The organism is Negadavirga shengliensis, assembly GCF_042652345.1.
In the GTDB taxonomy this organism is placed as follows: Bacteria; Bacteroidota; Bacteroidia; order Cytophagales; family Cyclobacteriaceae; genus Negadavirga; species Negadavirga shengliensis.
The window spans coordinates 288,358-519,043 of record NZ_JBHSJJ010000002.1 but is presented as its reverse complement, the minus strand read 5'-3'; the positions used below and the strand labels follow the sequence as shown (position 1 = coordinate 519,043).

Sequence of the window (230,686 nt, the reverse complement as noted above, 5' to 3'; positions counted from 1 at the left end):
CTGTAGCCGTATTGGATAAAGAAACCGGTGATGCACATGATAATCCTGTAATGAGCATGGATAAGGAGGGATACATTTGGATATTCTCTACCTCACACGGGGTTTGGAGACCTTCTTATATTCATAAAAGTGTACAGCCTTATGACATAAGCGAATTCAAGCCCATAGAAGCTACCAAATTAGAACATGGTAAGAAGGTCCCTTTGGATAATTTTTCTTATCTACAAATGTACTATGATCCCAATTTTGGTTTTTTGGGTTTATTTACCCATTATGAACAAAAGGAGTTAAGGTATGGGAAAAAACAAAGCCGAATCATCAGCTTTATGACCAGCGAAGACGGAATTAACTGGTCAGAATGGAATGATATTGCCAGTATAGAAGAGGGGCATTATCAAACAAGTTTTTATAAGGATGGAAAAGTAGCCACAACGTTCAACTACCATCCCAATATGGAAAGTGGATCAGGTCTCAATTATAGGACCAATTTGTACTATTTGGAAACCAATGATTTCGGGAAATCCTGGCAAACCATACAAGGAGAACGTATAGCCTTGCCTTTAGCAGACATTGACAATAAGGCCCTGGTAAAAGATTATACCAGCCTGGGGCTAAACGTGTATATCAACGATGTGAATTTTGATAAAGACGGCAATCCGGTCATTCTATATGTCACAAGCGGAGGCTATGAAGCCGGTCCTTCGAACGACCCCCGGACTTGGAATCTGGCCCACTGGACCGGTGCGGAGTGGACTTTCAGTGAGATTACAACTTCTGACAACAATTATGACATGGGGTCAATATATGTAGAGGACAATGGTACATGGCGGGTAATTGGACCTACCGAGCCAGGCCCGCAGGCCTATAATACCGGAGGAGAAATGGCCATGTGGACCAGCAAAGACGAGGGTAAAAGTTGGAAAAAAGTAAAAAGCCTCACGTCGAACAGTATGAAAAACCATTCATATGCCAGAAAATCCGTCGAACCGCATCCCGACTTTTACGCTTTTTGGGCGGATGGTCACGGACGGGAACCTTCCGGTTCCAGTTTATATATCGCTACCAAAAAAGGAAAAGTATTTCAACTTCCTAGGGCAATGACTCAGGATCTTATGAAGCTAAAACTTCTGAAATAAATTTTAAACAAATCTGATATTTCCCCCCGGCTTAGTTTATCACTCAGGTTTACATGGTGTCGTGTCATATCAGAAACGATGCTTGCTTTTGCTCACCCTCTGTCCTCCTGATATTCAGGATAGACTCTAGAGGGCAGGCGTACAGTTGCTTAGCCGCGGGGAATATTTGGAAAAGGGGCGGGTTGACATATTTGAAAAGTATGATTTTCCTTTTTTGTGGCGGGCCAAACGTTAAAAACAAGACATTTTCCCCATAAATTAACTTTTACTAACTAATCATTTAGCTAAAATTAAAGATTTATTTGGTATCTTTGATCAAATCAGATTTTAATTGGCATGAAAACATATACCAAGGGATCAATTGTTTTGTTCTTTTTTTCAATTGTGCTCACTACCAAGGCCCAAAATTTTCTTGATGTAGAACTTTACGGAGGTTTTAATAAGAACTACTTCCAGGCGGGGGAACGGGTGGTCGATTATGACATACAGTTTTCGAGCCCATTGGGTCAGCATGCGGGTTTAAATTTTCTTCCAAGAATCAGTGAGGATTGGCAGATGAGCATTCAAACCGAGTGGATGCGGTCAGCCATTCGCCTAGATAGGAATGGAACCCGGGGTAACAATAATTTTAACAACTATGGCAACTATGCCTTGGGGGTCCGGTACAATTTGGAAAAGGAAAACCATGCATTTTATATTCAGCCTTCTATGGGCATTTCAGTAAATACGTTCCACCAGCCCATGGAAGATTTTTCCGGTGTTGTCAGCCGCAGGGATGTTCATTTGGTTGCCAGGGCAGAGGCGGGGGTGAAGTTTTATACCAAGAGCAGAAATTACCTGCTGTTGGGGATAAGACATCAGCAAGGGTTTGTTTCCGGCGAACCTTATGGGAGAGGCCCATGGATGGGTTTACCCGTATCGGGTAGCAATTCCTATACCGGGATGTTTATGGGCTATGGCATCAACACCGGCAATTGGTCCAAATCGAAAACAAAGTCGGATAAAGCTGAAAAGCCGGAAACAGAAGACCTTTGGTCAAAAGGCATCTATGTGATGGGAGCTGCCTCCCTGCGGAGGGTGATTGACCCCGTAAATGACCCTACCGATGATTTTCAAAATTTAAGCACAGCATTCAGGTTGGGCTTGGGATACAGGTTTGGGGACTTCTCGGCCGAGGCGGGATACGCCGGTTTTAGGGGCAGAAACGTGTATCAGCTTGTAAATTCTGAAGAAATCATCTTGGATATCCGTCACAGAAGATTCACGGCTTCTACCATTCCGGTTACCTTAAGGTACGATCGGGCATTGCCGATGAAAAATAGCATCCGTTTGGGGGCTTCTATTACCACGCATATTCCCCTAAGTGTGCAAAACGGGGGAGAAGGTATCATAAATTATGGAGGAGCTAGGTTTATAGACGGGCAAGAAATCCCCTATCAAGCCCAGGTAAACGGACTTGCCACGGAGAGTCATGGGGTATTCTTTAATTCCGGTATATATGCTGAAATGCCGCTGTTCAGGAGGGGACTGTTCTCCATCAAGGCATCAAGAAATTTCCAAAGCCCGGCTTTTGACCGTGCGCAAGTGGACTTTCAGTCAGAGGGAACCTCCTATTCCTTTGAATCAGAGGGCACTTTAAACGGCTGGCTGCTGGAAATGGAGTACAGACTGCCACTGCATCAGTTTTTTAAAAGATGATCGGTGTGACCGGCACTGTGGGCTCCTGCGGTAGCGGCCAGTGTCCTGCGGTCCTCTTCGTTCAGTGTGAAACTTTGTCCTTTTCTTGCCATGGACCAAAGATTAAAATTAATTCGGTTATAAACAGATCTTTACACTGGTTACAGCACCATGACAGGGATTTTGACCCAATGGAAGGTTTCATACTTTAGGTAATTGGCCATCAAAAAGCGGTTGTAATTCAGGGGCAAGATGACGAAGTAACTGCGCAGACAGCGAGCTTGTGAAAGCATGCCCTGAAGCTTCACGGCCTGAAACATATACAGTAATGGTACCAAAGAATTGATCACCAATGAAAAATACAAGTGTGGATGTACGGTTCAGAGTCCTTGATTCCAGCAACGTGCCCCTTGCACCGAAAACCTGGATCCGGTTATTCCCGGTACCGGTTTTACCCCCTATAGTCAAAACCTTGCCCTTTGATGTTATCATAGAACCGGCAACTCTGCGCGCAGTTCCCTTTTCCACGACTTTTACCATTGCCTCGTGTACCACTGCTGCTACTTCGGATGAAATCACACGCACACCTTCGGCAGGCTCCCGTTCTATCACCGTTTCGTAGGGTGTACCAGAGGCAAAGTGTATCTTTTCGATGTGAGCCATTGGCATTCTGATGCCGTCATTTAATATGATGCCAACCAGTTCAGCAAGAGCATCAGGTCTGTCGGCGGATGAGCCTATGGCTGTGGCGTAAGAGGGTACCAGAGAGGGAAAAGGATAACCTACTTTACGCCATGCCTTGTGTATCTCAAAAAAAGCATCTTTTTCTATTACCTGCCATATCCGGTTATCCTGGGCTCGTTTATTTCGGTGCTTGAAAAGCCACCTGTACACCTCCTGTCGCACCTCAGCGCTGGCTCCTGACCAGTCGGCCATGCTGGCACCGGGATTATGATAGAGATATGAAACAAGCCATAATTCAAGGGGATGAACGCTGGCCAGGTATCCGCGGTCTTGCCAGTTGAGTGGTTCAATGGCTGCCCGGTTGAATGCGGCAATCTTGTCCTGAGGGGCAGGTACTATGTGAATATCCCTGATTGCAAGAAACTCTTCTATCGAAGCTTCGGGCCGGATGGAACGGAAAATCCAAGCTGCACGTCTCGGATTGGTTTGGCGGTCTTTCAATGCTTCCCTGATCAGTTCATCTCCAATTTTACCTACGTATTTACGGTAAAACTGATCCATAAACTGCCGGCCTTCCATATCGGCAAAGCGCGATAAATATTCCAGGCGGCGCGGGTCGTGAGGATCGTCGAGCATACTGGTGGGGTTGCCCGGCAGGCGCACGGCGTAGTAATAAACAATGTCTCTCATCAGCCGGATATAGGGAAGGTTAACAGAGTGGTTGAACGCCTCGGATAAAGTCATCATCAGACCTTCGTGTTTGCCATCGAAGTTATTGAATCTATGCATTCCGCCACCGGTAAAAAAACGTTCAGATGTACTTGCGGAATATCTGCGCTGCATTGCTGCTTCAAGTAATTGCCGTTGGGTTGCCTCTGGATGATTTGCCAGGTAATCAAGGGTCCACCGCTTGATCGTGTCTCTTTGCGGAGTAGGAATCTGCCGAAGTTCCTGTGAAGTGGCACCTGCATAAGTCTCATAAAGGTCGCTGATGATCTCTAGATAATTTATAAGCACCCTGAGTTTGGCAGTGGATCCCAGCTCTAGCTTTGTACCGTTGTTGATGTTTAGGGGCATGTTGACATTGTCAGTCTGAACACGAAGTAAATTGCCCTGGGGTGTTCTTTCATAAAGCACTACCGCATACTTAATACTTTCCGGATCTCCGGAAATAAGCCGAAACCCTTCGAATCCTTTCTTGCGGATAAATCCGGGATCATGCAGCCGCTGAAGCACTTGTGTAACCGCCTGCTGCACCTCTCTGTTAAAAGTGGTTTGAACAGTTAAATCGAATCGGTCGAGATCGTATAAGCTGTTGACCTGAAGTAGATTCAACAGTTCTGTACGGACAGAATTGGCGTCTTTACGGTCTATAAATGAGACAGCGGCCTGTTCCGGTGCAACCCGGCGCAGATTTGTGCCCATCTGGTATTCAGGTTGATGTAGATCGGGAGAAATCATTCCTTTACGCAACAGTATTTTCAAATAACTATCCGTCATCTGGTTCAGATGCAGGCGGCCTTCTGTTGTTTTAAGGTAATAAGAGGGACGTCTCTGGGCAATGAACAAACTGAGTACACGACGGAACATTTCAGCTCTTACTTCCTTTTCTTCTTTGGTCAAATCATCGGCATCGGCAAAAAAAAGGCTATTGTAATCTTCGAACCCGACTCCATACCAAGCCCACATACCGTCACCCAAACCGATCACTTCCCCAAAACCAGGAATTGCGGCAAGCGGTAGTGCATTGAAATAGTTGAGCACGATATTCTTCCGGGACTCAAATGTTTGCTCTCCGTTAAGATAGCTCCGTAACGAAGCAGACAACATTTGGTGCATTTTTTGCCAAACATTTTTTGTGACTCCCTCCGGCGAGTGGCGCAATTTTTCAAGCTGTGTGGCAAGTGTACTTCCTCCCGGTACCGACCGCGGGCTGCCCATTTTGGACAGGACTTTTTCCATAGCAGCTTTCCCTAGCCGGTTCCATTCAATGGCGGGGTTCATATATGGCTTGCCCGGGTCAAGCAGCGTGCGGTTTTCAATAAATAACAGTGTTTGGACAAGCACCGGAGGTATATCACTATAACTTTCATATACCCTTTGCGGAAATCTATTCATATAGATCGGTTGTCCATCCTCGGCCAGTAAGGTTAATCCGGCCTGGTTTTTCTGACGGTAAATCGGGTGAATACCGAATTTTGATAGCCAATGAATACGGTCAGAAACCCGGGCCTGTGCTTTAACTTGATATTCGGAACCGGTAAGGGTTGTCATAAATTGAGGTAGTTGGGCATACCCAAGCCTCAAATCATATGGTCCACGGGTGGAAGACAATGGGGCGGCTGCCGGGCCTGCTTCTGTATGAAAAATCAAATCTCTGGAAACGGAGGAAAAGAACCATGCCTGCATTCTCGACGTGTGTACCTCGAATAATGTGAGTATTGAAATCAACAGTGGAACTAAGGCAATAAAGACCGAAAATTGATACTTGGGCCTGATAATGATCAGTTTCCAATGCGCCGTTACACTTTCACCGAACGACTTTTGCAATTTCTCAAACCTGGTTAACATTTTTCAGAAACTACGCATAAATCAATGTGTCTGTAAATTAATCGGTTAGAAGCTTTCAGGAGTTTTCTTTGGTGCCAATTTCGTAGCATGGCCACAGCCCTCCGAAGAAAATTGTTTCCTAAAACCTTGATTATTAACAGTTTAATATTGATAATAAAGGCGCTTTGTTTTTAGTCCGCTGCCTTTTTCCCTTCTATAAATATACCGCTTTTTGGACTGAAATCAGCCTATTTGGGCAGTTTTTCCATCATAGAAATTTATGAAAAACCGATGGAGGCGGCAATGAAAATCCCGTGTCACAAATCCAAGAAAGCCACTGTGAAAGCCGGTTTTAAAATTGATCATCGCATTGGATCATCAGGAAAAAGACCAGGAATCTCAGGGGTTTGGCAATTTCTTCCCCAGTATCTTTTATAAAAAAACAATCCATGATAACCTGAACCTCAATTTTGGTTACTCCAGTAGAATACAGAGACCTACTTTTAATGACCTGGCCCCGTTTTGTGTTTTTCATGGATCCCAATACATTTATTTCAGGGAATCCAGGTCTCTGGCCGGCGCTTATCAAGAGTTTCATAACCGACATCAATATCAAAAGAGCCAGCCTTTCTTTGGAATACAGCCACACCAAAAATGCCATAGCTAATTTTCAGCCTGAAAAGGATAACCTCAACAACAGGCAGATTTTCCGCTCCCAAGACCTGGACTATCACCAAATCTATAGCATCAATCCCAGCCTTCCCTGGATCAGCAATGATTGGTGGGATCTTCAATTGAATACGGGAGGTTTTTATAACAGGTTAAGGACTTTGCATCTGAAATAGAATTTTAACGTAGGAGCAACAAATTTTATGGTAAATGTGACTCATAACTTCAATCTTCCAAATAACTTTTCCGCCCAGATCCCGGCAACAGTTAGGACTTACAACATTGATCACAATCATTTTATTCTTTCCTTCAGTGACATTTTTTCAAAATACGCTTTGAATCCCCTTGTTGTGTTAATAACCGAAAACGCCTCCAAATGGAACTGTTTTTAGTCCATATTTACCCTAAATGAAACTTTGCGCCTTGACTCTCATCTGCCTTCTGATAGATGAAGAATGCCAAAACCAATGTAATCAAAGGCAACATAAGCCCAAACTCCCCTGTAAAATAGGCTGAAGTTCCTGAATCTTCGGTGATCCGTCCAAAAAAAGCCTGGACCACCCCGTTATGTGTCGCGTGGAAAATGGCAACCGGCCAAATGCTGCCGGATTTCATTCTCAGCCAAGCAAAAATAATTGCTGCTGAAACAACCAGTACAGAAAAACAGAATATCCGATAGGCTAGTGGTGCAGAGGAATCTCCATAACCACCCGATATAATTCCGGGAAAGTGCCACAGGGCCCAGACAATTCCACTGATCCAGCCGGCCTTTTTAAATCCGGTCCATTTAGAAAGTTCGGGGACCAAAAAGCCCCTCCATCCCAATTCTTCACCTAAACCCAAAATCACGGCAGGGATTAAATTGAATAAGGTAATGTAAAAAAATGCCATAATAATAACCGGCGCATCGCTTTGGGTATCCATCCCTAAGGTGAGCCGGGCCCGTTCCAGAAAGGTGGGATTAGGCACATCTGCCAGCTGCAGAAGCCAAATCAACATGTAGGCAAGGGTGGCGATGAGAATTGGCAACAGCCAGCCCAGGGCCATCCATTTGGCACTGAGTTTCCATCCAAATTCCCTGAAATCTCTTTTGGAAGCGATGGTTGCGATGATTGCCGCTATTCCCGGTGTCCACATGATCAGCAGACTTGAGACATTCCCATTTCCGGTTTTGGAAATGGCGAGATGGGCGACAGCAGTTAACATTATCAGAACAATTAAAAAAAGACCGACTCTTTTTTGGGAAACATATTGCTCCTGATGTAAGATTGCATTTTCGGTTTTCATGGGGATCTACGTTGAAACTGATTTTGGATAGGTTTTGATTTTATATAAACCGGAATTCCACCAGGCCCTTTCTATATGTATGCCAATTTAAAAAACCGTCAAAACCAATCTGATTCAGGTATTTACCGAAAAAAACGAATAAAATTCCGGACATTTTCTGCTCGATAATGAACAGTGAAAAATCCATAGGTATTTAAAGACAGACCGGATTTTAAAGTTTGGGGTAAAATGACGCCAGAAAAAATCCGCACAACATTTAAAGCCTTTTTGAACCCATTTTATTCCTAAAACAGACAAAATCGATAAAAATCACGGTAGATATTTTTAACTTTATTAACCAAGCTAAAATCCGCAGGATTTTCGGGAATACTTCAATTACAAGGTAAACTTAAAATGTTTCATTACACTCCAAAGTGACCGATAACTTGAATTATGAGAAAAACATTGCTGTTCCTGTTTCTGGTGTCATCAACTTCCTCCCTTTGGGCGCAACACCATGACCACCATGCACAAAATGTGCAATTACTGGAGAATATTGAGCCACAGCCATTGATTGCCAATGCGATTAGAGTAGGAGAGGCATTATCTTTTATTGGAAGCTCTCTTCCTACGGAGTATTTGGAAAATTTAAATTCCATACAAGAGATGCCTTTCACCAAGGAATCGGTAAGAAGGGTTCAGGAAATCCTCGACCCCTTTTGTTTGGCTTCAATTGAAATCAATCCGGAATCCAGAGTTAAAGTTTTTCAAGGAGCTGCAGAACCTATTTTGATGGAGGAAGGTTGGTCTACATTTTTGGTTAAAGTTCACAATCAAGCACATGTAACGTCGGTTATAGAAGCTGAAAGCCCCAACTCGTTACCCGTCCTTCACAGATCCACTGGCAACCACCGAATGGATGAGAAAAATTTTTTAAGCGCTGGTCAATTGGATAATCGATTTTTGGAAATACAAATGTTTAATGATCGTCCCTTAAAACCGAATTTATCAGGATTTGATTTAGAATATGCCATTATTCAAATCTTTAGTAAAGTATCAGGGAAAAAAGAAGTCAAAATCGGATTTAACGTAGGTCAGGGAACACAGGACATTGGGTTTAGAAATACCATTGATATACTTTTCGATATTCAACCGGCTGTAAAAGTGACTTTCAATGTTAATGATTGGGATGGGGCTTCCACCATTGCTTCATTTATTGTTACAGATGGTATTGACCGGTTTTCAAAAAGTGAACCTCAGTCATATTATCCTGAAGATTATCGGAATAAAATGGCTATGACAAGGCATTGGGAAGAGCCGGCAAATAAAGCGTTAACCCATAAAATTTCCTCCAAAAATAAACTGAACGGCATTTATCCACTTCCTTCAAGAAGGGTGGCATCGCGGGATGAGTTTCCTGACTTCTTCTTTCAGCCTCAAGTATATAGAATGGATGGAGAATATATTTATTTACCACCCGGTAAATTTCAGGTGGTCTATGGAAAAGGACCAGAATACCATATTCAGCATAAAGAAATAATTGTTCCTGAAAAAATTGACGCTATGGAAGTTGATTTTTCTCTTAAAAGATGGATTAATATGGCTTCTTTAGGATGGTTTAGTGGAGACCATCATATCCATGCTGCGGGTTGTTCCCATTATGAAAGCCCAGAAGAAGGTGTGCTTCCCGAACATATGTGGAGGCAAATTCAAGGGGAAGATTTGAAATTGGGAAGCAACCTTACCTGGGGCCCAAGCTGGTACCATCAAAAAAAATATTTTACCGGCAAGGATCATCCGTTTTCGGACCTTAATAATATTTTGAGATATGATATTGAAGTTTCAGGTTTTCCTTCTTCACATGCAGGCCACTTGGTGCTCTTAAATCTGAAGGAGGATGATTATCCCAATACTTCTGTAATTGAAGATTGGCCCAGTTGGACATTACCGATTCTGACTTGGGCCAAAGAACAAGGGGGAGTTACAGGATATGCGCATTCAGGACTTGGACTTTACCCGGTACAACCCACAGATGAACTGCCGAATTATGTTTTGCCGAAAATGGATGGCATAGGCGCAAATGAATTCATTGTTACCGTTACGCATGATGTGGTGGATTTTTATTCAATGGGAAATACGCCTGCTCCAGCGGAATTGAATATGTGGTACCATACACTTAACAGTGGATTCAGAACGAGGATTAGTGGTGAAACAGATTTCCCTTGTATATCCGATGAACGTGTTGGATCAGGTAGAATTTATGCCAAATTGGATGGAGAATTATCATTCTCTAATTATATGGAGGCATTGAAAATTGGCCGAAGCTATGTATCTGATGGGTTTTCACATCTTATTGATTTTCAAATAAACGACGTCGTTTTAGGCGATAATAACAGTGAATTGAAAGTAAAGAAAAATACGGTATTGGATATTTCTGTTAATGCCGCTGCATTCCTTTCTGAAATTCAGGATGAAATCGGCAGTATCATAGCATCCCGGGGTGAATACCAATCACCTTATTGGCATATAGAAAGGGCAAGAATTGGAAATTCAAGAAAAATACCAATTGAATTGATTGTAAATGGTGTTTCTGTTGAAAAGCAAGAAATAATAGCAGATGGAAATTGGAATAATCTGAAATTTGATTTTCCAATTGAAAGATCCAGTTGGATTGCAATAAGGGTTTATGCCAGTGCCCATACCAATCCGATTTTTGTGTTGGTTGATGGAAATCCAATCAGAGAAAAAGCAAGTGCTGAATGGTGTCGAAAAGCTATTGACAAATGTTGGGAAATGAAAAGCGTAGGGTTTAAAAAGGAGGAAAAAGAAGCCGCCAAAATGGGATATGATTATGCGAGAAAAGTCTTTGACGACATAATAATGCAGGCAGATTGAATTTCATTTAAAAATGAATTCAAAACTATCTATACCGGATCCTGAAGATCCAATTATCATGCTATACAAAGTAACCTTCTAATTTTACGCTGTAAAATGTCACGTTTTTAGGGTAGTAGGGGAGAAGCATAGTTTTCGGATTGGTTCATATAAATACAGTAACCAACTTTAATTGGAAGAATTACCATGAACTGAGCCAGTGCGTATTTTTATAGACCGTCCAAAAAAACCAAACATTTTGCCCCTCAAACAGCTCCCATTTTTTATGACCGATGCCAAACAGAAACTTTGCCGAATAGTAGAACATTGGTCCCGGTTAACAAAACCATCTTCTCCTCCAATTGAAAACCTAATGGTCTTCATTGATTTCCACATAAAAAGGAGCCAATGGCAAACCTGAACCGTTAAACACACAGGTTTTGGGATTGTCACCCCATGCATACCGCAGCATCTTTGGCCTGGCCACCTTCCCGGATCTTACATATATCTCTTTTCCTACCAATAACGCTTTTGCGGGGAAAAAATCACCTGCTTCATCAGCCAACTCAAAACCGCAATCATCCCCTTCATGTTTCAGTTCCGTAAACTGGTGACTGTTGTCTTTTATGCTGACCACCACGGTATCACCTCTTACAGTATGAGATTGGTAAAACGGTCCATCGGCTGTGATATCCTTACCGTACACCTTTCGCAAAGCCTGCAACGCCAACCTGCGTCCAAACTCCTGTTTGTTTTTAGGATGAACATCATAAGGGTCACCTATGTCGACGGACACCACCATGCCCGTGTGTGGCAACTCCAATGCTCTTGCCTGAGCTTCTCTCAAATGACTTCTTCCAAATGATCTTTTTTCAAATTCATGAGAAGTATGGGTGTTGGTGTTTTGGACAAACAAAAATGGAAGCTGATCGTCTCCCCAAAAACTTCGCCAATCGTTAATAAGGCGTTTAAACAGCCGGGAATACATATTGACCCTTCCGATATCCGCCGATCCTTGGTCCCAGATAAACCCCTTTATCCCATATGGGATCACAGGGGACACCATGCCATTGAACAAAAAGCCCGGATGGTTAGCATAGGACGGCTTTTCCGGTAATATGGGCGCTAATTCGCTCCTTGTTTTCCACCCGTTGTGGAGGGGTAAGAAGAATGTGCCATGGGAGTCCTGTAGAAAAAACATATCCTCATCGCCATGGAAACGCGCAGCTCCCCATTGGCTGGAAAGTCTGATGGTAATCAAGTTCTCGCCGGGTTTTAGCAAGCCTGCCGGAACTTTCGCTTTTACGGGGGCGGGATATTGGAAATAGCCAAGTTCTTTTCCGTTGATATATACATGGCTTTGCCGGTTAAGAAAACCAAGGCTCAGGAAGAAGTCTGTTTTTCGGTCCTCAGGGACCCGGAATTTTTTTCGTAACCAAACCACATAACCATGTTCATACTCATCCTTTGCCAGGTCCACTTCTTCCCATTGACTGTCATCGTATGAGTCATCCAGAACCAGTTCTTTTATTTCTGGCCTTGGATAACTCATTTGGATTCTGCGTTGTCTTTGGTTTTCGATGGACTCCTGAACCACTGTTTTCCAGGTATTGGGATCATATACTTCAGAAAAATCCCCTATTTCCAGGGAATCCCTGAAATCTTCCAGGGCCGCTTGATTGGTCCATGCGAGGATAGAAGTGCCTCCCCAAGAACTGTGGATGATTCCAATAGGGATGTTCAGGCTTTGATAGAGGTTTTTGGCAAAAAACCATGCAGAAGCGGAAAAATCCGCCAGTGACCTTGGTCCGGCCAATTCCCATTCCCCTTTGCAAAAGTCTTTAAGAGGTTCCGGTGAGGGGTGTAGGGGAACGGAAAACAGGCGTATTTCAGGAAAATCCGCATCCGATAATTCCTTTTCAGCATCCATAATGGAAGAATGAGGAATCCATTCCCAACCCATGATGGGGTGTTCCATGTTGGATTGGCCAGAGGCAAACCACACATCACCTACCAGAACATCCCGGAATTCATTTTTTTTTTCGCCCTTCTATCCACATGGTGTAAGGGCCTCCGGCAGGTAAAGGTGGCAATTCCGCCTTCCATTTCCCCTGCATGTCGACACTGGTTTCTGCTGTTTCCTCTCCCAACTTCACACTTATCCGGTCTCCGGGCGTTCCTGCACCCCATACAGGTATACTGCCTCCCCTTTGCAATACCATATGATCCGAAAATATCTGGGCAGCCTGAAGTTGTTTGGGCATGGAGACCGGCTGGGTGGTGATGATGGAGACCGGTCCCAACAATCCCGCAGGGATCAAAGGCACATCTTTCCACGGAACCCGTATATGATTGATTCCTTTTATATTGGTTTCCGTAATATGGGTTTGGGTGTATTTTTCACCGGTGGTGGCATCGCCAGCGATCCTGTTGGACCAAGTATTTGCCACCTCTACTTCCAGCGTATTGATACCGGGCTGTATGTGGGCTGTGATGTCGAACCGATAGGGTTTGGCCCAAGTAATTCCCAAAGACTGCCCGTTCAGCCAAACTTCTCCCACATGCGAAAGATCTCCTAAATCGAGGTAGGTTTTACTTTCGGTGAATGTGTGGGGATGCGGAGCATGGACAAATCTTTTTTCATATCGGGCGGTGCCAGAGAAATATTTGATTCCCTCATCGGTGGATTGGGTCCAGGATGACAAATCGGGGAATATGGCCTTTGATGGAGCGCCCCATCCTTCCGGGAAAAATACTTCCCATGCCCCTTCCAATATTTTTTTGTCCATATGATTTTTGACGCTGACGGTATCACCCTCATTGAAAAGATGGTAGGTCCCCGTTTCCCATATATCAATCCCGTCCTCCAGGTATTGAAAAACTGGAAGAAGCCCATCGGCCCCCTGCAAACTTGAATAGTGCGGGGTGCCTGTCCCCGGCCTGAATACAACAAACTTGCTTTCGAAAGGGGCCAGGGAAAGGGGGAGGGTTGTATAATGGTCCTTTTCTTCGTAAATGCACGCTGTTATGATTTTTCCGGAAACCGGATCCCAAATTTCAGGAGTTTTGTTGGTTTGTCTGAAGCTCAGGTTTCTGGATAGCCATTGGTCGGTGGTGTTGACGACAAAATAAAAATCCAGGTTGTCTTTTTTGTAATGGGTATGGTCCAGGGTAAACAGGTCCCTGTCCGGATAGTCGAAATCTGGGCCAACCTGCATTGAGGCCAGCACTTCGGAGGGTTTTGCCCCAGAATAAATAAATGGATCTCTTTGTTTAAAACTTTGAGGAGAAAAAGGTTTCCATAGCTGCTCCAGCCAATCCTCCATGTGGGGCATATCCGGCCTTAATTTTCTGGTGGCTATCTTTTTAGGTTGGGGGCCAATAATGACAGCTCCCTGACGGGCCAATTCGCGAAGTTTCATCAAGACCTCCGGATGTATCTCATGTTCTTTTGTAAGCGCCAGTAATTTAAAGGCAGCCCCTGTCCCAGGGATGATCAACTGTCCATTTTCCACTTCCAGTCCAAGGAGGATTTCCGTGTTTACGATTTCATAATCGTAGCCTGATCCGGGAGAAAACCGGCTGTGTTTGTGGCCACCGTAATTGGGAATGGTGTCGCCATAGTAATACAGCACGTCCGCGGTGAAATCTGCTTCCTGAAGCACATATGAAATCCTCGACAGGTATTCGTTGAAGGGTTTGATTTTTGGCCACCATACTCTTTTATCGTTATAGTGGGTCCCGGCATGGTAGACAATCCCCGGATAACCGGTGCCTTCGGGATTGTGCGTGGAGCCATGTACCACCACTTTATTCATGCCTTCGGCAAAAGCCCTGTCCCCGATGGGTTTCATTTCAAAAGGACCTTCCTGCCAGTGCTGAAAGGTGGTAAAGGCTTCCATTTCCACCACCTTTGCTCCATAGATATGAGAAGCCGAGGAAACTTCCTTTACAACCCGGAGGATGTCAATACCCTCTTCGTTGAACCTGCCATGGTTGATCCAGAACTCTCCTCTGGGTATATCCAGCCCCTTGCCCAGTGCTTTGATGGGTTCGACGGGGACATTGTGAAGTGGAAGGCCGGGACCTCCCGCTTCGCTGTTGTTTTTCAGGCCATGGGCATTACACACCTCTCTGGATTTGATATAGAAATTATTGATCATCAATTCGGACAAAGTTCTTTGGAAATCGGCTTTGAAGTTCGCTTGCGCTTCATCCGAAAATTTTACCTCGTCGAAAAGCAATGGGATGAATTTGGTGACATCATAGCCATTGATATTCTTAAATTCGGTGGGCAAAGTGGGTGTCCATGTAAATCCTCTGGCCTCGTAACTTGCCATATACAGGCTCTTCAGGGCAGTGTCCCTGAGGTCTCCCAATACGGATTGTAACCTTTCGATGATATAGTTGAAATGGAAAGCTGTGGCCTCCGCATCATAATGGTCCACAATCGGACCGGCTGAATATTTGCTGGGCAAGATGAGGTTTTCTCCGGAGTTGGAGCATACATAACGGATGATTTTCCATTTGCCTGCGGGGGCATCCCATGTGAGTGTTTCTGTTGTGGGATCGAAGTAATTGGAAACATCCAGGATCTTGCTGGTATCCATCAAGCTAATTTGCATTGCTTCAGGTATGGCCAAAACGGCAATTTCCTCTGAATATTCCGGTTTGCTATCGCTTCCGTAGGCAATCATGCGTGTTCTTCCACGTGGATCTTTTTCAGGGATATCGGGAAAAGGCACTTTGATTTTGGCAGTTTTGCCTCCTTCTATCGAGACCTTTGACTGGTAAATGGACTTGGCGGCGTGCTGTGGCGTCAGCCAACTTCCCCCGGCATTCCAGCTGCTTGCCGTGTTCAGCCCCACTTCCAACCCCAGTTTTCCTGCTTCCTCGATGGCCAGCTTTATGGTCTGCAAAGACTCGTCGCCCAAGTAGGCGGGGCCTGTACCCACCAGTACAGTGTCACGGGAACCGATTTCGAATATGGTAAAGCCGGAAATGCCGGCGTCCTTGAATGCCACCAATTCTTCTTTTAATCTTGTGGAGTCCACATGGCCACCGAGCCACCAATGGTAAACGATAGGACGGGATTGGAGGGGAGGATTTTTGAAGCCTTTATAGAATTTGGCATGCATGTTTTCATCCTGACCATGTCCTTGAAGGGACAGGTAACACAGTCCTGAAAGCAAAAAAGGAATTATTTTGAAGCGTTTCATGTCATGGATATTGTTAACCGGTTTTAGGTTCCTTGAGGTTATTTGTTCTTATACAGTTACCAGGAAAACACAAGGGCTCCTGTTACATCTTTGACTTCAAAGTAGTTGCCTTTGAAGTCAAGACCTTTCTCAAAAGGTATCTGCCCTTTTTTCCAGGGATAGCCTGAATTCAAGTAAACATTCAGTGATTCACTACCTATACCATCAGCTACATAGATCCTTACAGTGGCATTTTCAAGGCCGCTTACCTGGTATCGTTTGCTGATCCCTTTCTGTCCGGAATGCAGCTCCTTGTATGAGAGCAGACCGGAAGCCTGTTCCACAAACACCCGGCATTCCCTGTGCCAGGCAGTGGGCATCGTGTAAGTGGAATATCCATTCTTCAATATGGTCTCCAGGCCCAGCAACAGCGGTGCGCCCTGCGCAAACTTAAAATGCTGTTTTACGATGGAATTGGGGTTATAACCTGAGAAAATGAATGCATTGTCCGACCTGTTGATGGTGAGGACAGGATCTTTGACTGCAACATGCGGTTTTTCTATAACGAAGTCCAGGTCAAATATCGCAAGAACCTGTCTTAACATTGTTGGGCCGATAAAGTACTTTTCAGGGTCATCGGGAGTCAGCAAACGGCCTCCTGTGAAACTGCTTGAATTGGTACCTCTTAGATACACCACCTTACCTCCTTTCCATTCGGGCAAGCTGCGTGACCATGACATGTCCCTGCTTTCCCCTGCTTTTTCTACCCGTGCCAGCAATTGGGTATGGTTGTCGGCTGGGTCCTTGATTTTACTGCGGAAGGCACCTCCGGAAAACAAAGGCCTGTGATTAAGGAGGTTTGGATCGCCTTTGCTAATTCCTTTAAGGATATCGCTGTGAATGATTTTCATTTCGCCTTCCATAGGAGGTGTGTTTTCAAGGTTGAGAAAATCCATAAAATCTTTTCCCGCATGTTCCACCGGGCCAAACACAATCAATCTTCCTCCGTTTTTCACAAACTCCATCAATGCGTTTTCGTTGGCTGAACCCTCTTCCGGTGCTATGGTGATCAACACCGATTCCTCAAACAGCGCTGGTTTCTTGGATAAGGCTTTCTGGAATGAAGAAGTTGAAATCACCGTATTCAACGGCAACCCGCTGTTGATGGCTTGCCTGATGAACCAGTCACCGTAATATATTTCCGGCAGTCTGTCTTCATATTTTTGTGCCCAATCATGGTATTCGTCAAACGGATAGACCCATACCAACGGCCCTGGGGCCGTTGGTAGATCATACCGGGCCTTTAGGATATGCGGGATCACCTCATCAGGTACTTGGGTTGGCATATTGCCATAGGTGTCATCAATGGTCAGAAAATTCAAATGGGTAGGTACGCCGATCTTTCCGTTTTCATCGATTCTTCCCACGGCCATGGGAAGGTAAATATCATGTGGCTCTCGCCCATACCTGTCCAGCCAGGGGCTGTTGATCCACCATGGGTCATGGGTATAGAACCGGAAGGGAAACCTGGTATCCGGCAACTCCGCCATCCTGGACATATAACCTACCAATTCCAAGCCGAAGTCGCCGTCCAAAGCTGCCCAGGGTGAATTGGGAGGCGGGAGCATGTTGAAACCGCCTTCATAGATATTTCTGTGGTCCACGGCATCCCTGGCTAAGTCGGCACCCACCGAAAGATTTGTTCCTCTGGTCTGGATAGGAAAATGAGGGCATTCCTGTCGGAAAAGTTTCCAGAATTCCAATATTTTAGCAGTGGCTCCGCTCAGCTTTTCCTGCTCAAATTCCTCTCCGGTGAAAATGGCACCCGTGGATGACCAGCCTTCAGCACCAAAGCCGAAACCATTACTGAACCAGATATAATCAAATCCAAGATCCGTGAGGAAATGCTGGCTCTGTCTTCCGAAAAACGTTCCAAAAGGTGTTTGGTCGGGGATACCCTCTGGAAATCCGGCATAGGGGTCAGCATCTGCATTCAAGACAGAATAACAACTTACAAAAGTCTTGTGTCCCATGGCATTGCCTCCCAATATTTCCGGGTGTTTTTCATATTTAAAGGGCGATTTGGCAAACTCAGGCCCGGGATCGAAAGTAGCCCCTACCATGATCGGTTTGCCGGTTACTTTCCGCCCCTCTTCTTTCAATGTATTGACGATAAAGGCCAGGTCGCCATATGTAAAAGAGGGGGGATCTTCCATATACAGGTAAGCCCTTTCATGAAGGGACAGTTCTTCAGGCCCTGATCCCACTTCATGGGCCGTGTTGGGATTACCCATATACATGGCCCATTCCAGGGGCTGGTCGAAATCTCCTTTGTAGTCTAGGATTTCAGACCCATCGCTGGTCCACAACATCACGGACACAGTGTCCGCATGCCGCAACAGGGAATGCCATTGTACAAACATTTCCGAAGCCACTTCCCTGATATAGGCGGCATCATTTTTTTTAAATGGCTTGAGGGAAGCCTCCAACGTGATGTTGTTGAAAGGCTTGCCCTTAAGGTGCTTTTGGGCATGGGTGGCGGAACAGAAAAAGAGCCCTGCAATCCATAACCAAAAGAATTTTGAAATTTTCAACCGTTTGAACATCAATATCCGGGGTTTTGTCCAAGATTGGGATTAATATCGATTTCACGAAGTGGTATGGGCATGATCAAATTGTGCTCCTCCGCCCGGAAACTTAAGTTGTTTCTTTGAAAATAATCATTCATGACTGCCAGTAGCCTGCCAGTACGGACGAGGTCAAACCAGCGGTGTCCTTCCAGAAAAAACTCCACCCTTCTTTCATGCTCCAGGGCCAGTGCCAATGCTTCCGGGGACAGGGCAGCTAGACCATTTAGGCCAGCGCGGTCACGTACTTGGTTGAGGTATGTCAATGCCTCGTCCTGTTTGCCGTTTTGATTAAGGGCTTCTGCATACATCAATAGCACATCCGCATAACGAAGGGTGGTGAAGTTGATACCGCCGTCTCCCTGGACACCTGTGGTGAAATCCACGAATTTCAAGCCATGCAATTCTCTTTCGTAATTCCCTGTATTCAACAATACAGAATCCCCGATGGAAAGGGCTCTTCTTAAATCACCTTCTTCATAGGTATCCGCAATGTCCTGGGTAGGTAAAACGCGGCCGGATCCTTGCATCGCGTTCGGAAATATATCCATATCAAATCTGGCCGGAGTAAAGATACTGGAGAAATTGTTTCCAACCCCGAGGTTACCCGACATGTATTTAATTTCAAAAATAGATTCTGGCAGGTCATCATTGCCGTTGGTGAAAAGAACTTTATAATCATCCATTAAGGAATAGGTATCAGCGTCTATCACTTCTTTCAATACATTTTCGGCAGCTCCAAATTCGTTTTGGGTAAGGTATACCTTGCCCAGTAACGTTTTGGCCGCCCCCGTAGAGGCCCTGGACTTGCTTAGGCCCGTTACCCCGTCCAACAAGGCGGCGGCCTGATTCAGGTCACTGACTATCAGTCCATAAACCTCACTCACAGGTTTTCTGGACATGTCAAAGGCGTCAATTTCCACCGGACTGCGGAAAGCAACCTCGACTACAGGAACAGGGCCGAATATCCTCACCAGCTGGAAATAACTATATGCCCTTAAAAACAAAGCCTCTCCCCTGAATTGGTTCTTGGTTTGTTCGTTCATTTCCACCTCATCTAATCTGGAAAGAATGTTGTTTGACCTGGAAATGGTGGTGAAGCAAATGCTCCACACAGTGTTGAGAAATCCGTTGGCGGGGGTAAAATTTACCTCCTCCAACTCTACCTCGGCCACCGTTGGCGAGGTCCAGCGTACCTCCGCATTATCAGTCGGCAGTTCACCCAGATAAACCAGGGCGGTGTTGTGCAGGTTTTGCAATCCACCGTAGCTTCCTATTAGCGCGGTGCGAAAGTCGTCGGCATTTTGGTAAAAGGATCCATCGCTGATTTGGTGTTCTGGCTGAAGGTCAAGAAAGTCCGAACAGGCGGATAACATGGTCAGAGAGAACAGGTATATATAATATTTTTTCATGTGTTGATAGTTTAATTTTCAATAGTCACATGGAACCTCGCTTGTTGATAATCATCCCGTTTGGTAATGTTTTCGTCATGCTCGGTTTCATGACTGAAGAATTTTGGGTTATAAGGTGATTTTGATTCCCAATGTATAGGTCCGTGGCAGTGGGTAATTCAAATAATCAATTCCCGAATTGACCACGTTGTCGCCTGTGCTGGAGGACTCGGGGTCATAGCCAGGGTAGTCCGTGAATGTGTACAGGTTGGCGATATTGGCATATACATTCATATGTCTCAACTTGAGCCGGGAGGTAAGTTCCTGCGGCATGTCATAGCTTAACATCACATTTCTAATCCGGACAAAAGAAGCATCGAAAAGGTAATGGGAAGAAGTGCCAAATCCCAAGGCATGGTTGCTACGGATGGCCCTGGGCATAATGCCATCACCTGGATCTGCTTCCGATCTCCACCTTCTGTCTTGTATGGCCAGACCGTTTTGCACTCCATTTGAACCCAGCAAAGCTCCGCCGGCCTCCAGATAAGTCTGTGCACCCTGGGAACCTACGACGGAAATACCTAGACTGAAATTTCTCCACCTGAAATTGTGGTCCATGCCCCAAATGAAATCAGGCCAAGGGTCGCCTACTATTTTTCTGTCGTTTTGATTGATTACCCCGTTTCCATCCACATCTTCAAACTTCAAATCTCCAGGCTGGGTGTTGGGGTGAAACAAGGCCGCTCCCTCCAGTTCCTCGCTGTTCATGAATACGCCTAGCTTATTGATCAAAAAGAAGCTTGATACCGGATAGCCTACCTGGGTGATCTGGAAAGGGGAATTGGCGATCCTGCCACCTTCTGTGGCCAGTCTCAGCACCTCGTTCCTGTTGGCCGTAAAAGTAAAGTTACTGTTCCACCCAAAATTGGCTTTGTTGATGTTGACGGTATTCAAACCCAATTCAAGGCCTCTGTTTTCAACATCCCCGATATTTTGTGTGGAACTGGTAAAACCTGATGCGGCGGGGAGTTGGACTGCCAGCAACAGGTCTGTTTTTAGGTCCCTGTAAAGGTCTGCAGTCAGGTTGATCCTGTCCTGGAAAAGACCCAGATCCAACCCGAAATTGGTTTGTTTGGAGATCTCCCATGTCAGGTCGTCGTTGGCCAGGCTGCTGGGGACCAGGCCGGCTACCAGATTGCCCCCATCGATATAACGGGTGGTGGACAACAGGCCGATATGGGTGTAGTTGCCAATCTGGTTGTTTCCCGAAATACCGTAACTGGCCCGCAGTTTTAAATTGCTCAAAAATCCCGCGTCTGAAAGGAAGTTTTCCTCAGCCAGATTGTATCCTACGGAAAATGAAGGAAAGGAACCCCATTTATAATTGCTTCCAAAACGGGAACTTCCATCCCTTCTCACGGTAGCCGTGAAGAGGTACTTGCCATCATAGGAATAGTTTACCCGGGCCATGCCAGATAACAGCGTCCATTCATTCAATGTCTGTGTACCTGCATTGACAATTCCTGCGGACAAATAAGTCACATAGTCAGTGGGGAAATCGGCGGCTCCGGCTGACAGCCTGTCGGTACTGTTTTTTTGCGCTGTAAAACCCACCACCGCATTCAGAAAATGCTTGTTGTCAATTACTTTATTAAAGGTAAGGGTGTTTTCATTCAACCAGTTGAGGTTTTCGATTTTGGTAGCCCCGGCTGTAGCGGGGTAGTTCAGGTTGGTAAACTGGGGAACGGCTGAAGATCTCCAGAGCCGGGTGTTGTTGGAGGTAAAATTGACTCCGGCAGAGGACCTGAACATCAAATCTTCGGTAATATCTACCTCAATATAATTATTGGTAAATACATTCATCAATTTTCTTCTGTCCTGGGCACCTTCGCTTACGGCCAAGACATTGGCCAAAAAGCCCAACCCGTCGGTTACGTCAGCTTGGTTGAAATAATAATTGCCCTCGTCATCATAGACAGGGATGGTAGGGGAAGCGGCCAACGCATTGGACAGAATGCCTCCTTGTCCGTAATGAGATTCCGTGTTGGCAAACCTGCCATAACCATATGAGCCATAGGTAGAAGTACCTATTCTGATTCTGTCGGTTATCTGTGCGTCAAAATTCACCCGAAGGTTAAACCGGTTATAGTCGGAATTGATGATAACGCCTTCCTGGGAAAAATAACCTCCTGAAATAAAAAAATTTGATTTATCCGTCCCGCCCCGGGAAGACACCTGTACGTTTCTCACGGGAGCAGTCCTGAAAATCACGTCCTGCCAGTCTGTATCAGTAGGGATGGATTCCGGGTTTCTGAATTCCGGTCTGACCCGGGTGGCCACGCTTCTGACGGAATTTGGATCGTCTTTGGATCCGCCGGCATATACCCATGCATTATCCCTTCCGTCGGCCACATACTCGGCATATTGACGTGCATTCATCAATTCCAGCTTGTTGGCCACTTCCTGAAAACCATAGGATGCGTCTATACTGATCTGAGCCTGTTCATAGGATCCCCTTTTGGTAGTAATAATGACTACACCGTTTGATCCGCGGGAACCGTAAATGGCAGTGGCGGATGCATCTTTCAGAATTTCTATGGATTCGATGTCAGCGGGATTAATGGAAGTCAGGGGATTGATGCGGTTGGAGGTGTTGGAAGCCATGTTTTCCGAAGAAAAACTGGAGGCACCATATCCCCGCATATCCGAATTGCTGCCACCGTCTACCGGGAATCCGTCAATCACATATAATGGCTGATTGCCGCCGGTGATGGAACTGACGCCCCGGACAAGGATGTTCACGTTTCCCCCCGGTGCTCCTGTGGTTTGGTTGATTTGCACTCCTGGAACTTTGCCTTGGAGCATTTGGTCAAAACTTACAGCAGAAGGCTGCAGGAATTCGTCGCTGGTAATTCGGGCTATTGATCCACTCAGGTCTTTCCTCCGCTGGGTACCATACCCTACGACCACTACTTCGTTCAACTGCTGCTGGTCGGGTTCAAGTTGGATGTCAAGTGAAGACCGGTTGCCTACCTGTACTTCTTCCCTTACATATCCCACATAAGAGAATAGCAGTACGGCATTCGGGCCGGATACGGTTATACGGTACCCGCCGTCAATGTCAGTTGCGGTACCGTTGGAAGTACCCTGTTCCAACACGGTCACGCCAGGAATGGTATTGCCGTCTTCAGCAGACGTCACCTTCCCGCTAACCGTAAGCTTTTCGCCTACTTGTGCCCACAGGTAGCTTTGGCTCAGGCACAAGCCCGAAACCAAAACGAAGATCAAACTTTTTAAAGGTGTTTTCATAAGGTGTATGTTTTTGGTTATATTTTGGATTCATCCCACGATTACAGATTCGATTTGTAGGTAATTGGCTATTTTCTGGATGCTTTTGGCATGGTGCCCGATGCCGAGTGCGAAGTGGTGGGTAGGACCTTCTTTAATCCAGTTGGTTAGAAAGGTTCTCACATCGGGTTTGAAAAATCCCCTGGTGTTTGTATTTCCTGTAGGGGGGATGGGGCCTTCCACGGATTCCCCCTCCGCTATCACGAATTTGAATTTGCCTTCATAGGTGGAGCTTATGCTCAACATGGTAATAGGACCTTCCTTTATTTTGAATTCCACACCTGCGCCGAAACCTGGCTTGCCGTGGTATTTTTTAAGAGACCTGAGAACTGGCTTCCCTTCCGCTATGGAAATATTATGTGGTCCGTCATGACCCACCAAGACAAAATTTTCTTTAAAATCCACGGGGTGAAATTCCGCGAAACTTCCTCCGATGCCCAGCCTATCCATGATAAACATGGCCATGCAACATTTCAAATCGGATTCACCGCACATGGGAAACCCGGAACTCGTCAATAAAGAATTGCCCACGATCAGATTGGACATGACCAGCTGGGTATCACTGTTGTCCTCACCGTTGTAATAATATGCCAGGCCGTCCAGATTTTTCTCTGCGATGAATTTTTTCAAGGCAACAGAAACTTTGGCGGCAACCTTTAGATCTTCCGGCTTCAATTTCTCCGAAATCGGGTCGGATACCGGGTCCGGGGTGTCAAAAAATGACAGTATCCTTTGTTCCTCTTCCTTTGTTTCCTGGTCTTTCACATGATGGAGGTATTGCCCTACGATTTCATTGGCTTCACATTGCACCACATGGATTCCAAAATGGGCGGTGAGCATGGTGGAATCCGTATGCATATCCAACATTGCTTCGATCGGATGTCCTATATGGCCGATCCGGGCAGTCCGAAGTCCGTGCAATACCCTGGCTATCCGGCAGTATTCATTAATGGACTCTTCTGATTCAGGATCGTCGTAAAGTGTACCTATAATCACTTCGGGTACCCGCTTTCCCATCCTGATCGCCACACCTGCAAACTCTGGTAGGGAACAGACATCGTCATTGTATAACTGCATATAGGTAGAAGCCCTCGTATAGTCCATGGCTTTGTCCGGTTGCAGGGCCACCAAAACTATCGGTGTAGCTATGTTTTTGATGATGACGCCAAAAGTGCTGGAAGTGGCATAGGTAAGCATGTCACAAAAAATCAAGTCCAAATTGGCGGCTTGAAGTTTGGGCACCAGGTCATAGGCTGATTGCGCATCGTCCACCAGACCAAAGTCGATCACTTCCACGTGGTTTTTTTTCAGTTTTTGGATGAAGACCTTTTGTTTTTCCAAAAGGGCATCCACCAAGCCATCAAACTGGGACCAGTATTTAAAGTAGCCTACTCCAAAAACCCCTATCCTTGGGGCGCTCTCCTCCCTTCTTACAATCTGGTATTTGGTTTCCGGCAAGTGTGTTTCATTCCGTTCTTTCATATGTTTATTATTGTTTTTCATTGGCCATATGCTTGCGTGCCGTAATGCACTTCAGCATGCAGGCATGGAATCTTGCATGATAGATAATCCTCCCTCTGTGTGATGTTTGCATCATGCTTCGATTTCATGTTTTGACTTTAATGTTTTTATCTAATGTTAACGCACTATGTTTGTTTGGTCAATAATTCTTCTTCACGCCTCTTTTAAAAGACTTATTCCAACTTGAATTCCATCATCTTGATCTTTGGGATAAACACCAGTAGCAGGATGAAGGCTAAGGGATACATCACTCCCGATACGATCCAAAGCGGGGTATAGGAATGGCTCTGGACGACAACCCCAATCAGGGGATTGACAATCATGCCGGAAATGGCCCCCGCTGTCCCCGAGAGACCTACTACTGTGGAAGTGGCGTATTTGCCGAAGATATCCGTAATGGCGGTAATATAATTGGTGATCCAAAACCCGTGGGCGAGCATCATCAGGGACATCAGCAGGAAGGCCAGCTCAATGGAAGAAACCGTCGCGATAAACGGGGCGACCAGCGTGATGGCGGCGGCAAGCCCCATCACCCATTTCCGGGCGGCATTTATACTAAGGTTCCTTGCAATCAGCCGGTCTGAAAACCAACCGCCCAGTATATTTGAAAGGCCCAATGCCAAAAAGGGAATCCAAAACAGTTCGCCGATTTTTTCAAAGGACAAACCCCGCTCTTCGTTCAGGTATTTTGGGACCCAAAACATCAAAAAGTAAAAAACCGGATCGAGCAAAAAGCGGATCAGGATCAACACCAATACTGTCCTGATTTTTAACAGGTCCCAAAGAGGAATCTGCACGCGTTGTATTCCGGGCGCCTGTTGTAGGGATGCAGTGTGCAGGCTTTTTTTCCAGGATTGGGCAAACCAAATCAATACCCAAACGATACCTGCCAACCCCGGAAGTATGAAACTCCACCTCCATCCATATTGGCCCGATATAAGTATGGTAAGGGGAGGGGCTATAACGGCCCCAATGGCGGCTCCACCTATGGCAATCCCATTGGCAAGGGCTCTTTCTTTTTTGTCAAACCATTCGTACACCGTTTTGGCTGCACCGGGGAAGCATCCCCCTTCGCCTACTCCCAACAAAAACCGGAAACCCAATAGGTGATAAAAATTGGTCATAAAGCCGTGGAGCGCACTGGCGATAGACCAGATGCCCACGGATACTCCCAAACCTAGCTTGCCACCGACCTTGTCAATGAGCCTGCCCCCAACGGTAAACATCAGGGCATAACTTACCAAAAACCCGGTATTGACCCAGCCATAGGCGATATCAGAGATAGCAAGTTCTTCCTGAATTTTGATGATGGTCATGGACAGCACCTGGCGATCCAAAAAATTAAGGCCGGTAGCAATAAATACCATTGTCAATACAAACCATCGGATTTTTGGGCTCATTTTGCTTAACGCTCTAAGTTGATTATACAATGATATTACTAAACGAATATAAATGCAAGCAAAAACATGGTTTTAATAAAAAATAACTGTGGGAAAGCTCTATTTGCGTATTAAATATGGATATAGACCATGTTTCATAAGAATTACTTAACGCTATAAGAAGGTGTAAAAAAGAACCAAGACAGGCCTTCCGTAACGAAGAAGTGGGTGCGACGTAAAATCAAACTTTGGGTCCTGTGGACGGAAATGGCAGGTATGCAAACCAACATAAGAAACAACCTTGTCTCTTCAGGCTCTAAACTCTCTTGGTTCCAGAAGTTACCGTTTCATTGTATTCCGGGTGGGCAATAATGGCGAATTTATATTTGTCGCCGCGATAGAGGGATTTTTCCAGTTCCAATACCAAATCCGGTTGGGAAAGCACGGCACTGTCCAGAACGAATACAGGTAAAGGCCCATCCGCTTCAAAATTGTTGTTATTGTCATCCGGCTGCAATATGACAGCACTCAGATTTTGCTTTACATCTGAGATTTTATAGTGGTATTTATCTTCGTATACTTTGAAATAGGAAAGGTCTGTGGACAACATGTTGATTTTAGGGCAAAGCTTCAATGAGATATATTTGGTCTCGTCCTTTAGCAGCAAATCATCCGCATACCTCAATTGGTGGATTTTCAGTACAGGTCCTTCCATGATATAGTGCTTGCCGCTGATTTCTGTTGAAACCCCATGTTCCAGGACGGTTTTTTCCAGGACGATCGTTTTGGGCAGGAAGCCTTCCAGCTTAAGGCTTTCATCAAATCCCCTCCTTGTGGCATCTATGGAACCCAATGTCCTCAGCAAATGGTGGTCTTCGGTTTTGTTGAGCACAAAGGTTCCCTTGCCTTTTATCCTTTGCGCATAACCCTTCGATTCTATTTCCTGGAGACTTTTTCTAGCCGTGGTATTGCTTACTTTGAATTGGGAGATCAACTCGTTTTCAGACGGCACCTTGTCTCCGGGAAGCAGCTCCCCGGATTTTATCTTTTTAATAATGGCCTCACTGATCTTGACGAACTTTGGTTTCATTAAATTCCGTGTTTTATCAAAAATAAAGCTTTTTCAATTCAAATAATGCCAGGTATTGAATGATTCTCCATCCAAACCCTTATTTCAGAGGCATGCAAGAAACAGCCGTCCAAAAGTAGCATAAAAAAATACAATTGTTATGTCAGATTGGGGAAAAATGGATCAGACCAGCCAGATAAAGCATTTTCATTTTTAGGGAAAGGGCCCTGATTCTTCCCCTCTTCCCAATTCGGGTTTTGTGCTATAGACTATTGAAAGATTAAAGAGAGATAAACATTTCCGAAACTGACAGGATTTTAGAAGTACCTCAGAACAGAAGACTGAAATTAGCACCTATTTGATGTGGTTTCTTGATGGCGGAAAACAATATCCGGACAGGAACCATATTCTCCAAATGACAGCAGTCAATCTTTAATAATAAAAAATTAGTAAAATAACTGATAAAACAATTGAAAAACTGATTTATCAGTTGTATATTTGATGAGCATATTTAAAAAAGCCGTAAAATGGAGAGACTTACAAAAAAAGAAGAAGAGGTAATGAAAATCCTCTGGAACCTGGAGAAAGCCTTTGTAAAGGATATGGTAGCGGAATTTCCTGATCCAAAGCCTCCCTACAATACCATTTCATCTTTGGTGCGGATCTTACAGGAGAAAGGGATTGTGGGTTTTAAGCAATATGGAAATACCTATGAATATTTTCCGCTGCTTTCGAAAGAGGCTTATAGAAAAGCATACATGAAGAAGGTCATAAATGATTACTTTGACAACTCCTTTTCCAAAGCGGTGGCATCCTTTATCGAGGAGGAGCAACTTGATCAGAAAGAAATTGAAGCGATTCTGAAACTTATAAATTCCAAATAAGCATGGAACCAACCCTCTATTACCTCGTGAAGGTATCAATAGCCACAGCGGTTTTCTATGGTACCTATTATTTTCTGTTTCGGAAAAGCAAGCAATTTGTGTTTAACCGCATCTATCTTGTTGGATCATTCCTTGCCGCTTTTTTAATTCCCCTGATCACCATCCAAACGACCTCCCATCTCAGCCAGGCAACTGGTTATTTTTCAGATAATGTCGCTGCCGAGGTATTATTACCGGTGACAACCGGGACCGGGACAAAAATCTATAATGGCATGACCGCCTTTTTGTTTGGCCTGTATCTGTGCGGGGTGCTCTATTTTCTGGTAAAATTGATCTATGGATATATGGCGGTTTCTGCAATAGGGAAAAGCTGTACCAGAAAAAATGTCGGTGACCTGGAAGTTTTGGTGTCGGAAGAAGATAACCGGGCTTTCACTTTTCTTGACAGGATTGTCATAGGAAAAAATTTACTTAACCATCCGTCTTTGGATATGGTATTGAATCATGAGGCGGTCCATTCCCGCGAGCAGCATTTTTATGATATTATCCTGGCCGAACTGCTTTTATTGCTTCAGTGGTTCAACCCCTTTGCCTGGTACCATGCCCAGGCTATTAGAAGTAACCTGGAATTCCGCGCTGATGATGTGGTGATCCGGACGTCAGATAAGAAGGGATACCAGCTGACCATGCTGGGGATGGCCCTGAATAACATTCATTCCCCTTTGTTTACAGCACTAAATTCAAGTAACCTAAAAAAAAGAATAGTCATGATGAACACCAAAAATCAAAACCGGTTTGCAGGTATAGGCCGATTAGCCATTATACCTGTGGTAGCCCTTCTTCTTGTATCTCTTTCTGGGAAAGAAACGATTGTTATAAATGACAGCGGGTCAGGCGGTGGTCAGACCGCTGATGTAGGGGGGGAAAAGCAAAATGATCCCATAAAATCCGAGGAAGAGATGATGAAACATCTTCAGAGAAACCTAAAATATCCCAAAGCAGCCAGATCAGCCGGTCAAGTAGGATCGGTTAGCCTCTATGCCCTGGTAAACCCAGACGGCACCATCAAAGCCGTACATGAGGTTCAGCCTGACGAACAATTTGTGGAATTTAAGGATATAGTCGTTATCGGATATACCGGTGAGGAATCCGAAAAAATCAAAAAAACAAAATCCGCCCGCCATGAAAGTCTGTTGGAAGAGGGCAAAAGGGTAGTTGCCTCCATGCCAACATTTGAAATTCCGGAGCTGCAGGGTAAGGTGATCAAATTTGTTTTTACATTCGATTTACGATAGAAACATTAAAAAAAAACTCAAATCCATCAGTAATTCCTGACACAGCTGATAATTGAAGCCCCTCATCATCGGGATTTTCGTGCAAAATATGTGCAGGCGGTTATATGGATGATGAATAACCGGATTTCCGGGTCCTTATATATCCCGGATTAGCTCACGTTAGAGGTATGAAAAATTACCTCTTTTTATTTTGGCATATACTTTTATTGTATTCCTGCAATCCCTCATCAGTGTCTAAAAAAGCAGGGGTTTAAATATTTCAATTGATAGGGTCATGATTTATACCGGTTAGGATTTCATCAATCTGCGTTTTGGAATTTATTAGCAACCGCCAACACTTTGAAGATCTTTCCAATTTTATCCGTCGCAGAAAATGGTTCATTTATCTGTCCCTGGTTTACCCCATTCTATTTGCTTTTCTCAGCTTGCTGTTAGCACTTTCAGTGCTTGCGATTGAAGTCGCATTAAAAGTACCGCTTGCCTTAATTTTTTCCGGGGATCACGGCAGGGATTGTTTACAACCTGATCGGCAATACTTTCAAAAATATACGGGAGACTGGTATTTTTCTAAACTACATCGGTCCCACAGAAAAACCGGTCAATTTCCGGGAATTTGAAAATCTGGATTTTCACGATAAGGAAGGCGCCCAACTTTATTATGAAAATATGCGGGCAAAGCGGGATCACGCACCTGTGGCATCTTCGGGAAGCAAACTGGATAAAACAGAAAAGCTGTTGGCCCTGGATTTTCTTCTGGGTGGACCAGGTGCCCTCAACGAAATGATCAACAAATTGAGCCTTGACCCAAATTGTGGTTTGTCAAAGGAAGGGGTTTACCGGGTATTAGGTGAAGTACTATCTGCTTCTCCGGACAACATCAAAAAGGACATCACCAAAGGAGTGAAAGACATCCGCTCCGGTGAAAATCTCTCCGCAAAAAGGATAGACCAACTGAGAAACGTCAAAGCCATTTTCAACCGGTCAAAATTGGCATTAAAAGCCAATGAAATCGACCTGTTGATTTCCCGACCCGAGAATCAGATGTTTAAGGCAGAAAATGGTGTTGGCTAATACTTGATTTAAACGGCCTTTTTTAATGGATATTCCCGGATGAGCCATTCAGCGGGTATTTTCAGCAGCTGGCTGAATTTTCTGATCATGGTCAGTGAAAGGGACTGTTTGTAATTCAATACCTTGCTGATGGTACCCCGGTCACCATAGACCTTGGCCAAAGTGGCCGCATTATAACCGAAATCCTCCATCCGGATCTTGATCATTTCCACCGGGTCAACGTCCGGCAAATCCCAGAGCTTGTTTTCATAATCAGCAATCAAATGCACCAACAGCATTTTTTCTTTATGTCCCTCAGTCCCCCTTTCAGCATCTTTCAACTGCTCATACCTTTTGGTGGCAGCCTCATAATCAGCTTCTGTTTCCAATAAGAACCAAGTTTTATTTTTATCCGTTTTCATTTCTTTTTGCGGTTTTAAATGGTAGCGGCATCTATGGGGTCATATTCACTGTGGGTCCCTATAAACCGGACCTCAACTGTTTTATCCTCAAAATTTACTTCGATGATCAAACGGTATTTGTTACCCACAATTTTAAAGCCTGCCCTGTTGCCTTTGATGATCTTGGCAGTAGGGAAACTCTCCAATATGTCCTGGCTTTTTTGCCAGTTGGCATTTTCCACAATTACTTTCCAGGTTGTCAGACTTTTGGCCGAATCCGAGTGCTTCTTTGAAAAAGCAATCAATTTTCGTCAGGTAGATGATTACCATTTCATTTACTTTAACGTAAAACCACAAATATGTTGGCAAAACACCAACAATATTACACCGATCCCATCAAAACCTCATGCCACTTTTTCCCGCCTGGCAGGATCCAAATTAGGCATCCAAATTTTTCACCCTTCAAAACCATCCATTCCAGCCAATAATGAGGGTTTCCGAAAACTTGGGGTACCACCCCAGCTAACTACCCCTGCCAACCTGTGACCATATTCGGCCAACAAACCAAACGGTAACCGAATATGAAAGACTTGATCAGGGCTGAATGTGCCCGGAGAATTAAACTTTGGAAAAAGCTTTAAGCGTTTTGTTCAGAAATCAACCTTCAATTCAGCATTCCAGCCATTAAACATCCGCCTCCATACACTTTGTTTTTCCAAAAAAAAAGGATCAGCTCGCCGCAGTGGGCCTGGACAGGTTGAACCTGGATGCAGACTACTGTCATTTTTTGGGGATTCTGGATCTGATCCAAAGGTTGATGGAAGTCCCGGATAATAAGGTTGATGAATTTTCTGCCACTTATATGGCTGCCATGAACCGTAGCTTGGAATATCTCATTTCGCGTTCAGGAGAGGAACTTCGGGAATTGGCGGTTGAATGTTATGCTGCGTTGAAAAAAATTAAATGAGAAGCCGGCAGATCCTTCACATAAAATCACCTCATTAAAAGCACTTTAAACTAACAAAAAGACATTTAATGATTTGAAAAATAGTTTTGGTTCTGTATATTGACTATAAAGAAAAAATCCTAAGCAAAATATACATAGGATATGGAAGGTACGTTTCCTTCATGAAATTTTATTCAATTCAAGATTAAAATATACAGAATATTTAAACCAAACCATTATTTAAAAAGCTGTGTTGGGTTTTGATAGTGTTCATGAAGACCAACATTTGTTTTTTCCCTCTGGTACGACAATCTTTTACTATCCACACTAAAAAATAGGAACTATGGCATTCTCTTCAAATGACCGAACAGCCAGATCAGATCTGGAAGCCCTCTCCAAGGATTTGGAGCAATTTAAGGCCTACTTCCGAGAACAAGTCGGTCACGAAATTTCTCAAGTGACGGAAGCGGCAAAGGAGTTCAGGCTTTTGACCCAAGATGATTTGGTGGAGTTGGCCGGGCGAATCGAAATACTTGTTGATCAGTTACAAAATATGCTGGGAGAGCTGAGGGAGCGGGAAGGATTTGCGCTAAGCCAACCCGAGGCAATCCAGTTGGCCTCTACAGTCAACACGTTGCAAGTGGAGCTAGATTCACTGATAGTCTTGTTCGATTACATTGAAACTGAACTTAACAAGCAAAATGCCACACCTCAGTCTTTTGTAGGCAGAGCTTTCCAGGCGGTTCAGCGTTCAGTTTCTTCCTTACGCAGTTTCATCAAACCTATTATCCAGAGAATAGCGCAACGCCTGTGGAGACTTATCTCAGGTTTGCTTACCCCAAAAGAGTGGAGCATTGGCGGAGAGCTTGGCAACACTGTTTGGGGTTTAAGCAAAGTGAAGCTTGAGATCAAGTTTGGACCATAGAACGGGGAGCTGATAACTCCAACAATTTTAAATGGTTTTCAATGAGCGGGATGCTTTCCATGGTTTTTCATATGAAAAACTGAAGCTAGCTAAATCATTTTTAGATACGAATTCGATGATTTTTTAGGATAAGGATTCAAGATGATCGGGTTTGATAAAATTGACGGTGTAGTCAAGCGTCTGGAAACTGGAAGCTTTAGAAAGTTTTCTGATTCAGAATTTGTAAATCGTTAATCTTAGTTAAACCTCCCTGATTTCCCTCACAATTTTTATAACTTTAGCGAATGCAGCTACAAAAACAAGCGTTCAAACTCCTATCCGCCGTCTTCCTTACAGGACATGCGTTATTTTTTTCTTGCACAAGCAATCCGGATTCTTCCCATGAAAGACGTCTTTCCTATACAATTGACACAGTGCGGATAGACTCCAAGGATGAAATTTTGTTTTTACAACGCGATTTGCTTGTCTCGGATTATTCTGAATTCGAGGGGATGCTGTATAATTTCAATGATAGAACCCATCATGTCGAACAAATCAACCTCAACAACTTAACTCTCGAAAAAACTGTCCCATTCGAGCAGGAAGGCCCCAATGGCACAGGGTTTTGGACTCCTGATCTTCAAGCAGTGCCCGGGAAGCAGCTCTTTTTAGGTGGTGAACGTACTGGGATCTATAACCTCAAAGGGGAATTGCAGCATAGATTTGATTGGACTTCTGTAACTAAAGAAAGGGGAGGGCTCTTGGATGAAGAACGGGTTTTTTATCAAGTGGTGAACCCCAACTTCCATCATCAGGTCTTTGCCGTTGTTGTACATGATCATACCAGTGCGGTGTCCCTCCGACGCCTCAACAGCTCAAGCAAATCCATTCAATCCTACAACATAGACCCCCAAGAACACTTTAAATCCTATACGTTGGGTGACTTAAACACTTACAACAAATGGTATCCAAAAATTCACCTCAGCAGCATCAAGGACCATGTCATCGTTTCCCACGAATTTGCCAATGATTTTTATGTTTTGTATCCAGATAAGGATTCACTGATTTCAATCTATTACGATTCACCTCTTCTCCCATCAAAAGTAACTCCTACTAGAGAAGGAGACTTGGAAAACTCAACAGAAGATCGAAAAAATGCACTCAGAAACTATCGGAGCCAAGTTGTGTATGGTCCACTTGTTTTTGATTCTAAAAACAAACACTATGTGCGACTGGCCGCGTCCATTCAGTATGGAGAAAAAGAACGGGAAAGGTATTTACTCCCAGAAATTAGCGATAGCATTCTATATATTTCAATTTTTGATGAAAATTTCAACCATCTCGTGGATCAGGAAATTCCCGAGGTAAAAAAAACAGGAATCCCCAAGTATTTTACCCGAGAGGGAGCACTTTGGATGTATCTAAATGTGGAGGATGAATTAGGCTTTATCCGAATTATACAATCCTGATTTTCAATTCACACTTTTTTTAAAATTGAAAAAACCTACACCGGCAAAGGAACCCAGGTAAAGGATCTCGACATCATCAGGGTATCCATCTCCAGGGAAAAACTGGAGGAAATCCTAAAAGGCCATGTGGTGGACTACGACGGCAAAGAATACTTGGTATTTGAAGTCGCCTCGCTGAAGGAGCCCGACCAATATGGGAAGACCCATACGGCCTATATCAGTAAGAAAGTAGCTGCTCCGAAAGGGGGGAAGGCCAAGAAATCGAAATCTTGATAAAAAGCCCTCAGGGGCTTTTTTTGGTTCAGGAGCCAGGATAAATAGATATGCATTTCAATAATAAAGAAACACCAGAAGCAAGGATCGCCATTGCAAGCGCGTTTGTTATAGGAATTCGGGTAGGGGAGAGGTTGGGGTTTTTCTCCAGGGAATGGATGATTGAATATTGAATCTAATCGGCAATGAATGCCTCAAGTCAATCGTTATTACAGGGGGATAGAATAAGGGAATAACAAATCGTTATTACAGGGGGATAGAATAAGGGAATAACAAATCGTTGGGATTTTTTTTAAAAAATAACAAATAGCCCCATAATTGGCCCCACAACTAAATACAAAAACCCTAGATTTCTGATTATCATACTCCTAGGGTTTTGTGATGCGGAATAGCCTGTCCCGGTCTCCGGGAGACGGGACTCGAACCCGCGACCTTCCCGAGGTGTCGGGACAGGCATTCCAACCGCCATGGTTATGGTTATTTCAAGCCAGTCGCGGCTATCAGGCTTTGGATGAAGACCCTGCTTTTCTGCGCTTTGATGAATTTTTCCCGATTTAGGGCCTGGGTCTTTCCGGGGAATTTCTCCACGTAAACAATCTTCCAGGGCCGTTTCCGCCCAGTGAAACCTTTGTGGGGGAGGTTGTGCTTTTTCAGCCTTTTATCTGGGTCTTCCGATACCCCTACATAATAAGTGCCGTCCACCTCTGACTCAAGAATATAAACAAAATACTCCATAAAGCAAAAAACCCCAGCTTTAGGCTGAGGTTTTGGCGGAATGGACGGGACTCGAACCCGCGACCTCCTGCGTGACAGGCAGGCATTCTAACCAACTGAACTACCACTCCTTATTTTATATTTTTGAGGGGTTCTACCCGGCGACCTTCCCGAGGTGTCGGGACAGGCATTCTAACCAACTGAACTACCACTCCTTATTTTATACTTTTGAGGGGTTCTACCCGGCGACCTTCCCGAGGTGTCGGGACAGGCATTCTAACCAACTGAACTACCACTCCTTATTTTATACTTTTGAGGGGTTCTACCCGGCAACCTTCCCGAGGTGTCGGGACAGGCATTCTAACCAACTGAACTACCACTCCTTATTTTATATTTTCGAGGGGTTCTACCCGGCAACCTTCCCGAGGTGTCGGGACAGGCATTCTAACCAACTGAACTACCACTCCTTATTTTATATTTTCGAGGGGTTCTACCCGGCGACCTTCCCGAGGTGTCGGGACAGGCATTCTAACCAACTGAACTACCACTCCTTATTTTATATTTTCGAGGGGTTCTACCCGGCGACCTTCCCGAGGTATCGGGACAGGCATTCTAACCAACTGAACTACCACTCCTTATTTTATGTTTTTGAGGGGTTCTACCCGGCGACCTTCCCGAGGTGTCGGGACAGGCATTCTAACCAGCTGAACTACCACTCCAATATTTTATTTAAATTATTCAGGCTGATGCTTTTTCAGCCGTTTTTTAATCAAAGTTTCTTTTTGATCAACTCCTCTTTTGAAGTGATGCAAAGGTAGGAGATTGTTTCTTTTTACACAAGAACTGATGTGAAAAAATCGTACAAAGCCGATTACCGGATTCATTTTCAGGGACATTGATTTGCCGTAATCGTGCCTCATTGGAAGGAAATTCACTTTGGCTTCCTTTCCAGGCTGAATTTTACCACATGTAGGTGTCCAAAGGAATCATATTGCAGGGCATAGAACGGTTTTTCCGGTGATTCAAAATTGAGAAGATAAGATACTTCATCCCGCGGCAATACCAGTTCGTTGGACCAGCCGGAACTGTGGTGATATATCTTCAAAACGTTCTTGTACACTCCCCGGGTTTCCTCGTCTATCCCTTCCCTGTAATTTACGGCTATGCCTTCGTCGAAAGGGTACAGCCCATCTATGGTTCCCGGTACGGCATTACTTCCCGAATGGCCTGCCGGAAAAGGCTGTCCCTCCAATTGGACAAATTTCTCCGCTGCGATATCAATGGTTTTTTCATACCTTCCGTTGGCCTTCAAATTGTAAAGATGAATCATCGGTTCTTTGTCAAAAGCAAAATAGAGCGTTTGGTCATAAACAGAGAGAAAGACATGGGGGAGGTCGAAGTAAAGATCCTCCTGGTATTGGCTGTCTGGAGGTAAATCCAGAAAAGGGCTGGCCTCTCCGGTATTCAGATTCACCTTTTCTACCAGTTTATTCTCCTTAAAATAGCCTTTCATGTAAGGGTTTTTTCCGCCTCTACCAGGATAATGGATCAACAACTCATCCTTCCAGATATCCATGACTTTGACATTGCTTCTCATATTGGCAAGCCCGTTTGGAAAAGGCATAGAGATTTTTTGTTCCAATTGCAGGTCTTTGTTCAGAATGGCGATTTCACCGCTTAATGTGTTCACCAGAATATTGCCATCAGACAATATTTTCAGGCCGCTGATGTAGGAAAGGGAATTGGAACCTTCAGAAGCAACGGTATCCCGCCTTAATATATTTCCCGAAGAGTCGAACAGTACCAGTTCAGTGTTTTTGAAATTATAAATCACCCCTCTGCCATCACGAAAATCGCAGGCATGAACTTCACCGGCGTAATGTAACGGAAACGTAGCTGTCTTGATCAACTCATAGGTGATTTCCGGTTCATCATGTGGGGGGTTACAGGCAAAACCGAAGGCCAGACAGTTCAAAAACAATAAGCAAGTATAAATTCTATAGTTTGAAAACATGCTGAAATTTACAAGTTGGTTACTTTATTTCAAACTTGATTTTTATAATAAACCACGTGATCATCTTCTGTTTATTTGAAAACGGTTATTCATTTATGAGGGACGGTCTGTTGAGCATGGATTTACGTATCGTTCTGAAGAAAAAATTCTTTCAGGTAGGCATGATAAAAATTGGTGGCCGCCATTTGATGGGGGATGAGTATTTGGTCGGCCCCACTTTCCTGAAGCAGTTCCAGTTCTTTCTCCTTGAGGGCGGTTAAGAAAACTTTTCCTGTGTATCCGTTTCGCTTCAATGATTGGATCAAATGCCTGGAGGGCTCTACTCCCGCTGTGGTGCTGATCACGCATTTCGAGCCTTTAAACGGAATCTGTTCAAATATTTCCGGGTCTTCCATGTCGCCATAAATCACGTCTTTTCCCGTTTTCTGCCATTCCTTCACAATTTGCGGGTCAAAGTCGACACCCAGGTAGGGAATCTCTTTATTTTCGTCCAGCATTTCCGCTATTCTGCTTCCAAAGCGGCCAAATCCGATGATGATCAGGTCGTAACGCTTTTTTTCTCCTTCCTGGATACCCAGTTCCCTGTAGGGAGTTTCTCGCTGGAAAGGGCTGAGGACAGGTGAAAGCATTTTGTAAATACTGTGTGAGTAAAGAATCAGATAGGTGGAAAGCCCTATCGTAATGAGGCCTACCAGGGTAATAAGGCCTACTATTTCTTCATTGATATGCCCTACGGAGAGCCCGAGCCCGGCAAATATCAAAGAAAACTCACTGATTTGCGCTACGGTAAGCCCAGCCAAAAAAGCCGTTCTTTTCCGGTATCCCATAATGCCCATGATCACCAATACAATCAAAGGGTTTCCCACCAACACAAAGAGAGAAAATATCAGTGCAGCAGGTACTTGGTTACCTATCACATCAAAATTCAGATCCGCACCCAAACTGACAAAAAAGAACAGCAACATGAAATCCCTAAGGCTTACCAATCTGCTACTGATGGTGTCTTTAAACTGCGAAGAAGCCAGACTTACACCTGCCAGAAAAGCACCTACCTCCCCGCTAAATCCCATCAGCTCGCCGACTGCCGCGAGGACGATCGACCAAGCAACAGCAAACAAAACCAGCATCTCCTGGGATTTAGCAAGAAAAAAGCTCAAACTTGGGATAACCCATTTCATGGCCGCCAGGGTGAGCAAAAACAAGACAATTCCTGATATGATGGTACCGCCTACTGATTGCCAAATCGTTCCATTTTCTTCTTGCCGCATCGTGGACAACACGATCATTACCAAAATCACGACAATGTCCTGGACAATCAGAAAACCCACCGCAATCTGACCATGGAGGGAGTCTATTTCTTTTTTATCGGACAGGAGTTTGACGATAATGATGGTACTGGAAAAGGTAAGCGCAACGGCAATGTAGAAGCTATGCAGGTTGCCAAACCCCAACGACTTGCCGATAATGTAGCCGATGAGGGATGTGAACAATACCTGGCCCAGTCCGGTAAGCAACGCGATTTTTCCCACTGACCTGATAACGCGGAGATCCAGCTTGAGCCCCACAATAAAAAGCAAAATGGCAATGCCGATTTCCGCCAGCAGATGGATGTTTTCTTCTGATTTGACGATATCCAACACCGCGGGGCCCACCAAAATGCCCACCGCCATGAATACGACGATGAGAGGTTGTCTGAGAAGCTGGCCAAGCCCTCCCAAAAGTGCAGCAAAAAAGAGAATGATCGCTAATTCATAAAAAGGGTTCTCAGCAAGAGAGGAGAGCCAACTCATAAGGGCAAGACGATTAATGGGAGCGCCCCATCATATACCAGTTCATTGATGAGGAATTTACGGAAAAGTTTATCGTTCATGGTCCTGGATCCCTTTTGTACGACAAACATGCCATTCTCTTTCTGATGGATGTATTTTTTGATTTCTCCGAATGTATCTGTCCCTTCAAACATTTTGATATCCACAGAAACTTTCTCTTCCAGCTTGATTTTGAGTCCTTTAAGATACTTTTCGCTTTCCCATCTGTCTTCACTGGGTGTCAGCACGGTTACCAGTTCTACCTGCTTGGTAGCATAGGAAAATATCTCCAAAAGCCTTAGAAAAGCCTGATAATTCAGGGGATAACGGTAACTCAACCCTACTGTCAACTGCTTAGGAATACTATGCGGGTTCAATTTGGCCGGGATGGCAACCGTAATTTGGTTTAATTGATCAATAATATCGGTTACCGTACTGCCAATGAGAATTTTTTTCAAAAACCCCGTTCCTTTAAGGCCTACCATCAGCATGTCATCCGGTAAAAGCAAGCTTTTTAGGTGTTGGACCAGTTGCTTCTCCGTGACTTCAATTTGGGCCGTGGACTGCGTCGCATGGTTTTTACTTAAGATTTCCTCTAATTTCTTTCCAGCCTGCTTTTTTTCATATTCCAAAATCTGATGCCTGCTTTTGTTGTCCGCCAAGGCTGGAATCAAACCGGGAACCTGATGAACAAACACCAAACCGAAACCGTACTGTCCCTGCCATTTGAACGCAAGATCAATTAATACCTCGGAATAATCGGAAAAATCAATCAAAACAATTAACCTTTTCATTGAAACAGGGGGTTAGAGGACAGAGATATTGTTAAGGAAATTTGATTGAGTTAAATATAACAAAAAAGACAGTGTATTATTCAAATAGGTGACTTTTAATGCCGGTTTTAGTCCAGATCTTCATACCACCGGTCTTCAAAAGTATAACGGCTATCAACCTGGGCTTTAAGTACCCTAAAAACCATCCATAAAATCAATACCGGCGAAACAGAAAACATCATCAATATGATGGCTGTATGGAGGTCCACTACGATGGCCACTATATACACCAGCAGAAATGATGTGGTAACAAAAACCGGTAAAAGATAACTTTTCATTTTTTAGGACACTTTTTTATAAATGGAATCCCCAAAAAAAGGCACAAGTATTGTACCAACTATGTATTTGAAAAAAACCTTTGATTCATACAAGGTCCGTTTGTGGAGCCCAATAGGTGCAATAGCCCTCCTCCGTTACAGGCCCTTTGAATAATTGGCATCCACCACATTTACGCTTCGCGGTCGGAGGCAGATAAAGCTGGCAATTGTCACAGGTGCTTTCCCGGATAGGTGTTGTCTCCACATACCCGAGGCTGTTTCTCTTGTCAATTTCCTCCTGGGGTAACCCCGTAAGGTCATCACAGGAGGAAATTTCTTCAAGATTGTATTCGGACCCTTTTTGCGAATGGCAAGCCGGTAATAACATGCTTCCGCCTACAGCGGCATAAGCGAAACGGGAAACTTTTTTCAGTAGGGCTCTTCTATTCATATTTATCAAAAGCAGTCAGTTTATAACACCGTTAATAATTCTTTTAATCGATCATTTGCGTTCCTTTCGGAGGTATCAAGAGCGCTCAAAAAAGCCTTCAGCCGGGGATTGCTTTCCTCATGGTGTTTGAGGCCGCTCGTTAAGCCTTCCAGTCCGCTGGCTTTCCAGTTGGTGTTGGATTGTTCATCGGAAGCCGTGACCATGGAGACGAGTTGACTGATTTCCGATTTCTCACCCTTTGTCCCCAAAATGCAGGCAATATCCTTGATAAAAGCGCTCTTCCAGTCCGCTTCGTGCTCAAAAAAATCATGGTTCTTTTGCAAAGATTGTAAAATGCGAAGATCTGAACCGGCTTTTGAACTTAAAACGGCCGTTCTGAACCATCTGTCTTCACCTTTCTCCTGTAAAAGGGCGGCAAAATTATCGGCTGTATTTTGATTATCATATTGTCCCAGGCTAAGAACAGCCTGGAGAGCCACCTGAGCATCTGGGGCCTTGGTTTTGGCAGCGATGACAGCCTCTAGACTTGGGAAATTCTCAGCGAGCATCAGCGCATTCCTTTGAAGCCCTTTGTGCTCGCTTTCCAAGGCTTTTTTTACCATATCCTCCTCCAAAGCACCTAACGTTTCCAAGAGATAGAGAGCATGCAGCCTGGCTTTTTCATCTTTTTCTTCGGTAGCCATGGCTTTCAGTGCCGGCACGTCAACACTTCCCGGGTTTTCCAATAATAAACGCTGGGCCGTGCTCCGCCACCACCCATTTTGATGGGACAACAAATTTACCCATTCGGTTGGCTTCAATTCGGAAAGGTTTACATTAAGGTCTCTTTTTTCTGTTTCGTTTTTAGGGCGTATCCGGTAAATCCTGCCATGGTTTTCCCCGTACATAAAATCCATTTCTTCTTTCAGATCATCTGGAATGGAAACAGGCGTTTCTATGTGCTGCCTGTAGAAATCAATCATGTACAGATAACCATCCGGCCCTACCGTAAATCCCACAGGCCTGAACCAAGGGTCGGTGGAGGCCAAAAACTCACGGTTATTTTCCTCTGGCGCCCTTTGGGCAATAAACGTAGGCTTTTCTTTGTCAGCTACCAAAATGTCCCGGTGAACCAGGTTGCCTGCCACATCTCCCGTGAAAATATTGCCATAGAAGGCCTCGGGAAAGGCATCGCCGTGATAGTAGGTGCCACCGGAAGCGCCGGTAAAATATTTGTCCGCATGTTCCACCCTTTCCAGATTTTGTTCCTGGAATTGGATATTCCTTCTTCGCGTCCTTTCCGCCCGCCAATAGGGCGGGGGAGTCAACTGATGCATGGCGAAATCGTGGTCCGAAATATTCTGATTGACAGACATGGAGGAAAGGTATCCATGTCGCTCCAGGTACCTCCTTGGGATGACAGCCTGCTGGATATGGAGGGTGTTCTGCGTAAAAAACTTGTTGCCCCAGTCATCGAGCGTTTGCCCAAACTGGGCCGTGCCGCTTTCCAGTTCAAACGCATCTTTGTCCAACCTGAACCTAAAATCAGCACCGCGCATGTTTAACGGCGTGGCATCCGGCCTTTTGCCGGGGGTTACTTCTCCCGGCTGGCCATTGTTGGCGGCGTAAATCCAGTTGTCCACTCCCAATCGCAGGTTGGTGATCTGTGCTTCTGAATTATTGTCAAAAAAACCGGAAAAGAGAACTTCCTTCACGTCCGCCTTCCCGTCACCGTTGGTGTCTTTTAAATAATAGATATGGGGTGCCGAGGTCACCAAAAGCCCGCCTTTCCAGGGAAACAAGCTGGTGGCATCCGGAAGCCCCTCCGCAAAAACAGAAGACCGGTCTATGGTACCGTCACCATCGGTATCCAAAAGCCTTTTTATCCTTCCTTTGCCCTTACCTTCCTCGGGTTTATAAGGGTAATCCGGCATTTCTACGGCATATGCATTTCCATCTTCATCAAAAACCAGATCAACAGGGTCCCAGATGTGGGGCTCCGCGGCGAACAGCTCCACTACGAAATCCTCATGGATATCGAAGGTCGCCAGGGAAGCCTCTGGACTTAAAGGATCGGGATATTTTTTGTCTTTGCATGCGCTGAGAAAAATGATAAACAGGAGTACATAAAGTGGGATCAGGTTAGTAGTGGCGTATTTCATAAGTAGGTGCTGTTTGTTTGGTAAATTCTTTGGTTGCATGGCTGCTCTCATCTTTATATTGACATGATGGCTTGTATTGTCCCGCGTAAAACCGATAAGTCTATTCATCATCCAATAGCTTTATAGGGCTAAATCCAAAATGCTTATCGAGAAAGCCATAGGCTGCTTTCCTGGTTTCTGAAGGAAAATCGTGCCCTGCTTCGGGATAACGTGCCTGGATATTGTCAGGAAAGCCCAGAAAGCGGTATACAGGCTCGACCAGGCCGATGCCGGCTTTGACTCCCTCAACATCAAAATTGCTGTCATTCACGGGGGAATTGCTGAAGAAAGGCCTGGGAGCTACCAGGGCAATGATTTCAGGGAAATCAAAAGGCAACTTTTTGTCAGGCATAAATTCTTTTATTTTGGGCATATACCTCTCCTGGGCCCAGGGGCCAAGTCTTCCGCCGTACCTTTTGCCAGCCTCTTCGCCAATATCGTAATAGTCAAAAGGCGTCCACCCGCAGCTGCTGATCACAGCTTTTAACCGGTGGTCAAAAGCGGCCACAAAAAGGGCATTATGGCCCCCCAGAGAATGTCCTATCACACCGATCCGTTCGGGATCCACTTCCTCCATATCGCTGAGCAGATCCACGCACCGGATATGGTTCCATATGCCCAGCATGGTGCCGGACTCAAAACCGTCCCGGTCAAAATCATGGGCAGATTGGTCCCCAAAGCTGGGGTAATCCGGAGCCAATACCACGTAGCCCCGTTCTGCGAGCTCCCTGGCCACCGCACGGTTTTCCAAATGGCTTTGTCCATCGACAATTTTTTTCCCCGGTTCGCCTGTGCTGTGGAGAACCAGCATGCCTGGATTTGCCCTGCTACCATGGGGAACGTACAAAAAGGCGGTCACCTCATTTCTGTCATCTGAGAGAAACCGGATATTGTACCGGTTATAATATTTGGCATACAAAGTGTCCAGCCACTGGATGTCTGGTTTATCCCGTTCCCCGGGAGAGGGCAATGGCCCCATGATTTTTTCCATTCCATGCTGCCACGCTTTTCTTTTTTCTTCCCATTGCGCAAGGGTTCGGACAAAGGTGGGATGATCATCATTATTTTGGACCGTTAATAAAGCATGCTGGGGGGAAGGATTCGTCGTTTCGGCGTGCAACAGTTTCTTTATGGTCTGCGTGAGCATGTTCTCTGCTTCCGGGGTTACCGGGCTGGCCCCAATTTCATATCCGCCTTCCTGATAAGCTTTTTCCGTGCCTATATAAAAAGGACCGTAGTCCCCATAAGCAGCCATAGCGACAAACAGATCAGGCCTTTCGGATTTGGCAGCCAATTGGTACTCTACGAACAGTTCGCCCGGCAGGTGCAATATCCTTGCTTTGCCCAGGGCCAGACAGGAAACAGGAATGCTTTTACCCAGTGCCTGTCTTTTGTACCAGGCAAGCTTCTGCATGTTGTTGGTGAGCCAGCGGTGGTCTTTTTGATGCATTTCATCTTCTATCTCAAGGACATGCTCATTGGCGGGTAACCTTACATTTTCCATATGCCAATAGACATCATCAGCCTCCAAGGGCGTTTTTTCCGTGGCTTCCCAGGCTTTTCTCATGCCCTCGGCCAGCCTCTGGGCAAGAATCAACCGGTTTTCCTTTGCCCCGTCGTTGTATTTTCCGGCGGTAATGTTCCCCCCTGCACCGTTGAAGTGGATATGGAGGGCATCCGGGACCGCCAGTTGCCTTAAATAACGGGCAATCCCCGGGAAATCAGGGTTGGCTTCTTTGGTAAGGTAATAGCTTTGCGGATGGACGGCATAGTAAGAAAGCACGGCCACCGGTTTGTCTTCATTCCAAAAGCTTATAAGTGAGACTTCAGGATCAATCAGTCCCTCCGGGTAACGCCTGATATCAGGATCCCGGGTGGCTGAGGTCCTGGAGTGAATGATTTTACCATCCGGCCCTGCAATCCGGCGGTTGGAGGCCACCATTTCTACCGCAGCACGGCCGGTGCCCAAATGCGTGACGGGCTGTACCTGATTTAGGGCGTTTTGGACGGCCTTTCCCAGACGGTCGAGTAAAACTTTATCAAAGCTGCTTTCAAAAGCCATGGGATCCAATCCTGCTTTCACCAATATTTTCTCAGCGCCCCAGTCGCTGACGGGAGCATCATGCTGGTGGACAGTGTGTATCGCTACACGTTCGGGTAGGGTAGATGCAGCACGCGCCAATACCTGCTTAAAAGCATCCTGGCTTTCGTTGCCTATCCCGATCCAATCCACGGCGCACAGGACAACGGGAAGGCCACTGCCCATGATCACCATACCCTTTGCCCTGAGGCCAAGGTCACCGGATTTTTCCATGGGATCATAGGCGAGCAAGCTTCCGGTAGGAGGAGTGGCATCCACATCGAACAAAGCGATGCTGATTCTGGGTTTATTTTCGGCTGCTGCTGAAGCTGCTGTTTGCCCATGAGAGAGCAGGCTATGGAAAAGGAAAAATGCCAGCGTCCATCCCAAAGCGGCTTTGCATAAATTCCGGTTTCTTCTTTTCATAAATTACCGGCATTTTGGATGTGCGTATGTAGCCATTCGACCATATTGTCCTGCTGTTCCCGGGTGAATCGGTTGTAACTTTCCGGGACCTGATGTTCCAGGTTTGCGTCTTTACCATATGTTTGATAAAGTTCTTGCAGCAGGGAGACCTGTTGACGGACAGCTTCCAAATCGGCATGCCTGTCCAGCTCGGGTGAAACGATCAACAAGGGTTTGGGAGCGATCGCGGCGAGCATTTCGGGGAAGTCCACCGGGATTTGCGCTTTTGCCTCTTCAAATAATCCCCATTTCGGAAGAAGTCCATATAAATGGGAATAGGCTTTTATGCCTTCCATTTCCCCGCCGGAAGATCTTAAGGGGGTAAATGCCGCCGCCAGCGCCACACCCGCCACCCTATCATCCAGAGCTCCGGTAATCAGAGAGACGGTACCTCCCAGGGCATAACCGGCCAGGTATATTTGGCCAGAGTCTACAAAATCAAGTTGAGCCAAGGCATCTATGGCAGCCCGGGTATCCATAACCATTTTGCCCATTTTGGACCATTCAGGGTATCTTTTATAAAAACCGGTGCCTTCTTCGATCCGGCTGCCATAACCCAACAGGTCCATGGTGAAAACAGCAATACCCCTGTCGATACAGGATTGTATAAAGTGGTCCATGCCCCTGTCGAATCCTGTGTTGACATATTTGTGGTGGAAAATAACCACAGGTAATTTGCCTTGAGGGGGAAGCCGGATTTTCCCGTTCTTATCTGTGGGACAGTAAATGGCACCATATTGATAATCCCCCAGGGCTTCATAGGGGGCAATGTTCATTCTTTTTCCGTTTTTGACCACGGGACGGCGCAGTAGGAGATCGATATAGTCCTCCCTGTTGCTTAAAGAGCTGATGGGGTTGGCAGGGACACCCGGCGGTTGATCACCCAGCGTCCATTTTATGTGATCCCTTATGGCGTTTTGCAGGTTTCTTAAATCCTCCTGTGATGGGTTCTTATTGAATGCTTTTAATTCTTTTTCAAGATCCAGGGCTTGAATGGAGGAAGAGTCCACAGAAGCGCCCGATTTAGCTTTCCAGGTATCAAAGTCATAATCATAGTACAGCGGGTTAGACCATTTCTCTTCGCTCCTGCCAAACTGTATGTCCAGCCAGTCCACATAACCCTCAATGTCCCGGGCCGACACACCATGTTCGCCGTCCCTGAACCGGACGTCGACCTTATCAGAGGCTCCCAGGAAGCCATACACTTTTTTAAGGGATTTCAGATTTTGTTCTATGGCCCAGGGATCCCCGCCCCCGGCTTCTCTGATGGAAGAACTCAAAAGCAGGGCGTTAGGGGCAATAAGCGCCATTAAAGCGTTCTGGTCTATAGGCAATTTATGTTCTCTCCCGTTGAAAAAACGAAGCCTGGGGTGAAACCACTGCGGCCGGATGGAATTGAGATAGTCGATGGATTCATTTTCATGCCTTTCGTCGGTATATCGGTAGGGTATTTCTCCTCCTGTCCCTCCGCTGCTACTGATCACGGCGGTGATCCTGTTGTCAAAAGCGGCTGCAAAAAGAGAAAGTTTGGCATTACGGGAATGTCCTGTCAGGGCTATTTTGTCTTTATCCACATGAGACAGGGTGTACAGGTAATCCACTGCCCGGTGTGCTCCCCATGCCCGGGTCATCAGTGCCGACCAATCGTGGTCTGGATAAAGTTCCTGATAATGGATGGTTTCATCGAATGAATCCGCTCCTGCATAAATTACGCCCATATATCCCCTTCTCACCGCAATTTGCACCCATCCCCGATGGTTCCACTGGCTCATAAAAACGGGAAAAGGTCCTTCTCCCGGAGGGGTGAACACTTCAAGGGTAAGTTTGGCTTTATCATCTGGACCAAACCGCAGTTCGATTGTCTGAAGCTTTATGCCATCCAGGACCTTTTCTTCCAGGATTTTGACATCCAGCTGTTGGGGAGGGTCTGGAAAAGTGCCTGACAGGAAGTATTTCACTTGATCGCTGATCCAGTCCCTCTTTTTGGACCATTGTTGCTCAGAGGTGATGGGAATGTTCTCTCCCCCTTCGTCCCAGATCAACGGATCCGGTAAAAACGGAAGGGAAGGCATGGCGTCGAAGTCGGGAGGTAATTCTCCGGTCCGTTGCTGCCAGGCATACCAGGTGCTGTCTTTATGGCTGAGCGTGACAAAGGAGGCTTGGACGTTTCTAGGTCTGTCGGTAGGGGTGGGATGGGGCCGGTTCAGCTTCAACAGCTCGTCCAGATATTGCTGTCTTTTCAAGGTATCTTCGTCCTGGGCACGTAACCGGAACCCTGTAAAAAATAACAGCAACAGGAGAGGCATGATCAATATTCTGGAAGTAAGTAAAGGTGATTCGGACATATTTTTGGAGGTGATCTGGTTTTAAAGGATCAACTTTGGTACAAGTACAAGCTGCATCACAATATAATAAATATATTGAGGATGTATTTAAGATGAAGGATGGAAATTGATAAAAGGTAGTGATCCAAAAAAAAGAAAAAAATCCGGCTCCCCCAACCAAACCGACCTAAATTACCGGGAGAGCCGGGATTCGGATCTATAAAAGCTCAGGATTACCCAGTTTGCCCATAAAAAGGATAGCACCACTGTGGTTTTCCTGAATAAAAAATAAAAACGGTTTGTCCAGTGTCAGTACACTCGGGGTAGGGGGATAAGAGACCCTTTCTATGATTTCTACGACGGTGGCAGCAGCGGCCTCCGTACCTTTTTCGTCCACCTCAATGAAAGCATCATGGATGACCCTGCTGATTTTTAACTGGTCAGTAGGATTGCTGAACAGTCTGGTAAAATTATCGGGATGAAAATGAAACGGAAGTTCCAGTCCCATTTCGATAAGGTCATCCTTCATGTTTTCCATTTTGTATTGCATTTTGAACTTGGGCATCTTCAAAATGAAATTGGTTTCCTGCGCGTTTTCTCTCCAAGTTTCCAGCTTTTCGAAGGTTAATGATTCCAACTCTTGATCCAGATCATGGCCGTCACTGATGATGACACCCATATTGTACTGCCCTGTGCTGTAGGGGATTTCAATATATTGGAGGTTATTTTCCCTGAAATACCTGAATGTAGCGGCATCTTCCAATTGCATCATATTGACCTGCACTTCCTGGTGAGGATTGATGTGAAACGGTTCTTTTTGTGTTTTAGAAGCAGGGAAACGGTATTTCCAGTCCCCTTTAAAATAAATGGCGTTAACCAGGTACATCACGGCGTTGGGCGGTATCTGGTCCAGCATGTCCTTGATGATCCCTTCGGTTTTGTTCTCAATCCACTGGTTTATGATATTGACCGATTGGGGATTCAGCATATCTAATCCGGCCACTTCCGCCCGGTAACTATTCATCACGGTTTCCTTGAAAGGAGGGAAAATCTCATATTCCTCTTTGTACCAGATGGCATTGGCAATAGACATTTTAACTTTAGGATCGAGATCCATGAGGAACTGGGTGAGCTCTTTGGCCGCCTTGTTGGCCTCCTCCAGCCCCATCCCCTCATATCGCAGTATCCGTACAAATTCTTCCAGCACTTCCCCCTCATTGCCATTCATGGTCATGGAAAGGGCTTGATGTATACTGTAGGGGCTAAAAAATTGATTGACTGCCTCCGTTTTTTGGAGCTGGTGAAAAAGGTCCAGTGCAAATTTGGAGCTGCTGAATACCATTTCCTTTTCATAGCCCTGTAAGGTCCTGATATTGGGGGTAAGGGCCTCTTCTGCAGATCCGCCCCAGTCGCAGGCAGCGAGATGGAGAACAGCGAAAAGTGATAAAAGTGCATACGGGTTTCTCATAGTCGGGATTATTTTTAGCGGCTTTAAAATAGTAGACGGTAGGTTTGCCCATAACGCTACACCTTACCGAAAAAAATACAAACAAAATAGAGCGGTCAGCGGAAAGGACCGTATGGGGCTTGGACCCAAGTGTTTTTCATTAACCCGGTCTTGGATGGCCGCACCATGATCCTGTTTCCAACTTTTCGGTCGGCCCCAAGTGCAACCGGATGTAACGGTAACTCCTTAAATGGTCGGGCTCTCCGATTATTTTAAGGGAAATTGAGATAAAAATGAATAAGCTTAGTTTTAAGGGAGATAATTTTATAACAAGATCCTGTTAATAAAGCCTTGTTGAATGCCGTGTGATGGCGCACTTTAGATCACCTGGATAGCACCAGTGCCTTCTCAATATCGCCAATGATGTCATCCACATGCTCAAGACCCACAGAAAGCCTCACCAAGCCGTTGTGTATCCCGACCCTTTCTCTTTCTTCCTCGGTCAGCTTGCTGTGGGTGGTGGAGGCAGGGTGGGTGATGATGCTTCGGCTGTCACCCAGGTTGGCGGTGACGGTGATCATCTGTAACTGGTCAATGAACTTTTGGGCACGGTTCAAGCCTCCTTTCAAGGTCAGTGTGATAATGCCCCCACCGTGCCGCATTTGCTTTTTGGCAAGATCATACTGGGGGTGGGAGGGGAGAAAGGGGTATTTCACCGTTTCTATATCCTGGCTATGTTGGAAGTATTCAGCTATTTTCAAAGCATTTTCACAGTGCCTGTCCATCCTTACGGCCAAGGTCTCCATGCTCTTGGCAAGTACCCATGCATTGAAGGGGGATAAAGACGGCCCCGTATGTCTCATGAAAAATTGTACGTCGTCTATCAATTCCTTTTTACCCAAAATCAAGCCACCCAGCACCCTGCCCTGCCCGTCTATGTATTTGGTGGCGCTGTGGGTAACGATATGCGCTCCCCATTTGGCAGGCTGTTGCAGATAAGGTGTGGCAAAACAGTTATCCACCACCAGGATAAGGTTATGGGCATTGGCAAAGTCGGCAATATATCCCAGATCAATGATTTCCAGTCCCGGATTGGAAGGGGTTTCGATGAAAATCATCTTGGTATTCGGCCTAACCAGTTTGTCCCAGTTGGCGATATCCACAATATCGCCGTAGGTATGGTCAATACCCCATTTTGGAAAAACCCTGGTCAGCAACTGATGGGTGGATCCGAACAGGGACCGGGAAGCCAAAATATGGTCACCTTGGCTGAGCAATGCAGCCATGCTGCCAAACATGGCGGCCATTCCGGAGGCGGTGGAGACGCCGGTTTCCGTACCCTCTGCCGCACAGACTTTGGAGATCAGGTCACTGGTATTGGGATTGGCATAACGGGAATAGATGTTGCCGGGAATTTCGTCCGCAAACATTTGCCTGGCCTGTTCGGCAGAATCAAATACAAAACTGGAACTCAGGTATATGGGAGCGGAATGCTCTCTCTGGTCGGAAGCCGAATCGGCGATCCTGATAGCTTGTGTTTCAAAATTCTTATAAGACATCAGTAAAATGTTTTCTTAAGGATAGGATACAATTATTTGTCCCAAATAATAAATAAAAGGGCAAGGCAGAATGGTTGGAATGTGGGGGTTCGAAAAAAGAAAAGAGAATGTATGCTGTCATAATTTCTAATTTATAGGTCCCTTTATTGGGCAGGTTTTGGCACCTTTCCTTTGTCCGGAAGGTTGCCAGAGGGTCCAAGAGCCTGTTCTCTCGCCTCTTCTTTATAAATCAGTTGCCTGAAATGTGAATGCAAAGTAAATGCAGCCAAAACTGAATTCCAAATGTAATGAGGGATTTTGCCAAAATAAAAGCATTTCCCCTTCAAGACTACAAAAACTCCTGTATTACCTCTTTCCAGATATCATACCCCTTTCTGTTCATATGCAGGTTATCTTCCAGAAAAATATCCGTAAACGGTTTATTGTCTTCGTCCAGCATTTTTGTCCAAACGTCAGCATAGGAGACGTTTTCCTTTACCACACTGTAGGTTTTCATCTCCTGGTTCAGGGCGACGTATTGTTCTGCCAATTCCCAACGGGCGATACTGGGCTTGGCGCTGATCAGGATGATCTGGGAATCAGGCAGTTTTAGTTGGATTTGGGTTACAATGAGATTGAGGGTTTCGATGATTTTTTGGGCGTCCTTTCCGGCCGCAATATCATTGTCACCTTCATAGATAAATACCTTTTTGGGTTGGTAGTCTAAAATCAACTCGTCAATATAATAAAGCAAATCACTGGCGTGTGACCCGCCAAAACCTGCATTGACTATTTGGTGATCAGGAAAATCCTCGGGAAGGTCACGCCACATCCTGACGCTGGAGCTTCCGGTAAACAATATTGCCCCCGCGTGCTCGTCGTGGGGAAAATCGGTGTTGATCTCCTGCACCTGTTTTTCGAACCTCTCAGGGTCCTGGGCCAAAACGGCAAATTGGCAGATAATTAAGATCAAAATCAGCGAGGCAGGCTTTTTCATAAAGTTTTGTTTTTTTAGCGGTACCGAAATTAGGGGTTTTGTTTCAATATTGAAAACCCCGCCTGTCAAAAAGGGTGCCGTGTTGTACTGATTACGAACACCCGGGTGTTGATAAATGTACACGTGGTGTTGGCGTTTTCATCAGGCGTCAACTTTGTTATGGAAGGTTGGCGGTAGTTTTATTGTTGTTTTTCAGGAAGTTATCGGATATCCGTACAAGGAAGTTGCTTTTTTATCGTTACTTCTAAAGTTTAGCGTGACCTTTGTGAAACACATCATGCAGGATATATAAATTGTTTAACCCCATGCGATCTGTCCAAAATTTTCTCTGGTTTTGTGCCGGTGGCTACCGGCCACTGTTAAACCGAAGCCCTACGGAATCCAACAAATACATAGGAATAGGCGGGACAGTGTTCTTCACCGCTCTTTTTGCAGGCCTGGCTGCGGGGTACGCGATGTTTACCGTTTTTGAAAATATCTATGTGACAATCACCTTGGCTATTCTTTGGGCATTGCTGATCTTTAACCTGGACAGGTTCATCGTTTCCACGATTAGAAAGGGGAAAAGTACCTGGGCGGAGGTCAAAATGGCGATTCCGAGGTTGCTGCTGGCTATCCTTTTGGCTTTCGTGATTGCAAAGCCTTTGGAGTTAAGGATTTTCGAGAAGGAGATAGCCAGGGAGTTGGACAATCAGAAGCTCCGGATGCTGAAGGAAACCAGGGGAGGAATAGATGAAGGCTTTCCTGAAATTGAGGAGCTGGAAAGCAAAATCGCTTCGCTGAAATCCGAAACCGACGCCAAAAGAGCTTTTAGGGATGAAAAACAGCAGGAATATGATGCGGAACGCTTCGGTGTAAAAACTCCGGGTACCTCCGGCATTGTGGGACTGGGCACCAACGCGCGAAAAAAAGAAGTACAGTTGGATGATGCGGAAAGGGATTACCAGGAAACCCAGGCTGCCAACAGGGAAAAGATGCGGGAATATGAAGAAGAAATAGCCCGGTTCAACACGATAAAGGAAGAGGAATGGGCAAAACAGCAGGTAAGCGTGGACGGATTTGATGGTCTTGCCGCGAGGATGGATGCCCTAGGTACACTTACCCAAAACAGTGTGCCGATCTATTGGGCTAATCTTTTCATCGTGCTGCTTTTTGTGGTGATCGAATCAGCGCCCGTCGTGGTGAAGTTGATGGCAGAGAAAGGCCCTTATGATGTGCTTCTGGAGAAACATGAACAAGGCATATACCTCTATGCTGATGAAAAGTGGCATAAAACGGCAACCGAAAGCAAAGACCGACTGGAAGTTTTTGACACCCTGCAGCCCGAAGTAAAGGATGCTTGGATAGCCATGAAAAGGAAAGAAATGGAAGGAAGATATGGAACAGCGCTTTAGCGTTTTCAGCCATAGATGCCGGCGGATACTGACCCCATCCCCTTTGTGTGAAGGCATGGATTTCAACGGGAAAACACTAAGCCTTTTTTCCGAATGATAATCGGTATTTTTTGATGGCTGTAAATTTATGTTTCTTTAATTTTCTTTTTACGCTGCTTTTTGACATATTCAAAAAAACAATACTTGAATGATTGGTAATTTTCATGGTATCTTAAAATCCTTGGCGGTCATCTTCCTGCTACCCTTGTTCTGGAGCTGTCAAAAAGCACGCGAATCCGACGAAACTTCCCCGCAAGGTCCTCCCAATGTCATATTTGTCCTGGCGGATCAGTGGCGGGCGCAGGCGATGGGTTATGCCGGAGATGAAAACATCATCACCCCGAATATCGATAGGCTGGCGCAGGAAAGTCTGGTTTTCCAAAATGCGGTAGCGGTCGTTCCGGTATGTGCTCCTTGGCGGGCAAGCTTTATGACAGGCCAGTATCCGCTCACAAATGGCCTTTTTTATAATGATAAACCATTGCCTACCGAGGCGGTCACCATGGGCAAGCTTTTCAAAGAAGCCGGCTACCAAACAGGATATATAGGTAAATGGCATCTAAACGGCCATGAAAGAGGAGAGGACCCCTTCAGTGGCAGGAACAAGCCCGTGCCCCGGGAAAGGAGACAGGGATTTGACTACTGGAAGGTGAGAGAAGTGACCCACGATTATACCAACAGTTATTATTTTGACGAAAATGATGAAAAGCAGTTCTGGGAGGGTTATGATGTGTTCCCTCAGACCGACAGCGCCATCAGCTATATCCGTCAAAACAAGGAAACCCCTTTTTTGTTGTTTCTTTCCTGGGGTCCTCCCCATGATCCTTATTTTTCAGCTCCAAAAGAATACCGGGACATGTATGATGCGAGCCGGCTCCAATTAAGGGGCAATGTACCGGAAAGCCTTCAAGACAGCGCCCAAAATGTCCTGGCAGGATATTATGCCCATTGCACGGCCATGGACAAGGCCCTGGGAGACCTTTTGGAGGTTGTGGAAAAGGAGGGGCTGGCCGACAATACCGTCTTTGTTTTCACTTCAGACCATGGTGACATGTTGATGTCCAAAGGTGTCCTGAAAAAACAGCGGCCCTGGGATGAATCCATTATGGTGCCGCTGCTGATCCGGTATCCCGGCAAGCTGCAGCGCAAACGCCGGGATGTTTGGGACCCCATCAATACACCCGACCTGCTGCCTACCTTGTTGGGAATCTGTGGGTTGGAAGTTCCTGAAAGCATGGAAGGAGAAGATTTTTCTGCTGTCCTGCTTGAAGGGAGGGAACTGGACAATGAAGCCGCTTTGATCACCCTGCCCGTACCATTTCACGAATGGCAGTTTATGAATGGGGGCCGCGAATACCGGGGCGTGAGAACAAGAAAATATACTTTTGTCAGGGATCTTCTGGGACCGTGGCTGCTATATGACAATGAGCAGGACCCTTATCAGCAACACAATCTGGTGGATATGCCCCAGTTTAGTCAGTTGGGTGACTATCTGGATGGGCTGTTGCAGAAAAGGCTTAAGGAGACCGGGGACGAATTCCTTCCGGCCGATGCCTATATGGAAAAATGGGGGTATCTCTATGACCGGAATGACAGTCTGAGGCATGAAAATTACTTGGAAATTAATCGGTAGATAAACCGGGAAAAGGGAAGGAAAACAAGGGCTGATTTCAGAAGGAGTCGTTTTGAAAACGAATGTCAGATTTTTTTCAGCAATGCATAAAATATCTTTGCAATTTGATATATTTACATTCATCATAAAATATTGTAATTCCATTATTTGTGCCCGGCCCTTTAAGGACGGAATTCCTTAAAGGATTCGATAGTTGAGTGAGCGGAATCAGTTTCATCCCAGTTTGTTATTTTTCTCATTTAAGGAAACTGACATTCTCGGAATGAACGTGCAAACGGGGAAATTGAGAATCATTAGGTAAGTTCCCCGCGCTGTAGCTGTACCTCAGGTATAAGTGCATTTTTTTCCTGGGTATTCCATGAATCATACGCTAAAATCACTTCTACCAAACTTCAATGAAATCTTATTTAAACAGGAGCAGTATCAGTGATGCGGGCTTCTACAAAAGAGGAATCGGATTAATGACGACCATGATTTTCTTGGCCGGTATTCAATCTTGCGATCGACCTAAAGAACTTGCTGAGACGGAACAGGATTTACAGATCACCGTTTGCGGCACGGTACAGTTTGCCGGGGAATGTGGCGAGGAAGCGGATTCCCTTATTTCACTCGGACTGGCATTGACCCATAACATGACCTACGAAGAGGCTGAAATGATCTTCGCACAGGTGGTGGATCAATATCCCGACTGTTTTTGGGGACCATGGGGGCAGGCCATGACATTTATCCATCCCCTTTGGTCGGATGCTCCTCCGGAAAGCAGATTGCAAGCAGGATGGGAACTCTCCCGGAAAAGTATGAAAATGGCCCAAAGCGAGCGCCAGCGGCAGTTTGCTACGGCCTTGGCCGCCTATTACCAGGATGGGATAAGCAAAACGGAACAGGAACGGCTTCGGAATTTCCATCAGGCATGGGAGTCGGCTTTTGAGCAATTTCCGGATGACCTTGAGATCAAGTCCTTTTATGCTTTGTCTTTAATTGCAGTGGCAGACCCCAATGATAAAAATTATGAAAAACAGTTGAAGGCAGGTAAGCTGGCCGAGGAAATACTTCAGACTGTCCCCGAACACCCTGGCGGTATCCATTATACCATTCATGCTTATGATTATCCGGAACTGGCAGAAAAAGCCATCCAGGCTGCCGAAAATTACAGTACGATTGCTCCTGACGTGGCCCATGCTTTACACATGCCTACGCATATATATACCCGGCTGGGCATGTGGGAGAAGTCCATTGACTGGAACAGGAGGTCTGCAAAGGCGGCTCTGACACATCCCGCGGATGGAGCAGTTTCCATGCACTATTTCCATGCCTTGGATTATATTGTCTATGCGCATCTCCAAAGATTGGAGGACGAACAGGTGGAAATGATCCTGAAGGAAGTTCAGCAGCTTCAGGGCCCGGTTCAGGAGCACAATGCAACCGCTTATACACTGGCTGCACTTGAGAACCGCTTTGCTTTGGAGAGACAGAATTGGAAAAAAGCCGCCCAGATCCAAGCCAGAACCCCTTCCTTTATTGATTGGGAAAAATTCCCGGAATTTGAGGCATTGTTTCACTATACTGCCGGTTTGGGTGCTGCCAGGTCGGGACAAAATGGAAAAGCAATAAAAGCGTTGCAGGAACTGGAAAACATCAAGCAGAAGATCAAATATCCCTATTGGGCAAACCAGGTTGATATACAGAGAGAAACGGTCAATGCCTGGCTTTTGTTGGCGCAGGGTAAAAAGCAGGAGGCGGTCGAGTCCATGCGCTTAGCGGCGGAAATGGAGAAAGCTACCAGCAAACACCCGATCACCCCGGGAGAATTGCTCCCAGCCAGCGAGCTGTTGGGAGATATGCTGATGGAGCTTGGAAAACCGGAAGAAGCCCTGACCCATTATGAAGAAGCCTTAATGAGAAGTCCTTTGAGATTCAACAGCCTCTTCGGGGCGGCAAAAGCTGCTGAAACCATAGGGGATGTGGAGAAGGCAAATGACTTCTATGAGACGTTGTTGTCAATATGTCCAAACGCGGAAGTTCCCAACACGAAAAGAGAACATGCTTTAAGTTATCTCAAAAAGATATGATTATACGAGATGCTGCCCGGGATGGTTGATCGGGGAAAGCAATCGACTTCTGATCCCGGATTTCCTTGATTTAATCGGATAAAGGGCTAATCTTAATGATCATACTGACATCCGTTACTTCATGACGGGTCTTCGGGTTGATGAATTTCCCCTTTAATCTCGAAACATGGAAATTCGGGGATTCTTCCAGTATCTCGAGATCCCATTGACCGGAGTTTTCCAGTTGAGCCCTGCCGACCGAATTTGTATAAAGGTAAAGTTGCTCTCCCCGTAACCGTTTAGCCTGCAATTCTTCTTCCTCTATGCTCCTATGTAAGTAGGATGTATAAAAATCAAAAGCAAAACTGTGCACCCCATAAAATAGCACCTCTTCATGCGGAAATGCTGCGGTCCGTGCCTTATGGGCCAGGTTGTCCCCCGCCTGATATTGTAGGATTTTTGGATAAAAATTACCCTGCATCAAAAAATTTACCGAAGCCCCAAGTAAAATCATTTTGTAGAAAAAGGAATTTCCTTCATCCGGAATTTTAAATGCAAGGTACATGCCTACCAATAGCGCCAGTAAGATAAACACCAATAAAGGCAGTGATGCCGGAAAGAAGACCACATTAATCCCCAATACCAGCAGCAAGACCAGAGACAAAAGACCTAGATTGACCTTCCTCCATACCTTGTGAAGCGAGATTCTGTTCAGATAATCCGCGGTCACCAATCCCATAAAGGGGATCAAAGTCACTACATAATGCGGTAATTTAAAATTGGACATGGAATAAATGGAAACCAAGAATATAAGCATGGCCCAAATGGACCATCTGAAGGAGCGTTCACGGTTCCACATACACTTGACAGCATTACCCAAGCCTAAATAAAGCAAAACAGACCAGGGTAATACACTCCACAATATGGTGTGTAGGAAAAAATACGGATCCTTGCCCCCTGCCGAACCACACATCTCTCCACCAAAACGTTCAAAATTTTGACCCAATAGGATAAAATACACCCCGGAATTGCCGTCGGTTCCTCTGATCTCCAATTCAGGGTGCAGATCAAACTGCACATAGTATGCATACAGCACTGGGAAGCTGAATACCAAAAACCCAGGAACCATCAGCCAAAGTTTCTGATCCAGGAACACCCTCCAGTCCCTTTCCTCTAATAGGTAGAATAAAAACCCAATTACAGGTACAGCAGGACCTATCATCCCTTTGGTCATAAAGCCCAAAGAAAGCCCCAATACCGCAAGGAAAAAAGTTTCCCAGGTCCTTTGCTGATGAAATCTGATCAGTTGCCAAAACGAAAATATCATAAAAGAGGTCAGCATCCCGTCCATGCGTACATCGCTGTGGGCCAAAGAAAAGGCAAAGGCAACCGAAAGCAATAATGTGGCCTCTCCGCCTACTTTTTTGTTGTACAATAGGGACCCCACTTTGTAGGTAGCATACAGACCCAGGATTGAAGCCAGTAAAGTAGGCAGTTTATAAGCAAAAGTGTTGACACCGAATGTTTTAAAAGAAAGGGCAGCGGTCCAAAAGAGCAGATGCGGTTTGTCCATATAGGGCAAACCCTTATCAACCAGACTCAGGTAATCCCCCGTCACCAGCATATGCAACGCTATATTGGCATGGTGCGCGGGATCATTCTCAAACAAGGGGACAAAAGCCCCAAATAAGTAACCCAGTGAAAGTAGGGTAAGGGACAAAAATTTCACTAAAAGCAAATCATTTATCGTGGCTGTCTTGGCCGGATTCAAAAAAAGCTGCAAGAGGGATCCTGTTTTTGGGCAAATTTAATAATTAGTCCGTATTCAAACTAAATCTCACTGCAAAAACTCCTGCATGAGCTTTAAACAATCCAGTTACACCAGAACCGGTAATGCCGCATCTACCTTGATGCATGTCCCATACATTACTGTCCCCCGAATACAGGATGGCAACCAGGCCCGCTGCTTTCCTTTTCCTTATCGGGAGGACCGCGGGGGGAGCGAAGGGACGCATCATCTGTCACTGGGAAGGATCAAAGTCCTTACGGACCGTATCGGCATGAGGGCAACTTCACTCCTCGGCCACGGTCTCCACAATCACGTCCTTGTCTTCAAAAAGTCCTTTTTTGAACCGCAGTCCCAATCCGGGCAAGGATGGGGGAGAAACCGTCCCTTTAACCACCTGGGGGGAATTCTCAAAAAAATAGCCATCCCTTTCTTTCCAGTAGGGGTATACACTCTCCACTGCAAAGAGATTGGTCACCGCCGCCGCCAAATGGGTGGAGGCATACCAAAGGATGGGCCCACCGGCAGTATGCATCATCGTGGGGATATAATAGGTATTGGCCATGTCGGAAATCTTTTTCCCCTCAGAGATGCCCCCGCACCAAGTAAGGTCATACATGGATATGCCTCCTATGCCGGATTCCATATATTCCCTGAAGCCGAACCGGGTGGCCAATCTTTCACTGATGACCAATGGGATGGAAGTGTACTTGGCCAAAGTGACATAGGATTGCATGTTGTCCTGAAGCAACATGTCTTCTAAATACTGGATGTCCAGGTCTTCCAAAGCCGTCGCGATGCGGACCGCACTGGGGAGGTTCCAGATGCTGTGAAATTCTATGCCGATTTCCAGTTGGTCCCCCACAGTGTCCCTGACCCTATGGATCCAGGTGAGACACTCTTCAATTTCCTTTTTGGAAATATGTTCCCCTTTATTTTTGTTGCCTATAATATCAAAAGGGCAGAATTTAATGCCGTGGATCTGTTGGTCTGCCAGAAAGCGGGCGATTTTTTCCATGTCTTTTTCCAAGGTCCACCCGTTGATGTTTCTGGAATCGGTGTAGGTGTTGTACACCCTGATGGGCCTGTCCGCAGCACCACCCAAAAGCTGATAAACAGGCATCCCTGCATACTGGCCCATGATGTCCCATTGGGCAATGTTGATAGCAGACAAAGCCCTCATCTCTGCACCGCCGAAGACATGATAGGCATTTTGCCTGAAAATTCTTTCCCAGGTTTTTTCGATCTCAAGCGGATTGCTGCCCAACAGCTTTCCTGCCCAACTGTGCCATTGCAGATCCTGAATGGCCCCCTGACTGGCTTCATTGAAAGGGTAGGTTTCTCCGGTGCCTATGATCCCTTCATTGGTGTGTAGCCTTAGCCACATCCATTGTATGCCGGAGTTGTTGACCCGCAGGTCCTTGCTGAATCTGACGGTCTCCACCTTGGTGATGCGAATTGGGGGTTTGGATGCCAGGTTTTGCTTGGCCAAGGCGGACAGGGCCAAAGAAGGCGCCATTCCCAAAAATGCGGAATTAAAAATAAATTTGCGTCTGTTCATGTGCCGGAATGTTTGGTTTAAAATAAAGAATTATTTTCATTCCTTTCCTGGTTTGGGAAGATTTTTCTACCTGGCAGATAGCGGGATAGAAGTGGGGGATTTTTTTCTTGTCCGATAATTTTTTTGCGTTGATTTTTATGAAAAGCCAAAGAATTGGGTAAATTAATCCTTTCAAACCATCATCCGTTCATGAACCCAATAACAACCGCTGTAAAAAACAGGATGCAAGGCATTTTTTTTCACCTTCTTCAAATATTGTACTTTTCTATGATAATCCTAACCCTTTTTGGCTTTCAAAGTGCTTGTTGTCAATCGTATGATTTGCCCGAAAGGGGATTGTGTGCCCATAGAGGAGCAATGACGGCTTTCCCTGAAAACACCATTCCAGCTCTCCAAGAAGCGGTGCGGTTGGGGGCACATATGATAGAGTTTGACGTGCAGTTTAGCAAAGACAGTGCCTTGGTCATCATGCATGATGCCTCGGTGGACAGGACTACTGATGGCATCGGAAAAGTGGCCGATTTGACACTGGAAGAGATCAAACGCCTGGATGCCGGTAGTTGGAAAGAGGAGAGGTTTTCCGGGGAAAAGGTTCCTGTGTTGGATGAGGTGCTGGATATCATGCCCAGGAATGTCTGGTTGAACATCCATATTAAAGGCGGAAAGGAGACGGGAAAAAAGGTAGCGGAGAACATACTGCGAACCAACAGACAACATCAGGCCGTGTTGGCCGTCGAAAGGGAAGCCGCAGCGGGGGCCAGATCTGTGTCTGATAAAATCCTGATCTGCAATATGGAGCGACAATCCGGGAAATGGGATTATGTGGACGGGACCATAGCCATGAAAGCGGATTTTATCCAGTTGAGAGGGGAGATTTTCCCCAAATTCAAGGAATATGTGCAAAAACTCCATTCACACGGAATCAAAGTCAACTATTTTGGCACAGATGAGCCGGAAAAGATCCGCTTGTTATGGGACTACGGCGTGGACTTTCCCCTTGTCAACGACATCAATAGGTCTATAAAACTGGTTGAAAACGCAGGAGTTTTACCTGTAAAACCTCAGTTTTAAAGATCAGAGTTCTTTAAAACCATTTTGTTGGATTACAAAAAATAATGATGCCATGGATTCAAAAACAGATCGAAGAAAATTTTTACACCATTCCTTACTGATGACGGCAGGGATAGGGCTTGTTCCCGGAGCATTCGCCACCACAAAGAAGGTATCGGCCAATGACAGGATCAACGTAGGCCTGATAGGTTGCAGAAACATGGGGTTTCATGGTCTGCGTACGGCTTTGAATACCGGAGAGGTCAACTGTTTGGGTATATGCGATGTGGACCAGAAGGTTTTGGCACAAAGGCAATCCGAAATCAAAGAGGAATTTGGTCAAAACCCAAAAACCTATGGTGATTTCAGGAAGTTGCTTGAGGACAAGGAAATCGATGCGGTTTTTGTAGGCACGCCGGATCACTGGCACTGTTTGCCCACCATTTATGCCTGCGAGGCAGGAAAGGATGTTTATGTGGAAAAACCATTGGCCAACACCATCCATGAGTGCAACCTGATGGTGGCCGCTGCACGGAAACACAACAGGATTGTCCAGGTAGGCCAGCAGCAGCGGAGCGGAAAGGTATGGAAGGCTGTGATGGCTTATATCCACGCCGGCAAATTGGGAAAGCTTAGAAAGGTAAATATATGGGCCAATTTCCGGTATGGGACGGGTGCTGAAAAGCAGCCCGACGGGCCGGTTCCGGATGGTGTTGATTTTGATATGTGGTTGGGGCCGGCACCGAAGCGCAGTTTCAACCCGACCCGCTTTCATGGTAACTGGCGGCATTTTTGGGACTATGGAGGAGGCTTGATGACGGATTGGGGCGTGCACCTCATTGATATGGGGCTTTGGGCAGGAGATGTCAAAGAAGGTCCCAAAGAAATAATGGCTTTTGGGGATAACCTTTCCTATCCCGACCACAGCAGGGAGACATTTGATACCATGTCTGTCACTTATCCCATGGGGGATTTTGTGATGAATTGGGAGCACACAGCCGGGATCCAAGTGGGCCCTTATGATATGCCTTATGGGGTGGAATTCGTCGGGGACAACGCGGTGATCGTAGCGGACAGGGGAGATTGGTCTGTGAAACCGGAAAAGGCAGAGGACGGTGCCCAGGTCACTTTGGAAGCCAAGCAGGATTTTATGGAGGATGGCCCCGGGGATTTGGAAGCCCATGTCAGGAATTTTATCGAAGCGGTCAGGAGCAGAAAACAACCCAATTGCCCTGTGGAAACAGGGCGCAATGTGGCTTTATATGCCCATATGGGAAATATTGCAGTCAGATCAGGTGCGGGTAGGCTGCTTTGGGATGAAGGCAACTTGAGGTTCACCAACCATGAAGAGGCTAACCGCTTTATCTTACCCGAGTATAGGGATCCGTGGCGCTTACCGGTCTATTGAGATTGCCGGTAGTCAAAAAAATATTTTAGCATAAGAAAAAATATCCTAATTTAGAGGGTATTGTTTTATGCAATGAACCCAAAAACAGACGATCAAAAGTTAGGTGAAGGCCTGTTTAGGCAGGATAAAAATGCCTTTGATGCCATATATGAAAAATATTGGAAAAGGCTGTTTCTATATGCTTTTAAGATTTTGAATGACCAGCCCGCCTGTGAGGATATGGTGCAGGAGGTATTCGTCAAACTATGGCAACGTGCGGGGGCAAACAAAATAACCTGCCTGGAAGCCTACCTCCTCAAATCTATGCGCTACCGGATTTCCAATTACATCCGGGACAGAAAGGACACCGCTGCCGTGGATGAAGTTTTGGATCACCTGTGCAGGCAGACTCCTGTAGACCTTGTTTTGGAGGGAAAGCAAACCGAAGAAATCATCAACAAAAGTGTCAGGGATTTGCCGGAGAAACGCAAGCAGATATTTCTGTTGAGCAGAGAGGAACAGCTTTCCAATAAGGAAATCGCCTATCAGCTGAATATCTCTGTAAGAACCGTGGAAGGGCAGCTACACAAGGCATTGAAATCCATCAAAAAGAACCTGGGCGAAATTTATTTTTGGTTATTTATGGTTTTATGGCTGTAGGTGGATGTTTTATTTTTTTATATTTCCTTAGGAGTGATGTCAAGTGTAAATTGACCGGAACTCATCCCCAATCATCTGTGTGAATCCGGGTAATCTGTGGTTTTTTAAAAAAGAGGGGACCGCGGATTCCACGGATGCTACGGATTAGCGCGGATTTGTTTTTAGAAAAGCCATCGATTTTTTTTGGTATGGAATAGGTAGCGACCGGGATTCCTGTGACTATCCTATTAAATGGATCAGACGCTATGGATAAGCACCGATTTTTAGCATTATTGGAAAAACAGGCCAAGGGGCAATCGACTCCGGAAGAAAACCGGCTCATTTCCGAAATCTATGACCGCATGCAGGACATGGAATGGGATGGGCAACTGGATCCCGGGGAAGAGCGCCTTTTAAAAGAGAGGATGAAACAGGCAATTGATGCAAAGCTGTTTTCTGTGGGATCTTTGAAGACCAGGTTATTTCCGGTTATTATGAAAGTGGCCGCAGGAGTGCTGCTGGTGCTTTCCTTTTCCTACCTCTATTTTTCCCAATCCCTGCAGGTGAAACCGGATGACATGATGGAAAGGCAGACAAGTGAACGACAGAAGGCCACAGTTACCTTAGTGGATGGGTCACTGGTGCACTTAAATGTAAACAGCCGGATCCGTTTTCCTAAAAATTTTGGAGAGGGTCTGAGGAGGGTGGAATTGGAAGGAGAAGCATTTTTTGAAGTGGTTTCTGACCAAAACCGGCCTTTTGTGGTAGAGAGTGGCGGCGTCACCACCAGGGTCCTGGGGACTTCCTTTAATGTCAACGCCCATATAGGTAAGGATGTGGAAGTGGCTGTCCGCACCGGAAAGGTAGGTGTCTCGCAGGGATTCACCGATGAAGAGCGGCAATTGGTCATCAGCCCCAATCAAAAAGTTACCCTCAAACATGACAGCAAGGATGTTTTTGTGGAAGAGGTGGACATGGACCAATACCTGCTTTGGAGGGCCGAAACCATTGCTTTTCACCTGGAATCTTTTGATCAGGTGGTGAGCAAACTGGGGAAGGTATATAACCTGAACATGGTACTGGAAGGGTTCAAACAGGAGGAATGCCTGATCAAGGCCACTTATTCCAACCGCAGCCTCTATACGGTCCTATTGGGTTTGAAAAACCTGGTGGACTTCGAATATGAGAAAAAGGACGCCTCTACTTTGGTGATCAGGTATAAAGGATGTAAAAATTAAAATAAGTAAAGCCTATGGATGAAAACGTCATGTAAAGATCAAAATAAATAAAATCCGGAACTGCGGCAACAGTCCCGGATCAGGTAAATGGGCATTGCCCATCAAGTTTAACAATAAACACTCAAAATTATGAAAATTAATTTACTAAGGCTAATTGTGCTTTGTACAAAACAAACCCTTAAGTACTTTCTGCTGCAATTGCTGGTGATGCAGGTGATTATGGCAGAACCCTCTGCTAGCCAGAGCATGGAGGACTACCATGTCAGCCTGAAGGTGAGGAACCAAAAGCTGGTACAGGTGCTGGCGGATCTGGAGAAGCAGACCGATTTTGTCTTTGCCTACAATCAGGAAGTGGCCAAGGACAATTCCCGCATTACCCTCAATCTTTCAACGGACCTAAAAACCCTATTGAAAAAAATCACCGAGCAGGTGGATTACGATTTCAAGCGTGTCGACCAGAACATCTATGTGGTGAAGAGTGAGGCAGTGAATGCCGTCATGAATATCACGGGGACGCAAGAGGAAGTATTGATTCCGTCATCCGAGGATGTTGATATCGGTGGAACAGTTCTGGATGAAAGGGGAATTCCCATTCCAGGAGCCACCGTGATTGTAGAGGGAACCAATATAGGCACTGTGACCGATATTGATGGGAAGTTTTCCCTGGATGTGGAAGAGGGAGCTGCCTTGATAATTTCCTTTATTGGCTACAAATCCCACAGGGTAGTGGTAGGAAATCAAACCACAATCAGCGTCACTTTGCAGGAGGACCAGTCTTCTTTGGATGAGGTGGTGGTAGTAGGATATGGTACCCAGAAAAGAATCAATCTTACCGGGGCGGTTGACCAGATCGGCAGCGAACTGTTTGAAAACCGGCCCATGACAAACCTCACACAGGGGCTACAAGGAGCTCTACCCAATGTGAACATCAGGTTATTGGATGGCAAGCCGACTGCTTCTCCCAGTATAAACATCAGGGGAGCCACGTCCATCGGACAGGGAGGCAGTGCATTGATTTTGATAGATGGGGTGGAAGGAGATCCAAGTATGTTGAACCCTAATGACATAGAATCCATATCCGTGTTGAAGGATGCGGCTTCTGCTGCCATATATGGTGCAAGGGCGGCGTTTGGTGTGGTCCTTATTACCACCAAATCCCCTCAGAAAGATGTGTTTTCCGTCAATTATGGTGCGAATTTTAGTATGAAACAACCCACCGTCGCACCTAACTATGTTTCTGACGGCTACACGTGGGGAAGGATGTTCAATGATGCTTTTTTTGCCTGGGAAGGTACCTATCCCCAGAACGTAAATAAGACGTTGCCCTTTTCACAGGAATACCTGGCAGAACTGGAGAGAAGGTCCAATGATCCCAGCCTACCCAGAACAGAAATAGGGCCTGACGGTAATTATGTCTATTATGAAAGTACGGACTGGTATGACCTTCTGTACAAGGACCAACTTCTTACGATGGAACACAACATATCCGTTTCAAGAAGTTCCGAGAAATCTGAATTCATGATTTCCGGAAGGCTGTTTGACCAGGAAGGTCTTTTCCGTTACAATTCAGATGACTATAAAATGCTCAACCTCCGGGCCAGAGGAAGCATTGAACTGTTTCCCTGGCTAAGGGTAAATAACAATTTGGACCTTTCTAACAGAAATTACTTCAATCCGCTGAATGTTGGAGAAGGCGGCGGTATATGGAGGAATATTGCGGACGAAGGACACCCCTTGGCTCCGATGTTAAATCCTGACGGTACTTTGACACATTCCGGAGCATTCACGGTAGGAGATTTTTATTACGGGAAGAACGGAATCAGTACCAGAAGACGGATAGTCCGGAATATGACGGGCTTTGATGCCGATATTATCAAAGACAAGTTAAAGCTAATAGGCAATGTCACCTACCAGAACCTTTCCAATGATGAAACCAGAAGGCGGGTGCAGGTTCCGTTTAGCAGAACACCTGGAGTTATAGAATACGTGGGTAATCAGTACAATGACCTGAGAAGTGTGGTGAACAGTACAGACTATGTGGCGACCAACCTTTTTGGCGAGTATTCCCATAATTTAGGCAATCATGATATCAAACTGACCGGTGGCATCAACTACGAATTGTCCCGATTTAATCAATTAGAGGCACAAAGAAATGGGTTGATATTTGAGGATGCAGACAACATCAACCTGGCTCTGGGAACGGCTATCAACACAGCGGGTTCATACGAAGGGTGGCAAATCTTCGGGAGCTTTGCCAGGTTGAATTATATTTTTAAAGACAGGTACCTTTTGGAGCTGAATGGCAGATATGACGGTTCCTCAAAATTCCCGAGCAATGAACGCTATGCTTTTTTCCCATCTGCATCTGTGGGATGGAGGGTGTCTCAGGAATCGTTCTGGACCATTCCGGAAGATATCATCTCACACCTTCAGTTCAGGGCATCATATGGCTCCCTGGGTAGTGGCAACATCAGTTCGTACGCATTCCTTGAAACTTTTTCCATTTCCCAATCCTCCAGAATATTGAATGGCATTTTGCCCCAAAAGACAAGCCGTCCAACGGTTCTTCCCGACGGCCTTACCTGGGAAACAGTAACATCAAAAAATGTCGGTTTTGACCTGGACATGTTCAGAGGGAAATTCAGGTACTCCTTTGATGCTTATGTAAGAGAGACGACGGATATGTACACCATAGGCATGACTTTGCCGGCTGTCTTTGGAGCAAGTTCCCCCAGAGGCAATTATGCCGACATGAGGACCACCGGATGGGAAATGTTACTTTCCTACAGGGAGAGTTTTGAGTTAAAAGGTAAGCCCTTTGGGCTGCAGGTCAATTTGAATTTCTCTGATAACAAGGCCCAGATATTGAAATACAATAACCCCAATAAATTCCTCAATGATTATTATCCCGGAATGTGGATAGGCGAAATGTGGGGCTATATAAACGACGGGTATTTTACCTCGGCTTCCGATGTGGAAAACCATGCCGATCAGAGTATGTTTTTGTCCACTTCAAGCGGGCAATACTTCCCTGGAGACATTAAGCTGAAAGATTTGAATGGTGATGGAAGAGTAACTCCAGGCGACAATACCGTCGACAATCCAGGGGACCGTCAAATTATCGGAAATTCCGCACCAAGGTATGCTTACGGAATTAATTTAAGTACGGATTGGAACGGATTTTTTGTTTCAGCGTTCTTCCAGGGTATCGGTAAACAGGACTGGTATCCAAGTAACGAGTCAAATGCTTTCTGGGGACAATACAACCGGCCTTACGGGGATATCCCCAAATGGCATTTGAATGAAGGGATAATCTGGTCAGAAGATAACCCTGATTCATTCTTGCCCAGATATGTTACCCGGTTAGCCAATAGGAGCGGAGCAATATTGAGGGAAAGGCAGTCCGCTTATGTGATGAATGCCTCCTATATTCGACTCAAAAACCTACAGGTTGGATACAATTTTTCTCCGCAGCTACTCGCCTCACTCAAGGGGATTAAAGCAGCGAGAATATTCTTTTCCGGAGAAAATATCTGGACTTTGTCTCCCTTGTATAAAATCGTCGACAACATAGATGTGGAAAATGTCACAGCACCCTCAGACCAGATTTTTACCAGTTCCAATGCGGGAGATGGATACAATTATCCCATGCTGAAAAGCTACACCTTGGGTTTGAATGTTACATTTTAAATGACAGCAAAAATGAAAAGTTCAAGTATAAATAGATATATAGGCATGGGAATAGTGATGTTAACGCTGTTCTCCTGTGATTTGGAAGAGCTGCCTGTGGATACCGCGGACAATTCAGCAGTATTTGGAAGCGAAAGCGGACTCAGGTTATATTCCAACTCGTTTTACGATTGGTTGCCTTCTGCCAATAATGTGCATCAAGCGGATGCAATTTCGGATTATGCGGCAAGAAGAAATGCCCCTGATTTTCTGCGAGCCGGCGTATACAGTTCCAGGGTCAATGACAATACATCCGCATCCGGTTATGACTTGGTCGCCCTGGGAGGAGATTGGAATTGGGGATGGGGGGCATTGAGAAACATCAATTATTTTCTCGTCAACAATGTAAACCCCGAGATCCCGGAAGAGGTACGCAATCATTACAATGCCCTTGCACGTTTTTTCAGGGCATGGTTTTATTTTGAAAAAGTAAAGCGGTATGGAGATGTGCCTTGGATAGATGTGCCGCTGGATGTTCAGGATCCCAAATTATATGCTTCTCAAGACCCACGGCAAATGGTGATGGAAAATGTTTTGGCTGACATCAATTTTGCGATTGCAAACATTCGGGACGCCAATGAACCATCCAGAACACTGATTACCCGGGATGTAGCTTTGGCGCTGAAATCCAGGATAGCACTGTTTGAAGGAACATTCAGGAAATACCATGCGGACCTGGGGCTGAATGCCTCCGCGGAAAACTGGTTGAGAGAATCCATATCAGCTGCAGAGCACCTCATTAATTCCGGAACGTACAGTTTGAACCGGGCAGGAGGGGATGATTTATCCTACAGACAACTGTTTACCAGCGAAACAGTGGTGAGTTCGGAAATACTATTGGCGGTGGTATTATCCAATAACTTTGGCATCCGGCACGCGGCAAACTGGTATTATACCAGTGCGACTACCGGAATACGCTTTTCGTTTATCAGGCCATTTATTCACACTTACTTGAATATAGATGGCACACCCTTTACCAATACCGAAAATTATCAAACAATGGTTTTTTCGGAAGAAGTACAGGGAAGGGATAAGCGGCTTCAGCAAACCATCAGGACCGCGGGTTATCGGCGGATAAATGCAGGAGAAAGTGTGCCGGCTCCACCCGCCTTTACCTATACTTATACAGGCTATCAGCCTATTAAATGGTCCATGGATGATGTGGCGATTGATGGGGGAAACAATAATGTCAACGCGGTTTCGCTGTTTCGATATGCGGAAATACTTCTGAACTATGCGGAAGCCAAAGCTGAACTGGGAGAAATGAGCGACGAAACCTGGAGAATGACCGTTGGTGCTTTAAGAGAGCGGGCCGGGATTACAGGCGGTACGCAAACGCTTCCTGCTTCAGTAGACCCTTATCTACAACAGGTTTATTTTCCGGATATTGCAGATCCGGTACTCTTGGAGGTAAGAAGAGAGCGGGGGATAGAGCTTGCCATGGAGGGGTTTAGGTTTTATGACCTTGTCAGGTGGAAAAGGGGGGAACTTATGGAAATGCAGTGGAGCGGAATTTACGTGCCCTCTGCCAATCAATTGATTGACCTCAACAATGATGGTACCCCGGATGTTTATTTCTTTACTGAGGAGCCCTCCCAAAGGGTGGATGGTGTCACCTATATTGATGTCCAGGCAGACCCTCATAAATTGCGGAACGGGAATTCCGGTGAAATCATTTGGTTGGATAATATTTCACGCGAGTGGGAAGACAAAAAGTATTACTATCCTATACCCCAATCCCATATTTTATTGAATCCTAATTTGGAGCAAAATTCAGGCTGGGACTAATCCGCTTAACCCAAAGTGAATTACGTTCGGTAAGAACGAAGCTGATAATTGCTAAACTTACAAAATCAAAGAGAGAGAAGCCATCTGGGAAACCAATGGCTTTTCTTTTTACCTTTTTTTGAACTCGTACACGGAAACCATGAAAGTAAACGGAGCAAAAAATGTGAGGGTTAGTCCTTCCAGAAAGGGCATTGGTTGACAAGCCCCTTTATGAATGTATTCTTGATTTAACTATTATCCCATATTGTGAAACCATGGTTGATCATACCAACCTGCTTACTGTCGAGATGATTCGGATCGACCAGCAGATGATTACCGGCTTGCAAAGATTTGAGGAAGTTTAATTGTATAAACAAGCCAATCCGATACTTTTTTTGGTATTATAGAAAAATCCAAATATATTGGTTTGTTAAAACAATAAACCTTTTGCGCCAATCCAACCCAAATAATGAATCCCAGGCGGCGGATGTCTGCCTGTGGGACCGTCTTAGAAACGGTGATCAAAAGGCTTTTGAGCAAATATATATCCTATACGTGGATGATCTGTTCCGGTTTGGGAAGAGCATTACTGACGGTCATGCTTTGATCAAAGATTGTATCCAGGATGTTTTTATTGATCTGTGGCATTACCGGGCTCAATTGGCCCATGATGTGTGCATAAAATTTTACCTTTTCCGGGCACTTTCAAACAAGATACAGCGTGAAATTGGAAAGGAAATTAAAGGGAAAAAACATGAGCTTGGCGAATTTTTTAGTAAAGAAACCTTTCAGCCTTCATCAGAAGATGAGCTGATTGAAACCCAGGAAATATCCCTCAGCAACAAAAAGCTTGATAAAGCCCTGTCCGGTCTTCCGGTAAGGCAAAGGGAGGTGATTCATTATGTTTTTTTTGAGAAATTGACTTATGAGGAAGTGGCCAGGCTTATGGATATCAATATCAGGTCGGCCTATACGCTGACCTGGAAAGCCATTCAAACCATGAAAAAATCATTTGTTTCTTTTGCTGTATTCTTGAATTCCCTATTTATTTTTTAGATCACCACATTCATGAATCTGAACATGATAGATGAGTACAGGCTTGCTATACACCCCGTTATCCTGGGAGAAGGCGTACCACTTTTCAATGAAATCAAAAGAGGAATAGGATTGAGCCTGAAAAAAGTGCAAACATCCCCGTCAGGCGTGGTACTGCTGCATTACGAAAGGAAGGATGAAAACCTCTGAGCTAGATTCGCAGGAAACTAAAAATCGAGGAAAGGCAGAAAATAACAACGATGATATTCATACAAAGGAGACATGCGAAACAGGACCCAAAGTGGAAGGGACCGATGAAACCGGGAAAGTAGTTGAAGAAGTAACGAAAATGATGGGTACAGAGTAAACGAATATGCCACAGAGAATCTCTCAAAGACTACTGGAAATTGTAAATGCGCTTCCATTGAAAAGCGGAATCCGTATATTAGAAATTGGTTGTGGCACAGGAGCAGCTGCAAGGGAAATTTCAAAACGAATCGGTAACGGACATATTCTTGCCGTAGACCGTTCTGCTAAAGCTATTCAACAGGCCATCGCAGGCTCACAAACAGAAATTGAAACAGGTAGACTTTCGTTTAGACAAGTTGCAATAGAAAATTTCGGCCTTGAAAATGGTGAAAAACTGTTTGACATGGCAATTGCTGTAAGGGTTGGAGCCTTGGACGGACGACACCCTGAAATCGAAACGCAAGCTTTATTTAGAATTGCCAGAGCATTGACAAAAGAAGGGAAATTATTTATAGATGGAGGAAACCCACTGAAAGAAATATCGCTTGGTGGATACAGATAGCATGTTGGCCGACAGCAGTGGTTTTGTATTAAGTGTTCCGTTTGACTATAATTGTTCGAGTAAAAAAAATTTTAAACCATTAAGAAGTTAGGCAATTAAGGTGTTTTATCCCCTTAATGGTTAATAGCTGTTTGATTTCGAGTCATTTATATCAACTTTAGTAATAAACTCGGATGAGGAGAAAAAATTTTTAAAAAAACCGGATTTTTGAAGGATACATTTTCCTGCTTTTCACCTCTTTGCTTTGAAAAGCAGTTTTTATGGGATTGTCAAATTATACCGTAGAAGATTTTGTTCTGGATCCGGAGTTCAGAAAATGGGTACTTCATCCCAATAATAAAAGTAATGTTCGTTGGGATCGATACCTGGAGGAAAATCCGGATTACAGGGAAAATATTCTTTTGGCCAGGAAGATCGTATTGCACCTGGAGGAGCGGCACAAACAGGCAGGTGGTCTTTCGGAAAGTGATAAGATCGATATTTGGAAGAACATTAAAATTGGGGTGGGTCGGAAAAATAGCGCTCAGCAGGACGTGCTGGTTGTTCCCATCTCATCCGAAGCCATATTGAGCAAAACGGCAGAAAAAAGTCAGAAATGGCTATCATTTTGGAGGTATGCAGCTGTTTTGTTGTTTGCATTGGCACTTGGTCTATCATGGGTATTTTTTGGAGAAAGGAAGGAAGAGGAAACTGTTGTTACTTCCAATTGGCAGGTTTACGAAACGCCACTGGGTGTCAAATCTACCATTACCTTGAGTGACGGATCGGTAGTGACTTTGAATTCCGGAAGCCAAATCAGGTTTAAGGAAAGTTTTACGGGCCAGGAAAGAGAGATTTTTTTGGAAGGCGAGGCATTTTTTGTGGTAGCCAGAGATACCCTTAAACCCTTTATTGTCCATGCCGGGGGGCTTTCCACACAGGTTTTGGGCACTTCTTTTAATATCAAGGCCTTTAAAGATGAAATGACGGAAATTTCCCTCGTGGCGGGATTGGTAGAGGTAAAGGAGCAGCAGGGGGACCATAGAGAAAAGATATCGCCCGGGGAGGGGATTTTGTCTGCGCCGGACGGCGGAAACTGGAAACGACGAAAGATAGACGTGGAATACGTAACCGCCTGGATGCACAAGACCATTGTTTTCGACAACACGCCTTTTGAAACGGCCATGCGTACCCTCGAAAAATGGTATGGTGTCCAGATCAAACTGGTCAACTTCAAGGACAAAGAATTGAAAGTAACAGGGAAATACCAGGATGAGACATTGAAAAATATTCTGGATGGATTAGGGTATGGTGTCCGGATAGATTACCGGATCAAAGGAAAAGAAGTGACAATCATATTTGAGTAACAAACCCATTTGATGCCTATGTGAAAAACAGGAAAAATGAAAAGGCTGAAAGTGCGCCAACACCTCCAGCCTTAACCCACCGAAAGCTGGCTTTTGGTGGGTGAAATTTAAACTCCTTTGCTAAAGCTTAAACATTGTAAAGTTATGAAAAAAAACTTACGGTCGCACCTTTTGGCCATGTCCAAAAAAATACTACAAATATCATTGGTCCAGTGCTTGACGATCACGGTACTTTTTGCCTGGAATGGCAATGCCCAAGTCAAACGCATCGATGAGATCCAGTTAAATATTGAATTTAATGAAACCAGTGTTCCTCAGGCATTTCGTGAAATAGAAAGGGAAACAGACCTCAACTTCGTTTATTCCAACCGGGAGTTGAAAAGTACTGATTTGCTCGTAGTGGGCAAAAAAGAAAACCTGTATGAGGTGCTGGTGGAGATATCCAAACAAACAGGCCTCCTCTTTAAACAGATCAACAACAACATCATTGTACGGAGACAAATCACTCCCGACAAGGGTTACCAGCCCGTGAGTATCTTGGAGCAGGTAGCCATCCCGGTGAGTGGAAAGGTAGTGGATGAGTCTGATGAGCCTATTCCGGGGGTGTCCATTTTGGAAGTAGGAACCCATAACGGTACGGTGACAGGGCTTGATGGGGTATTTGATTTGTCGGTGACTTCCGAAGAGTCTGTGCTCGCCTTCAGCTTTATTGGAATGAAAAAAGTGGAGTTGAAGGTCGGTACCACGAGGGTTTTTGATGTCAGGATGGAGTCCGATTCCGAAGCCCTTGAGGAAGTGGTTGTGGTGGGATATGGAACGCAGAAGAGGGAAGACGTCACCGGTTCCGTAGCAACGGTAAACCAGGAATCTATCAAAAATCTTCCCGTTTCAACCATAGACCAAAAAATGATAGGCCAGGTTGCCGGGGTTCAGATCCAACAGGTTTCAGGTGCACCTGGGGCCGGAACCTCGGTTAAAATTAGAGGGAGCGGTTCATTGGGTGCTGGAAACGAACCTTTATATGTAATCGACGGCATGCCGTACTCTTCAGGGATGAACCAGAATCTTAATCCATTGGTGTTTATTGATCCGAATAATATTGAATCCATAACGGTATTAAAAGATGCTTCATCTACTGCCATTTATGGTTCTAGGGGAGCTAATGGGGTAATCATGATTACCACAAAAAAAGGAGAGTTTGAGCAGACCACAGTCAATTTCTCCTCAATGGTTGGTGTTCAGCAAGTTCCTCAGAAGGGCAGGCCAAATCTGCTTAATCAAAGGGAATTTGCCCAGTTTCAGCGAGACAGGATAGATATAGGCGTAAGACAGACAGAGAACCGTGAACCCACACTCGACGATTATCCCGAGGAATACAGGAACCTTGATGCGCTTTCCGGAAGAGGAACGGACTGGTATGACTTGATCCTTCAAACGGCCATGATCCAGGATCATAATTTTAGCATGCAAAAGGGAACTAAGGATTCCAGGATCAATTTCAGTTTGGGATATTTTAAACAGGAAGGCGTACTTAAACATACGGGAATAGAAAGGATCAGCAGTAACCTGGGAATTGAAACCAATGTCAGCGACAAATTGAAACTGGGAGCCTCTATTCAGCCTACATTTATCAAACAGGACAGGGCCAATACCAATCTGAATCGAGGGGATGTATTGGGGGTAAGTATTTGGGCCAACCCCATTTCAACACCTTATGATGAAAATGGGAATTTGAAACCTTATATTGTGGCCCCTCAAAGCCGGTTTCATTCAGCCTGGAGTTTTGTAAATCCCCTTTTTGCCCTTCAGGAAATCAAAAGGCAACAAAATACTTTCCGGAACCTGGGGTTTGTCTTTGCAGAGCTGGAAATTCTCCCCAATCTGAGATTCAAATCTTCTCTCAATACCATTTTTGATGTATCCAAATTTGAACAATTTATTCCCAGCACAATAGGAGATTCCAACAGACCTCCAACCCCGGGCACAGGGGCCTCCTCCAATAGCAGGAGTGATAGTTTTGATTGGTTGATAGAAAACACCCTTAATTATGATTTGAGTTTAAGGGACCATAGGATCAACGCCCTCTTGGGCTATACCACCCAGAAATTCACATCTAATAGCATTAACTTAGGAGCAGGTCCTTTTCCCAATGATTTGATACGAACCATCAATGCAGCGCAGGCCATTGATACCTGGGGCGAGGCTGTTAATCAATGGAGTATGATATCCTATCTGGGCAGGGTAAATTATGCATGGAAAGATAAATACCTTTTAACAGCCACATTCCGATCCGATGGTTCTTCAAGGTTTGGTAGTGAAAACAGGTTTGCTATGTTCCCTTCCTTAGCTGGAGCCTGGAGAGTTTCTGAGGAGAACTTTTTCAATGGGGTGAATTGGTTGGATGAATTCAAGATCAGGGCGAGTTATGGAAAAAGCGGTAACAATAATATAGGCAATTACGCTCACCTGGCTTCCATTACCGCGGGATCCTACATTTTCGGCAATAACCAGGTGACCGCATCGAGTGTGAGCCTGCCAAATCCTTTTCTGACATGGGAAGAATCCAATCAGATTGATTTGGGTTTGGATTTCCTGTTTATCAATAACCGGATGTCTCTTTTGGTGGATTTGTACAGAAGGGAAAGCAACAACATGTTGTTGAATGATGTGATCCCGTCCATTACCGGGTTTAATTCCCAAACCATCAACCAGGGAAATGTCAGAAACATTGGATTGGAAATTGCATTGGGGGGCTCCCCTTATGCGGGAGAGTTTTCATGGGACATCAATGCCAATATAGCATTCAATAGAAATAAAGTAATTGCCTTAAATGACAATACGGTTAGAATATTGGCAGGAAACAACGACGGTAATCCCACGCATGTATCGGTAGTTGGAAAGCCGATTGGCCAATTCTTTGGTTTTGTGCTGGAAGGGGTATATACCCCTGAGGATATGGAAGACCCCAATATTGTCAAAACACCACAGGTTTATGAAGGAAATGTAAAATACAGGGATATTGATGGAGATGGTTTGATCAATGACGTATTGGATTACACCATTATCGGAAACCCACACCCCGATTTTATTTTCGGACTTACCAATAATTTTGCCTATAAAGGATTTGATTTAGGTGTTATCATTAACGGCCAAAGTGGGGGGCAAGTGATGAATGGGTTAAGACAGACGACGGACAATTTACAGGGGTTTTTCAATGTGGACAGGGATTGGGAAAACCGGTGGAGAAGCAGGCAAAATCCCGGAGACGGTATCCATTCAGGAATTCCCCAAGTAAGGCCCAGTTGGGGACATAGGGTATCTACTTTATGGGTCGAAGATGCCAGTTATTTGAGAATTTCCAACCTTACATTTGGCTATACCTTTTCGGGACGGTTTATTGAAAAACTGAAAATCCTCAATAGCTCAAGGATTTACCTTACCATCCAAAACCTGGCCATGTTTACCAATTACAAAGGAGCCAACCCGGAAGGTCAGGCCGCCAATCAAAACAATACCTTGGCACCGGGTTTTGACATGACTTCCTATCCTTTATCCAGAACCGCTTCTATGGGTATCAATTTATCCTTTTAAAATCACAGATTCATGCCCAGCGCAACCATTAAAATACAAAGACATGAGAAAATTAATATATATAATAAGCATAATAGGCATTTTGATGTCTTCCTGCTCAGATGACTTTCTGGACTTGTATCCAGAAACGACCTTGAACGAAGGGAATTTCTACCAAACTCAGGAGGAGTTTATTTTATTGGCAAACGGATGCTATGTTCCCATGAGAAATTATGAAAAGGACCTTCATTGGGTGTTGGCTGAATTGATTTCCGATAACACAAGTTTTCAGTATAATATTCGGACAGGAGAAGCCGTCAGGGGAGTAATTGACCAATTTATTATAACAGCAGATAATAGAGGGTATAGTAGCTTCTGGGACCAATCTTACAACGGCATCACAAGATGCAACAAATTACTGTTTGAATTGGATCGCCCTGACGTTACCTGGTCCAACGAAGCCTATAAAAACAGGTCCGCTGGCGAAGCCCTTTTTTTAAGAGCTCTTTATTATTTTAATCTGGTGAGGCAATTCGGAGGTGTGCCTTTGGTCACTAAACCCATAACATCCCAAGAAGCAGTAGACATAAAAAGATCCCCTGAAGATGAGATATATCAGAATATCATCAGCGACCTTAACCAGTCGGTCCATTTTTTTTCGAATGCGGCAAATGTTCATGAAAACGGCAGAGCTAACAAATACGCTGCGCTTGCCCTGTTGGGAAAAGTCCATTTGACCCTTAAGAATTATTCTGATGCGGGAAATAACCTGAAAGAAGTGATTGACTCAAACAATTATTCATTGCTCCAGAATTACGCAAGCCTTTTTGATCCTTCCAATCCGGATTTTTCGGAAACCATTTTTGCGGTTCAATATTCGGAAAACAACAGGGAATTATCGAACAGGTTCATTTTCATGTTTGCTCCATGGAGTTCTGAAGGGGAAATTACCAACCGGCCAAATATCAATATGATATCGGCCGGCTGGAATATTCCAACCCGGGATTTGATAGAGGCCTTTGAAGATGGGGATAACAGAAAAGCCGTCTCTATCAATACCTGGACCGGTGAAGATTGGGATGGGGAAATCAGGGAATTGTCATATTGTGGTAAATTCAAGCCCCCGGTTTCGGCTCCCGATGACCGTTGTGGGGACAACTTGCCCATCTTGCGCTATTCGGATGTGTTGCTGATGTATGCGGAAGTCCTGAACGAACAGGGAAGGACAGGAGAAGCCATTCCTTATGTTGAAATGGTACGCAGTAGGGCCGGGTTAACGGAACCGCTTTCAGGATATGGCCAAACGGAGCTCCAGGAACTGATTCTAAAGGAAAGGCAGGTTGAGTTTTGTTTTGAAAACCAAAGATGGTATGATCTGAAAAGAACAGGCAAAGCCCTTGAGGTCATGTCTGAACATGGCATCAGGGAAAAAGCCATGAAACCTTTCCTTTTTGACGCTTCGTTCAATGTTACTTCGAATAAGCTCTTGGCTCCGATTCCAGCAGAACAAATTTTGATCAATAGATTGGACCAAAATCCCGGTTATTGATATCCATAGCCTTAATAGAACTTAAATCATGAAAAAAGAAATAAAAAAACAATCCGAAATATTTCTGTTTTTAATCCTATCAGTTTTCGTCACCATGGCAGGACGAGCTTATGGACAGGAGGATAAACCCAATATCATTTATATCCTATCCGATGACCAATCCTGGAAGGACTTTGGTTTTATGGGACACTCACATATAGAAACACCCCATATCGATAAACTGGCAGAAGAAGGCCTCACCTTTACACGCGGCTATGTCACTGCCCCGCTTTGCAGCCCATCATTGGCTTCCATCATCACGGGATTATATCCCCAACAACATGGGATTACCGGGAATGACCCAGCATTTGAATTTGAAGGGGAGAGATACAGAAGCGATTGGCAATTGGCCAGGTCCAGGTTGTACAGAAACTACCTGGATGAATTTCAAAAACACCCTACTGTTCCGATGTTGTTAAAAAAATTGGGTTATTTATCGTTTCAGTCGGGAAAATGGTGGGGTGGCCATTGGAAAGAAGGTGGATTTACCCACGGAATGACGCATGGAAATCCCGCAAAAGGAGGCAGGCATGGTGATGAAGGTTTGAAAATCGGAAGAGAAGGTATGGAGCCCATTTTCGATTTTATGGACGAAGCCATTGAAGAAAATAAGCCGTTTTTTATTTGGTATGCACCTTTTTTACCCCATTCTCCTCATAATCCGCCCGATTCTCTATTGCAGAAGTACTTAGCTAAAGCCCCTACAAAAGCGGTTGCTGCCTATTGGGCCATGTGTGAATGGCTTGACATCACCGTGGGGCAATTATTGGACAGGGTGGAAGAAAAAGGTTTGACGGAAAACACGCTGGTGGTTTTCGTAACAGACAATGGATGGATACAGGACCCTGACCAACCTAACAGGTACGTCTCCGGCTCCAAACAGGACCCGCAGGATATGGGAATCCGAACCCCCATTATTTACAAGTGGCCCAAGAGAATTACACCGCGAATGGACACCGAAAATCTAACGAGCAGTATCGATATGGTAACAACCACCTTGGCAGCGGTGGGTATGGATCCCCTCCCTGCTATGCCGGGAATTAACGTAATGGACCAAAAAGCTTTGGAAGAGCGAAAAATGATCTTTAGCTTGGATTTTTCCCATGATATGATCCACGTGGACCAACCGGAAAAAACACTGGAAAGCAGAATCGTAATCAGCACGCCCTGGAAAATGATTGTTCCGGATGTTGCCAATAAGGAAAACCAGGAGACATTGCTATACAACATTATCCAGGATCCAACGGAGCGTGAAAATCTCGCTTTAAACCGCCCTGAAGTTGTACAGGAATTGATGCGGGAACTGGACAACTGGTGGCAAAGATAAACCCGATGGGTTCTTGCATTTTCTGTTGCGGTGAACTGAAAGCAGGGGGTGAAATCCCGGTATGCTTTTAGTTCACTCCGGTACATAATAAAATAAACCTCTCTATCCAACAGGTATTTCCCTTGATTATAAACTGTTAAAGGGGTATGTTAGGAAACCGGTTGGGGACGTGCCATGTATTCAACTAATCAAACTTTCTAAATTGATACATAATGAAAACCGTCATCTTTTTTTCTTATCTGTCGCTTTGTCTTGTTTCCCTGGGATGCAAAACTGAAAAGCAACCACAGGAGGATCTTGGGAAACCCAATATTATTTTCCTCTTGACCGATGATCAGCGTTGGGACGCGTTGGGCATTATGGGCAATAACATTATTCAGACACCGAATCTTGACCGGCTGGCAGGGGAGGGGGTGCTTTTCAAAAACGCCTACGTGACCACCTCCATCTGTGCGGTAAGCAGGGCAAGTTTTTTTTCCGGTCAGTACATGTCCCGTCACGGGATCGAAGACTTCCAAACCAGTTTTTCCGAAGAAGCCTTTGAACAAACTTATCCCATGATCCTCAAAAAGGCAGGTTACAACATAGGGTTTGTCGGTAAATTTGGGGTGGGTAATCCCAAGGAACAGCCTGCTGGAAAATTCGACTTCTGGGCAGGATCTGACAAGGGGCAACCGGATTATGAGATGACAGACGGGGACGGGAATTATATCCACCATACGGATAAGGTCGGAAAGGATGTGGAAAGGTTTTTGGAAGATTGGGGGGACAAAGGCCCGTTTAACCTGTCAGTGAGTTTCAAGGCACCCCATGTACAGGATAATGATCCCCGGCAGTTTATCATTAACCCGCGGTACAAGGATTACTATAAAGAGGATAGCATTCCCGTTCCTTTAACGGCAGACCCCAAATATTGGGAAAGTTTTCCCGATTTTTTCAGGACCGATGACAACATTGGCAAAGAACGCTGGTACCTGCGCTTTAAAACCCCGAAGATGTATCAGGAAAGTGTGAAGAATTATTACCGGCTGATCACCGATGTGGATGATATGGTAGGCAGGATGATGGATCAGTTGGAAGCCCAGGGCCTGGCGGACAACACGGTCATTATATTTATGGGCGACAACGGGTTTTACCTGGGTGAGCATGGCCTTGCGGGCAAATGGTACGGGCATGAGGAATCCATTCGGGTGCCGTTGTTTATCTATGATCCGCGAACAGAGGGCAATAGGAAAGGCAGCGTATCGGAAGAAATTGTCCTGAACATTGATGTTGCCCCCACTATCCTTCGGTTAGCAGGCCAGAATATACCTGAAAGCATGCAAGGGCAGGACCTGATCACATTGATAAATGGTGGAGGGACCAGCCGCGGGGATTTCTTTTATGAGCATACTTTTATGGGAAGCCCAAAAATCCCCAAGATTGAAGGAGTGGTCTCTCTGGAAGAAAAATACATGATTTTTACCGAGCACGGGTATGAACAATATTTTGACTTGAAAAAGGACCCTAAGGAAACTGTGAATCTTGCGGAAGATATATCATATGGGGAAAAAGTAAACGTTCTAAGGGAGCGGTATCAGCTATTGAAGTGGCAGGTGAGGTAAATAACGTAAACCCGGAGTATGAACGTTTAATAAAGCCGTCTGTCATCACCGATAGGAGTTTATCCCGGCCAACCGGGAAAAGCAGTCTCTTTCTGTACGCACCCGTCAGGGGACCGCTTCGGCGCGGGTAACGTCTCCGTCAATTGAACCGAAAGGTTGCCGCTTCTCGCGATGACGAAAAAGTTCGTCACCGTAGCCCTTTTAAAGGACTGGTGCGCTGGGGAAGGGCCTTTCGTAAGGGGATTCCTACGGCTCCACCCCACAAACCACGTTTCGCGCCTCGAAATAGCCTTTCCCGGACACTTTTGGGAGCGGCTTTTTTACAAAAACGTCCCGGAGTTAAATCAAGGAGAGCAGCTGTTAAAGGAAATAACCTCCAACTTCCTGCTTGGTTGTTGAGAAATATATGCCGCCATAGAGGGAACAAACAAGGTAAATAATGGTACTGAATAAGATTTAACCCATATTTAATGGAATAAGCTCGTATTTTTATAAGTTATTTTTTAAGTTAGTCGGTGGTTTGTCCATAAACATCCGCCAAAACTGTGATGGGTTGTTGGAAAGCCTGAAAATTAGCCATCTTTATTTTCCTGATCTGTTTATTGCCTGGCATGTGAGACCCTTGATTGATCATATTGAAAGTGATCTTGTTAAATCCCTTAGGCAGGGAGACATAAAAGCTTTTGACGAGCTGTATTTCAGGTATATGGAAAAGCTGTTGGGTTTTGCAAAGTCTTATCTTTTGGATGAAAGGGAAGCGGAAGAAACCGTACAGGAAATTTTTATAAAAATCTGGGAGAAGAGAAAAACTTTAGACGAGTCCAAAAACTTCAGGTCTTACCTGTTCCAATCCGTAAAAAACCATCTTCTCAACCGGATCAGGGACAGGAGAAATAACTGTAAGCTTGAGGAAATCCCGGAAGAAATGGCGATAAGTTCCCAAAACATCATAGAGGATATTAGTTATAAAGAACTGGAAGAGACAGCCATTGGCCTTATTAAAAATTTGCCAAGGGTACAGCAGGAGGTTTTTATGTTAAGTAAAATGGAAGGACTCAGCAATGGCGAAATCGCCTTAAGGCTCAACCTTTCCAAAAGAACCATTGAACACCATATTTATCTGGCCACAAAGTTTTTGAAAGGCGAACTGGTGCATAAGACTTTTGCAGGGATAGGGGTATTGTTATTTTTTGGGTGATTGTAGGCGTGAGAAGATTCGGAGAAGTTTTGTTTCCAGGTATACATTTTAAGTAATTTTTTTTTCAATTCTTTATTAAGTGAATCGTTCGCCTCATGTGTATTGTGAGAAAGAAAAGATCAAATTGAACGAGGAAAAGCTGATAAGATTTTTAAACAACCAATCCCCCCCCGAAGAAAAAAAGGAGGTGATGAAATGGCTCGGTAAGCCCGGGTCGGAACGTGAAATCGTGGAAAAGCTTCATGACCGCTGGAAGTCCGGTGTATTCCAAAAAGTGGACAATGAAAAAAAAATTGGCTTGTTGGAAAGGATTCACTCGAAGGCCCTTGGACAAGAAAAGAAACAAAAAAGCTCGATCCTCTTATCACCGGTATGGTTGTGGGGAAGGTCAGCTGCAGCATTTTTGTTGGTTGGTTTCTGTTTATATTTTTTGTATGAAGGCATGTTTTCCCAAAATAAAGTTGAATCCCTTGCAGAATATACAGAAGCAAAAATAATCGAGAAGAAAACAAAGGCCGGGGAAAAACTGAGGCTGACCCTCCCTGACCAGACAAAAGTAGTGGTCAATTCCTTGTCGACCATCAGTTTTTCCTCTGATTTTGGTAACGCAAACCGGGAGATATACCTGGAGGGGGAAGCATTTTTTGACATCGAACCGGATAAAGACAGACCATTTAAAGTCCACACCGGCTCAGTACTGACCACTGCCACGGGTACCGCTTTCAATGCTTTTTCCCGGGACCAGACTGTTAAAATAGCTTTGACAGAAGGATCGGTCATCGTGAGCCATGCAACCGATGAAGTGGCTCTGTCTCCCGGTGAAATGGCAAATTATCACCAGAATAATCCGAAAGGATTGATTGCTTCAAAATTTAATCCCGATGATGTCACAGCCTGGAAGGAAGGCAGGATATCCTATAAAAACAAAAAATTCAGTGAGATTTTGAGGATTTTGGAGGACTGGTATGGAGTGGAGTTTGTCATCCAAGGCAGCATCAATAAAAACCGGACGGTGTCCGGAGTTTTCAACAATGAAAGCCTTGAGGACATTCTCACCGGATTAAGTTTTACCATGGATTTTGAGTACAAATTAGATGGAAAAAAAGTAAACCTAAAATCAAGGAGCCTATGAAATAAAAACTAAAAAAACAGGGTAAAAAGTCCATCGCCAAATGAAATGTTTTACCCTGTTGCTTTAATGAAATTTATTCAAAAAAACAATCAAAATTATGAAAAGAAAAATACTTTACCTAATCAAGATGGTATCGAAACACCTTCTTTATGGCTTTATTTTGCAGGGCGTTTTTTTGACGACCTTGCTCGCTAACAGCACCAATGCACAAATCAAGCCGATAGACGAAACCTTTCTTAGGCTTTCAAAAAAGGAGTGGAGTCTGAAAGAGGTTTTCATGGATTTAGAATCCAAGACTAGCTATAATTTTAATTTTGCCGATGATCTCTTAGAAGGACAACCACTGATACTTTTAGAAAACGGGAGGCAATCCGTTTATGACATTTTGACCCAGATTTCCAATAAAACAGACTTAAGGTTCAAGCAGGTAAACAACGCTATTTATGTGGGGAGGGCAAATAATGAAGATGCCCGGGTGGCCTTTGAAAAGATCGAACAAATCGTGTCGGGGACAGTCACCGATGAAAACGGTGAACCGATTCCCGGGGCTACTGTCGTGGTGGAAGGTGCGAATACAGGCACCGCTACAGATATAGATGGGAGATTTCAAATTGAGGTTCCAAGTGGTGGCGCTATCGTCGTGTCCTTTATAGGTTACCAATCCCAGCGGATCGAGGTGGGAAACCAAACCACTTTTAACATTATTTTAAAAGAAGATCAGGCATCTTTAGACGAAGTGATTGTGGTCGGTTACGGTGTACAAGAGCGGTTAAGCGTCACCAACTCGCTTGCCCAGGTTTCGGGAGAGATGCTGGAACGCCGGCCGGTGGCTGATTTCCAGCAGTCCCTGCAGGGATTCGCTCCTGGGGTCACGGTGGTGGACCAGGGAGGCCGGCCGGGCAATAACAACATTAACATAAGAATCAGGGGGATTACCACTTTGGGAAACAATAATCCCCTGATAATAGTCGATGGGATCGAACAGCGCATAAACGATATCAATCCGAATGATATCGAATCAGTGACCGTTCTGAAAGACGCGTCTTCTGCGGCCATTTATGGTTCCAGAGCGGCCAATGGCGTGATTTTGGTCACCACAAAAAGGGGGACAAAAGAAGGATTGAATGTGGCGTATGACGGGTATTACGCCTTGCAGGAAGTGACCAACAGGCCCAGACATATGGATCTGGAGAGTTATCTGCGCCTGGAGAATGTAGCCCATGCCAACGCGGGAAGATCTCTGCCCTACACGGAAGAATATATCCAGGAATATGTAAGAAACGCCCCCAGTCCCGAGTATCCGCTGCCTTACCCATTTTGGGACAAAGGTGACTTGGGCGTGTTGAAAACCGCTCCCCAGCAAAACCATACCCTTTCGGTAAGCGGAGGGAGCGAAAACCTCAATGGTAGAATGAGCGTACGGCGCCAAACCATAGATGGGATAGCCCCCAACTTCAGTGATAAGTTGAATGAATTCAGATTAAGCCTGGATATGAAAGCTTCTGATAAAATCACGTTTTCAGGTGATTTGAACTACAGGGAGGGGCTTGCGATCCAACCCTCAGGCTTATCGGCCCAGGGTGACGGCGAAGCCAGGTTTTTCCAGTATATGCTGCATGCCAGCAAGTTTGCCTGGCCCAGGTATGAAACCGGTGAATACGGGCTGGGACCTCAGGTAAACAACCCGCTTATTTTCGCCGAATTGACCGGAGATAGCCGGACGATCAAAAATTACCTGATGGGTAGTATCAAAATGGATTATGAAATCCTCCCCGGACTGGTTTTTTCCAACCAATATGCTTTGAGAAATGATAACAGACAAGTCAAGACATTTTCAAACAGCTACTTTAACCGTGACCCGGTCAACGGCAGAGTGGCCCAAAGGCTATTAAACAGTCTGAATGAACGTAGGCAATACTTGAATGAATATACCCTTAACAGCCTGTTGACCTATTCCAAAAACCTGGGCAGCCATGGCCTTACTTTTTTATTGGGATATTCAACCATTGACAACAAAAGCAATATAATTGATGCTTTTAGGCAGGATTTTTACAATAACGATGTGCAGTCCCTAAACCAAGGATCAAATGAAAACAGGGATGCTACGGGTTTTGATGCGGAATGGGGGCTTCGGTCTTATTTTTCCAGGATCAATTATAACTATGCCAATAAGTATTTTGTGGAGCTGAATGGTCGTTACGACGGGTCATCGAGATTTAGCCAAAAACGCAGATATAGTTTTTTCCCTTCATTTTCGGGGGGATGGAGAATTTCAGAGGAAATGTTTTGGGACAACATCAGGCCTGTGGTCAATGAGTTTAAGCTAAGAGGATCAAGAGGAGCGTCAGGAAACCAGGCCATACCGGTATATGAATTTTATGAAGCTTTGAGGGCTGTCAACTACTCCTTCAATGATGCGCCGGTCCAGGGTTTTGCGCAAACCAGTCTGGTCAATCAGGAACTGACCTGGGAAACCACCCATCAAACCAATCTCGGGTTTGATATGGGTTTGTTGGAAGACAAGTTGTTGTTCTCTTTTGACTATTACAACAAAATTACAGACGGGATTTTGCTAGAACTTCCTATTCCGGCATTGATTGGTTTGGATGCCCCTTTTCAGAATGCAGGTAGGGTCAAAAATGAGGGATACGAAATCTCCCTGAACTACCGGGGAGGGCAAAAAGTGACGTATGACTTTGGCCTGAACTTCAGCGATAACAAAAATGAGGTTTTGGACCTGGTGAATACTGGTCCTTACATTGACGGAAGTACCACAGGACCCAGATTTATTATTGAGGAAGGCCTCCCGATTAATTCACATTGGGGATATCTGACGGACGGGGTCTTCCAAACCCAGGAGCAGGTGGATAATTACCCAACGCTTCAACCCAACACAGCCCCAGGCGATGTGAAATACCTTGATATGAACGGGGATGGCATCGTCAATGAGGAAGACCACCAGTACCTTGGGTTGTCTTTCCCGAGATTCGATTTTGGGTTGAACGGCAATATCCGATATGGAAACTTTGATCTGTTTTTCCAATTCCAGGGCTCAGCAGGGCACAAGACAAGATTGGACGGTGCATTCCAGCAGATCGCGACTTTCGAGACTTTTACGCATGCCATTTACACGAACAACTATTGGACGCCTGAAAATCCAAACGCGGAATTTCCCAGGCCCATCAAGGGCGATGGCCGGAATTTTCAGACTTCTGATGCGCAATTGATCAACGCTTCCTATTTGCGACTGAAGAACATCGTTTTGGGGTATAATCTGCCCGCGGTTATTACGGACAAACTATCGATAAAAAGTGTCAGGATTTTTGTGGGGGCGACTAACTTGTTGACTTTTTCGGAATTGAACCGATGGGATCTGGATCCTGAAATCCCTTCAGGAAGGGCACAATATTATCCACAGGTGAGCATGTATTCCGCTGGCGCCAATATCAGGTTCTAACCCATTTAAAAAGAAAAAGTCATGAAAAATATAAAATCAATCATCATACTCTTGATCGCAGGGTGGTTGTCCACAAATTGTCAGACCGATCTGCTGGAGACCATACCCAATGACAGGATTTCTAAAGAAATTTTCTGGCAAACCATTTCCGATGCGGAGTTTGCGGCAAATGCGGTATATCCATCCCTGGACGGACTGGGCATATTTGCCTACGACGGGATAACGGACCTGCTGATGACCAATCATCCCTTCAATGCCAATGTAAACATCCAAAGGGGATTTGGTACAGTGGCCACGGGCCGGTTTTTCTCAGAATGGGAAGATTCCTATCAAGGTATCAGGAGAGCCAATGATTTTATGGACAATATCGATAGGGTACAGTACGACAATGCCTCAGACATTAACAGGCTCAGGGGCGAGGTCATGACCATCAGGGCTTATCATTATATCAAGCTGGCCATGCTATATGGGGATGTTCCGCTGATCACTACGGATATCGACATAGAAGGCGGCCGAAACATCACCAGAACACCGGTTTCAGAAGTCTGGGACTTTGTGGAAGCGGAATTGGAACAGGCAGCAGCCTGGCTGCCTTATCACAACAACGGCAGGATTGGTAAAGGAGCAGCCTTGGGACTTAAAGCCAGGGCAATGCTGTTTTCAGGCAGGTTTTCTCAGGCTGCCGAGGCAGCAAAGCGGGTCATAGACGACGGTGAACACACCTTGTATCCAGATTATTATGGCTTGTTCCAATACCAGGGACAGAACAATTCCGAAATTTTGCTGGACAGACAAAGGGCAAGGGATGTCAATGCGCATAATATCTATGCGATACTGGCCCCATGGAGCCAGATACCTGGCAGTACAGGAAGTTTATATGTACCCACCCAGAAAATGATAGACATGTATGAAATGATCAATGGAAAATCCATAGATGATCCAGATAGTGGCTTTGACCCGTTTAACCCCTATGAAAACAGGGATCCCCGCCTCGCCCATTCTGTTTTTCTGACTGGAAGAACGCCGCTTCCCGATGGAGGGACATATGGTTCTACACCCAACACGGATGGCTCCGATGCGGTTCAAATTACAGTGTATTCAACGGCTACCGGTTACAACGTAAGAAAATATGTGGCAAACCAGGATTATAACAACCCTTCTAACTCGGGACTGAATATCATCCTCCTGAGATATGCTGAAGTACTACTAACTTATGCAGAGGCGAAAACCGAGCTTGGTGAAATAGACCAGTCCGTATATGATGCCATTAATGCGGTCCGGGAACGGCCTTCCGTGGAAATGCCACCCATCAATATGGAAGATGGTCACAGCCAGGAAGAACTCAGGCAAATCATCAGAAAGGAAAGGACGGTGGAACTGGCATTTGAGGGGCACAGGCTGTTTGACATCAGGAGGTGGAGGATCGGTGAGGAAGAAATGCCGGGAATGCCGCTGGGTATGACATACGTGGAAAACGGAGAGCTGAAACAAGTAGAGCTTCAGGGCTTTGAAAGGTCTTTTAATTCTAACAGGGATTACTTATGGCCCATTCCACAGCAAGAGCGGGATCTTAATCCCAATCTGGTCCAAAACCAGGGCTGGTGATTGGGGTATGGATATGATGTACAGTATGCCTTTTGCTTTTACCAAAAAGGCACACTGTACATTTTCCTTTTCAACCGATTGGTTTTTTCACTAATATTAACCTGTTTCATCATGGAGTTCTTAATTCGATTGGTAAATAAATTTATGTATACGGGCGGCCTGATATTTTTTCTTTCTATCGACGCATTCGCGCAAAATCAGAAAACCCATATTATTCTGATCATGACCGACCAGCAGAGGGCTGATGCCGTTGGCTATGCAGGTAATAAGGCCATAAAAACCCCAAATTTAGATCAATTGGCAGCGGATGGCGTTGTTTTTTCCAACGCCTATTCTTCCACACCCAGTTGCACTCCGGCCAGGGCAGCCTTGCTTACGGGCATGGCCCCTTGGAACCATGGCATGCTGGGCTACGGAAGGGTGGCCAGGAAGTATGAGTTTGAAATGCCCCGGATGCTCCGGGAAGTGGGATATTATACCTACGGCATTGGAAAGATGCATTGGTATCCCCAAAAGGCTTTGCATGGCTTTCATGGGACTTTGGTGGACGAAAGCGGCAGGATAGAGACAGAAGGATTTATAAGTGATTACAGAGACTGGTTTAAAATGGTCGCCCCAGGTAAGGACCCCGATGCCACCGGTATCGGCTGGAACGAACACAGGGCCGGGGTTTATCAGCTGGCAGAACAGCTGCACCCCGACCATTGGAAAGCGGACAAAGCACTTGAATTCATCGAAAATTATGATCTCGATGCGCCTTTGTTTCTAACAGTATCCTTTAATAGACCCCATAGCCCCTATGATCCTCCTGAAAGACTTTTAGATTTATATCAGGAAGCTGAAATCCCAGAACCTGTGATAGGGGATTGGGCGGTTGGCTTTGCCGACTTTCCCAACACCCCTGATGCAGCTTTTGGGGACTTTGGCACTGCACATGCGGTGAATAGCAGGAGGCACTATTATGCGTTGATTACCTTTTTGGACGAACAGATCGGGAAAATCATTGAAAAGCTTAAGGAAAAGGGAATGTACGACAACAGTTTGATTCTCTTTGTATCAGATCATGGAGACATGCTGGGGGACCACCATCACTGGAGAAAAACCTATGCATACGAGGGTTCTGCCAAAGTGCCCATGATAATAAAACCTCCAAAAAACATTGAAATCCCATCTTCTAGGACAATTGACAAACCGGTGGAAATAAGGGATATTCTACCTACTTTTCTGGATGCAGCAGGTTCTGTTGTGCCGGATAAAATGGATGGTAATTCCCTGTTGAATTTGCTCCGAAAGCCGGATTCGCCTTGGCGGGAGTTTATAGATTTGGAACATGCGACTGCTTATCAGGACCATAATTACTGGTGTGCCCTTACGGATGGCCAAGAAAAGTATATATGGTTCTTTAGGACAGGTGAGGAACAGCTTTTTGATCTGACAAAGGACCCCCATGAGCTGAATAACCTCTCCATGGGTAAGCCTGAAAAAGCAGAAAAATGGAGGAGACGCATGGTTGCCCATTTGGAGGAAAGAGGGGAGGATTTTGTCAAAGACGGGCAATTGGTGATCCGGGAAAAAAACCTGCTTTACAGTCCTAACTACCCAAAGAACGATTTTGATGCTGCTGAGGCGCTGAAGTTATGGAGAGATGAATTGGTCAGCAGCTTTGTGTATGAATAAATCTGATTCTCTGATTTTGAACAATATCGATTCCTAAAATGAAAAAACTGATTACCGTACTTATCTATTCTTTATCTTTTTGTAGTTTAGCTCAAAGTATCGAAAAACCAAATGTCCTGTTTATCATCTCAGATGATCTGACCACCACAGCGGTTTCCTCCTATGAAAATTCAGCGGGTCACACGCCCAATATTGATAAACTTGCGTCGGAGGGGACCCGATACACAAGGGCATATTGCCAATACCCTGTATGCGGCCCTTCCCGGGCATCCATGATGACCGGATATTACCCCCATGGAAGTGAGACTTTTGGCTACGTATCCGGGAGGGAAAATGTCGGTCCGGATAGACTCATGTGGCCCCAATTGTTCAAAGAAAATGGGTATTATACGGCCCGGGTCAGCAAAATTTTCCATATGGGGGTGCCTGGCGACATAGAGAAGGGATCCGATGGAACAGACGATCCGGATTCCTGGACCGAAAGGTTCAATAGCCAGGGGCCGGAGTGGACTGCTGAAGGAGAGAGCGAACTGGTGCAGGGAAACCCCTTTGGACTTTTGCCCAAGCGGGGCGGGAATGTAATGACCATTGTGAAAGCCGATGGCGATGATTTGGTCCACGCTGACGGAAAAACCGCGGAGAAAGCTTCTGAACTGATACGGGCCCACAAAGACAAACCGTTCTTTCTCGCAGTAGGATTGGTGCGGCCCCATGTGCCGTTTGTGGCCCCTAAAAGCTATTTTGACCCTTATCCATATGAAGAAGTGGTATTGCCACCAAAGGTAGTGGGTGACTGGGATGATATGCCGGACAGGGCCATTAACTATGTGACCACCAAAAATGCCCAAATGTCAGAAGAGCAGGAGAAGAAGGCCATCGCGGCGTATTACGCGTCGGTCTCTTATATGGACGCACAGGTAGGGAAAGTCCTCCAGACCCTGGAGGAGGAGGGCCTGGCAGACAATACCATCGTGATATTTACTTCCGACCACGGATTTCATTTGGGGGAACATGGTTTTTGGATGAAAGTGAGTTTGAAAGAGGAATCGGTAAGGGTGCCTTTGATCATCAAGGTACCCGGCAAAAAGGCCCAGGTCTGCGATTCTTTTGTTGAGTTGCTCGATCTTTATCCTACCATTTCGGAATTGGCGGGTATTCACCCTCCTGACTATATACAGGGTGAAAATATTGCACCTACTCTGGATGATCCAAGCCACGAAGTCAGGGATATGGCCTTTTCAGTACATGTATGGAATGGCGGCCATTCTTTTTTGCTACGCCATTCAAAATGGGCCTTTATTCAGTATGATGAGGATGGGGGTTCCGGTATGGAACTGTTTGATATGGAATACGATGCCAAGCAATTTAATAACCTGGCTTATCATCCGGCTTACCGAGAAGTAGTAATTGAGTTGAAACAGAAAATGGAAGATAAACTAAAAGAAATCAGAGCAAATGATCTTAACGTTAAATGACAGAAAAACCACGGGTTCCATGATGAATTTTCCCGTCTTTGTGCTTTGCTTATTCATGGTATTTTTTGCCGCTTCCTGTACAGAGAAGGAAGATAATCCCCCTCTCCCCAACATCATCCTCCTGATGGGCGATGACCATGGTTGGGATGAAACGGCTTATAATGGGCATCCGCATCTGAAGACACCGGTATTGGATGAGATGGCCGCGAAGGGATTGAGGATGGACCGGTTTTATTCGGCCTCACCGGTGTGTTCGCCCACCAGGGGTAGTGTGATTACCGGCAGGCACCCCAACCGCTACGGCACTTTCAGTGCAGGTTGGTCCATCAGACCGGAGGAAATCAGTATCGCTCATTTGATGAAGCAGGCCGGCTATGCCACCGCCCATTTTGGCAAATGGCATTTAGGCCCCGTAAAAGCCGAATCACCCACCAATCCCGGGGCCATGGGCTTTGATGAGTGGGTTTCCCACGACAATTTTTTTGAAATGGATCCCACGTTTTCTGTGAACGGCGCCGATCCGGTGGTATTCCGGGGAGAAGGCTCCGAAGTGGTGGTGGCGGAAGCCATCAAATTCATTGAAAAAGCCAAAACCAACCAGCAACCTTTTTTCGTAGTGATCTGGTACGGTTCCCCCCATGAACCTTACAGTGGTCTCCCCGAGGACCTCGCGCTCTACGACAACCTGCCCGAAGCGTACAATGAGCGTATGGTGAAACTGACCTCCAACGAGACAGGTCAACAGGTGGAAAGACCCCAGGGAGAGGTTCTGAGGGAACGTTTTGCAGAAATCACGGCCATGGACCGTTCCATAGGACAGATGAGGGATTACCTCGAAGATAAAGGACTCAGAGATAACACCCTGCTTTGGTATTTTGGCGATAACGGTACGCCGCAGGAGGGCAACGCCACCGTGCCTTTCCGCGGAGAAAAGGGCCGGGTATATGAAGGGGGAGTCCGCGTTCCCAGTGTCTTGGAATGGCCGTCAAGAATCCATGAACCCCTAGTCAGCGGGATGAATGCCGTTACGAGCGATGTGCTTCCCACGCTCTGCGAAATCATCAACCAGCCGCTACCAGACCGCCCTCTGGATGGTATCAGCCTGATTCCGATGTTGGAAGGAATAACGGAGGAACGCCCGGTTCCCATCGCTTTTTGGAACGGGCGGGCCAGACAGCAGGCAGCGGACGTGCGGGAGCCATATATCGACCTGGAGCTTCAGAAGGGGACCACCCCTCTGGTCAAACTGATGGATGGTATTGCTACCAGGAATTTTCACAATTTCCGCCATCCCGATATCCGGGAAGAGGATTTTGGGGGACCGAGGGCACTTTTGGACAACCGCTACAAACTGGTGATCCACGGGGAGACCGGAGAGGAGGCGAGGCGTGAGCTTTTTGACATAGTGGAAGACCCCGCAGAGGAAAACAACCTCTGGGAATCCCATTCCGAAACAGGTAAGAATATGGAACGCCAGCTTAGGGACTGGCAACAGTCCGTGTTGGAAAGCCTTGTAGGGGAGGATTATAGATAGCACCAAGCTTATCTGGCCTTAAAAGGGTGTTCTCATCGTGATGCGATGATCGTTATTCTGATCCGGAGAAAAATCTCATCGGCATCATCATGAAGCAAACCAGAAGGGGCAGCGGAGACCAAACTGCCTGGAAATTCAAGCAAAAGGTAGCGGCAACTGTTGATGATAAAAAGAACTTGAAATAAACCGTTGATATGAGCTTTTCCAAAGTTTAAAACTTTGGAAAAGCTGTGATTAAAGTGGTAATTTAACCTCGGTTTGACCCAAATTATTGAAGATTTTAAACAAGGGGAAAAACCCGCGTAGCCGGTGAAAATACTGTACCCGGGGATGATAATCCCCGGACCCTATGGAAAAATTTGATAAGATTTTGGCATGCGTTTTCGCAGGGAACCAAGCAAAAATCATGACAAAACCCCAATCGAAATTGAAAATCGTATGCCGTAACGTCAATGTCGGCAATAGGGAGATGCCGTTGTTGGTAGCCCCCTACCGATCCACCAAAATACCCTGGCAGGGTTCCCCTCCTTTTACTGGGCGTAAATTCTTTGAAAACTCAAGCAATTTACAAACATCAATGCCAGAACTATACTGATTTCAAATTCACTGATGGTCATATAATTACAATTAGGATTACTGCACAAAGATAGCCTGTCAATACAACAAAGGATAAGAAAATCAAATAGGAATTAATGGTTTTCAAGCAGGTTGTTGAAATTTCTGATATTGAATTCTTTGATGGGGTTGAAATCAACAGATAAGTAACAATATTGATTAAAAAATGAGAAAAATAGATCAGTGTTTCAGATTTCCAGCGAATCTTTTTTAGTATATTAAATGATTAAACAAAATAAAAATCCAATACCTCCAACCCATGGCAATCACTTCCCTACAAACGCTTTCCAAGATCAGTACCATTCATATTTTACTTAGTCTGGTCAGTGCTTTACCAACTACAGCCCAGGATATGGAGAAATTACCCAATATCGTCTATATCCTTGCGGATGACATGGGTATAGGAGACGCCTCCTGCTATAATCCCTCTTCCAAAATCACTACCTCTCATATCGACCGGCTGTCTCAAAATGGCATCAGGTTCAAAGACGCCCATACCAGTTCATCGGTTTGTACCCCCACCCGGTATGGAATTCTGACAGGGAGGTACAACTGGCGTTCTATTTTGAAAAATGGCGTCTTAAGCGGGTATTCCAAGCCATTGATAGATTCTGAAAGATTGACGGTTGCGGATGTATTGCAGGACACCGGTTACCATACGGCTTTCATAGGCAAATGGCACCTGGGATGGGAATGGGCTTTTACAGACAATTCGGATGGGTTGGACAACCTTAACCATCTGTTTGATATTGATTATACCCAACCCATCAAAAATGGTCCTAAAGATTTGGGTTTTTCCTATTCTTATGGTTTCAGTGGTTCCTTGGACATGCCACCGTATGTGTATGTGGAAAATGACCGGGTGACGGCCGTTCCGGATAGGGTGACGCTCAATGTGGACGACAAAGGGTTCTGGAGGGAAGGACCTACAGGAAGTGATTTTGACCATGTGCAGGTACTGCCCCATTTGACAGATAAAGCGGTCGAGTACATTGAAAAGCAAGCAGGTATTGGGAAGCCCTTTTTTTTATATTATGCGCTACCTGCTCCCCATACTCCCATTTTACCGGTAACGGAATTCATGGGACAAAGCAATACCAATATGTATGGAGATTTCATGCTGCAGGTGGATGATGTGGTGGGCCGGATAACCCAAGCCTTGGAAAGCAAGGGACTGCTGGATAATACCATCCTGATTTTTACCAGCGACAATGGTTGCTCGCCCAAAGCCGGTTTTCCCGAGCTGGAAAAAGTGGGCCATGATCCCAGTTATATCTATAGGGGGCATAAAGCAGACATTTATGAAGGAGGACACCGCGTGCCTTTTATAGTTCATTGGCCGGAAAAAATAAGTGAGGCCCGTGTTTCGGATGAAATCATTTGTACGACCGACCTGATGGCCACCGTGGCGGAATTGGTAGGTCATCATCTGCCGGACAATGCGGGAGAAGACAGTTTTAGTTTTTTGAAGGTCATTAATGGAGAAAATTCTGTAACCAGACCCTCTATTGTCCACCATTCTATTGAAGGCAGATTTGCTATTCGCAAAGATAAGTGGAAACTGATTCTATGGCCAGGTTCAGGAGGGTGGAGTGATCCTAAAACAGGAGATGCCCTGACAGGATTGCCCTCCTCCCAACTATATGACCTTTCTCAGGATCCCGGAGAGGAAAATAACTTGATCACGGCCCAGGCCGAAATAGCAGATTCTCTAAAATCGGAGTTGACCCTTTTAATCCGGAATGGCAGAAGTACGCCTGGGCCGGTCCAAAAGAATGATGGTCCCCGGATTTGGGAGCAAATTAAATGGGCATTTGAAGAGAAGCAGTGACCATACGGCTTCTAAAAATCATGAATTCAACCCGAATAGTCAAAAATGTTAAACATTAGTAAAAACCCGACATAGTGGATTGTATTCAGCGATTGAAATTCATGGATATGATTTCTCGTAAATTCTACGGAAACATATGATAATGAACGAAATAATGTTTTTATATTTCTAAAACATGGGGTATTTAAATTTTTTTATATCGGACTATTGCTTGGAAATTTTGGAAAAACTCATTATCTAGCGAATACGTAGTTTTGGCGATCACCTATTTTGAAAAATTACCGAACCCATAATGACCAGGAGTTGCTGCTGTTGATAAAGGACCGTGAAGACCACAGGGCTTTCGAGGAAATCTATCACAGGCACTTTAATCCGATTTTCCGCTATGTGTATAAAATCATGCAGGACAAAGAGACCGCGGAGGATTTGGTGCAAAATATATTTTTTGATTTATGGAAAAACCATGCAGTGCATGGCATTCAGGCTTTGCGGCCTTATCTTTTTGGAGCGGCAAGAAACCAAATAGCGAAAGAAATCCGCAGGAACCGTTGGAACAAAGAACAGTTGGCTTTTTTGGAGAATACTTTGGGAGTGCGGAGTACCGATGAATACATCGCAGAACTCGAAACCAGATTAAGAATAGAAACGGTCACTGACCGCCTGCCTGAAAAATGCAGGAACGTGTTTGAATTAAGCCGTTATAAACAGCTTTCTAACAAGGAAATCGCCCAAAAATTGGGCATCTCTGTCTTTACGGTTGAAAACCATATCAAAAAAGCCCTCTATCATTTGCGCCAATCCATTGAGTTGGTTGTGATCCTTTTTTTATTGAAATGAAAACCGGATTGCTTGAAATGAAAGTGAAAGTGGTCTCTGCAGTAAAGGGCAAAAAAAATTAAAAGTCCTTCTAAATAGCCAAATTGCTTAATTTAACTATTAGATACCGTTATTTATGGAAACTGCAAACATGCGTTTTTTTTCAAATTGTTGCCGTCATTTTCAGGTTCATGCTTTTTTAGGGTGGATGACCGTCTTAGCTTTGTTATTTTTTATGAGTTGTGGCGCCCCTCAAACGAATCAGGTTGAGCAATGGGACGTATTCGAAGCGGTTTTTGAAGGGCCTGACACAGGGAACCCGTTTTTGGAAGTGGATTTAAAAGCTGTTTTTGTTAATGGAAGCGACAGTGTCACGGTACCTGGATTTTATGACGGCGAAGGAATTTATCGCATACGTTTTTCACCGGAAACCCAGGGAGAATGGAGTTACCGGACAGAAAGCAACATAGCCGCGCTGCACAACAAGAAGGGAACTGTCCGGTGTTCGATCCCTACCGGGGAAAATCACGGGCCACTCAAAATCACCAATACGTTTTACCTGCAATATGCTGACGGCACTCCATACTATGGTATTGGCACCACTGCGTATCAATGGACCAGCGTAAAGCCAAGTATTCAGAACAAAACTGTTCAAACGCTGGCATCCTCTCCTTTTAATAAGGTCAGGATGTGCGTGTTTCCCAAATCATATCAATATGGCAATGATACAGAACCATGGACCTATCCCTTTAAAAGAGAGGGAGAGCAAAGTGATTTCGGCCAGCCCAACGTGGAATTCTTCCAGAATTTCGACAATAGAATAAAACAGTTGCTGGATCTGGGGATACAGGCCGACGTAATATTATTTCACCCCTATGACCGTTGGGGATATTGTCAGATGGGGACGGAGATAAATGAAAGGTATGTGCGGTATATGATCGCGAGGATATCGGCATTCAGAAATGTATGGTGGTCCTTAGCCAATGAATGGGATATTCCTGAGATTAAGGAAACGATTGACTGGGAAGGAATAGGTACTTTGTTACAAAATGAGGATCCACATCAGCGTTTTCGGGGTATCCACAATTGGTACGGATCTGAAGACCATTTTTATGATCATTCCCGTCCCTGGATCACCCATACAAGCACGCAGACTTCACAGTTTTATAACGCCATCAGGTGGCGGGAGAAATACAAAAAGCCCTTGCTGTTTGATGAAATGCGGTATGAAGGGGATGTGGCCAGTGGATGGGGCAACTTATCCGGTGAGGAAATGGCCAGTTACTTTTGGATGGCGGGCCTGAGTGGAGGGTACCCCACCCATGGTGATACCTACCGGAATGATTCGGATAATGAAACAGAAGTACGGTGGTGGGCCAAAGGCGGGACTTTACCTGGAGAAAGTTCTGATAGAATTGCGTATTTCAAGTCCATTATGGAAGAAATGCCTGTTCATGAAATGGCACCGTCTTTTTATCCTGCCGGCGACGAAAAAGAATTGAACCAAAATGTCTATGTTCTGTCAAAAGCCGGAGAGATTTATTTGGCCTATATAGCAGAGCCGGGACAAACCGTCGATCTTGATCTTACAGGTACTGAACCCTATAGTTTGGATGCCATCGATACTTGGAATATGGCAATTATGGAAAGCACCGTTGTAAATCCCGGGAAATTCACCTTTACAGCCACTCGGCCCTATACGGCATTGAGACTTTGGGCGAAATAGACGATAGTATCGGATACCGGACATCGATAGCCAGGCAACTGAATTCAGTGCTCAATAAGGATATAAAAAAGGGAGCGTAGTAAAAACACTGAGGGCAATAAGCCTTTTACTTTTTTTTAAATTTTTTTTCCTCTCAATAGCTGATCCATACTGCTTTGGGTACTTACTCCCATAACCACAAGTATTCATGAAACTGAAGACAATTTTTGAGTTAGCTAGAGAGTACCTTTCTGCTGCGTCACCAGAGGCTGATAAGCAAAAATTTGAGTCGCTGTTAGAAGGTTTGGCCTCAAGAGGGCAAGACCCTGATGAGGAAATGTTGGCGGATTCAAAAGATAAAATACTGAAGCGTTTGAGGCAAGCGCGCAACAGAAAAAGCCGGTCCAGGCAAATATTTTTGATGGTAAGAAAGTACGCAGCTGGCTTATTGCTTCTGGGCCTGTTGGCCTGGAGCTATTACCATATTCAAGATACAATGTCGTCGGAACCTCAGCGGATCGTGAAGGTAACAGAGGTTGGGGTGCGTTCCACGGTGACGCTGAGCGATGGCAGCATGGTTCGGCTCAACGAAAACAGCACTTTGGAATTCCCCGAGGTTTTTGAAGGCGATGAACGGGTAGTTTACCTCTCCGGGGAAGCATTTTTTGATATTCAACCCGATGCTGACAGGCCATTTAAAGTGTTTTCGGGAAAGTCGGAAATTGTGGTTCTCGGCACCTCTTTTAATGTGAACAGTTTCAAAAAAACGGAAATAACCGTGGCCTCCGGCAAGGTAAAGGTATCGGATATCCAGACCAGGGAAAACGTCGAATTGGTGAGAGGGCAGCAGGCGGTACTGGACAGTGGGGTCATTCAGGTATTGGCAGTAAACCCGGATTTTTATATCGGATGGCATACGCGGAGATTGGTTTTTGAAGAGGAGTCGGTGGAACAGGTATTCCGGATACTTGAAAGGGTTTATGGGGTAACTATCGAACTGAATAAAAACTCCCCGCAAATAGATTGTTTGGTGACGGGCTTTTATGAAGGGGAGCGGATTGAAACCATCCTTAAAGGCCTGACCCATATCATTGATTTTAAATACGAGACAGACATCGCAACGAAAACAATAACGATAAATTTAATCAAATGTAAAAGTTAACCTGCCTATGGTAAAAAACACAGATTAATTAAAAATTGATCCAGAAGCTGCGGCCACAGTCCTGGATCAAGCCTTAAACTCTTATCAGTAAACTCAAAAAGAATTTTAAAGCACTTAAAATTATGAAAATTAATTTACTAAAACTATTGATCATGGCATCAAAAAGGCTTCTATATGCCTTCATGGTTCAGGTCCTTGCAATGCAGTTTCTGCTTGCGACACCTTCTAACAGCCAGAACTTGGTAGATGTCAAAATAAGTATCAATGCTGAATCCCTGACGCTGAAGGAAATATTGGACAAAGTGCAGGAGCAGACCGCATTCAGCTTTACTTATAACCAGGCTTTGGGGAGAGACAAACAGAAATTCACCTTTTCTTTGGATGGCAGCAACCTGCGGGACCTGCTCCAAACCTTGGCGGATTCCACGGACTTCGGCTTTAAACGCGTCAACCAGAATATTTATGTAGTAAAAAATAAGGTGAAAACCCCACTTGCCCAATCCTTTCAAGAGGGGGAGGAGATCGTCACTTCCTACATGAATATCGATATTTCAGGTACAGTGTCGGATGAAAACGGGAACCCCATTCCAGGGGCTACGGTAATCGTGGAAGGGACCAATGTAGGCACTGTCACGGATATCGATGGCAAGTTTAGTTTGAATGTAGATGAAGGCGCCGTCATCAGGATATCCTATATAGGGTATCAATCCCAAAGTCTAACGGTCACCAACCAGAGCACTTACCGTATTGTTATGGTTGAAGACCAATCTTCTTTGGAAGAAGTGGTGGTCATTGGATATGGCACACAGAGAAGGGAAACCGTAACCGGCTCAATCGCTACCATCAAATCGGAAGACTTCAATCCTGGAATGATCGCAGATCCCATGACCCTGATCACCGGTAAGGTAGCAGGGTTGGCCATAACCCGCCCCAACGGTGCTGATCCCAATGCCACCGCGGACTTTTCTCTGAGAGGCGCTGTCTCCAGAGAAGGAAGTGCCCAACCGCTGATTGTCATAGACGGTGTGCCTGGAGGTGATTTGAGAACGGTAGCGCCTCAGGATATAGAGGCCATCGATGTGCTAAAGGACGGATCAGCAGCAGCTATTTATGGTTCCAGGGCCACCGGAGGGGTGATTCTAATCACTACCAAAAGAGGAAAAGCAGGGCCTGCAAAAATCTCCTATAGCGGATACACCTCTACCGAGCGGATTTCAAAACGGTACGATGTGCTCAATGCAGAGCAGTATAAAAATTTTGCTGCCCAACATGGCTTGGAAGCCAATGACCAGGGACATGATACAGATTGGTTCAATGAACTTCTCAGGGATTTTCCAGTCAGCCACGGCCACAACCTGTCCGTGAGTGGGGGAAACGGTAAAACCGATTATTTTGCTTCCGTCAACTTCCAGGATTTTGAAGGCATGGATCTGGCTTCGTCAAGGAGATTTGTAAACGGCTCATTCCGGCTCCATACCAAAGCGCTGAATGACAAGCTTGATTTTTCCGCTGGACTCACCAACTCCTTTGACACCAAGAGCTTCGCGGAATATTATGGATTTGGGCAGGCCCTCAACATGAACCCCACCTTTCCGGTAAGGAACCCAGATGGATCCTTTTTTGAAGCTCCACAGATAGGGCAGGGCAGCCAGTGGAACCCGGTGGCCAATACGGAATACAATACCAACGACAGCAGGGAAAAAAGAATTCTGGGTACCGCCAGCGCCACTTATAACTTCCTTCCCAACCTGTCTGTAATGGGAACCTATTCTTTCACGGTTCAGGATTTTCTTTCCGGTTCTTATACGGATAATAACCTTCTATATATGCAGCAAAGCGGTATTCTGGGTCAGGCATCCCGAAATCAGAATACCACCACAAATAATGTATTTGAAGGACTGATAGATTATCAAAAGGAATTCGACCGGCATAACTTCAACTTGCTCACCGGTTATTCTTACCAAAATATTTTTAACGAAGGATTTGGCGCCGGAAACAATAATTTTAACACCAATGCCTTCCTTTACCACAATTTGGGAGCAGGGGCGGCACTTCATAATATGACGCCTGGCTTTGTCAGAAATGGTGTTTTTATGAACAGTTTTGCCAACGAGCGGACTTTGGTGGCCTATTTTGGAAGGCTTCTTTATGATTTTGATGAAAAATACCTTTTCAATGCCAGTATCAGGAGGGAAGGCGCTTCTGTATTGGGGGCAGCCAATAAGTGGGGGACCTTTTATGGTATTTCAGGTGGTTGGATGCTGAGTAAGGAATCATTTCTACAAGGATCCAATTTTGTCAGAAACCTCAAAATAAGGGCCGGTTATGGGGTGACAGGCAATCAGGACGCCTTGAACCCTTATCAGTCACTGGCCACAGTAGGGCCGTTTCCCTGGGGAACACAGCATGCTTATTACGGCACACCGGATAATCCAAACTGGGTACTGTCCTATGGACCTAACATTAATCCCAACCCTAACCTAAGGTGGGAGACAAAAACGGAATGGAACGCCGGTATTGACTTTACCCTGTTCAATTCAGGATGGCTAACCGGTTCATTGGATTATTATGACAGAAGGATAAAGGATTTGATCGGCAATTTCACCGCCCAGATGCCTCCGAATATCTTTCCAATGATTTTCGCCAACGCAGGGGAAATGATGAACCAGGGTTTTGAAGTGCTTTTGGATGCAAGGGTGATCAAAAGAAACAATGTAAGCTGGAACGTCACCTTTGTAGGGGCGAGAAACATCAACGAAATTGTCTCCGTCTCCAGTGACCAATTCAAAGGCTCCGCCCAAAACATCACCGGAATAGGCCTGGGCTGGGGAGGTGATGTACAAAGGCTCGCTCCGGGACAGCCCGTGGCGGTGTTCTATGGCAGAAAATTCGCCGGATTTGATGAAAGCGGACAATGGTTGTTCTATGACAAAGACGACAATGCCGTCACCAAAGACCATATTGGCGATGATGACTTCCGGTATTTGGGCAACAGTATCCCCAAATACAATTTTGGGTTGACCAATACCTTTATGATCGGGAGGTTTGACGCCTCTATGCTTATCAGGGGCGCTTTTGGATTCCAGGCCTTGAATGCCAAAAGGATCTTTCATGACAACATCAACACCTTTACGTCTACCAACTTGCTGGTTTCCGCACTGGATAACCCTATTCGTGATCAGGCGTTATTCTCCGATTATTATCTGGAAAACGGAAACTATGTCAAATTGGATAACCTGACCATAGGTTATACATTCCCTTTCAAAAACCTAAGGGTATATACCACGGGTTTGAACTTGCTGGTATTGAGTGATTTCTCCGGAATGGATCCGGAACTGGCCATTAACCCGTTCAACGGGGCCGGTGTTGAATTCAACAACAATTATTACCCAAGAACAAGGACCTTTACCTTGGGATTATCTGCTCAATTCTAACCTGAAAAAGCCATGAAAAATAGATTCATATTAATATACAATAAGCTGGTTGGGTTGTTTTTGATCTCTTTCCTGACTGGGATATCAGGATGCAATGACCTGGATGAAAACGTCTACAGTTCCACCACTACAGCTAATTATTACCAAACCGATGATCAGGTTATGGCTGCTTATTCGCTGCCCTACAGTTTCCTGCAGTTTCTGATGTACGACATGCATTGGTCATTGGTGACTTTTGGTACCGATGAAGCCGTGGCCACCGTGAAAAACAACCAAGGGTTTGAAAACGGGAGATGGGTACAGTTTCACCAGCATACCTGGACATCCAGCCTGGATTGGTTGGAGTGGAACTGGTACAATTACTTTCAGGGAATCGGTTATTGCAACCAGTTTCTGGAAGTGTTGGAAGGATTGGATTTTAGCGAGTATAGCCTTCCCATCTCAAAGGAACAAATGACTGCGGAAATAAAAATGGCGCGCGCGTTGTATTATTACTACGCTATGGATACCTACGGGAATATTCCGGTGACGGAGAGCATGACCGCGGTGAATCCTGAGAACTGGGACAGAGCGGATGTATTTGCCTGGGTAGAAAACGAAATTCTGCAAAACAAGGACTTATTGGGTGAAAAGGGAGAAGGCAACTGGTACGGTAAATTCACAAGGACAGCCGCGCATGCACTTTTGGCCCGTCTTTACCTGAACGCGGAGGTTTACAGCGGAACACCGAGATGGCAGGATGCCGTTGCAGCGGCTGATTATGTGATTAATTCAGGGAAATATACTTTGGATGATACCTGGGATGCACCGTTCAAAGTCAACAATCAGTATAGCAATGAGAATATTTTTGTCGTTCCTTATGATTTTAATTTTGCTCCAGGGTTCAACATGACCACCCAGAACCTTCCCGGTGCGATGAAGGACGTGTTTGATTTTCCTGATTATCCTTGGGGAAAAACCGTGACACCCGAAGCGTTCTACCGCCTGTTCAAAGAAAATGATTTCAGGATCAATCAATGGATCGTGGGCCCTCAATGGTATGACGAAGAACAAACCCAGCCGGTATGGGGATGGTGGGATCAGGATGGCCAACAACTGGTCATACGTCCTGAAATAGAGATGCTGATGAATCCCAACGGAGGTTATGGCGACGGCGTGCGAAACAAGAAATATGAAATTGAGCGGGGGATGATATGGAACATGAACAATGATTTTGTAGTCTTTAGATTAGCCGAAATGATGTTTATCAAAGCAGAAGCACTGATGCGCATCAACGGGGGGGCAGCCAATGCTGAAGCGGTGGATCTGGTCAATCAGGTACGGGAAAGGAGCTTCGCCCCGGGTGACCCTGACGCTGTTTATACTACCGCTACATTGACCATGGAGGAGTTTCTGAATGAACGCGGCAGGGAATTCGCTTACGAAGCAAAGAGAAGAGAGGACATGATCCGGTTTGGCAAATATACCGAAGCCCGTTGGGAAAAGCCTGAAAGCGGGGCGCACCGGCGCATATTTCCAATCCCTATGAATATCCTGACCGCTAATCCAGGCTTGCGACAAAATCCGGGATACTGATCACTTCGAAATATTCAAATTTTATTTTCCTAAAATATAAGACTTCGGCAGGCAGAGGAATGCTCTGGGTTCTGGCCTGCCGAAGCCATATATCCTTGTATCACATTTCAAAACAACCTTTATGAAATCGAGCATGGAGCAAGCGACACACAGAGGGATGATTATCCAACATGCGAGATTCTCCCGAACTTCGGGACAGGCTATCCCGACCTACGGTACGGGGCAAGTTATGACCGCTAAAAACAAATTATAAACACATGAAAACTATTCTGGTTTTGCCTTTTGAAAGAATAACACCGATTATTTTAATATTGATTTTTAGCTTTTCCTGTAAACAAAACCCTTCTGCCAACTTTGACAGCTGGACGATGGTGGGAGGTAATCCAACAGGCAATAAATATTCCTCTTTGGATCAGATTACGGTGGATAACGTGGATAAACTGGAAGTGGCCTGGATTTATCATACCGGAGATGCGGATTATGAGGCCAAATCCCAGATCCAATGCAATCCCATTGTCGTCAATGGGGTATTATATGGAACATCGCCCCAATTGAGGCTTCTGGCATTGGACGCTGCCACGGGTCAGGAAAAGTGGGTTTATACCCCTTACCAGGAAATTGAAGGAGACAAAGCGGGCCATTTCAACCTCAACAATAACCGGGGGGTGGCCTATTGGTCAGACGGAAAAGGTGACGAACGGATATTTTATGCCACCGGCCATTATATGAACGCGGTGGATGCAAAGACTGGAAAATTGATCGCTGAGTTTGGCGACAAGGGCAGAATCGACTTGCACGATGGGCTTGGAAGAGACGTCAGTGACTTGTTTGTGACAGCTACTTCCGCCCCTTCCGTTTATAAAGACCTGCTGTTGACCGGTACCCGGGTTTCTGAATCCATGGATGCGGCGCCGGGACATATCCGGGCGTATGACGTCAGGACCGGAGAGCAAAAATGGATCTTCCATACCATTCCCAACCCAGGGGAGCCTGGTTCTGAGACATGGGAAGATCAGGAAGCCCTTACCATGACAGGTGGAGGCAACAACTGGATGGGGATGATCATTGATCATGAAAGGGGCATAGCTTTCGCACCAACCGGATCTGCGGCGATGGATTTTTATGGAGGCAAAAGGACCGGATCCAATTTATATACCAACTGCTTGTTGGCACTGGATGCCGCCACCGGGGAACTCAAATGGCACTTCCAGTACATCCACCATGATACTTGGGATTATGATCCTTCCTCATATCCCGTTTTGGTGACTGTAGAACGGGACGGAAAAAATGTGGACGCGGTCGCCCAAACTTCCAAGACTGGTTTTGTATACGTTTTTGACAGGGAGACAGGTGAGTCGTTATTCCCCATCGAAGAAATGCCCATGGACACTGAGACAGACCTTGAGGGAGAAAAACTTTGGCCCACACAGCCCATTCCCCAGCTGCCGGCGCCTTTTGTCAGGCAGACATTTACAGAAAAAGACATCAACCCCTATTTGCCTGAAGATTCTTTTGAAGAGGTGAAAGCCAGGTTGGCAGGCTATAAAACCGGCAGGATGTTTACCCCGCAATCCAGACAAGGTACGATCATTTTCCCCGGCTTTGACGGCGGAGCTGAATGGGGCGGTCCGGCGGTGGATCCCACGACCAATTATCTGTATGTAAATGCCAACGAAATGCCTTGGATAATGCAGATGTGGGATGCCGACCACAGTGTTCCTGAAGACGAAAACCATCTGCAAGCAGGAAGAAGGTTGTATATGCAGCATTGCATGACCTGCCATGCCTCAGACAGATCCGGTACGGAGGCCAACCCTTCCTTAATCGGAATAGAAAATAGATATGAAAAAGAAAGCCTGGTGGAACTGGTGAATACAGGGCGGAGGATGATGCCTGCTTTTCAGCACTTGGACAATGTGGAAAAGGAGGCCCTTGCTGCTTATATCCTTAATCATGAGGAATTAGGAACACAACCGTTTTTCAAAGAGACCTCCAAAATCGAAGAATTCAGGAAGCTGCCGTACAACATTTCCGGTTACAATAAATTTATCAGCAAGGAAGGCTATCCGGCCATTGCTCCCCCTTGGGGCACCTTAACGGCCATTGATTTGAATACTGGCGAACATGTATGGAAGACGGTTTTGGGGGAGGACGGGAAAATGAAAGCGTTGGGTGCTGAAATCACAGGGACAGAAAATTATGGGGGACCGGTGGTGACTGCCGGTGGCGTGCTGTTCATTGCAGCTACCAAAGACAGCAAATTCCGGGCGTTCAATAAACTTACCGGTGATTTGCTCTGGGAAACAGACCTGCCTGCTTCCGGGTTTGCCACTCCCGCCGCTTATCAAATTGATGGAAAACAATACGTGGTGATCGCTTGTGGGGGAGGAAAATTAGGAACACAGTCAGGCGACGCTTATGTGGCTTTTGCCTTACCCGAAAACATGGAATAATGAAGGATTTTTGCTGTATATCAAGAAGGGGCTTTCTTAAGAAATCGGGCTTAATTTCTCTGAGTCCCTTTCTTCTGCCCTTCACTGGAAAAAGTTTAAAACCATCGGCGGCAAAGCCTGAGGTATATGGTCATTTGTGGGTGTACGCCAGCCAGTTTCCACCGGATTGGGACAGCACTCCCATAATAGAGGAAATATTCCAGGACTTTGTATATGCAGGTATAGAAGGTATTGAGATTATGGATGCCAATTTGAGGAATCCATCCATTGTTCCCTTGCTTCGGAGATTGGTTGACCAATATCATATACCGGTTATCGGTGCATCTTATTATGCCGATATGTGGAACAGGGATTTACATGCTAAAATAAAAAAAGACGCGGAGCTTGTCATCAGCAGGCTCGGAGAAGTGGGAGGTACACGGCTGGGTATTACCGTAGGGGATGCCAGGAGACTTAAAACAGAGCGTGAACTCGATGACCAGGCGGTTATGCTCCGTGAAATCATTGCGCTTTGCCATGATCATGGCGTTTCCCCCAACCTCCATAACCACACCTTTGAAATGGAAAATGACCAGCATGATTTTCGGGGTACCATCAAAAGGGTACCCAAAATCAGTCTTGGTCCGGATATCAACTGGCTGATGAGGGCAGGCATTGACCCTGTGGAATTTATCCTTGAGCACAGGGAAAACATCGGTTTTTTACATCTCAGGGATCAATCAGATGACGGCAAGTGGACCCATCATTTGGGTCAGGGGGTAACGGATTTCGAAGGAATCGCCAAAGCACTCAAAAAAATAGGCTTTGAAGGGGATGTTGCCATTGAATTGGCCTATGAGGAAAAACCGGACCATCCCATCCGGGAGGATTTTAAAAAGAGCAGGGAATTTGTCAGGGAGGTTTTCGGATGGTAAACCCTCATACAATCTATTCACCAAAAACATCATGAGCAATATCAATATCCAGGCAAAAAAGGACCGGACGTATGATGCCATTGTCATTGGTTCGGGAATATCAGGCGGCTGGGCAGCCAAAGAGTTATGTGAAAAAGGGCTTAAAACGCTTGTTTTGGAAAGGGGAAGGAATGTAGAACATCTGAAAGATTATCCCACCGCCCTGAAAGCCCCCTGGGAATTGCCTCACAGGGGAAGATTAACACTGGATTTTTTGCAAGACAATCCCGTCATGGCTTCTTGTTACGCGGTGGATGAAAGCACTCAGCATTTTTTCGTCAAAGACGCAGAACAGCCGTACGTCCAAAAAAAGCCTTTCAATTGGATCAGGGGTTATCAGGTGGGAGGTAAATCACTGGTCTGGGGCAGATGGACCCAAAGGTGGAGTGATCTGGATTTTGAGGCGAATATCAGGGATGGAATAGCCATTGACTGGCCTATCCGCTATAAGGATATTGCCCCATGGTATTCCTATGTTGAAAGGTTTGTGGGCATCAGCGGCAATAAAGACGGGATTGCCCATCTCCCGGATGGGGAATTTCAAGCACCTATGGAAATGAACTGTCTGGAAAAGCATTTTAAAAAGTCCATTGAAAACAGGTGGTCCGACAGAAAACTGATCATATCCCGGACCGCCAATCTGACGGAGCAGCTCGAGGGCCGGGGGCCTTGCATGTACCGTGACAAATGTGCCAGAGGATGCCCTTTTGCCGGTTACTTTTCCAGCAATACCGCTACATTGCCGGCAGCCGCCAAAACAGGGAACATGGTCTTACGACCCAACGCCACAGTAGCGTCCATTCTCTATGATGAGGAAAAGGGTAAAGCCACCGGCGTGAGCCTATTGGATGCCAGCGGAAAAAGTACGGAGGAATTTTATGCTAAAATCATATTCGTCAATGCCGGTACCCTGAACTCCACAGCACTGATGCTTAACTCCGTTTCCGGCCGTTTTCCAAACGGATTTGGAAATGATAGCGGCGCGTTGGGCCATTACCTGATGGACCACAATTACCGGGCTAGCTTGGGGGGAGAACACGAGGGTTTTCAGGACAAGACTACTTTTGGGAGAAGACCCACCGGTGTCTACATACCGCGTTTCAGAAATATAGGTGATGACAGCATACCGGATTTTATAAGAGGGTATGCCTTTGCCGCAGGAGGGTCCAGGAGAATGGGCGATTACAGCGAGCAATTGTTGGGAGCTCCCCTTAAAGCAGCCAGGAGCCGGCCTGATGTGTGGGATCTATGGATGACCGGCATGGGAGAATGCCTGCCTTATGCTGAAAACAAAGTGACGCTGTCCAGTGATAAAAAGGATCCTTTTGGTCTCCCACAGCTGGAAATTGACTGCGAATTCAAAGAAAATGAATTGCAGATGCTGAAGGATATTCTCCGAACGGGGAGAGAGATGCTGGAAAATGCCGGTTTTATAAACATTTACGCCAGCGACACCCAAAAACCTCCGGGATTGGGCATTCATGAAATGGGCACAGCCAGGATGGGCCGGGACCCCAAAACCTCTGTATTGAATGCTTTCAACCAAGTGTGGGCTGCCCCCAATGTGTTTGTGACGGACGGTTCCTGCATGACCTCCAGCGCCTGTCAAAATCCCTCCCTTACCTATATGGCTTTGACGGCAAGGGCGGTAGATCATGCCGTCAGTGAATTGAAAAAAAGAAACCTTTAAACGAAAGAACAACCGATGAGACTGCTTATACCATTTCTTTTACTTTCTGTAGGATTAATCTATAAAAACCATGCCCAACAGGCCGGACCTGTCAATATCATTTTTGATACGGACATGGGGCCGGATTATGATGACGTAGGGGCTTTGGCTGTCTTGCATGCGCTGGCCGATAAGGGGGAGGCCAATATTTTGGCCACGGTCGCCAGTACGAGGTACGAGGGAGTGGCCAGTGTCTTGGATATCATCAACCGGTATTTTAATCGGCCCGACATTCCCATAGGCGTGGCCGGTTCCTATGCATTGAATATGCGGGACTGGCAGCATTGGTCTGATTCCTTAAGGGCAACCTATCCCCACACCATAAAAGCCAATGACGAAGCGTTTGATGCGGTCAGGCTTTACCGGACGATTCTGGCAGCGCAACCTGATGAAAGTGTTGTGGTGGTGACGGTAGGTTTTCTGTCCAACCTTGCTTCCCTGTTAAAATCAGGGCCGGATGAATTTTCTCCTTTGAATGGTAAGGACCTGATTGCAAAAAAGGTGAAGCATCTGGTCTCCATGGCGGGGAAGTTTCCGGAAGGGATGGAGTTTAATATTGAAGAAGACGCGGAAGCAGCCGTCTTTGCTATTGAAAACTGGCCAGGAACCATCCTATACAGCGGGTTCGAAATCGGGGAAAAAATCAAAACAGGCATCCCCCTGGTCAATGATACTTCCATTCAGAACAGCCCTATAAAAGACGTGTACCGGATAGCCATTCCCATGGCTGAAGGTGACAGGGATGGCAGAATGAGCTGGGACCAAACAGCGGTGTTGGTGGCGGTGAGAGGCCCTGAACCTTATTATGAGCTGGTAAAGGGACAGATCATGCTTCAGAAAAACGGCTACAACCGTTGGAATTACCAAAACGGCAGTCATTTTCATTTAAAAGAAAAAATGCCCGTCAATGAAGTGGAGAGGTTGATCAACGAACTGATGATGCATCAACCGTCCCAATAAACCTGGTCATATCAAAATAATTATATGATGAACATGAAGCCATTAGGCACATTCACAATAACTTACATCATAATGGCATTCTTTGTTGCCTGTGGGGACAAGATGCCAATTTCGGAACCTGACCGGGAATGGAAGGAATATCTCGGAGGACCTGAAAGAAACCATTATTCCGTTCTGGACCATATCACCAAAGACAACGTAAAAGAACTGGAAGTTGCCTGGACCTACCATACGGGAGACACCGGACAAATCCAGTGTAATCCTATCATTGTCCATGGCGTTCTGTATGGTATGACGGCAACCACCCAACCTTTTGCCATTGAAGCAGCTTCGGGAAAAGAAATCTGGAGGAAAGCAGCCAACGGATCTGACCAGTTCAGCACCAGCCGGGGACTGGTCTATTGGGAGGACGGGCCTGACCAAAGAATTCTCTATACGCATGGTGAGTGGTTGATTGCCTTAAAAGCCGAAAACGGAGAACTTGTCGAAGATTTTGGGGAAAATGGAAGAATCAGCCTAAAGTCGGGTTTGGGTCCAACCGCCAAAGACAAAATGGTCATTTCCAATACGCCCGGAACAGTCTACAACGACCTGATCATCATGCCGCTCAGGGTATCTGAAGGTGCTGATGCAGCTTTAGGCCACATTCAAGCCTTTAATATCCGTACCGGCAAGCTGGCTTGGGTTTTCAAAACCATCCCTGATCCAGGGGAGTATGGTCACGATACCTGGCCGAAGCATGCCCACCATAATACCAAAGTAGGCGCTGCCAATAACTGGGCAGGCATGGCTATAGACAGAGAACGGGGGATCGTGTATGTACCTACCGGCTCAGCAGCTTATGATTTTTACGGCGCGGACCGGGTAGGCAGTAACCTTTTTGCCAATACCCTGCTTGCTCTTGACGCAGCTACTGGCGAAAGAATCTGGCATTTTCAAATGGTCCACCATGACATCCTGGACAGAGATCCCCCAGCCCCGCCGAATTTGTTGACAGTTACCCATCAGGGCCAAAAAGTAGATGCGGTAGCACAGGTGACCAAACAGGGCTTTATCTTTGTTTTTAACAGAGAAACAGGGGAACCGCTTTTCCCCATTGAGGAAAAACCCGTTCCCCAATCCGATATTCCAGGAGAACAATCCTGGCCAACCCAGCCCTTTCCGACCAAACCTGCTCCGTACGCGAGGCAAATGATCACAGAAAGTGATATAAGTCCTTTTGCAGAAAACCGGGATGAACTTTTGGAAATATTGAAAAAAAGCAGAAGGGAAGGGCCCTTTACTCCGTTGAGCAGGGGCGGGACTTTGGTTTTTCCTGGTTTGGATGGCGGTGCTGAATGGGGTGGTGCTGCCACTGACCCCGATGGCATCATGTATGTCAACAGCAGTGAAATGGCCTGGAGAATTGGACTCGGTCCCTCTGCTACCCAAGAGGAATTGCAGAAACTTGGACAGGGACAAAGAATTTATGCGCTCAACTGTACACCTTGTCATGGTGCCACACTAAAGGGGAGTCCTGAAAGTGGCTATCCTTCACTGGATTCGCTGAAGGGAAAACTTTCAAAATCCCAGGCCCGGGCCATTATCAGCAATGGAAAGGGAATGATGCCCGCCTTTACCCAACTGGAGGATAGTGATATCCATTCTCTGCTGGCATTTTTATACGGTGAGGACAATGGATTTAAGGAAATAAAAGAACCGGGATTGGGAAACAACAGTCAGGCAGATCTTTCCCTTTCTTATCAGATCAATTTATTTGGGAAGTTCCTTGACTCGAAAGGGCTTCCGGGAATCAGTCCACCCTGGGGGACATTGAACGCCATCGACCTCAATACAGGAGAATATTTATGGACCGTTCCATTTGGGGAATATCCTGAACTCGCTGAAAAAGGAGTTCCCGTTACCGGTGCGGAAAGTTATGGAGGCCCGGTGGTCACCAAAAGCGGGCTTCTGTTCATTGCAGGGACAAAGGACAAAAAATTCAGGGCATATGATAAAAGAAACGGAGAACTTTTGTGGGAAACAGAGCTGCCGGCCGCGGGTTTTGCTACTCCAAGTACTTATGAAGTTGATGGAAAACAGTATGTCGTCATTGCCTGCGGAGGGACCAAACTGGGTGCCCATGGTGGGGATGCCTATGTGGCTTTTGCCTTGCCCGATTAAACTTTAATCAACAATTCAATCGATACACTAATATAAACCCAAAAGGCGATGAAAATAACCAAAGATGAAAAAGCCCATTTTGAGGAACACGGCTATGTCATTATCCGGAAATTGTTTTCCGAAGAGGAGATCAATCACCTAAGTGACAAAGCCCGTAACGACCATCAAATGGCCCAGGCTGCCACCGCGATGGATGATGGCAAGGGGAACGCCGTGCGTCTTTCCCTTTGGAACCACCCCGGGGAAGGGATTTATGGCATGTTTGCCAGGTGCAAAAAACTTGTAGACCGTGTAGAGGATTTATTGGGGGGAGAAGTTTATCACTATCATTCCAAAATGGTGCTTAAAGATGCCAAAGTGGGTGGCGCCTGGGCCTGGCATCAGGATTATGGCTATTGGTACCAAAACGGGTTGCTCTTCCCCGACCTATGCAGTGTCATGATTGCTGTGGACAAGGCTACCAGGGAAAACGGCTGTTTGCAGGTCATAGACGGTTCCCATAAAATGGGAAGAGTAAACCATATCTTGAGCGGGGATCAGGCTGGAGCCGACATGGAAAGGGTCAATGAAGTGCTAAAGGTCAGGGAAAAAATTTACTGTGAAATGGACCCGGGAGATGCGCTTTTCTTTCATTCCAATCTATTACATGCTTCCGATGAAAACAAATCCGAAAATTCCAGGTGGTCCATGATCTGCTGTTACAACAAAGCCACCAACAACCCCTTCAAAGAATCCCACCATCCCTCCTATACCAAGCTGAACAAGGTGGAGGACAGGAGGATTTTGGAAGTGGCCAAAAATACCGATCTGGATGAACAGGTGAAGTTCGCCAACCTCAAAGAGGATAAAAGTGCCAGGAGTCTTGGACAATAATTTTCCCCATAAAACGCTAAAATAACCAGTATATGAAACTCGGAATCATCAACAGCGCCTTCGCCCAGGCCGGCGTAAACACCAAAACAGGGCTGGAACATATTGCCAGAATAGGCTTCGATACGGTGGATATTTTCCCGGAAGCATTGACAATAGATCAAACAGAGATTGCGCTCATCAAAAACACCTGCCAAAGCCATGGTCTTCCGATCACATCGGTAGTGGTGGTGGCTTTCGGACTTGTGGATTTTAATGACCCAGTAAGACATTTTCATGTAGAAAGGGTTAAAAAATTTGTGGATCTGGCCAAGGAATTCCGCGCCAAAAATGTCCTGTTGGTCTTAGGCGAGTATGTGTGGCAGAGAGAAGTCATACCGCCTGCAGCGCAATGGGAATGGGCGGTGGAACACGTGCGGGAAATAGGTCAGTATGCTGGTGAATCTGGTATTGAAATCGCTTTGGAGTTGGAACCTTTCAGGCTCAGCCTGCTTAATTCAATCCCCAAAATGGCCGGATTTATAGGTGATTGCGGACTGTCCAATATCAAAGCCAACATAGATATCAGCCATCTTGTCCTGGCGGATGCTTCGCCTTCGGAATTGAGCCTGCTCAAAGGAAAGGCCACCCACGTTCATATCAGCGACTGTGATGGCATGGTCCATGGGGACCTTCCTCCGGGGAGAGGGGTGGTCAAGTTTGCTCCTTACCTACAGGCCATCAAAGACCTGGATTTTGAAGGATCCGTTTCTTTGGAACTGGAATATTCACCTGATCCGGACAAAATAGTGGAATGGGTGAAAGAAGCTTACCACGCTACCAACAATCTGATGCAACAAGTCGGCTTAAGAGGATAATCTGTCCATAAAATCAAGGAAACATGGAAAATGAAAATGATGGATATGGGCTCAGCGCTGAGAAGACAAGTAAACAAATATCTCCTCCCAGAATCGATTATTTGCCCCGGATTCCCAAAAATTATTGGCCCAAGATAGGCTTGATAGGAACCGGGGGAATCAGCGATTTTCACCTCAAAAATTATAAAGCCATCGGTTTGAATGTGGTTGCATTTGCAGATCACACTGCTGAAAAGGCCAAGGCCATGCGCGATAAATATTACCCCGATGCCCAGGTTTACGAAGACTATAGAAAGATATTCGAAAGGGATGACATTGAAGTGGTGGATATCACGCCACATCCTCAGGACAGACTTCCTGTTTTAAGGGAGGCTTTACATGCCAAAAAACATGTGCTCAGTCAGAAGCCGTTTGTGCTGGATATACAAGAAGGGATGGAACTGATAAAATTGGCCAGGAAAAACGGGGTGAAACTGGCCATCAACCAAAATGGCAGATGGGCGCCCCATTTCAGCTATATGCGTGAAGCCATCAAAAGCGGTTTGATCGGAAGGCCGGTTTCAGTGGACTTTTCCCTTCAGTGGGATCAGACCTGGATAAAAGGATTGGCGGGTTTTGAAAAGATCCACCATATGGTACTGTATGATTTTGCCATCCATTGGTTTGACATTGCTTCCAGCTTTATGGAGGGGCAACAGGTCAAAGACGTATATGCTTCAGCGGTCAGGTTTGATGAGCAATTATACCTTCCTCCCGCCCTCGCCTCCTGCATCATCAATTATGAACAAGCCCAGGTCCGGATGGCTTTTAATGCCCATACCACTTTGGGGGAAGAAGATGTCACCTCCATAGTAGGTACGAAAGGTACACTTCGAAGCAGAGGCCCCGGCCTGAACAAGCAGCCGATGATGGAGATTTATACGGAAACGGGGGAGGTGAAAGTGCCCTTGGAAGGATCATGGTTCGAGAATGGGTTTCAGGGAACCATGGGAGAGCTGCTCTGTGCCATAGAAGAAAACAGGGAACCCGGTAACGGTGCAGAAAGCAACCTGAAAAGTTTGCAACTATGTTATGCCGCGTTGAAAAGTGCGGATACCGGGAAAGTGGTCAGCATCGTAACTTAGTAACCTGAACCCGGTGCTGGTTATTGAATATTTAAACGGTAGCAGAATCCGCGAAGGGGATGAAAATACTGTACCGGGGGATGGCAGTCCCCGGACTCTATGTGCGGATCTCACAGGATTTTGGCGGGTGTTTTTGCGGGGAACCAAGCAAAAACCCTGACAAAATCCTATCGGAATAAAAAAATTATATGCAGTAACGGTCCCCCAACGCATATTAGTAATCAATCAACCGAATATAATCAAATCATTTAATTATTGATAACACCATGATTTTCAACATACAATTAATCCTCACACTTTTCTTATTTCAACAAAATGACGCTATCGTTTCAGAGATAGTTTGGCTGAAAAAGGACGCAGTCGTTTGGTCTGTTGACCAGAAGATAAAAGGAAAAGCACATGGAATGAAGGAAGGGAATCTTTGGCTGTTTCACAATAGCAGATCCCAGCCTGTTGAGGTTGAAAATGGAGAATTCGAAGTACATGTTAAACTGAAAGAAATCCATAATACCTTTGTTGTGGCTTACAATGAAAAAGATATGGGAATGGCTTCTGACACGCTTTTTCTTACACTGGCCTACAAACCGGTACCCGTATACAAGCCTGTTATCAGGATGGGAAAAGACCATATCCACATTCAGGCAATTGAACTGGAAAACCCACTCTCAGAAACCATTGACCTGGAATGGCTATCAGCGACCGGCAATCCGGAAACATTGGAAATTATTGGAACTGAGGATCTCGGCGTGATTTTTAAAAAACCGGAAAAGGACGGGGATTATTGGATAAACCTAAAAAGCCATTCCCTGCACGATACAAAAACCTACAAGGCCATGTTCAGAAAAACCGGTAAAGAATATACGGTTTTTGGACCGGACAACCCCCGTCATCCCTGGATGGATTCGGCCATTCTTTACCAGTTAAGCCCTTATAACTTCTCTGCGTCCGGCGGATTGAATGCCATCACCAAAAAACTACCGGATATTGCGGCACTGGGAATCAATACCCTTTACCTCCAGCCGATTTTCCAAAGCCATAGAAAGGGGCAAGGCTATGATATTGTCAATTATTTCAAATTGAACCCTGCGCACGGCGATGAAGCAGAACTGCGAAATCTCATCCAAAAAGCAAATGAACTGGGCCTGAGGGTATTGTTTGACCTTGTTTTAAACCACAGCAGTATCCATCATCCCTATGCAAAGAGCAGGATTGCCCATGGGCCGCTTTCCCATTACAACGATTTTTATCACACCACTTTCGACGGCGCAAAATACTCATCGCATTACAATGCGGATGAATATGGCTTTATCAATTATTTCTGGAAAGACCTTGTCAATCTCAACTATGACAATGAAGAAGTCCAAAGGTGGATGTTGGAAGCCTGTAAATACTGGGTGGAGGAATTCGGTATAGACGGTTATCGCTTCGATGCTATCTGGGGGGTGATGGCAAGAAAACCTGAATTTGGCCTCAGGCTGAGAAACGAGCTGAAAAGCATCAAACCTGATATATTCATGTTGGCCGAAGCCAAAGGCCGGGAACCGGAGGTCTATCAATACGGATTTGACGCGGCTTATGATTGGACCAATGACACGCTTTGGGTATCCCAATGGAGCTGGGAGTACGAATACAATGCATCTGAGAGCAAAACAGCTTTCAATCACCCGGATGCAGGAAAAAGAGCGGCAATACTGAAGGCCTCCTTGTTCTCTGATCTTGACCATGCGAACCGAATACTCCGTTTTACCGAAAACAATGACCTTCCAAGGTTCCCGGTTCACCATGATCTGGAGCGGAGCAAAACAGCCGCGGCCCTTGTTTTTTCTATTCCCGGCATCCCCATGCTCTACCAGGGGCAGGAAATCGGGGCATTGCCCCATCCTTATCGATCCGTGCCCATATTTGATCAGGGTTCTTCCATCCGGTCCCAGGACAGTGTGGGTGTTTTTGCCTATTACCAGCAATTAATATCCAAAAGAAAGGAATACCCTGCATTTCAAGGGGGCACTTTGGTTCCGCTTGAATTTAAAGGCAACCCTGAAATAGTGGCTTTTCAGAGAATAGCAGGTGATCAGATGGTGACGGTGATCCTAAACCCCGCGGATAAACCGGCATCGGTTTCAACGGATGAATTGCCCGGCTTCTCCAAGCAAGATCCGAAGAAACAAAAGTGGTATAACCTATTAAAGGACGAAAGGGTGAAATTAATTGAGGATAATGGCAAGGCAAAAATCTATTTGAAACCTTATGAGATCATGTGGCTTGCACACACCACATTCGAACATTAGGAGGGGAGGTTTCCCCGTTTGCGACGTACCCCTTTTTGCCGCCGGTATGGCTTGAGGTCATGATATAGCTTTTCTCTTCTGTTTCAACATTCCCAACCTCATGGCCGCGTTTATATGTTCGCCTTTAGGACAATAAGCCGAACTTAACTGAGGATGCCATTTTTTCTTGAATTTTTCCTTATTATAAAGCATATGGACTTTTACACTACCTTCTTTGATTTCTTTGCCGGTCGTGATGCTTTCATAGTGGTAAACTTTGGATTCGGGGATATAGCAGACCTTTTTACCAAGTCTGTGTCTTATCTCAAAACACAAATCAGTATCTTCATAGTAGGCGGGGACATATCGTGCATCGAATCCACCGATCTTTTCAAAATCTTCTTTTCTGAACAAGATAGAAGCTCCTGAGCAATAATCCACCTCGCGGGATTTGTTGTAAGGTGTCTGCTGAGGGAGCTCTAGATTGCCAAAGTTTAAAGTGGAGCCATCTGAAAAAACAAGCCCACCCGCTTCCTGTAGCAGGCCATTGGGATAAATCAGTTGGCTTCCCACACAGCCAATGTCTTCATGTTCCAAAAGGACTTCGACCAAGGAACCGAGCCAGTTTTCTTTTACCTGTGTGTCATTATTCAGCAGGCAAATTAAAGGTGCTTTGGCTTTTTCGATCGCTTTGTTGCAGCTCAGTAAAAACCCGAGGTTGTCGGTGTTACGGATGTAGCGGATACCTTCTACCTGAGTGGAAAGGAATTTTGGTGTCTCGTCAAATGAACCGTCGTCAATAAGAATGATTTCACAGTGTATATTGAGGTGGCGTTCGAGAGATTTGAGGCAATTGTACGTATAGGGAAGTTGGTTGTAAACCGGAATGATGATGGAGACAGCCGGTTGCTTGACATCCGGAAACCTTATTTGTTTTTTCATGATGCAGTCTTCGGACAACAAAGGCATCAGTTCATCTGGGACAAAGTAGTTATACCCCAACAATGTCCACCAAAATTCACGGGTTTTGCCTTTTTGACCAAGGGCGTCCGATAGAAAATGTTTTCTTTTTTGCTTATGGACAAGCATTTTCCACGCCTCGGGAATCATATTGGGCCTTAACAAACTTTTCACGGCCAATATCCCGATCCTTTTCAAATACAGTTTTAGCAATACTTTTTTGTAGGCATTCTGCGGTAACGTTTTCCCCCATTTAAAATATTCCTTGTTGATTGCAAGGCAAACTGAACGATTTTTTTTCTCTATTTTGGCCAGAAAGCTCATCCTATCGGGTGTTTTTCATGTTTCAAGGCAAAATACCTGTCTAGTTTTTTATATACTTTTTCACTTTGGAAATAATCAAGAAAAAGGCTTTCCCCATCAACGCGGTGTTTTTCGTGAAAATCCTCATCCTCAACTACATGCAGCATGTTTTGACCAAAAGCCGTAGCATTTTCACTTACCAGACAGCCGTTATTGATCTTATTGGGCAGACCGTCTACACCCCTTATTTGGCAAATGACTGGCAACCCATGGGCAAGTGCCTCGACAACCTTTATCTTTAAGCCCGTCCCATGCAACATCGGACATATGGCAGCTTTTGATGAATGGTAAGCTTCTTCAATTTTATCCATGTGCAGAATTTTTGTGACGTTTGGAAGATCTGGTATGTGTTTCGTAATTTTGCCAACCACCAGAAGTCGGTAGCTGTCCGGTATGGATGGGAATACCTTGGAAAAAAACCACTCGGCGGCTTCCTTGTTGTGAGGATTGTCACTGGCCACGTAGATGAATTCGTATTTTTGGGGTAACAGTCTGGGGCCGGGCTTGTCAATCATGAACGGGACAAGCTTTGTTTTGTACGGGTAAAATTGTCCAAAAAGATATTGTTCATCCGAAGAAATGGCCCATATCTGATCAAAATATCGCATTTGTTTGATTTCGTTTCCGAAGAAGTCGGCTAAGGAAAAATTTTTATCATCAAGATGCCTGGGTGTAGTAAAATCATGTGTGTCCAAAATGGTCATTGCGCGGGACAGCAGGTTTTTCTTGTTGATGAGTTCTCCCCAATAAACATAATTTATAATGATATGGTCATATGTTTCATTTTTCAACACATTTTCAAAGCCTTTTTGTATGTGATAATTGAGATACAAGCTTATGGGGTTTTTCCTAAGCTTAAAAAAGAAGTTCGGGATTTTATAAGATAGCCAATATTGAAAAAGGTTTTTGCCTTTCGGTTTTCTACTCAACAAGTAAAGGGTACGGCAAAACCCGCTTTTTTCAAAAACTTCTTTGTCATGGTCTGTCCATGTGCTTCCGAAATTTCTAATGCTGACAAAGTCAACAACCATACCCTTGTTTTTAAAATACCTCAGCAGGTTTATGACACGCGTTTTGTTACCGGCATTCTTTTCCAAAGGGTTTTCGTGATAGAAATACAATATGCGCTTCATGACAGTACCGGCTTTTGGATGCTTTGTTCTTTCATTTGTACGAATACAGTATTTACATCCTGGGCAAATGCCACCTCTTCCTCAAGTAATACTTGTCTGTAGTGGCTGAAGTGAGGTATATGGTATTCATAATTTGCCAAACAGGCGGTTATTTGGTCGGCAATGGCAGGAATGGATTCCTCCTTTTTTTCAAAGCGGTAAGCGTCCGGTATAGGCATGTCTTGTTGAAAACTGGCAGAACCTTCTTTTCCAATGATAAGGCAACACCGCATGATGCATGCTTCACGGGGCATTCGCTCTTTTCCCGGGTGATAGCCAAAATCCACATAGACTTTACTTTCATTCATGATTTGGACCACCTGTTCTGGACTCAGACCGGAAATGGGGACCCAGTTTATTCCGGGACTTGCCTGGATGATTTTCTGTAAGAAGAAATCATTTTTGACTGGATTATAGATAACTTGATTTTTTTTTGGAAACGTGTCATCTGCTTTTTCAAAAAAAACCTTGTTCATATAGTCCGATATCCTGCCTGCAATGGTAAGACCATGCTGCTCCAGATGGACTTTACTATAATAAGAATGGGCAAGGTGAAGTACCCCCGCAGTTTTGAGTTCTTCCAGGGTACCGAGCTTTTTTGGGTTAACCAATTTCCGTATCCAAAACAATGGGTTCCTATGGTATTTCTTTATTTTTGGCAAAAGGATTTTATAATAATTGCTTACACTTAGCCACCAGACTATTTTTCCTACTTTTTCAACGTTTTTATCGAAAATCGGATCCAAGTAGGTTTCAGGAGTGATTAGGTAATGCCGGGAATGGTTTTCTATGGAATCGGTATAAGGTACGGAGTACCCTCGATATCGGGAATGCACAGGGTCTTGTGTTGTGATTTTCCGCTTTTTTTTTCTGTCATTCATCCATATGTAATACATAAATGCTTTGATACCCTTTTTCCTAAGATGATGTCCAAGCTGGTGAAGGGCTTCCGGCCCGCCGGTGGCAAATTGAGCGGGACAAATAATATACACGTGGGTGTCGGCGGCTACGGGGATCATGGTTGCATATCTTTGTACTTGATGGAATAGCTTTTTTTCACGGTGAAAAATTTGTAATACTGCCTTACCAAAAACAATACCGGCACAGAGTTACAAATCCATGATTTCCAGCCTTTTGGGCTAAGGTAAAAACGGGTGACGGTTGTAGACACGAATCTGGAACGGAATGCATACCTATACTTTCGTATGAGGTTGCGTTTAAGTTGATAGAAGGTTTCGTCTGCATTGCCGTCACTCTTATGGGTGAGATTAAACGCCACCACATAACTGTGGTAGCCTAAGACATCTGCAATCAGACATAAGTCAGTACCGTACATGTGGAAGCCTTTTAAGTCAGCCGATAATGCCAGGTTGGCTTCATTTTTCACCAAAATAAAATTCTCATCCACAGTTATCACTTTGATAGGCAAGTGTTTCTCCTCAATGGTTTGGCCAGTAGTACCCTTGGTAATATGCTGAAGCCGATGTTTCAGGTTGACCCCTCCGGCGTTGCCAATGACCGCCCAATGGGGATCTTTGATATCCAATTCCCGAATCCTTTCTTCCAAGACCATCCTGTTGTCATCATGCAGAAGGATATCCTGGTGGCAAATGATGATATATTTTCCTGTTGCTTTTCTTAAAAACAAGTTTAGGCCGGAAAAGGCCTCCATGGTGTTGGCCTTTGAGTTATCAATGATCAGAAATTCGCAATCGCCTTCCGTAAACCCAGCTTCATAAAACGAGGATTTCATCCCGGCATATTCTTCATGGTCTGTTACCAACGTGCAAATGGAAAATTCGAAAGGATAATTTGGATTTCCATCAAGAGTTGTGGAAGGTTTTAATTCGGTAGTCATGGCCCAACTTCTGTAAATTGTTGCATTTCAATCAACTTACTATATAATCCTTCTTTTAATAACAGTTCTTGGTGGGTTCCTGATTCCACGATTTCGCCTTTGTCCAGAACGACGATGTTGTCAGCTTTCTGGATGGTGCTGAGCCTGTGTGCGATCACCAGCGTCGTCCTGTTTTTCATTAGCTTGTTCAGTGCATCTTGTACAAGTTTTTCCGAGGCAGTATCCAATGCAGAGGTGGCTTCGTCCAGCAAAAGAATGGGTGGGTTTTTTAGGATAGCCCGGGCGATACATATTCTTTGTTTTTGTCCCCCGGACAGTTTTACCCCACGGTCTCCGACGTTGGTTTTGTATCCTTTTGCAGTTTCCATAATGAAATCGTGGGCATTGGCGATCTTGGCCGCAGCCGTGATCGCGTCTTCATTTGCACTGGGGCAACCAAAAGCGATGTTATTTTCTATTGAGTCATTAAATAAAACGGATTCTTGATTGACCATGCCGATCAGATTTCTCAATGAATCGGAATCCACACAGCGTAGGTCTACACCATCGATCAGCACTGCTCCTTCACCCACATCCATGAACCTGGGGATAAGATCCATCAATGTGCTTTTTCCCCCTCCCGATGGTCCCACGAGTGCTACCGTCTGACCCTTGGGAATAAATAGGTCAATCTGCCTCAATACGGACCTATCCTGATAGGCAAAACTTACATTTTCAAACTGAACACCTTCTTTCAAGCCGTTCAAAACAACGGCGTTTTCCATATCTTTAACAGCCGGCTTTTCATCAATCAGTTCAAGTACTCTTTCGCCTGCGGCAATGCCAACGTGAATGTTGCTGAAAGAGGCACTTAGGGCTTTGGCAGGGCGCATGACTTGGGAGAAAATGGCAATATAAGTGATAAAAGCCGCCGCACTGAGTTCTGACTGATTGGTGATGACCAGACTGCCGCCGTAAAGAACGATGATAGCCACCATCAAAACGCCCAAAAACTCCGATACCGGTGACCCAAGTTGCTGTCTTCTGGCCATTTTTTTCCCCAATTCGGAGTACTTTACATTTTCTTCGTGAAATTTGTCTTTGATTCTTTGGGTGGCGTTGAAGCTTTTGATAATTTTTATTCCGGACAGTGCTTCGTCCAGATAGCTGATCATCAAGGAATACCTGTGTTGAGCTTCATTGGCTTGTTCTTTTAATCTTTTCACGATTTTGGATATAACAAAGGCAGACACTGGGATAACCAACAGTGCGAAGAGGGTAAGTTTGTATGAAATGACGAACAGAATGAAAACATATGCAATCAACTGCAGAGGCTCTTTGAAAAGCACTTGCAGGGTGCTGGTTACAGAATATTGGACCACTTGCACATCTGAAGCGATTCGGGATATTATATTGCCTTTTCTCTGGCTGTTGAAATAAGCCACTTGGAGATCCATGACATTATCAAACACCGATTTTCTTAGGTTAAGCAGCGTGTGGATACGAAGATTTTCCATCACCCGCTGGGAAAGATAACGGAACAGATTGCCCAGTAGCACCGAGATGACAATTACAACACACACCATTTTCAATGCTTCCATGGCACCATATTGCCGGTGTATCCATTCGGCGTAGTAGTTGAAATGCCCCAGTATGTCTAAGGGAGAATCCGGTTGCACCAAGATTTCCGAACCATCTTTGCCTTCACTGAAAAGGGTGGACAGTAAAGGGGCAAGCAACGCCAGGTTCAATGTAGTAAATATCACTGCCAACAGGGTCAGAAGGATATATGGTACGGCATATTTTCCAAGAGGTTTGGCAAAAGAGAGCAATCTGAAATAAGTATGCATGAAATATGCTTTTAATTATATGTTATGATTATAGCCAGATGATGTTTTTCTTGGCCAATTCACCTACCACCTTTTTCTGAATATCAAACACAGACACATTGCTGTTCCTTCTCTTCATCAGAAAGGTCAAACGTTGTTTGGAGTTATTGATGGCCTTGATCTGCCTAAGGAAGGAGATGTAACTCTTAAGGTACCAATGCTGTCCCAATAATAATTTGGGAATTACTTCAAAAAATAATACCTGTACAAACCAAAAGGGGAGATAATGACTTTCCAAGTGGATGGCATGGACCATAAACCTGTTTCTGAAGTATATCTGCTTCACCCAGTTTTTCTTGCATTGGGTCTTGGTGGTATAGGATCCCCGGTGGTAACAGCTACTGGCATGGTCATAATAACATTTCCAACCCACTCTCCAGGCTCTTAATCCCAAATCGAGGTCTTCGCTGTAATAGGGGGAGAAAATCTCATCAAATCCTCCCAGGGTTCTGATTTTTTTTGCATCAATCAGGGCGTTGGCACCCGATAAAAAAGCGGTAGGTATGTATCCGTCTTTCTCTTCCTGATAAAAGAGTTTATTGGTTTTTATTTTGAAGCCGATATGGTTGAGGGCGCGGGCCGCTACCTCAATTTTTTTACTGTCCATTTCAAGGATTTTGCCCATTACCCCAAAAGTATCCTCTTTTTCAAAATATTTCCACTGTTTGTCAAAGTAATCGGGAGTCAGCTTCACGTCAGTATTCAGAAAGAAAAGGAGTTCGTGCCGCGCCGCATAAATTCCCCTGTTGCAAGAGTAAGAAAAACCTTTGTTCACGGGGTTTTGGATCACGCGGACAGTGGGATAATGTTTCCCCAAAAAAGATACCGATTCATCGGTAGAAGCATCGTCCACCACAATAATCTCTGATATTACCCCGGCATTTTCCAATGCGGTGAGGGTATGGGGTAAGTATTCTTCCAATAATGTTTTGCCATTAAAATTCGGAATAATAACAGAAAGGCTCTTCTTCATGATCATTATGGTGTTAAATAAAGTTGGTTTTTGCCCTGACGCAGAAAAGGCTGAAAGTGATACACTTGTTATGAAATTTTTCCTCTTTTTCTTGTCGATATATTCCAATGATTATTTTTCTTTTTACAAAACTATTTGATTTATAATTGATTATGTTTTATCATATATTTTAACGAAAAGGTTAAAACTATTATTATTTTTTAGATATAGCAAGCATAAAACCTGCCAGTGTTGTCTGGACAAGAGAAAAAAAGAAGATTTTGTATAAAAGATATAGAAGACAGCTTTGCCAAATAAATATTCAATCAATGGTTTTTATGGAGTTAATTGTATCTTATATCGTTTTTGTTGTTATTTAAATAAGAAGTTATATGATTTTTTCATTTTGGAAAAAAACTTCCGGCAGAAAAGCAGGAAAATATTTAGTTCAAAAAAATCACAATTGTATTCCATTACAGCAGAAAGTTCCTTCTGTGGAGGTTAAAAATGAAAACCGTCCATGTGTTATCAATATGTCACTTCAGATTAAATGATCTGTACCGGTCTTGCCCAGAGGGACAGTAAGCAGGACTGATTTTGCAAAATAAATATTTCAAATTCGGTGTGGATTCCAGAGAGGAAGCCTAAATTCGAGGATAATCTTGTTGATATGATCATAATTTTGCTTTTGTTGATCACCGGGCTGGTCCTGTTGATATTTGGAGCGGATAAGCTTGTAGATGCCGCATCGGGTTTGGCGGCCAATTTTGGCATTCCTAATATCATCATAGGACTGACTGTGGTGGCTTTTGGAACCTCTGCTCCCGAATTGGTCGTGAATATAATGGCAGCCTTCAAAGGTTCTTCTGAGATGGTCCTGGGCAATGTGCTGGGAAGCAATATTTTCAATGTATTGGGGATTTTGGGCATCTCGGCCCTGATCTATCCACTTGCCGTGAAGACCAATACGACATGGATAGAAATTCCTTTAAGTTTACTGGCAGCCGTTTCGGTTTGGGTGTTGGCTGGGGACCGGCTGTTGAACAGTATGGACAATGATGTGGTCTCAAGGGGGGATGGCTTGATTTTACTGTTGTTTTTTACGGTATTTCTGGTCTACAATATCACAATTTCCAGAAACCCGGGGCAAGACCCTGAAAGTGTCGAAACCAAAAGCTACAGCACCGGTAAGGCTTTGGTTTGGATAATCCTGGGCCTGACGGCTTTGGTAATAGGCGGGAAACTGATTGTGGACAATGCCGTTTTTCTGGCGAGGGAGTTCGGTTGGTCGGAACGCGTGATCGGCTTGACCATAGTGTCTATTGGAACTTCTTTGCCCGAACTGGCTACTTCGGTGGCAGCCGTGAGAAAGAAGAAGGTGGATATTGCCATAGGCAACGTGGTGGGCTCCAATATTTTTAACGTTTTTTTTATCCTTGGGCTGTCAGCTGTAATAGGTCCTGTGACGGTAGGGGCTGGGAATTTTATGGACATTTTGCTGAATATTGTGGCGGGAATTCTCTTGTTTATATTTGTCTTTACAGGAAAGGGAAGGCGCCTGGAAAGGTGGGAGGGGCTGTTTTTCTTGGTGATTTATGTAGTTTATCTTGGAGGGCTGCTCCTTTATTAAAAAAAAACAGCCTGCCGAACCGCAGGCTGTTGGATGGTTTGTGATTCAATTTAAGAACTACTGAATGGGTTCAGGTGATTCAAAACCTCCGGCAGTGTCTTCCTCATAGAACTCATCTGCCTCAGGTACCTCCTCTTGGTAATTTTCATGCTCTATCGGCTCATCCGGCTCGGTAGAGACATCATCAGTAGTTTTGTTGCCGCAGGAAGCCATCATGGCTATCAGGGCAAACAACATGGCAAATATGCTGGTTTTCATTTTCTTATATGGTTTTATGTCCCAATTATATCTATATATACTATAAAAGCTGTGCCAAAATAAATTTGTGATTGTGGCAGAGGGGCGCCGGCTATTGGTAAACTTTCATCAAGCGTGCTCCGCGTTTGGCTTTTGTCGGGATATTCACGGGGTTTACTCTTCGGCTGGTGGGGGTATATTCAAGATACTAAAAACCCTGTTCATGCTTGCGTTGTCTTCGGCCAATACAAGCAGTTTATCGCCGACCTTGATCTCGGTGGTGCCATTGGCTGTAAGGTATTTCCCGTCCCTTTTGATCATGGCGATGATGGCTGCATTTGGGAAATTCAAATCCACCACTTTTTTTCCTATATGGGGATTGTCTGCCTCGATGGTCAATTCCTCACTCCGGGTCTTTGGTGAATCCTCAAACATCCTGTCAATAGGCAACCTCGGTTTGGCTTTGGCCGGCAACGCCACATGGAACCATTTGGCCACAAGGGAGAGCGTGGTTCCTTGGGTCAGTACTGAGGTGAGGGACACAAAGAATACGATATTAAAAATGATATCTGCCTTATCGATACCTGCCAGAAGAGGATAAGTGGCAAAAACGATGGGAACAGCCCCTCTTAAGCCCACCCAGGAAATATACCACCTTCTCCTGGTTTTCATTTTGAACGGCAGCAAACTGATAAAAACCGCAATAGGACGTGCGGCCAAAATCAAAAATCCGGAGACCATTAGGCCCAACCCAACGAAAGGCAGGATCTTGCTGGGAAAGACCAACAGGCCCAAAGTCAAAAACAGGACAATCTGCATCAGCCAGGCAAGGCCATCAAACATCTTCAATATGGTTTTTTTATGGATGAGGTCCTGGTTTCCCAGATAAACGGCACACAAGTAAACCGCAAGGAAACCATTACCCTTGAGCAAGTCGGCACACGAGAAAGTAATGAACATCATGGCAATGACCAATACAGGATAGAGTCCTTCAAATCCAAGATTGATTTTGTTGATAAAATACCGGGTAATCCATCCAAACAAAAAACCCAGAGCAGCCCCAAGAACCATTTGTCTGAAAAAAAGCGGAACGGTTTCCAGCACCCCTTTATCAGGATCAACAACCAGACCCAAAAAAGCGATGGTCAATACATAAGCCATGGGATCATTACTTCCGCTTTCCAATTCCAGGGTGGGCCGGAGCCGGCTTTTCAAAGCCATGTTTTTGGCTCTCAGGATGGAGAATACGGCTGCTGCGTCTGTAGAAGAGACTATTGCGCCCAACAACAGCCCTTCATAGAGTGAAAAATCGGTCACTAGATAAACAAACACGCCCAGACTTAGGGCTGTGATGAGAACTCCGATTGTTGACAGGCTGACACCTTGCCACAGAACAGGTTTAACGGTTTTCCAATCTGTGTCCAGTCCACCGGAAAAAAGGATGAAATTCAAAGAAAGAACGCCGATAAATTGGGCGGTTTTGGGATTGTCAAAGTGGATGCCCCCTAATCCTTCGGAGCCTGCCAGCATGCCGATGAATAAAAAGAGAACCAAAGTGGGCACACCGAATTTATAGGAAGTCTGTCCTGCCAGTACACTGATTAACAGCAATACCGAGCCAATGAGCAGTATGTTTTCAATGGTTAGATCCATAATGGGTTTTGTGTCCTAGCCTCCTCCTACGCTGGGCGAATGCTGAAGCTTTGCAAAAAATTAAAGATATTTAATTTTTTGATAATAAAAGAGAGGATGGGGAAATGATTCACTCATGGACGATTTGGAGAAAGGTGCCCGCCTATGGATAATCAGGGCATCGACTATGATAGATTTTAAGTAGTTTCTCTGCTTAAGACAGATTGAAGCATTTGGATAAATAAAGCCTGGCCTTCCTGGCTGAAATGGCCGTGGTCTATGTAGTTGTCGTAGTTTTTAAGAAAATCAAAATGCCCGGGCTGGTTGAAGTTGTAAAACTTGGCCTGGCCTTTTACAGGTTCAAGTATCTCCAATATGGATTGCCAATAGTCATCATATTTTTCCTGATGTTGTTGATACATTTCAAACGGCATCGGATGATAATAAAACAGGATTTGGGTTCCGGCCTCATTGAGCATTTGTGTGAGTTCGATGAGTTCTTGCCTTGCAACGGGGTTAATGGCAAAGTCTTCCTCCGTCAATTTCTCGGTTTCCTCCTTGATTTTTGCAGCCACGTCATCTGCCTTATGGAATATTTCAAAATCATTGTATCCGTTTGGGGAATATTGGTTTTTCGGGTATTTAGAGGGTAGCAGTTCCAGTTGTCTCACGGCCGCAATCAGGTAAGTTCGATACAGGTTCAGTGAGCCCAGGGCACCCCAATAATTCTTTTCATGCATCTTGGGGTCATTTTCAGCATGATTGGTAAGATAGGGATGGATACACACAAGTGCCTTTTCAAAGTACCCATTGTTTTCAAGGCTCTTTTCCATCAATGTTTTTAGAGGGGTCACCCTGCCCCCCATGATACTGGCGTTGTAAAAACGCCCAAATGAAAAGGGTTCTGGGTCGAGGTTGGCAGAAAGGGACGGTCCCAAAATCACCCCATCGAAATGTGAAGGGATATAGCGGTGGGCAAGAAGGTATTTGGATTGGCGTTCGTCCGCGAAGACAGACATTTCTACCGGCACTTCGGGTTTAAAAAGCCCATATATGTTAATGGCATAATTTAGCGCTGTCATAAACAAACAGATAAATAGGGATATTCCCAAAACCGTGAAGAAATAAGTTGAATCTTTCATAATTTGCCGCCGTTTAGAAATCGAAATAAAGAAAGTCCTGCTCTATGACTGAATTCAGAAAAGTCATATTTAGCACAAACAGTATGATAATGAGCAAAGCATATTTTATGTTTGGCTTGAACCGGTTGCCGATTTGGATGCTGTTGGGCATGAACAGCAAGCCTATGCCAATGGCCCAGATGGGATAGTCCTGCATGCTGTTGACCAGCGTGAAATAGGCGCTGCCGCTGGAAGGAATAAACATCCTCTCCAATAAAGTAGAGGCGGTATCCCAGGAAGGTGCACGAAAAAATACCCAGGTGATGTTGACAAAAATAAATGTAAAGGGAATGGCGATTATATTGGGCATGGAAAAACGGCTGTTTTTGCTCCACAGCCGGTATATGATCAGCGCAAAACCATGCAATAGGCCCCAGATCATGAAGGTCCAGCCCGCCCCGTGCCATATACCGCCCAACAGGAAGGTGAAGCCTAGATTATATAGGGTCCGGCTTTCGCTTTTTTGATTGCCCCCCAGGGGTATGTATACATAATCTTTTAAAAACCTGCTTAAAGTAATGTGCCATCTCCTCCAGAATTCCTGGATGTTCCGGGATTTATAAGGGGAGTTGAAATTGATAGGCAACTGAATATTGAAGAACAGGCCCAAGCCAATCGCCATGGCAGAATAGCCGCTGAAATCGAAATAAAGCTGTAGAGAATATGCCAAGGACGTCACCCATGCCTGGGTAGTGCTGAGTGCTTCGGCCGTTCCATATCCTTTGTTGGCGATGATTCCGAAGCTGTCTGCTATGATAACCTTTTTTGCCAGGCCCATCAGGAAGATGAACAGCCCCTTGCTCAGGTTGTGATAATTGACGCGGTTAAGGGAGGGATCAGTGAATTGGGGCATCATTTGTTGGTGATGGACAATAGGCCCGGCAATAAGTTGGGGGAAAAAGGAGACAAATACACCATAGGATATGGGATTGTATTCTTTTGTATGCCCTTGGTAACTGTCGACTAGATAGGCGATTTGCTGGAATGTAAAAAAACTAATACCCAAAGGAAGGATCACCTGCATCAGGGTGATGTCAATCTGTGGGAACCTATTGAGGTTGTCAATGAAAAAGTTGGCATACTTGTAATAGACCAGCAACCCCAGATTAAAAACTATGCCTGTAACCATGAGTTCCTTTTTGAAAGCCGATCCCGGCATCTGTGTCCCTAAAAAATAATTGACGATCATGGAGGATAGAATCAGGAGTATATAGTTTGGATTCCACCAGCCATAAAAAAACAAAGACGCAAAAAGCAACCAGATTTTAGCCGCTGTGTATTTGGTTTGAGCGTTCAGGATAAAATAAACTACAACCGTTGCCGGCAAAAAAGCCAAAATAAATTCAAAAGAATTGAATAACATTCCCCTAACAGTTAATCCTCACAAAATGTTACATTTGCTTCAATCTGCAAATAAGTAGTGTAAAAATACATTTTTATTGATTCAAAGCAATGAAAAAAATCGAGTCATTTTTTAAGAAACGGAAATATTCGAAACGGAATAAGGCGCTGAATGAATTGCCTCCGGTTGTTATATGCGATTCAACACGCATCCGTCGATAGCTATTTCTATTCTGATTTGGGTGCAGGTTTTTTTATTTCATTTGGGTTGCGCAACGATGAAGGCGGCATCGTCCGGAGTGTAGTTTACGTGGATGATTTTACTGGCTTTATTTAATAGCGCCTTTGAACTTGGATTGAGGTGTCTTACATATACCATTTTGCCCAATTTCCGGTACCGGTCCGTGATTTTGTGTACCGCCTCCAGGCCCGAGTGGTCGACAATCCTGCTTTCCTGAAAGTCTATGATGATCTCATCCGGATCATTCAATGGGTCAAACTTTTCGCCAAAAGTAGTGGCGGATGCAAAAAACAGCGGGCCATAGATCTGATAGTGTTTTACGCCATTTTCGTCGATCCTCTTCCTAGCCCGGATCATTTTCGAGTTTTCCCAGGCGAAAACCAAAGCCGCTATAATGACACCTACTAATACGGCAAGGGCAAGATTGTGGAGGAACACGGTAATCAGTGTAACCAGAACCATCACCATGACATCCGATTTTGGTACTTTTCTAAAGACTTTTAACGAGGCCCATTCAAATGTGCCGATGGCCACCATAAACATCAGGCCGACAAGAGCAGCCATAGGAACCATTTCGATATAGGTGGAGAAAAAGAGGATAAATGCCAGCAGACCCAATGCGGCCACGATGCCGGAAATCCTGTTTCTGCCACCCGCATTCACATTGATCAGACTCTGGCCGATCATGGCACAACCGCCCATTCCGCCGAAAAAGCCTGTAGTAAGATTGGCCACACCTTGGGCAATACACTCCTTATTGCCACTCCCTCTTGTCTCAGTAATTTCATCAATGAGCGTTAGGGTAAGAAGGCTTTCGATAAGTCCTACGCCAGCCATGATGCCGGCATAAGGCAGGACGATCATAAAAGTTTCTACATTAAAAGGGACCATTGGGATGTGAAATTCAGGTAATCCTCCCGAGATCGAAGCCAAATCACCGACTGTCCGGGTATCAATGCCCCCGAATATAACGAGAAGGGTGATTACCAAAATCGCGGCTAAGGCTGAGGGTATGGCTTTGGTGAGTTTGGGCAGAAATTTTATAATTATCATCGTGAGTATCACCAGTCCCAGCATCATATAAAGGGGGCTGCCGCTCATCCACTCTGCTGTTCCCGCAGCATTTTCCATTTTGAACTGAGCAAATTGCGACATAAAGATGATGATGGCAAGTCCGTTGACAAATCCGAACATCACCGGGTGAGGAACCAGACGGATCAGTTTGCCCAACTTTAGGACACCAACAAGAATCTGAATCAAGCCCATCAGGACCACTGCTGCAAAAAGGTACTCTACCCCATGCTCAATGATCAATGAAACCACCACTACGGCAATCGCCCCCGTTGCACCTGAGATCATGCCCGGTCTGCCTCCCAATATGGAAGTAATCAATCCAATGATAAAAGCGGTATACAAGCCCACCAAAGGACTTACCCCCGCAATCAAGGAAAATGCCACCGCCTCCGGTACAAGGGCAAGTGCCACCGTAAGACCTGAAAGTGCCTCGTCTTTAAGATTGGATTGTTTGGGCCTGAAAAGGCTGTAAAACATCTGTGTCATAAAGTTGTGTCTTATTAATTTGAAATGTTATGCTTACTTCGGTAAAAACCGTTGATCCCCAAAGAGATGAAACCGATGTCCAAAACGGTTAGGGGAAGGTTATTGGGTATAACAACGAAAGGATTTTCAAAACAAGGTGCAAATGTAATAATTTTTATTTCGATAAAATAATATTTTGTTAGAATTGTCATCTCAGGTAGTTGACGCCGGTATCTGGATTGGTTTAGACAAGCTTGTATTTTTGATTTGGTTGAGTGTTGGTGAGAATGGGCAAAATACCAAACTGTCCGAAAGGTAAGGCATACTGAACCATGGGAATGAAGGTTCAAAAGCAAAGAAGAAAAGCCATCTGTACGGTATTCCGATGATCCGTTTTGATAAGATGTTTCATATGTTTATAATTGTTACTTAATTGTCATATGGAATCTCGCATGATAGATAATCATCCCTCCGTGTGACGATTCCGTCATGCTTGATTTCATATGTTTTCCTGTAGTCGATAATAAAACTTAAGAGTTGCCGTCCTCTTCTATTTGAAAACGTTCCTTGGCGGTTTTTCGACTTATTTTTCCTTGATCAAACGCCATCAAATCACTGGTTTTGATGCTTATTTTTAACATTTCAGGGATGTTGCAGTCGGTACAGTGGGTCATTTTCACTTGAAATATCATCATTTCCTCCGGGGCAAGGCTGTGCACGGTCCGGCCATAGGTGAGGATATTGTCCTTCAATTCTTCCAGAAACACCGGATACTGGGCATCCAAATCGTCCGGCTCGGTTTCATCTTCTTTTTTCTTGATTTCGGTCTCATCGCTCGGAAAGACAAACATGTACAGGTTCTTGTCCTGAGTGGTAAACATGTTCAGGTAATAAATAACCCCTAAATTCGGTATCCGGTCATAGGAGGCATAACCATTATAATAAAAAGTCTTTGACAAGTCCGGCCTGTACAATCTGTCGAAGATATTGGCCAACAATTCCAAATCCTGCTCCATATCGGATTCCATGAACTTATCGACAAAACGGATACGGGATGCGGCCTCCTCCCGGGAAATTTTTCCGTTTTTGTAAGCGCTGAGGTCTCCCTTTTTAATTTCTGCGGAAAACCGTCCTTTTTTGTTGATCATTTCTGAGGACACACGGCTTGGCATCACAAAGTTCCAGTCAAAGGGGGACCGGTCTTCCACCACCAAAATCTTATCTTCTTCTCCCAGCTGACCTATCAAATCCCCGTAGTCCAGTAGAAAAACAGTTACGCGTTCTTTTATTTTTTCTGAGCGTCGTTGACTGATACTATCGTTGGCGGAGGGAAAGGCAGAATAGCTCATCGTTTTGTTTTTGTCTTCAATTACCCTTTTGGGTGTGTGATAAACACCAGAACTTTTAGCCTCTTTATGGGGACGGTTGGCTCCAAATAACCGGGCATCTCCTGATACCACAAAGTAGGAGTTGCTTGGGGGAAGATGCAGCAACACACCATATCCGGGGAGATATTGGGAATAACCCGCTTGTTCCCCTCTTCCAATCATGATGCCTGATTTCCTTTCGAACAGGGTTTCCAGGACCGCTTCGGCGACTTTGATGTCCCTTTTCATCCTGTCCCGGTCAATTTGCTGCCCTTGTGCCTTTGTACATTCTAAAGACACGCATATGTTAAGCATTAGAATGATATATAGGATTTTCATGGCTGTTCGTTTTTCATGTTTCTTACATTGATAATTAAATGGGAGAGCATCTGCTCCATTTCCAATTGGAATTGGTCCCTGTCTCTTTCCAGGCCATTGAGCCTGCTTTGGAGGTATACCAGATCCTTTTCGCGTACCGTTTGCAAACCCATGGCGAAGTCTTCCAATATCGCATTCATGTACTCTTTCTGGACCATGGCCACCTCTTGCCAATAGGTTTCCATCATCGCCATATTCTGTTGCTGCAGAACGTCAAAATAAGCATTGACCCTGTTTTCAGCTTCTTTTGTGACGATATCCTTCAGCCGTTCATCCTGCACGCTATACTTGTCCAGTTTTTTTCCCATGGTCATTTCCCATTCCTCGTGCCGGGAAGTCCAGCGCTCCTGGAGTTGGGCTTCATGCTGTTGCATAGAAGTATGGATGATTTCCCGTAGCGCTTCTTCGCTCATGGTCATTTGATGAGGGTTCAGTTCTTCCCGGGGTTGTTCCCCGGAAAAAGAAAGAGAAAAAACCATGTTGTCCAAGCTGATCCTGGCACCGCTGATTTTGCCAAAAAGCAATAGAAGCCCCAACAGTAGTGTTACAGCAGCCGCATATTTGGAAAAGGACCAGAAAGCCGGCTGCCGGTTTGTGTTTGGTTGGACAACGAGCGGAACCCCTATGTCTCTATCTTTCAGATGGGCCAACATTTGCTTGGTGGCGCGCATTTCTTCCATTTCTTTCATGACTTCCGGCTCGTTTGCCAGATAAGCTTCCACCTTTTCATGATCTTTTTTATCCAATTCCCCATATAAATAGGAAACCAGCATGCTCTTGTCCGGTTTGAATTTCATGATCTTCGGTATTTAACATATTCAATAGCTTCTTTTGTCAGTATTTTTCGCATATTTTGGAACGCATAATAGAGCCTGGATTTGGCTGTGTTTTCGGGGATGTTTAAGGCTTCGGCGATCTCTCTGAATTTTAGCCCTTCATACTCCTTCATGATCAATATTATCCGCTGTTCTTCCGGGAGAAGCTGCAAAGCATTTTTCAGGGATTTTTCCAATTCACCGTTGATGAGTTTTTCTTCGGGATTGGGCAATGCTTCTGTTATTTCCTCCGGAACCCCGCCCTTTATCCGGTCAGGGTCAGGGCTGGCCAATAAATGAAACCTGCTGCTTCCCCCTTGTCTTTTCTCTTCCCTGCATTGGTTTACCAGTATCGTATATAGCCATGATTTGAATTTGCCACACTCCCGGAGTTTCTCTATTTTTTGATACATGGTGATGAAAGTCCGCTGGGAAACATCCATCGCCTGGTCATGATCCCCAAGAAGCTTCAGGGCAAAATTGTAAACCCTTTTATACCAATATTCCACCAACAAGCCTTGGGCTTGGCGGTCTCCCAGCCGGGCCTTTTGGATCAGGGAATGATTTTCTTCATTTTCCACCATAGGGAGAAACCTGTACGGGTTGTAAAAGGGTTAGATGCCGAATTCAATTATAAGATGAAAACATAGGGAAAAAAGTTTTGCCATAAGTGGCTTTTTTATAAAAATATTTGTTAAAACCGGATTTTCTTTTTAAAAATCCATTCCAATTTCCAAGGGGATAAAAATCCATTCCAATTTTTTGTCCTTTTATAGCTCTTGAATAAAGCTTGACATGGGACTAATCACTAAATTCATATATTTGGGGCAAATTTCTAAAATCCTTTAACTTCCGATATGAACCGTTACCTTTTTGTCCTGTGGCTGTGCTTCTCAGTAATTGCGTGTCAGAAGCCTTCAGTGGCGCCTCCGGAACCCGAATTACCCATTCCCGCGGAAAGACAGCTGGCCTGGCAGGAAATGGAGTTTTACGCCTTTGCCCATTTCAATATGAATACTTTTACCAACATGGAATGGGGTATGGGAGACGAGGATCCGGTTTTATTCAACCCGACCCAATTTGACGCCAATCAATGGGCAAAAGTATGTAAAGAAGCAGGGATGAAAGGAATCATCATCACGGCAAAGCACCACGATGGGTTTTGTCTCTGGCCAACTGCCACTACTGAACATTCCATAAAAAGCTCACCTTGGAAAGAAGGAAAAGGGGATATCATCAAGGAAATATCGGAGGCTTGTGCAGCCCATGGATTGAAATTCGGTGTTTATCTTTCTCCTTGGGACAGAAACCATCCGGATTACGGTAAGCCGGAATACATTGACGTTTTCAGGGAGCAGCTTAGAGAGTTACTTACCGGTTATGGGGATGTTTTTGAAGTGTGGTTTGACGGGGCCAACGGAGGCACGGGTTATTATGGAGGGGCCAATGAAGAAAGAAGGGTGGACAAGAAATCATATTATGATTGGGAAAACACGTATGCCATCATCAGGGAACTTCAACCCGACGCCGTGATCTTCGGCGATGCTGGTCCGGATGTCCGATGGGTAGGCAACGAGCACGGTTTTGCCTATGAAACCACCTGGTCCAACCTGATGCGGGATTCCATTTATGCCGGAATGCCGGAATATTCTGAAAAATACGCTGCGGGCCAGGAAAATGGCACGCATTGGGTGCCCGCCGAGGCGGATGTGTCCATCAGACCCGGATGGTACTACCATGAATATGAGGATCATAAGGTAAAATCTTTACCCGATTTGTTGGATATCTACTACAACAGCATTGGACGCAACAGCTCCCTTTTGCTCAACTTTCCCGTGGACAAGCGGGGTCTTATCCATGAAAATGACATCGCGCAGCTCCAAAAATTAACCGAAAAGATTAAGGAGGACTTTGCCGAAAACCTCGTCGGAATGAACACAGCCGTGGCGTCAGATGATGATAGGGGGAGAGGCTTTGGACCGGAAAACGCAATAGATGGGAACATGGAGACTTATTGGGCCAGCCCTGAGGGAAAAGTGACCGGGGAAATAACCCTACAATTTCCCTCACCCATTACTTTCAACAGGTTGCTGGTGCAGGAATATATACCGCTGGGTCAGCGGGTCAAAGCTTTTAAAGTAGAGGTGCAGACAGAAAAGGGTTGGGAAACGGTGGAAAAAGGTACCACCATTGGCCATAAGCGTATTTTACGGTTGCAGGATACTACCGCGGATAAGGTGAGGTTTACCATAGTGGATGCCAAGGCGGCTCCTACACTCCACAACCTGGCCTTATATTTCGCTCCCAAACTTGTTTTGTCACCGGAGGTGAGGAGAGATAAAGAGGGCAGGGTAAGTCTCAATCTGCCGGAGGAAGGCTTGGAAATCTATTACACCCTCAACGGTAAAGATCCTGACAAGCAATCCCACCGATACCATCAGCCATTTGAGCTGCTGGAGCCTGCTGAATTGAAAACGGTCTCTATAGACCCCCTCTCCGGTAAAGTAAGTGAGGTGAAATCAGTCAAGTTGGGTGTGGCAAAAAAGAAATGGTCGCTGATAAACGGGGCGGATAATCCACAACATTTGTTTGATGGAAACGAAAAGACCAATTATCTGAGTAAAAATAATGAAGTGACCATCGATTTTGGAGAAAACCTGGACTTAATAGGATTTGTTTATTTACCCATACAAAACCGGTACATGTCCGGAGTGATCAGCCATTTCGAACTCTACGCAAGTACAGACGGTGCTCAGTGGCAGAAGATAAGTGCAGGGGAATTTGGTAACATTGCCAATAGTCCCATTGAGCAAACCGTACATTTTCAACCGGTTACAGGAAGGTATTTAAGAATCAAAGCTACTAAAACCCTGGACGACAGGCCTGCTTCCTTTGCCCAAATTGATGTGTTGACTCAATAATTTGTATTATTCGGTTATCGGAAGTATTGTTTTTGAATCCTTAAAAAGGAATTTTAAATATAAAATAAGATTCTTTGTTTCATATTTGGTTTGGTTTTTGTAATTTAATGGGAAGACGTTATAAATATTCCATTTCTCACCAAACTTAATCAATTATGTTAACATGGGTAATTGTCTTTTTAGTGGTTGCGTTTATCGCTGCCATTTTAGGGTTCACCGGAATAGCCACTGGTCTGGCATCATTGGCTAAAATCATCTTCTATCTCTTTCTAGTATTGTTGGTAATAAGCCTGATAATAGGCGCGGTAAGCGGGTTTTAAAAATTTCAGGCCACGGCTTTTGGGATTGTTTACCATCCTTTCCGTGGCCCGACTTAGATATTATAAATAAATCACCAAGATTTTTTACGGTGATTTTTCGGATAGGAGGGATATGGGTACCAGGCCCACGGTCTCTTCTAAAAACTTCCGGCTTGCTTCCAACACGTCTTCCCAGCTCTCTGTTTTGATGCTTGATGTGATCACATGGTCCCCAGCCTCGCCGAAAGCCTGTTTCTCCTTCAGGTTATCCGGTGTAGACAGGTTGTCAAACATTTCCAGCAGGGCTGGCACAGAAACCACATCGTCCTGATGCTCCTCATCTTTGTAATAGTAGGCCATAAAAACGGGCTGACGCACCTTTTCAAAGGTGTTTTTGTTCATTTTGCTTTTTAATAGCACTGCAAGGCTGCTATAGCCATTGATATGGTATTCCTCGGACCAATATTTGGCGACATCACCTTCTCTGCTCACTTCCTGTACACCGAGGGAGTTGGTCATGGTCATTTTCATCAGCATTTTGGTCCAGGGTTGGAAAAAGGGATCCAGCCTGTTGCCATAGATTTCAATACAAGGGGAATAAAGCATCAATGACTTGATCTCCGGTCTTTCGGCTGCCAGAATCAAAGATAGTGCTCCACCCATTGAGGTGCCCATTACGATCACACTGTCGCCAAGCTGCTGGCTGATCATATAAGCCTCCCTGGCTCCGTCGACGAGCTTCGCTGCATCCAGATATTCAAGCGCATTCTCCCTTTTGATGCCATGTTCGGGCAGACGGCTAAGATAGAGATTGGCGCCGAAGTGCTCCGCCAGCTTTCTGTGAACCGGATCACCTTCCATTTGGCTGGCGCCGAACCCATGGACATAAAGGATGCTATACGGGGTTTTGTTTTTTGCCATACTGTCTGCCCAAATGATCCTGGCTTCATTATTTGGCTTCAGGCCTTTAACGGTGTCTTCCTTTGCTTTGACATAGGCCTCCAATTCGGATAGTGAAGAGGGGACAGTGGGATATTCTCCATCCAGAGAGGTGGGCCTATCCTTTGGGCCTGCCATATATACTATGGCCAGGAGAATGACAAAGCCAAATACCCAGGGAATGATTTTTTTCATCGGGAGAGCCTATTTTTCAATTTCCTCATAAGAAGCCAGGACCCCTCTGACCATGGCCGCACTGAAGCCATGATGCTCCATTTCATTCAGACCGACTATGGTACAGCCCTTGGGGGTGGTGACCTTGTCAATGGCTGCCTCGGGATGCAGGCCTTTTTTGATGATCAATTCGGCAGCTCCCTTCACGGTCTGATTGACGATCGTGTTGGCGGTTTTTGCATCAAAACCGATCTGTATTCCGCCCTGGGTCATGGCACGCATAAACCGCAACACATAAGCGATGCCACAAGCTCCCAGTACCGTGGCGGCTTCCATCAGGTGTTCTTCTATGGTGAGTGCAATGCCTATGCTGCTGAAAATAGCCCTTACTTCTTCCTCGGTTTTTGGAGAGCAATTCTCACCGCATATGCAGGTAATGGATTCCTTGATGTCTGCCGCAATATTAGGCATAGCCCTGAAAACAGCGGTGCCAGGTTCCAGTTGTTCCCTTATCCTTTGAAGGGTAATGCCTGTGGCCACTGAGATCACCACTTGCTTTTCTTTTTTAAGCACGGGGCTGATTTCTTTCAATATGCTGACGACGTTATAGGGCTTTACCCCCAGGATGACAAAATCGGCATCTTTAGCGGCCTCTTTGTTATCGGCCAGGACTGTGATGCCTTGGGAACGCAAGTAAAACAGACTTTCAGGATGTCGTTTTGTAACGGTAAGGCGGCTGCCATCGAATCCCTCGGTTCCGAGTAAACCGTTTACGATGGAAATGCCCAAATTACCACAACCTATAATGGCAATTTTTTTATCTTTTTTCATTGTGGATGTCATTCTGTTTTTCGTGGACCAAAATTATCAAATATCCCATGCAATTCACGGACTGCGATATTTTTTTAGCATTTTGTTACGTCATTCGATCAGTTGTAATTGTTTTTTATGTCAATATAGAAATTGGGATCCACTGTAAAGGTATCCCCGGGAAGTATAAGTTCTGTGGTTTGCCATTCTCCGGTCACGTCAAGCCAGGTTTCCTTGTCCTCATCCAGGATTTTTAAAGGCATCTCAAATCCCTCTACCACATTTCCCCAGCGGTATTTCAGGCGACCGTCCTCCCACTCATATTCAAATTGAGGGATTTGGGCGGTCCTGAGGTACTGGTCAAAAAAGGGTTTTAAATCCAATCCCGTTTCCTCGGCCCAAAAATGCTCTATTTCTACCGTGGTAACCGTTTGATGATAAAAAACCTCATTCATCCGGCGGAGCGAATTTCTCCATTTTTCGTCATCGTTGACCCATGTTCTGAGTGTATGTAAGATATTGGCTCCTTTGAAATACATGTCCCCGGATCCGCGTTGGTTGACGTCGTAAACACCAATAATGGGGATGTCATTTTTGATCACCCTCCTTGCCCCGATGATGTACTCACTGGAAGCCTTTTTCCCATAATGATAATCAAGAAAGATGGCTTCGGAATACGTGGTGAAACTTTCGTGTATCCACATGTCGGCAATGTCTTTATAAGTGATGTTATTGGCAAACCACTCATGCCCCGACTCATGAATGATGATATAGTCGAAAGTCATTCCCCAGCCGGTTTCACTGAAATCCTTGCCTTTGTATCCTTTCACATAACCATTGCCGTAAGTGACGGCGCTTTGATGTTCCATTCCCAAATAAGGCACTTCTATGAGTTTGAAGCCATCCTCATAAAAAGGGTAGGGGCCAAACCAATATTCAAATGCACGCATCATTTTGGGCGCATCTTTAAAGTGCGTTTTTGCAACTTCCAGATTATCCTTCAGCACAAAATAGTCCATAGTAAGCATACCTTTTTCGCCGAGGTAATCCTCTGAAAAATGGGCATAATCCCCGATGCTGATGTTCACCACATAGTTGCTGATAGGGTTGCTTACAAACCAATGAAAGGTGCGGGTGCCATCATCATGCTTTTCGGTATCCCTCAACCTGCCGTTGGAGACATTCATCAAAGGTTCCGGGACCCTCACACTGATGGCCATGCTGTCGGGTTGGTCATACATGTGGTCTTTACATGGCCACCAGAGGCTGGCCCCGTCTCCTTGGTTGGAATTGGCGACAAAGGGAAGACCGTTTTTATCCTTGGACCAGGTGATACCGCCGCTCCAGGGTGGATTGGGGCTGATTTTGGGCTTGCCTCCAAATTCAATTTCCAGGCGGTGACTTTCTCCCGGATGCTGGGGTTCCTCCAATTTGACAAAATAAGCACTTCCTTCGTTTTTAAATTTCAAGGATTTGCCATTTTGAGAGAAACCCCTGATTTTCATAGGTTCTTGAAGGTCGATCTGCAAAGTGTTACCTTCCTGTATTGCCGTGTAATGAACCGTGTTTTTGCCTTCAATGGTTTTTTTGTCAGGGTCAACCCTAACCTCCAGATGGTAAAAATCCAGGTCCCACCATTCCCTTTCCGGGGTGATGGATCCACGAAGGCTGTCCTGTCTGGAAAACGCTTCCGTTTGTGCCACGGCTTCTCTGCCTGCTACCCATATGAGAAGAAAAAGCAGGATGATCCCCCCTTTCTGTACGTCGCAAAAATGCTTTTGGTACACACATGTTATCTTTGGTGATGAAAAATGACTGTTATTCATACCTGTCAGTTATGTCAAGTTGAGCCAGGTCCAGAAAAAGATGAGCCATTTTCTTGGTGACATCCTGATAGAATCTTTCGCCTTTTTCTGCTGTGGAAGCCTTCGGGTTGCCTATTCCGGTGTCTTCAGTTACCATAGACCATTTTCTCTCTGCCCAGGCCCATCCTTCCTGTATGGCTTTTACCTTTGATTTTTTCTCTTTTCCCTCGCCGGCTTCTTCCAAGGGCAGTACCAAATCCGGATGAAGGTACATGATCAGGCTGGTTTCCATTTCATCCGCATGGTCTCCCCCGTGTTCGAAATACTGGCTTTTGTCCATGGATTGGAACCAGTTACAGGAACTGAAAAACATATCGGGAAATTCAAGGCCTAATTCCCTTAAGATGGTTTTAAAGTCATTTCCCCCATGACTGTTAAGAATCAGCAGCTTGGAAATCCCCTGCCGGTGAAGTACGGTTGCCAGATCTCTGACGATGGCCAACTGGGTACTCGGGTTCAGGTTCATGTCCAGAAAAATGTCAGCTTGACCGGTATTGACACCAAAGGGTACGGTGGGCAATACGATCACCCTGGCCCCCTCTTCCCAGGCAATTTTGGCGGCTCCGGCGGCAATAGCATCTGCCTCATAAATGTCGGTCCCATAAGGAAGGTGGTAGTTATGTGCCTCCGTGGCTCCCCAGGGCAACACGGCCAGTTCTATGTTTTCATCTCTGAGGGCTTTCCAGTTGGTCTCTGCGAGTATGTAGGGTCTCATGCTATAATTATTTAGGTTACCTATCAAATCAACATTGTTCTTAACATGTAAATAAACCATAATTTTTTATCAAATACCACCCCACTTTTACGACTTCCTTTTATATTGCATGGGCAATGTTTTCAAAACAGAAGCCATTTTTCAAAAGAACATTAACTCAAAACAAACTGAATATTCTAATGTCAAATATGAACAGCCGTAGGCAATTTGTAAAAAAAGGTGTGTTGGGTGTGGCAGCAGGGTCCATGTTAGGAAGTACAAAAACGCTCGCCTCCGTGATGGATAGTCCCAAAGCGGAAGACCTGAAGTTGGGGTTTGCAGGATATACCTTTGTGCATTTCAATCTCGAGGAAGCATTGAAAATGATAGAAAAGGTAGATGTAAATTATTTGTGTATCAAAGATTTTCATCTTCCCTTTGACAGCAGTGCAGCGCAGATTGAAGCATTTCACAACCAATTAAAGGCTTCCGGCATCAAAGGGTACGCGGTAGGGCCTATATATACCAAAACCAGGGAAGAGATTGACAACGCATTTGAATATGCCAAACGGGTGGGAGTGAACATGATCGTAGGAATACCCCAAAAAGAAGACCTACAGTACCTGGACGGGAAAGTAAAAGAATACAACATCCGCTATGCCATCCATAACCACGGACCTGAAGACAAGCTCTATCCCAATGCCACAGTCATTGTGGATTTGGTAAAGCATCTGGATTCCCGAATAGGGTTGTGTTTTGATATGGGGCACAACATGCGGGACGGTCATGACCCGATAAAAGACCTTAAAAGGTATAAAGATCGGATTTTTGACATTCATCTGAAAAATGTGACTGCAGCCACTGCCGACGGAAAAACCTGCGAACTGGGTAGGGGAGTGATCGATATCCCTTCATTTGTGGATATGCTCCGGAAAGTGAAATATTCAGGGGTATGCAGCCTCGAGTATGAAAAAGACATGAAAGACCCCATGGCTGGGATTGCAGAGTCAGTAGGCTATTTTAGAGGAGTGACGGATGCGAGGTAAGATGATATAATCGTTTCGGATAGAGTACTTTAAATTAAAGGGCAATATGTTATAGGCATCTATGGTATATTGCCCTTTATTGAGATAGGGGGATCCCCGTTAATCAATACCTGTGCAGGATATCAGAAGGTCAGAAGGTAAATCTTCATATACCTAATATTTAGTCTGATAAATAAATGTTTAAGCATTGTTTTATTGATTTTATCATTTACTGGCAGAGGTATATTTTTTCTTGGGCCTTAATTTTTATGAAGGGAGTTTAAATGCGGGTAACAGGGGCTTGGTTTCCTTCAAATTACCCCTGTGGGTGATGCTTACCGATGAATCCTTACCCCGGAAATCACCTATTTAAGGGCACAACGCCCAAATCAATACAGGTCAGGAACCCTGACATAGCCCTTACATCTACAAAAAATATTCTAGAACGACACAGCCTTTGAACCTAGTGCAGAAAGATTCAGGCGGTCCTGACAGATCGAAATAGAGGCGTAAAAATGAGGCTAAAAAGGGTTTTTGCAGCCAGCGAACTGTCGAGAGTTTCAGGGCCTTGGGCCAAAATTTATGTATTTTTATCAAAGTGAGTGGCCATAGTTGGTCGTCATGGATTGGTTTGGCTCAGACAAAATATGGTCTTTGTTCTTGCGGAATGCTGAATTTAAAATTGAATTGACCCTTGGCAATTAAGCTTGACGTAAATCATAACTAAATATTGACTTCCATCATATGTATTAAAATTATCTGTAAATAACTTGGTCAACAAAGTTTATTCAACCCCCAAGATGATCTCCGTCATGAAAGATATTAAACCGCAAAAAACACTGGATGAAGCAGAGGAATTATTTGATCTAGCTAAAGAGGAGCTTTGCCGACCCGAGGAAGACGTTGTGCACTACATGGTCTGTAGCAATTCCTATAAAGCAATTTCAAAATACCTGGCCGGATTTTTAATGAAGAATATTTTAAAGAATCAAACTTCTTTATCCATAGAAGATCTCTTGCGCCAATGCCGGGAGGTTGACCCTGAATTCAAAAAGTTGGACCTGGCTCCCCTTACTCACCAGAAGAATCCCGAAGATGTCTGGATGAACATGGATACGGCGAGAGAATTTATGATGCTGGCCGAAAAGACCAGGGCTTTAGTAAATGCGATGTAATAGACACATGGAATTTTAAGCATTGAACGGCAATGATTTGCCTACTGTGGTAGCGGTTTCCTTTAGCCTGATTTTTAGCGCACAATGCCCTTTTATTCCACTATTTTGATACTACTTGAATGCTATGGAAAACAAAGAAAACAATTTCAAATATCCCGGGATAAGGGTAGCAATGGATGGTAATTCTGTTGCCATTATGTGCGAAAGGGAATCTTCCGATGCAGCCGGTGCCTATCCCATTACCCCGTCGACCCAAATGGGCGAATATTGGGCGGAAGAAGCAGCTAAAGGCCATCTGAACATTTCGGATAGGCCCCTTATTTTTATAGAGCCTGAAGGAGAGCATGCCGCGGCTGCGGTTACGGCGGGTTTGTCCATGACAGGTCTGCGCTCGGCCAACTTTTCCTCCGGGCAGGGTATAGCCTATATGCATGAGTCCCTTTATGCGGCTGTTGGGAAGAGACTGACCTATGTCCTCAATATCGGGGCAAGGGCCATGACCAAATCGACCCTCAACGTCCACGCCGGACATGATGATTATCACGCCATCGACGACACAGGTTTTTTCCAGCTTTTTGCGAAAAATGCCCAGCATGTGGCTGATCTCAATATCATCGCACACCGTGTCGCGGAACTCGCTTTAAACCCCGGGGTCATAGCCCAGGATGGATTTTTAACCACCCACCTGATCGAATCCCTTTTATTGCCTGAGCGGGAACTGATCAAAGAATTCCTGGGCCGTCCGGATGACATCATCCCTACTCCTACACCTGCTCAAAGGATGATTTATGGCGAAACGCGCCGGCGCATACCGGAAATATGGGATGTAGACAATCCAATGATGGCAGGGATCGTACAAAATCAGGATTCCTACATGCAGAGCGTGGCCGCACAGCGCCCTTTCTTTTTTGATCATATCCGGCAATTGACAGACCAGGCTTTTGAGGAATATTACCAACTTACCGGTAGAAGGTACGCGAGGGTCATGACCTATAAGACAGGGGACGCGGATTACCTTATCCTGGGTCAGGGAAGCGTGGTAAGCAGTGCCGAAGCGGTAGTGGACTATCTGAGAAAAACCAGAGGTATAAAAGTAGGAGTAGTCGATTTGGTGATGTTTCGCCCATTCCCAGCGGATATTCTGGGGAAAATACTAAAAGGAAAAAGGGGAGTAACCATACTCGAGAGATTGGATCAGCCTTTGGCGGAAGACTCCCCGATTATGAGGGAAGTGCGGGCAGTGCTCACCAAATGCATTGAAAACGGAAACAACCAAAAAAATATCCCTTACCCGGACCTGCCTTCCTACAATGCCAACGAAATGCCGGCCCTTTATGCCGGCTCATTTGGGATGGGAAGCCGTGATCTGCAGCCGGAAGGCATCATCGGAGCGATTGAAAACATGCTTCCTGATGGCAAACACAAAAAGAGGTTTTACCTGTCCATAGATTTTATAAGGGAGCATCCCTTTACCCCAAAACAAAGGGCACATCAGGAAAATATTCACGAGGCTTATCCGCACGTGAAAGAACTTGCCATTCATGGGTCGGAAAACCCCAACCTCATGCCCAAGGATGCCATCACGGTCCGCTTCCATTCCATTGGGGGATGGGGGGCAATCACGACCGGAAAAAACCTCGCGATGACCCTTTTCGAATTGTTGGGGTATGACATCAAGGCCAATCCAAAATACGGTTCAGAAAAGAAAGGACAGCCAACCACCTACTATTTGGCGGCAGCTTCTGAACCAATTACCATCAATTGTGAATATTATTTTGTGGATGTGGTGCTTTCACCTGACCCTAACGTATTCAAGCATACCAATGCATTGGCGGGATTAAAAAAGGGCGGGACCTTTATCATACAAAGTGAGAGGAAAACCGCGGATGAAGTCTGGGAAGATATACCAAGGCATTATCAGAAACTTATTTTAAGCAATGACATCAGGGTCTATTATGTGGATGGCTTTAAAATTGCCCGTGAGGAAGCTTCGGACCCCGAACTGCAACTCAGGATGCAGGGCATCGCATTCCAGGGGGCTTTTTTCGCCGCGTCTCCTTTGATGCAAAAGGCAGGATTGACGGATGTTACACTGCTGAAAGCCATTGAAGGGCAGTTGCAGCATAAATTCGGAAGCAAGGGCCAACGCGTAGTGGATGATAACATGCGCGTGGTCAAACGGGGATTTGATGAAGTATTCGAGATCAAAAACAAAGTTATAGGAGAAAACGGAGAAAAGACCAATGGTCGGGAAGTGGTTCCCATCCCCACCATGCTCAAGGAGACGCCGGTAAGCAAATCCAGCCTCAGTGATATTCACAGGTTTTGGGAGCAAACCGGCAGTTTCTACCAAACTGGCAAAGGAAACGACAATTTAACGGATCCATTTATTGGGCTGAGCGTCATCCCTGCTGCTTCTTCCCTTTTCAGGGACATGACTGGAATACGGTTTGAGCATCCGGAGTGGGTACCCAATAACTGTACAGCCTGTGGCGACTGCTATACCGTTTGTCCGGATACGGCGATACCAGGGTTGGTCAGTGAATTGTCAGATGTGCTCGACGCTGTTCTGAAAAGGGTGAAGAAAAAGCACGAAAAGCTGGAATACCTCCCCAAAACCATCAAACAAATTGAGCCGGCGATCAGGGCCTTGTTCAACGGACCCCGTGATGGCATCACTGTGAACCTTCTGATCAAGGAAGCCATAGATGAGGTGATCGGCAGAGAGAAAAACAATCCCCTATTGGTTACTGAGTTGGGATGGTTCAAGGACGAACTGGGTGATTTCCAGTTTGCACTTACCCGGCCCTATTACGAACTCCATGAGAAAAAGCAGCCCAACAGCGGGGGCTTATTCAGCATCACTGTCAATCCCAATACCTGCAAGGGCTGCATGGAATGCGTGGCAGTCTGCGACGATGATGCGCTCCGGATCGTCAAGCAAACCGAGGAGTCGGTGAGCCGACTCCGCGAAGAATGGAGCTTTTGGAAGGATTTGCCCAATACCCCTAAAAAATTCAACCGCATTGCCGACCTGGAAGAACGGATAGGTCCCTTGGAAACCATGCTGCTTGATAAGAACGCCTACCTGAGTTTTGCCAGCGGGGACGGAGCTTGTCTGGGCTGTTCTGAAAAAACAGTGGTTCACCTTTTTATGGCCACCGTGGATTCCCTGATGTTGCCCAGGGTGGAAAAACATGTTGCCTATCTTCGGGAACTCATGGATAAACTGGAGAAGCACATCCAACTGCAATTGATGAAAAACCTGAAAGTAGCAGACCCAGAAATGATGTCCAGAATTGTTTCGGAATTCAAGGGTAGCGATCTTACCGTCTCGGGTATCGCCAGCAGGATGGAATCAGTAAACGGAACGGAGCCAATTGACCCTGAATGGCTCGCTGAAATGACCCAAGTGCTTGGTGGCTTGAAAAAATTATTATGGAAATATACCTCAGGGACCACTGGGAAAGGCAGGTCCAATATGGGTATGACGAATTCCACCGGATGTACCTCGGTATGGGGAAGTACTTATCCTTATAATCCTTATCCGTTTCCGTGGGCCAACCATTTGTTTCAGGACAGCACTTCGATGGCTATGGGCATATTTGAGGGCCACATGGCCAAAATGGCTGACGGGTTTAAACTGATCCGCAAAGCAGAGTTGGAACTGAAGGGAAGTTATAATTCAAAAGAGCAAAAGGATTTTTTTACTTATTTCAACTGGGGCCAGTTTACAGATGAAGAATGGAAATTATGTCCCCCTGTTGTTGCCCTGGGTGGGGATGGTGCCATGTATGACATCGGTTTCCAGAATTTATCCAGGATGATGGCTTCCGGCAAACCCATAAAGGTAGTCGTAGTAGATACGCAAGTGTATTCCAACACAGGCGGCCAAGCCTGTACTTCCGGCTTCATAGGTCAGGTTTCCGATATGGCCCAATACGGAAAGGTTTGGAAGGGCAAACCCGAGCCAAGAAAAGAAATAGGGTTAATTGCCATGGCCCACAGAAACACTTATGTGCTTCAGGCCACAATGGCCAATACCAGCCAGATGATTGAGGGGTTCATAGAAGGTCTGATGACCAAACGGCCGGCACTGTTCAACCTGTATACCACCTGTCAACCCGAACATGGTGTTGCTGACGATATGGGGGCGCATCAGGCAAAACTCGCCATGGAATCAAGGGCTTATCCTATTTTCCGCTACAATCCGGATAAAGGGCTTACTCCTCAGGAAGCCTTTAACCTGGAAGGAAACCCTGCCTTGAATCAAATATGGCCCAAGTATGAACTGAAATACATGGAAAATGGGCGGAAAAAATCCATGGAAGTGGCCATGACTTTTGCGGACTTCGCGCTAACAGAAGCCAGATTCAGAAAACATTTTCGAAAAGCCCCAATGGACACCTGGAATGAGAATATGGTGGTGCTTTCTGACTTTTTAGAGATGAATGAAGCAGAAAGGGAAGGCAAGTTCCCCTTCATTTGGGCGGTGGACAGAAAACAAACGCTCAGCAGGGTCATGGTGGCCAAAACCATGGTGGAGTCATGCGAGGAGCGCCGCGACTTCTGGCTCATGTTAAAAGCCATAGCAGGGGTTTCCTCAGAGAAAACCGGGCCCGTAGAGGATGTCGAAAGTAAAGTAAGGGCTGAAGTGGTCAGCCGGATAGCACGGGGCTTGATGAAGTTGGCCGGGGATGAAGGTGCAGGCATAATAGATCTGGCGATGGAAGATGAAAAAGCAGATGAGCCCGAAACCCAGGTTCCAAAGGACACCGGTGCTTTTATGGCTCCTTGGGTAGAAACGGAACACTGTACTTCCTGTGATGAATGTATCAAAATCAATCCTGATATTTTCACCTACAATGAAGATAAAAAGGCTTATATCAAAAATGCAGACGGGGGGAGCTATATGGATTTGGTCAAAGCCGCTGAAAAATGCACGGCCGGTGTTATCCATCCAGGCCTTCCCAGAGAGAAGGATATGAAGGATGTGGACAAATGGATCAAAAGGGCCGAAAAATTCAATTGATACCGTGCTGACTTTTAACACCCATAGTTTCAAACACGGAATCCATCCTCCCGAACACAAGGAGGAAACCAATGGGCTTCCCATTCGGCAGTTTCCTTTTGCCCCCATGTTCATATTGCCTGTGTCGCAACATTTGGGAAAACCTTCGGACATCGTCGTGAGGGAGGGTCAGGAAGTGCTGAGGGGACAAATTTTGGCGAAGGCCAATGGCTATATGTCAGTTCCTTTGCATTCCCCTGTCACGGGTACAATCCGAAAAATAACCAGTGTGAGGCTGATTTCCGGGAAAATGTCCTTAGGTATATACCTGGAACCTTTTCCTTCTTCCGGTCAGGAGGTGATCGAAGGGATTCCCGTTGACCTCGAAACCGCGGGTCCGGACCGGATCCTAAAAGGTATCCAGGATGCCGGTATCGTGGGGTTGGGAGGGGCGGCTTTTCCCACGCATGTCAAACTGAAAATCCCGGATGGTAAAACCTGCGAACACCTGATCATCAATGGTGTTGAATGTGAACCCTACCTCACTACGGACCACCGGGTGATGCTGGAGCAGGCGGGGGATATCATGATGGGGATCCGGTATTTGCTCAAAGCTACCGGGGCCCAGCAGGTTATCATTGGGATAGAGGCAAATAAGCAGGATGCGGCTGACTATCTGGCTACCCAAATTCCCGAAAGACTTCCCGTGATCATAAAAGTGGTTCCCGTCAAGTATCCTCAAGGGGCTGAGAAAATGCTGATTACCTCATTGCTGGGAAAAGAAGTCCCATCAGGGGGACTGCCCATAGATGTCAATGCTGTGGTCGTCAACGTGGCTACCACCGCGGAGATCGGGAGATTGCTTCCACATGGACGTGGTATTCAGGAACGGGTGATAACCATCACAGGTCCTGCGATCAGGAAAAAGGGGAATTATCTTGTTCCGATTGGTACGCCCTTGCGTTATGTGCTGGAACAGGCTGGGGCCGCTGACAAGCTCAGCGAAGTATACATGGGAGGGCCCATGATGGGAATGGCTGTCTCAAGCCTGGATATTTCCATTGTCAAAGGCACCTCGGGGGTTGTAGCTTTTGGAGAGGAAAATGTCAAACAAACGGATAAAGTATACCCATGTATCCGGTGTGGGGCCTGTGTGGATGCCTGTGCTATTTTTCTGAACCCTTCCAAACTCGGCATTTTGGCAAAAGCGGGAGCATACGACACCATGGTAGATGATTACCATTTGATGGATTGTTTCGAGTGTGGTTCCTGCTCGTATGTCTGCCCCTCAAATATTCCTCTGGTTCAATATTTCCGCCTGTCCAAAGAAATCATCCGAAAACGCAGTAATTCCAAAAAAGCAATCAGCAATGTTTAGCAAGACCCTACATATCAGTACTTCTCCACATATCAGCAAGGGGATAAAAACGGATATGATCATGAGGCATGTCGTCTGGACATTGGTGCCGGTAGCGCTTTTTTCAGTCTTTTCTTTTGGAATCAATGCCTTGTTTGTCATCATCACAGCCATCATAAGCAGTGTGTTTACAGAACATTTGCTGTGTAAATTGTCCAAACAGGAAAGCACGGTTTCTGATTGGTCTGCGGTCATTACCGGGCTGTTGTTGGGATTGACATTGCCTCCTGTATTTCCCCTTTGGATGACATTCCTTGGCGGGGTGTTGGCCATTTCATTGGGGAAATTCGTTTTTGGGGGTCTGGGGATGAATGTATTTAACCCCGCATTGGTGGGAAGGGCTTTTCTCCAGGCAGCGTTTCCTGTGGCCATTACCACCTGGCATCCCGCCTTCCTGGAAGGAAGGTTCTCCAGCCTTTCCGGGTCCCTGTTGACATTTCCCTTCGCAAAACCGGTAGTGGATGGCATTTCAGGAGCTACGCCGCTTTCTGCTTTCAAATTTGACCAGGTAGTTACAGATTCTACAGAACTGGCCTTGGGACTGGTCAGTGGTTCCATTGGAGAAACCAGCGGCCTTCTGATCGCGTTGGGCGGGATATATCTGGTCGCCAGAAAAATGATGAACTGGCGCATTCCGGTATCCATACTTTCCACAGTTTTTCTGTTCAGTGGTGTTCTTTATCTTTTCGACAACCAGGCCTACCCATCACCTGTATTTATGCTCCTGTCAGGCGGATTGATGCTGGGAGCTGTATTCATGGCTACCGACATGGTTGGCTCACCTATTACCCCTAGGGGGGTGGTTGTGTATGGGGTTTTCATTGGCTTACTGGTAGTCACTATCCGCATATGGGGAGGGCTGCCCGAAGGCGTCATGTACGCGATCTTATTAGGAAATGCCCTGTCTCCTCATATTGACAATATGATCAAGCCAAGGGTATACGGTACTAAAAATAAAAAAAATGAACGCACATAAGACCATAGCCCCTGGTACAACAGGGATTGAAGGGAGTGGTAAGATGCTCAAGGCCATGGTTGGTATAGGGGTGTTGTGCGCTTTGCTGATTGTAATGACTTATGAGGGAACACGTGGAAGGATAGAAACACTCAAAGCTGAAGCTTTGGAAGCAGCCATTTTTGAAGTTTTGCCCGGGACCACAAGGATGACAATTTATGAATTGGGCGGAGAGGGTATTTTCACCCCTTCGGATGGAAAAGACAGAAGCAAAACTTTAGTGTATGCCGGCTTCGATGAGCAGGGAGCGCTTACCGGAATAGGGGTTGAGGCAAGCGGACAGGGTTATGCGGATATCATCCGGATTCTGTATGGCTATGACCCTTTCACCCAAACCATTATTGGCTTTTATGTGCTTGAAAGCAAAGAGACGCCGGGGTTGGGGGACAAAATAGAAAAGGATGCCAATTTCCTAGCCAACTTTGATGCCCTGGACGTGTCTTTGTCTGATGATTTCAGCCGCATGGTGAACCCTGTAATTCCGGTAAAATCCGGTGCCAAAACAAAGCCTTGGGAAGTGGAAGGGATAACCGGTGCCACCATTTCCTCAAGGACCATAGGCAATATCATAGGAGAAAGCTCCGCAAGACTGATTCCCACAATCTATCAGCAGCAGGATAATTTTAAACCCCACCACAAACCCTTGCCCAAATGACTCCTGAAATAGCCAAAAAGAAAGAACCAAAAGCAGCCCTAGGCTCCACGGATGAATTTATGAAAGGGCTATGGCGTGATAATCCTGTTTTTGTACAGGTATTGGGGATGTGTCCGGTTCTGGCGGTATCGAATACAGCCATGAACGCGCTTGCGATGGGCCTTGCAACTGCCTTTGTCCTGCTGATGTCCAATGTGCTGGTGTCTTCCCTCCGCCATTTTATCCCCAAACAGGTACGGATTGCTTCATACATTTTGATTATTGCCACTTTCGTCACCATCGTGGATTACGCTATCCAAGCCATCAGTGTGGATTTGCATAAAAACCTCGGTGCTTTTATTTCATTGATTGTGGTGAATTGTCTGATCCTTAGCCGGGCGGAGGCCTTTGCCTCAAAAAATACCATGGAGAAATCTGCTATGGATGCCTTGGGAATGGGCACAGGCTTCATCTTCGCACTGTTTTGCTTGGGTGCGGTCAGAGAAATATTGGGAAACGGGACCCTTTTCGGTTTTGCGGTTTTCCCTGAATCATTCCAGGAATGGATCATCATGATTTTACCGGCGGGCGGTTTTTTCACCTTGGCATTATGGCTGCTCCATTTCAATTATTTCAAACTAAAGCAGGAGAAAGCATGAAAACGGAATCGTTGTGGTACATCTTTATCAATGCCAGCCTGATCAACAATTTTGTACTGGCCTATTTCCTGGGTATCTGCCCCTTTTTGGGTGTTTCCGGTAAAATGGAGACCGCTTCCAAAATGGGCGCTGCCGTGACTTTTGTGATGGTGATCAGTTCGGTCTGTGCCTATGGTATCCATGCGCTGCTGGTTGCGATCAACGCTCCCTTCCTACAGTTGATCAGCTTCATTGTGGTCATCGCTTCCACGGTGCAGCTTGTGGAAATGATTATCAAAAAAATGAGTCCCGCATTGTTTCGGACACTGGGGATATTTCTCCCTTTGATAACCACCAACTGTGCAATTCTGGGGTTGGCGTTGTTCCAGACGAGCAAAGGATACGGCATATTGGAAAGTTTGGTCTATGCCTTAGGTGCCGGTGCCGGTTTTACGCTGGCTTTGGTGCTTATCGCCGGTTTAAGGGAACAGCTGGAATTTGCGGATGTTCCCAAAATAGCAAAGGGCACTGCAATTACCCTGTTGATCGCGGGGATCCTGTCTTTGACTTTTATGGGATTTTCAGGTTTGGGATCATAAAAAACACGATGGAAGCCACAATGACATATGTGATAGGGATTGTTGGGATAGTGGTGTTGATGCTTTCCTGGGCTTTGGTACAATCACTTTGGAAAAAAACCTTCTCTGAAAACATCTCTGATGAAGATGTTTTGGCAGAGCGCAGAAGCTGCGGCAACTGTGGTTGCGGCAAAGTCTGTAAGAAAGAAAAACCGGTATAAAACAGTTTCAATACAAAATTTAAATGCCATGACCTATTTATCAGAATATAGTACAAAAAATCAGTATAAAGCGAAAGTGAAGAAAACACAGCGCCTCACCCCTCCCGACGCAGAAGAGATACGCGAGATTTTGCTGGAGGTCAACGGTGCGGATTTTCATTGTGAGGTGGATCAAACCTTTGGGGTCTTGTTGCGGCATGACGGCGAATTCGGCAATACCTTCCATCACCGGCTGTACAGTGTGGCCGATCTTCCTGCCAAAAAGAACGGTAAAACGCAGATTACCATGCTCGTGAAGCGCTGCACGTACGTGGATGATTTCAACGGCGAATTGTATCCCGGAGTCAGCTCCAATTATCTCTGTGACCGGAAAGTAGGGGATGAAATTACCATCACCGGCCCTTTTGAGTTGCCATTTAAAGTCCCGGAAGACAAAAATGCCAATTTGATTTTGATAGGGATGGGAACGGGGATTGCTCCTTTCAGGGCTTTTGTCAAACATATTTACAGTCATGAAAAGGATTTTAAGGGAAAAATCATTCTGTTTTACGGGGCAAAAAGTGGACTGGAGCTTTTGTACCTAAACGACAAAGACGGTGACCTGACCAATTATTATGATGAGAAAACCTTCCAGGCCTTTCACGCATTGAGTCCCCGGCCACATTGGTCTGATCCCATCTCCCTGGATGCTGCCATTGAGGAAAGAGCGGATGAAATCCTGGAGATGTTATCCCAGACCCATACTTATATCTATATCGCGGGATATGAAAAAGTGAAGCAAAACCTCGATAAAGCATTTGCCAACATTATGGGGTCACAAGAGAAATGGGAAAACAGGAAGGCGGAATTGGTCGCCGGGAAAAAATTTGCAGAGGTAATTTATTGATTCCGACGATAACCAACGGTCTGTCATATATTGAGCGGCTTTCTCCTTCGCTCGCCCTTCATTCCTTCCCTTATCGGAGAATAGGGGTAAGCATCAAGGTAGTTGTAACGTGACACCCGGTGGCCTTGGAATAATTATAATCCATAAGTTGGATGCGCCTTTAATACTACAATAGCATGACGATATTAATAGCATTGCTCGCTTTGGGTGGATTGACGCTTCTATTGGCATTGATGCTGATCACGGCCAACAAGAAGCTTTATGTCTATGAGGACCCCCGCATAGACGAGGTAGAAGGGATGTTGCCCCATGCCAATTGTGGTGCATGTGGTTATCCGGGGTGCCGTCCGTTTGCAGAGGGGCTGGTCAAAGGAGAAACACTTCCCGGAAAATGTACTGTGAGTAGCAAAGAGGGCGTAAATGCCATTGCCAGTTACCTTGGGGTGGATGCCGGATCGGGGGAAAAGCGGGTGGCCAGGTTGGCCTGCGCGGGTGGGAGCAATGTCGCTATTGTTCGTGCCCAGTATGGAGGCCTTGAAAGCTGTAGGGCTGCCTCCCTTGTTTCCGGAGGGGGAAAAGGTTGTTCATGGGGGTGCTTGGGGTATGGGGATTGTGAAGCAGTCTGCGATTTTGATGCGATCGGCATGAATGCGTTTGGGCTGCCTGTTGTTGATGAGGACAAATGTACTGCTTGCGGCGATTGTGTGGAGGTTTGTCCCAAGGATCTTTTTTCCCTTGAGCCCGTAAGCCACCGGCTATGGGTAGCCTGCAAGAGTCTGGATGCAGGAGATGCGGTGCTGGCGGAATGTGCAGTAGGCTGTACCGCCTGCGGGAAGTGCGCCATGGACGCAAAGGGGGGCTTTATTACAATGAAAGACAACCTTCCTGTGATAGATTACAGTGGGGATCACCAAACCCAGGTACCGATACAGCGGTGTCCTACCGGAGCCATTATTTGGTTGGATGAAAACCTCGGTCCCGTCAAAGGGGCAGAGAGCAAGAAGATCATCCGCCAAGGGAAATTGAAAATGGGGGAAAGTTGACCGAAGCCAAACCCATAAGAACCATAATCGTTTTTGTCGATTGATTTACATCTGTAAATTGTCAGCAGGATGGTCAAGTTTGAGGGTAGAGTGCGGACATGTATCAGCAATCATGAACTTGGATTGGAAAATTGAGGCTTTCCCTGCGGCTGTTTAATGGTTGACTGACAAGATCCCTGCTACGTCCATAGCCAGTTTGTAGGGAAGGGATTTTTCCGCCAATTGGTTCACGGTTCCTGTAAGAAACAATTTATTCTCAGGAATATAAAACGCAAAGGATCCTGTCATGCCTGTGTGACCGATTATATCCGGAGTCTGTCCGAAAGGAGGTGTGTACCACGGCTTTCTGTACAAGCTGAGGCCCCACCCATAATAGAAGCTCTTGCTCACATGTACCCAGTTTTGCATTTCGCTTAAGTATTCCTGTGGAAAAAGATGCCCGTGAAAAAAAGCCTTTAAAAAGGCCATGTTTTCCGGGGCTGTACTTACCAATCCCCCGTCTGCTCCAAAAGAAGCCATGGCTTTAGGGATAAACAGTTTTTTGTCCTGATGATAGAAGACGGCTGGCGTTCGGTCTTTGATGTCTCCGTAAATGTATGTTTCTGTAAGGCCCAGCGGCCCAAAATGGAACTCCTCCAATACCTTAAGGACAGGTTCCCCGCAGATGTTTTCAATTACTTTTACCAACAATTGGAAATTGGTATCGGAATAATGGATTTTGCCTTTTTGCCCCGGTTTGAACAGGGAATCCATCTTGCTGACGGTATTTATCATTTGCCCGAAGGTCCAGGAACGGTCAATTCCCGCAATTAAATCTTCCCTGAGGGTAGATTCACCCATAATAGGATAATCAAAATAATCAGGCAATCCGGAACGATGGCTGAGTAAATGCAATAAGGTGATTTTATCGGTATAATCCTGATCTTTCAAACGGTGCAGCCCCTTAATCTCCTTTTCGGGAATGTGCCGGCACAGGCTATCACTGAGTTGGAGTTTGCCCCTTACCCTTAATTTCATGATCAGGGCAGTGATGTGCAGTTTGGCCACACTGGACAGAAAATAAGGCTGGTCGGGTAATAGGTCTCCGGAGGCCCCTGTCCATGAAAACTTTTCCTTTTGTTCGTGATATATGGAAAGTACTACGCCGTGGGCAGAACGGTTTTCGACGGCGTTGTCCAACAAGGTTTGCAGTTTTTTGGTGTGGGTTTCTACGTGTTTTTCAAGGGGCACCATATATCCGATTCCGATTGTTGCTATTTAAATAATTAAACCAACATGATTCCTTTTTCTAGCGTAAATATGGAAATTATGGGGTAGATATTAAAAACCGGAGGGGATTTTTTGTAAATTACTTTAGTAGGAATGGCATTTTGGGGGAAGAGAACCCGGGCATATAGCCATTTTAATTTTAACTATTAATTGTGAAAAAAAATAAGTCAAAGGCCGGTTTTCCTTTTTGGTCCATGACCCCGGAAGAAGTCATGCTTCGGCTGGATACATCATCTTCCGGGCTGTCGCTTTCGGATGTGGCGATGCGCAAACCAAAACCCGTTTCTCCGATGAGATCAGCGCTCATAAGGGAAATTTTCCTTTTTGCCTCACAATTCAAAAACCCATTGACGTTGCTGCTTTTGTTCGCTTTGGTTTTTGCACTTTTTCTCGAAGAATATACCGAATCCGCCATCATTTTCAGCATGCTGTTTATGTCCGGCATGCTGGGCTTTTATCAAGAGAGGAAAGCCACCCGTGCTGCTGAAAAACTTAAGGCTTTGTTGGTGTCAAAGTCCCGGGTTAAGCGGGAGAACGAGATAATGGCAGTGCCGATGCAAGAAGTGGTGGTGGGGGATATCCTGCTTCTGGAGGCAGGGAACATTATTCCTGCCGATGCCTTGATTCTTGAACTGAAGGATTTTTTTGTCAATGAGGCTGTATTGACAGGTGAGTCGTTTCCCTCCGAAAAAAGAGCAGGAAAGATCCCCGCGGATTCCCCCCTTATCAACCGGCAGAATTCGGTTTTCAAAGGGACACATGTGATCAGCGGAACAGCTACAGCTGTAGCGGTATTTACCGGTGCGGACACCTTTATGGGGGAAATCGAAGCTGGGTTGAGGGTAAATATGGAGGAAACCGCCTTTGAAAAAGGCATCAACCGTTTTGGATATATGTTGATGAGAATGGCATTGCTGATTGCCGGAATCATCGTATTTATCAATATTTGGACAGGTAAAGATGCTTTGACGAGCATTTTGTTCGCACTGGCCTTGTCCTTGGGACTCACCCCTGAAATGTTGCCCGCAGTTTTGACAATTACCCTTTCCAGTGGTGCCAAGAGAATGGCCAAAAAAAATGTCATAGTAAAAAAGCTCTCTGCCATCCAGAACCTGGGTGCAATGGACGTATTGTGTTCTGACAAGACGGGAACACTTAGCGAGGGGGAAGTAAAAGTACATTCCTATGTTTCCATATCCGGGCAGGAAAATACCCTTATCCGGAAATTCGCCTTCCTCAACGCCTGGTATGAGACAGGATATCCCAATCCCATGGATGTTGCCTTGCGGGAACAGGCAGTCACAGATATTTCCGGTTACCAAAAGGTTGACGAAATACCCTTTGATTTTATCCGCAAACGGCTGAGCATAGTGGTAACAAAGGAGGGGGAAGGTAACATCATGATTACAAAAGGGGCCTTAAAAAATATAATTGAAGTGTCTGACAAAGCCCTGATGGATGATGGAAGACTGGTAGAGATAGCGCAATTCCATGATAAAATCAATCAGGATTTTAAAAAATTCAGCGCAGAGGGGTTTCGCACTATCGGTATTTGCTACAAAGATGTGACCGGGGATCCGCTTATTACCAAGGATGATGAGGTCGGGATGGTCTTTTTGGGATATGTGCTTTTGCACGATCCCCTTAAGGCTGACATCCGTGAAGTGATCGGGGGTCTAAAAGACAAAAATGTCCAACTGAAGATTATTACCGGCGACAATACATTGATTGCCAAGAACATTGCTGTTCAAATCGGGATCTCCCCAAAAAAAATCATTTCGGGAAAGGAGCTTCATTCACTCAGCGATGAAGCCATCGTCGCGAAGGTGGATAAAATGGATATTTTTGCCGAAACCGAACCTTCCCAAAAAGAAAGAATAGTAAGGGCACTTCAGAAGAGGGGGCACATAGTCGGTTATGTGGGGGATGGGATCAATGACGCCACTGCCTTAAGGGCGGCGGATGTGGGGGTTTCTGTCAACAATGCCGTAGACGTGGCCAAGGAAGCGGCGGACCTTATTTTGTTGGAAAAGGAACTCGATGTGTTGAAAGACGGTATAATGGAAGGGAGAAAGACCTATCAAAATACCCTTAAATATATATTTATAACCTTAAGCGCCAATTTCGGCAACATGTTCAGCATGGCAGGAGCATCCATTTGGTTACCCTTTCTCCCGCTTTTGCCTTCTCAGATATTGCTGACCAATTTCTTGACAGATATCCCGGCTTTAAGCATTGCTGCCGACAGGGTGGATGAAGAGTTGCTAGAAAAGCCCAGGCGTTGGGATATAGGTTTTCTCCGGAAATTCATGATGGTTTTCGGTTTTCAGAGTTCGGTGTTTGATTTTCTTACTTTTGCAGTATTGGTATTTGTGTTTCGAGCAAGCCCGGAAATCTTCCGTACAGGATGGTTTATTGAGTCCGTAATTACCGAACTGCTGATTTTATTTGTCATCCGAACAAGGAGACTGTTCTTTAAAAGCAAGATGGGTAAGTTTCTATTTTGGTCTGCTATTTTGGTAATTATTACTGTCTTGGTCATTCCGTATATGCCTTTTTCAACTTCATTGGGTTTCACGGCTATTCCCCTCGAAGTTTTGGTGACCATGCTGTCTATTGCTATTGTTTATGCCTGGGCAGGGGAAATGACCAAAAAGATACTCTTTAAGAAGCTTAGTTATTGACGGAACCCGTTGAAAAAAATGAAACAGGGCTGGCGAATATAGCCAGCCCAGAGAATGAATATCTAACTCCTGTATGGCTCAGTCGGCCAATTGGATGGTCTTAACCCTGCCTTGAGCGTCAGTCACCACCATATGGGACAGTTCATTTCTAAGGTTTTGGAAGCGATAGTCCCGTCTGAACCCCTCCGATTGCCTGACATAATCGGTTTTTATTTTGGTACCGGATTCGTCATAAAACGCTACTTCAGTACCCGGCTTGGTCAGACCTACCACCAACAGGGAAACCACATTGTCTGATTTCTTTTTTCCATAGGCCATCAGTGGCAGGGCAGGGGCCTTTTTGTTTTCGACGGTATACGTCGCTTTTTCTTCGCCATTGCTCACTTCCACGGTATATACGCTCTCAGGAAGCAGTGACAGGTCATATGGAATGGTTACCGGTTCTTTGGTTTTATAGGTTTTCCGGGCCAAAGTTTTCCCATTTTTGTCTTTGATGCGGACGGCTACCTTTTCCATAGGGGCGGTGAACGTTACGTGTATTTTTTGGTTTTCTGATTTTACAGAAGTGCTTTCCTGAAGTTCCTTGTTGATGGGGCTGGCACTGGCAAATGAGAAGAGGACAGAAGCAAATAAAACAGTGAATAAGGTTTTCATGATGTGGTTGAGTTTATGTTTGAATTAATTGTTGTCTGAAAAACCAATTGCCAAAAAGAGGCCAGGAATTTTGTGGAGGTATTTTTATGTATTTACATTTTTTATTCTGACACATTGAACATAAAATTGTATTTGGTGAATAATATTTTGGCACAGCTATAAAACAAAGTGATGTGTCCGCAAATGAAACACTTGGACAGGCGATTGCGCCCCATTCGGACAAGTTTCGGGTGAAAAGCGTGTAAAATGACTTTTACTAAAGGAAGCGGGGCCTTACACCGGAGTGAAATAAAAAAATACATAAATTTTTGTGAAGAATTTTTTTCAGGGAAGTCGTGGCGGTATTGTGTACGGTTTCGAACAACTCGTGTTCGGGGACGGATCAGTTAACGGACAGGCTGTGGCTTGGAGCTGGGCAGACGAAATACAAAAGTACTATAATGTCTTTCTCAATAACATTGTTGTACAGGTGAAAAAATTTTCCAGCGCATCACACTCCTCCAGCTGGTTTCGGAAATAGTTTTCAAACAGGTTAGCATTTTCGGGATACTTTTCAATGAGCGATGCTACATTTTGCCGAATAAGGGCATTGTTGCTCCGGTTAACCCCCTTTACCCTTTCCCTGTCCCAATCCCTTCTGCCTATGAGTTTACAATTACTTTCTTTTATTACCCGAAGCAGTTCCTTTTCTGTTAAACCATCGATTTTCCCTTTTTGGGAATTATCCAAAAAAATGTATTCGATCATCATATAACCGTTATCCTTTACACAAGTGCGCAATTGATGAAGCGTTGTTTTCAAATCGCCCAAGATATCTGATTCATAACCGTAAATGACCAGGTCCTGATTTTTGATCGTGGGCAGGATGGACACAAAGTTGCCACACATAAATTCAAGGGAATGATCTACATCGTGTTCTCTTGCATATTTTTTTGCAGAAGCGATGAATTCCGGTACCATATCGATTCCCAATCCCTCAAAATCAAACTTTTCTGCAAGCTGGATAAGAACGGCGCCTTTTCCACAGCCAAAATCCGTCACCGTAAAAAAATTGGATTTTATGTGGGTGTCCATCAGATCGATCATATATTCGGGCATACTCCCAAGCTCCCATAGACCCTCCAGTATTCCGGGAATGTGTTTTTCGAGTTCCTTGTCAATGATGTCAAGGGAGCGGTGAAACTCCTTTTGGGTCCGGTCTTTCATACGGGCATTAATTTATCGGGCTTTCACTCATGGGTCAGGATCATGGCTTCAAGGCGGTTGAAACATTTTTCCTTCAGGGTTTCCACTGCCAGCGTATTTTCTGCCTTATCCGGATAGATAGGTGATGAAAAGTAAATATGGATGGTACCCGGCCTCATCAGCAATGTTCCCTTGGGAAGCAACTTGTCAGCACCGATGACCGCCATCGGGATTATAGGAACCTGCGTTTCAACAGCAAGCCTGAACGCGCCCGTGTAAAACGGGAGCAGCGCATACCCGGTATCATTCCGGGTACCTTCCGGCGCCACGATGATAGAATGTCCTTTATGCAGGAAGTTTTTAAGTTGACCGATGCTTTTTTCCCTGGACTTCGGGTCCTTTCGGTCCACCCAAACAGCCAGGCGGGAGACAAGCAATCCAAACACGGGGATTTTGGCCAACTCCTTCTTGCCCAATGCACGGATATCCTGTGGGATGGCCATCGGGATCACCGGCGCATCCAGGTAGGACCGGTGATTGAAAATATATATGTAGGGCTGAAGGCGGTCAATGTGTTCCTTTCCGTGAATCCTGTACCTTATTCCCACCATGAAAGACCAAAAATTGTCCCATAATCTGACGAAAAAAAAAGCGGTCTTGCTTCCTCTTGGAGAGACGAAAAGCGGAATCAGAATGAAGGGACTGAAAATCACCATCAGCAAACTGAACATTAGCAATGAATAGGCACTGTATATATACCTGAATACAACCATTTATGTGATTTTTTGGCAAAAATACCGTATATGATTTGCAGTAGAAAAAATAAAATGGAATCTTTCTGTAAATAATGTGGCTAGTGTTTGAGTATGAATAGTTTAAGCAAAAAGAGGAGGATAGCCTGATATTTTCAGTGATCCTGAAAACGGTTCATGTTAATATTCATTCCAACTTTAGAACCAAATGAGAAATTTATTGAAAACCACGTGGCTTGTTCCGGTTTTTCTTTTCCTTCTGTCCAGTGGGCATGCGCAAGGGGACTTTGTTCCCAATTATGACGAATCCAAAATTCCGCCGTATGCATTACCCGACCCCTTACAGCGGACGGATGGGAGTGTCATAAAAAGCACCTCGGATTGGGAAAAACGGAAAAAGGAGATTTTCGAATATTTTCAAAGGGAAGTGTATGGCATCAGCCCTGTATGGGACGGCAAAATGGAGGTGCGGGAGATTTCCAAAAATGAATCTGCCATTGGCGGTACAGCCATACGACAGGAACTCAAATTGACATTGTCCAGGGAGGGTAGGAGTTTGGATATGTTTGTCCTGCTCTATTTGCCGAAATCTGCCAAAGCGTCCCCCGTATTTTTAGGTTTGAATTTTTATGGCAACCACACGGTTACAGACGACAAGGACATCTTGGTGACCGGGGCCTGGATCAGAAACAACGAAACCTATCATTCTGAAAATAACAGGGCATCGGAAAAAGGCAGAGGACTGCGAAAGGACGCCTGGCCGGTAGAGGAGATCATCGGCAGGGGCTATGGGGTGGCTACCCTGTATTACGGTGAACTGGACCCCGATTTTGACGATGGGTTTAAAAACGGCGTTCATGCATTGTATCCGCAGCAAAGGGACAGCAGTTCCTGGGGCAGCATTGCCGGATGGGCCTGGGGATTGTCCCGGATGATGGATTATTTGGAAACCCACGCCGGTGTGGACAAGAAGAAAGTTGCGGTTTTGGGACATAGCCGTCTGGGAAAAGCAGCATTATGGGCAGGTGCTCTGGATGAGCGGTTTGCTATGGTGATCTCCAATAATTCCGGATGTGGAGGTGCGGCTTTGTCCAGGAGAAAATTCGGGGAGACAGTGGGCCGGATCAATACCGCTTTTCCCCATTGGTTTGCAGACAGGTTTAAATCCTACAATGATAGGGAAAATGAACTTCTGGTGGATCAGCATCAGTTAATTGCCCTGATGGCACCCCGGCCGGTATACATAGCCAGCGGAGTGGAAGATACCTGGGCAGATCCGAAAGGGGAGTTCCTGGGCGGGCTGGAAGCCAGTCCTGTGTATGGGTTGTTTGGTAAAGAAGGCATGCCGGTATCCGAAATGCCCGCCGTGGACCAACCGGTGATGGGGACCATCGGTTACCACGTACGAAGCGGCGGACATGGACTCACCCGCTATGATTGGAAACAGTACCTGGAATTTGCGGACAAGCACTGGGGGAAATGAAACGGGTGGCCCTAGGTCCTAAACCCTCACTCCCTGATAACAAACGGCTCATGTGTGAGACAAGCGCTTGTCGAAATTGGCTGGGAATATAATACAAAATGATTAAATTGAAGGTTGAACCAAATTGGGTGTTTCATTGATGTCATCTCGCCTTTCTTTCTTTTGGTTACTGTTTTTGGCCGTTTTGTTTGCCTGCGGAGGGGTGGATGCTCCGCATAGGGAATCCCCGGTCCCGGACGAGGTGGGTTACAACCTGCATGTCCGTCCCATTCTTTCTGAGAACTGTTTTACCTGTCACGGTCCCGATGCCAACAAAAGGGAGGCCGGCCTAAGGCTGGACTTGGCTGAGGACGCCTATGCGGCTTTGAAGGAAAACCCAGGCGCCCATGCCATCATGCCGGGAAAACCCAAGGTTTCCGAAGCTTACCGAAGGATTGCTTCAAAGGATCCACTGGAAGTCATGCCTCCTCCTGAATCTAACCTTCAGCTCAGCGACAGAGAAATCCGTATGATCGAAAAGTGGATCCGGCAGGGAGCCGTTTACGAGCCGCATTGGGCTTTCGTCCCTCCGGAAAAAACACCTTTGCCTGATATAAAAAACAAGGAATGGCCCTCTAACGAACTGGATTATTTTATTTTGGCAGCTCAGGAAAAAGCCGGGTTGAAGCCAAATCCCCTGGCCGGTAAGGAAATGTTGCTAAGACGACTGAGTTTTGATCTGACAGGTTTGCCACCGGGTTTGGAACTGATGGAGAAGTTTTTAGCTAATGACGATGTTGACGCGGAGGAGCGGCTTATCGACCATCTGCTGTCCCAAAAAAGTTATGGGGAGAAAATGGCTGTTCACTGGATGGACGTGGCCCGTTATGCCGACTCCCATGGCTACCAGGACGATTATTTCCGGACCCAATGGCCGTGGCGAGACTGGGTGATCCATGCGTTTAATCAGAATATGGCTTACGATGAATTCGTCACCTGGCAGCTTGCAGGGGACTTGTTGCCGAATCCCACCAAAGAACAATTGCTGGCTACGGGGTTCAACAGAAACCATAAAATCACGGAGGAGTCCGGGGCCATCGATGAAGAATACCGGGTGATGTATGTGGTGGACCGGACCAATACCCTTGGCAAGGCTTTGTTGGGCATCACCATGGAGTGTGCTCAATGTCATGACCACAAATATGACCCTATCTCCCAGAAGGAATATTTTCAGTTATATGCGTTTTTCAACAATGTGGCGGAATACGGTATTGAAGAATCCAGACCGGGGTTTTCCAAGAAAAGCCCGGCAAAATTCCCCTTAATGGAGATTACCAATGAGGATGTGGAAGGAATCCTCTCTTTTGTGAACATGCCGGATTCGGCCAGCAGGGTGAAGGCCATTATGGGAGAGGTGGACAAGGGGGATAATTTCCATGCCCTGGCGTCTGAAGCGGCGGCATTGAAAGTATCCATTATGGGCGATTTGGATACTTTGCGAAAAACGTTCTTATTGGAGAGAGGGGACTACGAAGCACATAGAGAGGAGGTTTTCCATGGCACGCCTGAAACCATTCTTCCTTTTCCAGACGATTTCCCGAAAAACAGGCTGGGCTTGGCCCGATGGCTTTTTGACCAAAGGAACCCGTTAACGGCCAGGGTATTTGTCAACCGCATCTGGCAGGAGTTTTTTGGAAAAGGCCTGGTAGGGACCACCGGTGACTTTGGAATGCAGGGGGAGCTGCCCACTCATCCAGAACTTCTGGACTGGCTGGCCGTGGATTTTATGGAAAATGGCTGGGATATCCATCATCTGATCAGAAAGATTGTCACATCGTCTGCCTACCGACAGTCTTCCGTGGTGGACGATAAAAAAAGGGCCAAAGATCCGGATAATCGTTTATTGGCCCGTTTTCCCCGTAACAGACTATCCGCAGAGGAGATCAGGGATATGGTCATGGCCAGCAGCGGGTTATTGGTTCCTGAGATTGGAGGACCAAGTGTAAAACCTTACCAACCTGAAGGCCTTTGGGAAGCCGCTACCTCGGGGAGAGGCAATCTGTCCAGTTACAAGCAGGATACGGGTGGAGCACTTTATCGAAGAGGTTTGTATACCTTTATCAAGCGGACTGTTCCGCCACCCTCCATGATCCTCTTTGACGCCAGCAACCGGGATGAATGTGAAGTAGAAAGGACAAAAACGAACACACCGTTGCAGGCGTTGGTGATGATGAATGACCCCACGGTATTGGAAGCTTCCAGGGTTTTGGCGGCAAAACTGCTAAAAGAATCTTCCACTGAATTGGAGAAAATTCACAAAGCTTTTCAATTGATCATAGGGCGAAGAGCGGATGAAAAGGAATTGGAGATATTGGAAGGATATTACAGGGAGCAGCAGCAAAGTCTGAAGGATGACCATGACCGGGCCAAAAAACTTATAAAAGTTGGGGAGTACCCTTTGGCGTCTGATGTTCCGGAACCAGCCCAGGCAGCCATGATGCTGTTGGTGCAGACGATATACAATATGGAAGAGGCAATAACGAAATCATAAGATGGAGAAGGAGATATTCACACATGGGCTTCAGGTAAACCGCCGCCATTTTCTGTCCAAACTTAGTATCGGTTTGGGCAGTGTGGCTTTGGGATCGTTACTTATACCGGACCTTTTCCGGGGTGCCGGCAGTGGGATGAGCGCGGAGGAGCTGACCGGCGTGCCGCATTTTGCCCCTAAAGCAAAGCGGGTCATTTACCTTTTTCAGAACGGTGCCCCCTCTCAATTGGAATCTTTCGATTACAAACCGAAATTAAGGGAGATGTGGGGGGAGGAGCTGCCGGAATCCATCAGACAGGGACAAAGGCTTACGGGGATGACGGCCAGCCAGACCTCCTTTCCTTTGGTGGGTTCTATTTATGATTTCCAGCAATACGGGCAGGCCAGGGCCTGGGTAAGCGAACTTTTCCCCCATACCGCCAAAATAGTCGATGATATATGCATCATCAAATCCATGCACACAGAGGCCATCAACCATGACCCAGCCCTGACTTTTTTTCAGACAGGAGCGCAGCAGGGCAACAGGCCCAGTATGGGTGCCTGGTTGAGTTATGGGCTGGGCAGCGAAAACAGCAATTTGCCAGCCTTTACCGTGCTGCTGTCGAAAGGGAAAGGCAACGGTCAGGGGGTTTATTCCAAATTGTGGAGCAACGGCTTTTTGGAATCCGTACATCAAGGGGTCCAATTTAGCAGCGGGGAAGACCCGGTGCTTTATCTCAGCAATCAGGAAGGGATGAGCAGGGAGGAGAGGAGGAAAATGCTGGACCGGCTGGCTGAACTCAATCAGCATTCCTATGAAAAGCTGGGCGATCCGGAAATCCAGGCAAAGGTGGCCCAATATGAAATGGCCTACCGCATGCAGACCGCCGTGCCGGAAGCCACCGATCTTTCCAAAGAACCGGATATGATCTTCGACATGTATGGAGAGGACAGCCGTAAGCCCGGGACCTTTGCCGCCAATTGCCTGTTGGCCAGAAAGCTTTCCGAAAACGGTGTCCGCTTTGTACAGCTTTATCACCAGGGATGGGACCAGCACGGCAACCTCCCCTCAGAAATGTCCATCCAGGCAAAGGATGTGGACCAGGCCTCAGCGGCCTTGGTGAAGGACCTCAAGCAAAGAGGCCTTATGGAAGAGACTCTGGTGATATGGGGAGGAGAGTTTGGCAGAACCAACTATTCACAGGGAAAACTCACCAAAGACAATTATGGCCGGGACCATCATCCACGCTGCTTCAGTATTTGGATGGCAGGGGGAGGGGTAAAACCCGGGATCGTGTATGGGGAAACAGATGAATTCGGCTACAACATCACCCAAAAACCGGTTCACGTGCATGACTTCCAGGCTACCGTACTGCACCAACTGGGGCTTGATCATGAGCGGTTGATTTATAAGCACTTGGGAAGGAAATTCAGGCTTACCGACGTGGCGGGTAAGGTGGTGCATGATATTTTGTCTTAGCCCTCATTTGCCTTCAATAATTCAATCTGATTTTTTCCCTTAATCCCTTGGAGGAAAATAGGGCAGATTTTTTATTTCCCTTTTCAAAGCCGGTTCCGGCCCTGCCGTCTGAGGTAAGAAGGCAGGGGTCAACTTTGACAAAACAGGGTTTAAAACCTGACTTGGGCGATGTTTCTACCTGTTATTTTCGATTCCGGTTGGATTTTGTCATGGTTTTTGCTTGGTTCCCCGCAAAAACGGCCGCCAAAATCCTGTGAAATCTGTATATGGGGTCCGGGGACTGTCATCCCCGGGGTACAATATTTTCACCCGCTACGCGGGTTTACCTATGCCCGATTGGCGGGGAACTGGGCTTAGACTGTCAAAACCCTGCCATTAACAATCGGAGAAGGAAAGGTTCCGGCTTTTTCAAATTTTCAAGGCCGATTTAATAAAAAAGATGTTTTTTTTATCAACATAAAAATAAATTTTATTACAAAAAAAAGAATAAAATATTTTTTCGAAAAAAAATAGTTTGTTTTTTTTTAAATTCATTAATCTTAATTTACATTTGAAAAAATGTATTTCGAATATATAAAAACGTATTAAATATCAAATCACCTGGAGACCCATTTGCTGAAAGCCCTGTATGGTTTCCTGAAATTTTTAGGGAAAAACGTTTAAAATTTAATTGTTAGAAAGTGAAAATACTATTAGTAGATGATGATCCGATAGTGGTCCTCTTACAAAAAAAACTGATGGAAAAAGCGGGCATACTTGATCCTGTGATTTCTTTTAACAACGGAGAAGATGCGGTTTCATATCTGGTGGAACATGCCGGCGACGAAGACAAAGATTATCTTTTATTTTTGGACATAAACATGCCCGGATTATCCGGTTGGGACGTTCTGGATACGGTAGCTGAAATCAAGCTTCCCGTTAGGCTTGCGGTGATTATTATTACTTCTTCCATTGAGACAGCAGATAAAGATAAGGCCAAACGATATGATAATATTATAGATTTTTGGGTGAAGCCTTTTAATATCATGGATTTTGTGAAACTGAAGCAAAAGAAGGAGTTAAAAGGTTTTTTTGATTGAATTCTTCCTGAAGAAGGTTAACTGGTTTCCCTGAGTGGGGTAAATGACCCTTGTCGGCCGACGTTAAGCAGTCGTGTCGCAACCACAAGCATTTTTACAGTAACTTTTGTTGGATACCTATTTTTTATTGTAACTTTTAGGAATGAGGTTAAAAATAAAGATTGTATTGTGGAAACGTTAAGGGTTTTTGGATTCTGCCTGATGTTTTTCAGCCTGTGTTTCTTTGCATGCAAAGAAAAATCCACAGCCATAAAAGAAACGGAAGCACATCCGGCGGTTCGGTCTGACACATTGAGCGGGGATGAAATTTCAGGAGCTCAGTTGGCCAGGTCCTATTGTTCTGGCTGTCATATGTACCCCGAACCGGGACTGTTGGATAAAAAAACCTGGGAGACTTACATCCTGCCCAGGATGGGCCATTATTACGGAATATACGAATCAGATACTACCAGAGCCGGTCTGATAGAGGGCGGTAGACCAGGTCAATTGGTCGAGAAACTGAATATTTTTCCTACCACGCCGACTTTGGACCCGGCCATTTACAGCAAAATCAAAAGTTTCTATCTGGAAGAGGCGCCTGAGAACCTCCCGCCTTCATCCGCCGGGAAGATAAGCACCGGGCTTCGAAATTTTAAGGTCAAAAAACCTCCCTACAAGTCAAAAAATCCGATGACTACATTGGTCAAAATTTCCAGTCAAAACGGATTTTACATCAGTGATGCAGGTACTTCCACATTATCCATTTTGGACAGAAATCTGAAAACCGTGAAATCCGCCCCCGCGCCGGGAGGGGCAGTATGGATCCATGAGGGCGAAAATGCAAGTTATGCCCTTGTGATAGGCACTTTTAACCCCACGGATATGAATCTGGGTTTTTTGATGCGGTTGCCGGACAGACCCGGGGGTGATGCAAAAATACTGGCGCAGGATTTACACAGGCCGGTTCATGTGGACTTTGGAGACTTCGATGGTGATGGTCTTGAGGACTTCGTAATCTGTGAATATGGGAAGCACACGGGTTCACTTTCATGGTGGAAACAGGAAAGGGATGGTAGTTACAGAAGGAATGTTTTGAGAAACAAGCCCGGGGCCACGAAGGCCTATGTCAGGGATCTGAACGGGAATGGCAGACAGGATATCATAGCCCTATTTGGACAGGGGGATGAGGGTATATTCATCTATTACAACCAGGGAAATGGCCGCTTTATTGAAGAAAATGTGATCAGGTTCCCCGCTTCCTACGGATCAAGTTACTTCAACCTCTTTGATTTTAACAATGACGGTCATGAAGACATTATTTTCACCGCAGGGGACAATGCTGATTATGACCCAGTTCCAAAACCCTATCATGGAATCCGGATATTCCTCAACAATGGCCACAATAGGTTTACCGAGGAATTTTTCTATCCCTTGAATGGGGCTTATAATGCGGTTCCATGGGACTATGACCAAGATGGTGACATAGACATTGTGGCCATATCTTTTTTTCCAGATTATGAAAACTCGTCTGAGGAAAGCTTCATTTACCTGGAAAATAAAGGGGACATACAATTTGAAGCTTCCACTTTTGAAGGATCAAGTGAGGGAAGGTGGATTGTGATGGACGTAGGGGATATAGATGGTGACGGAGATGTGGACATTATACTGGGATCCATGGTTTTTGGAACGGATTATACAGAATATTTTGACAAATGGATGGATCACGGGCTGCCCTTCGTCATCCTCGAAAATACGCTAAAATAATCTTTGGTTTCAAATTTATGAATAAGGACCTGTTAGATTGGATGAATTATTATATTTTTGAAAATCAACCCTAATCCGAATGATGAAATTCTTTAAAGTACTTGTTTTATGGACGGTCATCAATGGTGTGGCCGTGGCATCCTTTTCCCAACAGCTAGATTCCGGGCTTTTCCCTACCGTGGAGGGCTATAAAGGGATATGGTTTACTTTAGGCCAGTTTTCAGAATATGGGGATAAATATTCAGGTGGCTTGGGAACTTATACTGCAAAACATATTCCTTTGGCCATCTACGCCCCGGAGGTTAACAAAACCTTTTTTGTATATGGCGGCACTACTTCTGAAGGGGAAAAATACCTTTTATGCATGATCGGAAGTTATGATCATGGCAAAAAGCGGGTTTCCAGGCCTGTGGTGGTTCACGATAAGGAAGGAGTGGATGATCCCCATGATAATCCCAGTCTGGCCATTGACGGGGAGGGGTATATATGGGTTTTTGTAAGCGGCAGGGGGAGAAAAAGGATGGGCTACAAATACAAAAGCAAGGAACCCTATAGCATCGAAGCGTTTGACCGGGTTACAGAAGAGGAGATGACATACCCTCAACCCAAGTTTATCCCGGGCAGGGGTTTTTTAAATCTATTTACCAAATATACAGGTATGAGGGAGCTTTATTATGAAACCAGTCCGGATGGGGAGGAATGGACGGAGGATCAAAAATTGGTTGCCATCAAAAGAGAGGGGGATAGAAACAGCGGACATTATCAGATCAGTGGGCAGCATGGGGAGAAAGTGGTTTTTTTCTGTAACTGGCACCCGGACGGCAATGTGGACCGTAGAACGAACATATATTATCTTCAGACGACTGATTTTGGAGAAACCTGGACGGATATAAAAGGGGAACCGCTTCAAATACCGGTGACCTCGGTGGAATCTCAAACATTGGTTAAGGAGTTTTACTCCAAAGGGGAGAATGTGTACATCAAAGACGTGAATTTTGACCGGAATGGCAACCCTGTTGCCTTGTACCTGTCTGGACCCGGCCACGAGCCCGGCCCCAAGCACGGCCCCAGGCAATGGGCGGTGATTCACTGGAACGGAGAGGAATGGGAAAACCATAGAATCACCGAATCAGATCAAAATTATGATACAGGAAGCTTGTGGGTAGATGGGGATGAGTGGATGGTGATCGCTCCTACGGAAAACAGTCCCCAACCCTGGGGGGCAGGCGGAGAAGTGGTGATGTGGAAAAGCAGCGACAGTGGCAGAACCTGGAAAAAGGAAAAGCAGATTACAGAGAATAGTCCTAGGAACCACAATTATATCAGGAGGGTGGTCAATGGACAGGACCCATTTCTCTATTTTTGGGCGGATGGAAATCCGGATGAGTTCAGCAAATCCCAGCTTTATTTTGGAGACAGCCAAGGCCGGGCGTGGATACTGCCTTATGATATGAAGAAGGGCCACATGAAGGCCAAAAAGTTAAAGTAGGGAAATGTATAAAATCCCTTAAATTTGGGGTATAATACGAAGCGACCCTTATGACCTGTGTTCATCTTACCTTGTTAAGATCTGCTTGCCTTTTTCTTTTTATCCTGCAAATTTCCGGGGTATATGGCCAGAGAGTGTCCGGATCGGCTACGCTGAATTTGGATGACAATTGGGAGGAACGGATCTTTTCCATCTCCCAACTTGAGTTTTTCGAAGACAGTACCAATTCACTTACTTTTGACGAAGTGATACAGCCTGGGTTTCAGCAGCTCATCAAAATACGGCCTTCCTTTAGCAAGAACAACTTTAATACGGCCTTCACCTATTGGGTGAAACTTTCCATTAAGAACTTTCCTAAAAGCAAAAAGAAATGGCTCATTGAGTTTTACGACCAGAGCATTGACCATATTGAAGCGTATATCCCGGATAAGGAGGGGAATTACATACAGAAAACCATGGGGGATGCCCGACCTTTTCGGGACAGGGAGTTTTTTCATAAAAATTTCCAGGTGAACATCGACAATGAGGGAGAGGGCATTTCCAATTTTTATTTTAAGATCAACTCTTCCCAGAAGGCGGATATCAGAATTGCCGTGAGGTCCTTTAACAGGTTTGTATACTATGCCCTGAATGAGTATTTCCTGTATGGACTTTTCTATGGTATGATCATCATCATCGCATTTTACAATTTTCTGATTTTCCTGGCAGTGAGGGAAATGAAGTATATTTATTACATTTTTTATTTGCTGAGCGTGGGTTTATACGCCATGAGCCTTGATGGTGTGGGCTACCAATATCTTTGGCCAAACAACCCCGAATTTAATCTACTTGTAAATGGGATCTTCAGTTTTTCCATTGTGATTTGGGCCATCCTTTTTTCCCTCAGGTTTCTAAATACCAGGGACAAATCCCCTGTGTTTCATTATTTGTTGTTGGCGTCGCTGGGAATCAAGAGCCTGTTTTTCATAAATGGGTTGTTTTTTGATGTTAAATATTTCGACATTTCCTATTTTGACGTAATACCTTTCTTGTTGATTTTTATCTCGAGTATCTATATTCTGGCAAAAGGCTACAAAGTCGCCAGGTTTTTTGTAATGGCCTATGGAGTTCTTTTTGTGGGGGCGGTGATCAAGGTGATGGCCAATACGGCTTTGATCGAACACAGTACATTGGTTTATTATAGCCTGCATCTTGCCTTTTTGATCGAGATGGTTTTATTGTCATTTGCTTTGGGGGACAGAATTAGAATCATGAAAGAAATCCGCGACAGAGCCTTGAAAAGATCTTTGCAACAATACAAGGTCAATGTGGCACTGAAAGAAAAAGTCAACAAAGAACTGGAATCAAAGGTAAAGGAGAGGACGAGGGAATTGGAAGACAAAAACAGGCTGCTTATCCAGTACAATGAGCAGTTACAGGAGAAAGATGAGGAAATAAAAAGGATCAATTCCCTTTTGGACAAGGACAACTGGAAGTTGAAGAGTTCGATCCGGGAGTCATTTCAGGCGCGTTTGATCAATAAGTTGTTGTCATACGAAGAATTTAAGAAAATATTTCCCGACAAATCGGCTTGCTGCAGGCATTTGGAGCAATTCAAGTGGGAAAGAGGCTTTGAATGCAGACAATGCGGCAATTCAAAATGCAGCCATGGGCCCAAACTTTTCTCCCGCCGTTGTACCAAATGCGGCTATATAGATTCAGTGACCGCGGGCACCATTTTCCACGGTGTCCGATTCCCGCTGGAAAAAGCCTTTTATATAGCCTATTCCGTCATTTCCGATACAAAACCGCAGACGTTGGACCAGTTGGCCGGGATGTTGGATCTCAGAAAAAACACGGTTTGGGCCTTTCGGAAAAAAGTCAAAAAAGCCATCGACCAAAATGGCATGGAAAGGCCTCACTGGCAGGATATTTTGATGGAAGAAGACATGGTGAAAATCAGGTGAAATCACTACATTTTTTCGACATCTCCTATTATATTATAATGGAACAGGAGCCCGCGGAGAAGCGCAGGTTTCTGATGGTAAATAGTTGTAGTCCCGGAAATATTTTTCTAAAAGTAAATTTATTTTTTTAAAAAAAACCAATCAATAATCTAATCAGGAATCATTTTTGATTATATGCTTAAATATAATATTATTTAAGTATTATAAATTAACGGACAGATGAAATCGGGCATGACGGGATCGTCACCCACAGGGATGCCCCGATAGCCCCGATAGCCCCGATAGCTATCGGGGGGGCAGGGGAAATCATGCGGGATTCTCCCGAATCGAGTTCCCCGAAACAAGTTTCCCGAAACCAGTTCGGGACAGGCTGGGGCAGGCCGGGACAAGCTATCCCGACCTGAGGTGCGGGACAAGTTATGACCATTGAAAAACAATTATAATCATATGAAATAGAGCATGACGGAATCGTCACACGGAACGGAGGGCTGATTATCTATCATGCAAGATTCCATATGACAATTAAGGAACAATTATAAACATATGAAAACGGCAATTTATAATCGAAAATACCTTTGGCTCTTTCTATTACTGATTGAAGCCCAAGCAAAAAAGAAGAAGAAAATATCCGATAGAGATGTCGACGATGAAGAGGGAGTTGAAGAATTTATTGATGCGGACCCCCGCACGGTGCCGGATCCAGACAGACAGAAAGCCCCAAAAGAAGAACCTGATAGTATGGGAAGGAGTGAAGAGGCAAAAAAGCAGTCTTCCAGTGAAACAGACAGATATAAGCATAGAAAGAAATCAAATTAATCCCAGCACTGATGAGCCAAAAAGACGGACCGGTGAATACCCAATCTGCCGAAATCCAAAGGATTTTGGGATCTTATCCTGAATCCATTTTAGCCCCGGGGCCAATTCTTTTAGTGACTGGGGCTGTCCATGGTAACGAGCCCAGCGGCCCAAGTGCCATCAAAAGGGTTATGGATAAGCTTGAAACTTTAAGTCCTGACATAAGAGGGAGGATCATCGGGGTGGTGGGGAATGTAAAGGCGCTAACAGAAGGTAAAAGACTTATAGACCGGGACCTGAACCGGATATGTACCCGTGACACCGCAGCGGCCATAAAAAGTGGCAGGTATCCTGGATTCCATGAGGCAAATGAATTCAGCTCACTGCTTTCCATAGTGGATGAAATGGAAGCGGATGAGAATGGCAGAGGGATTAATTTCATGGATTTACATACCACTTCTTCCCCTTCCGTTCCTTATATCAGTGTAAACAAAAGGTCAGAAAATCTCAATTTTGCCAATCGGATCCCCTTGCCGGTGGTTTCGGGCATTGAGGATTTTATTCCAGGGCATTTTGACCATTACCTTACCCTTAGAGGGCATGTGGGCTTCACGCTGGAGGCCGGACAACACGAAGATCCCAGGTCAGTCGACCACCATGAGTCGGTTATTTGGGCTACTTTGGTGGGCGCCGGGATGGTGGATGAAAAAGCCATTCCCGATTATCAGTCCCATCTGGAACTTCTTAGAAAGGTTTCCGTGGCAGATGATGCGTTTCGGGTAATTTATCGTCATGAAATCTTCCCCGGCGATGAATTTAAGATGAAACCGGGATTCAGGAATTTCGACAAAGTCAGTCCTGGGGAATTATTGGCTTATTCAAGGGGACAACAGGTATTCTCAGAATGGGACGGTTATCTTTTTTTGCCTTTATATCAAAACCAGGGGAGCGATGGGTTTTTTATTGTCCAAAAATGCCAATAAAACCCTTCCATCGCTCCGATGGTTTCTTTATACATCCAAGGTGGCCAGAAAAGCATTGGGCAGTTTACCCTGATAGTAGCGTTTGAACTCGATTTTTCTCTCAATGGCGGTGATGATCTCATTGGAGAATTTTTCCTTTTCCAGCCTTTCCATGCTCACGATGCCCCCGGGACTGTCCAGGTTCAGTTCCATGATTTTATCTCCCACGATATCTATGCCGGCCATGAACATACCGTCCCTGATGAGCTTGGGGCCTACGATTGCACATAAGGTTTTTATGGTATCGGTGAGCTGGGCCTTGGTAGGTGTGCCGCCCACATGAACGTTGCTCCTTATGTCCCCGTCTTTGTTCACCCGCTGCATGATGGCGGGTTTGCCCTTCACCTCCAGGATTTTGCCATTGACCAGGATCACCCGGGTATCTCCGTTTTTTGCGGCGGGCAGATATTCCTGGGCGATGACGAAGCCATACCTGGCGATGGTCTCCACGATCTGGTTGAGGTTGGTGGAATTGTCCATAAGAAAAACATCTTTGCCCCCTGACCCCTGTAAAGGTTTTACAACAATTTTACCTTTCTCTTTTTGAAAGAAATCTTTGATTTCCTCTACATCCCTTGAAATAATGGTACGCGGCCGGACTTCCTCAGGAAAATGTTGAAAATACATTTTGTTGTACGAAGTCATTAAAGCATATGGATCGTTTAATACCAATACACCCTTTTCCATGGCGATTTGGCCAAATATCATTCCCGCGGTTTTGGCCCAGGATCTGTCACCGATTTCCTCACAGGGGTTGTTTCTCAGGAACAACGCATCCAGGTCCTTTGAGGTGATGAAGAATTTTTCACGTTTAGGATCCTGGAAAAGTTTAAGGTAGTTGTCGAGGTTCCGGGATTTGGTTTGGGGGGCTTTTACGGCAAGGAGCCCCATATGGCCGTCCTCCAGGTAGCTCAATTCCCCGACACCCACGATGTATACTTCATGGCCTTTATGAACAGCGGTATATGTCAATAAAGTGGTGTCATACCACTCTTCTTCAGTTGCTATTTGATTGACTACAAATCCTATTTTCATGTTGGTTTAAGTTTATGGTAGTGTTTAGTTAGTTATGGTTCGGTTATTCGGTCATTTCAAGCAGAGGCAGGCCTTTTTTTACTTTGTTCAACCGGGCCAGCGTTTCGCGCTGCTTGAGGAACCGGGGAATTAAAGGATGGGGGTTCAGGATTTTCCTCATCTGTAATTCTTTGATCAGAGGAACATGGTCCAATGCAATTTTGCCCACATATAGAGGGGAGAGTTCTCCTTCATTTTTCAGGTATTTTATCAGAGAGATCAATCCCCGGAGGTATATGATGTCCTTGGTGCATCCCCCGCCCTGATAAATGCGCGCGGTGATTTCAAACGCAGGCGTTTCGTTGAATCGGTAAGTCCCTGTCAGGAGCTTAAATGTCTCCCGGAACCCGGACCCTTCGGTGAGGCTGTGCGCAGCCACCACCCGCCCGGCGAGCATTCTCATGCGCTCACCGGTAAGGCCACCTACCAAATATTCCGACAATACAGCAAGCCCTTCCTGCAGTTCTTCATAGCCTGCAAAACCCGTACTCATTTGCGTGAAAGGTTGGGCTTTTCCGTTGTAAAATGTAAGTACATGCGTGCCGACCTCATGATGGACCAAAGCCTCTACCCGGTTTTTGGGAACCCGAAAACTTTCCCCGATATACAGCTGGCCCTGGGATACAAGCATGCCGACGATATCAGGCTTAATCTCGACTTTAGCCTCCATGGCCGGATAAAACTGACGGTAATAAGCGATCTCTTCCCGGCATTTTTTTGCAAGATAATGGCAGTCAACCCATTCCCCCCCGTCACTTCTTTCCGGGGGGATGCTTTCTAAAATGGATATGGCTGTCTCATAAAGGTGCTTGTCCACGGAGCTGTATAAACGAATACTGCTGAACAGGAAATTCTTTGTTCCCCTTTCTTTGAGCATCGTCACTTGTTTTTCTATTTCCTCCCTTTTCGCTGTAAAAAGTAAAGTAATGGTAGGGTCTTCAATGCTCCTGATATCGATTTTAAACAGGTCTTCTTTGATTTGATCCGGGTCAATGGGCAGCAGACGGTACAAAAACCTGGGATTGGACTGAAAGTTTCTGGCTTGGAATTTCTTCTTCGCCTCCATGGTATTTAAGGGGGATATAAGCAGTAGAAACTGGTATTTCGTTTGCAGTTCAGATAACTGCCGGTCTATTTTCCAGACAGAAGGACTGATGGTGGTGCTTCCGAGTGCGTGATAATGCTGAATGCCAAGAGAAGTGTAGCCCCGGATGAAAGTATAAATACATTTTCTGAGTATTTTGGAAAAAGCAATTTTAAAATCACGGAATTCCAGGTAATAGAATTCGTCTTTTTCTTTGTCCAAGAAAAAAGGAGGGATTTCCAAGCCCAATAATAAAATACCAGCCTCCTGGCATTGTTCCATCGTAAGCAGCGGAGAAGACCAGGGGGCATGCCGCGATTGGCTGTATTCGGTTTTTACCCCCAATTTCATACGGTCGATGGCATAACTTTCCAACCCTTCGGCTAATGTTTGCACGGTGGTGGGCACAATTCCCTTAGGAGCAAGAATCTTAAAGTCGGTACTGCCTTCTTCACCTATCCAAAACTCCAGCACCATTACTGCCCCCACTTTTTGCGAGATGTTTTTGGAAACATATTTTATTATTTGGGCCGTTTCTCCATCCTGATTTTCAGTTTGGGGAAAAATGACATAGGAAGATTCACCTAATACCAACCGAATACATTTGTCCTCCCTGGATGCGTATCGATACACCAATAGATAAGGAAGTAGCCTTTCCTTTTTTAACTTGCCCCCATTTTCTAACTTGATGCTTACATGGGAGCCTTTGCTCAGGTATTCGGTAAGGGTATTTTTAATATTTTCCTGCATAATGGTGAAGTTTAAGTATGGAAAAAAACGATACCGGATCAATCTTCCAAAATAAACAAATCATATAGTTTTATTTATTCTAAAATTTAAATTGGATTATATAACTAAAATACGTAAATTGTCTAACAAATAATAGACCATGTTATTTTTATTTATATTTATAGTCCATAAATATATATTTATTTATAATTTTTTGTACTGGTAAAGGCATGAATATTGATGATTGTATGGAAAAAGTCAAAGCACAATAGTTACCAACTCAACGGTCAGAAATCATGGTTAAGAAAAATTCAAATAGTAAACCCCGCAATAAAAACGTATCGGATAAGAAGCAGAATCCCAAAGCAAGCACTGACAGGCAATATGAAATCACAAAAGAGGACATGGAGGCTTTGGGACCGAAGGACCTCAGTATGGATATGGGTGATGATGAGTCGCTAAAACAACGGCACGATAAAGTGGATTTTGCGGGGCGAGAACTGGATGTTCCCGGAAGTGAACTGGATGACGAACAAGAAGACATAGGCTCAGAAGATGAAGAAAACAATCATTATAGCCTTGGGGGAGATAGAGATTAAAAAGGTGCACTTAATGACGTGTATAAAACCCAAGTTGTGCATGTTCCTGAAGTGAAAGGATCTGTAAATACGGAAGGTGAAGTTAGGATGACATCTCGAAAAAACGGGTAAAAGTCGAGGTCTGTTGGTGGATAACCTGCAAAAACAAACCTAAACAAAATCTTCGATATTAAAACGGGATGTTCATTTATAAAACAGCAACTGGATGGATTTTGGGTGCTTTTTTGACTGTTATTTATGCGGTTTTTTTTCTTTGATTTTTTAAGGAAAACGGATACGTTTTTCAATGAATTTTCAGAAGTTTTTTATGATTCGGTTGTCTATCTTCTAATTTCATTTTGCCGAATGACGGCCTAATTGTTTATAGCAAGTTTAGTGATCAAATCAAATTCAATTATCTAACCAAACATTGTAAAGTATGATATACGCCTTACTAAATGGTAAGGGATTCATGAAGCCCAAAATCCCTTATTCAAAAAAATTAATGTTAGCGTTCATAATGGTGTTGGTGGTTTTTTCCACCGAGCTGCTGGCCCAACAAAAAGTGACGGGAAATGTCACGGACCAGAACGGAGATCCGTTGCCCGGGGTCACTGTGGTTATTGAGGGGACAAGCACAGGCACCGCGACGGACATTGACGGTAACTATGCCATTGAAGCAAACGCGGAAAGCGTATTGGTCTTTTCTTTTGTCGGATTCGAAAGGCAAAGCAGAGTAGTAGGCAATTCGAGCATCATCAATATACAGATGCAGGAGGACGCTGCGTCGTTGGAAGAAGTGGTAGTAGTGGGCTACGGGGCCATGAAGGAAAAAGACCTGACCACTGCCATCAGCACGGTGAAAACAGAAGATCTGGTAAAAACCCCGTCTCCCAATGCCATGCAGGCCCTGCAAGGCCGGGTGGCCGGGGTCCAGATTGTCAGCTCGGGTGTTCCCGGGTCCTCCCCGACGGTTCGTGTCCGGGGGATTGGTTCCTTCGAAGGTGGCGCGGCTCCCTTGTATGTGGTGGACGGGATGTTTTTTGACAACATCGACTTCCTCAACCCCGGTGACATCAAGTCCATTTCTGTGTTGAAGGATGCCTCATCGCAGGCGATTTACGGTATCCGGGCAGCCAATGGCGTAGTCTTGGTGGAGACAAACAGCGGTAACTACGAACAACAGCCGGAAATTATCTATGACGGGTATTATGGCGTACAGAATCCCCAGAATGTATTGAAGATGGCCAATGCCCAGCAGTTTGTGCAATATGTCAACGAAACCGGATCCGCTGCTGATATTGCCTTTGTGCAAAACGCCATCCAACGTTATGGCCGTAGCCGGATGGACCCTAATATTCCGGACGTCAACACGGATTGGTACAGGGAAGTTATGGGTCCGGCTCCCATCCAGAATCACAGCCTGACTTTCAACGGAGGAAGCGCCAAAACCCGGTACTCAGTGGGGGGAAGTTATTTCTCCCAGGACGGCTTGCTCAATGAATCCCGCAATGAGTACAGGCGACTCAATATGCGTGCCAACCTCAACACGGAAGTCAAAGACTGGCTAACGGTGGGAGGTACGTTTAACCTCAGCCTGGCAAGACAATATGTAGCGGAGGAGGCTGCCTGGTCCGCTGCCTATTTCGCCGTACCCATCATACCGGTATACGATGAACAAAATACCGGGGCATATCCGCACCGTTTGGCCAATGCCCAGCAGGTTGGATACCGGGGCCCTCAAAACCCCTTTAATTCTCTGTTGTACAATGACACCAGGAACAACATATCCAAACTGGCCGGAAACTTCCACGCGGATGTCAGGCTCATTCCGGATAGGCTGACTTTCCACACCGCTTACAATTACAAGGTGAACCAGATCAATCACCGGAAACTGAGCTTCGCTTACGGAAATGGGGTGACAGATCCCCAATCCGCTTTGAGAAGGGATAATTCCACCCGGTTTGATCAAATCGTGGACAACTACCTTACTTATAACAACATGTGGGGCAACCACATGCTGACGGCCACACTGGGGCAGTCCTTCACGAATGAGTATGGAGAGGGACTTTTTGCCCGGGGTACCTTGCTTAGTCCTGATCCCACATGGAATAACGAGTACCTCTGGTACTTGTCCAATGCCCAGAACCTGGACTTAGAAGATATTGGAGACGGTATCGCTCTGAATATCAATTATACTTCGTATTTCGGAAGATTGGCCTATAATTACGATGACCGTTATCTGGTGTATGGAACCTATCGGGTAGATGGCACCAACAAATTCCAGCAGAACTGGGCAGCATTTCCCACTTTTGGTGTGGGCTGGGTGCTTTCGGAGGAAAACTTTTTCAATGTCCGCGGAGTCGACTTCCTGAAATTCCGGGCGTCCTGGGGTCAGGTGGGCAACGCCGGCATCTCTCCGGCAGTAGGGGCCCCCACACTTGAAGAGACCGCGACGGCCATTGACGATATCCGTATCATCGGCAGGAGACTAAACCCTACTTTCGATCTGATCGACCGTTGGGAAACCGCCGAAGAGAAGAACATCGGGGTCAACGCCAAACTTTTTAGGAACAGACTGACCTTGGACGCAGACTACTACATCCGGGATACCCGGAACCTGGCGGTAGCGGTACCCACCCCGCTTTTTGCGGGGAGTCAAAGAAGAAGCATAGGTGCTGTCCGAAACCAGGGTGTCGAGGTTGCCCTCAACTGGGAAAACCAAATATCCCAGCACCTTTTTTATCACATCGGAGGAAATATCGCCACGTTGAAAAATTCTGTGCTTTCACTGGGCGGCCCGGACCGAATCAACGCCGGTCAGGCAGAGTTCAGGCAGATTTCTATCCTTGACAGCCCCTACCAGGCATTTTATGGATATGAAGTCGTAGGCGTTTTCCAAAACGAAAGCCAGATTGCGAACAGTGGTTATACCGAGGAGTTTGTCGCCGCCAATAATCTGGTCCCCGGTGATCTGATCTTTAAGGACCAAAACGGGGACGGAATCATCAATGACGAGGATCGTGTGGTATTAGGCTCCTATTTCCCTAAACTTAATTACGGGGCCAATATGGGCTTACGCTATAAGAACCTGGAGTTTTCTGCATTGATCCAGGGACAGTCAGGCAACAAGATACTCAACCGGAAGCGGGGAGAAGTCATTTGGACCAATGATACCAACATTGACGCAGACCTTGCCACCAACCTCTGGAGAGGGGAAGGCACGTCCAACAAATACCCCTCCGCTGCGGGTCTCCGCAAGGCCTGGAATCAGAACATGAGCGACTACTTTGTGGAAGATGGTTCCTACTTCCGGGTCCAAAACGTCCAAGTGGTTTACTCTTTTTTTGGGAAGAACCTGTTTGGTTTGCCCATGCCGACGACCCGCTTGAGCTTTACTGCCGAAAGACCCTTGACCTTGTTCAGGTACAATGGCTTTAATCCCGAAGTGGATAACGGAGTTGACATGCAAGTGTATCCAATACCTGCGATTTATACGCTGGGATTGAGCATCAAACTATAAACTTCTAATCATAGAAATGCCATGAAAATCCATAAATTATATAGCTATATACTCGCTGCCTTGACGGGTCTACCGTTAGTGACTTCATGCATCGGCCTGGTGGATGACCCGCTGGAAAACGTGCAGAGAGTCGAAGAAACCGATTATACACAACCCCAGAACATGAACTTGTTGCTGTACGGGGCGTATGCCGATCTTTACGCCATAGGCTGGGAAAATTTCCCGACCATCGCGGTCCGCGGGGATGACGTCAACGCTGCCGGTGACCAGGCTGCTTTGATTGACACGGACAATTTTCACTATGACCGAAATTTCTGGTTATACAATAACACTTGGTCGGGGCTTTATTCCGATATACTCCGTTGGCATGGAGCTCAGGAAGAGCTCCAAAAATACCTGGAAGCGGGAGCCAACGAGGCCAGAGCCCTACAGTATATTGCAGAAGTCAAGGTCATGCAGGGATTCGAACTGTTCCAGTTGGCCAGGCTATGGGGAAATATCCTTATCCCACAAGGCTCTGACCCGGGAGAGCTTTACACTTTGGAAGTCACTTCGTTTGAGGGAGTGATGCAGCACATTTCTGACCAAATGGATCAAGCTATACCCGATCTACCCAGTGTTCATCCCAATCAGCGTACGGATATACCTGGCGGTATTACCAAGTACACTGCTCTTGCAGTAAAAGCCCTTGCCAACCTGGAATTGAAAAATTACCAGGCCGTGGCCAGCGCCACCGGTGAAATCATAGCTGATGGCCAATTTCAATTGGCGTCCAACTATTACCAGCTCTTCAAGATTCCGGGAAAACTGAACGGTGAAAATATCCTGGAATTTCAGTATTCTGACTATGGCACCCCCTCCGGCAATGTCAACAACTATTTGTATGCTTTCTTTGGTCCCCCCAGTTGGACGCCGGCAGTGGCAGGGGCATCACCGGGTTGGGGATTCTGGGAACCCACCACCAAGTATATTAAATTCATGCTGGACCGAGGCGAGCGTACAAGGTTGGAAACTACGGTTCTTTTCACGCCGGACGGTATAGCGGAAATCAGGTCTGACCCCAATTACGCCAACCTGCCCGGCTGGATCAGTAACGTCTCTCCTGACGGCGATGTGTTTAACAATCATGTCAGACTTAAGTTCCTAAGCGGCAAACACTACCTTCCCTCAACACAGTTGACTCCGGGAAGACTTGCGTATGGTTCCAACAAGAATTTTATCTGCATCCGCTATGCCGAGATACTGCTCATGCACGCAGAAGCCTTGGTTAGTGGCGCCAGCAGCCAGGCAATGTCCGCGGACCAGGCGGTGAACGCGGTGCGCTCAAGAGCAGGATTGGGATCGCTTTCCGGCGTTACCCTTGATGATGTGCTGGATGAGAAATACGCGGAATTTGGAATGGAATGGGGTATCCGTTTTTATGACTTGGTGCGCCACGGGAAAACGTCTGAGTTGAACTTTGGTGGCAGGAACTATACCCCAAACCACAGGTTCATTCCCTATCCGCTGGAACAATTGGATATCCTGCCGCAGATCAGGGAAGCCGCAGAAGCAGCGAATGCAGGTTAAACCAGGGTAAAAAATAGGAAAAATGAAAAAACTTAGCATCATATTATTTATAGGATTGATCTGGATGGCTTTTGGCTGCGCTGAAGGTTATATAGATGACATAGCGTTTGTAGAGCCCGGACCGGATGAAGCGGCGCCGGAGGTGACCATCAATTATCCGTCTGAAGGAACGCTCATCAGAGTGACAGAGGATGTCACTTCCATGGAAGTGGATTTGGAGGTCCGTGATGATATTGAAATCCAATCGATAGTCGTGGAACTGAATGGTGAGGAGATTGCCAGGTTTGAGGACTTTCCGGATTACCGAAGGGCTTTGAAGAAGTTTGAATACGACAATGTCACCAACGGACAGCATACGCTTACGGTAACCGCAACGGATCTTTCAGGAAAAACCACTTCTGAAACCGTGAACTTCGAAAAAGTAGAACCCTATCGACCGGTTTATGACAATGAGGTGTTTTATGTGCCTTTTGATGGGGACTTCATGGAATTGGTCCGCATCCAAAACCCTGAGGTCAGCGGAAGTCCAGGTTTTACCAATGGTGTCGTGGGTAGGGCTTATGCAGGAGCCAATAATGCCTATTTGACATACAATACCAACGGTTTGAGAAATCAGGAGTTCAGTGCCGTCTTTTGGTACCGTGTCAATGCTACTCCTGACAGGGCCGGATTGTTGGTTATGGGACCGCCGGACACCAATAACCCCAACGCGATGAATAACCGTTCGAAAGGTTTCAGGCTTTTCAGAGAGAGTGCGGGACCCATGCAAAGGGTTAAACTGAACGTCGGCAACGGCTCGGGCGACAACTGGTTTGACGGCGGTGAAGCCGCAGACATTAACCCCGCCGCCGGTGAATGGGCCCACATCGCCTTTACCATTTCCGGTTCAAGCTGTGCCGTTTACATCAACGGCGAAGTAGTAAGCCAGGGAGCGTTTTCCGGAATCGACTGGGAGGGTTGCGATATCCTCACCGTGGGGTCAGGGGCACCTAGATTTACCGAATGGGGGCACCTTTCAACCTCCAGCTTAATGGATGAACTTCGAATCTTTGACAGGGCACTTAGCCAGGATGAGATACAAAGCATCATGGCAGCGGAGCGTAATTGATTCAGTTAAATTAGGGAGAGATGGGCGGTTTGGTTTTTCTCAAGTCGCCCGTCTCTTCCTTTTAATTATACCGATGATGAAGATCGCCACATTTTATCTTGCCCTGGTGTTTCTTTTGGCCAGTTGTGAGAGACAAGACTTAGAGATTTCAGAGCTCAGACTTGTTCAGGTGACGATTGGTGATACTGAAATAAGCCTCTCAGAGCCTTTCAGCCAAGATCTGCCAGTGGACCGCTCCATTACTTTGAAGTTTTCAAGCGCATTGGATCCGGCTACCGTAACCAATGCCATTTCATTGATAGGAGAAGATGAAATGATGAATATATCAACCAATTTGATCTCTAACAACTCCGCCATCACCATCCATCCGGTAGGAACCCTTAAACAAAATACCCAATACAGATTGGTGGTTTCAGAACAATTGAGAGGAGCCAAAGGAAATCAGTTTAGTGGAGAGGAAGTAAGGTTCAAAACCATAGTGGGCGGTATTCAGATTACTTCTTTTGCTATAAAAGATGCAGTTGAGATCCGCGCAGGCAGGGTAGTGGATGTTCCCTTGGATTTTTCAATAACCTTGGAGTTCTCAGCTCCGATTGACCGTGATTCTTTCCGGGAAGCCTCCCGGCTTTTGGGAAAGGAAGCTCCCCAGTTACAGTTTACTTTTGAGGAAGGTGACCGGAAAGCGGTGGTTTCCGGATCTGCACCGCTGCAATACCTGTCAAAATATGCCTTTAGCCTTTCTGATGCGTTCGAAGGGAAAGATGGTGAACATTTTGGGGGATTCGAGCGGGTATTTTATTCCCGTATTGATGCAACTCCCAAGTTTCCGTTAATCTCAGATGAGGAGCTTTTGACCAAAGTTCAGGAACAGACCTTCCGGTATTTCTGGGATTTTGCTCACGGGAATAGCGGTTTGGCTAGGGAAAGAAACACTTCCGGAAATCTGGTGACTATTGGCGGATCAGGGTTCGGTGTGATGGCGCTGATCGTAGGGATGGAAAGGGGGTTTATTACCCGGCAGCAGGGAGTGGAAAGACTGGCCAAAATTGTGGGTTTCCTTGAGCAGGCAGACAGGTTTCACGGGGTTTGGCCTCATTGGCTGAACGGCAATACGGGAGAGGTAATTCCTTTCAGCGCAAGAGACAATGGAGGGGATCTGGTGGAGACAGCCTTTATGATCCAGGGCCTGCTTACCGCCAGGACGTATCTCAATGCGGGGCTACCTGAGGAAAAAGTCATTATGGATAAAATTACCCGCCTTTGGCATGAGGTGGAATGGGGTTGGTATACCCGGGGCGGTCAGGATGTCCTGTATTGGCATTGGTCACCGGAATTTGGCTGGGATATGAATTTACCGATAAGGGGATATAATGAATCTCTGATCGTGTATGTCTTGGCAGCATCTTCTCCCACATACCCTGTCCACAATGCAGCATACCACAATGGATGGGCAAGAGGAGGCAATATGGTAAACGGAGGCACGTTTTTTCAGTATCAGCTTCCTTTGGGGGAAGATTTTGGCGGGCCGTTGTTCTTTGCCCATTATTCCTATTTGGGGATGGATCCGCGCAATTTGGCCGATCAATATGCCGACTATTGGGAACAAAACCAAAACCACACCCTTATCAACCGGGCACATTGCATCAACAACCCATTGGGATATGTGGGCTATGGAGAAGACTGCTGGGGATTAACGGCCAGTGACAATCACGAGGGATATTCCGCTCATTCCCCTACCAATGACAAAGGAGTGATCACGCCTACCGCAGCGTTGTCTTCCTTTCCCTACACACCGGAAGAGTCCATGAAAGCTTTGGAATTCTTCTATTATCAGTTGGGTGACAGAATTTGGGGGGAGTATGGTTTTTATGATGGTTTCAACATAACAGAAGAGTGGTATGCGGACAGTTACCTGGCCATTGACCAGGGACCGATCATACTGATGATTGAGAATTATAGAACCGGCTTGATTTGGAAGACCTTTATGGAGGATCCTGATGTAAAATCCGGCTTCGACAAACTTGGTTTCACCTACTAAACTGAAACGATGAAAAAATATACAATTCCATTATTGAGTGCATTTTTATGTTCTTTTCCGTTGTGCCACCTGATGGCACAGACTCTGGATGAATCGATAGGTCATAAAGTAGATTCATTGATCGCTTTAATGACGCTTGAGGAAAAAATCGGACAGCTAAATCTTCCCGCAGCTGGGGATTTTACTACCGGACTGGCTTCCAGCTCAGACATCGCGGGAAAAATCAAGGCGGGACAGGTAGGCGGATTGTTCAATATCAAGACGGTCGACAAAATCAGGGATGTACAACGTGTGGCGGTGGAAGAAAGCCGCCTGGGAATTCCGCTGCTGTTTGGAATGGATGTCATCCACGGTTACGAGACCATATTCCCCATTCCCTTGGGATTATCCTGTAGCTGGGATATGGATTTGATCAAAAAATCCGCACAGATGGCTGCCCAAGAAGCCAGTGCCGATGGGATCAATTGGACTTTTTCGCCCATGACCGATATTTCCCGGGATCCCCGGTGGGGGCGGGTGTCGGAAGGAAATGGGGAAGATCCCTATCTGGCTGCTCAAATCGCCAAAGCGATGGTCCAGGGTTACCAAGGCGAAGACTTGAGTTTGGATCACACCATCATGGCCTGTGTGAAGCACTTTGCCCTGTATGGCGCACCGGAAGCCGGCAGGGATTACAATACCGTGGACATGAGTCGCCAGCGCATGTACAATGAATATTTTGCTCCTTATAAGGCAGCTATCGATGCAGGCGTAGGCACGGTGATGACCGCCTTCAATGAAGTTGAGGGCATCCCTGCCAGCGGCAACAGGTGGCTTATGACCGATGTGTTACGCGATCAATGGGGATTCGATGGCTTTGTCGTGACGGACTATACCGCCATCAATGAGATGATCGACCATGGTGTAGGTGATCTCAAAACTGTTTCTTCTTTGGCGCTCAATGCGGGCGTGGAGATGGACATGGTGGGGGAAGGTTTCCTGACCACCTTGGAAAAGTCGCTTGAAGAAGGCAGTATCACCGAAGCACAGATCAACCGCGCCTGCCGGCTGATCCTGACTGCGAAATTTAAACTGGGTCTGTTTGATGACCCTTATAGATACTGTAATCCTGAGCGGGCAAAAAATGAAGTGTTTACCGCGGAAAACCGGCAATTTGCCAGACAAGTGGCTGCCCAGTCTTTTGTCCTTATGAAAAATGAGGAAAAGACGCTTCCACTTCAAAAATCCGGAACCATCGCCCTGGTGGGGCCCATGGCAGACAACGCGGAAAACATGACCGGGACCTGGAGCGTAGCGGGGAGGTTTGAAGAATCGGTTTCCCTGATGCGGGGAATCCAAAACGCCGTGGGAGAAGGGGTAAAAATCGTCCATGCCAGAGGTGCCAACGTGGTGGCCGATTCCCTTTTGGAATCCAGGATCAGTATTTTCGGTAAACCCACCTATCGTGACAACAGACCCGAAGAAGTCCTCATCCGGGAAGCCCTGGAAACCGTCAGACAGGCAGATGTCATCGTGGCGGCCATGGGAGAAGCCGCCGAGATGAGCGGCGAGTCCTCCAGCCTCAGTTCGATCGAACTTCCGGAGAATCAAAGGAGGCTTCTCCAGGAGCTGAAAAAGACTGGGAAACCCATTGTTCTGGTACTATTCGCCGGAAGGCCCCTAGCCATCAAATGGGAATCCGAAAACATTCCCGCCATTCTCAATGTGTGGTTTGGTGGCAGCGAAGCGGGAGATGCCATTGCCGACGTGCTCTTCGGAGATGTCAACCCTTCTGGCAAGCTCACTGCCACTTTTCCACAAAACACAGGACAAATTCCCATTTACTATAATCACAAAAACACCGGTCGTCCGCTTCCCGAAGGGGAATGGTTCCAAAAGTTTCGGTCCAATTACTTGGATATTCCCAACGAGCCGCTGTATCCTTTTGGCTATGGATTGAGCTATACGGAATTCGAATACGGGGATCTGACACTCGACAGCCATGAACTCCAGGGAGACCAAACCCTGTCAGCCAGTGTTTCCCTCACCAACAAGGGTGGTCATGATGGAGCGGAAGTGGTCCAACTGTATGTCCGGGATTTGGTGGGCAGCATCACCCGCCCGGTGAAGGAATTGAAGGGATTCCAAAAGGTATTTCTGAAAGCGGGCGAGACCATTGAAGTTAGCTTCGAAATCGGTCGCGAAGACCTGATGTTCTACAATCACAGCCTGGAACATGTATTCGAGCCGGGAGAATTTGAGATCATGATCGGTGGCAATTCCGAGGATGTGGTGAGGCAAAAGATTAATTGGAAAGATTGAGATAGGTGCCATAAGCGTTCTGGCGTGGAGGATTAGGCAAATAAATCCAAAAGGTTCGTCACGCAATAAAAATCAGTATTCCAATATCTTGATGTACAGTGTGTTGAATTAAAAACTATAACCCAATATATTATGCATAAAACCAACTATACCTTAACAGTTTTCCTATTCCTATATACCCTGTCGGTTTTTGGGCAAACAGACCGGCCCAATATTGTGTATATATTATCCGATGACCATCGCTACGATTTTATGGGATTTACCGGTGCCGTACCGGGTCTTGAGACGCCCTATATGGATCAGTTGGCCCGGGAGGGTGCTTACTTCAAAAATGCTTTTGTCAGTACGTCTTTGTGTTCTCCAAGCAGGGCGTCTATATTGACAGGACAGTATGCCCACACCCATACCATTGTGGATAACAGCGCCCCGTTGCCGGATGGCCTGACTTTCTTTCCTGAGTATCTGCAGGAGATGGGATATAAAACCGGCTTTTTCGGGAAATGGCATATGGGCAACACCGACGACATGCCCCAGCCAGGTTTTGACCATTGGGTGAGCTTTAGGGGACAAGGGGTTTATTATAACCCCACCTTCAATATCAACGGGGAGCGGATAAAGCAGCCAGAAGGCAGTTATACCACTGATTTGTTGACAGAACATGCACTTGGTTGGTTAAACGGGCTTCAGGATGGTGAGCCTTTTTTCCTCTACTTATCGCACAAAGCGGTGCATGCTGAATTCGAACCCGCTGAGCGGCATGAAGGAACTTACAAGGATTTACCTATCGTGACACCGCCTTCTATGTACCTGACTGCCACGGACAGCAGCAAGTTTTATGGAGACAGCATATTGGCGCCCCAGACCAAAGTGAATTTTGCGGACATCCCCGATTGGGTACGCAAGCAGCGGTATAGCTGGCATGGAGTCGATTACATGTACCATGGGGATATCCCATTTGATAAGTTCTACATCCAATACCTGGAAACATTATTGGCTTTGGATGAAAGCATAGGTGAGGTGCTGGCTTGGCTGGAGGAAAAGGGGCTGGCAGAAAACACCATTGTGGTATATATGGGTGACAACGGTTTCTCTTTCGGGGAACATGGCCTGATAGACAAGCGCCATGCCTATGAAGAGTCGATGAAAGTGCCCTTGCTTATGAGGTATCCGGGCGTTGTCCAGCCGGGTATTGAAGTAGAGGAAATGGTAATGAACATTGACATTGCCCCTACTTTTTTGGAGATGGCCGGAATAGAAAGTATGCCTGAGCAAATACAAGGCAAATCGATCCTGCCCTTAATGACTGAAAAAAAGACGGAATGGCGGGATAGGGTATTTTATGAATACTATTGGGAAATGGCATACCCTTCCACCCCCACCGTGTTTGCCGTAAGGACCGACCAGTATAAATTCATATTCTATCAGGGCATCTGGGATATCAACGAACTGTATGATATTCAGCAGGACCCCTATGAAATGAATAACCTCATCCGGCATCCGGATTATCAGGAAACGGCCGCCAATCTGCGAAATGAAATATGGGATTGGCTGGAGGAAAGCGGAGGGGAGCAGATTCCACTGAAAAGAATCCTTCATCCCAAATTGGATCATAAATTCCAAAGAACTTATTGAATGAGAAAGTTTTGGCTGGATACACCGGCATCATAAAGACCTTTATTTGATCATGAAAAAATCAATCAACAACATTTGTATATATGGACTTGGCTTATTGGCCATGTTCAGTTGCGAGAGAGAAAAAAGAGATCAGGAAAATCTCCATGCCCAGGGATATGACCGGCATGTGGAGTTACATTGGGAAAATACATCAGATGATGTTTACCGGATTCTGGTGGGAACCAATGGCAAGGATTATACCCTTAGGGCGACCGTGGAAGATACCATGTACATGGATTTTGTAGGTGATCTGGGCACTGATCTGGAACTGTATTACAAGGTGGAATCCGTAAAGGGCGATGACACAGAACCAGTAGGGGAAACACAGGTAAGGACCAGGGTCATGAACGAAGAAGAACTGCTCGATATGGTACAATACTATACCTTCCGGTATTTTTGGCATGGGGCAGAGCCCGTTTCAGGTATGGCACCTGAGCGGATTCATATTGACGGTGAATACCCTCAGGATGATGCGGATGTGGTGACCACAGGTGGTACTGGATTTGGAATCTATGGGATACTGGCCGGCATAGAGCGGGGCTGGGTTACCAAAGATCAGGGATTGGCCCGTTTTGAGAAAATCACAGACTTTTTGGCCAAAGCCGACCGGTTTAACGGAATTTGGCCCCATTGGATTTATGGAAAGACCGGCAGGGTGAAGCCGTTCAGCAAAGATGATGACGGCGCCGATCTGGTTGAATCCGCCTTTCTGATGCAGGGACTTTTAGCAGTGCGGGAATACTATAAAAACGGGAATGAAAGGGAACAGGCCCTGGCTGACAGAATTGACAGGCTATGGCAGGAGATGGAATGGGATTGGCATACCCGGGAAGGAAGGGATGTGCTGTATTGGCATTGGTCTCCCAATTACGAATGGCAAAAGGATTTTGCCATCAGGGGTTATGATGAATGTATGATCACCTATATTCTTGCGGCATCTTCTCCCACCCACGGGGTACCGGCAGATGTTTTTCACAAAGGATGGGCCAGGGACGGGGATATCCGGAATGATATCGAACCATACGGTTACAAATTAGCCCTCAAGCACAATGGATCTCCTGAATACGGGGGACCGCTTTTCTGGGCCCATTATTCCTACATAGGTTTGGATCCCCGTGGACTTAAGGATGATTACGCCGATTACTGGGAGCATAACCGTAACCATACCCTTATCAACAGGGAATGGTGCGTCAGAAATGAAGGTGGTTTCAAAGGATATGGAGAGGACTTGTGGGGGTTGACGGCCAGTTATTCCACGGTAGGTTATTCGGCCCATAAGCCGGGCAATGATATCGGTGTTATTTCGCCTACAGCCGCCCTTTCTTCTTATCCTTATACCCCTAAAGAATCCATGGAAGTCATCAAAAATCTGTATTATAACTATGGAGAGAAAGTTTTTGGCAAATACGGGTTTTATGATGCCCTTAGTCCGGAGGAGGATTGGTATCCCCAGCGTTATCTGGCTATCGACCAGGGTCCCATTGTGGCCATGATCGAAAATCACCGCACAGGATTGGGATGGAAACTGTTTATGGACGCCCCCGAAATCAGCGAAGGGTTAAATAAACTGGGGTTCACGAGAAGTGATAAATGATGGTATGGGACAATACTTAAATTACATCGTTTTCACTCTTGTTACCTTTACCGTTTCAATAGATCTGCAAAGTCAAACACTCAGGCTGGTGGTGGTGCCGGATACCCAGTCAGCATTAGAGTCATGTCCTGAAATTATGGAAAAACAGTTCTATTGGATGGGCGATAACACATCGGATATTGATTTTATATTACATGTCGGCGATGTAACCCAGAGCAATACACCCGCCGAATGGGCTTTGGCATGGAAGTATTTTGAACCGGTAAGGGGGAAAGTACCTTATGCCATTTCCCTAGGCAATCATGATTTCGGCAGCGGCAGGGATAAATACGCGGACAACCGGGACAGCCGGCTTGCCAACAAATATTTTCCATTAGAGAAATTAAAGGATCATACTCCTGTTAGAGGGGCTTTCGAAGAAGGAAAAATCGACAATATTTACCACACAGTCGAAAAGGAAGGAGTCTCCTGGTTGGTTTTGGCGTTGGAGTTCGGTCCCCGCGACGCCGTGATATCATGGGCAAATGAAGTTGTGGCCGACCATCCTGAGCACAAAGTGATTCTATTGACGCATGCTTACATGTATGTGGGCGACAAAAGAATGGACCGTGGTGCTGACTGGAATCCCCATAATTATGGAATAGGAAAGCTTTCCGGAGAAGAAGCGACCAATGACGGAGAAGAAATCTGGGAAAAACTGGTGAATGTCCACGACAATTTCTTCATGGTATTTTCCGGACATGTGCTGCATGAGGGCGTGGGGAGACTGATCAGTGAGACCAAACAAGGGAATAAGGTTTACCAGTTTTTGGCAAATTACCAAAGAGGGGTCAAGGGTTATGGTGAGGGTTGCAATGGCTATTTAAGGTTGGTTGACGTGGACCTTGCCCGAGAAAAAATATCAATTAAAACCTATTCTCCCTGGCTGGAGGAGTACTTGGATGACCCAAATAATCAATTTGAAATAAAAATAAACAAACAGCAATGAAGATAACACACATGAAGCCGTTATGGACTACCTTATGCTGTATGGGATTCCTTCTGGTGGATATCCCCTTTTCATATGGTCAGACCAGCATGAGCCAGACCTATTGTAATCCTGTTAACCTGGACTACACTTACATGATTTACAATGCCCATAATGACCTCTCCTATCGCTCGGGGGCGGATCCTGCAGTGGTGGATTTTAAAGGGGAATATTACATGTTTGTGACCCGTTCGATGGGATATTGGCATAGCAAGGATCTGCATAATTGGGAATTTATCAATCCCGAGAAGTGGTATTTTCAGGGTTCCAATGCACCCGCAGCCTTCAATTATAAAGATTCCGTATTGTACGCCATGGGAGATCCTTCCGGTCACATGAGTGTTTTGTATACAGATAATCCCAAAAAGGGTGACTGGAAAGCTGTACCTTCTATATTGAACCAATTGCAGGATCCCGCATTGTTCATTGATGATGACGGCAGCGGCTATGTGTTTTGGGGATCTTCCAACAAGTTTCCTATCAGGGCGAGGACCTTGGATGTAGGCAAACGGTTCAGGCCTTCGGAGAAGATCTATGAACTGTTTAACCTGGACGCCGAAAAACATGGATGGGAACGCTTTGGGGAAGATCATTCCGATACTACCCTGGCGGGTTATATTGAAGGGCCGTGGATCACCAAGCACAAGAACAAATACTACATGCAATATGCTGCTCCCGGAACCCAATTCAATGTGTATGGAGACGGCGTGTACATGGCGGACCATCCTTTGGGACCTTATACTTATTCACCCAATAACCCTACCGTCTACAAACCGGGAGGATTTATCAACGGTGCGGGCCATGGGAGTACGGTAAAAGGCCCATCCGGTCAATATTGGCATTTTGGGAGCATGGCGGTAGCTGTGACGGTACATTGGGAAAGAAGAATAGCTCTGTTTCCGGTCTTTTTTGATGAAGATGGCTTGATGTATGGCAGAACGGATTTTGGAGATTATCCCCATTACGCACCTCACTATGGGGATTGGGCAGGTGAGTTTACCGGATGGATGCTGCTGTCGTTTGATAAACCGGTGACGGCTTCGGGAAGTGCCAAAGACCACGGTCCGGAAAATGTAACGGATGAAAATGTGCAGACATTTTGGTTGGCGGGCGGTACCTCGGAAAAGGAATACCTTCAGATTGATCTCGAAAAAGAATCGGACGTATATGCTATCCAGCTTAACTATCATGACCATGAATCAGATATGTACGGCAAGTTGGAAAATCTGTATCACCGGTATACCATTGAAGGTTCATTGGATGGAGACGAATGGTTTTTATTGGTGGATAAAAGCAATAATTTTGAAGATGTGCCTAATGACTATGTGCAGTTGGGTAGTCCCAGACAAGCCAGGTATATCCGGTTCAACCACATCCATGTGCCCACACCTCATTTGGCCATTTCCGGTCTCAGGATTTTTGGAAAGGGCAGGGGAGTCCCGCCGGCACAGGTGAAGGAACTAAACATTGAAAGGCAAGATGACCGAAGGGATGTGAGCCTGGAATGGGAGGCCATACCCGGTGCCCAGGGGTACAACATCAAATGGGGAATTGCGCCGGATAAATTGTACAGTTCCTGGCTGGTATACCGTAAAAACACCCATTACATGAGGTCTTTGAGCAGGGATCAGCCCTATTATTTTGCCATCAAAGCGTTCAATGAAAACGGCGTAGCGGAGCGGTCAAAAGTAATAAAGGTGGAATAAGATGATGGTTAAGTCTTGATCATTTCTTGCCTTCGTCTTAATTATCCGTTATATTGAAGGCATCACAGGCTTGAGCCATAATCGAAGGTGAGTTGAAAAAAATCCCGCATTCCACCTTAATCATAACTTTGGCCATCAGTATCCTATTCTTACTGATGGCCTTTTGGTTTCCCTCGGCTTTTAGGGACTGGATAGCCACGACGGCCATCCAGTCCCTTGATTTTTTTGGGTATTTCTATTTGGTGTTGGGATTTGTGATTGTGTTGATTTTGTTGGTATTGGCATTCTCGCCGGTGGGAAACAAAAGATTGGGAGAGGGACCACCGGAATATGGCTGGTATTCTTGGATAACCATGCTGTACAGTACAGGGATGGGGGCAGGATTGATGTTAAGGGCCGTACAGGAACCGGTGTATTACTACACCCAGCCCCCGAGGTTAAGTGACCTTGAGCCCTCAACCTTCGCGCTGGAATACACTTTTTTTCATTGGGGATTGACTCCCTGGGCATTTTATGGCATGTTTGGTTTGATTATCGGGTACTTCGTTCATGATCAGCAAAGAAAAATCCTCAGCTCTTCCATTTTGACCGGTAGATTTCAGCGGCAGTCTCTGGCGGTTCCCATGGACGTAATTACCATTGTCAGTACCCTTTTTGGGGTAGTGGGAGCGGTGGGACTCGGCAGCCGGCAGCTCCTTTCCGGATATTTCCAGCTATTTGGTAATTTGGAAGTCAACTATACCAATAATGCTTATGTGGTATTGTTTTTGGGTTCACTGGCGACGCTGTCCGCATTTTCAGGATTGAAGAGGGGCATACGCAATTTGTCCAGGTTCAACATTGCTGTGGCACTGTTTTTATTGGGGTTCACCTTTCTTAACGGAAACTTTATGGAAGTTTTCAGCAATCTTTTTGTGAGCTTGACCAGTTACCTGGCAGGTTTTGTTCCCATGAGCCTTAATTTGGGTTCCCGAGCCGTAGGACAACAGTTTTTGACAGACTGGACTTATTTTTATTGGGCGTTTTGGTTGGCCTGGGCTCCTTTTACGGGGGTGTTCATCGCCAGAATTTCAAAAGGGAGAAGCATCAGGGAATTTGTGTTGGGTGTGTTGGTCATACCTTCTTTCGGAACGTTTTTATGGTTTTCTGTATTTGGCTCATATGCTTTTGGGATCATTGGAGATGCGGACAATTATCAAGGCCAATTTGATTCATTGTACGGTTCCATATTTGTGTTCTTTGACCATCTCCCATTCGGTATTGTTCTGAAAATATTGGGTTTGGCCTTGGTCTTTACTTTTTTGATCACCTCCATTGATTCTGCTATCTATGTGTTGGGGATGTTCTCCGACAGCGGCAAGACTGACCCACACAAAAATTATCTTTTATTATGGGGGATGCTTCTGGCATTGTTTACCGTGGCAACCTTGCTGATAGGAAAGGAACATCTGTTGGCGGCCACCAGTCAGTTATTGATATTGATTGCCATTCCCTTCAGTATGGTTTATGCGCTGATGGTAGGGATGTTCCTTTTTATTATATTTAAGAAGCGATTGACAGATACGCGCGGAAAAAGCTAATATGAAAATCTGTATAGCGCAAACCAGGCCCACAGCAGGAGATATTCCGGACAACATGGAATCCCATAAAAGATGGATTGCGGCTGCTGTTTTGAAAAATGCGGATATGGTTTTCTTCCCCGAACTCTCTTTGACAGGTTACGAACCCAAACTTGCCGATGGATTGGCCATTGACCCGGATGATAAAATACTTGACGGCTTTCAGGTAATAAGTGACAGAGAAAATATCACTATAGGGGCAGGGGTACCCACCAGGCATGGTTCCGGTATACGCATCAGCATAGCCATTTTTTCTCCCAATCAGCCACGCCAGGTCTATTCCAAACAGATACTGCATGAAGATGAGTTTCCGTATTTTGAAAATGGCCGGCTTCAGGTCGTTTTGGAGTGCCAAAATGAAAAAGTGTCGCCTGCGATCTGTTATGAGTCGTTGCAAACAGAACATGCGGATAAGGCAGCTGAAATGGGGGTAAAAATATACGTGGCGTGCGTGGCCAAATCAGCAGGAGGAGTTGTAAAAGCGTACAATCATTATCGGGAAATCGCAATAAAACATGGGATGGTAGTTTTGATGGCCAACAGTGTGGGCACTTGCGATGATTTTATAAGCGCAGGTCGTTCAGGTATATGGAACACCCACGGCGAACTGGTAGCTCAGCTCAATGACAGGGACGAGGGAATTTTGCTTTTTGATACCTTTTCAGGAAAGGCCTTGTGGTAATCGGTTCTCCTTCTTTCTTAGGATTTAGCAAAGGGGGAGCTTGCCCGGTTGATGTAGGCGTGGTAGCCGGAAGCGGAAAAGAGCAAGGCTGCCGCCGTCAGCGCCGCCCAACCTATGATTTGCTGGCTTTGCCATTGATTTACGGCAATGGCAATCAACCCCCAGACGCCTACCAACGCAGCTTCTCGCATGTTCCTTTTTTGTATGAGCCATAGGTAGATCCCTGTGGCCAGGGAAATAACGATTATCGCCCAGACTTTTGGCGGCAACGTGTTTTCCAAAACCCCTAAACTGGTTAGCCATGCTGCCAAGTTGACGGGGGTGGCCAAAACGATCCAGCCTATATAAATGCAAATGGGCCACCAAACAAATGCGATGATTTTCAAGGGGGCGTTCCAAATTTCAAGTTTTAGTCGAATCACCAGCCGAATGAGGGAAAATAACAACAAAAACATCACCAGCACTGTCAAGGCCAGTTCTTCATGAAGCCAGAGGAGGAGCCATACTGAGTTGAAAATATTGGAAGCCGAAAACCACAGTCCGCTGGGGAGCAGGGATTCCCCGTTGTCATTTTTGAGGTATCTATGCCATTGAAAGCCCAGAAAACCCAAAAGAAAGAGGTAAATGATACCCCATATGGAAAAAGCATATGCTGCCGGTGTTATCAAACTGGGGTATTTTGCACTGATTTCCCCTACAGATTTTCCTGTGAGGGTGCCGGAGCCGCCCAAATAATTCACAAGAAGGGTGATGGTGAAGGTAAAGGTATTCAGTGCCAACAGCGTAGCCGGTTTCATATTTCCGTGGTTTTTTCAGGTTGGATGGGTCAGGTCTCTTTTTTCCAGGAAACCTTCCCACTCCCTGAAAGCCTCTTCTTTCATTACCCGGGGAAATTTAACCTGGCCCCCTTTTTTCTTTTGTTTTTCATTGTATTCATAAAAAAAATCAGCGGGTACCAATCTTACCTCAATGTTCTTGAGTGATTTGTTACGGGCTACTTTATAGTTCTTGTTGTTTGCTTGCAAATGATCATCTAAAAACCGGGCCACCTCCTGTTCATCGGCATCGCCATCGTCCCTGCCCATATACCAGCGGTGGATATATTCTCCGTTTTCCTGAATGGCGGCTACGGTGTATTCAGGTATTACGAGGTTAAATTTTTCCTGTAAGGCTTCAAGCCCTTTGTCCATTTGATGTACACTAAGTTGGCTGCCTACTACGTTGAGGAAAAATTTGGTTCGACCTGTGATTCTGATTTCAGCACGGTTTTTATCTGTAAACGCCACCGTATCCCCAATCATATAGCGCCAAGCTCCTGCCACGGTGGAGATGATGAGGATATAATCCACACCCTCTTCCACTTCTGCTATGGTAAGGGCTTTGGCGTCAGCATGGACAGCTCCGGATTCATCCATGTTTTCAGGCCGGAAAGGTACGAATTCAAAATAAATCCCATTATCGAGCATCAGTTCCATGGCATCGGAATCGGGTCTGCTTTGGAAAGCCAGAAAGCCTTCCGAGGCCAGATAGGTATCAATATAAATCAGCGGATGGGCAACCAGTTTTTCGAAACTTTTGCGGTGCGGTTCAAAAGCCACGCCACCTGGAGTATAAACAGATAAATTTGGCCAAATGTCATGGATGTTTTCCACTTTGTGATAATCAATGACTTTTTTCATCATCAGCTCTATCCAGGAGGGGATGCCGGAAATACTGCCAATGTCCCATTCTTTAGCATTTTCCGCGATTTTCAAAACCCTTTCGTCCCAGTCCGCTATGGCGGAAATCTCCCATCCCGGTTTGTAGAAATTTTGAAACCAGAAAGGAATCTGACCGGCACTGATGCCGCTGATTTCCCCTTCAAGGAAACCATTTTTTTCTTTTAATCCGGTAGAACTCCCCAGCATCATGATCTGCTTTTCAAAAAAGTCGGATGGCATGTCATATCTGGAAAGACTGACGATTTGACGGAGGCCGGTTTTGCGTATGGCGTCCAGCATCTCTTCGGTAACCGGAATGTACTTACTGGCACTGGTTGTTCCCGAACTCACCGCAAAATATTTGTTGATTCCGGGCCAGGTGATGTCTTTATGGCGCTCACGGATTTTGTGCCACCATCGGTTATAAATGGCGTCATAATCATGAAAAGGCACTTTTTCCTGAAAGGTCACAGAGGGGGATTCAGACCCCAGAATAAGGTCAAAACCATGAAATTTACCAAAAGCGGTATTTTTGGCCTTATCCAATAGGTCTTTCAGTACTTTTTCCTGTTTTTCTGCAGGACTGTCATCGTTGTTGAGTTTTTCGCCAAGTGTTATTGCTTTTTTAATGATTTCTCCGATTACTGCCATATAAGGGTTAGGGGGTAATAAAAACCTACATGGTTTTGTTCGTGCAATTTTTGGACCATATGAAGGTTTTGTACAAATAAAAAGTTGTAAAAGTCCATGAATTAGTTTAAATATCCCAATATGTTGTATTAATGCTGAAAATTTTTTAAATTTTGATGCTTTGATAATTGATCCAAAATATTTACATATGCAGACCCTTCCTATTTCCCGTAAAAGGTATAACATCCTTACGCTATCGTTGGTTTTGGCAGCCTCTTTTGCACTTCCTTTTTTTATACATCTTATTCCGCCCCATAAAGGAATACCTATGGGCGCATATTTGTTGCCCATGTTTTATATGCCTTTGATTGCCCTTTTTCTGTATGGCGTACCAATGGCCCTTTTGGTAGCATTGTTGGCTCCAGGTCTTAATTGGATGTTTGCCGGGAATCCCGACGGGGCTTTCGCCGTTGTGCTTACCTTGGAATTGGCCTGTTTTACCTTGGCCACCCATTGGCTTTTGGGCAAGGGAAGGGGCTGGTTTGCGGCGCCCTTAGGATACCTGACGGCAAAGGTTGTTTCGGCCGCGGTCGTAGGAATATGGGATATATTTGAGGTTTCTGCTGTGGATTTTTACCTTTCATCGGTTTCAAACGGAACTTGGGGAATATTGCTCCTGCTGATGATCAACGTTTTGTTCTCCTCCTTCCGGAACAAGCCCGCTGATAAAAAAAGCGTTTGATAAAGTCCCCATACGTCTACCGTGTTGAATGATGAATCAAAAAATCCCCATATCGTTTCAGACCATCAGCGAAGCCATCCGTGATTTTGAATTCCCCAAGACCGACCTGGTAATAGGGGTCGGCCGGGGAGGTGTGGTTCCGGCGGGTATTATTGCCCACCAGTTGAATGCAGATCTCAAAATTGTAAGGGTAAGGTACAGGGATGAAGACAATAACCCACAGTATGAGAAGCCGGTAATTCAGTGCGATCTGAATTGGGACTTTTACAGTCACTTCAAAATATTGATAGTGGATGATGTTGCCGTAACGGGGAAAACCTTGGAGATATTGCGCGAGAAATTGTTGGACTATGAGGTGAAAACTTTTGTGCTCAAGGGGCAGGCAGACCTTGTTTTGTTTCCCCATATCAAAACATGTGTAGCCTGGCCATGGAAAATCAGCAAGGATGGTAAGGCACAATAAGCCATATAGCTGGTTATTGCTGCTTGGTGTTCTTTCCTGGACAGAAGGCATGGCTCAGGAAATGGACAGCGTTTCCTGGATACTGGATCCGGTAGTGGTGACGGGAACAAGGTATGAGCAGCCAAGGAGCAAAATAGTCTCCAGTGTATCGGTGGTGGATAGGGAAAGCCTGGAAAGAAATGGAACTATAAATGTGCTGCCGGCTTTGGTAAGGCATGTGCCGGGTTTTTTCCTCAATGACAGAAGCATCACCGGATTTGGGGTAGGGCCTAATTCCGGAGGGAACATCAGCATAAGGGGAATCAGCGGCACGCCCAACAACCGGGTACTCGTGCTGATCGATGGGCAGCCTCAGTTTATGGGGATTTTTGCCCATCCGATTGCAGATGCCTACAGTGCTACCGATATCGAGCGGGTAGAGGTAATCAGAGGTGCCGCCTCTGTGTTGTATGGATCCAATGCTATGGGCGGAGCCATCAACATGATTACACGCAAAGCCAACCAAGAAGGCTGGCAGGGGGATCTGTCTGTTGGGTATGGCTCCTACGGGACAGCCTTGATGTCTGGAAATATCCGGTATAAGAAAGAAAAATTCCATGCTATGGTTTCCGCAAACCGAAACAGCACCAAGGGTTACCGGGCGGACGCTGCTGACAATTTCAGCAATACCACCACCTATCTTAAACTGGGGTATGACTTCAGTCCGGTATTTTCTGTTTCAGGGGATCTGCAATTAGCAGATGCCGTCTATTTCCAACCTGGACCCCAAGAGGCGCCGCTGGAAAATGATGAACGGGAATATTTGAGAGGCAGGGCAGCCGTTTCTTTAAAAAATGAAGGTGAAAAAGTATCTGGAGCCCTGTTGCTATACCATAATTTTGGGAACCACCGCTTTTCAACGGGTTTTGAATCTACAGATCAAAACCAGGGGCTGACTTTTTACCAAAACCTGAATTTCGTTCCGGGACAGGTCATTACTTTGGGACTGGATTACAAGCGTTTTGGAGGCAGGGCCTTTAACGAAACATTGCCGCCCCCGGCTGCGGTGGGATTAGGAACCAGACACTGGGTCGATGAAACGGATATATATATACATATTCAGCAAGGCCTGGCCGAAAAACTGAATATCAGTGGCGGGATCAGGCAGGTGAACAATTCCCTGTTTGGCAGTCGGGCTATTCCTGCTTTCGGCATTTCTTATCATGCAGGAGAAGAAACTTTGCTGAAAGCATCATCTTCAAAGGCCTTTCGGAGCCCATCTGTTGTGGACTTGTTTTTATTTCCGCCATCTAATGAGGATTTACAACCTGAGGAGCTCTGGAGTCATGAGTTTGGGGTGATTCAACGTTTAATGGGTAAGTCGCTGTCCATTGAGTTGACATTATTTTATACGGAAGGGAAAAATCTCATTCAGATAAACCCTATGGAAGTTCCCCCTATAGGAAGAAACAGTGGCAGCTTCACCAATAAAGGACTTGAGTCCCAGCTTTCCTTTAAACCAAAACCGAACACTGATTTGACATTCAACTATGCATTTGTGGATGTATCAGCCAATGTGTTGTTTGCGCCACGTCACCATTTCGGACTACAAGGCTACTGGTCCTGGGAGAAATTCAGGTTTATGCCTTCTGTGCAACAGGTTTTCGGATTGCGGAACAGCATTGAACCAGCGCACGCGCTAGAGGACTATACGTTGTTGAATATCAGGTGTATGTATTATTTCACTTCGGCATTCAGGTTGTTTGCCGACGCCCGAAACCTGACAAATACCCATTACCAGGTGGAACGGGGTTATCCCATGCCGGGATTCAATATGATCGGAGGATTAAGTTATAGCTTCAAATGAATAACTCATGAAATCGACATGACTAAAATAATCATTAGACACACAGGCCTGCCTGCCGATGGGCAGTACGGCCCGCAGGCAGGGCAATGCCCCGAAAGCTTTCGGGGTTAGTCATCATCCCGAAAGCTTTCGGGACCATCTGACCATTGGAAATCAAAATATAAACAGATGAAATCGAGCATGACGCAGGCGACACAAAGAGATATGATCATAATTGCGAGATTCCATATGGCCTATTGAGAAAAAATTATAATCATATGAAAAACAATGAAGAAAAGAATAAAAGAAGGGCTTTCCTGAAGTCTTTGGCAGGCCTTACCGCAGGAATCATGTTACCCGTAGGCGGGGCCATTTCTTCCCGGGTTAAAGGAGGTAGAACCCGTTATTTTGAAAGGGACAGGTTGGGGGAATTACTGCCAAAAAGAAAGTTTGGGAGTACCGGCGAGGCAGTAACCATGTTGGGGCTTGGTGGGGCCCATATTGCAAGGATGCCTGAAAAAGAGGCCCAAAAAACCATTGAAGCTGCCTTGGAAGGAGGGATACGTTTTTTTGACAATGCAGAATCTTATGGAAGCGGAGTTGGGGAACAGCGGTATGGCAGGTTTCTTACGCCCCAATACCGGGACATTGTTTATATCCAGAGCAAATCCACTGCAAGGGATGGAAAAGCGGCTCAATCCCATTTGGAGGGCACTTTGAAGCGGATGAAAACAGATTACCTCGATTTATGGCTGATCCACGCGGTCAGCAGTCCTCCGGATGTGGATGGAAGGATAGAGAGAGGGGTGCTCGAAACGGTCAGAAAAGCTCAGGAGAGCGGCAAGGTCAGGCACATAGGTTTCTCTGGGCATTCCGATTTTAATGCCCATTTGAGAATGCTGGAGAGTACGGATGCCTTACAGGCCTGTCAGATGCCGGTGAATGTTTTTGATCCGAATTACAAAAGTTTTATCAATAATGTGATGCCCAAGCTTGTGGAAAAAAAGATGGCACCGTTAGCCATGAAAACCCTGGCCAACGGTGGCTTTTTCGGGGGGACTTCCCATTTTCAACATGGGGATAATCCGAAAATCGTTCCCAATGCGTTGAGCATTCAGGAAGCCCTGTATTTTTCCTGGTCGCTGCCTATCAGCGTGCTGATCAGTGGTGCGGACAATGCGGAGATGATCAAGGAAAAAATTGAGCTTGCGCGTAGCTTTAGGGCTTATGATGAAAGTCAACGCCAGAAACTCGTGGAGAAAGTGGCGGATTATAATGGAAGACTGGTGGAGTTTTATAAGGTGTGATGGGTAATCTGTGGTTTAAAAAAAAGGGGGGCCGCGGGTTCCACGGATGCTACGGATTAGCGCGGATTTATTTTTGGAAAATTGACCGGAAATTCATTCCCCAATCATCTGTGTGAATCTGGTGCGCCTCATGGCGTGGGTGTTATATATAAACTTAAAAACCTAGGAGGATGAAAGTTCTTTCCAGCCAAATTTGGCGTTCAGGCTGAAGTACTCCTGACACTTTGGGCGGAAACAAACACTGTGAAGATCAGACAGAACGGTCCCGTAAGCCCCGGTCGACCGGGGTCAAACTCCGTTACTCTTTTGGTATTGGCCAGTCTCTCAGATTGGATGAAGCCTGCCACGTCGATAGAGGCAACGGTAAAGAGCATATCGGCGGATACCCGGAGTACGATGGTGTTGCGTGTCGGAAGAAGGTTGCATGAACCCCGATATTCGGGGCAGGCAGTGGGATGCCCTAGCATATCCCAGTGGCAAAGGGATGGTGAGGGAGTCGGAGATGCCCATAGTAGTGCTTGAGCTGCGGAAAGGTAAAAGCGCAGTGAGCGAAGGGGCATTGCTGTTAGAATGTTTACGAGGTTATGGCCGGGTGGCAGCAATGACGAAAAGAATAGTCTAGAACTGCAATAGAGCCAATGATAACAAGCGGAACTATATACAAAGCCAAATCGGGAAAGACAGGTGACTTAGCCACACCAGAAAGTAAAAGAACGATGAATGCCTGTGAAGAATCTAACAGGAAAGCCGTATGCGGGAAAACCGCACGTACGGATTGAAGAGGGGGTACGTCAGGGATATATCGTCCCTGACGGCTCTACTTTACGGTAATCTGTGGTTTTAAAAAAGGTGGATCACGGATTCCACGGATTGGCACGGATTTATTCAAGGAGCTGTGGGTTGGACTGATTTTTGCCGCTTTGATCAGAGGTTATGCCGGATATACCCGGCAATGAGGGTCCGGCTTTCAAGGTTGGATTGGGCATGAACAGGAAAGCCGAAAAATGAGGGATTTTGGGAATCAAAATTTTATGGAATTCACAAACTAATCAAAACCAAAATTTCAATGATAAATTAATTTTAATAAATTTGACCATTGAAAATTTCGGGCGAGGTTGCAATTACTTCGCCGGGACCAATTTTCCTTGGTTTATGATACAAAACGAGACAGACGGTCCTTGAAGCGGATTTTTAAACACCTTATTAAGCAATATTCTAAAACTGAAACAGATTTCAAATTATGGAAAAAATCAAAGTAGGTATCAATGGATTCGGAAGAATCGGAAGACTGGTATTTCGCGCAGCCCAGGAAAGGGATGATGTGCAGATCGTCGGCATCAATGATCTGATTGATGTGGACTATATGGCCTACATGTTAAAATATGACTCTACCCATGGCCAGTTCAAAGGTGATGTGGAAGTAAAAGACGGAAAACTTGTGGTCAATGGCAATGCCATAAGGGTTACTTCTGAAAAAGACCCGGCCAATCTGAAATGGGGAGATATTGGAGCGGAGTACATTGTGGAATCCACAGGTCTGTTTCTTACAAAGGAAAAGGCTCAGGGGCATATTGACTCCGGCGCTAAAAAAGTAATCATGTCTGCGCCATCCAAAGATGATACGCCGATGTTTGTGATGGGGGTAAATGAATCTGCTTACACATCCGACATGACTTTTGTTTCCAATGCATCCTGTACCACCAACTGCCTCGCGCCTTTGGCCAAAGTGGTTAATGATAACTGGGGTATAGAGGAAGGTTTGATGACCACGGTACATGCCACTACTGCTACTCAAAAAACGGTTGACGGACCTTCTGCCAAAGACTGGAGAGGAGGAAGAGGTGCGGGACAGAATATCATACCTTCTTCAACCGGTGCCGCGAAGGCTGTTGGAAAAGTGATTCCTGAGCTGAACGGTAAACTTACAGGCATGGCTTTTAGGGTGCCGACTCCCAACGTATCGGTAGTAGACCTTACGGTAAGATTGGCCAAGCCGGCTTCTTATGAGGAAATCTGTGCCAAAATGAAAGAAGCTGCTGAAGGTGAATTGAAAGGAATTATGGGATATACTGAAGACGCTGTGGTTTCCAATGACTTTATCGGTGACGCCAGAACTTCCATATTTGACGCCGGTGCGGGAATCCAATTGAGTGATACCTTTGTGAAATTGGTATCATGGTATGACAACGAATGGGGTTATTCCAATAAAGTAGTTGATTTGGTGGAGTACATCGGTAAAAAATAATTAAACACTTAAAAAAATCCAAAAAAGGGGTTGTTTGGCTTTAGGCCACACCCTCTTTTTTTTGCGATCGTTTCAAGGGATATTTCAGTTATCAGGTTTACCCTTATTCATAAAGGATATTTTTTGGGCTTTGTTCACAATATTCCGGATGACCTTATCCACCTCGTCGGCAGAAGCAATGATATGGTCAAGAAAAGATATTTTCTCATCCATACTGAGTTCTCCTGTTTTAATCAAATTGATCAAACCCATCATTCTGGCCAATGGCGCCCGTACCACATGGGATTGGAGCCATGCAATGCTCTTCAGTTTTTCATTTTGTGTTTCTATGGCTTTGACGTAATTAAGTTTCTCGGTCATGTCGTTGGCCAGTACCATTCTTGCTTTCCTTCCCTGGAAATCCAGGAATTTTGAAATGATCTCAACCTCCAACAGGGTACCATCTTTCTTTTGATGAACAAAAACACCCCTGAATTTTCTTGCTTGGTTTTTTTTTGTTTCTTTCAATACTTCTTTCACGCTTATGGCATGCTCTTTTGGCCTGATGTCCAGGATGGTCATTTGCATGAATTCTCCATAACTGTAACCATAATGCTCAATGGCCGCTTGGTTGACATTCAGGAAAGCATAAGTCTCCAAATCGTACACCCACATAGGTAATGGACTGAGGTGGAAAAGGTCAAAATAACGTTGTTCGGATTCTTTGAGCTTTAAAAGGTTTTTATGCCTCTCCAAATTGTAAATAATGCTTTTATAGAGGATTGTGGAATTCAGATCATCTTTCAAAAGATAATCCGATATACCTAAAGAAAGCGACTTGACGGCAAAATTCTCATCTACAAATCCGGTCAGGATAATAATGGGTGTGCCTGCTGACAGGAATATGGCTTCGCGGATAAGTTCTTCCCCTTCTTTGTCAGGTAATGAAAGATCGAGAAGAATAATATCAAAGCGGTTATCCTCATTAATGATAGTTGTTTTAGCTTGTTTAAAGCTTTCACTCCTGACCACCCGGGGAGCAGTCATTTTTTCCCTGAGAAATTCCTCTACTAAAAAGTAGTCGCCCGGATTGTCTTCGACTACTAGGATTTGGTATGATTTACTGTCCCTTTGCATTTTTAATGGGGTAACGTCGCTATATCAAGCCAAAAATTTTCTATGCGCGATATTGCTTGGATAAAACTGTTTAAATCCATCGGCTTGGTAATATAGCAATTGGCATAATTCTGATATGCGGCCATTACATCATTTTTTGAAGTGGAGGTGGTAAGGACAATAATTGGAATGTGTTTGGTTCTGTCTCTTTCTTTGATTTGCTGTAAAACTTCCAACCCGTTTTTCTTCGGCAGATTGATGTCCAACAGGATCAGATCTGGGGGGGCGGTGCTTTTGTATTTACCTTGATGAAAAACATAATCCAATGCTTCTTTGCCATCTTTGACCACGCTGACATCGCAGGTGATTTTGTTTTCTTCAAATGCTTCCAAGGTAAGTATTATATCCCCCTCGTTGTCTTCTACAAGCAAAACATGAAAATCTGTATGTTTGATGGTCCGCATATCTATTGAAAGTATTTTCTTAAGATATATGATTTTTTATAAAAAAGAAAATAAGTAGATTTCATGAATGGTTTTTATTTTACCAGCTCCGGTGATACAATGTTGTAAAAAATCCATAATCTATTTAATTTGATTAAAGTCAACCTGTCTTGCGAAACAGAACAACGCATTCCTGGCATTACCATGACTTTCAGTTTCGTGATTGCCGGTGCTTATATCGTTCCGTTATCATGAAGAACTGAGGAGGGTATTAATTTTTATTAAACAGTTCCTTAAGGCTCTCCATTTTTTTTAGCCGCTCACACACATCAATATCCAGTGGTTTTTCTACAAAATAAACCACGTGATTGAATTTCTCGGCCCTTTTTCTATCCGATTGGTTGATGGAGGAAGTGACCATGATGACATGAATTTTAGGATCATAATGCCCATGTTCCAACTGATTCAAAAAATCCCAGCCGCTTGTTTTAGGCATGTTAATGTCCAAAAAGACAATATAGTGGTCATTCCCGCTGCCCTTCTCAAGATAATCAAGTGCATCCTGGGCATCGTTGAAAGAGAGTATCTCTTCAGCGAAGTTGCTTTCTACCAACATCAGCTCATGGAGAAAAAGCACCCCCTCATCATCGTCCACGATCATGGCTCGTTTGGTCATTTTAACTGTTTTTGTTGTTGTCGTCTGTATTTTCTATTTTATCGTTCAGTTTCCGTATAAACAGGTCCATTTCTTTAGCCGCTTTCTCAATTTCCTCAAGTAAACTTTCTTTGCTTTTTTTGACATTGGTAAAGTGGTCGAAATCCTTTAACACAGCAGTGAAGCCAAGGATTTTGGACAATGGCCCTCGTAAACGGTGAGATTGTACCCAGGCAATTTCTTTCAGGATTTTATTTTGATGGGCGATATCGGAAAGCGCGTTTTCAAGCAACCGGTTCCTGTTTTTCAGTTCATGTGTTTGTTCCTGGATTTGCAGTTTCATTTCCTTGCCCAACTGGTGTTTGGCATAAAATTGACGGGCAAAGAACCCTGAAAGAAAAAGAGCACACAAGAGAAGCCCCCGAAACCAATAGGTTTGATGAAAGAAGGGAGCTACTGTAAATCCAATGGAAGAAATTTCCGATTCGCGCCCAAATTGCTCTGCCTTGACTTCAAAGATATAGTGACCTGGGTTTAAAGAAGTAAAATAGGCGGTGTTTCTGTTGCCGGCTAAATTCCACTCGCTGTTAAGGTTTTTTAGGCGGTAATGATAATTGATGGTATGAGGTTTTCGGAAATCAAAACTCCCGTATTGTATTTCCAAATTATAAACACCGGCGGGTATTTCGACATTTTGAAAATCATGGAATTCCTTATCCCCATAGCGGATGTGGGCAATGTTTACCTTGAGTTCAGATGTTCTTGCCCTTACCTCCGCGGGATTTATAATGGCTATTCCTTCAATGGTTGGCACCCATATCTCTCCATTTTTCATTTTCCACCCCGCGGGAAAAATACCCCCGTTTGCTTCATTGTTTGCCATGCCGTCCGATGTGTCGAAATAACGAACCGGGATTTTTTTTGTATGAGTGGAATCCCCTTTTAAGGACAATAAATCTTTTAATGAAACCCGCTGTAGTCCATAATTGCTACTCATCCATAAATATCCCAAATCATCCGGGATAAGGGCATGGGCTCCGTTGAATTGCAAACCGTTTGTCCTGTTAAATATTCTGAAGGAATCGTTTTCCAGCAAAAGGAGCGCATCATGTGTTCCCAGCCAGATATCCCCAGCTTCATCTTCAAAAAAGCTGGAAACCATTCCGGAAGGTGCATGGTCATGAACGGGATACGCTGTAAAACGTCCGTTTTGTTCCATTTTGAGTGCTCCTGTGGCATAGGTGCCAAACCAGATATTTCCTTTGCTGTCCTCGAAAATATTAATGAACTCAGCTTTATGATAGCTTTCGGGTACGGCAATGGGGCGAAGATTTTTGTGATCCACAAGCTGGTAGATGCCTCCGGAGGCACCTGCTACCCAAACCGTCCCCTTGGAATCTTTATAAATGGCATAAATGATATCGTCTGTCAGGCCGTCATTAACGGTAAACGTCCTTACTACCTTTTTTTTCTTTTTATTATAACAGTTTAAACCTTTGGTGGTGCCGATATAGGTATATCCATCGAAACCACCTAGACCCAATATTAAATCGTCGGCCAGCCCATCCCGTGTAGTGATACAGGTGACCCTTTCGTCATCAATGCGGCTGACTCCTGCTCCCGCCGTCCCTGCCCATATGGTACCCTCCTCATCCTCATAAATAGGTAATATCGTATCATCGCAAAGACCATCTGCTTTTGACATCATCCTGACTTCTGCGGGAATCATCTGGATCAGTCCTGAACCCATTGGGGCCAGCCATATGGTGCCATTTCCAGCGACATGGATATGTCGGATTTCATTGGAAGCAAATTGCGTATCCCTAAAGGAAACCAAGCGGTTGTTATCGATCAATATTACCCCGCCTTTGTCCATTCCAACCCATACTTTCGCATCATGATCCACAAAAAGGGCGTTGACCTGATTGCTTTTCAAACCTGTGGTAATGTCAAAAGATGTGATTTCATCGTTGTTTAACCTGAAAACACCCTCATCGGCGGTACCTATCCATATGGCCCCATCCGGGTGCCGGACCAATGCCCTGATTTTTGAATGCTCAAATCCCGGTATTGCAGAAAATTTATTCAGATCTTCGGAATAGCGATACAGACCCTTTTGTGTCCCTACCAGGATTCCTTCCGGGGTTTTAAGTAAAGCATCAATCATACCCGGCTTATCGACATTCCATTGGGGTATGGGACCGATGTGGTCGCCGGTCAATTTGAGTAACTTCCCCTCATGTGTCCCGATCCATATTTCTCCCTGCCGGGTTTCCAAAATTGTATTGATCCATGAACCTTCGATCTGGTCTCTCGCATCGAATACCGTAAATTGGTTGTCTTGAATCCGGACCAGGGAATGGATGTTGGCCGCCCAAATATCTCCGTTTTCTGATAAGATCACGTCATAGAATAGGGGAGACCGTATATCGGAAATGTTTTCCTGATTAAAGGTTTTGAATGCCAGTCCATCAAACCGGATAAGCCCCTCTTCCGTAGCCGCCCATAGATAACCGGTTTGGTCTATGATGGTTTTGAAAACGGTATTGACGGGAAGGCCTTTGGTATTGTCCCATATTCTGGGCACGTAATGTTGTTCTGAAAAATAGGGGGAGGTTGTTTCCTGAGCATATAGCCGGCCGATTTGTTCTGTAACAGTAAAAAGCCAGACAAATGAGAACAATATACATGCCGATGGATTCTTCATTATACTCAATATACTTATTTAAAGGGGATTTTTTTGAGGGTGAAGTAAAAGGTGCTTCCCCTTCCCAATTCTGAAGCTACCCATATTCTACCTTTCATGTTTTCAACTATTTTTTTTACTATTGCCAATCCTATCCCTGTACCTTCATATTCATCCTTTCCATGGAGTCTTTGAAAGATGACAAATATCTTATTAAAATATTCTTTTTCTATGCCAATCCCGTTATCCTGTACGGCTATTTGCCATTCGCCATCCATGTCCCGGGCGGTGACGGTAATCTGGGGAGGGATCCCCTTTTGGGAATATTTTAACGCATTCCCGATAAGGTTTTGGAATATTTGCAAGAGCGGAGCCCGGTAAGAATTCAGTTTGGGAAGATTTTGATAGGAAATGACAGCATTTTTCTCCTCTATAAGTCCTTTCTGAATGTGACAGGTTTCTTCAAGAATTAAATTGAGATCAACCGGCTGTATTTTATCTTTTTGTTTACCCACCCTTGAAAATTCCAATAGGTCCAGGATGATCTGTCTCATCCGCTGGGCACCGTCTACCGCAAAATATATATATTTTTGGGCATTGTCATTGAGCTGGTCACTGTAATTTTGCTTTAAAAGAGCGAGAAAACTGGTGATCATGCGCAAAGGTTCCTGCAGGTCATGGGAGGCCACAAAAGCAAACTGTTCGAGGTCTTCGTTGGAAATGGCCAGTTCCATGGCTCTTTGTTCCAGTTTTTCATTCAGTTTTTTGAGTGAAGCTTCGTATTCTTTTCTATGGGTGATATCCGTCATCGCTCCCACCATTCTGATCGCCTTGCCTTTGTCGTCCCTGATGATCACCCCCCTGTTTACCACAAACGCATGCTCGCCATTGGCTCTGATATACCGGTATTCATGTTCCCAGTTGGACCGGCTTTTATCCTCTATCACTTTGGACAAACTTGCTTTCACAGCAGCCACATCCTCCTCGTGGATATATGTTGTCCAGGACACAGACGAGGCCGTCTTTTTATCTACATCATATCCAAACAAAGTCTTGAAACCATTGCCCCAATAGATTGTGTTTTGGACAATGTCCCAGTCCCAAATCGCATCGTTCGTGGCTTCGGTGACTTTTTCAAACCGTTCATTGGTCGCTTTGATGGCTTGCTCGGAGAGTTTCCTGAGACTGATGTCCTTAAAATAAACTGAAAGTCCTTTTTCAGAAGGGTAAGCATTTACTTCGAACCATTTATTGACCGTGGGATAGTATTCCTCAAAAGCCACGGATTTTCCAGTATCCATGGCCTTGTGGTACTGTGCATAAAAATCCAGTTCTACAGCGTCGCGGTATATTGTCCAAAGGTTTTTTCCAAGGATATTGTTCCTGTCCATATCCAGCAGGGTTTCGGCTTCCTTGTTCCAGTAAGTCACGGTCCAATTTTCATCTACCGCAAAAAAAGCATCACCTATACTCTCCAGGATAGTTTTTTTCTCTTCGTAGGCTTTTTCCAATGCCAATTCGCTTGATTTTGTTCTATGAATATCCTGAAAGCTCCCGAATATTTTGACACATTTACCGTTTCTAAAATCCCCTTGACCTATCGCCCTTACCCATTTTTCCCGACCCTTGCCTGTGACGATTGGAAATTCAAAATCAAAGGGAATGCCATGGTCGGCGCAGTCCTGGATGGCTTTTCGGACCTTAGAACGGTAATCACTTCTATAAAAATTAATACCGGACTCCAAGTCTGGTTCGAAGCCGTCTTCTACTTCATGAATTTCACGGGTTATCTTAGACCAAAATATGGTGTTATTTACCATGTCCAGTTCCCATCCTCCTATTCTGGCCATTTGAGAGGCATTATCCAAAAGCTGCTGAAGGTTCTTTTTGTCGGTGATGTCATGGGCGACACTCATGACGGAAGTGATCTTGCCTCGGTTGTCCTTAAATGGGACTGAGGTGTTTTCCATCCAGCGCTGGGTTCCTTTTAAGCCGATGATACGGAACTGCGCCTCTCCCTTTTTTCCTTTTAAGGCATTTTCATGAAGACCGGTAAAAATAGGTAAGTCTTCCGGGTGGATCAGTTTATGGATTTTATTGCCTATTGCTGCTTCAGGTTGGTCTTGCGCTTCTATCATATGCAGTCCGGCAGGATTCATGTCCAACAAGGTACCATCACTGGCCACGAGCTTTACACACTGGGGGTCAGAATTCAAAATGGTAAACAGGTATTGTTCCTTTTGCCGTATTTTTTCCCTTGCAATGATTTGGTCAATGCTGGAAACGAGGTTGTTGGAGATATCCCGGATTAACTGAGCCTCTTCTTTTAAAAAGGGGCCATCGTCAGCCACAGGCATTTGCTTTTGATAAAATACAGAAACCTCCATTTTCTTGTTTGAGGAGGTTTTTTTTTCGGATCTCTGAAACCAGGGACTGCTTTTATGGCCAACGGAAGTAAATACTTTTCCCTCAAACCGGATTACCGCAGAAGTGATTTCAGGAAATTGCCATCCTTCCGGTATGATGTTTACGGCATTGCTCAGCAGTTCCTTAATGTCCGTAGCTGTATTACAAAGTTCCACCATTTTGATCAGGCAAGATTGTTCCTTTATCCTTTCGTTAAGAGAATGGATGAGGCTTATAGTGGATCCTTGTTCCAGTATTTTTAGCGGTGAAAAGGTGATGATTACAGCCGATACATGATCTGGGTGTGCGGAGACCGGGATGTAGGTGACTGAAAAATTTTGTCTTGATCCATCGGTTTGACGGAATGACTTTTCTTTCTTGATAGGTTTCCCTGAGAATGCCTCCTTAATTTCGTTTAAAAAATCGCGGCTTTCATCTTCGGGGAGCAAATGGAGGATTTTTTTTGCCGCAGATATGCCGCTGCCTTTAAAGTTTGAAAAAAGGCTTTTGGCCAGCGTGTTGTATTCGGTGATGTTGAGATGGGGGTCCACAAAAATACAGGCCTTGTTGCTTTGGTTGAGTGCAGCCTGTATAATAGCGCTGTTATTTTGAATAAGATACTTCTGCTCATCCAGCTTTTTCTGAACCTCCTTCAGCTCAGCCCGAAGAACTTTTATTTTTTGGTTGTTATTTACTTTCTCTTTTGGTGGCATTATATGGTTCCTGTGTGTGGACAATTAAAGAACATTACAATTAGGCTATACTGTGCCAAATAATAATCTCAAATATAATATATCAAAGTAATTGATCTTCTGTTGAAGTTTTCTATTTGGAAGATCAGTTCAACACTTTTTCTGTCCTATTTCCCGGTCATCTAATTGATTATTGATTCGGATTGCCATATCTCCCACACCAAATTATTCCATGCCAGCGCGGATAGCCAGAGCGTCGGACTTGAAAATATATTCAGATCTTTTCAATGTATTCCAACATTTTTTTTCGGAAATTCAGCTCCGGCAACCTGCCAAACCCTGCCCCCATATTATCCAGCAGATGTTTGGGGTTGGATGTTCCCGGAATCACGCAGGTTACAGCTTCATTTGAAAGGATAAATTTTAGAAAAAACTGTCCCCAACTTTGGATATCATGTTCCATGGCCCACTCGGGAAGCGCTTTTCCTTTCACTTTGCTGAATAGATTTCCTGAAGCATAAGGCCGGTTGACAATGACCGCCACCCCATGGTCTTTCGCGGCAGGAAGCAGGCTTTTTTCCGCATTGCGGTCAATGATGGAATAGTTGACTTGTACGAAATCGACCGCTTTGGATTTGACGATCTGCTCCAGTTGGTTGTGGGCAGATGGGGTATAATGCGTGACCCCGGTGTACCGGATTTTTCCCTCCTTTTTCCACTGATCCATGGTTTGCAGGTGGGTTTTCCAGTCCTGAAGGTTATGGACCTGCATAAGGTCCATCGTTTTTCTATTCATTTTTTGAAAGGAAGACTGCATTTGACGGATTCCCTCGTTTCGGCCACTGGTCCATACCTTCGTGGCATAAAAAAAATGGTCAGCTTGGTTTCCCATTTCGTGGGTGAGATCCCCCACCACGGCTTCTGACCTCCCATACATAGGAGAAGAATCAATAACCTTTCCTCCTTGTTCTCGCATTTTAGACAGGACTTGCCGGAGTGGTTCCCGATTTTCATCGGATGTTCCCACATCGAATTGTATCCACGTGCCGAGTCCTACTACCGGTAACATTTCACCGGTGGAAGAGATGGGCCGGGACCTTATTTCTCCTTGATATTCAGGTTGCTTCTTAATGTCCGTCATGTGGCCCGGGAATGAAGAGTAAGGCCATATGGCAGCTCCGATTCCTGTTAACCCTAAGGATTTCAAAGTGTTTCTTCTGTTAAAGCTTCCCATAGGTCGAAAGATTAAGGCAGTTAACTTACAAAAAATTGAATAGAATATAAAGGGTACGTAACTTTTACTGAATCGCCCAAGGTGGGGTGTTGTTACAATTTTGCCGAGGTTCTGCCCACCTTTCCTGAGGTCTCCGAAAATTCCCGGCCGGTTTTGGAGGTCTTGGAATTCAAAACCTGTCTTTTTATTAAATCCACCCAGCTCCCAAGGACACCGATATCAAGATCAGCATAACGGCGACAGTCACTTGAAGGAATTTGAGGGTGATTTTTTTCAACAGTCTGTTGCCTATATAGGCTCCGGCAATGGCTGAAAAGGTGGCTATAAGTACCGGTTGAATGTTGTCGACCAGATCGACATTCAGAAACCGGGTCGCATAGACACTCAGCCTTGTAAAGTCTACAAAAGTGGATACCACCACAGCAGTACCGATAAAGGCTTCCTTCGAGAGCCCCGCTTTGATTAAGAAGGCAGAACGTAATGCTCCCTGATTTCCCGACAGCCCGCCAAAGAAGCCGCTCAATGCACCGCCGAGGGGCAGCTTTTCCCTGCCGAATTGCAAGTTTTGGAAATAAGGAATCAGGTCCATGGTAGCAAAAATGATCAGGAGTAGGGAAATGATAAATTTTACCGGTTCCACGATAAAGGTTCTCCCGAACAAGCCATAACTGAAAAGCGGCTCCAGATCGCTGATGTTCAGCAGTACCCATGAACCTGCGAAGGCAGCAATCACCGCCGGGATGCCAAAACGGATCAATACCTGCTTGTCCGCATTTCGCCCGACAAGGAAAAGTTTGAAAATATTGTTGAAGAAATGCACCACTCCCGTCAAAGCTATCGCCAGATCCACCGGAAAAAAAAGCATAAAAACGGGAGTCAGGACAGTCCCCAAGCCAAATCCCGAAAAGAAAGTCAGGATGGCAACGACAAATGCGGTGAAGGAGATAATGAATATATCCATGGTTCTTCTTGTTGACCTTTGGGGGTCGTCCTTGAAAACCTCAAAGGTTCTGTGCAGCCATTTTCCTGTCCACAGACCAGTTCCCTCCGCCCCGGATGAGCAGGAATATACTGCCCAAGAGCATGCTCCAATCGGTGCGGCTGCCGTGCATCATTTCCCAAAATCCATCATTTTGCAAGATCTCGGATTTGGTAGGGGCGATGGCTACCACCATGATGATTAAAGTGGGAATGGCAGCGGGTCTTGTGGCCATTCCCAATAAAATCAGGATTCCAGAGATGATTTCAAAAACACCGACAAAGCTCCCCAAAAACTCCGGGTTAGGCAGTCCGATCTTCTCAAATCTCCCTGCCCCCCTGATAACGGGAAACAGGAACTTTTGGATGCCTTCTGATAAAAATACCGTTCATACCATCAGGCGAATGAGGATGGTGGTTTTCGAATCGTCTGTTTTTTTAAGATTTTTTGTATCATGGTTTGATGTTTTAACCTTTAAGCGCTTCCAGACTTCGAAGGTTTAAAATCCCCTCTAAATTTCTTACCAGGGAATTAAGACCTTTTGGGGTTTTTGGGAACTCCAAAGGTCAATCACCTCCCACAGCATACTCAACGGGTTGCCCCTGCTTCAGTTCATCGGAAGCACGGCTTAGCAGGATATCTCCGGCATTCACGGGTCCAAATATTTCCGTTTTTCCACCTTTCGAAATGCCTGTTCTGACATCTACCCATTCTGTAAACCCATCCCTGACGCGGATCACGAACTTTTTCTCTAAGGTGGTGGCCACCGCAGCTGTGGGCACCACAAAAGATTCTTCTTTCCTGTTTAATTTCAATTTTGCCGTTGCATACATTCCCGGTTTTAAAATCCCGTCTGTATTGTCGAATTCGTATTCCCAGGTTTCTGTACGTGTTTGGGGATTGATGCTTCCCGATTTTCGGGCAAGTACCGCCTCAAATGCCCGATTGCTCAAGCCATCAGTAGTAAAACTCAGCCCCTCACTTTCGGGTGTGGTTTGTACATAAGCTTCAGGCACATGCACCCTCAACCTCAATTTGTCAGGCCTTTCCAAGGTCAACATGGTCCTGCTTTGATTTTGGTTCACAAAATCCCCTGCATTCACGTTTCTTGCCGTAATGATGCCGTCAAAAGGCGCCCGTATATTCAGGTAATCCTGTTGCTCCCTGTAGCTTTGTGCCATCAGTTTGGCGGCTTGCCAAAAGGCACTGTCAGCCTGAAAGGTGTTTTTAACCGCGGTGATATCCCCTGCTGAGACGGCTCCCTCTGTCTTGGAAGCATTCAGCAGCCTGCTGTACCTGTCTTCAGCAGCACGGTATTTGGCCTCAGCTTCCAAAAGCTTGGCGTTGGCTTCGGCAGTTTTGGACTTGACCTCCGGCGCCTCGAGCAGCGCCAACACCTGTCCCTTTCTCACCTGATCACCTATATCCACCAGTACCCTTTGCACATAAGCGTCCAACTTGGTATGGATATGGGACTTTTCATAAGGAAGCAGTTCAGCGGGTAGCTTCAGTTCCGCGCTGACGGCCTCTTTACCCAAAACAAAGGCCCTGCGAATATCAGCAGTCTCAACTTTTTGCTGTTCTGCCCTTCCACAGGAAAATTGCCAAACGGAAATTCCTATCATCAGGAGATATATGTATCTATTCATGGTTTCAATATTATTACTGATAATTTTTACTGTCTTTATCTAAGGGGTTCAGGGATTCGCTGCTGTAGCTGTATTTCCCAACCATTTGTCGGTAAACCAATGGCAAGAAGAGCAAGGTGCTGATCATGGAAAAAAACAAACCGTCGATCACGGCCACGCCCAAAGGTGCGATTTGGTCGCCCCCTTCCCCAAAACCCAAAGCCATTGGGGTTATCCCCGCCATCATGGCAAAGCTCGTCATCAGAATCGGCCGGACTCTATTGGCCGAAGCATGGAAATGGGCTTGGGTATCCCCCGCTTTTCTCAGATCTTCCGCATTGGTCACATAGAGAATGGAGTTGGCAACAGCCACACCTACTGCCATGATCATCCCCATATAGGATTGGATATTCAAGGTATGTCCGGTGACCAGCAGGAAAATGATGGAACCCGCCACTACCGCAGGAATGATGGCCATGGTGGCCGCGGCAATTTTGAATGACTGGAAACTGGCACCAAGCATCAGGAAAATCACCACAATGGCAATCAATAATCCCAACCGTAATTCCCGCAGCGTCTGGTTGAGCAGGTCCACCTGGCCCTTTTGCAGGATCTGAACGCCTGCGGGCAAGTCGCCTAAATCTTCTATGGCGCGGTCCAACACTTTTACCGCAGAACCCAGGTCCTTATCATGGATGTTGGCCGAAATGGTGATAAACCTTTGCTGGTTTAACCGGTCGTATTCAGCCGGTGTACGGATGGTTTCAAATGTAGCCACATCCCTCAGAAAGACCTTTCTTTCTCCATTATTGACAATAGGTACCATCTCGACATCCTGCGGGCTGCCAACAAGGTATTGGGGATATTCCACCTGTACCTGGTAGGCCACCGCGGATACAGGGTCTCTCCAATAATTGGGTTGGGTGAACCTGCTGGAAGAAGTCGCTGTCACCAAGGCATCTGAAATTTCCTTCACGGTCATACCCAATTGACCCGCTTTGACCCGGTCAATGTTGATTTTCATGGTAGGATAGTCCAAGGGCGTGGTAATTTGCACATCCCTGTAAATTGCCTCTTTTGCCATTCGGTTGCGCAGCGTTCTGGCAATTTCATTGGATTGTTCCAGGTTTTTGCCCAGAACCGCCACTTCAATGGGATTATTGGCACCTAGGTTCATCACCTGGTCCACAAGATCTCCGGGTTCAAAAGAAATCTTTGCTTCCGGTATCTCTTCCCTGACTTTTTGCCTCAACTGCTCTTTGAAATTTTCGATGGGGATATTTACATTTTTGGTCAGGTTAATCCGGATTACCGATTCATGGGGGCCACTGGTCCAAAGGTGAATCAGATTGACCGGGAAACTGGAGGGCTGGGTTCCCACAAAGCAGAACTGATATCCACATTGCCTTTTCCCGCCACTTCTTCGGTCAATGAAAGCAGCTTCTGGGTGACTTCTTCCGTTCGCTCCAGACGGGTTCCGGAATCCAGCCTCAAACGGACTACCGCCTGACCTGCATCCACTTTGGGAAAGATGTCCAGGCCAATCAGGCTGAAGCCCCCGATAAAAAGGAGGAAAGCAATTCCGAAATAGCCCAGCAGACTAAGGGCTGTCCTTTTTCCCAGAGATTCCACCCTTTGCAGGTATTTAGCCTTGAACCTGTTGAAACGGCTATTTTCGTCCTCCTTTTCTTTTTGCTTCATCAGCCATACCGCCATGACCGGTACAAAGGTCATGGAAAGTAAAAAAGAGGCAATCATGGCAAAACCCACCGCCAAGGACATGGGAAAAAACATGCCCTGCGGCACTCCGGACATGAACAATGCCGGTGCAAAAACCGCCAAAATACTAAACAGGATCAGAAGTTTTGGGGTTACGATTTCCTTACAGCCATCCAAGATGGCCAAAGCTTTACTTTTTCCCATTTCCAAGTGCCTGTGAATGTTTTCTATGGTCACCGTAGCTTCATCCACCAATATACCTACCGAAAGCGCCAACCCACCTAAAGTCATGATATTGATGGTCTGACCGAGCATATTCAACCATACCACCGAGGTCAACAAGGCAATCGGTATGGTCATGATCACGATCAAAGCCCCCCTTCGGTCACCCAAAAAGAGCAAGACCATCATGCCTGTCAATAAAGCTCCCAAGCCCCCTTCGAAAAGCACATTTTTGAGGGAATTAATGACATAGCCGGATTGGTCAAATTCGTAGGCGACTTTAATATCATCCGGTATGGCTGCCTGCATCCGGGGCAATGCTTCTTTTACGTTCTGCACCACCTCCCAAGTGGAGGCATCGGCTCTTTTGGTTACTGGGATGTAGACCGAACGTGCACCATTTACCAAGGCATATCCCGTGGTCACATCCGCTGCAATTTCGATATTGGCTAAATCTTTTAAATACACCGAAGCCCCTGTTCCTAAAGTAAGAGGTATATTTTCAAAATCAGTGATCGTTTCGGCCACACTGTTGGTCGGTGTCAAAAGCATCTCATCTCCCATCCTCAAGTTACCCGCGGGGGAAATTACGTTGTACTGAGCCAAGGCCTTTACCACTTCATCCGGTGTAAATGCATAGCGCTGTATTTTCTCCGGATCCAGCTTGACAATCACCGACTTGGCACTTCCACCAAAAGGCGGAGGTGCGGAAACACCAGGAAGGGTAGAAAACATAGGACGTACATTGAACAGCGCCAAATCAGCGATTTCGCCCAAGGTTCTGGTTTGAGAGGAAAATACCAATTGTCCTACCGGTACCGAACCTGCATCAAAGCGGGTGATAAAAGGGGGGACCGTTCCGGGAGGCATAAAGGCCCTTGACCTGTTTACATATCCTACTACTTCGGCTGCGGCCTGGCTCATGTCCGTACCTTCGTGGAATATGATTTTGATCAAGGCGTTCCCTTGAACGGATTTGGACTCCACGGATTTCACACCTGTGACATACAGAAAATGGTATTCGTAGTAGTTGGTCACAAAAGATTCCATCTGATCAGGGGAAAGCCCTCCGTAGGGTTGCGCCACGTAGATCGTCGGTAAACCGAATGTGGGGAAAATATCAATCTTCATGTTTCGGATGGCCAGATAGGAAAAAACGCCTATGGCCAATACCGCTACCATGACTGTAATGGGTTTGCTTAAAGCTCCTTCAATTAGTTTCATCTTATTCCTGTAATTGAGCTAAAAAAAAGTCCATATCACCACTTACTGCGGCATAATACAGCAGGGCTTTCCACATTTCTGTCATGACCTTGATGCTTTCAGCCTCGGCCCTGGCCAAATCCGCCTGGCCCTGCACCAACTCGTTCAGGTTGATCAGGCCGGCATCATATCGGGCTTGCAGGGCTTGGTAACTATATTCGGCAGCCTGAGCATATTCCGGTGCCATCTGCGCTGCTTCCAATGCCTTTTCCAAAGTGACCTTGGCAACGGTCCGGTCCTTTTCCAAGGCCCTGTCCACCTGCATTTCATAAGCTTCCGCAGCAGAAATCAGGGAATTTTGCCTTTGGACCAATTTGGAAGTTCTGGCGAATTGTAGGATGGGCACCGCCACCTGAAATCCCACGCCGTAATTGTACCGGGAAAATGAAAGCCCGTCCATAGGACGATTGAAACCGCCTTCAAATTGAATAGCCGATCCCCGTGCAAAGGCGGTCCCCCAGAGGTTCAAGTCTGGCATCAAAGAACGGTTGAGTTCGGTCTTTTTAGCTACAGCCAAAAGCATTTGGGTACGCGAACGCTGTAAAAGTGGGTGATTTCCTCCGGATTCCTCCACCTGAACCGATAGCTGCCGTTCTAAATTGGCATCAAGGCCAATCGCCATTTGATCCTCACCCAAAAGTTCCCGTACCCTGGCCATCATGTTATCGGCGGTTTTTTGGGCCTGGAGATAGTCGATTTTGGAACGGACAAAGAGAGAACGGAATTGTGCAGAGTCTACTCCCGGCCTGAGGCCGTTATCCACGAGTGTTTTGGATAAAGCCAAATTGGACTCATAACGGTCTTTGTTTTTTTCAGCCGCCTGGGCCATGGATGTAGCCGCCCAATAATTGAGATAAGCTTCCGTGAAGCGCACCTGGTGTTCCAGAATGGCGAGAGATTCCTGATGTCGGGCGAGTTCTTGACTGAATTTGGCCGATTGGATTTTGCTTTCCCTTTTGCCAAAAGTAAAAGGGCTCCAGTTCATCAACAGGGAAGCAGCAGAACCATAAGTGAAATCCATGGTATTTTCCGGAACCGGAGGGCCCGAAATAGGCAATATCTGCCCTGGAAAAAACATGCCCGTGATATTGTTATTGGTCGAGTAGACCATCTGATAGGAGCCATCCAAGCTGGGCAGGAAGTCCGATCGCTCGTATTGAACCTGCCTTTCGGCAGCTTCGGTTTCCCATCGCTTGGCCTGCAACTCGGGGTAACTGGCCGTGCTGAGTTCCAGAAGCTCTTTCAGTTGGCTTTGCGCCTGTAGTTGCCAGGAAAGCAGCAGCAAGAGGAAACCTGTTGCGGTTTGTTTATACATAAGTTACTGGATGAAAGAATAATTCATAATTCACGCATACAAAACTAGCTTGTATATATTTAGGCGTTATGGTAAAAAAGATTTGGAAAATGGTAAAATTGAAACCGGGGAAGTATAAAAAAAGTGAAAATCAGCAGTGATCCGATAGGATTTCATACTTTAAGTCTTAGCGCTGTTCTCTCCTTCAAAATATTTTTCCCGGAATTGAAAAGGAGTTTCTCCGGTATGTTTTTTGAAAAATTTCACAAAATAGGAAGCATCATTGAAGCGGAGATGATCGGCCAACTCATTGATGCTTTTGTCGGTGTGGAGAATGTTTCTTTTGGCTTCAATCAGCATCTGTCTGGAAATGTGATCTCTTGCACTTGATCCGTTTTGTTTTTTACACAATGCGTTCAGGTTTTGGGGACTTATATTCAACAGCCCGGCATATTCCCTGACTTGGTGAATATGGGGACAATGTTTTTGTATCAGATGGATAAATCGGTCATAGGGTGATTGGATGGGCTCCATCTGTTTGGTTGACTGCGCCGGTGAAAATTTCAATATCATGGCAAAAAGACTTCGTAAATAACCCAGAATTATGTCTGTGGTATAGGGTGTTTCATTTTTATATACTTCAAAAATGGTTTCAAAAACAGGATTTAGATCAATGATACCGTCCAGTTTTACCCGATTCACCGCATTAAGCTGGCTTATGAGCCGAATAAGGGGCGCTTCCGAAAGAGGATCCAAAAAAGCTTCCTTGAAGAGCACCACATAACCCTTTGGAATGGACGTGAATTGCCAGCAGTGAAGCTGATCCGGTTTCATAAAATAAAGATCGGGAGGACAGACCAGATAACTTTCCTCCTCTATCCAATGGAATCCTTCCCCCTGATTCAGAAAGATCAGTTCATAGTAGCCTCCATGCTTATGGGGTCTGGTCTTTTTTATTTTTTCCTTGAACCTGGAGATTTTAAAGGTCTCATCGCTTTCCAGTTTCTCCTTGGTCAGGATCTCATTGGGTTTCATTAAAACTGATCGCTTATTGGGTTTAAATAAAAGCCTCCGTTCATGCTAATTTGGTTCTGCCAAATAACGTGGCCACGAAAGAAAAAGGTGTTTATAAATGCCACGAATTGATATTTTGCAAATATCGGTGAATTCAGTTCAAATTGAATATATTTTTTTTCAGTGGTTTACCAGCTTTCGTGAAAGGTATTGGGTGGCGCCATATGGATCATCCGTGTTGATATAATCAACCCCCATCTCATGTAAGGTCAGCCAGGCAGCGGGCGTGTCAGGAGTCGCCCAAAAGCGGATGGGTTTCTGAAGACTGTGCGCGATGTTGATGGCCTCCAGCAGTTTTATCTTTTCGTTTTCGTCTATTTCATCTTTTCCATCCCAACTGGAGAGATGCCGGAAGTTCAGACTGATCATGGCGATTTTATCCAAAGGAAGGTCAGATGTGTCGCTGACACTTTGATAGTCAAATAAGATATAAGAGGGGAATTTTATATAATCCCGCTTTTCAGGCCGGTTTCCGGAAATAACCAATGTGATGAGTGCCTCCCCGTTTTGAGCTGTACATATTTCACGATATGGTTCCACGACTTCCAGTAGCTTCTCCAGCGTACTGTGAGCTTCGGTCTTGAAATCAATCAGCAATATAAAAGGGTTTAGATGACCGATATTCAAGTCTCTGGCTTTCTGGATGGGTTCAAGGTAAAGACTTTCAAGTGTTCTCCGTGGGTGGATAGAGGCTTCCTCATGCGCCACATATAGCTTGTCATCCTTCAAAATGACATCCACTTCTATAGAAGCCACATTATTGGCATAGGCCTCCCAAAAGGGGATGTTCCTGATATAATCGTTATGGCTGTGGACTTTAAAGGTCTGGGCTTGAACAGGCACATGAAGGGAACTGAGAAAAATAATAAAAATAACCAGGGTATACACCTGGCTCTGGGCCAAAAACCGGGAGATGTTTAAATTGACCATTTTGCTTGGAAATAAATGATGTTCCCTGCAATTAAACAAAAAAACGGGCGACACGCCAATTAATTTTTATTTCAATTAAGACCCTAAAGTTTCTAAGACCTGGGTTTATTTCATATGATTATAATTTTTTCTCAATAGGCCATATGGAATCTCGCATGATAGATAATCATCCCAGTTTGTGACGATTCCGTCATGCTCGATTTCATATGATTATAATTGTTTTTCAATGGTCATATAGCCTGTCCCAGCCTGCCCCAAACTGGTTTCGGGGGACTTGATCCGGGAGAATCTCGCATGATAGATAATCATCCCTCCGTGTGACGATCTCGTCATGCTCGATTTCATGTTTTGACCTTTAAATTTATGAAGAATCAGAAAAGCTTAATGACAAAGGTTGATATAAATAGTTGGAAGTCTTAAAAAAATTGCCCTTTTTGGTATAGAAGTTGCTGCCATCTTAAAAAAGTTCTTCACTTGTGAAAGTGGTACGTTTTTATTATATTTTCTATTATTTAAACCTCTAAATTAGCATATTATGAAATCAGCGAGATTAATTTTAAGCGCACTGGCAGGAGTGGCAATAGGTGTTCAGATAGGATTGTTGATCGCTCCGGAAAAAGGAAAAGATACAAGAAAAAAACTGACCAAAAAAGGAGAGGAGTATTTGAATGACCTCAATGGTCAAGTGAATCATCTTATTAAAGCAATGAATGAAAAAATAGATAAAATCAATAAAAACATTGCGTCGGTAGCAGAGGAAACCAAGTCAAAGGGAAAGGAACTGTTGTCTGAGGCCAAAGATAAAACCAAATAGAACAGCCTGAATCAAAGGGTGAGGCTGTCTCAAAAGCATAGTTTACTGGCCAAGACATTCAATAGATAAATTCAAAGAACTTAAGGGGTAAGGTGACTTATCCCATGTTCAGCGCCTACTAAAATGCAGGTGGATTGTTTTCGGCCGCAGTGAAAGACTTTTGAGGCAGTCTTTTTTATTTTTTATGATGATCTTTAATCCGGAAACAAGATATAAACTATATGACATTGGTAAATAAAACCGCCCTGATTACGGGAGGAAATGCAGGCATAGGATTTGGCATAGCGGCTGCATTGGCGGCAGAGGGTGTAAACGTGGCCATCACCAGCCGTTCTCTTAGACGGGCCCAGGAAGCAGCTGAGAAGATCAGGGACAAAGCAAAGGGGCACGGGGAAATATTGCCGCTTGAGATGGATGTCCGGGATTTTGATTCCCAAAAGAAAGCCATGCAGGATGTTTTGGGAGCATGGGGGAAACTCGATTTTTACGTAGCCAATGCAGGGGTCGGCCATTTTGCGCCCATACAGGAACTCACCCCAGAGCAATGGCATGAAACGATTGATACGAACCTGACCGGTGTGTTTTACAGCATCAAATCATCCGTAGAAGCTTTGAAAGCCACCAATGGGTTTTTTCTTACCATTTCCAGTTTGGCAGGCACCAATTTTTTTGCAGGAGGATCCGCTTATAATGCGAGTAAGTTTGGTCTTACCGGTTTCACCCAAGCCATAATGCTTGACCTACGTCAAGAAGGTGTAAGGGTGAGTACCATTATGCCTGGCTCAGTGGCCACCGGGTTCAATAACCGTGACGTCAGCGAGGCGGATGCGTGGAAAATACAAATAGAGGACATTGGGGAAATGGTGGTCAGTTTGTTTAAACTGGATCCAAGGACATTGCCCAGTAAAATCGAGGTAAGACCCTCTAAGCCGCCTGTGAAGAAATGAAGTATATTCTCTCGTTGGGCCTTACTGTGTTTCAGCCGTATTTAGGGGATGGCATAATTATACCTTTAATAGGCAATGTGTTTCAGGGAAACATCAATGATTTTCTGCTTTGTTCCCCGAATAAGTCAGATTGTTTTTGACCTTACCAAGCCGGCAGGAAATTAAGTCCAAACACCCCCGCCCCCAGGTTTCTTTGCCAGGGAAAGGCATAATAGGATTCCACCACCATATATCCCAACAGGTTGGCTCTGACAGAGAGTCCGGCACTGGCAACCGGCCTGCGGCGATATTCAAATTGATCCTGACCGGGTATGGGTTGGTTCATGATGCCCCTGTTGTCCCAAGCCAATCCTGAATCCACAAAAAGGGCCAGTTCGGTTGGAAAAAAGTTGGATTTGATCATGGATATCCGTTCCGGTCCCGAAAAGGGTAATCTTAATTCCACATTGCCTACCAGCAGTTTGTTTCCCACCAACTGGTTGAGGGAAAATTCACCAAACAGGTTGACATTGTTCATGTTAAAAGAATTGCCGGTAAAACCCCTTACCAGTGAAGGCTGGCCCAAATACAAGGGGGGTAATATGGCGTTTTGGGCATCTTGCCCATATCTGCCGAAATGGTATCCCCTAAATGCCAGTGTAAAGGGTCTCATGCGGTAATATTCCCTATAATCGGCCAATAGAGAATGGAAGTTTGCCGCTCCGAAATATTTTTCCACATCGTATCTGAAACGTCTTCCTTTCAGTGGTCCCACTGTTCCAAAAACACTGTTGTCTCCTACATAAGCCACATTTACCTGCCCCATATTGAATCCGGACGGAGAAGGGAGCTTTTCCCTGGATTCAGCTACCATATAACCCTGATAGTAATAGTTGTTAATGCGGTCCAATCTGAAATGGTACCGGGTCAAGGAAAGCCCAGCTTCGAAGCGGTGTGCTTTTGACAGTGGGTATATGCCAAAGGCTCCGGCTCTGGTTTCGAAGGTTCTTAACCTATCAATGGCCATGTTCGTTACCGGTAGGGGATCATCAGCCACCATTAGGGTGTCAGGGAATATGGAAGATGAAGCGGATTGATAGGGAATGTGCGAAAGAATCCCTCCCCAGAAGATGGGGTTTTTCCGGTTGACATAGGCCAATTGGGCACCGATATCAAAAATTTCACCGTTCAGAGAAACAGCGGAGAACAGTTGGTGGTTTCCTAATATGTCGCTGAATAATGCATTTACACCTCCTGCCAGTGCGGAAGTATACCTTCCTGATGCGATGTTGATCACCCCGGTATTCCCTATATAGTCCAATTGAAAGCGGTGTTTAAATGGCCTGGGTAGGATCTCTTGGTGGTTACCTGCAACCCGGGTCATGCTGTAGGCCGCATTTAACCGTTCCTGAGCCCGTACTATCGGCACACTATGTGAGGGGGGAAGAACGGCTGCATGAAGTTCGGAGACCTGGCCATTTGAATTTTTATATGTTACATAAAAATCAGCCGGATCTGCCCGGTATATCGAATATTTCCCATTCCTGAACACAGAATAAGCGATCCAGCCATTGTTTCTGGCAACGGTAAGGGCAGGGGCAAGGGTAGTGATCCCACTGATTCCCGTAAAAAAACCGGTAAGTCTAAACACCTCGTGGCGGACCAGGCTGTATTCATACAAATCCCGGAAGCCATCAGCATCTGACAAAAAGTAAATCATGTTTCCATCCACGGAAAACTGGGGATTGAGGTTATCGGCCCCGGGAAACAGGTCCAAAACTTCTATTTCTCCGGAATGTATATCTAAAAGACATACATTAAATCCCTGAAACATAAACCTTCCATGGTCGTTTTTGCCTCCCCGGTCAGAAGAAAACACCACCCAATTTCCATCAGGAGACCATGCTGGATGCACATCAGAATAATAATCACTTGTCAGGGGCCTCAGACTTTTTCTTTCCATATCATATAAATAAAGATCAGACTGGCCGTTCTGCATTCCAGACATTACGAAATAACGTCCATTGGGAGACCAACTGATATGGTTAAAAGCATTGAGGCCTGGAATTTCAATTTCCCTTATCGTCATGCCGCTTTTTACCTCCACTATTAAAATCCGGTTTTTGCCCTTACTGTAAACTATAAAGGCGAATTGGCGGCCATCGGGTGAGAAAGAGCCTACAGATTCTATAAAGTTGAAATCGTCCACATGGAAATTGTCCAGGCCGGAGGACAGTTTCCGGATGATTTTTCCACTTGCAGTTTCTGCAAGAAAAATGTCCACCGAAAGCCCTTCCTTTTCCGATATGAAGGCCATGTATCGGGCATCCGGGCTGTAGACAGGGGAAATATTGAGATGGCCTGCATTGGAAGGCGTGAACCATTCCCTTCCCACCATTTCGGTAGTATCTGCCATTAAGGGTGTATAGTGCTGTCTTAATTGGTCCGCCCATCTTTTTGAAAATTCCTCTTCCGTGATTTTCAACACTTCTTCAATGGCCCTTTCATATCCCACAGCAGCGGAGGTAAGAAACAGCGGCTTGATGATTTCTTCTCCCCAAATACCTGTCACATAG

Annotated in this window: 162 protein-coding genes, 1 tRNA gene, 1 pseudogene and 1 riboswitch (2 of these 165 running past the window's edge); of the genes and pseudogenes, 96 read left to right on the top strand and 68 right to left on the bottom strand. The window is 45.5% G+C overall.

Annotated elements, in window-relative coordinates; translation table 11 throughout:
- Both ACFPFU_RS04990 and ACFPFU_RS04985 read left to right on the top strand, forming a co-directional pair.
- Window positions 1-1,136, top strand: the 3' portion of a protein-coding gene (locus ACFPFU_RS04990) for a BNR-4 repeat-containing protein (RefSeq protein ID WP_377062126.1). Its footprint begins 367 nt before the window's first position; 1,136 of the gene's 1,503 nt are visible here — the last part of the coding sequence; the start codon falls outside the window, past its left edge; the stop codon is at window positions 1,134-1,136.
- A gap of 336 nt (window positions 1,137-1,472) precedes the next feature.
- Window positions 1,473-2,834 (top strand): hypothetical protein, encoded by a 1,362-nt coding sequence (locus tag ACFPFU_RS04985; protein WP_377062124.1) that lies wholly within the window; start codon window positions 1,473-1,475, stop codon window positions 2,832-2,834.
- A 180-nt stretch (window positions 2,835-3,014) separates the two neighbouring features.
- Here ACFPFU_RS04985 and ACFPFU_RS04980 read toward each other — a convergent pair whose 3' ends face one another.
- Window positions 3,015-5,615 (bottom strand): transglycosylase domain-containing protein, encoded by a 2,601-nt coding sequence (locus ACFPFU_RS04980; RefSeq protein ID WP_377062122.1) that lies wholly within the window; start codon window positions 5,613-5,615, stop codon window positions 3,015-3,017.
- 790 nt (window positions 5,616-6,405) lie between these two features.
- On the opposite strand from ACFPFU_RS04980, the gene ACFPFU_RS25690 reads away from it, so the two are divergent.
- Together ACFPFU_RS25690 and ACFPFU_RS04970 are read left to right on the top strand one after the other, a co-directional pair.
- Entirely contained in the window at window positions 6,406-6,714 is a 309-nt protein-coding gene (locus tag ACFPFU_RS25690) for an outer membrane beta-barrel protein (RefSeq protein ID WP_465263024.1), read from the top strand.
- Window positions 6,599-6,892: an outer membrane beta-barrel protein gene (locus ACFPFU_RS04970; RefSeq protein ID WP_465263025.1), complete on the top strand. Its 294-nt coding sequence runs from the start codon at window positions 6,599-6,601 to the stop codon at window positions 6,890-6,892. Before ACFPFU_RS25690 ends, ACFPFU_RS04970 begins: the two co-directional genes overlap by 116 nt.
- A 223-nt stretch (window positions 6,893-7,115) precedes the next feature.
- Here ACFPFU_RS04970 and ACFPFU_RS04965 read toward each other — a convergent pair whose 3' ends face one another.
- Entirely contained in the window at window positions 7,116-7,922 is an 807-nt protein-coding gene (locus ACFPFU_RS04965) for a CPBP family intramembrane glutamic endopeptidase (RefSeq protein WP_377062118.1), read from the bottom strand.
- Between the two features lie 513 nt (window positions 7,923-8,435).
- Between ACFPFU_RS04965 and ACFPFU_RS04960 the strand changes: the two genes are divergently transcribed.
- A complete protein-coding gene (locus ACFPFU_RS04960; RefSeq protein ID WP_377062116.1) occupies window positions 8,436-10,877 on the top strand; it encodes a CehA/McbA family metallohydrolase in 2,442 nt (813 codons plus the stop codon).
- 349 nt (window positions 10,878-11,226) lie between these two features.
- Here ACFPFU_RS04960 and ACFPFU_RS04955 read toward each other — a convergent pair whose 3' ends face one another.
- The 8 genes from ACFPFU_RS04955 to ACFPFU_RS04920 all read right to left on the bottom strand — a co-directional run bounded on the left by ACFPFU_RS04955 (window position 11,227) and on the right by ACFPFU_RS04920 (window position 27,410).
- Window positions 11,227-12,834 carry a sialate O-acetylesterase gene (locus ACFPFU_RS04955; protein WP_377062114.1) on the bottom strand — a complete coding sequence of 536 codons (1,608 nt, stop codon included), beginning with the start codon at window positions 12,832-12,834 and terminating at the stop codon, window positions 11,227-11,229.
- 52 nt (window positions 12,835-12,886) lie between these two features.
- Window positions 12,887-16,075 (bottom strand): glycosyl hydrolase, encoded by a 3,189-nt coding sequence (locus ACFPFU_RS04950; protein WP_377062112.1) that lies wholly within the window; start codon window positions 16,073-16,075, stop codon window positions 12,887-12,889.
- A gap of 56 nt (window positions 16,076-16,131) precedes the next feature.
- Window positions 16,132-18,660 carry a hypothetical protein gene (locus ACFPFU_RS04945; protein WP_377062110.1) on the bottom strand — a complete coding sequence of 843 codons (2,529 nt, stop codon included), beginning with the start codon at window positions 18,658-18,660 and terminating at the stop codon, window positions 16,132-16,134.
- Window positions 18,660-20,093: a RagB/SusD family nutrient uptake outer membrane protein gene (locus ACFPFU_RS04940; RefSeq protein ID WP_377062108.1), complete on the bottom strand. Its 1,434-nt coding sequence runs from the start codon at window positions 20,091-20,093 to the stop codon at window positions 18,660-18,662. Before ACFPFU_RS04940 ends, ACFPFU_RS04945 begins: the two co-directional genes overlap by 1 nt.
- A 108-nt stretch (window positions 20,094-20,201) precedes the next feature.
- A complete protein-coding gene (locus tag ACFPFU_RS04935; protein ID WP_377062106.1) occupies window positions 20,202-23,381 on the bottom strand; it encodes a SusC/RagA family TonB-linked outer membrane protein in 3,180 nt (1,059 codons plus the stop codon).
- 30 nt (window positions 23,382-23,411) lie between these two features.
- Window positions 23,412-24,902, bottom strand: a complete 1,491-nt coding sequence (locus ACFPFU_RS04930) for an arabinose isomerase (protein WP_377062104.1) — start codon at window positions 24,900-24,902, stop codon at window positions 23,412-23,414.
- 212 nt (window positions 24,903-25,114) lie between these two features.
- The gene (locus tag ACFPFU_RS04925) at window positions 25,115-26,341 is read right to left on the bottom strand and encodes an MFS transporter (RefSeq protein ID WP_377062102.1); all 1,227 of its coding nucleotides are present in this window, start codon (window positions 26,339-26,341) and stop codon (window positions 25,115-25,117) included.
- Window positions 26,342-26,636: 295 nt separating this feature from the next.
- Window positions 26,637-27,410: a GntR family transcriptional regulator gene (locus ACFPFU_RS04920; protein WP_377062100.1), complete on the bottom strand. Its 774-nt coding sequence runs from the start codon at window positions 27,408-27,410 to the stop codon at window positions 26,637-26,639.
- Between the two features lie 506 nt (window positions 27,411-27,916).
- On the opposite strand from ACFPFU_RS04920, the gene ACFPFU_RS04915 reads away from it, so the two are divergent.
- The 3 genes from ACFPFU_RS04915 to ACFPFU_RS04905 all read left to right on the top strand — a co-directional run bounded on the left by ACFPFU_RS04915 (window position 27,917) and on the right by ACFPFU_RS04905 (window position 30,639).
- Window positions 27,917-28,273, top strand: a complete 357-nt coding sequence (locus tag ACFPFU_RS04915) for a BlaI/MecI/CopY family transcriptional regulator (RefSeq protein WP_377062098.1) — start codon at window positions 27,917-27,919, stop codon at window positions 28,271-28,273.
- A 2-nt stretch (window positions 28,274-28,275) separates the two neighbouring features.
- A complete protein-coding gene (locus ACFPFU_RS04910; protein ID WP_377062096.1) occupies window positions 28,276-29,568 on the top strand; it encodes a M56 family metallopeptidase in 1,293 nt (430 codons plus the stop codon).
- A gap of 666 nt (window positions 29,569-30,234) precedes the next feature.
- Complete coding sequence (locus tag ACFPFU_RS04905) at window positions 30,235-30,639, top strand: hypothetical protein (protein WP_377062094.1); 405 nt, start codon at window positions 30,235-30,237, stop codon at window positions 30,637-30,639.
- An 8-nt stretch (window positions 30,640-30,647) separates the two neighbouring features.
- On the opposite strand, the gene ACFPFU_RS04900 is transcribed toward ACFPFU_RS04905, so the two are convergent.
- Both ACFPFU_RS04900 and ACFPFU_RS04895 read right to left on the bottom strand, forming a co-directional pair.
- Window positions 30,648-31,040, bottom strand: a complete 393-nt coding sequence (locus ACFPFU_RS04900) for a helix-turn-helix domain-containing protein (protein WP_377062092.1) — start codon at window positions 31,038-31,040, stop codon at window positions 30,648-30,650.
- A 14-nt stretch (window positions 31,041-31,054) separates the two neighbouring features.
- Window positions 31,055-31,324 (bottom strand): type II toxin-antitoxin system HigB family toxin, encoded by a 270-nt coding sequence (locus ACFPFU_RS04895; protein WP_377062090.1) that lies wholly within the window; start codon window positions 31,322-31,324, stop codon window positions 31,055-31,057.
- Between the two features lie 437 nt (window positions 31,325-31,761).
- Between ACFPFU_RS04895 and ACFPFU_RS04890 the strand changes: the two genes are divergently transcribed.
- The 4 genes from ACFPFU_RS04890 (at window position 31,762) to ACFPFU_RS04875 (ending at window position 34,611) form a co-directional block, all read left to right on the top strand.
- Window positions 31,762-31,986 (top strand): hypothetical protein, encoded by a 225-nt coding sequence (locus ACFPFU_RS04890; RefSeq protein ID WP_377062088.1) that lies wholly within the window; start codon window positions 31,762-31,764, stop codon window positions 31,984-31,986.
- A 322-nt stretch (window positions 31,987-32,308) separates the two neighbouring features.
- On the top strand, window positions 32,309-32,890 hold the full coding sequence (locus ACFPFU_RS04885) for a hypothetical protein (protein ID WP_377062086.1): 582 nt from the start codon (window positions 32,309-32,311) through the stop codon (window positions 32,888-32,890).
- Window positions 32,891-33,174: 284 nt separating this feature from the next.
- Entirely contained in the window at window positions 33,175-34,338 is a 1,164-nt protein-coding gene (locus tag ACFPFU_RS04880; RefSeq protein ID WP_377062084.1) for a DUF4221 family protein, read from the top strand.
- Window positions 34,339-34,464: 126 nt separating this feature from the next.
- Complete coding sequence (locus ACFPFU_RS04875) at window positions 34,465-34,611, top strand: hypothetical protein (RefSeq protein WP_377062082.1); 147 nt, start codon at window positions 34,465-34,467, stop codon at window positions 34,609-34,611.
- A 477-nt stretch (window positions 34,612-35,088) separates the two neighbouring features.
- Here the strand turns inward: ACFPFU_RS04875 and ACFPFU_RS04870 are convergent, their stop codons facing one another.
- The 13 genes from ACFPFU_RS04870 to ACFPFU_RS04810 form a co-directional block, all read right to left on the bottom strand.
- A complete protein-coding gene (locus ACFPFU_RS04870) occupies window positions 35,089-35,346 on the bottom strand; it encodes a GIY-YIG nuclease family protein (RefSeq protein WP_377062080.1) in 258 nt (85 codons plus the stop codon).
- A 33-nt stretch (window positions 35,347-35,379) separates the two neighbouring features.
- Window positions 35,380-35,456: transfer RNA gene (locus ACFPFU_RS04865), tRNA-Asp, on the bottom strand.
- A gap of 800 nt (window positions 35,457-36,256) precedes the next feature.
- A complete protein-coding gene (locus ACFPFU_RS04860) occupies window positions 36,257-37,339 on the bottom strand; it encodes an NHL repeat-containing protein (protein WP_377062078.1) in 1,083 nt (360 codons plus the stop codon).
- A gap of 122 nt (window positions 37,340-37,461) precedes the next feature.
- Complete coding sequence (locus ACFPFU_RS04855; protein ID WP_377062076.1) at window positions 37,462-39,129, bottom strand: cation:proton antiporter; 1,668 nt, start codon at window positions 39,127-39,129, stop codon at window positions 37,462-37,464.
- Window positions 39,126-39,941 (bottom strand): universal stress protein, encoded by an 816-nt coding sequence (locus tag ACFPFU_RS04850; protein WP_377062074.1) that lies wholly within the window; start codon window positions 39,939-39,941, stop codon window positions 39,126-39,128. Before ACFPFU_RS04850 ends, ACFPFU_RS04855 begins: the two co-directional genes overlap by 4 nt.
- A gap of 107 nt (window positions 39,942-40,048) precedes the next feature.
- A complete protein-coding gene (locus tag ACFPFU_RS04845; RefSeq protein WP_377062072.1) occupies window positions 40,049-40,258 on the bottom strand; it encodes a hypothetical protein in 210 nt (69 codons plus the stop codon).
- 85 nt (window positions 40,259-40,343) lie between these two features.
- Complete coding sequence (locus ACFPFU_RS04840) at window positions 40,344-40,688, bottom strand: high-potential iron-sulfur protein (RefSeq protein ID WP_377062070.1); 345 nt, start codon at window positions 40,686-40,688, stop codon at window positions 40,344-40,346.
- A 20-nt stretch (window positions 40,689-40,708) separates the two neighbouring features.
- Entirely contained in the window at window positions 40,709-42,940 is a 2,232-nt protein-coding gene (locus ACFPFU_RS04835; protein WP_377062068.1) for a PVC-type heme-binding CxxCH protein, read from the bottom strand.
- Window positions 42,930-45,374, bottom strand: coding sequence for an alpha/beta hydrolase family protein (locus ACFPFU_RS04830; RefSeq protein ID WP_377062066.1), 2,445 nt, complete (start codon window positions 45,372-45,374; stop codon window positions 42,930-42,932). The genes ACFPFU_RS04835 and ACFPFU_RS04830 overlap by 11 nt, the downstream gene beginning before the upstream one ends.
- Entirely contained in the window at window positions 45,371-47,758 is a 2,388-nt protein-coding gene (locus ACFPFU_RS04825) for an alpha/beta fold hydrolase (RefSeq protein WP_377062064.1), read from the bottom strand. Before ACFPFU_RS04825 ends, ACFPFU_RS04830 begins: the two co-directional genes overlap by 4 nt.
- A gap of 196 nt (window positions 47,759-47,954) precedes the next feature.
- Window positions 47,955-49,205 carry a serpin family protein gene (locus ACFPFU_RS04820; RefSeq protein WP_377062062.1) on the bottom strand — a complete coding sequence of 417 codons (1,251 nt, stop codon included), beginning with the start codon at window positions 49,203-49,205 and terminating at the stop codon, window positions 47,955-47,957.
- A gap of 362 nt (window positions 49,206-49,567) precedes the next feature.
- A complete protein-coding gene (locus tag ACFPFU_RS04815; protein ID WP_377062060.1) occupies window positions 49,568-50,743 on the bottom strand; it encodes a trans-sulfuration enzyme family protein in 1,176 nt (391 codons plus the stop codon).
- A gap of 128 nt (window positions 50,744-50,871) precedes the next feature.
- Window positions 50,872-50,974, bottom strand: a riboswitch (SAM riboswitch).
- Window positions 50,975-51,071: 97 nt separating this feature from the next.
- Window positions 51,072-51,719, bottom strand: a complete 648-nt coding sequence (locus ACFPFU_RS04810; RefSeq protein WP_377062058.1) for an SGNH/GDSL hydrolase family protein — start codon at window positions 51,717-51,719, stop codon at window positions 51,072-51,074.
- Window positions 51,720-52,024: 305 nt separating this feature from the next.
- On the opposite strand from ACFPFU_RS04810, the gene ACFPFU_RS04805 reads away from it, so the two are divergent.
- The 3 genes from ACFPFU_RS04805 (at window position 52,025) to ACFPFU_RS04795 (ending at window position 56,854) form a co-directional block, all read left to right on the top strand.
- Entirely contained in the window at window positions 52,025-53,113 is a 1,089-nt protein-coding gene (locus ACFPFU_RS04805) for a DUF4407 domain-containing protein (RefSeq protein WP_377062056.1), read from the top strand.
- A 187-nt stretch (window positions 53,114-53,300) separates the two neighbouring features.
- On the top strand, window positions 53,301-54,785 hold the full coding sequence (locus ACFPFU_RS04800; protein ID WP_377062054.1) for a sulfatase family protein: 1,485 nt from the start codon (window positions 53,301-53,303) through the stop codon (window positions 54,783-54,785).
- A gap of 395 nt (window positions 54,786-55,180) precedes the next feature.
- The gene (locus ACFPFU_RS04795) at window positions 55,181-56,854 is read left to right on the top strand and encodes a tetratricopeptide repeat protein (protein ID WP_377062052.1); all 1,674 of its coding nucleotides are present in this window, start codon (window positions 55,181-55,183) and stop codon (window positions 56,852-56,854) included.
- Between the two features lie 70 nt (window positions 56,855-56,924).
- Here the strand turns inward: ACFPFU_RS04795 and ACFPFU_RS04790 are convergent, their stop codons facing one another.
- Together ACFPFU_RS04790 and ACFPFU_RS04785 are read right to left on the bottom strand one after the other, a co-directional pair.
- A complete protein-coding gene (locus ACFPFU_RS04790) occupies window positions 56,925-58,616 on the bottom strand; it encodes an ArnT family glycosyltransferase (protein ID WP_377062050.1) in 1,692 nt (563 codons plus the stop codon).
- A gap of 289 nt (window positions 58,617-58,905) precedes the next feature.
- Entirely contained in the window at window positions 58,906-60,180 is a 1,275-nt protein-coding gene (locus tag ACFPFU_RS04785; RefSeq protein ID WP_377062048.1) for a mandelate racemase/muconate lactonizing enzyme family protein, read from the bottom strand.
- A gap of 267 nt (window positions 60,181-60,447) precedes the next feature.
- Between ACFPFU_RS04785 and ACFPFU_RS04780 the strand changes: the two genes are divergently transcribed.
- From ACFPFU_RS04780 to ACFPFU_RS04600, 37 genes are all read left to right on the top strand, one after another.
- Complete coding sequence (locus ACFPFU_RS04780; protein WP_377062046.1) at window positions 60,448-61,251, top strand: glycerophosphodiester phosphodiesterase; 804 nt, start codon at window positions 60,448-60,450, stop codon at window positions 61,249-61,251.
- Window positions 61,252-61,303: 52 nt separating this feature from the next.
- Window positions 61,304-62,638, top strand: a complete 1,335-nt coding sequence (locus tag ACFPFU_RS04775; RefSeq protein WP_377062044.1) for a Gfo/Idh/MocA family protein — start codon at window positions 61,304-61,306, stop codon at window positions 62,636-62,638.
- Window positions 62,639-62,710: 72 nt separating this feature from the next.
- Window positions 62,711-63,277 (top strand): RNA polymerase sigma-70 factor, encoded by a 567-nt coding sequence (locus ACFPFU_RS04770; protein ID WP_377062042.1) that lies wholly within the window; start codon window positions 62,711-62,713, stop codon window positions 63,275-63,277.
- A gap of 245 nt (window positions 63,278-63,522) precedes the next feature.
- Window positions 63,523-64,494: a FecR family protein gene (locus ACFPFU_RS04765; protein WP_377062040.1), complete on the top strand. Its 972-nt coding sequence runs from the start codon at window positions 63,523-63,525 to the stop codon at window positions 64,492-64,494.
- A gap of 129 nt (window positions 64,495-64,623) precedes the next feature.
- Entirely contained in the window at window positions 64,624-68,184 is a 3,561-nt protein-coding gene (locus tag ACFPFU_RS04760; RefSeq protein ID WP_377062038.1) for a SusC/RagA family TonB-linked outer membrane protein, read from the top strand.
- Window positions 68,185-68,196: 12 nt separating this feature from the next.
- Window positions 68,197-70,011: a RagB/SusD family nutrient uptake outer membrane protein gene (locus tag ACFPFU_RS04755; protein WP_377062036.1), complete on the top strand. Its 1,815-nt coding sequence runs from the start codon at window positions 68,197-68,199 to the stop codon at window positions 70,009-70,011.
- A 426-nt stretch (window positions 70,012-70,437) separates the two neighbouring features.
- The gene (locus ACFPFU_RS04750) at window positions 70,438-71,046 is read left to right on the top strand and encodes an RNA polymerase sigma factor (protein ID WP_377062034.1); all 609 of its coding nucleotides are present in this window, start codon (window positions 70,438-70,440) and stop codon (window positions 71,044-71,046) included.
- Between the two features lie 12 nt (window positions 71,047-71,058).
- Window positions 71,059-71,235: a dihydrofolate reductase family protein gene (locus ACFPFU_RS04745; RefSeq protein WP_377062032.1), complete on the top strand. Its 177-nt coding sequence runs from the start codon at window positions 71,059-71,061 to the stop codon at window positions 71,233-71,235.
- The gene (locus tag ACFPFU_RS04740) at window positions 71,222-71,392 is read left to right on the top strand and encodes a hypothetical protein (protein ID WP_377062241.1); all 171 of its coding nucleotides are present in this window, start codon (window positions 71,222-71,224) and stop codon (window positions 71,390-71,392) included. Before ACFPFU_RS04745 ends, ACFPFU_RS04740 begins: the two co-directional genes overlap by 14 nt.
- A 6-nt stretch (window positions 71,393-71,398) precedes the next feature.
- Complete coding sequence (locus ACFPFU_RS04735) at window positions 71,399-71,836, top strand: class I SAM-dependent methyltransferase (RefSeq protein WP_377062030.1); 438 nt, start codon at window positions 71,399-71,401, stop codon at window positions 71,834-71,836.
- A gap of 260 nt (window positions 71,837-72,096) precedes the next feature.
- Window positions 72,097-73,182, top strand: a complete 1,086-nt coding sequence (locus ACFPFU_RS04730; RefSeq protein WP_377062028.1) for a FecR family protein — start codon at window positions 72,097-72,099, stop codon at window positions 73,180-73,182.
- 144 nt (window positions 73,183-73,326) lie between these two features.
- Window positions 73,327-76,773 carry a SusC/RagA family TonB-linked outer membrane protein gene (locus ACFPFU_RS04725; protein WP_377062026.1) on the top strand — a complete coding sequence of 1,149 codons (3,447 nt, stop codon included), beginning with the start codon at window positions 73,327-73,329 and terminating at the stop codon, window positions 76,771-76,773.
- Window positions 76,774-76,816: 43 nt separating this feature from the next.
- Window positions 76,817-78,301 (top strand): RagB/SusD family nutrient uptake outer membrane protein, encoded by a 1,485-nt coding sequence (locus ACFPFU_RS04720; protein ID WP_377062024.1) that lies wholly within the window; start codon window positions 76,817-76,819, stop codon window positions 78,299-78,301.
- Window positions 78,302-78,329: 28 nt separating this feature from the next.
- Window positions 78,330-79,667 (top strand): sulfatase family protein, encoded by a 1,338-nt coding sequence (locus tag ACFPFU_RS04715; protein ID WP_377062022.1) that lies wholly within the window; start codon window positions 78,330-78,332, stop codon window positions 79,665-79,667.
- A 212-nt stretch (window positions 79,668-79,879) separates the two neighbouring features.
- Window positions 79,880-81,271 carry a sulfatase family protein gene (locus tag ACFPFU_RS04710; protein WP_377062020.1) on the top strand — a complete coding sequence of 464 codons (1,392 nt, stop codon included), beginning with the start codon at window positions 79,880-79,882 and terminating at the stop codon, window positions 81,269-81,271.
- 556 nt (window positions 81,272-81,827) lie between these two features.
- Window positions 81,828-82,469 carry an RNA polymerase sigma-70 factor gene (locus tag ACFPFU_RS04705; RefSeq protein WP_377062018.1) on the top strand — a complete coding sequence of 214 codons (642 nt, stop codon included), beginning with the start codon at window positions 81,828-81,830 and terminating at the stop codon, window positions 82,467-82,469.
- 79 nt (window positions 82,470-82,548) lie between these two features.
- Entirely contained in the window at window positions 82,549-83,601 is a 1,053-nt protein-coding gene (locus ACFPFU_RS04700) for a FecR family protein (RefSeq protein ID WP_377062016.1), read from the top strand.
- A gap of 97 nt (window positions 83,602-83,698) precedes the next feature.
- A complete protein-coding gene (locus ACFPFU_RS04695) occupies window positions 83,699-87,058 on the top strand; it encodes a SusC/RagA family TonB-linked outer membrane protein (protein WP_377062014.1) in 3,360 nt (1,119 codons plus the stop codon).
- Window positions 87,059-87,079: 21 nt separating this feature from the next.
- Window positions 87,080-88,663, top strand: a complete 1,584-nt coding sequence (locus ACFPFU_RS04690) for a RagB/SusD family nutrient uptake outer membrane protein (RefSeq protein WP_377062012.1) — start codon at window positions 87,080-87,082, stop codon at window positions 88,661-88,663.
- A 111-nt stretch (window positions 88,664-88,774) separates the two neighbouring features.
- On the top strand, window positions 88,775-90,340 hold the full coding sequence (locus ACFPFU_RS04685; RefSeq protein ID WP_377062010.1) for an arylsulfatase: 1,566 nt from the start codon (window positions 88,775-88,777) through the stop codon (window positions 90,338-90,340).
- Window positions 90,341-90,378: 38 nt separating this feature from the next.
- The gene (locus ACFPFU_RS04680; RefSeq protein ID WP_377062008.1) at window positions 90,379-91,815 is read left to right on the top strand and encodes a sulfatase; all 1,437 of its coding nucleotides are present in this window, start codon (window positions 90,379-90,381) and stop codon (window positions 91,813-91,815) included.
- A 19-nt stretch (window positions 91,816-91,834) separates the two neighbouring features.
- A complete protein-coding gene (locus tag ACFPFU_RS04675; RefSeq protein ID WP_377062006.1) occupies window positions 91,835-93,349 on the top strand; it encodes a sulfatase family protein in 1,515 nt (504 codons plus the stop codon).
- An 874-nt stretch (window positions 93,350-94,223) separates the two neighbouring features.
- Entirely contained in the window at window positions 94,224-95,795 is a 1,572-nt protein-coding gene (locus ACFPFU_RS04670; protein ID WP_377062004.1) for a sulfatase family protein, read from the top strand.
- 270 nt (window positions 95,796-96,065) lie between these two features.
- Complete coding sequence (locus ACFPFU_RS04665) at window positions 96,066-96,632, top strand: RNA polymerase sigma factor (protein WP_377062002.1); 567 nt, start codon at window positions 96,066-96,068, stop codon at window positions 96,630-96,632.
- Between the two features lie 214 nt (window positions 96,633-96,846).
- Window positions 96,847-98,337 (top strand): DUF5060 domain-containing protein, encoded by a 1,491-nt coding sequence (locus tag ACFPFU_RS04660; protein ID WP_377062000.1) that lies wholly within the window; start codon window positions 96,847-96,849, stop codon window positions 98,335-98,337.
- Window positions 98,338-98,524: 187 nt separating this feature from the next.
- A complete protein-coding gene (locus ACFPFU_RS04655) occupies window positions 98,525-99,478 on the top strand; it encodes a FecR family protein (protein WP_377061998.1) in 954 nt (317 codons plus the stop codon).
- 152 nt (window positions 99,479-99,630) lie between these two features.
- Entirely contained in the window at window positions 99,631-102,912 is a 3,282-nt protein-coding gene (locus ACFPFU_RS04650) for a SusC/RagA family TonB-linked outer membrane protein (protein WP_377061996.1), read from the top strand.
- A gap of 12 nt (window positions 102,913-102,924) precedes the next feature.
- On the top strand, window positions 102,925-104,487 hold the full coding sequence (locus ACFPFU_RS04645) for a RagB/SusD family nutrient uptake outer membrane protein (protein ID WP_377061994.1): 1,563 nt from the start codon (window positions 102,925-102,927) through the stop codon (window positions 104,485-104,487).
- A gap of 257 nt (window positions 104,488-104,744) precedes the next feature.
- Window positions 104,745-106,940 carry an outer membrane protein assembly factor BamB family protein gene (locus ACFPFU_RS04640; protein WP_377061992.1) on the top strand — a complete coding sequence of 732 codons (2,196 nt, stop codon included), beginning with the start codon at window positions 104,745-104,747 and terminating at the stop codon, window positions 106,938-106,940.
- On the top strand, window positions 106,940-107,854 hold the full coding sequence (locus ACFPFU_RS04635) for a sugar phosphate isomerase/epimerase family protein (RefSeq protein WP_377061990.1): 915 nt from the start codon (window positions 106,940-106,942) through the stop codon (window positions 107,852-107,854). Before ACFPFU_RS04640 ends, ACFPFU_RS04635 begins: the two co-directional genes overlap by 1 nt.
- A 31-nt stretch (window positions 107,855-107,885) precedes the next feature.
- Window positions 107,886-109,583, top strand: a complete 1,698-nt coding sequence (locus tag ACFPFU_RS04630; RefSeq protein WP_377061988.1) for a GMC oxidoreductase — start codon at window positions 107,886-107,888, stop codon at window positions 109,581-109,583.
- Window positions 109,584-109,598: 15 nt separating this feature from the next.
- Window positions 109,599-110,582, top strand: coding sequence for a nucleoside hydrolase (locus tag ACFPFU_RS04625; protein ID WP_377061986.1), 984 nt, complete (start codon window positions 109,599-109,601; stop codon window positions 110,580-110,582).
- A gap of 72 nt (window positions 110,583-110,654) precedes the next feature.
- Window positions 110,655-112,745 carry an outer membrane protein assembly factor BamB family protein gene (locus ACFPFU_RS04620; RefSeq protein WP_377061985.1) on the top strand — a complete coding sequence of 697 codons (2,091 nt, stop codon included), beginning with the start codon at window positions 110,655-110,657 and terminating at the stop codon, window positions 112,743-112,745.
- 48 nt (window positions 112,746-112,793) lie between these two features.
- Window positions 112,794-113,618, top strand: a complete 825-nt coding sequence (locus tag ACFPFU_RS04615) for a phytanoyl-CoA dioxygenase family protein (RefSeq protein ID WP_377061983.1) — start codon at window positions 112,794-112,796, stop codon at window positions 113,616-113,618.
- Between the two features lie 32 nt (window positions 113,619-113,650).
- Window positions 113,651-114,472, top strand: coding sequence for a sugar phosphate isomerase/epimerase family protein (locus ACFPFU_RS04610; RefSeq protein ID WP_377061982.1), 822 nt, complete (start codon window positions 113,651-113,653; stop codon window positions 114,470-114,472).
- A 23-nt stretch (window positions 114,473-114,495) separates the two neighbouring features.
- Window positions 114,496-115,596, top strand: a complete 1,101-nt coding sequence (locus tag ACFPFU_RS04605) for a Gfo/Idh/MocA family protein (RefSeq protein ID WP_377061981.1) — start codon at window positions 114,496-114,498, stop codon at window positions 115,594-115,596.
- 266 nt (window positions 115,597-115,862) lie between these two features.
- Window positions 115,863-117,884, top strand: coding sequence for an alpha-amylase family glycosyl hydrolase (locus tag ACFPFU_RS04600; RefSeq protein ID WP_377061980.1), 2,022 nt, complete (start codon window positions 115,863-115,865; stop codon window positions 117,882-117,884).
- A 57-nt stretch (window positions 117,885-117,941) separates the two neighbouring features.
- Here the strand turns inward: ACFPFU_RS04600 and ACFPFU_RS04595 are convergent, their stop codons facing one another.
- Genes ACFPFU_RS04595 through ACFPFU_RS04570 form a run of 6 tightly spaced genes read right to left on the bottom strand, consistent with a single transcriptional unit; the run spans window position 117,942 to window position 125,057 of the window.
- Window positions 117,942-119,147, bottom strand: a complete 1,206-nt coding sequence (locus tag ACFPFU_RS04595; RefSeq protein ID WP_377061978.1) for a glycosyltransferase family 2 protein — start codon at window positions 119,145-119,147, stop codon at window positions 117,942-117,944.
- Window positions 119,144-120,319, bottom strand: coding sequence for a glycosyltransferase (locus ACFPFU_RS04590; RefSeq protein WP_377061976.1), 1,176 nt, complete (start codon window positions 120,317-120,319; stop codon window positions 119,144-119,146). Before ACFPFU_RS04590 ends, ACFPFU_RS04595 begins: the two co-directional genes overlap by 4 nt.
- Window positions 120,316-121,377, bottom strand: coding sequence for a hypothetical protein (locus tag ACFPFU_RS04585; protein ID WP_377061974.1), 1,062 nt, complete (start codon window positions 121,375-121,377; stop codon window positions 120,316-120,318). The genes ACFPFU_RS04590 and ACFPFU_RS04585 overlap by 4 nt, the downstream gene beginning before the upstream one ends.
- Window positions 121,374-122,216: a glycosyltransferase family A protein gene (locus tag ACFPFU_RS04580; RefSeq protein ID WP_377061973.1), complete on the bottom strand. Its 843-nt coding sequence runs from the start codon at window positions 122,214-122,216 to the stop codon at window positions 121,374-121,376. The genes ACFPFU_RS04585 and ACFPFU_RS04580 overlap by 4 nt, the downstream gene beginning before the upstream one ends.
- Entirely contained in the window at window positions 122,213-124,045 is a 1,833-nt protein-coding gene (locus tag ACFPFU_RS04575; protein WP_377061971.1) for an ABC transporter ATP-binding protein, read from the bottom strand. Before ACFPFU_RS04575 ends, ACFPFU_RS04580 begins: the two co-directional genes overlap by 4 nt.
- A 28-nt stretch (window positions 124,046-124,073) precedes the next feature.
- Window positions 124,074-125,057: a glycosyltransferase family 2 protein gene (locus tag ACFPFU_RS04570; RefSeq protein WP_377061969.1), complete on the bottom strand. Its 984-nt coding sequence runs from the start codon at window positions 125,055-125,057 to the stop codon at window positions 124,074-124,076.
- Window positions 125,058-125,706: 649 nt separating this feature from the next.
- Here ACFPFU_RS04570 and ACFPFU_RS04565 point away from each other — a divergent pair.
- Window positions 125,707-126,666 carry a calcium/sodium antiporter gene (locus ACFPFU_RS04565; protein ID WP_377061967.1) on the top strand — a complete coding sequence of 320 codons (960 nt, stop codon included), beginning with the start codon at window positions 125,707-125,709 and terminating at the stop codon, window positions 126,664-126,666.
- A 57-nt stretch (window positions 126,667-126,723) separates the two neighbouring features.
- On the opposite strand, the gene ACFPFU_RS04560 is transcribed toward ACFPFU_RS04565, so the two are convergent.
- The 8 genes from ACFPFU_RS04560 to ACFPFU_RS04525 form a co-directional block, all read right to left on the bottom strand.
- Complete coding sequence (locus tag ACFPFU_RS04560; protein ID WP_377061965.1) at window positions 126,724-126,924, bottom strand: hypothetical protein; 201 nt, start codon at window positions 126,922-126,924, stop codon at window positions 126,724-126,726.
- A 153-nt stretch (window positions 126,925-127,077) separates the two neighbouring features.
- On the bottom strand, window positions 127,078-128,556 hold the full coding sequence (locus tag ACFPFU_RS04555; protein ID WP_377061963.1) for a potassium/proton antiporter: 1,479 nt from the start codon (window positions 128,554-128,556) through the stop codon (window positions 127,078-127,080).
- A gap of 176 nt (window positions 128,557-128,732) precedes the next feature.
- Window positions 128,733-129,677, bottom strand: coding sequence for a hypothetical protein (locus ACFPFU_RS04550; protein ID WP_377061961.1), 945 nt, complete (start codon window positions 129,675-129,677; stop codon window positions 128,733-128,735).
- 13 nt (window positions 129,678-129,690) lie between these two features.
- A complete protein-coding gene (locus tag ACFPFU_RS04545) occupies window positions 129,691-131,079 on the bottom strand; it encodes an MBOAT family O-acyltransferase (protein WP_377061959.1) in 1,389 nt (462 codons plus the stop codon).
- A 237-nt stretch (window positions 131,080-131,316) separates the two neighbouring features.
- Entirely contained in the window at window positions 131,317-132,858 is a 1,542-nt protein-coding gene (locus tag ACFPFU_RS04540) for a SulP family inorganic anion transporter (RefSeq protein WP_377061957.1), read from the bottom strand.
- 509 nt (window positions 132,859-133,367) lie between these two features.
- Window positions 133,368-134,543 (bottom strand): hypothetical protein, encoded by a 1,176-nt coding sequence (locus ACFPFU_RS04535; protein WP_377061956.1) that lies wholly within the window; start codon window positions 134,541-134,543, stop codon window positions 133,368-133,370.
- The gene (locus ACFPFU_RS04530; protein ID WP_377061954.1) at window positions 134,540-135,379 is read right to left on the bottom strand and encodes an anti-sigma factor family protein; all 840 of its coding nucleotides are present in this window, start codon (window positions 135,377-135,379) and stop codon (window positions 134,540-134,542) included. The genes ACFPFU_RS04535 and ACFPFU_RS04530 overlap by 4 nt, the downstream gene beginning before the upstream one ends.
- Entirely contained in the window at window positions 135,376-135,981 is a 606-nt protein-coding gene (locus ACFPFU_RS04525) for an RNA polymerase sigma factor (protein WP_377061953.1), read from the bottom strand. Before ACFPFU_RS04525 ends, ACFPFU_RS04530 begins: the two co-directional genes overlap by 4 nt.
- Before the next feature lie 273 nt (window positions 135,982-136,254).
- Here ACFPFU_RS04525 and ACFPFU_RS04520 point away from each other — a divergent pair, with 273 nt between their 5' ends.
- Window positions 136,255-138,318: an alpha-L-fucosidase gene (locus tag ACFPFU_RS04520; protein WP_377061951.1), complete on the top strand. Its 2,064-nt coding sequence runs from the start codon at window positions 136,255-136,257 to the stop codon at window positions 138,316-138,318.
- Window positions 138,319-138,473: 155 nt separating this feature from the next.
- Window positions 138,474-138,638, top strand: coding sequence for a DUF1328 domain-containing protein (locus ACFPFU_RS04515; RefSeq protein WP_377061950.1), 165 nt, complete (start codon window positions 138,474-138,476; stop codon window positions 138,636-138,638).
- Window positions 138,639-138,722: 84 nt separating this feature from the next.
- Here ACFPFU_RS04515 and ACFPFU_RS04510 read toward each other — a convergent pair whose 3' ends face one another.
- The 4 genes from ACFPFU_RS04510 to ACFPFU_RS04495 form a co-directional block, all read right to left on the bottom strand.
- Window positions 138,723-139,751, bottom strand: a complete 1,029-nt coding sequence (locus tag ACFPFU_RS04510; RefSeq protein ID WP_377061948.1) for an alpha/beta hydrolase — start codon at window positions 139,749-139,751, stop codon at window positions 138,723-138,725.
- Between the two features lie 9 nt (window positions 139,752-139,760).
- Entirely contained in the window at window positions 139,761-140,561 is an 801-nt protein-coding gene (proC, locus tag ACFPFU_RS04505; protein WP_377061946.1) for a pyrroline-5-carboxylate reductase, read from the bottom strand.
- A 98-nt stretch (window positions 140,562-140,659) separates the two neighbouring features.
- Entirely contained in the window at window positions 140,660-142,327 is a 1,668-nt protein-coding gene (locus ACFPFU_RS04500; protein WP_377061944.1) for a M1 family metallopeptidase, read from the bottom strand.
- Window positions 142,328-142,358: 31 nt separating this feature from the next.
- Window positions 142,359-143,120, bottom strand: a complete 762-nt coding sequence (locus ACFPFU_RS04495; RefSeq protein WP_377061942.1) for a creatininase family protein — start codon at window positions 143,118-143,120, stop codon at window positions 142,359-142,361.
- Between the two features lie 188 nt (window positions 143,121-143,308).
- On the opposite strand from ACFPFU_RS04495, the gene ACFPFU_RS04490 reads away from it, so the two are divergent.
- The 11 genes from ACFPFU_RS04490 (at window position 143,309) to ACFPFU_RS04440 (ending at window position 156,742) form a co-directional block, all read left to right on the top strand.
- Complete coding sequence (locus ACFPFU_RS04490) at window positions 143,309-144,145, top strand: sugar phosphate isomerase/epimerase family protein (RefSeq protein ID WP_377061940.1); 837 nt, start codon at window positions 143,309-143,311, stop codon at window positions 144,143-144,145.
- Between the two features lie 791 nt (window positions 144,146-144,936).
- A complete protein-coding gene (locus tag ACFPFU_RS04485) occupies window positions 144,937-145,299 on the top strand; it encodes a hypothetical protein (RefSeq protein ID WP_377061938.1) in 363 nt (120 codons plus the stop codon).
- Between the two features lie 124 nt (window positions 145,300-145,423).
- Window positions 145,424-150,331 carry a 2-oxoacid:acceptor oxidoreductase family protein gene (locus ACFPFU_RS04480; protein WP_377061936.1) on the top strand — a complete coding sequence of 1,636 codons (4,908 nt, stop codon included), beginning with the start codon at window positions 145,424-145,426 and terminating at the stop codon, window positions 150,329-150,331.
- 4 nt (window positions 150,332-150,335) lie between these two features.
- Window positions 150,336-151,688 carry an electron transport complex subunit RsxC gene (gene rsxC / locus ACFPFU_RS04475; RefSeq protein ID WP_377061934.1) on the top strand — a complete coding sequence of 451 codons (1,353 nt, stop codon included), beginning with the start codon at window positions 150,336-150,338 and terminating at the stop codon, window positions 151,686-151,688.
- Window positions 151,681-152,703, top strand: coding sequence for an RnfABCDGE type electron transport complex subunit D (locus ACFPFU_RS04470; RefSeq protein WP_377061932.1), 1,023 nt, complete (start codon window positions 151,681-151,683; stop codon window positions 152,701-152,703). Before rsxC ends, ACFPFU_RS04470 begins: the two co-directional genes overlap by 8 nt.
- Window positions 152,690-153,397, top strand: a complete 708-nt coding sequence (locus ACFPFU_RS04465; RefSeq protein ID WP_377061930.1) for an FMN-binding protein — start codon at window positions 152,690-152,692, stop codon at window positions 153,395-153,397. Before ACFPFU_RS04470 ends, ACFPFU_RS04465 begins: the two co-directional genes overlap by 14 nt.
- Window positions 153,394-154,035 (top strand): electron transport complex subunit RsxE, encoded by a 642-nt coding sequence (rsxE, locus tag ACFPFU_RS04460; protein WP_377061928.1) that lies wholly within the window; start codon window positions 153,394-153,396, stop codon window positions 154,033-154,035. Before ACFPFU_RS04465 ends, rsxE begins: the two co-directional genes overlap by 4 nt.
- Complete coding sequence (locus tag ACFPFU_RS04455) at window positions 154,032-154,613, top strand: electron transport complex protein RnfA (protein WP_377061926.1); 582 nt, start codon at window positions 154,032-154,034, stop codon at window positions 154,611-154,613. Before rsxE ends, ACFPFU_RS04455 begins: the two co-directional genes overlap by 4 nt.
- A gap of 8 nt (window positions 154,614-154,621) precedes the next feature.
- Window positions 154,622-154,813 (top strand): hypothetical protein, encoded by a 192-nt coding sequence (locus ACFPFU_RS04450; protein WP_377061925.1) that lies wholly within the window; start codon window positions 154,622-154,624, stop codon window positions 154,811-154,813.
- A gap of 28 nt (window positions 154,814-154,841) precedes the next feature.
- The gene (locus ACFPFU_RS04445; RefSeq protein ID WP_377061923.1) at window positions 154,842-155,699 is read left to right on the top strand and encodes a ferredoxin reductase domain-containing protein; all 858 of its coding nucleotides are present in this window, start codon (window positions 154,842-154,844) and stop codon (window positions 155,697-155,699) included.
- Between the two features lie 176 nt (window positions 155,700-155,875).
- Window positions 155,876-156,742, top strand: coding sequence for an RnfABCDGE type electron transport complex subunit B (locus ACFPFU_RS04440; protein ID WP_377061921.1), 867 nt, complete (start codon window positions 155,876-155,878; stop codon window positions 156,740-156,742).
- A 153-nt stretch (window positions 156,743-156,895) separates the two neighbouring features.
- Here the strand turns inward: ACFPFU_RS04440 and ACFPFU_RS04435 are convergent, their stop codons facing one another.
- A complete protein-coding gene (locus tag ACFPFU_RS04435; RefSeq protein ID WP_377061919.1) occupies window positions 156,896-157,975 on the bottom strand; it encodes a serine hydrolase domain-containing protein in 1,080 nt (359 codons plus the stop codon).
- Window positions 157,976-158,163: 188 nt separating this feature from the next.
- Between ACFPFU_RS04435 and mgtA the strand changes: the two genes are divergently transcribed.
- Window positions 158,164-160,695, top strand: a complete 2,532-nt coding sequence (gene mgtA / locus ACFPFU_RS04430; RefSeq protein ID WP_377061917.1) for a magnesium-translocating P-type ATPase — start codon at window positions 158,164-158,166, stop codon at window positions 160,693-160,695.
- 78 nt (window positions 160,696-160,773) lie between these two features.
- On the opposite strand, the gene ACFPFU_RS04425 is transcribed toward mgtA, so the two are convergent.
- The 3 genes from ACFPFU_RS04425 to ACFPFU_RS04415 form a co-directional block, all read right to left on the bottom strand.
- Window positions 160,774-161,349: a DUF3244 domain-containing protein gene (locus tag ACFPFU_RS04425; RefSeq protein ID WP_377061915.1), complete on the bottom strand. Its 576-nt coding sequence runs from the start codon at window positions 161,347-161,349 to the stop codon at window positions 160,774-160,776.
- Between the two features lie 435 nt (window positions 161,350-161,784).
- Window positions 161,785-162,555, bottom strand: a complete 771-nt coding sequence (locus ACFPFU_RS04420) for a class I SAM-dependent methyltransferase (protein WP_377061913.1) — start codon at window positions 162,553-162,555, stop codon at window positions 161,785-161,787.
- Window positions 162,556-162,578: 23 nt separating this feature from the next.
- On the bottom strand, window positions 162,579-163,307 hold the full coding sequence (locus ACFPFU_RS04415; protein ID WP_377061911.1) for a lysophospholipid acyltransferase family protein: 729 nt from the start codon (window positions 163,305-163,307) through the stop codon (window positions 162,579-162,581).
- A 187-nt stretch (window positions 163,308-163,494) separates the two neighbouring features.
- On the opposite strand from ACFPFU_RS04415, the gene ACFPFU_RS04410 reads away from it, so the two are divergent.
- The 9 genes from ACFPFU_RS04410 to ACFPFU_RS04370 all read left to right on the top strand — a co-directional run bounded on the left by ACFPFU_RS04410 (window position 163,495) and on the right by ACFPFU_RS04370 (window position 176,793).
- Window positions 163,495-164,769: an alpha/beta hydrolase family protein gene (locus tag ACFPFU_RS04410; protein WP_377061909.1), complete on the top strand. Its 1,275-nt coding sequence runs from the start codon at window positions 163,495-163,497 to the stop codon at window positions 164,767-164,769.
- A gap of 139 nt (window positions 164,770-164,908) precedes the next feature.
- Window positions 164,909-167,299, top strand: a complete 2,391-nt coding sequence (locus tag ACFPFU_RS04405) for a PSD1 and planctomycete cytochrome C domain-containing protein (RefSeq protein ID WP_377061908.1) — start codon at window positions 164,909-164,911, stop codon at window positions 167,297-167,299.
- Between the two features lies 1 nt (window position 167,300).
- The gene (locus ACFPFU_RS04400; RefSeq protein ID WP_377061906.1) at window positions 167,301-168,758 is read left to right on the top strand and encodes a DUF1501 domain-containing protein; all 1,458 of its coding nucleotides are present in this window, start codon (window positions 167,301-167,303) and stop codon (window positions 168,756-168,758) included.
- 680 nt (window positions 168,759-169,438) lie between these two features.
- Window positions 169,439-169,837 (top strand): response regulator, encoded by a 399-nt coding sequence (locus tag ACFPFU_RS04395; RefSeq protein ID WP_377061904.1) that lies wholly within the window; start codon window positions 169,439-169,441, stop codon window positions 169,835-169,837.
- A gap of 168 nt (window positions 169,838-170,005) precedes the next feature.
- The gene (locus ACFPFU_RS04390; protein WP_377061902.1) at window positions 170,006-171,580 is read left to right on the top strand and encodes an FG-GAP repeat domain-containing protein; all 1,575 of its coding nucleotides are present in this window, start codon (window positions 170,006-170,008) and stop codon (window positions 171,578-171,580) included.
- A 79-nt stretch (window positions 171,581-171,659) separates the two neighbouring features.
- Entirely contained in the window at window positions 171,660-173,069 is a 1,410-nt protein-coding gene (locus tag ACFPFU_RS04385) for a BNR-4 repeat-containing protein (RefSeq protein ID WP_377061900.1), read from the top strand.
- Window positions 173,070-173,119: 50 nt separating this feature from the next.
- Window positions 173,120-175,015, top strand: a complete 1,896-nt coding sequence (locus ACFPFU_RS04380; protein ID WP_377061898.1) for a 7TM diverse intracellular signaling domain-containing protein — start codon at window positions 173,120-173,122, stop codon at window positions 175,013-175,015.
- A 543-nt stretch (window positions 175,016-175,558) separates the two neighbouring features.
- A complete protein-coding gene (locus tag ACFPFU_RS04375; RefSeq protein WP_377061896.1) occupies window positions 175,559-175,831 on the top strand; it encodes a hypothetical protein in 273 nt (90 codons plus the stop codon).
- An 11-nt stretch (window positions 175,832-175,842) separates the two neighbouring features.
- A complete protein-coding gene (locus tag ACFPFU_RS04370) occupies window positions 175,843-176,793 on the top strand; it encodes a succinylglutamate desuccinylase/aspartoacylase family protein (RefSeq protein ID WP_377061894.1) in 951 nt (316 codons plus the stop codon).
- A gap of 27 nt (window positions 176,794-176,820) precedes the next feature.
- Here ACFPFU_RS04370 and ACFPFU_RS04365 read toward each other — a convergent pair whose 3' ends face one another.
- Together ACFPFU_RS04365 and ACFPFU_RS04360 are read right to left on the bottom strand one after the other, a co-directional pair.
- Window positions 176,821-177,867, bottom strand: coding sequence for a glutathione synthetase (locus ACFPFU_RS04365; RefSeq protein ID WP_377061892.1), 1,047 nt, complete (start codon window positions 177,865-177,867; stop codon window positions 176,821-176,823).
- Between the two features lie 43 nt (window positions 177,868-177,910).
- A complete protein-coding gene (locus tag ACFPFU_RS04360) occupies window positions 177,911-179,740 on the bottom strand; it encodes a flavohemoglobin expression-modulating QEGLA motif protein (protein WP_377061890.1) in 1,830 nt (609 codons plus the stop codon).
- Between the two features lie 275 nt (window positions 179,741-180,015).
- Between ACFPFU_RS04360 and ACFPFU_RS04355 the strand changes: the two genes are divergently transcribed.
- The 12 genes from ACFPFU_RS04355 to ACFPFU_RS04300 all read left to right on the top strand — a co-directional run bounded on the left by ACFPFU_RS04355 (window position 180,016) and on the right by ACFPFU_RS04300 (window position 199,138).
- The gene (locus tag ACFPFU_RS04355; protein ID WP_377061888.1) at window positions 180,016-180,318 is read left to right on the top strand and encodes a hypothetical protein; all 303 of its coding nucleotides are present in this window, start codon (window positions 180,016-180,018) and stop codon (window positions 180,316-180,318) included.
- 484 nt (window positions 180,319-180,802) lie between these two features.
- Window positions 180,803-183,820, top strand: coding sequence for a SusC/RagA family TonB-linked outer membrane protein (locus ACFPFU_RS04350; RefSeq protein WP_377061886.1), 3,018 nt, complete (start codon window positions 180,803-180,805; stop codon window positions 183,818-183,820).
- 21 nt (window positions 183,821-183,841) lie between these two features.
- On the top strand, window positions 183,842-185,389 hold the full coding sequence (locus ACFPFU_RS04345) for a RagB/SusD family nutrient uptake outer membrane protein (RefSeq protein ID WP_377061884.1): 1,548 nt from the start codon (window positions 183,842-183,844) through the stop codon (window positions 185,387-185,389).
- 22 nt (window positions 185,390-185,411) lie between these two features.
- Window positions 185,412-186,497 (top strand): LamG-like jellyroll fold domain-containing protein, encoded by a 1,086-nt coding sequence (locus ACFPFU_RS04340; RefSeq protein ID WP_377061882.1) that lies wholly within the window; start codon window positions 185,412-185,414, stop codon window positions 186,495-186,497.
- Window positions 186,498-186,570: 73 nt separating this feature from the next.
- Window positions 186,571-188,535, top strand: a complete 1,965-nt coding sequence (locus tag ACFPFU_RS04335; protein ID WP_377061880.1) for a glucoamylase family protein — start codon at window positions 186,571-186,573, stop codon at window positions 188,533-188,535.
- Window positions 188,536-188,544: 9 nt separating this feature from the next.
- The gene (gene bglX, locus ACFPFU_RS04330) at window positions 188,545-190,836 is read left to right on the top strand and encodes a beta-glucosidase BglX (protein ID WP_377061878.1); all 2,292 of its coding nucleotides are present in this window, start codon (window positions 188,545-188,547) and stop codon (window positions 190,834-190,836) included.
- Window positions 190,837-190,968: 132 nt separating this feature from the next.
- Window positions 190,969-192,468 carry a sulfatase family protein gene (locus ACFPFU_RS04325; RefSeq protein WP_377061876.1) on the top strand — a complete coding sequence of 500 codons (1,500 nt, stop codon included), beginning with the start codon at window positions 190,969-190,971 and terminating at the stop codon, window positions 192,466-192,468.
- Between the two features lie 52 nt (window positions 192,469-192,520).
- Complete coding sequence (locus ACFPFU_RS04320; RefSeq protein WP_377061874.1) at window positions 192,521-194,104, top strand: glucoamylase family protein; 1,584 nt, start codon at window positions 192,521-192,523, stop codon at window positions 194,102-194,104.
- A gap of 4 nt (window positions 194,105-194,108) precedes the next feature.
- Window positions 194,109-195,092 (top strand): metallophosphoesterase, encoded by a 984-nt coding sequence (locus ACFPFU_RS04315; RefSeq protein WP_377061872.1) that lies wholly within the window; start codon window positions 194,109-194,111, stop codon window positions 195,090-195,092.
- Window positions 195,089-196,837: a family 43 glycosylhydrolase gene (locus ACFPFU_RS04310; RefSeq protein ID WP_377061870.1), complete on the top strand. Its 1,749-nt coding sequence runs from the start codon at window positions 195,089-195,091 to the stop codon at window positions 196,835-196,837. The genes ACFPFU_RS04315 and ACFPFU_RS04310 overlap by 4 nt, the downstream gene beginning before the upstream one ends.
- Before the next feature lie 92 nt (window positions 196,838-196,929).
- Window positions 196,930-198,417, top strand: a complete 1,488-nt coding sequence (locus tag ACFPFU_RS04305) for a BCCT family transporter (RefSeq protein ID WP_377061868.1) — start codon at window positions 196,930-196,932, stop codon at window positions 198,415-198,417.
- Window position 198,418: 1 nt separating this feature from the next.
- Window positions 198,419-199,138, top strand: coding sequence for a carbon-nitrogen hydrolase family protein (locus ACFPFU_RS04300; protein ID WP_377061866.1), 720 nt, complete (start codon window positions 198,419-198,421; stop codon window positions 199,136-199,138).
- A 17-nt stretch (window positions 199,139-199,155) separates the two neighbouring features.
- Here the strand turns inward: ACFPFU_RS04300 and ACFPFU_RS04295 are convergent, their stop codons facing one another.
- Together ACFPFU_RS04295 and ACFPFU_RS04290 are read right to left on the bottom strand one after the other, a co-directional pair.
- Window positions 199,156-199,935 (bottom strand): hypothetical protein, encoded by a 780-nt coding sequence (locus ACFPFU_RS04295; protein ID WP_377061864.1) that lies wholly within the window; start codon window positions 199,933-199,935, stop codon window positions 199,156-199,158.
- 15 nt (window positions 199,936-199,950) lie between these two features.
- On the bottom strand, window positions 199,951-201,489 hold the full coding sequence (locus tag ACFPFU_RS04290; protein WP_377061862.1) for a GH3 family acyl-acid amido synthetase: 1,539 nt from the start codon (window positions 201,487-201,489) through the stop codon (window positions 199,951-199,953).
- A 187-nt stretch (window positions 201,490-201,676) separates the two neighbouring features.
- Between ACFPFU_RS04290 and ACFPFU_RS04285 the strand changes: the two genes are divergently transcribed.
- The 6 genes from ACFPFU_RS04285 (at window position 201,677) to gap (ending at window position 208,050) form a co-directional block, all read left to right on the top strand.
- Complete coding sequence (locus ACFPFU_RS04285) at window positions 201,677-202,210, top strand: hypothetical protein (RefSeq protein WP_377061860.1); 534 nt, start codon at window positions 201,677-201,679, stop codon at window positions 202,208-202,210.
- Window positions 202,211-202,238: 28 nt separating this feature from the next.
- Window positions 202,239-202,673, top strand: a complete 435-nt coding sequence (locus tag ACFPFU_RS04280; RefSeq protein WP_377061858.1) for a phosphoribosyltransferase family protein — start codon at window positions 202,239-202,241, stop codon at window positions 202,671-202,673.
- Window positions 202,657-204,519: a TonB-dependent receptor plug domain-containing protein gene (locus ACFPFU_RS04275; protein WP_377061856.1), complete on the top strand. Its 1,863-nt coding sequence runs from the start codon at window positions 202,657-202,659 to the stop codon at window positions 204,517-204,519. Before ACFPFU_RS04280 ends, ACFPFU_RS04275 begins: the two co-directional genes overlap by 17 nt.
- 257 nt (window positions 204,520-204,776) lie before the next feature.
- On the top strand, window positions 204,777-205,805 hold the full coding sequence (locus tag ACFPFU_RS04270; RefSeq protein WP_377061854.1) for an aldo/keto reductase: 1,029 nt from the start codon (window positions 204,777-204,779) through the stop codon (window positions 205,803-205,805).
- A gap of 243 nt (window positions 205,806-206,048) precedes the next feature.
- The gene (locus ACFPFU_RS04265; RefSeq protein ID WP_377061852.1) at window positions 206,049-206,327 is read left to right on the top strand and encodes a hypothetical protein; all 279 of its coding nucleotides are present in this window, start codon (window positions 206,049-206,051) and stop codon (window positions 206,325-206,327) included.
- A gap of 718 nt (window positions 206,328-207,045) precedes the next feature.
- Window positions 207,046-208,050 carry a type I glyceraldehyde-3-phosphate dehydrogenase gene (gene gap, locus ACFPFU_RS04260; RefSeq protein WP_377061850.1) on the top strand — a complete coding sequence of 335 codons (1,005 nt, stop codon included), beginning with the start codon at window positions 207,046-207,048 and terminating at the stop codon, window positions 208,048-208,050.
- 84 nt (window positions 208,051-208,134) lie between these two features.
- On the opposite strand, the gene ACFPFU_RS04255 is transcribed toward gap, so the two are convergent.
- From ACFPFU_RS04255 to ACFPFU_RS04190, 14 genes and pseudogenes are all read right to left on the bottom strand, one after another.
- A complete protein-coding gene (locus tag ACFPFU_RS04255) occupies window positions 208,135-209,166 on the bottom strand; it encodes a response regulator (RefSeq protein ID WP_377061848.1) in 1,032 nt (343 codons plus the stop codon).
- Window positions 209,167-209,168: 2 nt separating this feature from the next.
- Window positions 209,169-209,609, bottom strand: coding sequence for a response regulator (locus ACFPFU_RS04250; RefSeq protein ID WP_377061846.1), 441 nt, complete (start codon window positions 209,607-209,609; stop codon window positions 209,169-209,171).
- A gap of 250 nt (window positions 209,610-209,859) precedes the next feature.
- Window positions 209,860-210,264, bottom strand: coding sequence for a response regulator (locus ACFPFU_RS04245; protein WP_377061844.1), 405 nt, complete (start codon window positions 210,262-210,264; stop codon window positions 209,860-209,862).
- 1 nt (window position 210,265) lies between these two features.
- Entirely contained in the window at window positions 210,266-212,950 is a 2,685-nt protein-coding gene (locus ACFPFU_RS04240) for a ligand-binding sensor domain-containing protein (RefSeq protein WP_377061842.1), read from the bottom strand.
- A 14-nt stretch (window positions 212,951-212,964) separates the two neighbouring features.
- Window positions 212,965-216,048, bottom strand: coding sequence for a PAS domain S-box protein (locus tag ACFPFU_RS04235; RefSeq protein WP_377061840.1), 3,084 nt, complete (start codon window positions 216,046-216,048; stop codon window positions 212,965-212,967).
- A gap of 253 nt (window positions 216,049-216,301) precedes the next feature.
- Window positions 216,302-217,261, bottom strand: coding sequence for an aldo/keto reductase (locus ACFPFU_RS04230; protein ID WP_377061838.1), 960 nt, complete (start codon window positions 217,259-217,261; stop codon window positions 216,302-216,304).
- Window positions 217,262-217,448: 187 nt separating this feature from the next.
- Window positions 217,449-218,222: a sulfite exporter TauE/SafE family protein gene (locus ACFPFU_RS04225; protein ID WP_377061836.1), complete on the bottom strand. Its 774-nt coding sequence runs from the start codon at window positions 218,220-218,222 to the stop codon at window positions 217,449-217,451.
- 40 nt (window positions 218,223-218,262) lie between these two features.
- Window positions 218,263-218,613, bottom strand: a pseudogene (locus tag ACFPFU_RS04220) (DoxX family protein); the annotation flags it as partial.
- A gap of 193 nt (window positions 218,614-218,806) precedes the next feature.
- Window positions 218,807-219,889, bottom strand: a complete 1,083-nt coding sequence (locus ACFPFU_RS04215; RefSeq protein ID WP_377061834.1) for an efflux RND transporter periplasmic adaptor subunit — start codon at window positions 219,887-219,889, stop codon at window positions 218,807-218,809.
- Between the two features lie 13 nt (window positions 219,890-219,902).
- Window positions 219,903-221,249, bottom strand: coding sequence for an efflux RND transporter permease subunit (locus ACFPFU_RS04210; protein WP_377061832.1), 1,347 nt, complete (start codon window positions 221,247-221,249; stop codon window positions 219,903-219,905).
- Window positions 221,213-223,033 carry an efflux RND transporter permease subunit gene (locus tag ACFPFU_RS04205; protein ID WP_377061830.1) on the bottom strand — a complete coding sequence of 607 codons (1,821 nt, stop codon included), beginning with the start codon at window positions 223,031-223,033 and terminating at the stop codon, window positions 221,213-221,215. The genes ACFPFU_RS04210 and ACFPFU_RS04205 overlap by 37 nt, the downstream gene beginning before the upstream one ends.
- A 1-nt stretch (window position 223,034) precedes the next feature.
- Window positions 223,035-224,387, bottom strand: coding sequence for a TolC family protein (locus tag ACFPFU_RS04200; RefSeq protein WP_377061828.1), 1,353 nt, complete (start codon window positions 224,385-224,387; stop codon window positions 223,035-223,037).
- Window positions 224,388-224,546: 159 nt separating this feature from the next.
- On the bottom strand, window positions 224,547-225,401 hold the full coding sequence (locus ACFPFU_RS04195; protein ID WP_377061826.1) for a helix-turn-helix domain-containing protein: 855 nt from the start codon (window positions 225,399-225,401) through the stop codon (window positions 224,547-224,549).
- A 159-nt stretch (window positions 225,402-225,560) separates the two neighbouring features.
- Window positions 225,561-226,370 (bottom strand): phosphatidylinositol-specific phospholipase C/glycerophosphodiester phosphodiesterase family protein, encoded by an 810-nt coding sequence (locus ACFPFU_RS04190; protein ID WP_377061824.1) that lies wholly within the window; start codon window positions 226,368-226,370, stop codon window positions 225,561-225,563.
- A 535-nt stretch (window positions 226,371-226,905) separates the two neighbouring features.
- On the opposite strand from ACFPFU_RS04190, the gene ACFPFU_RS04185 reads away from it, so the two are divergent.
- Together ACFPFU_RS04185 and ACFPFU_RS04180 are read left to right on the top strand one after the other, a co-directional pair.
- Window positions 226,906-227,184 carry a YtxH domain-containing protein gene (locus tag ACFPFU_RS04185; protein ID WP_377061822.1) on the top strand — a complete coding sequence of 93 codons (279 nt, stop codon included), beginning with the start codon at window positions 226,906-226,908 and terminating at the stop codon, window positions 227,182-227,184.
- A gap of 221 nt (window positions 227,185-227,405) precedes the next feature.
- Window positions 227,406-228,131 (top strand): SDR family oxidoreductase, encoded by a 726-nt coding sequence (locus ACFPFU_RS04180; protein ID WP_377061820.1) that lies wholly within the window; start codon window positions 227,406-227,408, stop codon window positions 228,129-228,131.
- 142 nt (window positions 228,132-228,273) lie between these two features.
- Here ACFPFU_RS04180 and ACFPFU_RS04175 read toward each other — a convergent pair whose 3' ends face one another.
- Window positions 228,274-230,686, bottom strand: the 3' portion of a protein-coding gene (locus ACFPFU_RS04175; protein WP_377061819.1) for an eIF2A-related protein. It continues 689 nt past the right edge of the window; only the last 2,413 of its 3,102 coding nucleotides appear in the window; the start codon falls outside the window, past its right edge — the gene reads right to left on this strand; its stop codon occupies window positions 228,274-228,276.

Bases quoted from the DNA above. Each gene is read 5' to 3' on its own strand.
- ACFPFU_RS04350 (WP_377061886.1), top strand. From the start codon at position 180,803: ATGTTAGCGTTCATAATGGTGTTGGTGGTTTTTTCCACCGAGCTGCTG.
- ACFPFU_RS04185 (WP_377061822.1), top strand. From the start codon at position 226,906: ATGAAATCAGCGAGATTAATTTTAAGCGCACTGGCAGGAGTGGCAATA.
- ACFPFU_RS04515 (WP_377061950.1), top strand. From the start codon at position 138,474: ATGTTAACATGGGTAATTGTCTTTTTAGTGGTTGCGTTTATCGCTGCC.
- ACFPFU_RS04830 (WP_377062066.1), bottom strand. From the start codon at position 45,374: ATGAAAAGAAGAAACCGGAATTTATGCAAAGCCGCTTTGGGATGGACG.
- ACFPFU_RS04880 (WP_377062084.1), top strand. From the start codon at position 33,175: ATGCAGCTACAAAAACAAGCGTTCAAACTCCTATCCGCCGTCTTCCTT.
- ACFPFU_RS04520 (WP_377061951.1), top strand. From the start codon at position 136,255: ATGAACCGTTACCTTTTTGTCCTGTGGCTGTGCTTCTCAGTAATTGCG.
- ACFPFU_RS04565 (WP_377061967.1), top strand. From the start codon at position 125,707: ATGATCATAATTTTGCTTTTGTTGATCACCGGGCTGGTCCTGTTGATA.
- ACFPFU_RS04550 (WP_377061961.1), bottom strand. From the start codon at position 129,677: ATGAAAGATTCAACTTATTTCTTCACGGTTTTGGGAATATCCCTATTT.
- ACFPFU_RS04775 (WP_377062044.1), top strand. From the start codon at position 61,304: ATGGATTCAAAAACAGATCGAAGAAAATTTTTACACCATTCCTTACTG.
- bglX (WP_377061878.1), top strand. From the start codon at position 188,545: ATGAAAAAATATACAATTCCATTATTGAGTGCATTTTTATGTTCTTTT.
- ACFPFU_RS04955 (WP_377062114.1), bottom strand. From the start codon at position 12,834: ATGGAACACCCCATCATGGGTTGGGAATGGATTCCTCATTCTTCCATT.
- ACFPFU_RS04940 (WP_377062108.1), bottom strand. From the start codon at position 20,093: ATGAAAAAATATTATATATACCTGTTCTCTCTGACCATGTTATCCGCC.
- ACFPFU_RS04945 (WP_377062110.1), bottom strand. From the start codon at position 18,660: ATGTTCAAACGGTTGAAAATTTCAAAATTCTTTTGGTTATGGATTGCA.
- ACFPFU_RS04620 (WP_377061985.1), top strand. From the start codon at position 110,655: ATGGCATTCTTTGTTGCCTGTGGGGACAAGATGCCAATTTCGGAACCT.
- ACFPFU_RS04230 (WP_377061838.1), bottom strand. From the start codon at position 217,261: ATGGGAAGCTTTAACAGAAGAAACACTTTGAAATCCTTAGGGTTAACA.
- ACFPFU_RS04720 (WP_377062024.1), top strand. From the start codon at position 76,817: ATGAGAAAATTAATATATATAATAAGCATAATAGGCATTTTGATGTCT.
- proC (WP_377061946.1), bottom strand. From the start codon at position 140,561: ATGAAAAAAGATAAAAAAATTGCCATTATAGGTTGTGGTAATTTGGGC.
- ACFPFU_RS04635 (WP_377061990.1), top strand. From the start codon at position 106,940: ATGAAGGATTTTTGCTGTATATCAAGAAGGGGCTTTCTTAAGAAATCG.
- ACFPFU_RS04855 (WP_377062076.1), bottom strand. From the start codon at position 39,129: ATGAGTTGGCTCTCCTCTCTTGCTGAGAACCCTTTTTATGAATTAGCG.
- ACFPFU_RS04375 (WP_377061896.1), top strand. From the start codon at position 175,559: ATGAAAACGGCAATTTATAATCGAAAATACCTTTGGCTCTTTCTATTA.
- ACFPFU_RS04360 (WP_377061890.1), bottom strand. From the start codon at position 179,740: ATGCAGGAAAATATTAAAAATACCCTTACCGAATACCTGAGCAAAGGC.
- ACFPFU_RS04400 (WP_377061906.1), top strand. From the start codon at position 167,301: ATGGAGAAGGAGATATTCACACATGGGCTTCAGGTAAACCGCCGCCAT.
- ACFPFU_RS04275 (WP_377061856.1), top strand. From the start codon at position 202,657: ATGGTAAGGCACAATAAGCCATATAGCTGGTTATTGCTGCTTGGTGTT.
- ACFPFU_RS04455 (WP_377061926.1), top strand. From the start codon at position 154,032: ATGAAAACGGAATCGTTGTGGTACATCTTTATCAATGCCAGCCTGATC.
- ACFPFU_RS04315 (WP_377061872.1), top strand. From the start codon at position 194,109: ATGGGACAATACTTAAATTACATCGTTTTCACTCTTGTTACCTTTACC.
- ACFPFU_RS04280 (WP_377061858.1), top strand. From the start codon at position 202,239: ATGATGAATCAAAAAATCCCCATATCGTTTCAGACCATCAGCGAAGCC.
- ACFPFU_RS04745 (WP_377062032.1), top strand. From the start codon at position 71,059: ATGAATCTGAACATGATAGATGAGTACAGGCTTGCTATACACCCCGTT.
- ACFPFU_RS04245 (WP_377061844.1), bottom strand. From the start codon at position 210,264: ATGACCAAACGAGCCATGATCGTGGACGATGATGAGGGGGTGCTTTTT.
- ACFPFU_RS04985 (WP_377062124.1), top strand. From the start codon at position 1,473: ATGAAAACATATACCAAGGGATCAATTGTTTTGTTCTTTTTTTCAATT.
- ACFPFU_RS04450 (WP_377061925.1), top strand. From the start codon at position 154,622: ATGGAAGCCACAATGACATATGTGATAGGGATTGTTGGGATAGTGGTG.
- ACFPFU_RS04805 (WP_377062056.1), top strand. From the start codon at position 52,025: ATGCGATCTGTCCAAAATTTTCTCTGGTTTTGTGCCGGTGGCTACCGG.
- ACFPFU_RS04915 (WP_377062098.1), top strand. From the start codon at position 27,917: ATGGAGAGACTTACAAAAAAAGAAGAAGAGGTAATGAAAATCCTCTGG.
- ACFPFU_RS04840 (WP_377062070.1), bottom strand. From the start codon at position 40,688: ATGAATAGAAGAGCCCTACTGAAAAAAGTTTCCCGTTTCGCTTATGCC.
- ACFPFU_RS04675 (WP_377062006.1), top strand. From the start codon at position 91,835: ATGATGAATTTTCCCGTCTTTGTGCTTTGCTTATTCATGGTATTTTTT.
- ACFPFU_RS04930 (WP_377062104.1), bottom strand. From the start codon at position 24,902: ATGAAAGAACGGAATGAAACACACTTGCCGGAAACCAAATACCAGATT.
- ACFPFU_RS04960 (WP_377062116.1), top strand. From the start codon at position 8,436: ATGAGAAAAACATTGCTGTTCCTGTTTCTGGTGTCATCAACTTCCTCC.
- ACFPFU_RS04200 (WP_377061828.1), bottom strand. From the start codon at position 224,387: ATGTATAAACAAACCGCAACAGGTTTCCTCTTGCTGCTGCTTTCCTGG.
- ACFPFU_RS04785 (WP_377062048.1), bottom strand. From the start codon at position 60,180: ATGAACAGACGCAAATTTATTTTTAATTCCGCATTTTTGGGAATGGCG.
- ACFPFU_RS04570 (WP_377061969.1), bottom strand. From the start codon at position 125,057: ATGAAGAAGAGCCTTTCTGTTATTATTCCGAATTTTAATGGCAAAACA.
- ACFPFU_RS04410 (WP_377061909.1), top strand. From the start codon at position 163,495: ATGAGAAATTTATTGAAAACCACGTGGCTTGTTCCGGTTTTTCTTTTC.
- ACFPFU_RS04860 (WP_377062078.1), bottom strand. From the start codon at position 37,339: ATGTTTTCAAACTATAGAATTTATACTTGCTTATTGTTTTTGAACTGT.
- ACFPFU_RS04755 (WP_377062036.1), top strand. From the start codon at position 68,197: ATGAAAAGTTCAAGTATAAATAGATATATAGGCATGGGAATAGTGATG.
- ACFPFU_RS04385 (WP_377061900.1), top strand. From the start codon at position 171,660: ATGATGAAATTCTTTAAAGTACTTGTTTTATGGACGGTCATCAATGGT.
- ACFPFU_RS04445 (WP_377061923.1), top strand. From the start codon at position 154,842: ATGACCTATTTATCAGAATATAGTACAAAAAATCAGTATAAAGCGAAA.
- ACFPFU_RS04560 (WP_377061965.1), bottom strand. From the start codon at position 126,924: ATGAAAACCAGCATATTTGCCATGTTGTTTGCCCTGATAGCCATGATG.
- ACFPFU_RS04525 (WP_377061953.1), bottom strand. From the start codon at position 135,981: ATGGTGGAAAATGAAGAAAATCATTCCCTGATCCAAAAGGCCCGGCTG.
- ACFPFU_RS04885 (WP_377062086.1), top strand. From the start codon at position 32,309: ATGGCATTCTCTTCAAATGACCGAACAGCCAGATCAGATCTGGAAGCC.
- ACFPFU_RS04490 (WP_377061940.1), top strand. From the start codon at position 143,309: ATGAACAGCCGTAGGCAATTTGTAAAAAAAGGTGTGTTGGGTGTGGCA.
- ACFPFU_RS04510 (WP_377061948.1), bottom strand. From the start codon at position 139,751: ATGAAAAAAATCATTCCCTGGGTATTTGGCTTTGTCATTCTCCTGGCC.
- ACFPFU_RS04980 (WP_377062122.1), bottom strand. From the start codon at position 5,615: ATGAATAGATTTCCGCAAAGGGTATATGAAAGTTATAGTGATATACCT.
- ACFPFU_RS04235 (WP_377061840.1), bottom strand. From the start codon at position 216,048: ATGCCACCAAAAGAGAAAGTAAATAACAACCAAAAAATAAAAGTTCTT.
- ACFPFU_RS04495 (WP_377061942.1), bottom strand. From the start codon at position 143,120: ATGAGACCCTACATACTCGCAGAGACCAACTGGAAAGCCCTCAGAGAT.
- ACFPFU_RS04735 (WP_377062030.1), top strand. From the start codon at position 71,399: ATGCCACAGAGAATCTCTCAAAGACTACTGGAAATTGTAAATGCGCTT.
- ACFPFU_RS04190 (WP_377061824.1), bottom strand. From the start codon at position 226,370: ATGGTCAATTTAAACATCTCCCGGTTTTTGGCCCAGAGCCAGGTGTAT.
- ACFPFU_RS04180 (WP_377061820.1), top strand. From the start codon at position 227,406: ATGACATTGGTAAATAAAACCGCCCTGATTACGGGAGGAAATGCAGGC.
- ACFPFU_RS04285 (WP_377061860.1), top strand. From the start codon at position 201,677: ATGCAGACCCTTCCTATTTCCCGTAAAAGGTATAACATCCTTACGCTA.
- ACFPFU_RS04440 (WP_377061921.1), top strand. From the start codon at position 155,876: ATGACGATATTAATAGCATTGCTCGCTTTGGGTGGATTGACGCTTCTA.
- ACFPFU_RS04710 (WP_377062020.1), top strand. From the start codon at position 79,880: ATGAAAACCGTCATCTTTTTTTCTTATCTGTCGCTTTGTCTTGTTTCC.
- ACFPFU_RS04765 (WP_377062040.1), top strand. From the start codon at position 63,523: ATGGATAAGCACCGATTTTTAGCATTATTGGAAAAACAGGCCAAGGGG.
- ACFPFU_RS04585 (WP_377061974.1), bottom strand. From the start codon at position 121,377: ATGATCCCCGTAGCCGCCGACACCCACGTGTATATTATTTGTCCCGCT.
- ACFPFU_RS04415 (WP_377061911.1), bottom strand. From the start codon at position 163,307: ATGGTTGTATTCAGGTATATATACAGTGCCTATTCATTGCTAATGTTC.
- ACFPFU_RS04420 (WP_377061913.1), bottom strand. From the start codon at position 162,555: ATGAAAGACCGGACCCAAAAGGAGTTTCACCGCTCCCTTGACATCATT.
- ACFPFU_RS04370 (WP_377061894.1), top strand. From the start codon at position 175,843: ATGAGCCAAAAAGACGGACCGGTGAATACCCAATCTGCCGAAATCCAA.
- ACFPFU_RS04690 (WP_377062012.1), top strand. From the start codon at position 87,080: ATGAAAAATATAAAATCAATCATCATACTCTTGATCGCAGGGTGGTTG.
- ACFPFU_RS04530 (WP_377061954.1), bottom strand. From the start codon at position 135,379: ATGAAATTCAAACCGGACAAGAGCATGCTGGTTTCCTATTTATATGGG.
- ACFPFU_RS04770 (WP_377062042.1), top strand. From the start codon at position 62,711: ATGAACCCAAAAACAGACGATCAAAAGTTAGGTGAAGGCCTGTTTAGG.
- ACFPFU_RS04725 (WP_377062026.1), top strand. From the start codon at position 73,327: ATGAAAAAAAACTTACGGTCGCACCTTTTGGCCATGTCCAAAAAAATA.
- ACFPFU_RS04365 (WP_377061892.1), bottom strand. From the start codon at position 177,867: ATGAAAATAGGATTTGTAGTCAATCAAATAGCAACTGAAGAAGAGTGG.
- ACFPFU_RS04810 (WP_377062058.1), bottom strand. From the start codon at position 51,719: ATGAAAAAGCCTGCCTCGCTGATTTTGATCTTAATTATCTGCCAATTT.
- ACFPFU_RS04815 (WP_377062060.1), bottom strand. From the start codon at position 50,743: ATGTCTTATAAGAATTTTGAAACACAAGCTATCAGGATCGCCGATTCG.
- ACFPFU_RS04760 (WP_377062038.1), top strand. From the start codon at position 64,624: ATGAAAATTAATTTACTAAGGCTAATTGTGCTTTGTACAAAACAAACC.
- ACFPFU_RS04780 (WP_377062046.1), top strand. From the start codon at position 60,448: ATGATAATCCTAACCCTTTTTGGCTTTCAAAGTGCTTGTTGTCAATCG.
- ACFPFU_RS04320 (WP_377061874.1), top strand. From the start codon at position 192,521: ATGAAAAAATCAATCAACAACATTTGTATATATGGACTTGGCTTATTG.
- ACFPFU_RS04935 (WP_377062106.1), bottom strand. From the start codon at position 23,381: ATGAAAACACCTTTAAAAAGTTTGATCTTCGTTTTGGTTTCGGGCTTG.
- ACFPFU_RS04670 (WP_377062004.1), top strand. From the start codon at position 94,224: ATGGCAATCACTTCCCTACAAACGCTTTCCAAGATCAGTACCATTCAT.
- ACFPFU_RS04925 (WP_377062102.1), bottom strand. From the start codon at position 26,341: ATGAGCCCAAAAATCCGATGGTTTGTATTGACAATGGTATTTATTGCT.
- ACFPFU_RS04555 (WP_377061963.1), bottom strand. From the start codon at position 128,556: ATGGATCTAACCATTGAAAACATACTGCTCATTGGCTCGGTATTGCTG.
- ACFPFU_RS04650 (WP_377061996.1), top strand. From the start codon at position 99,631: ATGGCATCAAAAAGGCTTCTATATGCCTTCATGGTTCAGGTCCTTGCA.
- ACFPFU_RS04540 (WP_377061957.1), bottom strand. From the start codon at position 132,858: ATGACACAGATGTTTTACAGCCTTTTCAGGCCCAAACAATCCAATCTT.
- ACFPFU_RS04405 (WP_377061908.1), top strand. From the start codon at position 164,909: ATGTCATCTCGCCTTTCTTTCTTTTGGTTACTGTTTTTGGCCGTTTTG.
- ACFPFU_RS04965 (WP_377062118.1), bottom strand. From the start codon at position 7,922: ATGTTAACTGCTGTCGCCCATCTCGCCATTTCCAAAACCGGAAATGGG.
- ACFPFU_RS04240 (WP_377061842.1), bottom strand. From the start codon at position 212,950: ATGAAGAATCCATCGGCATGTATATTGTTCTCATTTGTCTGGCTTTTT.
- ACFPFU_RS04340 (WP_377061882.1), top strand. From the start codon at position 185,412: ATGAAAAAACTTAGCATCATATTATTTATAGGATTGATCTGGATGGCT.
- ACFPFU_RS04470 (WP_377061932.1), top strand. From the start codon at position 151,681: ATGTTTAGCAAGACCCTACATATCAGTACTTCTCCACATATCAGCAAG.
- ACFPFU_RS04645 (WP_377061994.1), top strand. From the start codon at position 102,925: ATGAAAAATAGATTCATATTAATATACAATAAGCTGGTTGGGTTGTTT.
- ACFPFU_RS04845 (WP_377062072.1), bottom strand. From the start codon at position 40,258: ATGAAAAGTTATCTTTTACCGGTTTTTGTTACCACATCATTTCTGCTG.
- ACFPFU_RS04825 (WP_377062064.1), bottom strand. From the start codon at position 47,758: ATGTCCGAATCACCTTTACTTACTTCCAGAATATTGATCATGCCTCTC.
- ACFPFU_RS04535 (WP_377061956.1), bottom strand. From the start codon at position 134,543: ATGAAAATCCTATATATCATTCTAATGCTTAACATATGCGTGTCTTTA.
- ACFPFU_RS04910 (WP_377062096.1), top strand. From the start codon at position 28,276: ATGGAACCAACCCTCTATTACCTCGTGAAGGTATCAATAGCCACAGCG.
- ACFPFU_RS04425 (WP_377061915.1), bottom strand. From the start codon at position 161,349: ATGAAAACCTTATTCACTGTTTTATTTGCTTCTGTCCTCTTCTCATTT.
- ACFPFU_RS04905 (WP_377062094.1), top strand. From the start codon at position 30,235: ATGCGGGCAAAGCGGGATCACGCACCTGTGGCATCTTCGGGAAGCAAA.
- ACFPFU_RS04625 (WP_377061986.1), top strand. From the start codon at position 109,599: ATGAGACTGCTTATACCATTTCTTTTACTTTCTGTAGGATTAATCTAT.
- ACFPFU_RS04355 (WP_377061888.1), top strand. From the start codon at position 180,016: ATGGTTAAGAAAAATTCAAATAGTAAACCCCGCAATAAAAACGTATCG.
- ACFPFU_RS04800 (WP_377062054.1), top strand. From the start codon at position 53,301: ATGATTGGTAATTTTCATGGTATCTTAAAATCCTTGGCGGTCATCTTC.
- ACFPFU_RS04590 (WP_377061976.1), bottom strand. From the start codon at position 120,319: ATGAAGCGCATATTGTATTTCTATCACGAAAACCCTTTGGAAAAGAAT.
- ACFPFU_RS04290 (WP_377061862.1), bottom strand. From the start codon at position 201,489: ATGGCAGTAATCGGAGAAATCATTAAAAAAGCAATAACACTTGGCGAA.
- rsxE (WP_377061928.1), top strand. From the start codon at position 153,394: ATGACTCCTGAAATAGCCAAAAAGAAAGAACCAAAAGCAGCCCTAGGC.
- ACFPFU_RS04300 (WP_377061866.1), top strand. From the start codon at position 198,419: ATGAAAATCTGTATAGCGCAAACCAGGCCCACAGCAGGAGATATTCCG.
- ACFPFU_RS04345 (WP_377061884.1), top strand. From the start codon at position 183,842: ATGAAAATCCATAAATTATATAGCTATATACTCGCTGCCTTGACGGGT.
- ACFPFU_RS04630 (WP_377061988.1), top strand. From the start codon at position 107,886: ATGAGCAATATCAATATCCAGGCAAAAAAGGACCGGACGTATGATGCC.
- ACFPFU_RS04920 (WP_377062100.1), bottom strand. From the start codon at position 27,410: ATGAAACCAAAGTTCGTCAAGATCAGTGAGGCCATTATTAAAAAGATA.
- ACFPFU_RS04485 (WP_377061938.1), top strand. From the start codon at position 144,937: ATGAAAGATATTAAACCGCAAAAAACACTGGATGAAGCAGAGGAATTA.
- ACFPFU_RS04795 (WP_377062052.1), top strand. From the start codon at position 55,181: ATGAAATCTTATTTAAACAGGAGCAGTATCAGTGATGCGGGCTTCTAC.
- ACFPFU_RS04605 (WP_377061981.1), top strand. From the start codon at position 114,496: ATGGAAAATGAAAATGATGGATATGGGCTCAGCGCTGAGAAGACAAGT.
- ACFPFU_RS04900 (WP_377062092.1), bottom strand. From the start codon at position 31,040: ATGAAAACGGATAAAAATAAAACTTGGTTCTTATTGGAAACAGAAGCT.
- ACFPFU_RS04640 (WP_377061992.1), top strand. From the start codon at position 104,745: ATGAAAACTATTCTGGTTTTGCCTTTTGAAAGAATAACACCGATTATT.
- ACFPFU_RS04680 (WP_377062008.1), top strand. From the start codon at position 90,379: ATGAAAAAACTGATTACCGTACTTATCTATTCTTTATCTTTTTGTAGT.
- ACFPFU_RS04820 (WP_377062062.1), bottom strand. From the start codon at position 49,205: ATGAGAAACCCGTATGCACTTTTATCACTTTTCGCTGTTCTCCATCTC.
- ACFPFU_RS04575 (WP_377061971.1), bottom strand. From the start codon at position 124,045: ATGCATACTTATTTCAGATTGCTCTCTTTTGCCAAACCTCTTGGAAAA.
- ACFPFU_RS04205 (WP_377061830.1), bottom strand. From the start codon at position 223,033: ATGAAACTAATTGAAGGAGCTTTAAGCAAACCCATTACAGTCATGGTA.
- ACFPFU_RS04325 (WP_377061876.1), top strand. From the start codon at position 190,969: ATGCATAAAACCAACTATACCTTAACAGTTTTCCTATTCCTATATACC.
- ACFPFU_RS04685 (WP_377062010.1), top strand. From the start codon at position 88,775: ATGGAGTTCTTAATTCGATTGGTAAATAAATTTATGTATACGGGCGGC.
- ACFPFU_RS04600 (WP_377061980.1), top strand. From the start codon at position 115,863: ATGATTTTCAACATACAATTAATCCTCACACTTTTCTTATTTCAACAA.
- ACFPFU_RS04310 (WP_377061870.1), top strand. From the start codon at position 195,089: ATGAAGATAACACACATGAAGCCGTTATGGACTACCTTATGCTGTATG.
- ACFPFU_RS04215 (WP_377061834.1), bottom strand. From the start codon at position 219,889: ATGAATAGATACATATATCTCCTGATGATAGGAATTTCCGTTTGGCAA.
- ACFPFU_RS04545 (WP_377061959.1), bottom strand. From the start codon at position 131,079: ATGTTATTCAATTCTTTTGAATTTATTTTGGCTTTTTTGCCGGCAACG.
- ACFPFU_RS04580 (WP_377061973.1), bottom strand. From the start codon at position 122,216: ATGACTACCGAATTAAAACCTTCCACAACTCTTGATGGAAATCCAAAT.
- ACFPFU_RS04435 (WP_377061919.1), bottom strand. From the start codon at position 157,975: ATGGTGCCCCTTGAAAAACACGTAGAAACCCACACCAAAAAACTGCAA.
- ACFPFU_RS04695 (WP_377062014.1), top strand. From the start codon at position 83,699: ATGAAAAGAAAAATACTTTACCTAATCAAGATGGTATCGAAACACCTT.
- ACFPFU_RS04730 (WP_377062028.1), top strand. From the start codon at position 72,097: ATGGGATTGTCAAATTATACCGTAGAAGATTTTGTTCTGGATCCGGAG.
- ACFPFU_RS04465 (WP_377061930.1), top strand. From the start codon at position 152,690: ATGAACGCACATAAGACCATAGCCCCTGGTACAACAGGGATTGAAGGG.
- ACFPFU_RS04850 (WP_377062074.1), bottom strand. From the start codon at position 39,941: ATGAAAAGGTTAATTGTTTTGATTGATTTTTCCGATTATTCCGAGGTA.
- gap (WP_377061850.1), top strand. From the start codon at position 207,046: ATGGAAAAAATCAAAGTAGGTATCAATGGATTCGGAAGAATCGGAAGA.
- ACFPFU_RS04255 (WP_377061848.1), bottom strand. From the start codon at position 209,166: ATGCAAAGGGACAGTAAATCATACCAAATCCTAGTAGTCGAAGACAAT.
- ACFPFU_RS04655 (WP_377061998.1), top strand. From the start codon at position 98,525: ATGAAACTGAAGACAATTTTTGAGTTAGCTAGAGAGTACCTTTCTGCT.
- ACFPFU_RS04225 (WP_377061836.1), bottom strand. From the start codon at position 218,222: ATGGATATATTCATTATCTCCTTCACCGCATTTGTCGTTGCCATCCTG.
- ACFPFU_RS04835 (WP_377062068.1), bottom strand. From the start codon at position 42,940: ATGATGAATAGACTTATCGGTTTTACGCGGGACAATACAAGCCATCAT.
- ACFPFU_RS04740 (WP_377062241.1), top strand. From the start codon at position 71,222: ATGAAAACCTCTGAGCTAGATTCGCAGGAAACTAAAAATCGAGGAAAG.
- ACFPFU_RS04480 (WP_377061936.1), top strand. From the start codon at position 145,424: ATGGAAAACAAAGAAAACAATTTCAAATATCCCGGGATAAGGGTAGCA.
- ACFPFU_RS04595 (WP_377061978.1), bottom strand. From the start codon at position 119,147: ATGAGCTTTCTGGCCAAAATAGAGAAAAAAAATCGTTCAGTTTGCCTT.
- ACFPFU_RS04380 (WP_377061898.1), top strand. From the start codon at position 173,120: ATGACCTGTGTTCATCTTACCTTGTTAAGATCTGCTTGCCTTTTTCTT.
- ACFPFU_RS04870 (WP_377062080.1), bottom strand. From the start codon at position 35,346: ATGGAGTATTTTGTTTATATTCTTGAGTCAGAGGTGGACGGCACTTAT.
- ACFPFU_RS04335 (WP_377061880.1), top strand. From the start codon at position 186,571: ATGATGAAGATCGCCACATTTTATCTTGCCCTGGTGTTTCTTTTGGCC.
- ACFPFU_RS04195 (WP_377061826.1), bottom strand. From the start codon at position 225,401: ATGAAACCCAATGAGATCCTGACCAAGGAGAAACTGGAAAGCGATGAG.
- ACFPFU_RS04270 (WP_377061854.1), top strand. From the start codon at position 204,777: ATGAAAAACAATGAAGAAAAGAATAAAAGAAGGGCTTTCCTGAAGTCT.
- ACFPFU_RS04660 (WP_377062000.1), top strand. From the start codon at position 96,847: ATGAGTTGTGGCGCCCCTCAAACGAATCAGGTTGAGCAATGGGACGTA.
- ACFPFU_RS04950 (WP_377062112.1), bottom strand. From the start codon at position 16,075: ATGAAACGCTTCAAAATAATTCCTTTTTTGCTTTCAGGACTGTGTTAC.
- ACFPFU_RS04615 (WP_377061983.1), top strand. From the start codon at position 112,794: ATGAAAATAACCAAAGATGAAAAAGCCCATTTTGAGGAACACGGCTAT.
- ACFPFU_RS04250 (WP_377061846.1), bottom strand. From the start codon at position 209,609: ATGCGGACCATCAAACATACAGATTTTCATGTTTTGCTTGTAGAAGAC.
- ACFPFU_RS04715 (WP_377062022.1), top strand. From the start codon at position 78,330: ATGAAAAAAGAAATAAAAAAACAATCCGAAATATTTCTGTTTTTAATC.
- ACFPFU_RS04295 (WP_377061864.1), bottom strand. From the start codon at position 199,935: ATGAAACCGGCTACGCTGTTGGCACTGAATACCTTTACCTTCACCATC.
- ACFPFU_RS04610 (WP_377061982.1), top strand. From the start codon at position 113,651: ATGAAACTCGGAATCATCAACAGCGCCTTCGCCCAGGCCGGCGTAAAC.